The sequence below is a fragment of the Shewanella piezotolerans WP3 genome (assembly GCF_000014885.1).
Classification (GTDB): domain Bacteria; phylum Pseudomonadota; class Gammaproteobacteria; order Enterobacterales; family Shewanellaceae; genus Shewanella; species Shewanella piezotolerans.
The window spans coordinates 3,317,913-3,548,598 of sequence record NC_011566.1 but is presented as its reverse complement, the minus strand read 5'-3'; the positions used below and the strand labels follow the sequence as shown (position 1 = coordinate 3,548,598).

The 230,686-nt window shown below is 42.9% G+C and carries 187 protein-coding genes, 3 tRNA genes, 2 other RNA genes and 1 pseudogene (2 of these 193 only partly in view); 115 read left to right on the top strand and 78 right to left on the bottom strand.

Features of this window, described 5'->3' with window-relative positions; all coding sequences use genetic code 11:
* The 10 genes from SWP_RS24495 to SWP_RS15035 all read right to left on the bottom strand — a co-directional run.
* Positions 1–993, bottom strand: the 5' portion of a protein-coding gene (locus tag SWP_RS24495) for a hypothetical protein (RefSeq protein ID WP_228371069.1). 189 nt of this gene lie to the left of the window's left edge; 993 of the gene's 1,182 nt are visible here — the first part of the coding sequence; its start codon is at positions 991–993; the stop codon falls past the left edge of the window.
* Positions 950–1,657 carry a zinc-dependent metalloprotease gene (locus tag SWP_RS24490; RefSeq protein WP_020913414.1) on the bottom strand — a complete coding sequence of 236 codons (708 nt, stop codon included), beginning with the start codon at positions 1,655–1,657 and terminating at the stop codon, positions 950–952. Before SWP_RS24490 ends, SWP_RS24495 begins: the two co-directional genes overlap by 44 nt.
* An 80-nt stretch (positions 1,658–1,737) precedes the next feature.
* On the bottom strand, positions 1,738–3,381 hold the full coding sequence (locus tag SWP_RS24485) for a zinc metalloprotease (RefSeq protein ID WP_020913413.1): 1,644 nt from the start codon (positions 3,379–3,381) through the stop codon (positions 1,738–1,740).
* Between the two features lie 23 nt (positions 3,382–3,404).
* Positions 3,405–4,277: a hypothetical protein gene (locus tag SWP_RS15065; protein ID WP_020913412.1), complete on the bottom strand. Its 873-nt coding sequence runs from the start codon at positions 4,275–4,277 to the stop codon at positions 3,405–3,407.
* Positions 4,278–4,410: 133 nt separating this feature from the next.
* Positions 4,411–4,839, bottom strand: a complete 429-nt coding sequence (locus SWP_RS15060) for a hypothetical protein (protein ID WP_020913411.1) — start codon at positions 4,837–4,839, stop codon at positions 4,411–4,413.
* Between the two features lie 406 nt (positions 4,840–5,245).
* Positions 5,246–6,610 (bottom strand): leucyl aminopeptidase family protein, encoded by a 1,365-nt coding sequence (locus SWP_RS15055; RefSeq protein WP_020913410.1) that lies wholly within the window; start codon positions 6,608–6,610, stop codon positions 5,246–5,248.
* 158 nt (positions 6,611–6,768) lie between these two features.
* Positions 6,769–7,197, bottom strand: a complete 429-nt coding sequence (locus SWP_RS15050) for a hypothetical protein (RefSeq protein WP_020913409.1) — start codon at positions 7,195–7,197, stop codon at positions 6,769–6,771.
* Between the two features lie 108 nt (positions 7,198–7,305).
* Complete coding sequence (locus SWP_RS15045) at positions 7,306–8,076, bottom strand: ribonuclease H family protein (protein WP_020913408.1); 771 nt, start codon at positions 8,074–8,076, stop codon at positions 7,306–7,308.
* 40 nt (positions 8,077–8,116) lie between these two features.
* Positions 8,117–8,683 carry a DUF1415 domain-containing protein gene (locus SWP_RS15040; protein ID WP_020913407.1) on the bottom strand — a complete coding sequence of 189 codons (567 nt, stop codon included), beginning with the start codon at positions 8,681–8,683 and terminating at the stop codon, positions 8,117–8,119.
* A 19-nt stretch (positions 8,684–8,702) separates the two neighbouring features.
* Positions 8,703–9,296, bottom strand: coding sequence for a LysE family translocator (locus tag SWP_RS15035; RefSeq protein WP_020913406.1), 594 nt, complete (start codon positions 9,294–9,296; stop codon positions 8,703–8,705).
* A 473-nt stretch (positions 9,297–9,769) separates the two neighbouring features.
* On the opposite strand from SWP_RS15035, the gene SWP_RS15030 reads away from it, so the two are divergent.
* The gene (locus tag SWP_RS15030; RefSeq protein ID WP_044555971.1) at positions 9,770–12,646 is read left to right on the top strand and encodes a M9 family metallopeptidase; all 2,877 of its coding nucleotides are present in this window, start codon (positions 9,770–9,772) and stop codon (positions 12,644–12,646) included.
* Positions 12,647–12,905: 259 nt separating this feature from the next.
* Positions 12,906–13,475, top strand: a complete 570-nt coding sequence (locus SWP_RS15025; RefSeq protein ID WP_020913404.1) for a DUF4136 domain-containing protein — start codon at positions 12,906–12,908, stop codon at positions 13,473–13,475.
* Positions 13,476–13,617: 142 nt separating this feature from the next.
* Here the strand turns inward: SWP_RS15025 and SWP_RS15020 are convergent, their stop codons facing one another.
* The gene (locus SWP_RS15020) at positions 13,618–14,436 is read right to left on the bottom strand and encodes a DUF2797 domain-containing protein (protein ID WP_020913402.1); all 819 of its coding nucleotides are present in this window, start codon (positions 14,434–14,436) and stop codon (positions 13,618–13,620) included.
* Positions 14,437–14,959: 523 nt separating this feature from the next.
* Between SWP_RS15020 and SWP_RS15015 the strand changes: the two genes are divergently transcribed.
* The gene (locus SWP_RS15015) at positions 14,960–15,352 is read left to right on the top strand and encodes a DUF3568 family protein (RefSeq protein WP_020913400.1); all 393 of its coding nucleotides are present in this window, start codon (positions 14,960–14,962) and stop codon (positions 15,350–15,352) included.
* A 175-nt stretch (positions 15,353–15,527) separates the two neighbouring features.
* Here the strand turns inward: SWP_RS15015 and SWP_RS15010 are convergent, their stop codons facing one another.
* Positions 15,528–16,028: a glycine cleavage system transcriptional repressor gene (locus tag SWP_RS15010; RefSeq protein ID WP_020913399.1), complete on the bottom strand. Its 501-nt coding sequence runs from the start codon at positions 16,026–16,028 to the stop codon at positions 15,528–15,530.
* Between the two features lie 180 nt (positions 16,029–16,208).
* On the opposite strand from SWP_RS15010, the gene SWP_RS15005 reads away from it, so the two are divergent.
* From SWP_RS15005 to SWP_RS14980, 6 genes are all read left to right on the top strand, one after another.
* On the top strand, positions 16,209–18,464 hold the full coding sequence (locus SWP_RS15005; RefSeq protein WP_020913398.1) for an ABC transporter permease subunit: 2,256 nt from the start codon (positions 16,209–16,211) through the stop codon (positions 18,462–18,464).
* Positions 18,465–18,549: 85 nt separating this feature from the next.
* Entirely contained in the window at positions 18,550–20,202 is a 1,653-nt protein-coding gene (gene pstA, locus SWP_RS15000) for a phosphate ABC transporter permease PstA (protein ID WP_020913397.1), read from the top strand.
* A gap of 31 nt (positions 20,203–20,233) precedes the next feature.
* The gene (gene pstB / locus SWP_RS14995) at positions 20,234–21,052 is read left to right on the top strand and encodes a phosphate ABC transporter ATP-binding protein PstB (protein ID WP_020913396.1); all 819 of its coding nucleotides are present in this window, start codon (positions 20,234–20,236) and stop codon (positions 21,050–21,052) included.
* A gap of 24 nt (positions 21,053–21,076) precedes the next feature.
* Positions 21,077–21,787: a phosphate signaling complex protein PhoU gene (phoU, locus tag SWP_RS14990; protein ID WP_020913395.1), complete on the top strand. Its 711-nt coding sequence runs from the start codon at positions 21,077–21,079 to the stop codon at positions 21,785–21,787.
* Between the two features lie 767 nt (positions 21,788–22,554).
* Positions 22,555–24,543 (top strand): BCCT family transporter, encoded by a 1,989-nt coding sequence (locus SWP_RS14985; protein WP_020913394.1) that lies wholly within the window; start codon positions 22,555–22,557, stop codon positions 24,541–24,543.
* 626 nt (positions 24,544–25,169) lie between these two features.
* Complete coding sequence (locus SWP_RS14980) at positions 25,170–25,529, top strand: YajD family HNH nuclease (RefSeq protein WP_020913393.1); 360 nt, start codon at positions 25,170–25,172, stop codon at positions 25,527–25,529.
* A gap of 59 nt (positions 25,530–25,588) precedes the next feature.
* Here SWP_RS14980 and SWP_RS14975 read toward each other — a convergent pair whose 3' ends face one another.
* Positions 25,589–25,834 carry a DUF1289 domain-containing protein gene (locus SWP_RS14975; protein WP_020913392.1) on the bottom strand — a complete coding sequence of 82 codons (246 nt, stop codon included), beginning with the start codon at positions 25,832–25,834 and terminating at the stop codon, positions 25,589–25,591.
* A gap of 247 nt (positions 25,835–26,081) precedes the next feature.
* On the opposite strand from SWP_RS14975, the gene SWP_RS14970 reads away from it, so the two are divergent.
* The 15 genes from SWP_RS14970 to SWP_RS14900 all read left to right on the top strand — a co-directional run bounded on the left by SWP_RS14970 (position 26,082) and on the right by SWP_RS14900 (position 43,677).
* Positions 26,082–27,254, top strand: a complete 1,173-nt coding sequence (locus SWP_RS14970) for a hypothetical protein (protein WP_020913391.1) — start codon at positions 26,082–26,084, stop codon at positions 27,252–27,254.
* Positions 27,255–27,407: 153 nt separating this feature from the next.
* Entirely contained in the window at positions 27,408–28,652 is a 1,245-nt protein-coding gene (locus SWP_RS14965; protein ID WP_044555970.1) for a methyltransferase, read from the top strand.
* Between the two features lie 260 nt (positions 28,653–28,912).
* Positions 28,913–29,962, top strand: coding sequence for a 3-oxoacyl-ACP synthase III (locus tag SWP_RS14960; protein WP_020913388.1), 1,050 nt, complete (start codon positions 28,913–28,915; stop codon positions 29,960–29,962).
* Between the two features lie 75 nt (positions 29,963–30,037).
* Positions 30,038–30,943, top strand: a complete 906-nt coding sequence (locus SWP_RS14955) for an alpha/beta fold hydrolase (protein WP_020913387.1) — start codon at positions 30,038–30,040, stop codon at positions 30,941–30,943.
* A 6-nt stretch (positions 30,944–30,949) separates the two neighbouring features.
* Positions 30,950–32,659: an olefin beta-lactone synthetase gene (oleC, locus tag SWP_RS14950; protein ID WP_020913386.1), complete on the top strand. Its 1,710-nt coding sequence runs from the start codon at positions 30,950–30,952 to the stop codon at positions 32,657–32,659.
* A 6-nt stretch (positions 32,660–32,665) separates the two neighbouring features.
* Positions 32,666–33,772, top strand: coding sequence for a 2-alkyl-3-oxoalkanoate reductase (gene oleD, locus SWP_RS14945; RefSeq protein WP_020913385.1), 1,107 nt, complete (start codon positions 32,666–32,668; stop codon positions 33,770–33,772).
* Between the two features lie 35 nt (positions 33,773–33,807).
* Positions 33,808–34,212 (top strand): GFA family protein, encoded by a 405-nt coding sequence (locus SWP_RS14940; protein WP_020913384.1) that lies wholly within the window; start codon positions 33,808–33,810, stop codon positions 34,210–34,212.
* A 345-nt stretch (positions 34,213–34,557) separates the two neighbouring features.
* On the top strand, positions 34,558–35,814 hold the full coding sequence (locus SWP_RS14935) for an efflux RND transporter periplasmic adaptor subunit (RefSeq protein WP_020913383.1): 1,257 nt from the start codon (positions 34,558–34,560) through the stop codon (positions 35,812–35,814).
* A 9-nt stretch (positions 35,815–35,823) separates the two neighbouring features.
* Positions 35,824–36,540 (top strand): ABC transporter ATP-binding protein, encoded by a 717-nt coding sequence (locus SWP_RS14930; protein ID WP_020913382.1) that lies wholly within the window; start codon positions 35,824–35,826, stop codon positions 36,538–36,540.
* Between the two features lie 47 nt (positions 36,541–36,587).
* The gene (locus tag SWP_RS14925; RefSeq protein WP_020913381.1) at positions 36,588–39,077 is read left to right on the top strand and encodes an ABC transporter permease; all 2,490 of its coding nucleotides are present in this window, start codon (positions 36,588–36,590) and stop codon (positions 39,075–39,077) included.
* Between the two features lie 126 nt (positions 39,078–39,203).
* Positions 39,204–40,586 (top strand): sigma-54-dependent transcriptional regulator, encoded by a 1,383-nt coding sequence (locus SWP_RS14920; protein ID WP_020913380.1) that lies wholly within the window; start codon positions 39,204–39,206, stop codon positions 40,584–40,586.
* Between the two features lie 251 nt (positions 40,587–40,837).
* Complete coding sequence (locus tag SWP_RS14915; protein ID WP_228371068.1) at positions 40,838–41,923, top strand: sensor histidine kinase; 1,086 nt, start codon at positions 40,838–40,840, stop codon at positions 41,921–41,923.
* Positions 41,924–42,069: 146 nt separating this feature from the next.
* Positions 42,070–42,519, top strand: coding sequence for a hypothetical protein (locus tag SWP_RS14910; protein ID WP_020913378.1), 450 nt, complete (start codon positions 42,070–42,072; stop codon positions 42,517–42,519).
* Positions 42,520–42,551: 32 nt separating this feature from the next.
* Positions 42,552–42,779: an amphi-Trp domain-containing protein gene (locus tag SWP_RS14905; RefSeq protein WP_228371067.1), complete on the top strand. Its 228-nt coding sequence runs from the start codon at positions 42,552–42,554 to the stop codon at positions 42,777–42,779.
* 274 nt (positions 42,780–43,053) lie between these two features.
* Entirely contained in the window at positions 43,054–43,677 is a 624-nt protein-coding gene (locus SWP_RS14900) for an isochorismatase family protein (protein ID WP_020913376.1), read from the top strand.
* 47 nt (positions 43,678–43,724) lie between these two features.
* Here SWP_RS14900 and SWP_RS14895 read toward each other — a convergent pair whose 3' ends face one another.
* Positions 43,725–44,612, bottom strand: coding sequence for a LysR family transcriptional regulator (locus SWP_RS14895; protein ID WP_020913375.1), 888 nt, complete (start codon positions 44,610–44,612; stop codon positions 43,725–43,727).
* Positions 44,613–44,728: 116 nt separating this feature from the next.
* Between SWP_RS14895 and SWP_RS14890 the strand changes: the two genes are divergently transcribed.
* The 3 genes from SWP_RS14890 (at position 44,729) to SWP_RS14880 (ending at position 47,936) form a co-directional block, all read left to right on the top strand.
* Positions 44,729–45,403 carry a pirin family protein gene (locus SWP_RS14890; RefSeq protein ID WP_020913374.1) on the top strand — a complete coding sequence of 225 codons (675 nt, stop codon included), beginning with the start codon at positions 44,729–44,731 and terminating at the stop codon, positions 45,401–45,403.
* 191 nt (positions 45,404–45,594) lie between these two features.
* The gene (locus SWP_RS14885; protein WP_020913373.1) at positions 45,595–46,098 is read left to right on the top strand and encodes a GNAT family N-acetyltransferase; all 504 of its coding nucleotides are present in this window, start codon (positions 45,595–45,597) and stop codon (positions 46,096–46,098) included.
* A 260-nt stretch (positions 46,099–46,358) separates the two neighbouring features.
* A complete protein-coding gene (locus tag SWP_RS14880) occupies positions 46,359–47,936 on the top strand; it encodes a BCCT family transporter (RefSeq protein ID WP_020913372.1) in 1,578 nt (525 codons plus the stop codon).
* An 86-nt stretch (positions 47,937–48,022) separates the two neighbouring features.
* Here the strand turns inward: SWP_RS14880 and SWP_RS14875 are convergent, their stop codons facing one another.
* From SWP_RS14875 to SWP_RS14845, 7 genes are all read right to left on the bottom strand, one after another.
* Positions 48,023–48,739: a 3'-5' exonuclease gene (locus tag SWP_RS14875; RefSeq protein ID WP_020913371.1), complete on the bottom strand. Its 717-nt coding sequence runs from the start codon at positions 48,737–48,739 to the stop codon at positions 48,023–48,025.
* Entirely contained in the window at positions 48,739–50,625 is a 1,887-nt protein-coding gene (locus SWP_RS14870) for a DUF294 nucleotidyltransferase-like domain-containing protein (protein WP_020913370.1), read from the bottom strand. The genes SWP_RS14875 and SWP_RS14870 overlap by 1 nt, the downstream gene beginning before the upstream one ends.
* 197 nt (positions 50,626–50,822) lie before the next feature.
* Positions 50,823–51,272: an energy transducer TonB gene (locus tag SWP_RS14865; RefSeq protein ID WP_020913369.1), complete on the bottom strand. Its 450-nt coding sequence runs from the start codon at positions 51,270–51,272 to the stop codon at positions 50,823–50,825.
* A gap of 332 nt (positions 51,273–51,604) precedes the next feature.
* Positions 51,605–52,477, bottom strand: a complete 873-nt coding sequence (locus tag SWP_RS14860; protein WP_020913367.1) for a mechanosensitive ion channel family protein — start codon at positions 52,475–52,477, stop codon at positions 51,605–51,607.
* A 207-nt stretch (positions 52,478–52,684) separates the two neighbouring features.
* Positions 52,685–55,123 (bottom strand): PKD domain-containing protein, encoded by a 2,439-nt coding sequence (locus SWP_RS14855; RefSeq protein ID WP_044555969.1) that lies wholly within the window; start codon positions 55,121–55,123, stop codon positions 52,685–52,687.
* Positions 55,124–55,176: 53 nt separating this feature from the next.
* On the bottom strand, positions 55,177–56,019 hold the full coding sequence (locus SWP_RS14850; RefSeq protein ID WP_020913362.1) for a hypothetical protein: 843 nt from the start codon (positions 56,017–56,019) through the stop codon (positions 55,177–55,179).
* Positions 56,020–56,466: 447 nt separating this feature from the next.
* A complete protein-coding gene (locus SWP_RS14845; protein ID WP_020913361.1) occupies positions 56,467–58,755 on the bottom strand; it encodes a peptidase U32 family protein in 2,289 nt (762 codons plus the stop codon).
* A 112-nt stretch (positions 58,756–58,867) separates the two neighbouring features.
* Here SWP_RS14845 and SWP_RS14840 point away from each other — a divergent pair, with 112 nt between their 5' ends.
* From SWP_RS14840 to SWP_RS14820, 5 genes are all read left to right on the top strand, one after another.
* Positions 58,868–59,536: a glutathione S-transferase gene (locus tag SWP_RS14840; RefSeq protein WP_044555968.1), complete on the top strand. Its 669-nt coding sequence runs from the start codon at positions 58,868–58,870 to the stop codon at positions 59,534–59,536.
* 61 nt (positions 59,537–59,597) lie between these two features.
* Complete coding sequence (locus SWP_RS14835; RefSeq protein WP_020913359.1) at positions 59,598–60,239, top strand: Vat family streptogramin A O-acetyltransferase; 642 nt, start codon at positions 59,598–59,600, stop codon at positions 60,237–60,239.
* A gap of 35 nt (positions 60,240–60,274) precedes the next feature.
* Positions 60,275–60,682: a GFA family protein gene (locus SWP_RS14830; protein WP_020913358.1), complete on the top strand. Its 408-nt coding sequence runs from the start codon at positions 60,275–60,277 to the stop codon at positions 60,680–60,682.
* 83 nt (positions 60,683–60,765) lie between these two features.
* On the top strand, positions 60,766–61,329 hold the full coding sequence (locus SWP_RS14825) for a GNAT family N-acetyltransferase (protein ID WP_044555967.1): 564 nt from the start codon (positions 60,766–60,768) through the stop codon (positions 61,327–61,329).
* An 8-nt stretch (positions 61,330–61,337) separates the two neighbouring features.
* The gene (locus SWP_RS14820; RefSeq protein ID WP_020913356.1) at positions 61,338–62,096 is read left to right on the top strand and encodes a glucose 1-dehydrogenase; all 759 of its coding nucleotides are present in this window, start codon (positions 61,338–61,340) and stop codon (positions 62,094–62,096) included.
* 80 nt (positions 62,097–62,176) lie between these two features.
* Here the strand turns inward: SWP_RS14820 and SWP_RS14815 are convergent, their stop codons facing one another.
* Complete coding sequence (locus SWP_RS14815; protein WP_020913355.1) at positions 62,177–64,249, bottom strand: TonB-dependent siderophore receptor; 2,073 nt, start codon at positions 64,247–64,249, stop codon at positions 62,177–62,179.
* 520 nt (positions 64,250–64,769) lie between these two features.
* On the opposite strand from SWP_RS14815, the pseudogene SWP_RS14810 reads away from it, so the two are divergent.
* A pseudogene (locus tag SWP_RS14810) lies at positions 64,770–65,535 on the top strand (cytochrome b/b6 domain-containing protein).
* A gap of 85 nt (positions 65,536–65,620) precedes the next feature.
* Here SWP_RS14810 and SWP_RS14805 read toward each other — a convergent pair.
* A complete protein-coding gene (locus tag SWP_RS14805) occupies positions 65,621–66,466 on the bottom strand; it encodes a pseudouridine synthase family protein (RefSeq protein WP_020913352.1) in 846 nt (281 codons plus the stop codon).
* Between the two features lie 315 nt (positions 66,467–66,781).
* Here SWP_RS14805 and SWP_RS14800 point away from each other — a divergent pair, with 315 nt between their 5' ends.
* Positions 66,782–68,503, top strand: coding sequence for a phospho-sugar mutase (locus SWP_RS14800; protein WP_020913351.1), 1,722 nt, complete (start codon positions 66,782–66,784; stop codon positions 68,501–68,503).
* Positions 68,504–68,928: 425 nt separating this feature from the next.
* On the opposite strand, the gene ltrA is transcribed toward SWP_RS14800, so the two are convergent.
* On the bottom strand, positions 68,929–70,401 hold the full coding sequence (ltrA, locus tag SWP_RS14795) for a group II intron reverse transcriptase/maturase (protein WP_020913350.1): 1,473 nt from the start codon (positions 70,399–70,401) through the stop codon (positions 68,929–68,931).
* 691 nt (positions 70,402–71,092) lie between these two features.
* On the opposite strand from ltrA, the gene SWP_RS14790 reads away from it, so the two are divergent.
* Entirely contained in the window at positions 71,093–71,290 is a 198-nt protein-coding gene (locus SWP_RS14790; protein WP_044555966.1) for a hypothetical protein, read from the top strand.
* 121 nt (positions 71,291–71,411) lie between these two features.
* On the opposite strand, the gene SWP_RS14785 is transcribed toward SWP_RS14790, so the two are convergent.
* Positions 71,412–71,819, bottom strand: coding sequence for a hypothetical protein (locus tag SWP_RS14785; protein WP_020913349.1), 408 nt, complete (start codon positions 71,817–71,819; stop codon positions 71,412–71,414).
* A gap of 707 nt (positions 71,820–72,526) precedes the next feature.
* Between SWP_RS14785 and SWP_RS14780 the strand changes: the two genes are divergently transcribed.
* Positions 72,527–73,162: a class I SAM-dependent methyltransferase gene (locus SWP_RS14780; protein WP_020913348.1), complete on the top strand. Its 636-nt coding sequence runs from the start codon at positions 72,527–72,529 to the stop codon at positions 73,160–73,162.
* Between the two features lie 33 nt (positions 73,163–73,195).
* On the opposite strand, the gene panP is transcribed toward SWP_RS14780, so the two are convergent.
* The 5 genes from panP to SWP_RS14755 all read right to left on the bottom strand — a co-directional run bounded on the left by panP (position 73,196) and on the right by SWP_RS14755 (position 79,662).
* Positions 73,196–74,842 (bottom strand): pyridoxal-dependent aspartate 1-decarboxylase PanP, encoded by a 1,647-nt coding sequence (gene panP / locus SWP_RS14775; RefSeq protein ID WP_020913347.1) that lies wholly within the window; start codon positions 74,840–74,842, stop codon positions 73,196–73,198.
* Positions 74,843–75,034: 192 nt separating this feature from the next.
* Positions 75,035–76,192: a glycerate kinase gene (locus SWP_RS14770; protein ID WP_020913346.1), complete on the bottom strand. Its 1,158-nt coding sequence runs from the start codon at positions 76,190–76,192 to the stop codon at positions 75,035–75,037.
* Between the two features lie 128 nt (positions 76,193–76,320).
* Entirely contained in the window at positions 76,321–77,679 is a 1,359-nt protein-coding gene (locus SWP_RS14765) for a GntP family permease (protein WP_020913345.1), read from the bottom strand.
* Positions 77,680–77,900: 221 nt separating this feature from the next.
* The gene (locus SWP_RS14760) at positions 77,901–78,434 is read right to left on the bottom strand and encodes a type II secretion system protein (protein ID WP_020913344.1); all 534 of its coding nucleotides are present in this window, start codon (positions 78,432–78,434) and stop codon (positions 77,901–77,903) included.
* Positions 78,435–78,513: 79 nt separating this feature from the next.
* A complete protein-coding gene (locus SWP_RS14755) occupies positions 78,514–79,662 on the bottom strand; it encodes a sugar diacid recognition domain-containing protein (protein ID WP_020913343.1) in 1,149 nt (382 codons plus the stop codon).
* A 353-nt stretch (positions 79,663–80,015) separates the two neighbouring features.
* On the opposite strand from SWP_RS14755, the gene SWP_RS14750 reads away from it, so the two are divergent.
* The 4 genes from SWP_RS14750 to SWP_RS14735 all read left to right on the top strand — a co-directional run bounded on the left by SWP_RS14750 (position 80,016) and on the right by SWP_RS14735 (position 91,118).
* Positions 80,016–82,172: a winged helix-turn-helix domain-containing protein gene (locus SWP_RS14750; protein WP_044555965.1), complete on the top strand. Its 2,157-nt coding sequence runs from the start codon at positions 80,016–80,018 to the stop codon at positions 82,170–82,172.
* A 715-nt stretch (positions 82,173–82,887) separates the two neighbouring features.
* Positions 82,888–84,822, top strand: a complete 1,935-nt coding sequence (locus SWP_RS23080) for a GEVED domain-containing protein (protein WP_020913341.1) — start codon at positions 82,888–82,890, stop codon at positions 84,820–84,822.
* Positions 84,823–85,622: 800 nt separating this feature from the next.
* Positions 85,623–88,460, top strand: a complete 2,838-nt coding sequence (locus SWP_RS14740; RefSeq protein WP_020913340.1) for a TonB-dependent receptor plug domain-containing protein — start codon at positions 85,623–85,625, stop codon at positions 88,458–88,460.
* Positions 88,461–88,715: 255 nt separating this feature from the next.
* Entirely contained in the window at positions 88,716–91,118 is a 2,403-nt protein-coding gene (locus SWP_RS14735) for a M6 family metalloprotease domain-containing protein (protein ID WP_020913339.1), read from the top strand.
* Between the two features lie 156 nt (positions 91,119–91,274).
* On the opposite strand, the gene SWP_RS14730 is transcribed toward SWP_RS14735, so the two are convergent.
* The 12 genes from SWP_RS14730 to SWP_RS14675 form a co-directional block, all read right to left on the bottom strand.
* Positions 91,275–91,874, bottom strand: coding sequence for a uracil-DNA glycosylase family protein (locus SWP_RS14730; RefSeq protein WP_020913338.1), 600 nt, complete (start codon positions 91,872–91,874; stop codon positions 91,275–91,277).
* Positions 91,875–91,903: 29 nt separating this feature from the next.
* Positions 91,904–92,479, bottom strand: coding sequence for a hypothetical protein (locus tag SWP_RS14725; RefSeq protein ID WP_020913337.1), 576 nt, complete (start codon positions 92,477–92,479; stop codon positions 91,904–91,906).
* A 205-nt stretch (positions 92,480–92,684) separates the two neighbouring features.
* Positions 92,685–95,291 carry a TonB-dependent receptor plug domain-containing protein gene (locus tag SWP_RS14720; RefSeq protein WP_020913335.1) on the bottom strand — a complete coding sequence of 869 codons (2,607 nt, stop codon included), beginning with the start codon at positions 95,289–95,291 and terminating at the stop codon, positions 92,685–92,687.
* Positions 95,292–95,602: 311 nt separating this feature from the next.
* Positions 95,603–97,702: an MtrB/PioB family decaheme-associated outer membrane protein gene (locus SWP_RS14715; RefSeq protein ID WP_020913334.1), complete on the bottom strand. Its 2,100-nt coding sequence runs from the start codon at positions 97,700–97,702 to the stop codon at positions 95,603–95,605.
* Between the two features lie 12 nt (positions 97,703–97,714).
* Positions 97,715–98,701 carry a DmsE family decaheme c-type cytochrome gene (locus SWP_RS14710; protein WP_020913333.1) on the bottom strand — a complete coding sequence of 329 codons (987 nt, stop codon included), beginning with the start codon at positions 98,699–98,701 and terminating at the stop codon, positions 97,715–97,717.
* Between the two features lie 105 nt (positions 98,702–98,806).
* Positions 98,807–100,846: an OmcA/MtrC family decaheme c-type cytochrome gene (locus tag SWP_RS14705; protein ID WP_020913332.1), complete on the bottom strand. Its 2,040-nt coding sequence runs from the start codon at positions 100,844–100,846 to the stop codon at positions 98,807–98,809.
* Between the two features lie 359 nt (positions 100,847–101,205).
* Positions 101,206–103,416, bottom strand: a complete 2,211-nt coding sequence (locus SWP_RS14700; RefSeq protein ID WP_020913331.1) for an OmcA/MtrC family decaheme c-type cytochrome — start codon at positions 103,414–103,416, stop codon at positions 101,206–101,208.
* Between the two features lie 468 nt (positions 103,417–103,884).
* Entirely contained in the window at positions 103,885–106,170 is a 2,286-nt protein-coding gene (locus SWP_RS14695) for a multiheme c-type cytochrome (protein WP_044555964.1), read from the bottom strand.
* A 489-nt stretch (positions 106,171–106,659) separates the two neighbouring features.
* Positions 106,660–108,816 carry an OmcA/MtrC family decaheme c-type cytochrome gene (locus SWP_RS14690; protein ID WP_020913329.1) on the bottom strand — a complete coding sequence of 719 codons (2,157 nt, stop codon included), beginning with the start codon at positions 108,814–108,816 and terminating at the stop codon, positions 106,660–106,662.
* 70 nt (positions 108,817–108,886) lie between these two features.
* Positions 108,887–110,800 carry an OmcA/MtrC family decaheme c-type cytochrome gene (locus SWP_RS14685; protein WP_020913328.1) on the bottom strand — a complete coding sequence of 638 codons (1,914 nt, stop codon included), beginning with the start codon at positions 110,798–110,800 and terminating at the stop codon, positions 108,887–108,889.
* Between the two features lie 33 nt (positions 110,801–110,833).
* Positions 110,834–112,957 (bottom strand): MtrB/PioB family decaheme-associated outer membrane protein, encoded by a 2,124-nt coding sequence (locus tag SWP_RS14680; protein WP_020913327.1) that lies wholly within the window; start codon positions 112,955–112,957, stop codon positions 110,834–110,836.
* Positions 112,958–112,969: 12 nt separating this feature from the next.
* On the bottom strand, positions 112,970–113,872 hold the full coding sequence (locus SWP_RS14675) for a DmsE family decaheme c-type cytochrome (protein WP_228371160.1): 903 nt from the start codon (positions 113,870–113,872) through the stop codon (positions 112,970–112,972).
* Between the two features lie 506 nt (positions 113,873–114,378).
* On the opposite strand from SWP_RS14675, the gene SWP_RS14670 reads away from it, so the two are divergent.
* From SWP_RS14670 to glnS, 3 genes are all read left to right on the top strand, one after another.
* Positions 114,379–114,618 (top strand): FeoA family protein, encoded by a 240-nt coding sequence (locus SWP_RS14670; protein WP_020913325.1) that lies wholly within the window; start codon positions 114,379–114,381, stop codon positions 114,616–114,618.
* Positions 114,611–116,905: a Fe(2+) transporter permease subunit FeoB gene (gene feoB / locus SWP_RS14665; protein WP_020913324.1), complete on the top strand. Its 2,295-nt coding sequence runs from the start codon at positions 114,611–114,613 to the stop codon at positions 116,903–116,905. Before SWP_RS14670 ends, feoB begins: the two co-directional genes overlap by 8 nt.
* Positions 116,906–117,087: 182 nt before the next feature.
* Complete coding sequence (glnS, locus tag SWP_RS14660) at positions 117,088–118,758, top strand: glutamine--tRNA ligase (RefSeq protein ID WP_020913323.1); 1,671 nt, start codon at positions 117,088–117,090, stop codon at positions 118,756–118,758.
* Between the two features lie 84 nt (positions 118,759–118,842).
* On the opposite strand, the gene SWP_RS14655 is transcribed toward glnS, so the two are convergent.
* Positions 118,843–119,439, bottom strand: a complete 597-nt coding sequence (locus tag SWP_RS14655; RefSeq protein ID WP_020913322.1) for a Yip1 family protein — start codon at positions 119,437–119,439, stop codon at positions 118,843–118,845.
* A 205-nt stretch (positions 119,440–119,644) separates the two neighbouring features.
* Between SWP_RS14655 and miaE the strand changes: the two genes are divergently transcribed.
* Positions 119,645–120,424 (top strand): tRNA isopentenyl-2-thiomethyl-A-37 hydroxylase MiaE, encoded by a 780-nt coding sequence (miaE, locus tag SWP_RS14650; RefSeq protein WP_020913321.1) that lies wholly within the window; start codon positions 119,645–119,647, stop codon positions 120,422–120,424.
* Between the two features lie 33 nt (positions 120,425–120,457).
* Here miaE and SWP_RS14645 read toward each other — a convergent pair whose 3' ends face one another.
* On the bottom strand, positions 120,458–121,174 hold the full coding sequence (locus tag SWP_RS14645; protein ID WP_020913320.1) for a UDP-2,3-diacylglucosamine diphosphatase: 717 nt from the start codon (positions 121,172–121,174) through the stop codon (positions 120,458–120,460).
* A 10-nt stretch (positions 121,175–121,184) separates the two neighbouring features.
* Positions 121,185–121,679, bottom strand: a complete 495-nt coding sequence (locus SWP_RS14640; protein ID WP_020913319.1) for a peptidylprolyl isomerase — start codon at positions 121,677–121,679, stop codon at positions 121,185–121,187.
* A 314-nt stretch (positions 121,680–121,993) separates the two neighbouring features.
* On the opposite strand from SWP_RS14640, the gene cysS reads away from it, so the two are divergent.
* Positions 121,994–123,373, top strand: a complete 1,380-nt coding sequence (gene cysS / locus SWP_RS14635; RefSeq protein WP_020913318.1) for a cysteine--tRNA ligase — start codon at positions 121,994–121,996, stop codon at positions 123,371–123,373.
* Positions 123,374–123,505: 132 nt separating this feature from the next.
* Here the strand turns inward: cysS and folD are convergent, their stop codons facing one another.
* Positions 123,506–124,366, bottom strand: a complete 861-nt coding sequence (gene folD, locus SWP_RS14630) for a bifunctional methylenetetrahydrofolate dehydrogenase/methenyltetrahydrofolate cyclohydrolase FolD (protein WP_020913317.1) — start codon at positions 124,364–124,366, stop codon at positions 123,506–123,508.
* Positions 124,367–124,994: 628 nt separating this feature from the next.
* On the opposite strand from folD, the gene SWP_RS14625 reads away from it, so the two are divergent.
* The 9 genes from SWP_RS14625 to SWP_RS14585 all read left to right on the top strand — a co-directional run bounded on the left by SWP_RS14625 (position 124,995) and on the right by SWP_RS14585 (position 134,018).
* Positions 124,995–125,071, top strand: a tRNA-Pro gene (locus SWP_RS14625).
* A gap of 63 nt (positions 125,072–125,134) precedes the next feature.
* Positions 125,135–125,211, top strand: a tRNA-Arg gene (locus SWP_RS14620).
* Between the two features lie 8 nt (positions 125,212–125,219).
* A tRNA-His gene (locus SWP_RS14615) sits at positions 125,220–125,295 on the top strand.
* Between the two features lie 255 nt (positions 125,296–125,550).
* The gene (gene tig, locus SWP_RS14610) at positions 125,551–126,855 is read left to right on the top strand and encodes a trigger factor (RefSeq protein ID WP_044555962.1); all 1,305 of its coding nucleotides are present in this window, start codon (positions 125,551–125,553) and stop codon (positions 126,853–126,855) included.
* Between the two features lie 89 nt (positions 126,856–126,944).
* Positions 126,945–127,556 (top strand): ATP-dependent Clp endopeptidase proteolytic subunit ClpP, encoded by a 612-nt coding sequence (gene clpP, locus SWP_RS14605; RefSeq protein WP_020913315.1) that lies wholly within the window; start codon positions 126,945–126,947, stop codon positions 127,554–127,556.
* Between the two features lie 84 nt (positions 127,557–127,640).
* On the top strand, positions 127,641–128,912 hold the full coding sequence (gene clpX / locus SWP_RS14600) for an ATP-dependent protease ATP-binding subunit ClpX (protein ID WP_020913314.1): 1,272 nt from the start codon (positions 127,641–127,643) through the stop codon (positions 128,910–128,912).
* Between the two features lie 148 nt (positions 128,913–129,060).
* Entirely contained in the window at positions 129,061–131,418 is a 2,358-nt protein-coding gene (lon, locus tag SWP_RS14595; protein ID WP_044555961.1) for an endopeptidase La, read from the top strand.
* A gap of 241 nt (positions 131,419–131,659) precedes the next feature.
* On the top strand, positions 131,660–131,947 hold the full coding sequence (gene hupB, locus SWP_RS14590) for a nucleoid-associated protein HU-beta (RefSeq protein ID WP_220736800.1): 288 nt from the start codon (positions 131,660–131,662) through the stop codon (positions 131,945–131,947).
* Between the two features lie 211 nt (positions 131,948–132,158).
* Entirely contained in the window at positions 132,159–134,018 is a 1,860-nt protein-coding gene (locus SWP_RS14585) for a SurA N-terminal domain-containing protein (protein WP_020913312.1), read from the top strand.
* 715 nt (positions 134,019–134,733) lie between these two features.
* Here SWP_RS14585 and fabV read toward each other — a convergent pair.
* The 7 genes from fabV to pspF all read right to left on the bottom strand — a co-directional run bounded on the left by fabV (position 134,734) and on the right by pspF (position 142,626).
* Positions 134,734–135,936 carry an enoyl-ACP reductase FabV gene (gene fabV / locus SWP_RS14580; RefSeq protein ID WP_020913311.1) on the bottom strand — a complete coding sequence of 401 codons (1,203 nt, stop codon included), beginning with the start codon at positions 135,934–135,936 and terminating at the stop codon, positions 134,734–134,736.
* A 250-nt stretch (positions 135,937–136,186) separates the two neighbouring features.
* The gene (locus tag SWP_RS14575; protein ID WP_020913310.1) at positions 136,187–136,972 is read right to left on the bottom strand and encodes a peptide ABC transporter ATP-binding protein; all 786 of its coding nucleotides are present in this window, start codon (positions 136,970–136,972) and stop codon (positions 136,187–136,189) included.
* On the bottom strand, positions 136,953–137,960 hold the full coding sequence (locus SWP_RS14570; RefSeq protein ID WP_020913309.1) for a peptide ABC transporter ATP-binding protein: 1,008 nt from the start codon (positions 137,958–137,960) through the stop codon (positions 136,953–136,955). Before SWP_RS14570 ends, SWP_RS14575 begins: the two co-directional genes overlap by 20 nt.
* Before the next feature lie 4 nt (positions 137,961–137,964).
* On the bottom strand, positions 137,965–138,855 hold the full coding sequence (locus SWP_RS14565) for an ABC transporter permease subunit (RefSeq protein ID WP_020913308.1): 891 nt from the start codon (positions 138,853–138,855) through the stop codon (positions 137,965–137,967).
* A complete protein-coding gene (locus SWP_RS14560; RefSeq protein WP_020913307.1) occupies positions 138,842–139,873 on the bottom strand; it encodes an ABC transporter permease in 1,032 nt (343 codons plus the stop codon). Before SWP_RS14560 ends, SWP_RS14565 begins: the two co-directional genes overlap by 14 nt.
* A complete protein-coding gene (locus SWP_RS14555; RefSeq protein ID WP_020913306.1) occupies positions 139,873–141,501 on the bottom strand; it encodes an ABC transporter substrate-binding protein in 1,629 nt (542 codons plus the stop codon). Before SWP_RS14555 ends, SWP_RS14560 begins: the two co-directional genes overlap by 1 nt.
* Positions 141,502–141,567: 66 nt before the next feature.
* Positions 141,568–142,626: a phage shock protein operon transcriptional activator gene (gene pspF, locus SWP_RS14550; protein WP_020913305.1), complete on the bottom strand. Its 1,059-nt coding sequence runs from the start codon at positions 142,624–142,626 to the stop codon at positions 141,568–141,570.
* A 177-nt stretch (positions 142,627–142,803) separates the two neighbouring features.
* On the opposite strand from pspF, the gene pspA reads away from it, so the two are divergent.
* The 6 genes from pspA (at position 142,804) to SWP_RS14520 (ending at position 148,344) form a co-directional block, all read left to right on the top strand.
* Positions 142,804–143,487, top strand: coding sequence for a phage shock protein PspA (gene pspA, locus SWP_RS14545; protein WP_020913304.1), 684 nt, complete (start codon positions 142,804–142,806; stop codon positions 143,485–143,487).
* A gap of 20 nt (positions 143,488–143,507) precedes the next feature.
* Positions 143,508–143,741 (top strand): envelope stress response membrane protein PspB, encoded by a 234-nt coding sequence (gene pspB / locus SWP_RS14540; RefSeq protein WP_020913303.1) that lies wholly within the window; start codon positions 143,508–143,510, stop codon positions 143,739–143,741.
* A 66-nt stretch (positions 143,742–143,807) separates the two neighbouring features.
* Positions 143,808–144,203 (top strand): envelope stress response membrane protein PspC, encoded by a 396-nt coding sequence (pspC, locus tag SWP_RS14535; RefSeq protein WP_020913302.1) that lies wholly within the window; start codon positions 143,808–143,810, stop codon positions 144,201–144,203.
* Between the two features lie 78 nt (positions 144,204–144,281).
* Positions 144,282–145,727, top strand: coding sequence for a YcjX family GTP-binding protein (locus SWP_RS14530; protein WP_020913301.1), 1,446 nt, complete (start codon positions 144,282–144,284; stop codon positions 145,725–145,727).
* 46 nt (positions 145,728–145,773) lie between these two features.
* The gene (locus tag SWP_RS14525; protein WP_020913300.1) at positions 145,774–146,874 is read left to right on the top strand and encodes a TIGR01620 family protein; all 1,101 of its coding nucleotides are present in this window, start codon (positions 145,774–145,776) and stop codon (positions 146,872–146,874) included.
* Between the two features lie 291 nt (positions 146,875–147,165).
* Positions 147,166–148,344 carry a trans-sulfuration enzyme family protein gene (locus tag SWP_RS14520; RefSeq protein ID WP_020913299.1) on the top strand — a complete coding sequence of 393 codons (1,179 nt, stop codon included), beginning with the start codon at positions 147,166–147,168 and terminating at the stop codon, positions 148,342–148,344.
* A gap of 109 nt (positions 148,345–148,453) precedes the next feature.
* Here the strand turns inward: SWP_RS14520 and SWP_RS14515 are convergent, their stop codons facing one another.
* Positions 148,454–149,848, bottom strand: coding sequence for an SLC13 family permease (locus SWP_RS14515; protein WP_020913298.1), 1,395 nt, complete (start codon positions 149,846–149,848; stop codon positions 148,454–148,456).
* 386 nt (positions 149,849–150,234) lie between these two features.
* Here SWP_RS14515 and SWP_RS14510 point away from each other — a divergent pair, with 386 nt between their 5' ends.
* From SWP_RS14510 to SWP_RS23075, 3 genes are all read left to right on the top strand, one after another.
* Positions 150,235–150,546: a ComEA family DNA-binding protein gene (locus SWP_RS14510; RefSeq protein ID WP_020913297.1), complete on the top strand. Its 312-nt coding sequence runs from the start codon at positions 150,235–150,237 to the stop codon at positions 150,544–150,546.
* A 185-nt stretch (positions 150,547–150,731) separates the two neighbouring features.
* An RNA gene (gene ffs, locus SWP_RS23270) (signal recognition particle sRNA small type) lies at positions 150,732–150,828 on the top strand.
* A 73-nt stretch (positions 150,829–150,901) separates the two neighbouring features.
* Positions 150,902–152,152, top strand: coding sequence for a site-specific integrase (locus SWP_RS23075; RefSeq protein ID WP_048908467.1), 1,251 nt, complete (start codon positions 150,902–150,904; stop codon positions 152,150–152,152).
* A gap of 90 nt (positions 152,153–152,242) precedes the next feature.
* Here the strand turns inward: SWP_RS23075 and SWP_RS14500 are convergent, their stop codons facing one another.
* From SWP_RS14500 to SWP_RS14480, 5 genes are all read right to left on the bottom strand, one after another.
* Positions 152,243–153,934, bottom strand: a complete 1,692-nt coding sequence (locus SWP_RS14500) for a hypothetical protein (RefSeq protein ID WP_020913295.1) — start codon at positions 153,932–153,934, stop codon at positions 152,243–152,245.
* Positions 153,921–154,157: an ABC-three component system middle component 6 gene (locus tag SWP_RS14495; protein WP_044555959.1), complete on the bottom strand. Its 237-nt coding sequence runs from the start codon at positions 154,155–154,157 to the stop codon at positions 153,921–153,923. The genes SWP_RS14500 and SWP_RS14495 overlap by 14 nt, the downstream gene beginning before the upstream one ends.
* Positions 154,144–154,695 carry an ABC-three component system protein gene (locus SWP_RS14490; protein WP_020913294.1) on the bottom strand — a complete coding sequence of 184 codons (552 nt, stop codon included), beginning with the start codon at positions 154,693–154,695 and terminating at the stop codon, positions 154,144–154,146. The genes SWP_RS14495 and SWP_RS14490 overlap by 14 nt, the downstream gene beginning before the upstream one ends.
* A 17-nt stretch (positions 154,696–154,712) precedes the next feature.
* Positions 154,713–155,075: a hypothetical protein gene (locus tag SWP_RS14485; RefSeq protein WP_020913293.1), complete on the bottom strand. Its 363-nt coding sequence runs from the start codon at positions 155,073–155,075 to the stop codon at positions 154,713–154,715.
* A 105-nt stretch (positions 155,076–155,180) separates the two neighbouring features.
* Positions 155,181–156,455, bottom strand: a complete 1,275-nt coding sequence (locus tag SWP_RS14480) for a phospholipase D-like domain-containing protein (protein WP_044555958.1) — start codon at positions 156,453–156,455, stop codon at positions 155,181–155,183.
* Positions 156,456–156,635: 180 nt separating this feature from the next.
* Between SWP_RS14480 and SWP_RS24220 the strand changes: the two genes are divergently transcribed.
* From SWP_RS24220 to SWP_RS14450, 8 genes are all read left to right on the top strand, one after another.
* Positions 156,636–158,678: a hypothetical protein gene (locus SWP_RS24220; RefSeq protein ID WP_020913291.1), complete on the top strand. Its 2,043-nt coding sequence runs from the start codon at positions 156,636–156,638 to the stop codon at positions 158,676–158,678.
* Positions 158,679–158,776: 98 nt separating this feature from the next.
* Entirely contained in the window at positions 158,777–159,211 is a 435-nt protein-coding gene (locus SWP_RS14470; RefSeq protein ID WP_020913290.1) for a hypothetical protein, read from the top strand.
* A gap of 8 nt (positions 159,212–159,219) precedes the next feature.
* On the top strand, positions 159,220–159,447 hold the full coding sequence (locus tag SWP_RS14465) for a hypothetical protein (RefSeq protein WP_020913289.1): 228 nt from the start codon (positions 159,220–159,222) through the stop codon (positions 159,445–159,447).
* A 60-nt stretch (positions 159,448–159,507) separates the two neighbouring features.
* On the top strand, positions 159,508–160,317 hold the full coding sequence (locus tag SWP_RS14460; RefSeq protein WP_020913288.1) for a DNA methyltransferase family protein: 810 nt from the start codon (positions 159,508–159,510) through the stop codon (positions 160,315–160,317).
* A 227-nt stretch (positions 160,318–160,544) separates the two neighbouring features.
* Positions 160,545–160,745 (top strand): hypothetical protein, encoded by a 201-nt coding sequence (locus SWP_RS23955; protein WP_044555957.1) that lies wholly within the window; start codon positions 160,545–160,547, stop codon positions 160,743–160,745.
* A 4-nt stretch (positions 160,746–160,749) separates the two neighbouring features.
* A complete protein-coding gene (locus tag SWP_RS23550) occupies positions 160,750–160,923 on the top strand; it encodes a helix-turn-helix domain-containing protein (protein ID WP_187148504.1) in 174 nt (57 codons plus the stop codon).
* On the top strand, positions 160,913–161,080 hold the full coding sequence (locus SWP_RS24215) for a hypothetical protein (RefSeq protein ID WP_187148503.1): 168 nt from the start codon (positions 160,913–160,915) through the stop codon (positions 161,078–161,080). Before SWP_RS23550 ends, SWP_RS24215 begins: the two co-directional genes overlap by 11 nt.
* Entirely contained in the window at positions 161,055–163,550 is a 2,496-nt protein-coding gene (locus SWP_RS14450; RefSeq protein WP_020913286.1) for a toprim domain-containing protein, read from the top strand. The genes SWP_RS24215 and SWP_RS14450 overlap by 26 nt, the downstream gene beginning before the upstream one ends.
* A 192-nt stretch (positions 163,551–163,742) precedes the next feature.
* On the opposite strand, the gene SWP_RS14445 is transcribed toward SWP_RS14450, so the two are convergent.
* Positions 163,743–164,228 carry a hypothetical protein gene (locus tag SWP_RS14445; protein WP_020913285.1) on the bottom strand — a complete coding sequence of 162 codons (486 nt, stop codon included), beginning with the start codon at positions 164,226–164,228 and terminating at the stop codon, positions 163,743–163,745.
* 142 nt (positions 164,229–164,370) lie between these two features.
* On the opposite strand from SWP_RS14445, the gene SWP_RS14440 reads away from it, so the two are divergent.
* The 6 genes from SWP_RS14440 (at position 164,371) to SWP_RS14420 (ending at position 167,872) form a co-directional block, all read left to right on the top strand.
* Complete coding sequence (locus SWP_RS14440) at positions 164,371–165,159, top strand: hypothetical protein (RefSeq protein WP_044555956.1); 789 nt, start codon at positions 164,371–164,373, stop codon at positions 165,157–165,159.
* A gap of 104 nt (positions 165,160–165,263) precedes the next feature.
* Positions 165,264–165,587, top strand: coding sequence for a hypothetical protein (locus tag SWP_RS14435; protein WP_020913283.1), 324 nt, complete (start codon positions 165,264–165,266; stop codon positions 165,585–165,587).
* Positions 165,588–165,695: 108 nt separating this feature from the next.
* Positions 165,696–166,373: a recombinase family protein gene (locus SWP_RS14430; RefSeq protein WP_020913282.1), complete on the top strand. Its 678-nt coding sequence runs from the start codon at positions 165,696–165,698 to the stop codon at positions 166,371–166,373.
* A complete protein-coding gene (locus SWP_RS14425) occupies positions 166,321–166,953 on the top strand; it encodes a hypothetical protein (protein ID WP_020913281.1) in 633 nt (210 codons plus the stop codon). Before SWP_RS14430 ends, SWP_RS14425 begins: the two co-directional genes overlap by 53 nt.
* 9 nt (positions 166,954–166,962) lie before the next feature.
* Complete coding sequence (locus SWP_RS24210) at positions 166,963–167,118, top strand: hypothetical protein (protein WP_020913280.1); 156 nt, start codon at positions 166,963–166,965, stop codon at positions 167,116–167,118.
* 94 nt (positions 167,119–167,212) lie between these two features.
* Positions 167,213–167,872 carry a hypothetical protein gene (locus tag SWP_RS14420; RefSeq protein WP_020913279.1) on the top strand — a complete coding sequence of 220 codons (660 nt, stop codon included), beginning with the start codon at positions 167,213–167,215 and terminating at the stop codon, positions 167,870–167,872.
* Positions 167,873–167,881: 9 nt separating this feature from the next.
* Here SWP_RS14420 and SWP_RS14415 read toward each other — a convergent pair whose 3' ends face one another.
* Complete coding sequence (locus SWP_RS14415) at positions 167,882–168,211, bottom strand: hypothetical protein (protein ID WP_044555955.1); 330 nt, start codon at positions 168,209–168,211, stop codon at positions 167,882–167,884.
* 180 nt (positions 168,212–168,391) lie between these two features.
* On the opposite strand from SWP_RS14415, the gene SWP_RS14410 reads away from it, so the two are divergent.
* Both SWP_RS14410 and ffs (SWP_RS23265) read left to right on the top strand, forming a co-directional pair.
* Positions 168,392–170,044, top strand: coding sequence for a TIGR04141 family sporadically distributed protein (locus SWP_RS14410; RefSeq protein WP_044555954.1), 1,653 nt, complete (start codon positions 168,392–168,394; stop codon positions 170,042–170,044).
* A 218-nt stretch (positions 170,045–170,262) separates the two neighbouring features.
* Positions 170,263–170,359, top strand: an RNA gene (ffs, locus tag SWP_RS23265) — signal recognition particle sRNA small type.
* 162 nt (positions 170,360–170,521) lie between these two features.
* Here the strand turns inward: ffs (SWP_RS23265) and SWP_RS14405 are convergent.
* From SWP_RS14405 to dinG, 6 genes are read right to left on the bottom strand one after another with little or no spacing between them, the layout of a single operon-like run.
* On the bottom strand, positions 170,522–170,788 hold the full coding sequence (locus SWP_RS14405) for a late competence development ComFB family protein (protein ID WP_020913276.1): 267 nt from the start codon (positions 170,786–170,788) through the stop codon (positions 170,522–170,524).
* Positions 170,789–170,830: 42 nt separating this feature from the next.
* Positions 170,831–171,751: a histone deacetylase family protein gene (locus SWP_RS14400; protein ID WP_020913275.1), complete on the bottom strand. Its 921-nt coding sequence runs from the start codon at positions 171,749–171,751 to the stop codon at positions 170,831–170,833.
* An 11-nt stretch (positions 171,752–171,762) separates the two neighbouring features.
* On the bottom strand, positions 171,763–172,482 hold the full coding sequence (locus SWP_RS14395; RefSeq protein ID WP_020913274.1) for a DUF2057 domain-containing protein: 720 nt from the start codon (positions 172,480–172,482) through the stop codon (positions 171,763–171,765).
* Between the two features lie 10 nt (positions 172,483–172,492).
* Positions 172,493–173,155 carry a primosomal replication protein gene (locus SWP_RS14390; protein WP_020913273.1) on the bottom strand — a complete coding sequence of 221 codons (663 nt, stop codon included), beginning with the start codon at positions 173,153–173,155 and terminating at the stop codon, positions 172,493–172,495.
* Positions 173,152–173,925, bottom strand: a complete 774-nt coding sequence (locus SWP_RS14385) for a sulfite exporter TauE/SafE family protein (RefSeq protein ID WP_020913272.1) — start codon at positions 173,923–173,925, stop codon at positions 173,152–173,154. Before SWP_RS14385 ends, SWP_RS14390 begins: the two co-directional genes overlap by 4 nt.
* A gap of 8 nt (positions 173,926–173,933) precedes the next feature.
* The gene (gene dinG / locus SWP_RS14380; RefSeq protein WP_044556464.1) at positions 173,934–176,006 is read right to left on the bottom strand and encodes an ATP-dependent DNA helicase DinG; all 2,073 of its coding nucleotides are present in this window, start codon (positions 176,004–176,006) and stop codon (positions 173,934–173,936) included.
* A gap of 101 nt (positions 176,007–176,107) precedes the next feature.
* Between dinG and SWP_RS14375 the strand changes: the two genes are divergently transcribed.
* The 8 genes from SWP_RS14375 to SWP_RS14340 all read left to right on the top strand — a co-directional run bounded on the left by SWP_RS14375 (position 176,108) and on the right by SWP_RS14340 (position 186,199).
* Positions 176,108–178,492, top strand: coding sequence for a DNA polymerase II (locus SWP_RS14375; RefSeq protein ID WP_020913270.1), 2,385 nt, complete (start codon positions 176,108–176,110; stop codon positions 178,490–178,492).
* Positions 178,493–178,724: 232 nt separating this feature from the next.
* Positions 178,725–179,930 carry a porin gene (locus SWP_RS14370; protein WP_020913268.1) on the top strand — a complete coding sequence of 402 codons (1,206 nt, stop codon included), beginning with the start codon at positions 178,725–178,727 and terminating at the stop codon, positions 179,928–179,930.
* Positions 179,931–181,247: 1,317 nt separating this feature from the next.
* A complete protein-coding gene (locus SWP_RS14365) occupies positions 181,248–182,030 on the top strand; it encodes a DUF3450 domain-containing protein (RefSeq protein ID WP_044555953.1) in 783 nt (260 codons plus the stop codon).
* On the top strand, positions 182,030–183,385 hold the full coding sequence (locus tag SWP_RS14360) for a MotA/TolQ/ExbB proton channel family protein (protein ID WP_020913266.1): 1,356 nt from the start codon (positions 182,030–182,032) through the stop codon (positions 183,383–183,385). Before SWP_RS14365 ends, SWP_RS14360 begins: the two co-directional genes overlap by 1 nt.
* Positions 183,385–183,909, top strand: coding sequence for a MotA/TolQ/ExbB proton channel family protein (locus SWP_RS14355; protein WP_044555952.1), 525 nt, complete (start codon positions 183,385–183,387; stop codon positions 183,907–183,909). The genes SWP_RS14360 and SWP_RS14355 overlap by 1 nt, the downstream gene beginning before the upstream one ends.
* A 13-nt stretch (positions 183,910–183,922) precedes the next feature.
* A complete protein-coding gene (locus SWP_RS14350; RefSeq protein ID WP_020913264.1) occupies positions 183,923–184,327 on the top strand; it encodes an ExbD/TolR family protein in 405 nt (134 codons plus the stop codon).
* 1 nt (position 184,328) lies between these two features.
* Entirely contained in the window at positions 184,329–184,949 is a 621-nt protein-coding gene (locus SWP_RS14345; protein ID WP_020913263.1) for an energy transducer TonB, read from the top strand.
* Between the two features lie 2 nt (positions 184,950–184,951).
* A complete protein-coding gene (locus tag SWP_RS14340) occupies positions 184,952–186,199 on the top strand; it encodes a tetratricopeptide repeat protein (RefSeq protein ID WP_020913262.1) in 1,248 nt (415 codons plus the stop codon).
* Between the two features lie 109 nt (positions 186,200–186,308).
* Here the strand turns inward: SWP_RS14340 and SWP_RS14335 are convergent, their stop codons facing one another.
* Positions 186,309–186,815: a diguanylate cyclase domain-containing protein gene (locus SWP_RS14335; RefSeq protein WP_020913261.1), complete on the bottom strand. Its 507-nt coding sequence runs from the start codon at positions 186,813–186,815 to the stop codon at positions 186,309–186,311.
* A 75-nt stretch (positions 186,816–186,890) separates the two neighbouring features.
* Between SWP_RS14335 and SWP_RS14330 the strand changes: the two genes are divergently transcribed.
* From SWP_RS14330 to SWP_RS14305, 6 genes are all read left to right on the top strand, one after another.
* On the top strand, positions 186,891–188,714 hold the full coding sequence (locus SWP_RS14330; protein ID WP_020913260.1) for a DUF885 domain-containing protein: 1,824 nt from the start codon (positions 186,891–186,893) through the stop codon (positions 188,712–188,714).
* A 112-nt stretch (positions 188,715–188,826) separates the two neighbouring features.
* Positions 188,827–189,105 (top strand): peptidylprolyl isomerase, encoded by a 279-nt coding sequence (locus SWP_RS14325; protein WP_020913259.1) that lies wholly within the window; start codon positions 188,827–188,829, stop codon positions 189,103–189,105.
* Between the two features lie 39 nt (positions 189,106–189,144).
* Positions 189,145–189,678: a GNAT family N-acetyltransferase gene (locus SWP_RS14320; protein ID WP_020913258.1), complete on the top strand. Its 534-nt coding sequence runs from the start codon at positions 189,145–189,147 to the stop codon at positions 189,676–189,678.
* Positions 189,679–189,755: 77 nt separating this feature from the next.
* Entirely contained in the window at positions 189,756–189,989 is a 234-nt protein-coding gene (locus tag SWP_RS14315; protein ID WP_020913257.1) for an RNA-binding S4 domain-containing protein, read from the top strand.
* 18 nt (positions 189,990–190,007) lie between these two features.
* Positions 190,008–190,394 carry a ribonuclease E inhibitor RraB gene (locus SWP_RS14310; RefSeq protein ID WP_020913256.1) on the top strand — a complete coding sequence of 129 codons (387 nt, stop codon included), beginning with the start codon at positions 190,008–190,010 and terminating at the stop codon, positions 190,392–190,394.
* 121 nt (positions 190,395–190,515) lie between these two features.
* On the top strand, positions 190,516–192,486 hold the full coding sequence (locus SWP_RS14305) for an NERD domain-containing protein kinase family protein (protein WP_020913255.1): 1,971 nt from the start codon (positions 190,516–190,518) through the stop codon (positions 192,484–192,486).
* 86 nt (positions 192,487–192,572) lie between these two features.
* On the opposite strand, the gene gcvA is transcribed toward SWP_RS14305, so the two are convergent.
* Positions 192,573–193,463 (bottom strand): transcriptional regulator GcvA, encoded by an 891-nt coding sequence (gene gcvA / locus SWP_RS14300; RefSeq protein ID WP_020913254.1) that lies wholly within the window; start codon positions 193,461–193,463, stop codon positions 192,573–192,575.
* A 126-nt stretch (positions 193,464–193,589) separates the two neighbouring features.
* On the opposite strand from gcvA, the gene SWP_RS14295 reads away from it, so the two are divergent.
* From SWP_RS14295 to SWP_RS14250, 10 genes are all read left to right on the top strand, one after another.
* Complete coding sequence (locus tag SWP_RS14295; protein ID WP_020913253.1) at positions 193,590–194,363, top strand: TSUP family transporter; 774 nt, start codon at positions 193,590–193,592, stop codon at positions 194,361–194,363.
* Positions 194,364–194,497: 134 nt separating this feature from the next.
* On the top strand, positions 194,498–194,884 hold the full coding sequence (locus tag SWP_RS14290) for a BlaI/MecI/CopY family transcriptional regulator (protein ID WP_020913252.1): 387 nt from the start codon (positions 194,498–194,500) through the stop codon (positions 194,882–194,884).
* On the top strand, positions 194,884–195,846 hold the full coding sequence (locus SWP_RS14285; RefSeq protein ID WP_020913251.1) for a M56 family metallopeptidase: 963 nt from the start codon (positions 194,884–194,886) through the stop codon (positions 195,844–195,846). Before SWP_RS14290 ends, SWP_RS14285 begins: the two co-directional genes overlap by 1 nt.
* A gap of 95 nt (positions 195,847–195,941) precedes the next feature.
* Positions 195,942–197,219: a TolC family protein gene (locus tag SWP_RS14280; RefSeq protein WP_020913250.1), complete on the top strand. Its 1,278-nt coding sequence runs from the start codon at positions 195,942–195,944 to the stop codon at positions 197,217–197,219.
* A gap of 11 nt (positions 197,220–197,230) precedes the next feature.
* Positions 197,231–198,466, top strand: coding sequence for an efflux RND transporter periplasmic adaptor subunit (locus SWP_RS14275; protein ID WP_020913249.1), 1,236 nt, complete (start codon positions 197,231–197,233; stop codon positions 198,464–198,466).
* Between the two features lie 9 nt (positions 198,467–198,475).
* The gene (locus SWP_RS14270; protein ID WP_020913248.1) at positions 198,476–201,628 is read left to right on the top strand and encodes an efflux RND transporter permease subunit; all 3,153 of its coding nucleotides are present in this window, start codon (positions 198,476–198,478) and stop codon (positions 201,626–201,628) included.
* Positions 201,629–201,672: 44 nt separating this feature from the next.
* On the top strand, positions 201,673–202,320 hold the full coding sequence (locus SWP_RS14265) for a HupE/UreJ family protein (protein ID WP_420804971.1): 648 nt from the start codon (positions 201,673–201,675) through the stop codon (positions 202,318–202,320).
* Positions 202,321–202,340: 20 nt separating this feature from the next.
* Positions 202,341–202,856 (top strand): hypothetical protein, encoded by a 516-nt coding sequence (locus tag SWP_RS14260; RefSeq protein WP_020913246.1) that lies wholly within the window; start codon positions 202,341–202,343, stop codon positions 202,854–202,856.
* A gap of 39 nt (positions 202,857–202,895) precedes the next feature.
* Positions 202,896–203,255: a DUF6488 family protein gene (locus SWP_RS14255; protein ID WP_020913245.1), complete on the top strand. Its 360-nt coding sequence runs from the start codon at positions 202,896–202,898 to the stop codon at positions 203,253–203,255.
* Positions 203,256–204,122: 867 nt separating this feature from the next.
* A complete protein-coding gene (locus tag SWP_RS14250; protein WP_020913244.1) occupies positions 204,123–206,972 on the top strand; it encodes a TonB-dependent receptor in 2,850 nt (949 codons plus the stop codon).
* 168 nt (positions 206,973–207,140) lie between these two features.
* Here SWP_RS14250 and SWP_RS14245 read toward each other — a convergent pair whose 3' ends face one another.
* On the bottom strand, positions 207,141–208,391 hold the full coding sequence (locus SWP_RS14245; RefSeq protein ID WP_020913243.1) for a valine--pyruvate transaminase: 1,251 nt from the start codon (positions 208,389–208,391) through the stop codon (positions 207,141–207,143).
* 533 nt (positions 208,392–208,924) lie between these two features.
* On the opposite strand from SWP_RS14245, the gene SWP_RS14240 reads away from it, so the two are divergent.
* The gene (locus SWP_RS14240; RefSeq protein ID WP_044555951.1) at positions 208,925–209,248 is read left to right on the top strand and encodes a hypothetical protein; all 324 of its coding nucleotides are present in this window, start codon (positions 208,925–208,927) and stop codon (positions 209,246–209,248) included.
* Positions 209,249–209,592: 344 nt separating this feature from the next.
* Here the strand turns inward: SWP_RS14240 and SWP_RS14235 are convergent, their stop codons facing one another.
* The 3 genes from SWP_RS14235 to SWP_RS14225 form a co-directional block, all read right to left on the bottom strand.
* Positions 209,593–210,813 carry a HAMP domain-containing sensor histidine kinase gene (locus SWP_RS14235; RefSeq protein WP_228371066.1) on the bottom strand — a complete coding sequence of 407 codons (1,221 nt, stop codon included), beginning with the start codon at positions 210,811–210,813 and terminating at the stop codon, positions 209,593–209,595.
* Between the two features lie 103 nt (positions 210,814–210,916).
* A complete protein-coding gene (locus tag SWP_RS14230) occupies positions 210,917–211,600 on the bottom strand; it encodes a winged helix-turn-helix domain-containing protein (protein ID WP_020913240.1) in 684 nt (227 codons plus the stop codon).
* 45 nt (positions 211,601–211,645) lie between these two features.
* Positions 211,646–212,185, bottom strand: a complete 540-nt coding sequence (locus SWP_RS14225; RefSeq protein WP_020913239.1) for a PepSY domain-containing protein — start codon at positions 212,183–212,185, stop codon at positions 211,646–211,648.
* 561 nt (positions 212,186–212,746) lie between these two features.
* On the opposite strand from SWP_RS14225, the gene SWP_RS14220 reads away from it, so the two are divergent.
* The 3 genes from SWP_RS14220 (at position 212,747) to SWP_RS14210 (ending at position 218,538) form a co-directional block, all read left to right on the top strand.
* Positions 212,747–213,889: an exonuclease SbcCD subunit D gene (locus tag SWP_RS14220; RefSeq protein ID WP_020913237.1), complete on the top strand. Its 1,143-nt coding sequence runs from the start codon at positions 212,747–212,749 to the stop codon at positions 213,887–213,889.
* Entirely contained in the window at positions 213,886–216,954 is a 3,069-nt protein-coding gene (locus SWP_RS14215) for an AAA family ATPase (RefSeq protein ID WP_020913236.1), read from the top strand. Before SWP_RS14220 ends, SWP_RS14215 begins: the two co-directional genes overlap by 4 nt.
* Before the next feature lie 297 nt (positions 216,955–217,251).
* On the top strand, positions 217,252–218,538 hold the full coding sequence (locus SWP_RS14210) for a peptidoglycan DD-metalloendopeptidase family protein (protein ID WP_020913235.1): 1,287 nt from the start codon (positions 217,252–217,254) through the stop codon (positions 218,536–218,538).
* A 78-nt stretch (positions 218,539–218,616) separates the two neighbouring features.
* Here SWP_RS14210 and SWP_RS14205 read toward each other — a convergent pair whose 3' ends face one another.
* From SWP_RS14205 to SWP_RS14195, 3 genes are all read right to left on the bottom strand, one after another.
* Positions 218,617–219,039: a hypothetical protein gene (locus tag SWP_RS14205; RefSeq protein WP_020913234.1), complete on the bottom strand. Its 423-nt coding sequence runs from the start codon at positions 219,037–219,039 to the stop codon at positions 218,617–218,619.
* A gap of 68 nt (positions 219,040–219,107) precedes the next feature.
* Positions 219,108–219,614, bottom strand: coding sequence for a M48 metallopeptidase family protein (locus SWP_RS14200; RefSeq protein WP_044555950.1), 507 nt, complete (start codon positions 219,612–219,614; stop codon positions 219,108–219,110).
* 113 nt (positions 219,615–219,727) lie between these two features.
* Entirely contained in the window at positions 219,728–220,171 is a 444-nt protein-coding gene (locus tag SWP_RS14195) for a DUF3010 family protein (RefSeq protein ID WP_044555949.1), read from the bottom strand.
* 205 nt (positions 220,172–220,376) lie between these two features.
* Between SWP_RS14195 and SWP_RS14190 the strand changes: the two genes are divergently transcribed.
* A complete protein-coding gene (locus SWP_RS14190; protein WP_020913231.1) occupies positions 220,377–220,823 on the top strand; it encodes a YHS domain-containing (seleno)protein in 447 nt (148 codons plus the stop codon).
* 315 nt (positions 220,824–221,138) lie between these two features.
* On the opposite strand, the gene SWP_RS14185 is transcribed toward SWP_RS14190, so the two are convergent.
* Positions 221,139–222,482, bottom strand: a complete 1,344-nt coding sequence (locus SWP_RS14185; protein ID WP_020913230.1) for a DEAD/DEAH box helicase — start codon at positions 222,480–222,482, stop codon at positions 221,139–221,141.
* A gap of 215 nt (positions 222,483–222,697) precedes the next feature.
* On the opposite strand from SWP_RS14185, the gene rssA reads away from it, so the two are divergent.
* On the top strand, positions 222,698–223,681 hold the full coding sequence (gene rssA / locus SWP_RS14180; protein WP_020913229.1) for a patatin-like phospholipase RssA: 984 nt from the start codon (positions 222,698–222,700) through the stop codon (positions 223,679–223,681).
* 64 nt (positions 223,682–223,745) lie between these two features.
* On the opposite strand, the gene SWP_RS14175 is transcribed toward rssA, so the two are convergent.
* Positions 223,746–224,744, bottom strand: a complete 999-nt coding sequence (locus SWP_RS14175; RefSeq protein ID WP_020913228.1) for an NADP-dependent oxidoreductase — start codon at positions 224,742–224,744, stop codon at positions 223,746–223,748.
* A 174-nt stretch (positions 224,745–224,918) separates the two neighbouring features.
* On the opposite strand from SWP_RS14175, the gene SWP_RS14170 reads away from it, so the two are divergent.
* From SWP_RS14170 to ribA, 6 genes are all read left to right on the top strand, one after another.
* Positions 224,919–225,374: a MarR family winged helix-turn-helix transcriptional regulator gene (locus SWP_RS14170; RefSeq protein WP_020913227.1), complete on the top strand. Its 456-nt coding sequence runs from the start codon at positions 224,919–224,921 to the stop codon at positions 225,372–225,374.
* Between the two features lie 81 nt (positions 225,375–225,455).
* Positions 225,456–226,142, top strand: coding sequence for a hypothetical protein (locus SWP_RS14165; RefSeq protein ID WP_044555948.1), 687 nt, complete (start codon positions 225,456–225,458; stop codon positions 226,140–226,142).
* A gap of 634 nt (positions 226,143–226,776) precedes the next feature.
* The gene (nrdD, locus tag SWP_RS14160; protein ID WP_020913224.1) at positions 226,777–228,894 is read left to right on the top strand and encodes an anaerobic ribonucleoside-triphosphate reductase; all 2,118 of its coding nucleotides are present in this window, start codon (positions 226,777–226,779) and stop codon (positions 228,892–228,894) included.
* Positions 228,895–228,964: 70 nt separating this feature from the next.
* Positions 228,965–229,429, top strand: a complete 465-nt coding sequence (nrdG, locus tag SWP_RS14155) for an anaerobic ribonucleoside-triphosphate reductase-activating protein (protein ID WP_020913223.1) — start codon at positions 228,965–228,967, stop codon at positions 229,427–229,429.
* Positions 229,430–229,563: 134 nt separating this feature from the next.
* Positions 229,564–229,920, top strand: a complete 357-nt coding sequence (locus SWP_RS14150) for a YibL family ribosome-associated protein (protein WP_044555947.1) — start codon at positions 229,564–229,566, stop codon at positions 229,918–229,920.
* Positions 229,921–230,143: 223 nt separating this feature from the next.
* Positions 230,144–230,686, top strand: the 5' portion of a protein-coding gene (gene ribA / locus SWP_RS14145) for a GTP cyclohydrolase II (RefSeq protein WP_020913221.1). The gene runs 75 nt beyond the window's last position; the window shows 543 of its 618 coding nt (coding positions 1–543); it begins with the start codon at positions 230,144–230,146; the stop codon falls past the right edge of the window.

Sequence of the window (230,686 nt, the reverse complement as noted above, 5' to 3'; positions counted from 1 at the left end):
TACGTAGTTCTTGCCCTGTAGTGAGATGGCTTTCACTGAACTGACTGCGTCACTTGCCAAATGAATACCGGCAAATTCACGCCACACTCGGGCTTTCTCTTCGCCGCGGTAGTCGCTGTCATGTGAGGCCAGTACCACTTGCTTGAGCATCATCTGCAGTAAGTTACTTTTACCTTTCATCTCGCCAGTGCTTTGCGGCAAGCCAAAGTAACGACCAAGCGATGTGGCGTAACTCGGGAGGGCTTCTATCTGCTGGTCGGCATAATCCACATCGCTACTGTAGTATTGTGGGTCAACATCGGCACAGGCATTTTTAAGCGCTGGGTTAGTTAGGTAACCATTAAGATCATTGACTGTATTGCCCATGGTCATGTGGCAAAGCATACCTTGCAATTGGTCATGAACTTTTGCGGTATCGGCCAATGCATAGTAAGTACGACCCGTGGTGCTTCTAGGTGACTTTCTTGTTAGCAATTGGCGCACTGCTAACAGCTTATCAGGCCACATTCCCAGTACATCTCTTTCGTTAACATAAGGATGATTTGGGTTTGATTGTGGCGCTTTAAGCCCATTAAGTAGACGACCTTTGCTGGCGGTGACATCTGCATAAACCAGATCTTGATAGGCAGGTACTACATCTGCTTTTACCAGTAATTGCTTAAGCTTCTCTGGGTCTTGCTCAAAACTGGTGATGATTTTACCCACATCTATGCTTTCATCGAGTTGATTACCGTTGAGGCGGTAAATTCTCGCCAGTAGATCTTCCAGTGAGTGAACCTTGGTAAATGCTGCGCTGTCATCACTGTTCATTTTGTACGTGACATGCAGGTAGATATCATTCATGCCAGCTATTTTTAAAAATGTGTCAGCGGCTTTGTTGACTGCACGTTGAGAGGCGCAGAACCAATATGTTTGATGAGTTGGACAAAACTCTGCCAAATCATTCTGACTAAAGGCAAATAGCTCCTCTGGCAGTCGCTGTATCTTCAACAAACTGACGAATATCGTTAAAGCCGCTGAGGCGGTCGATAGTGTAAGGCAGTATGTTGTCTTCAAACAGTGTTTGACGATTGTGGCGTACGTTCATAGTGTCGTAACTATCGAAATATCGATCAACATAGTATTGCGCGATATCATCGTTGTTAGTCCCCGCATCAAACCGGTTACAGTTACTGTTTAACGACACGTGACCGTCAGTGCAAAAAGCAAAATACCTTAAGTCATTTTCGGCGGCAACATTATGCAGTGCACCATATTGCGTCGCACCAGTTAAGTTACCCTCGCTAAGCTCTTTACGACGAATTGCATCTTGCTCTTTCAGTGACACCATAGCGCCATCTGTGGTTTCAACGTTACGGGCATAACCAAAGCGCAGTGCGGCTAGGTCATACTTTTCGAATGTTGTGGCAAAACGGTCAGCGTTATAGTCCATTTGGCTTGAGAAATCCGCTTTTACAGTGAGGTTGGGGTAACCCGCGGCGGCAAATGCGGACTCAAATTTGCTGATCTCTTGTTCATTAAAGAAGTTAGCTTGATCGCGACTACCGGCAAAGTTATGGCGTAAACCAAACGTATGCCCAAGTTCATGGGTTAGGGTGCCGGCAAAGGCCTGCGCTGCAAGTTTGGTGACCAGATCTGATTGGAAAGCGGTCGACATTTTTTCGATGTCTTTTAATTTTCCACCGACGATACCATCGATCCAAAATTCGCTATTGGTCCAATCAATTTCATGACCTTTCAGACCTCTGGTAGTTCCCGTAGCGCTCCGCCACCTAGACCAAATGCTTCGTTAACACTCATTAGGTTGTGTTCAGCCCAGAAGTCATCGGTTTTGTTGTGTTGGTTAAGCAACTCTTCTAATGGTGCACTATCCGTTGTTTCAGTTGAAAGCGTTGGGATTTTCGCTTGCGGTAACTCAGTTTGCAGCGGCTGGCTGCTCATTGAGCTATCGCTGGTCGCTGTTTGCTGGGCAACCAACTTGTTGGCCGCCACTTCATTGGCTCGGGCTATCGCCTCTGCTGCTGGAGTGTAGTCGACACCAGTGAGTGCTTTTACTGAGCTTGGGTCAAGCATACCGCGGTTATAGTCGAGCTGAACACGACGGTAGTAACGGGTAGAACCTTGCTCTAGGTTGGCGCTATATTGATCGACCCGGCCGCTAACAATTTCGCCGGTTAATGGGTTCGCCGCTGATGGACCATATCCTGCCAAACCATTATCGAGTGGCTCGTCAAACAAGGTAATGTTGCTGTAACGCAGATCGCCGTGACGGTGGTTGCCCGCTTTTTCTAGCTTGATTGGCGGCAAGCCTGTTTCGAACATCTTATTTTGGATGTTCATCGCGGTGATGCTTTCGTTGGCAGCATCTAAGAATGGCTGGTTTTTATCTTCAAAAAAGTTATTACTGAGGTAATAAGTTATCGCCTCTTTTTTCGGATTGAAGTGGTTTAAATATTGACGTACATAGCCGTCTTTACCCGCGGCATGATTGCCGTCACGATAGTTATGTTGGGTTCTAAAAAAGCCATAGCTGCCATTTTCATCTTCACTATATGGCACCACGTCAAAGTCATCACTGGCGAGTTGGTCAACGGCAACAATAGAGATGTATTCCGTGGTCGTGAAAGAGAGGTTGTCGAAATTACCTTTAAAGAACTTACCAAAACAAGCGGGGTTAGCTTGATAGGTATGCTCTATTTCAAAGTTAATGACGCCATTGGTTAAGTCCATTTCATAGCCGTGCCAATCACCATCTTTAACTAAGTGCGCCGATTCTGTTTCGGTGGTGCACTGTTTGAAGGTGACAAGATCGGTATAGTTCTCTTCGGCAATTTGTGCCGCTTCAAAGTGAGGAATAAAGAATTTCTTTTGATCCCAAGTGACATTGCGGTCGGTGATCTCTTCCTCTTTGTTAGTACAGTCATTCCAATTGTCTTTCTGGCATTGGAAATCAACGTACTCGCCTGGAATGGTTAGCACCGGCGCTTTGTTGTATTCATTGTCATAACGAGAGCCATGACCGAGGCCGATGTTATCTCTGTCTATTTGCCGTACTTGGATGCCATTTTCAGTCATGCGTAAGGTGACGAGTTTTTCATCTCCCTGGGAGAACCCATGAATTGGTGCTGAATATCTAGGAGCGTCCCCTAAGCTACGGGTATATAGAAATAGTCGCTCAGGCTGTTTGACTGCAAGTTCAGACAGAGATGTGGCGGTAGTTTGCTGGCCATTTGTCACGCTGGTGTCAGTGGTTGCTTCTTTGAGATTTTGAACCGAGACCATTTTCTCATCTTTCTTCACTTCCTGATACGGCTCATCAGAGCCACAACCATTGAGGGCGATTGCCCCAACAATGGCGAGCGTTATCGTCGATGTTTTCATGTAAACCTCTCTTCCAATTAATGTTATAAGTATTTCGTTATCGACAAATAAAAGACTGAACTTCGTTTGTCATAGATCTCAAATCCATGAGATGAACCTCTTTCTGGGTCATAAAATCCGCCGCTATTATTGTGGCCTGCAGCGACTATCCAACTGGGTGAAAATTCCCAGCCAATCTCTTGGCTAGCAGTAAATAGATTGTCATAGCGACTACTATTGAACTTCTTGGCCATACCGTAGGAGCCGCTGACATCTAAATACCAGTTATCGGTAAACTGCCAGGTAGCATCTGCCAATATGTCGATTTGGTGTTCGACAAAATGCTCCCCCTGTCGGCCGATTTCATACTTGTAGGCGTTGTATCTAAATCTCGGTGATATATAGAAATTCCACACATTACTCGGTCGATAGAATAGGTAACCTGCGACTCGAGGTGCAGCTTGCAGTTTGTTTTCTTGACTGGTGTGGCTGGTCGGCAGAAAAACCCCCGCGCTACCGATTAAGCTCCAGTCAGGGGTAAAGGTTTTAGTCGGCGTGCGGTACTCTAGAAATGTATCGTAGTAGTAGGATTGGTCGTGATGGGTTTCGACTTCTCCTCCAACAGATAACCGAATGCTGCCCCAGTCATCTCGGTAACCTATGCGGCCATTACCACTCATTGCCTGATAAGAACTGGGCTCAGATTGCCCGTACACATTGGTTGTTGCTGTGGCACTGATATAGCCTGACCAGTTAGAAGTGGTTGAGCTGTTTGCTGCTGATACATTTTCATTATCAGCGACCGCAGATGACGAGAGTGCGCAGCTCAAGCCCATTACGGCTGTACATAGCAGTATTTTTTGATAACTGAATGGGCACCTGCTCGAAAGCAAGGCGCAGTTATTCTTAGACGGCATAATTCCACCCTATAAGAGATCAATTGTTGATTATCTGGCAGTGATTAAAAGCCAAACGGTTGAGACTTAATATTCAGATTTTGCTGTTTATCCGATTATCGGAGCAGCGTCGAGATAACTCATCGTGAGTCAGTTAGGAAGGGCAGCCTTTGATGGGCTTTATCCAGCTATGGACAATAGACACTAGGTTGATGATTTTTTTGGGGGTCTTTTGCTTAAGATTACTTAGCACCGAGTAATTGCTGAAGAGTAGCAATAGACAGAAGAATGCCGAAGTAGCGGTGAGTAGGTTTATATCTAACTCTTCGGTCTCAACTATTAGCGTGCTAGATGTAAGCTCGATAGTAGAGGTTACTTTTTGGCACAACATAGCTGCAATAACAACTTGGGATAGTGCAAACTTGTTTTTATAAAACGGCATTTCATGCAGGTGGGTTTGCAGCAATGACTGCTTATGCGGTGAGATCGTTTCAACTTCAGTTTTACCTGCAATAAATTGACCGACCAAAAAGATGGCGATCAAAATAGGCACGTAAACTAGAGTTCTACTTAATCTCTTCAAACCGGTTCCCAATGAATTAGCGTTGAAGTGTTTTTATTGCAAAAACACGTGATACAAATTGATGCGAATGTTTTTAAAGCGAAATTTCACTGTAGGAAATTGGTAAATTAATTTCAATGATTAATTGATGCACAGATGAATATTGTGATTTAAATCTCAATAATTAAACGCTTTAAGTACCAACTTACTAAATGGCTCAACCGTTTATTTACATTTGACACTGGGTTTTAACGGTTTTTAAACGGCGGAGTGGTGAAATATGTAACCTTTGAATCTCTTGAATATGAGCAAGCGTTAATAGTGTTAAGTGGGCGAAAGGAAGGGGGAACGAAATAATGCACCGCTAACTTGCAGTGCATTATTCATATAACGATTTCTATACATTAAGGGCTTGCTTAGCGTGGCCTTAGGTTTTTGTATAGCGGTTTTGCAAATAGTCGAATACTGCGCGAATACCAAATGCTTCACCACCAACTGGACGTCCGGGTAGCTTGCGATTATTCCACGCCATCACATCAAAGTGGCTCCAGCTGATCTCTTTATCGACAAAAGCTTCAAGATAAAGTGCTGCGGTGATTGCGCCACCAAATGGGGTTTTGCCACAGTTGGCAAGATCGGCGATATCGCTGCCAGTTAAGTCTAGATACGGCTTATGTAGCGGCATACGCCATACTGGATCGTCAACACTTAAGCCTGATGCAGTAATGCCAGCGGCAACTTGGTCGTCATTACTAAAAAAGCCTGGTAACTCTGTACCTAGTGCGATCCGCATAGCACCAGTTAGCGTGGCAAAGTCTATCATTAGATCAGGTTTGTCGTTGTTGGCTTCTGCAAGCGCGTCACACAGTACTAAACGGCCTTCAGCATCAGTGTTGTCAATCTCAACGGTAATGCCTTTACGTGTGGTGATCACATCACCAGGTCTGAAGGCATTGGCAGATACAGCGTTTTCAACCGCAGGTACCAACACGCGTAACCGGATTGGCAAGTTGTTGGCCATGATAAGCTGGGCTAAACCAATAACATGAGCAGCGCCGCCCATGTCTTTTTTCATTAAACGCATGCCGGCGCCAGGTTTTAAGTCGAGTCCACCTGAATCGAAACATACCCCTTTACCGACAAGTGTGACTTTAGGGGCAGATTCGTCGCCCCAAGTGAGGTCGATAAGTCTTGGTGTATTTTCACTGGCACGGCCAACCATATGAATTGTTGGATAGTTTTGCTCGAGTAGTTCATCGCCTACAATTTGGGTTAAGTTTGCGCCAAACTCATTTGCCATGTCCGTCATGGTTTCAGCCAAGTGTTGCGGCATCATATCGGCGGCAGGGGTGTTAACTAAGTCACGCACTAAAGAAACTGAGCGGATAAATTTATTGGCTTCATCAGCTTGGGCTTGCGTTGGCACAATCAGTTGCGGGTGTTGTTTGTCACTTTTCTTGTAGCGGTCAAACTTATATGCACCTAATCCCCAGCTAAAAGCGGCGGTTTTGATCTGCTTATCATCAGCATTTAACTGATATTGACCCGCAGGCAGTTGGTTAACTAAATCTCCACACAGCCAGTAGGAATCGTCGCTGTTACTGACAAAAATGACTTCGGCCAGTTCGCCTTGGGTATTTGGGATAAGGCTCAAGCCTTTGCCTGAAAACTGTGTGGTATTTAGCCAGTTAGTCACGCTGCTAGCTTGCTTATCGCGCCATTGTGCAAAAGTTTCGCTGTTTAAAATAGAAAGGGGAATGCCTGAAACACCTGAAACGATGATATTGCTCATGTAGGGACTCTTTATATTAATAACGACCAGTTAAAAAGATTGTTATAAGAGTATCAGGCTAGGGGCTATCGAGAAAGCAAAGAGATGATTTTGTGTGGTTTACGGAGTGTTAAATAATGTTGCTGTTGACTGCGGCTATTGCTGAACTTATCTAAGCACTATTGACCAGCATTACTGGCTTTTATGCGATTCTTTCTAGCACTATTTCTTGAAAGCTGGCGTGCATTCGCTTTACGTTCAGACATGTTATTAAAAGAGCTTGGTAACACATCAACCCCAACCATTTTTCCAAGCTTCAACACCAATGGAATCGTCAGTGGTGCAAATGGTAAAACGGCAAAGACGCCAAGACCTAAGCCCTTTAGTAGGTCTGCAAATTGTTTGTTAGCATCGGCTAATTCATCTTTACTTGCTTGTTTGCGGGTATAGCGTTTGTAGGTGACCAACATCTCTTTGGTTTCTTGCTTCTCTTGAGATAAGGCTTCTTTCACAACCAACATATCCAGTTTTAAACGCAGCCAAAAACGACGTCTTCCAATACGGAGAACGCGGATAGGGGCTTTGTGTATAAGCAGGTATATGTTCATGGGCGCGATTGTCGCATAGCCTTACTCCTAAGCCTATTAAATAAAGGTAAAATTATGAGATATATGGTCAGTTTAGTTGGTTTTTAAACTGACCGCAGGTTTTGGCGGTTAACCAGCGCGCAGACTAAGGATGGTGGAGAGCTCAATGGGGTCTGGATAGCGGCAAAACTGGCTGTCCTTTTTATCGATAGCGTAGATAGACATTCGGTCGGCAAGTTCATTGCCTTCGATACCCACGTGCGCCGGCACATGTTTGATTGATAGCTTATCTTTAATGCTGTCATACAGCTCATGAGATTGCTGAATGATATCGAGGTTTTTAATATCACCCGGCTTTTGTCGCTTCCAGCCTTTGGCTTTCCAACCATAAGCCCAATTGGTAATACAGTTAATTGAGTATTGCGAGTCACTTAAAATTTGTACCGTTTGCCCCAATTTAATGCCTTTATCGGCTAATAATATCGCCTGGTGTAGTGCATTTAATTCTGCTGAGTTATTGGTGCCGTTAGCGTTATACAAGCCATACCAAAGCTCACTAAGTTTGCCGCTGCGATAAACGGCAACGCCGGAACCTGCTTTTCCTGGATTAGGCTCACAGCCACCATCGGTAAAGATTGATAGTTCAAACTGGCTTAAATCCATTGTTTTACTGGCTTTTTCAATCTTAGTCGCTGGGCTTTTGGCGGTCGTCGATGATTTTCTTTGCGCCGCGCCGCCGTAGCTTGGTACGCGTTTAAAAGCAGACTCTGCTTCGGCCTTGGTCTTGAACGACTTATATTTCGCCTGTGGGAATTTATCGACTTGTTTTTTGGTGTAGTCCCAGCTGGTAAAAATGCCTGTTTCGCGTCCAGCCCACACTACATAATACTTAGTTGCCATCTGTTGTTATTCCTCTGTTCTAGTGCGCTAAAGGCATTTGTTATTGTGGTTTCTTACATTGGGCCAAAAGCTCAACAAAAAAGTCACTACCTTTACGCTCAGCAAAGGCAATATTACGCTCTGGGATTGTTTCTGGGTCGTCGTAATTGGCTAAGGCGAGCTCCATACTGGCTTCTCGGATAATATGCAAAGTCGGCAAAGGCGAACGATTAGTATAGTTTGCTGCACTGTCTTGTGGTTCTCCATCAAAGCAGTAGTCAGGATGAAAGCTGGCTAGTTGATATTGACCTTCGTACCCCTGCTCAAATAACAGATCATTAGCGATATCAACTAGATCTAAATAGGGATAGAAGCCCTCAAAGCCTCTGGGCAATATAAACAGGGTGGTTTCTACCTCTGGATGTTCGTCCAGATAAATACACTCCTGAATTAATGCCTCTAATACTAACTGTAACTTAGCCTCATCAATGACCGCGTAGCGAATGCTAGCGCGCTCGACTTCACGGCGAGCAAAGGGGCAAATGTTGTATTTCATAATCACTTGCTTAACCCAGTTTTCAGTTTGGGTTGCATGTTCTTGCAGCTCTAGATCGATATTATTGGTCATTGCATACAGCCTGTATTAGTTATGGCGCGATCATAGGGATGATTGATAATACAAGCAAGAGCGCCATGGTGACGTTAAATATTTTCTGCTGTTTTTGATTCTTTAATAGTCGTTTTAAAGCTACACCAAAGCCAAGCCAGATAAAGGCACTTGGCAGTGCGACACAGAAAAACACACTCGCAATAGTGACTACCTGCGGGGTTAATGTCTGTTGCATAGTCGTAAAGGTGGCAATTGCACCAATAGCCATAACCCAAGCCTTGGGATTGACCCATTGAAAAGCAGCAGCTTGCATAAAGGTCAGTGGTTCTGGGGTGCTCTTACCTTTTAGCTTATTGCTGCTGTTAGCAATCAACCAAGCTAGGTAGAGCAGGTAAGCGATTCCGACATATTTAATGATGGTGTGCAGAACAGGGTACAGTTGGAATACTGTGCTGAGGCCTAAACCTATTGCCAATACCATTCCAGGAAAACCAAAGCAGATCCCAAGAAGGTGCGGCAAGCTACGCTTGATGCCAAAATTTACCCCCGATGACATTAACATAATGTTATTTGGACCAGGTGTGATCCCTGATGAAAACGCGAATAGCGCGATAGTAAAAATGAGTTCCATAATCCAATAGTCAGCAATATGCAGGATGCATATTTTAACTCTTTTAGTGGGGGCTGGTACAAACTTTTACTCTGAGTTTTACCGAAAAGATAGAAAGTGCTAAATAAGAACTTTTTATTATAAACACATTGAACACTTCTAATTTCTGCATAGTTAGTCATGGAAAAATGACGCTTTTGACTCCATTTGAAACGCAGCCCCTTGATTTCTGGTAAGCATAACTAGTCATTAAATTGACATTTGAATGCCCATTCAAATGTTGTTTTCTATTTCTTTCGCAAAACTTGATTAGCTTAATTTTTATACTTGATTGTGGATATTGCATAAATTATAAATTACCAGCCGCTTAACTTGCGGTTAACGGGGATTTTACAAATAAATAACAAGGCGCGGCAGCATATCTATATGTAACCCTTAGAGCATCACGCTGAAATTGGTGCTTTAAGTGGGGATCGCGAACAATTGGAGTCAATATGTCAACATTATCTGCTGGATTCACCCCTAAGCGAATATTATTAAACAACAAATTTAAGGTTCATGTTTTAGCACTTGCTTGTTCTTCTGTTCTTTATTCAGGCGCTGTACAGGCTGAAAAAGAGGTCACTCCTACAGCAAAAGAGGCCGCTAAGCCTGAGAAAGGGCAGACGTCAAAGAATCGATTCGAAAAAGGGGCAAATATGCCTGGGCAGCAGATAAAGGCTGCTCAAAAACGACAGGGTCACCTGTCTAACGAGAAAATGACTAAAAAAGCAGATGGACCAATGGGGAGTGTAGGGCTTGCTGCAGAGGTTGAAGCAGATCCCTGTAACGGTTACAGTCAATTTGAAAATTTAACCGGTCAAGACTTGTATGACTTTGTGAGACAAGCTGAATTTGCTTGTATTTCTGAATTGTACTCGAAAAATGATGCCATATCGGTAGCGGCCTATCAGAGTGATAACGTAGTTTATGTCGCCAACCAAGCCAAGACGATGGCTGCGACTTACGATAGTCGTAATGGTGATGAAATGCTCAATATCATCTATTTTTTACGCGGCGCATTTTATATCGAATACTATAATGATGACCTAACTTACGCGAATAAAAATGCAGCCAATGCACTTCGAGATCTTCTTGTTGAGTATTCAAAGAATCCACTCATTAGTGATACCAGCGATATGCAAGGCGATACGCTTGCTGAATTTTTCATCGCTTGGGACAGTGCTAGCGCTTATTTAGAAAGTGTTCCTGTAATAACCAACTATTTAAACACTTTTAGCCCAGAACATTTAGCGAACAGTAAGCATCGTTATGCACTGACTAAAGCGCTCACAACACTCTACTACGGTAGCTGGGATGCAGAATATACTAAAGCGAGTATGGGTCATGGCGCCTTAATAGAAGCGCTTCTTAAAGTTGCAACATCTGAGTATATCTACAACTCAGCTTATGCATTTGAGTCAACAGATTCATTCCATGAGTTTGCACGTTTCTATGAGTACCAAGAGTACTGGAATCTACCAGCGAGTCTTAAAACAACACTTAACGCGGGAACAGTTCAGTATATGAATAGCTTCGAGCGAATGTCTGCACAATGGGCTGATGCTGCTGGATACTTGGACTACTATAATCCCGGTGAGTGTGAGCAATTTGGGATCTGTGGCTGGGAAGCAGAACTTGAAGCAAAGATATTGTCGATTAACTATAACTGTAGCGACACGATAAATATTCGTGCTCAACAGCTGTCGAGCGATGAATTACAGGCTTCTTGTGATTTGATGGGCGAGGAGGAGATCCTATTCCATGAAATTTTAAATACTGGTAGCCAGCCTGTTGCTGATGATCTTAACACTAATTTAGAAGTTAACATCTTCGACAGTTACGATGATTATGATCAGTATGCTGGTATTATTTTTGGGATTAACACTGATAATGGTGGAATGTACTTGGAAGGAACACCTTCTCAAGAGGGAAATCAGGCAAGATTTATCGCCCATGAAGCAACCTGGACTGAAGATATCCTGGTTTGGAACCTACGTCATGAGTATGTGCACTACTTAGACGGTCGTTTCAATCAATATGGCGCCTTTAACTACTTTGATATCGATACCGGTAAATCGGTGTGGTGGTCAGAAGGTTTAGCTGAGTATATCTCTCACCAGAATCGCTATGATGAGGCGGTTGAATTTGCACGTACACAAGCTTTCAGCTTGAGTGATATTTTGTCTAACACGTATGATAGTGGCTCAGATCGCGTTTATAAATGGGGTTATTTAGCGGTACGTTTCCTTTTTGAAAATCATAGAAGTGATGTGGACGCGCTACTTGTTCTAGCCCGAGGAGGCGATGCGAGTGGCTGGTTAGCTTATATCGACGATACTATCGGTCAAAACTATAATAGTGAATGGAACTCCTGGTTAGCCTCAGTTACCAGTAACGATGAACCATTGAGTAATATAACCCCGCCACCTGTTGATACAGACGGTGATGGCGTGATTGATAGTGAAGATGATTTCCCTAACGATCCAAATGAGACTACAGATACCGATGGTGATGGCGTAGGTGATAACAGTGATGTCTTCCCCACCGATCCTACCGAGTGGGCAGATTCTGATGGTGATGGGATTGGGGATAATGCAGATACTGGTACAACTCCACCCGTTGAAGATTGCGGCGCAGCCACGATTACAAGTGGTAACCTTATTGCTGACCGTGTTGAATGTGTTTCAGGTACCGCACGTAACTCTTATTACACCTATGTCGATGCGGATAATACGCCACTATATATCTCGACCTCTGGCGGGAGCGGTGACGTAAACCTGTACTTTAACCAAAATACTTGGGCTGACGCATCGAATTATACTGCTAAGTCAGATAACGAGGGCAACGAAGAACTTATCAGCGTTATAGCAAACAGAGGTTGGGTATATATCAGCTTAGTCACAGTTTCTGAGTATCAAGGTGTGAGTATTAGTGTTAGTGAGACTCAACCGACAAATGGTGGGGGAGACCCTGTCACACCGGATCCTGTTATTGAAGATGCTTGCGCAACAGAAGATCCATACAGTTACGGCGGATTAAATGCAGATGATGCTATCTGTATTGCTGACGGCAACTCAAGTTACTATTTCTATATACCTAATGATGCTACAGAAGTGACGGTAAAGAGTGGCAATGGTACTGGCGACGTCAACTTATATGGGGATGGTCGTACATGGGCAAGTGCTTCATCTTACCAAGTGAAATCTGAAAATAATGGGAATAGTGAAACATTAACGATTAGCAACCCAAGTTCAGGTTGGTACTATATTAGTGCTGAAGGTGCACCATCTAGCACTGGTGCCAGCTTGGTTGTCAGTGTAAAGAACTAAGTATTAACTAGTACATGTTCAGTATAACAGCCGGCTCTAGTGAGTCGGCTTTTTATTCTCTGATTTCTCCCGCCCTGAGATAAGTAGAGGCTTTGGAGACTTATCTATCTGTGCCGTTATGATAACTTATATATCATTTCTAACTCTGCTAGCAGCTGGCTCTAACAAAGATAATGGGTGCAATTGTTATTGGGTCAGGTTAGGTTAATGTTTCAGATGTTAACCTGTGACGCACATGAAGAGATGGAATTTAAACATAATGATTAAACACTATATCGTTGTATTTTTGTTCGGGTTGTTAGCACTCACGGCCTGTAGCTCTCAACCTACAGAAGAGTTGCAGGTTATTCGAACTACAATGGTTACCTCTGGCGATCTGTCTGTTATTAATCGTTCCACTAAAGTGTTCGATTGGCATCCAACAATGTTTGCTGTTCATGCAAGTGATGAAGTGAATAAGCAAGTGGTGGTTGCACATATGAAAAGTGCCATTTCAAAAGCTATGCTAGCCAAAGGCTACCGACAGGCAACTGCACATGAAACACCTACTATTCTGGTTGGGTTTGGCTTAGCGTTGGAGTCGGAGATGAGTGATAAAGAGATATTAAAGCGCGCGGGTTTAGTGGCGGGTTTATCGACTCAAGGTGTGGATGATAAATACGAAAAAGGCTCGGTACTGGTTGCATTGTTCTCTCCTCATAATCCACAACCGATTTGGCGCGTATTAGCACAAGGCTTTACCGAGTTGGATAAAAAACCTGTAGACCGAGAACAGCGATTTGAGCAATTACTATCGACTATGCTAAAACCTATCCCTAGTGTTATATAAGCAAACGCGCTGTAATACCAATCAGTATAAGAAGTTGATCTACTCAGAGCGTTTTTGGCACGCTAAACTCTCACTGAGCGATCAAGTCTTTATACTGATTGGTATAACATCAGGGCGTTTTCATATGTGAAACATTTTATATTTAGTAAGCGACACTGACTTCGTATGAGCCAAACTTACGGATATTAATGACGCCAGTATCAAAGATTAAGTATTGGCCTTTAATCCCTTTTAGTATTCCCGATACTTCTGGGTTTTTATCGAAATTATGGGAAGCTATTTTGGTTGGAAATTCACTGACTGGAAAGTGGATTTGCTGGATTGGTTCATCTAGTTTAGTAACCGCAAACTCGCCATGTTCGGCGGTAATTTCTGCTAAACGAGTCGTTATTTGTGGGATCAGAGTTTGTGCTTGCTGCTTGAGATCTAAATCCTCCGCATTGCCTTTTAACATCGTTCGCCAATTGGTTTTATCGGCAATCATTTCCGCTAACGCGGTTTCGACTAAGCCTGAAATAAAACGAGTCTCAACTTTAAAGATCGGTAGACCTTGAGTAGCGCCTTGATCTATCCACCTTGTTGGTAGTTGGGTGTGGCGAGTAATACCTACTTTAACTCCAGAGGTATTAGAGAGGTAAACGTAATGCGGCACAAAGCAGTTGGCTTCACCCCAAGATGGTTCACGGCATGTTCCCGCTGCATAGTGGCAAGTTTCGGGTTTCATTATGCACATGTCGCAACTCGCTAGCTTTTGCATGCACACGTAACAATGGCCTTGCGAGTAGCTCTTCTTGGTCTTTTTACCGCAGTTACAACAGAGTATTTTACCTGTATGGGTTAAAGTAAGTTCTGAGCCAATAAGCGGGTTTAAGTCGAGTAGCTCATCGCCGACGGGTAACTGATATTGCACCTGTTGATTTTCATCGAGGTGACTGCGCATTTTTCTGAGTGTTCCAAGCATGACAATTTTTTCTTATTAGGTTTTCGAACAGTCTAACAGATTGTCCACTGCCATTTGGAATGGTTTTATCGATTGCTAAAGGCTTTTATGCAAAGTAAAACGATGAAACCTTCTGGTTTAAGCACGACACTCGCTAGCTTTAGCATTGAAAAGATCGGTAATTAGGCACTCCATCTTTACTAAGAAAAAGTGAAGATGTTGCTGTTAACATCGATGCTAAAAACGTATGCATCAACTATTTCAACGCTGAGTTGAATTAGCTTCTTGCCTCAAATTTTTCGATGAGAATGAGCATAGCCTATTGGCTAGCGTAGCTAAATAACAATTAGTAATCAGTGGTTGCTGCAAGCTAGTCAGCGCAAAGATATTTTAGATCTAAACATGCAGCGGTTTTCTCCTGTACGCACCTTATATGCCTAACAGCCGATGCTGAAATTGTAAAAGCGAAATAATAAGTCAGTATTTTAGGTGTTTATGTCATATGCTTTAATAAATTTACATGTCATACCGAGAGGGAAGGTACATGAAAAAATTGATAATGATCCTGTTAGTGGCATATTTGGTTTCTGGATGCGTCGCTGTCGCTACCGTTGGTAGCGTTATGTACTATAAAAGTCAAAGTCATGAAGTGGCGACAGTTGATATAAAGGCGCCATCAAAGAATGTCTATGCTGCGGTGCTTAAAGCAGTAGAAAATAATCCCAGTATCGTGCTTATCAGTAAAGATGAAGATCTAATGCTAGTGGACCTGCGTCAAAATGAAAACGAAGGCAGTATCAAAGTGACCGAAATAAACTCTGAACTTTCTCAACTGGTCGTTACTTCTGGAATCACCTCTGATAATGAAGTGACTCCATTAAAGGCTGTGCTGAAGGTCTGTAAAGACTTAGTTGTAGAGTGCGCGCAAAGTCAATAACAAAAAATATTTGGCCTTTATGTCATAAACCCATTGTTACCAGTTATTTTACTCTAAGTTGCAGGCTTTACTGGCGCAACCGGTTTTGCATCCATTTGCCGGTTTTGTCTTTCAAAAATGCCTACGTTTTAGTAGGCATTTGTCTGTCAGACTTTTAATGTGCTCAAGAGCTCAGTTATACGGTAAGGTTATCTAATACCACATCATCACCAATAGCATGCAAGGCTTCGGTTAACTTATCTTCATGGCTTGCATCTTTAAGACCGACATTAAATTCTGCTCTAAACAGCGCAATACCCGTGTGACTGGCGCTCTCGTAGCGGGTACTCATGTGCTCGATATTAATGCCAAGCGCACTGATTTTATTTGAGATCTCATGCACAAGGCCTGGTCTGTCGTAAGCGACTAAAGAGTAACTTAGGTGGGTAACTTTATCGGCCACTTTTTTTGTTTTTGCAAAGGTTAACGCCACACCTTCCAAACTTTCCAAGGTTTCAATGAGCTCATCCCAATGAGCAGAAGGTACCTCAAGTAATAAGATGGCAGCAAAAATACCATCGATATGACGTAGCTCAGAATCTAACCAATTACCGCCATGATGGCTAACGGCATGGGCTATTTGTTCTACTAAGCCCTCTCTATCTGTTGCTTGTAGCGTAACTAGATACCTTAACATACTGATATAGCTCCATTAATTAATAAGTTAACCGCTGTAACACTAGTGTCATTTTTGCGTCATATAATGCACCACATTAGAATACGTCACTGTAGTGCTTATTTGGTAACACTACAGTTAGCATAGTCGTTGATACAAGCCCAGTTTATTTTGCTGGCTTTTTAATAATCGAGGTTCTTAATGGAAACTCAGGTATCTCAGCCTGGATCTGCTGCAAAAAACCTATTGATAAACAATGGTACTTCGCGCAGAGCAATCATGGACAAAGCAGCCCAAGTTGGTGTCACCGTAGGTGGTACTATGGTATTTGTGGCCTTGCTACTGATCTTCTTTTACCTACTTTATGTGGTTAAGCCGATATTCGATAGCGCTGAAGTGGCCCCTGTTGCTAGCGCTGACTATCACGATAGCAAACCAGCATTAATGGTTGGCAGCGATGAACAAAATGAGATCATGTACCGTGTATCACAACTGGGTAAAGTGGATTTTTTTGATACACAAACATCGCAGCTAGTTAGAACGGAACAGATAAATACGCCTGCAGGCTCTCATGTGGTAAGTAGTTCTGCGGCAATGCCGAGTGAGCAGCGTTTTGCACTTGGCTTAAGTAATGGGCAAGTGATTATTGCAGGGGTTGAATTTGGGGTCACATACCCAGATAACAAACGCCTTATTACCCCTAAGCTTCGTTTTTATAATGGTAGCGCGCCATTGACGGTTGATGCAGATGGGCATGCATTGAACCATTTAGCATTTGATTACAGCAGCGATAAAATGAGCTTTGTTTATCAAGATGATGACCGAGTGTGGCGCATCTCTCGCCAAGAGGGTGAAGAGAACATGATGACCGAAGAGGTCGAGTGGGTTTCATATTCAGGTACCATCCCGGATGCTCCAGTGAATGTGCAACAACAATTAATGACGCCAGATCAACGTCAGTTAATATTGAGCTCAGGTGACAAGCTGTTTGTTTATGATATTCGTGATGCAGAAGCTGTCAGTCTTAGACAAGTACTAGAACTGGGGCGTGCTAAAGCCAAAGTCACTAACGTGAGTTTATTGGCGGGAGCAAGCTCATTGTTGGTCAGTTACGATAGCGGCCTAGTGCAGCAATATTTCCAAGTAAATGGTGATCAGGGACGTCAATATCAAGAGATCCGTGATTTCGATAATCATGCAGGCATAAAGAGTGTTGCCTCAGAGTTTTATCGTAAAAGCTTTGTCACTATCACCGATGACGGCAACCTAAGCCTGCTTTACACCACCAGTCAGCGTGAACTGTTCTCTGAAAAGTTTGACCTTAAAAACCCTGGCACAGTCGGCTTTAGCCCACGCTCGAATGCACTGGTTGTCGAAGCCGATGGCAAGCTAAACTTGTTTAGTGTATCCAACACACATCCTGAAGTGTCGTGGAGTGCGATGTGGAGCAAGGTGTGGTACGAAGGTTACCCTGAGCCTAAATATGTGTGGCAGTCGACATCGGGTTCGGATGACTTTGAGGCTAAATTAAGCTTGATGCCATTAGCATTTGGTACCATGAAAGCGGCGTTATACGCCATGTTATTTGCTACGCCGCTAGCGATTGCTGGGGCCGTTTACAGCGCATATTTCATGTCGCCTAAAGTGCGCGCCATTGTCAAACCGACCATTGAAATTATGGAAGCACTGCCAACCGTAATTCTTGGCTTCTTAGCGGGTCTTTGGCTAGCGCCGCTGATTGAAGATAACTTACCTGGAATATTGACCCTGCTGGTGTTGCTGCCTGCTTCAGTATTGTCCAGTGCATATGCTTGGCATAAATTACCTGCAAAGTGGAAGCAGCGTCTGCCTGATACTTATCAAGAGATCATGCTTATTCCAGTGATCCTGTTTATCGGTTGGTTCTCGTTCGCAATCAGCCCAAGTCTGGAATCGGCATTCTTTGGTGGCGATACCCGTATGTTCATTACTAATGAGCTCGGTATCACCTTTGACCAACGTAACGCTCTAGTTGTGGGCATTGCGATGGGCTTTGCGGTGATTCCGACTATTTTCTCAATCGCAGAAGATGCGGTGTTCTCTGTACCTCGTCATCTATCAAACGGTAGCTTGGCATTGGGGGCAACGACATGGCAAACACTCACAAGAGTCGTTTTACTTACCGCAAGCCCAGGTATTTTCTCGGCAGTCATGATGGGGCTCGGCCGTGCGGTTGGCGAGACCATGATTGTGCTGATGGCCACAGGTAACACTGCGATTATGGAGTGGAGTGTTTTCGAAGGGATGAGAACGCTAGCTGCTAACATCGCAGTTGAAATGCCTGAGTCTGCAATAGGTAGCTCCCATTACCGAGTACTGTTCCTTGCAGCATTTGTACTGTTTATCTTTACCTTCTTCTTCAACACGATTGCTGAAGTGGTGAGACAACGTCTACGTGAACGCTATAGCTCACTGTAACCGCTTATTTATATGGATGTTGAGATGATACTGAATATGTTTTTAATCAATAAGAAGTCGCTTGTCGCCGTAAGAGGTTTAGCAAATGGGTAAGTGGTTTAAGTCTGGCTCTCCGTGGATTTGGATGACCAGTGGCGCTGTCAGCGTGTGTTTAATCGCAGTACTTGGGTTGTTGTTGCTTATTGCATGGCGTGGTTTAAGTTATTTCTGGCCTGCTGATATTTATCAGTGGGAGATAGAAGATCAAAATAATGTGCGCTCTACCATTATCGGTGAAATTTACGATAGAGAAGAGGTACCGGTGGAGCGCTTGCTTTCAGCCGGCCATACCTTTGATGCTGATGTGGGTGATACTGTTACACGTTATTTGATTAAAACGGGTAACCGTGAGTTTGTGAGTTTAGATTTTCGCTGGGTAATGGAGACCGATATTATTTCGCGCTCTAAGCCTAATGATATCGCGGTGATTGAGCGTAGTAAAAATGGCGACTTTTATGGTTACCCAGTTGGGATCATCGAGGATGGCAAACGCTTAACACCTGAGAATATTGAAACGGCTTTTGCCGAACATATTGAGCGCGCTGTGGCGTTAAATGATCGAGCGCTAGCAATTCAAAAAGGCGATATTGGCACCATAAACTATGAACTTGAAAACCTGCGGCTAAAGTCACGTAAATATGAGCTAAATAACGCGCTGACTGAGAGCCGTAAAGCTGACATTGAAACCCAAAGGGCAAAGCTTAACGCGCAGTATCAGATTGTTGAAAAGGAGTTCTTTGCTCTTAAAACCGAAGCAGGTCGTGACTCGGTTATTATTCGAGACATGCGCGGTGAAGAGGTTGTGCTTAAGCTCGATACGATTTTAGATGTCACCTACGCAAACCGCCTCGGCATTTTGGGTAAAGTCGGCCACTGGTTCATCGGTATTGGCAAGTTTGTCAGCGATGATCCACGTGAAGCCAATACTGAAGGTGGGGTGTTCCCCGCTATTTTTGGCACCGTATTTATGGTGATGTTGATGGCGGTAATCGTGACGCCATTTGGCGTTATCGCTGCAATTTATCTGCATGAATATGCTAAGAAGGGGCCTGTCACTAAGATGATCCGTATCGCGGTGATTAACTTAGCGGGTGTACCTTCTATCGTTTACGGTGTATTTGGTTTAGGTTTCTTTGTTTATATGTTTGGTGGCTCGATTGACCAACTGTTTTACCCTGAAGCACTACCTGCGCCAACCTTTGGCTCGCCAGGTGTTATCTGGTCGGCGTTAACACTGGCAATTTTGACCTTGCCAGTGGTGATAGTATCGACTGAAGAGGGCTTGAGCCGTATTCCTAGTTCGGTACGTCAAGGTAGTTTGGCACTGGGGGCGACGAAAGCTGAAACCCTATGGCGAATTATTATTCCAATGGCAAGCCCTGCCATTATGACTGGGTTAATTTTAGCGGTAGCGCGAGCGGCGGGTGAGGTGGCTCCTTTGATGCTGGTTGGCGTGGTAAAGCTGGCGCCAACCCTGCCTATAGATATGAATTTCCCATTTGTGCATTTAGAGCGAAAGTTCATGCACTTAGGTTTCCACATCTATGATGTTGGTTTCCAAAGCCCTAACGTAGAAGCTGCGCGTCCTTTGGTATACGCTACTTCCTTCCTTTTGGTCTCGGTGATCGTGGCGTTAAATTTAACCGCCATTGGTGTACGAAACCACTTACGCGAAAAATATCGTTCGCTTGAGCATTAATTGACGATTATCCTTAGTGATAGGAAACAACATGATTTCAATAGATCAATCGGTAATGAAGACTGACATGCTAGACCTAGAAAACTTAAGCAAAGAAGATACGGCATTAGAGATCCGTGACTTAAACCTTAAATATGGTGATAAACAGGCGCTGTTTGATGTGTCTATGCATATTCCTAAGAAAAAGGTCACCGCCTTTATTGGCCCAAGTGGTTGTGGTAAATCAACGCTACTGCGCTGTATTAACCGCATGAATGACTTAGTTGATAACTGTCATACCAGTGGTGAAATTTTGCTGCATGGTCAGAATATCTACGACAAAAAAGTTGATGTGGCGGCATTGCGTCGTAACGTAGGTATGGTATTCCAGCGCCCAAACCCATTTCCTAAATCGATTTATGAGAATGTGGTTTACGGACTTCGCCTACAAGGGGTTAATAATCGTCGTGATTTAGATGATGCTGCTGAGCGTTCACTGCGTGGCGCAGCCATTTGGGATGAAGTGAAAGACCGACTACATGACAATGCATTTGGTTTATCTGGTGGTCAGCAGCAGCGTTTGGTTATCGCGCGAGCGATTGCGATTGAACCTGAAGTGTTACTGCTCGATGAACCGACATCTGCACTTGATCCTATCTCTACATTAACCATTGAAGAGTTGATCACTGAACTTAAATCTAAGTACACCGTGGTTATCGTGACCCATAACATGCAGCAGGCTGCACGTGTATCGGATCAAACCGCCTTTATGTACATGGGCGAGTTGGTTGAATATGCCGACACCAACACTATTTTTACTACGCCGCGTAAGAAAAAGACCGAAGATTACATCACGGGTCGTTACGGATAAATTGAACTGATAGGGTTTATTGCAATGGAAAACATGAATTTAAATAAACATATCTCTGGTCAGTTTAATGCTGAATTAGATGATATACGCAATCGGGTATTAACCATGGGCGGCTTGGTTGAGCGTCAACTTGAGCAGTCCCTTGATGCGTTAGCGGCACTGGATTCTGAATTGGCGCAAAAAGTGATTGAGGGTGACCACAAAGTTAATGGTATGGAAGTGGCCATTGATGAAGAGTGCACCCGCATTATTGCTAAGCGTCAACCCGCAGCCAGTGATTTGCGTTTGGTGCTGGCTATCTCTAAAACCATTACCGACTTAGAGCGTATTGGCGATGCCTGTGTGAAGATAGCCAAAGCGGCAATGGATAAGCGCTCTAAGAATCAACAACCACTGTTGGTGAGTATTGAGAACATGGGGCGTCATGCGACTCGGACACTGCACTCAACACTTGATGCACTTGCCCGCATGGACGCAGATGTCGCGCTTGAACTGCATAAAGAGGACATTAAGCTTGATCAAGAGTATGAAGGTATTATTCGTCAATTGATGACTTATATGATGGCCGATCCGCGCTCTATCCCTGAAGTGCTAGACGTACTTTGGGCTGCCCGCGCTGTTGAGCGTGTCGGCGATCGTTGTCAGAACATTTGCGAATACATCATCTATTACGTTAAAGGTAAAGATGTACGCCATATCTCTTATGAAGAGATGGAAAAAGACCTCAATTTTTAACCTTGGCGTTTTGCAGACTAGATAGCATCTGACACGAATGACTAAAATATGAGACCGGCGCCACAGATTGATTGTTGCTGCTGGTTTTTTATTCGGAAAAACAGCATTTTGCTGTTTTTTTTGTATTTGAGATCTGGACGAAAACTTCAACTCAGGAAATAATATATTATCGTTGATGAATTTTGTGACCGTTAGTCATCAAAGACAAATTCTATTAAATAGCTGGATCAGGCCGCCTTGGCAGGTCGGGGGTTGAGCTATTCAATGCAATTTGGAATATGTAATACCAATTGTATAAAAGTTTGACCATTCAGCGGGAATTCAAAATGCTGTAGGCAAGTAGTGGGATTTGAGCTAATAGTTTTCCTATATCCAAATCCCATAGCGAAGTCTAAAGCGTATTGCCAATTTGTTTAACCTCAGCCGCACTACGTGAGGCCCACAGGCTTACCACTTCTGCTTTGCATTGGTTTAAAAGGGAATCACCATTTCTTTACCAATGCGTTTTGAATTTAAAAGTCAGAGGGGCTCTGAACTGGTCAAATACTTAATACAATTGGTATAAGTTACCCAATACCTAAACTCACACAGTTTCAGGCAATTGGTTTCATAAGCATTACTTTGGTGAGTACAACTCACGGGCTTAACCACAAAATGATAATCCCGCCAGTGTATTCTTATATTAATCTATAAGCTTCTTACCTCTGGCAGGCCACGTATGCGCCGAGCTAGATAGAGGCGTGTACTTCATTAACTGCGGTAACTGTATGTTGATTAAATCGAGTATTAATCCACCTGTTTTTTTCTCTTCTGTTTTTCTTATTACTGTTATGGTGCTGTTTGGTGCAATTTGGCCAACACAAGCCCAAGAAGTGTTCTCTATTACTAAATCCTGGTTTGAGTTGAAAGCTGGCTGGCTTTACATCTTAGGCGTAGCGATTTTTCTGCTGTTTGTTATTTTCGTTATGGTGTCGCGTTTTGGTGACATTAAACTCGGTCCAGACCATTCTGAACCCGATTACAGCTATAAAAGCTGGATTGCGATGCTGTTTTCTGCGGGAATGGGTATTGGCTTGATGTTCTTTGGTGTTGCTGAACCTGTGATGCATTACCTTGCGCCCCCTGATGCGACACCTGAGACCATTCAAGCGGCTAAAGATGCGATGAAGATTACTTTCTTCCATTGGGGCATACACGCTTGGGCTATTTACGCGGTCGTTGCATTAAGCTTGGCGTATTTTTCTTATCGTCACAAGTTGCCACTGCTACCACGCAGTGCGCTTTATCCATTAATTGGTGAGCGTATTTATGGCCCAATTGGTCATGCTGTCGACACCTTTGCGGTATTAGGCACCATGTTCGGTGTTGCGACTTCTCTTGGCTTTGGTGTTTTGCAGGTTAACTCTGGCCTTAACTATTTGTTAGGTGTGCCGGTCAATGCATACGTGCAAGTTGGCTTGATTGTGGGGATCTCGATTATCGCGACCTTGTCGGTATTTTCTGGACTAGACAAAGGGGTTAAACGCTTAAGTGAGCTTAACTTAGGCCTGGCGGTGCTGCTGTTAATTGTTATCATGCTATTAGGCCCAACAGTTGAACTGCTGCAGTCGTTTGTGCAGAACACTGGTGGTTACCTAAGCGATATTGTTGGTAAGACATTCAATCTTTACGCCTACGAGCAGAAGAACGATTGGATCGGTGGCTGGACTTTGCTTTATTGGGGCTGGTGGATCTCATGGTCACCATTTGTTGGTACTTTTATCGCCAGAGTTTCACGTGGCCGTACAATCCGTGAATTCTTAATCGGTGTGTTATTTGTGCCTTCGGCATTTACTTTCTTGTGGATGACGGTGTTCGGGAATACGGCAATCGACGCCATTATGAATCAGGGGGCGACTTATCTTGCCGATGCGGTGTCATCTGATGTATCGGTGGCGTTGTTTGTGTTCTTTGAACATATGCCGTTCTCAACGCTTTTATCGACCATAGCGTTATGCCTAGTAGTGACCTTTTTTGTAACTTCATCAGATTCTGGCTCATTGGTTATTGATAACTTAACCTCCGGTGGTGATCATAATGCGCCTGTTTGGCAACGTATTTTTTGGGCGTTGCTTCAAGGTGTCGTCGCATCAGTGCTGTTACTTGCTGGTGGCTTACAAGCGTTGCAAACAGCTGCTGTGGCTAGTGCCTTACCGTTCTTGATTGTCATGTTACTAATGTGCTTTGGACTTTTTAAGGCACTGCAAGATGATTGGCTGAAAATCAGCAGTGTACAGTCACATAACACCAGTGTGCAGTTCACTAAAACCAATGTCAGTTGGGAAGATCATATTGACGTTCTTGTGTCGCACCCGAGTGAAGATGAAGCGCTCGGCTTTTTAGATAACGTCGCTAAACCTGCGCTGAATAAAGCCTGTGAAGCCTTTAATAGCAAAGGCGTCTCGGCGGAGTTATTGAATTTTGAAAACAGAATTCGATTCATCATTGCTAATGAAGAACACAACGATTTTGTTTATGGCCTGCGGATCCGTGCATTTAGTATTACCAACCCGATTGAAAGTGAGGTTGCTGAAGTTGCTGAGGGTGGATCGGAGTATTACCGTGTCGAAGTGTTCTTAGAACACGGTGGGCAACACTACGATGTAATGGGCTTTACTCAGGAACAGGTGTTAGCAGACGTTGTGACTCAATACGAAAAGTACCTACACTATCTGCATCTTTCTAGCTCTGAATATTTGGGCGAAGAGATAAAGTAAGGTTGCTTTTATTCATATCATTCCTCGATACAACTGTGTCGAGGAATGTTTGTACCATGAAAGATAAGCAGTAGATTTGAAGCATCTACTATTTATACCAATTATATTAAAAGTTTGACCATTCAGCGGGAATTCAAAACGCTGTAGGCAAGTAGCGGGATTTGAGCTAATAGTTATTCTCGGCTCTGGCATCCTGCTTCGCTCTCGATAATTGCTCCTGCATTATTCTACCTTCGACCATCCTTGGTCTCGTACCTCCTAAATCTGACCGCCAAGGAGGGTCGGAATGTCTTATTTTGTATGGAACAAAATAGACCATTTAGTCGTATATCCAAATCCCATAGCGAAGCATACAGCGTTTGCCAATTTGTTTAACCTCAGCCGCACTACGTGAGCCCCTCAGTCTTTCCACTTTTGCTTTGCATTGGCTTAAAAGGGAATAACCATTTCTTTACCGATGCGCTTTGAATTGAAAAGACTGAGGGGTTCCGAACTGGCCAAATACTTAATGCAATTGGTATTACAGCGATGTCAGCTGACAAGCGCATTTGCAGAAGCTTGGGTATAGATGACTTTCAGTGTTAGAATTCAGCCCATAAGTGTTAATTCAAGATGAGATAAAGTGAATGCCTGCACCAGGACAAAGTAAGTTAGATAAAGTACTGGCCGAAGCTCGAGAGTATAAGGCTAAACGTGAAACGGGTTACCGAGAGCAAGCGCTTAAGCTTTATCCTTGGGTTTGTGGTCGCTGTACTCGCGAGTTTAATAATGCGAACTTGCGAGAATTGACAGTGCATCATCGTGATCATAACCATGATAACAACCCATCGGACGGCTCGAACTGGGAATTGTTATGTTTGTACTGCCATGACAACGAACATTCAAAGTTTGAAGAGTTGATTCAGTATGGTGCAACGACAGAAGCCAAGGTGGATGCGGCAACCTATAATCCATTCGCTGATTTGAAAAGTATGCTTAAGAAATAATCGACTTTATTGAAGAGTCATACATTATAGAAAAAGCCGCATACTGCGGCTTTTTTGTTTTATGTGGAGCTGTTGTCAGCGTCGGCTATTCTAGCTTCTGCTTCTAACCACTTTGCTCTACTTAAAATGGCGCTATTTTCACCATCGATCATGTCAGCTTTGCGCTGCTCGAGCTTAGTCCAAATTTGAGCTTTTTGGTCCTCACTGGCGCTCCCCCAACCGACTATTTCGTCAATGTGGCGGTAGCAGCCCATACAGTAATCATCTTCATTTAGCCCACAACGAGCTACGCAGGGTGATTGCATTTTATTGTGCACCTGTTCGAATTTGCGTCGAAGTGTAAGTTAGCTAGAATTGAGTTACAAGCAATGTGCTTGTATCTATGCTTTAAAAGGGAATGGTTACCCAGGCTCTAATTAGCCGTAGCGTGCTTACGCAAAATGTATGGACGCTTAACTTTACAACTAGTGCTTAATCTTAACCAGTGCTAGAATCCGCGGAAATTAAACTTTAGATATAAGATTCAGTATGTTGCAGTGTTTTGGAGGCTTTATGAGAGCGATGTATCGCTTTTGCTTTGTCAGTGTTGTTGGCGTGTTAGTGGCTGGCTGTTCGTTGTTAGAGATAAAGCTTGAGAGCGGTATTGAGCCATTGCCAAAAGATCAGCTAAACATGCGCGTGTTTAGCCGGGATTTTAGTACGGTGTTTTACAGCCAAGTGGAAAGTGCGGCTGACATGATAGAGCGAAATAGCGATAGTATCCCAATCAAATCTAACACTTTAATGTGGAAAATTAATGCTGAGCAAAACTTGCAACATACCATCTTTCAAGCATCACCGACCGCTGCGATGGTTGATACATGGGTATTCACCGAACAGATGGCGCAGTTCTTTGAAGCGGGGGCAGGCAAAAATGTATTTGGTGAGCAGCAACAAGCTGCGATTGATGTCAGTAATAGTTTGAGAGATCAGTTTGAACGAACAATTAAAAACTTTGGTGCCAGCAATTTTAAAAAGAATCAAGCATTCGTAAAGCAGTATGTGGCCAAGTATCCGATTAAAGATATGTCGTTTACTCGTCAATCGGCCTTCACCGACTGGCTTGAATATAATGAGATCAATGAGTTTGATGCGGTAACCACGTTTGGCACTGTGCCTGAGGTGATGAGTGATATCTCTGACAGAATGGCAATGATCGCCGAGCAGATGCCAAAAATACTTGGTTGGAAAGCGGAGTTGTATGCCCTGCACTCCAATATCAACGCAGAAGAGGTACAAGCAACCTTGATGAGTATCAGTAATACTTCGGCTAAGTTTCAGCAGTTGATGGCTCAAAGCCCTGAAATGATGCAAGCGCTGGCAGTCGATCTACGCCGAGAGCTTGCACCATTGCTTGAGCAGCTAAGTGAGACCACTGACGATAAACTCAGCCAACTCTCTGTTGAGCGACAAGCATTAGAATTGATGGTTAGAAATGAGCGTGTTGCTTTAGAAGCCATGGTTGCCAGAGAAAGGGCTGCGGCGGCTGTTGATTTAGAAGCAATCTCGGAGCAAACCGTTAAAGTGGTATTTGAAGAGCTCACCAAAACGTTAAAAAGCTTAATCCTCTATTTTGTCCTGTTCTTGCTGGTGGTATTTTTTGCACCACTAGGACTCGGAGTGTGGTTGGGTAAGCGCATGCAAATTAGAAGCAGTGAGAAGCAGGCTATAAAATCTAACACCTAGCTGTGATAAACTAGCGGCAATAATCGTAAGGAGACACTGACAGTGTCTCCTTTTATCCTCTTTGCTACTTCTATTTGCCAGCAAGTATTGAAGTGGTGAATATTGAAGTTGTCTGTATTACACTTTTCAGCGTTGAATTAACCGTTATTGAATATGCCGCAAAAAAATAGCCATACATCCACCTTTGTCGCTCAATTGAAGCAACTTGATCGCTTACTCTGTGCCAGTCGCCCACTGTGGCAGAATCGCAGTTTTGAGTGTAAACAGTTACCTTGGGCGGAGACATTTCCCGCTCTTGCTGAAACGGTGTGGCAGTTAGCTGACATTGAACTCGATGAAATTGATGCTTGTCAGTCACGTCTTAGTGAGTTGCTGTTGCCATCATTACGTAAGGATTTATTGGCGAAAGGTAACGATTGGGACTTAAATTTACTGTTGCCGAGCTCGCTTACAACAGCTACCGCCATAGAACCCTTGCTTGATTTTGATGATATGGCTCATTTCAGTGCACATATTAAAGGCCGAAAATGGCAGCAGATAGCCGCATTTTCGGCGAAGATACCCGAAAGTAATCTACCTGTGCTTGAATGGTGCGCAGGTAAAGGTCATCTAGGTCGCTTGATTGCTAAGTTAAATCAGCGCAGTGTGACCAGTTTAGAATGGCAGCAGAATTTATGTGATGCCGGCCAGCAGTTCGCCGATAAATGGCAGCTGCCACAGCACTTTATTTGCGCTGATGCGTTTGATGCGCAACAACAGCAGCTTAAAAAAGAACAACTTGCAGTGGCGTTACATGCGTGTGGCGACCTGCATGTCACTTTGCTTAAACATGCTAAACAAGCTGGGACTAAGCAGTTGGTGATATCACCATGTTGCTACCATCTTATTAAGGCTAAGTCTTATCAGCCACTGTCTAACGCCGCTAAAGAAAGTGAGCTTTTATTGAGCCGTGCCGATCTGCAGCTGCCACTGCAGCAAAGCACGATAGCGAGCGAGAAACACAAGCAATACCGCTTACAAGAAATTGCGTGGCGATTAGCTTTTGATTCATTACAGCGAGAAATGCGCCACGTTGATGAATACCTGCCTGTCCCAGCGATAAAGCTGAGTCAGCTGAACGGCTCTTTTGAGGCTTTTTGTCGATGGGCAGCAACGAGCAAGCAAGTGGTGTTAAATGAGCCGATAGATTGGGCACATTACCAAGCGTTGGGATATGAGCGACAGCGACTAACTCGGCGAATAGATATAGTGGCACACCTGTTCAGAGCGGTACTCGAAAAGTGGTTGTTACTTGACCGCGTTTGCTATCTTGAAGAGAGTGGCTACCGAGTTGAGTTGAGTGAATTTTGTGCAAACAGTGTTAGCCCACGAAATGCGCTAATTAGTGCATTTAAATAGAAAAACGGTAGATTTGTAATTTAATAAGTGCGTAACAATTTGTTTATTAAGTTGTAATTAAGTCTGCTGTGATTGAATTAGGTGTGAAAGTAGTGCCATTTTTATAGAAAAGCCGATGATATAGCGTATTAAAAGGTCTCTGATATGAGGTTTTTTATTGAATCATCGGCTTTTTCTTGCTCAAATGGCTGGTTAATAATAAATAATTATCTATGTTGGTTGATATTTAGCCAATGCAGTGAGCGATTAAATTAAGTTTCATGAAATATTCCCGCGTTTTTATCAATAGCATGGCCTACGAATTAGCGCCTGAAGTGGTTTCGACTTCAGAGCTTGAATCTCGTTTAGCGCCGTTATACAAAAAGTTTCGTATTCCGATGGGGCAACTTGCTACATTGACAGGGATCCATGAAAGACGCTGGTGGCCAAAAGGGCATCGACTGTCTGATGGAGCTTTGGCGGCAGCGCATAAGGCAATTAATGAAACTGATGTTCAGATCAGCGATTTAGGTGCTGTGGTGTACACCGGCGTTTGTCGTGATCAACATGAACCCGCAACCGCATGTCGTATAGCCGCTGAACTGGGCGTTTCCAAAGACACAGCCATTTACGATATCAGTAATGCTTGTCTAGGTGTGCTGTCGGGTATTCTTGACATTGCTAACCGTATCGAGCTGGGGCAGATCAAAGCGGGGCTCGTGGTCTCATGTGAATCTGCGCGTCATATTGTTGATATCACTATCGACAAAATGTTGGCTGAGCCAACCATGCAGAATTTTGCTCAGTCGCTGGCCACACTAACTGGTGGTTCAGGCGCTGTCGCCGTTTTACTGACCGATGGTAGCTTGGGTTTAAAAGGCGCTCGTCAACATCAGTTGTTAGGTGCAAGTCATTTGTCTGCACCGCAGCATTACGATTTATGTCAGTGGGGTCTTGAAGAAGCTGGACCACAACTATACCGCGAATTTATGCGTACCAATGGCGTAGCACTGCTTAAAGAAGGTGTCGAACTTGCACGTCATACCTGGACGCACTTCTTAGATCAGCGCGACTGGTTGGTAGAGCAAGTCGATAAGGTGATTTGTCATCAAGTGGGCTCATCGAATCGTCGCAATGTACTTGAAGCGCTCAATATTCCAGAAGAGAAAGAGTTTCCTACCTATAAACTACTGGGCAATATGGGCACGGTCTCTTTACCTGTTACCGCTGCGATGGCACACGATCAAGGCTTCTTGAAAAGTGGCGACCAAGTGAGTTTCTTAGGTATAGGCAGTGGCTTAAATTGCATGATGTTAGGGCTAAAGTGGTAAATAAACACACTAGCAGTTAAACACTGCTAGCAAGCCCTACATAGAAAAGCTCAGTAAAGAATTATAGGAAGCGTCATGTTAGACACTCTGCACCCATTTAAACGTAATTATTTAGATAGAAACGGCAATAAACTTCAATATGTGAATGAAGGCTCTGGTGATCCAGTCGTCATGGTTCACGGTAACCCAAGTTGGTCGTTCTACTACCGAAACCTCATTAGCGCGTTGAGCGATAAGCATCAATGTATCGTCCCTGACCACATTGGTTGTGGATTATCTGATAAGCCAGATGATAGTGGCTATGATTATACTCTTAAGAGTCGTATTGACGATCTTGAAGCGCTGCTTGAGCATCTTGAGGTTAAAAACAATATCACGCTAGTAGTTCACGACTGGGGTGGCATGATTGGTATGGGCTATGCAGCTCGTTATCCTGAACGCATCAAGCGTTTAGTGATTTTAAACACTGGCGCGTTCCACCTGCCAGAATCTAAGCCTTTTCCATGGGCGCTATCAATTTGCCGTAATACTTTACTCGGAACTTGCTTAGTGCGTGGTTTTAACGCTTTCTCATCAGCTGCATCCTATGTCGGCGTTAAGCGTAAGCCTATGCATAAAGATATTCGCGAGGCCTATGTTGCGCCTTTCAATTCGTGGGCGAATCGTATTTCAACTTTACGCTTCGTGCAGGACATCCCCTTAAAGCCGGGCGATCGTAACTACGAGATGGTGTCCGATATTGCTGCAAGTTTAGATAAGTTTGCCAAGGTGCCAACCGTTATCTGTTGGGGTCTACAAGACTTTGTATTTGATAAGCATTTTCTCGATGAGTGGAAACAGAGGATGCCTCATGCAAAGGTGCATGAATTTGCAGACTGTGGTCATTACATTTTAGAAGATGCATCTGATGAAGTGATTGCGCATGTCAAAACCTTTATTGATGAAAATAGCATTGAAGCTGTCCAAGACTCGGTGGCTTAAAAATCGATGAACAAATCGCTTGAGAGCCATCAGGTAGGGGCTAACCTTTGTCGTCACCTGGTTAATGCTGCTAACAATATTCCCGACTTTCTTGCGGTTGCCGTGCAGCACTCAAATGGCCAGTCAGTTACGGATTTAAGCTATGAAGAGATGGACTTTCAAACGCTTAATACCCAAAGTGACCGTATAGCGGCAGCGCTTATTCAGTTTGGGCTAAAGCCCGATATGAAAGCGGTGTTGATGGTTACACCGAGTGTCGACTTTTTCTGTTTAACTTTTGCGTTATTTAAAGCGGGTATCATCCCGATCTTGGTTGATCCTGGCATGGGGGTAAAAAACCTCAAACAGTGTTTTATTGAAGCAAAACCAGATGTTTTTATTGGTATCCCTAAAGCCCATGTTGCTAGGCGTTTATTTGGCTGGGCAAAAGGTAGCGTTAAACACTTAATCACTGTTGGTGGTGGTGGTGCGCTTGCTAGCGCACTAACCGGCGCAGTTCGACTTGAGCATATTGTCAGCCAAGTTGCTGAAGATAAACCGTTTGAAATGCAATGGCTCGCAGAAGATGCAATGGCCGCAATATTGTTTACCAGTGGCAGCACTGGTACCCCTAAAGGGGTTGTCTACTCTCATAAAATGTTTGAGGCGCAAATTAGCGCACTTAAACATGATTACACCATTAAACCGGGTGAGCGTGATTTAGCTACCTTTCCACTGTTTTCTCTATTTGGCCCAGCCCTTGGTATGGCCTCTATCGTCCCTGATATGGATGCCAGTAAGCCGATAACAGCCAATCCCAATTTTATCTTTGCTGCAATTGATAAGTATCAATGCAGTAACATGTTTGTCAATCCTGCATTGATAGAGCGCTTAGGGCAAGCAGGCTGCGAAACTCAACACAAATTGAGCAGTATTAAACGGGTAATCTCTGCGGGGGCGCCAGCAACTATTTCATCAATTAAACGCTTTAGTCAGATGCTCAATAGCGACGTTGAAGTGCTTAACTCTTATGGCGCGACCGAATCGCTACCGTTAAGTAAAATCGGCAGCAAGGCGCTATTTAAGACTACGGATGTTACTGACAATGGTGGTGGGATCTGTGTCGGCAATGCCATTAATGGGGTCGATATTTCGATTATAGATATCGATGAAAACCCGATTGACGATTGGCAAGAGGGGCTTAAACTTGCGGCTAATCAAATTGGTGAAATAGTCGTAAAGGGCCCAATGGTGAGCCGTGCATATTATCAACGAGACAGTGCCACTCAGGCCGCCAAAATCATCGATGGCGATGATGTTCGTCACCGTATGGGCGATCTAGGCTATCTAGACGACAATGGATTGTTATGGATGTGTGGCCGTAAGGCACACCGAGTTGATGCAACAACCGCTGGTGACAACAGACTGCGTTACTACTCTATCCCAACTGAGCGTATTTTTAATACACACCCTGATATTAAACGCAGTGCGCTAGTGGGGGTTACTGTTGCTGGTAAAGTCACACCGTTAGTTTGTATTGAACTCAATCAGTCTTTGGCATGTGCAAACTCAGCGGTACTTTATGCTGAGCTTAGACAACTGGCTGAGCAACATAGCTACACTCAAGGGATAGAACGTTTCCTTATCCATGCTGAATTTCCAGTTGATATTCGCCATAACGCCAAAATATTCAGAGAGAAACTGGCCGTTTGGGCCCAGAAACAGATCAAGGAATAGTTGATTGTGTCTGACTATAACGCAAATACTCCCGTGCTAGGTGATTTTGCTCAAGCCGAGCAAGTAGCACTCACAAATTTAAAACAGTACGCATCCCATGCATTTGTGACTGGCGCGGGTGGCTTTTTAGGTAAAGCCATTTGTGAGCGTTTGTTGGCTGTCGGCATTAAAGTGACAGGCTTTGCCCGTGGTGATTATCCGCAGCTCTCTGCGATGGGAGTGACGATGGTCAAGGGCGACCTAGCTGATGAGTCGGCTGCAATGGCTGCGATGCATAGTTGTGACATTGTATTTCATGTTGCCTCTAAAGCCGGAGTTTGGGGCAGTAAACAAAGCTATTACTCACCCAATGTTGATGGGGCCCAGTACATCATTAACGCTTGTAAAAAATCGAATATCAGTAAGCTTATCTATACTAGTACCCCAAGTGTGACCTTTGCAGGCATTGATGAAAATGGCTGTGATGAGTCTGCCCCCTATGCTGATAAGTACCTCAATTTTTACGGTGAATCTAAAGCCGTTGCCGAAAAGATGATGATAAATGCCAACGGCGATGTCACGATAGCTGGTGATAAATTGCAGACGGTTTCATTAAGGCCGCACCTTATTTGGGGGCCAGGTGATCCGCATCTAGTACCTCGAGTACTTGAACGTGCCAAAGCGGGGCGCTTAAAGCTTGTGGGCAAGCAAGATAAACTCGTCGATACCATCTATGTCGGCAATGCTGCCTTTGCGCATGTTTTAGCGGCGGAGCGCTTGTGTCAGGCTAGTTTTGTGGGCGTACAAGCTCAGTGTGCGGGTAAAGCCTATTACTTGAGTAATGATGAACCCATTACTATGGCAGCCATGTTAAATAAAATACTCGATTGCAAAGACCTACCAGCAGTGAGTAAGCGAGTACCAACTTCGGTTGCTTATGGGGTGGGCGTACTGCTTGAATCTATATATCGCTTATTGGGGAAGACAGAAGAGCCTATAATGACCCGCTTTGTCGCAAGACAACTTTCAACCAGTCATTATTTTGATATCGGTGCTGCTAAGGCTGATTTAGGCTACAGCGCGATTGTTAGTATTGATGAGGGTATGCAGCGACTTAAAAAGTCGTTAGCTTAGAGTCTCATTCAAGTCGCAACTCAAGGAGAAGAGTTATGCAAACTGCCAGCTGTAATTGTGGCCAATTATCCCTATCTGTCAGCGGTGAACCCATTCGAGTTTCCGTGTGTCACTGTAATGCCTGCCAAAAACGTACTGGCAGTGCTTTTGGTGTGCAAGCCCGTTACCCATTAAAACAAGTCACTTTTACTGGTGTCAGCCATCACTATCAACGTGTGGGTGATGATGGCGCGACGATCACTTTTAAGTTTTGCCCGCATTGTGGCGGGAACCTGTGGTTTACGATGGATGTTATGCCAGACGTGGTTGCTATTCCCTTAGGCAATTTTGCCGATGATGCTGTGCATAAATCTCAGCTTGCAGCGCCTAGTGTGGTGGTTTATCAAGACCGGTGCCATGATTGGGTAAAGCTTGAAGGAATTGATGAAGTTTATGATTAAGCTGAACTCACATGGGTAACAAAACCTGCAACTTTAGTTGTTAATATCACCTCGCCTGCGCCAAACGTGTGTGGGCATTTACTTCTGCATGACTACACCATCAACAGTTTAGCCTCCTTATTGTAACCCGTTAATTTGACCTCGTTAAGTTCTTTGCGTAGCACAGATTCAGTGATGGCTAATGTCTCGAATTCGGGATTTTGCTCGCTAGAGTGTGTATCGATATCGAAATAGTGTCGACCTATTCAGTAATTAGTCTAATGTAAGTTACTGATAAATAGCTGATAAAAATATTGGCCTAAAAAATGCTATGACTGATAGAAACATGAGTTATATAGGCATGATATGGATATTGTAAGAACAAAAAAACAGCAGTTATTTAAAAGTCGCTCAAACTGGTTAATTTTAGTTGCAACCTGCTTATCGCTTGTCATCGGTTTAATCGTAAATCGCAGTGATGCGTCTTTTAGGGTTAACGAGGGCAGTATTCTTGCAGATCGGGTTCAACGTGGTGACATGGAAATTAATATTCGGGGTAGTGGAGTGCTAGTACCTGAAGACATCCGTTGGATTGCCACTGATACGGCCGGCAGAGTAGAGCGTATTTATGCGAAAGCTGGAGCTGTGGTGCAACAAGGAGATCTATTACTAGAACTTAGTAATCCGTTACTTGTTCAGCAATTAGAAGAGGATAAGTCGGAACTTGAAGCACTTACAGCTCAAACTAAGGCTGAAATCGTCGCTATGGAATCCGCTTTATTGGATTTAGAAGCAGCTGTGGTTAATGAAAAACTCAATTTGGAAAGAGCTATGTTAACACTAAAGGCACATAACAAACTCTTAGAGCAGGGAGTTAATATTGTTTCTAAAATCGCCCTCGCAGAAATCAAAATTGATGTAGAGCAGTCGAAAAAGCGTTGGCAGTTGGAGCAGAGAAGGTTAGCTAAACGACAACAAAACTTAGAGGCGCAAAAAGTGGCTTTACAAGCACGATTAAAGAGAATGCATCGGGTAGTTCAAAGATCACAAGTACAAGTGGACAATCTTAATGTGAGGGCGACCATGGATAGTGTTGTGCAGGAGATGTCGATTCAAATGGGTCAACAAGTAAACGTAGGTGCAACCTTAGCCAAGTTGGCGAGAAATGATCGTTATATTGCGGAGTTACAGATCCCTGAAAAGCAGATCAAGGATGTTGTCCTAGGGCAGAAAGTGACTATAGATACGCGCAGTAACCAAATCACTGGAATTGTGAATCGTATCGATCTTGCGGTAATAAACAGCAGTGTAAAAGTAGATGTCACTCTGACTGGAAAGCTTCCAGCGGAAGCAAGGCCTGATCTAACCGTTGATGGTGTGATAGAGGTTGCTCATATTGCAGATGCTCTATACGTTAAACGACCCATTTTCGTGAAGAGTCATGCGCAGCAAGACATTTATCTTGTGGATGAAACTGGGAATTTCGCATTGAAGAAAAAGGTCAAGTTTGGCCTTGTATCCGCCCGCTACGCCCAGATAGAAGCTGGTCTCAAGCAGGGCGAAACCATCATAGTTTCAGACGCTTCGTCTTGGAAAGAACATAGCAAAGTTTTAATTAATTAGGTGATGAAAATGGATAAGAAACATATGGTAAAACTAGAAGGGATCTGTAAATCGTTTTTAACTGATGAGGTCGAAACACTTGCCTTAAGCCATATTGACTTGACGATAAAGAAGGGCGAGTTCCTTGCTATCACAGGCCCTTCTGGCTGCGGTAAATCAACGTTATTATCACTTATCGGCCTGCTAGATACTTCATCAAAAGGTCGTTATCAGCTCGCTGGACATGATGTTTCTGACTTAACTCGAGATCAGCGAGCGCTGATTAGGAATAAGGAAATCGGATTTGTTTTTCAATCATTTAATTTGATAAGTGATCTGACAGTCGCTGAAAATGTACAGTTGCCTTTAAGTTATCGAGGCGATCTAAATCAGCTTCAGATAGATGCTAAGGTCAGAGAAGCTTTAGAAAAGGTGGATATGCTTCATCGGGCTAAACATTTTCCTTCGCAACTCTCTGGTGGGCAGCAGCAACGTGTGGCTGTTGCTCGTGCAATAGCGGGAGAACCAGCGGTTATTCTGGCCGATGAACCGACCGGGAATCTAGATTCCAAGAATGCGAAAGCAGTTATGGCTATATTGGATCAATTACATGATGAAGGAGCGACAATCTGTATGGTGACTCATGACCCACGTTCCGCCGAAAGAGCTCAGCGCATTATTGAAGTTTACGATGGCAAAATTGTCTCAGATCAGCAGACTATGCCGCTTTCTGCAATCGCTATATAAATGGCGATTTAACAGCTAGATAGAAATCGAAACGTTAAGGAAGCGCTATGTCATTTAGACTCGATTTTAAATATGCCGTCAGGCTACTGCTAAAGAAACCGATATTTACAATAACCTCTGTATTAATTGTGGCAATAGGATTAGCCCTGACTTTATACACCTACACACTGTTAGAAAACCTAGTGTTTAAACCGCTACGTCTTAATGGTGAGCAGCCAATTATCTCAATTGAAGCACGGTTTGATGAATCTCATTCGTATCGTCGTGGTGTCGATCCTTTAGACTTTCAGTTACTCAGGGAATCAACTAAGTCATTGGAAGCATTTGGTATTTACCAGCAAGGGACTACGTTGATTGGGGGGATGGACCTGAGTACTAATACTCAAAAATATAATGCTGCATTGACCGAATGGAATATATTTGAGTTCGCAGGTGTACAGCCGATTATTGGGCGTGGATTTGCACCGGACGATCATTTTGAAGGGGCGGAAGCCGTTACTGTTATAAGTGAAAAGGTGTGGCGGGAGTACTTTAATAGAGATCAAAACATTGTAGGTAGTATCATCCGAGTTGATGCATTGCCTACTCGTGTTATAGGAGTTATGCCAATAGGCTTTTCATTTCCAAGCAACGCACAGGTATGGTTGCCACAGCCTCATATTAATGTGGCGCCAACACAGCGTTCAAGAACGAGTCTTTATGCATATGCGCGTGTGAAACAAGGTATTGATCTAAGCGAATTTAACCAAGAACTATCAGCCTTGGATCAGCATATCATCGACGGCTTGCCTGATGATATGTCGTGGCGACTGGGAAGTGATGGTGGTTATCTACGGGCATTACCATTTAAACAAGCTAATACGGATATTACTCAATATTACAATGTATTCATATCAATGTTAGTGGTGGTTTTTCTTATTCTACTGTTAGCCTGTATCAATATAGGGAATCTACTTCTTGGTCGAGTCAATGAACGATTCAAAGAGATTGCTATTAGAGTGGCTCTAGGTGTACCAAGACTACGCCTGTTATTACAGATGCTCATGGAAAGCGTGATCATTTGTATTTTGGGCGCGGTATTAGCAGTCGGGATCGTGCAGGGCGCTATGTTATTAACTAATGATTTCTTGCTCAATATGTACGCGATTAATGGGGAGAAACCGTTCTGGTGGAACCTGTCGTTGTCCAATGAAGGTTTAATACTATTGGTTTTGTCGACACTGGTCGTTATTGGAATAACTGGGGCAATTCCAGCATGGCGTGCGCTATCTTGTGATTTTAATTCAGTGCTGAGAGACGGCACTCGCGGTGCGTTGGGTCGATTTGCGGGTAAAATGACTCAAATGTTAGTCATCACTGAAATATTGCTTTCCTGTGTGGTACTTGTGATAGCGACTATCTTGCTATCAAGTAGTTATTCGGCTAGTAGCGCTGACTATGGTGTAGAGACACAAAAACGTTTGACTGCTCATCTTGAATTGCCGCTTGAAAGTTACCCAGAAAGACAAGGCTTTGAAAGTGAAGACCGGCAAAAACGCACCGCCTTTTATTACAATTTGAAAGCACGCTTAGAGCAATTACCTAACGTAGAAGCGATCTCTTTTATGAGTCAGCTTCCTGGCACTGGTGCTGGAACTAGCTTCTATGAAATCCAAGGTAAAGAAGCACTAATTTATAATGAGAATCCTAGGGCTAACACCGAAAGTGTATCTCGTGATGCATGGCGCGCGGTGGGCATGAAACTTATAGAAGGCCGTGATTTTGACCAACGTGATCTTGAAACTGCGATGGGCAATGTGATCGTAAATGAATCCATCGCAGCAGATTTTTTCCCTGATGGAAATGCCGTAGGTAGCCGGATCCGCAGAGTATGGTCATCGGGACATCGTGACTGGCAGACGATTGTAGGGGTGGTCTCTGACAGCTACCACGGTTCTACAATGGATACTGCGAGTGCACGATATACTCTTTACCGTCCAATCGATAGTGATGGTCGAACTCAAATGGCGTTAGCCATGCATTACTCTGGAAGTGAGTCACTTGCGATAAAGTCGTTGCTAGATGTAGCACGTCAAATTGACGCCAATGTCGGTGTTTATCACATACAAAGCTATAAACGTCTGATAAACCAGCCTATGTTATTAGTCTCTGCAGTGAGTCAAATTTTTCTATTCTGTGGGCTAGTGGCGGTATTTTTGGCTGCTAGCGGGATATATGCAGTCGCTGCAAATAGTGTTATCCAGAAAACTCAGGAAATTGGCGTGCGTAAGGCATTAGGTGCAACAGATCGTAAGGTGTTAAAGCTATTTATGGATAAAGCGATAATGCAGTTGGTAGTTGGATTGGCGATAGGGGCTAGTGTTGCATTATGGATCACTCACTTGATGGAAGACGCGATGCTATTAGACACTCAGAGTTACTTATTTGGGTTTGTTGGGGTGCCATTACTTATTGCTATTATCGTTATACTCGCGACGTTCTTCCCCACCAGAAAAGCGGTGCTAATGGAAGCTAGTGAAGCGCTCTATCATAATTAACTTTAATCAGTTCAATAAAGTAGATAACATTGGTTTGTTATTGGGTTAGGTTTATCTCTAGTAAGGAGGAGCCTAACTTAATACGATAAAGTGGTATTTATATAAGATGGAGCTAACTTAAGTGCAATGAAGCATTCTATTGTTATTGCCGATGATGACACACATGTTATTGCGGCTTTAAAATTATTGTTACGGTCTGAAGGTTATGATATTCAAGCTGTCACTTCACCCCAAGGTTTACTCGATGCCATAAAGCAGAGAGAATTTTCACTTGCTTTAATTGACATGAATTATCAACAAGATACCACTTCAGGTTTTGAAGGTTTGGCGCTGATTAAAGCTGTAAAAGCAGTTGATAACTCGTTGCCGGTTGTTGTCATGACTGGTTATGCTGGTGTTGATATTGCCGTGCAAGCAATGTTGCAAGGTGCCGATGATTTTGTGCAGAAGCCTTGGGACAACGATCGTTTACTAAGAGTACTGTTGACGCAGATCCGTCTGGCTGAAAGTGAAAAGAAAGGCGGTCAATTAATTGAGCAAAACAACTTATTAATGCAAGAGGTATCCTCTGCTAATTCGGCCATTATTGCGGAGTCTGCAGAGATGAGCCTGGTTATGTCTCAATTAGAAAAGCTCGCTGCCAGTGACATGAATATTTTGCTTACCGGCGATAATGGCACTGGAAAAAGTATGCTTGCAGAGCATGTACATGCTTATTCATCGAGAAACCAATGCGCCTTTATTGCGGTTAACATGGGGGCGATTAGTGAAAGTTTGTTTGAAACTGAGATGTTTGGTCATGTTAAAGGCGCATTTACCGACGCAAAAAGTACTCGGATTGGGCGTTTTGAGCTTGCTCAATCTGGTACGCTTTTTCTTGATGAAATTGGCAATATTCCATTGTCGCAGCAAGGAAAGCTACTGCGGGTACTAGAATCACATTCATTCGAAAAAGTCGGCAGCTCCAAAACACAGCAAGCCAATGTACGCATCATTTCAGCCACCAATGCCCCACTGGATGAATTGATAACAGAAGGTCGTTTTCGGCAAGATTTACTGTACCGCTTAAACACGGTTGAAATACGTGTACCAGCATTAAAAGAAAGAGTAGCGGATATTATGCCATTGGCTCATTACTTCTTGATAAAGTTCGGTAAAAAATATCATTTAGAATCTTTAGGTTTTGATGAGAAAGCGACGGCAGCATTGATGAGTTATCATTGGCCGGGCAATATCCGGGAGCTGAGCCATATGGTTGAACGTGCGATATTTTTGCGCCAAGCAGAACTCATAAGCATTGAAGATCTGGGGTTAGCAGATCATGTATCGTCAAATACCGCTTGTCAGTTTGATTTTGAAAGTGCGACTTTAGATGAAATAGAGAAACATATAATTAGTCAACGGCTTCACAAGCATGATCATAAGCCCCAAGAAACATCAACCTCTTTAGGTCTAAGCCGTAGTTCATATTACCGACGCCTCGAAAAGTATCACTTTAAAGTAGTATGACTTACCAAATACGACGTACCTCATTAGAAAGTAAGGTTTTTATTTTAACATTAACAGCTGGGCTTGTGCCTAGTTGCTGGTTAACACTTATTTTATATCGTAGCGAACACGCTAATATATTCGATTTATTATTACTGCTTTTTGTGGTGGTTATCGTGTTCGTCCTTGCTTTATATTTACGCCGTCGTTTGGTGTATCAACTTGCTACTTCAACGAACATTTTGGAAGCCCTTACGAGTGGGGACTACTCGATGCGGGTACGAGAGTTGACTCATAGTGGTGTATTTAGTGAGTTTAATCGTGTACTTAACCTGCTCGCTGAGATGATGGCACAGCAAAACATTGTCAGTCGAGAGAAACATATTTTACTGCACAAGGTCATCTCTCAAATAGACGTAGCCATAATTGCTGCAGATGAGCATCATAATATAACTTTAGTAAACCCTGCAGCACAGAGGCTATTTGGTTATCCATGTTTTGATATGGAGGGCTGGCCTCTGAAAAAGCTCGGTATTATTCCATCTACCTTGCCCAGCAGCGGTAAGGTGTTGGAATTTGAGCTCAAGCCTTTTGAAAAAAAACAATCAAAAAAGCGAGTGTTGCTGCATAAAGATGAATATTTTGAAAATGGACTCAAGCAGCAACTTATTTTCATCACGGATATACAAAACTTATTGAGAGAAGAGGAACGCTTAGCGTGGCAAAAATTACTTAGAGTATTAAGCCATGAAATCAACAACTCTTTAGCACCTATAACATCGATTAGCGATACTTTGCTCCGTCAAATGAGTCGTGACACTGACTGCAAACATGACGGCGACTTGAAAGACGGCTTAGGGGTTATTAAAGAGAGGGCGGATTCACTCAATGTGTTTATTAACAGTTATCAACAGCTATCAAGGATCCCGGCAGCGGAAAAGCAACAGATTGATCTGGCTATTTTAGTTCCCTCGATCGCAAGTTTATTTAAGGATGTCAAAATTCAGCTGATTAGCGAATTATTAGTGGTTTATGCTGACCAAATTCAATTAGAACAAGTATTGGTTAATTTGATTAAAAATGCCCAAGAATCTATGTGTAACAAAGAGCAAGGGATAATTAGCATTAGCTGGCGTCGAGTAGATGATAAGGCGATTATTGAAATTTCAGATCAAGGATGTGGTATTAGTAATATGGACAACCTGTTTGTGCCATTCTACACAACTAAAGCGAAGGGCAGTGGTATCGGTTTGGTCTTATGTCGGCAATTACTGATGAATAATGGTGGTGATTTGAACATAAGAAACAACTCAAACGGTACGGGGGCTCTGGTGAGTGTTTTACTGCCAGTTGTTTAGTTATCAGTTTGATGTAAGAGCAAAAAATATCTTAGGAGTTAACCGGTTGATTGGCTTTTAGCTGAGTACTAGCTTTGCTAAGATATTAAATTAATTTGATATCTCTATACATTGTCACTATTGAGCAGAGCTAGAAAGGAGAAGTGATGCGGATAAAAATATTAAGCACTCTAGTTACTGCTATTACGGTAACAACTCTGTCTTTTTGCGTACCTCTAGTGGCAGCAGAAAATCCCTTTGTTGGCAGCTGGCAACTTGTGTCTGGCAAGTACCTTGATGGAAAAGGAAAGTGGGTGCATTACGGCGAGCTAAAATTAACTGCCATTAAAGTTATCTCTACCAACCATTTCAGCTTCACCACCATGAAGAATATCGGCACTATTGATAAACCCAATCAGGAGTTTTGGGCTGCAGGAACCGGCAGTTATACTTTCACTGAAATCGATTATATTGAATACCCCCAGCTAAATTCCTTTGGTGTTGCACCAGATAAGCCTTTTGCTTTCACTTATGAGATAAAAGGGGATAAGTGGCAAACTCAGCGGATTGAAAATGGTGAATTAAAAGAGCAAGAATTATGGAAGAAACTGGATTGAAGATTGAATTAGCCAACAAAGATAAGGGATAAATGATGACTGTTAAACCTAAAAGAGATATTGAAAAAGGCTACACAAACGCAGAATTTGCAGCCAAATTAAGACGTCTAGCCGACTCATTAGAGACCGGTGATAAATTTGAAATACAAATTGCTGGTGAGCGAGTTTATGTGCCTGTTCGCGCCGAGTACACAGTTGAACATGAACGCAGTGATGATGAGGAAGAGATTGAGTTCCAGATCAAGTGGTCGCCAAAATAGCCGTCACAGATAAAATGCCAAAGGCACAATATAGCGAGCAAAGCGAGATATAGTGCCTTTCGTTTCATCCCTCTTATTGTAAAACAGCTCCTCTCACGGGCATCCCGGACCTAAGCACCATTCCGACAGAGTTCTCACCAGCTTTTTATGTTCATTTTATTGTTACCACTAATAGAATAATCAGTTGCTTTTTTGCATATATATCTAGTTTTGCCTGTGTCTTATTCTTATCACCAGCAAAGACACTTACATAAAAACTTGAAGGATATGAGCTATGAATAATCATAAATTTACTGAAACACTGACCGCGGATAATGCTGTTCTGGCAATGATTGACCATCAAACAGGTTTAATGGTGGGATTAGGTGATGAACATCCAACAGTGATAAAGAACAATATCTTGGCACTGAGTAATACCGCCAAAGCGGCGGGCATTCCGTCAGTGATAACCGCCAGCATGCCTGATGGTCCAAATGGACCTGTGATGCCTGAAATACAGCAAATTTTGGGGGGCGAGATTATCAATCGGGCGGATGAGATTAACGCTTGGAAGAGTCCTGAATTCCGTAATGCCGTAAAAGCGACAGGGCGTAAAAAAATTATCATGGCGGGAATAGTGACCGACGTTTGTTTGCTATTTCCTGCGCTTTCCGCTGTAGCGGAAGGTTACGATGTTTACGCGGTGATTGATGCATCAGGTACTTGGAATAAAACGGTTCAAGAAGTCACCATTCAGCGCTTAGTACAGGCGGGCGTGAAAGTGACAACCTGGGCATCGGTTCTTGCTGAAATCATGGATGATTGGCGTGGTGAAAATGCTGAATCACTCGGCAATGTGCTCGCTGGCCATACGACAAAATATGGTTATGTGATGACCAGCTACTTTGCTAATAAATAATACTGTATAGGGGCAGGCTGCTTTTTGCGAGTCTGCTTTTCTTGCGCTTATAAAGTTATTTGATGTTTTAAATAGTCTAGGAATACTCGTAGCTTTGGGGTGGCGCCTTTATGACTTGGATAAAGGGCATAGATGTCAACGGATTCGCTTATCCATTGGTCAAGTACTCTGACTAATTTCCCATCTTTTACTGCTTTCTCACATATATAACTGGGTAGCTTAGTTATACCTGCACCGTCAATGGCTAACTGTCGTAGCACTGTAAAATCATCGCAGCGTATCGTTGGTGCAATTATAATGGTTTGACTCTCTTTACCTGATTTTAAGTGCCATTGGGGCTTAGGGTTTGTTGCTGACATAAACAAGCAGTCATGCTGCTTGAGATCGCTTGGCTCTGCCAAGGGAATATTGCTAGTTGCGAGATAGTCTGGACTCGCAAATAAGAACAACTCACGTTTGCATAAACGTTTGGCAATCAATGATGAGTCTTCAAGTGTTCCGACCCTAATTGCAGCATCAAAGCCCTCCTCGATGAGATCGACACGTCGATTAGTTAAGTGGATATCTAGATGAACCTCAGGGTAAGCCTTTTTAAATGGTGCAAGGTGGGGACTAAGCAAACATTGCCCCACCGTAATAGAAGCGCAGATCTTCAATGTACCTCTTGGCGCCGACATTAAGCCCTCCACTGATTCTTCAGCACCTTGGATCTCATCCATGATGCGTTGGCAGTACTCGAAGTATACTTGACCGATTTCAGTCAGGTGCTGGCTGCGAGTTGAGCGTTCAAGCAGCTTTATACCTAATTTATCCTCAAGCCGAGTCACCTTACGGCTGATGTTTGATTTAGGTAGGCCAAACTCTTCAGCGGCTGCAGTGAAGCTGCCGGAGTTGACGACCGTGGCAAACACCATCATATCGTTAAGATCTGTCACATTGTTACCTTAAATAGAACATACAAGTACTTTTTAGCTTATATATCTCAAATAGGCAATCAATTATTGTCATTGACATCGAGTCATGACAATACAAACAACCATGAGAGAACATAATGAAAATATTGAATTTTAGTGATATGCCTAAAGGTGGATTTGCTGGACTGCGAGAGCGTCAACTGGTGATAGATCCTAAAATTAATTACGGTCGAGAACACAGCACTGCCACTAAGGGTATTGGAAATTTTGTTTATATGGCTGATGCTAACTTTCTTCCTAAGGGAGAAACTGGGATGCATCCACACCATGAGGTGGATGTTATCTCTGTAATGATTGATGGACGCATAAATCATGCGGGCTCGTTAAAGCACGGCCAACAATTGAATGTGGGCTTAGTTCAAGTTCAACGTGCAGGTGCTGAGGGTTTTAGTCATAACGAAATAAACCCAGACGATAAAGAAAACAATATGATCCAGCTATGGGTGTTGCCTGAAACTCCTGGGGAAAGAGCAGACTATAAAGTCTATCAGCCAAAAGATGGCGAACGTTTGAGGGTATATGGCGGAGACCGTAAACAGAACGAAACTTTTTCGAGTGATACTCAAATCGACATTGCCCGACCATTTGCAGGTGAAACTCTAATCCACAAAGGCAAAGTAATGGCATATTTAGTTAAAGGTCGCGCAGTGATAAATGGAAAAGCTGTCCAGAGTCGCACACTCATTGAAGATGACGGGTTAGTAATCCAAACGGAAACGGACTGCAAAATTATCTTTATTTATACCGTTTAGAACGTTATTCGAATGGAACCATGGGTTGGCATTATTTTGTGCTTTTGTTTATCTTTTAGTAAATTGCTGATCATCTATTAAGTCGCTTACTGTTGTGAAGGTGCCCTGCTTGGATATTTGGGGTTGTGTAGGGGGGATTCTAGTCGTCATCAAAAGCGGGTTGTATAGTTTGTCATATTGAGGAGGTTTAAGTGAAGCTTGTTAGCCCAACCGCTGCGTATGAGCGGAGTTATAGGCAATACATTGTTGAGTTAGCTGACGAGGAACGTTACCCGTTCCCGCTTGACTTTGAGCATGCAGATTTTGACAAGTTGCTGGTTCGGCTCAATGATTTTGCTCAAGGAAAAAACTTACCTGATGGCTATGTGCAAAGCTCAACGCTTTGGCTGGTGGATAACTCAGAGATCATTGGAGTTACAAATATTAGGCACAGGCTCAATGATGCGATTAAACATTGTGGTGGTCATATCGGCTTAGGTATAAGGCCATCACAACGAGGCAAGGGCATTGGTCGTCAGCTGATGCTAAGATCGATTGAGTACCTTAGGCAATTAAAGGTGGAATCAATTCACATTCACTGTCATGCAGATAATCTCGCGTCAGCAAATATGATAAAGGCGTGTGGGGGGATGCTTGATTCTGAAATCAACTATGCTGGTCTTGTTGTTCAAAGGTTTTTGGTTGGCTCTAATTAAATCTTTATTGATGCTCCAATACTATAACTCAATCAATATTAAGTTAGTTTTCGCTAAGAAATTTAACATGCCTCAAATTGGAGAAATATTGAGAATTTCGAATAGAATCAAACTAAAATTTTTTGTGGGCAATTTCTAAGCTATAGTCTGTAAAGTGTCGCGTGACGAGTATGTTATAAAGCAATATGCTGCAAGTTACAGTCAAATAAAGTAAAATAACCCTACATTTTTCGAATGAAACTCGTTCTAAATGAGGACTAATGAATATCAAAAAAGATAAATATAGTATTGATAATACCGATTACACAGTCGGACAAGATAACATTCAAAAGTGGGGTTTCGACGTTCACAACCCAGTTTTCGGGATCAGCGCTTCCTTAATTGGACTCTTCTTAATTGCGATATTGCTCGTCGACCCTGAAACCTCTAAAGCTGCATTAGATGGCATAAAATGGAAAATCATTGGTGCATTTGATGGTTTGTTTATGTGGTCCGCCAATATTTTTGTGGTGTTCTGCTTGGCCATGATTATCTCTCCATTTGGCAAAATTCGCCTAGGTGGCGATGAAGCTAAAACCGATTACTCCATGATGTCATGGGTAGCAATGCTATTTGCTGCAGGTATGGGGATTGGTCTAATGTTTTGGGGCGTGGCGGAGCCAGCTGCCTACTTTACCGGTTGGTATGAAACTCCTCTCAATGTTACCCCTAATACGCCAGAAGCAGCTAAACTGGCGCTCGGTGCCACCATGTATCACTGGGGGCTGCATCCATGGGCCATTTACGGTGTGGTGTCTTTGTCGTTAGCATTTTTTGCGTACAACAAAGGTTTACCCTTGTCTATGCGCTCAGTATTTTACCCTATCTTAGGTGATCGTACTTGGGGTTGGCCTGGACATGTTGTCGACATTCTTGCTGTACTTGCGACTTTATTTGGTCTGGCGACATCTTTAGGGCTTGGCGCGCAGCAAGCGGCAAGCGGTTTCCATCATGTGTTTGGCATGGATAATGGCTTAATGTTGCAAATAGCGATTATCTTTATTGTCACCTTGCTGGCGGTTGTATCGGTTATTCGTGGTATTGATGGTGGCGTGAAAATCATTAGTAATGTCAATATGCTATTGGCTGCAGCTCTAGTACTTTTTGTCGCCTTAGTGACATTTGCTGTATCTATGGGCACTATTCCGACTACAGTCATGGGCTACATTGAAAATATTATTCCATTGAGTAACCCAAGTGGCCGAGAAGATGAAGCTTGGATGCATGGCTGGACTGTATTCTACTGGGCTTGGTGGATCTCATGGTCTCCTTTTGTTGGCATGTTTATCGCGCGTATTTCACGTGGACGCACAATTCGTGAGTTTATGACGGCAGTACTGATTGTTCCTACCGTAGTTACCACGCTGTGGATGTCTGTGTTTGGTGGTGTTGCGATCGACCAGATCACTAATAAAATAGGTACCTTAGGCGAGAAAGGCTTAACAGAAGTACCATTAGCAATGTTCCAAATGTTTGATGCTTTGCCTATGGGCAATATCTTATCTTTGCTTGCTGTTATATTGGTATTGGTCTTTTTTGTGACTTCATCGGACTCCGGCTCATTAGTGATTGATAGTATTACATCGGGTGGTAAAGTCGATGCGCCAGTGCCTCAGCGCGTATTTTGGGCCTTTATTGAAGGCGCTATTGCAGCAGGTCTTGTATGGGTCGGGGGCACTGAAGCAATTGAAGCATTGCAAGCCGGCGCCATTTCAACCGCCTTACCATTCACTATTATTTTGTTGGTAATGTGTGTGAGTTTGATCTTGGGATTACGTACAGAGAAACGCTTTCGTTAATCTGAACGAAGATTAATGAAAAAGGCCGTGTGAAGAATCACACGGCCTTTTTATTTTTTACAGCCCATCATTGCTCGAGTAATAATTTATAGCCAAAGCTTTTTAATCGGAGTCTCAGGACTGAAATGATGATAGATCTGCGCCTGCAATAACTCAGCGGTAGCAATAGCATCGGTGAGTGCATCGTGTGGCGGGTAGGTCGGCAGGTTATAGCGTGTACGACTATTAGCCAGGCGAATTGATTCGGGGCGGCTTTTTTTAAACCAATCTAAAAAGCGCTTTGGTTTGGCCTGTTGAATATCAGCTTCAATTTGCATGGTATCAACAACAGGGAAAACAATGCCTTCATTGATTAGACTTCGCAGTGCTGCATCAAAAAAGTCTCGCTCAATTCTGCGGTAATGCACCACCACGATTTTACCCGCTAGCTCGTCTAAGAGTTGCTCCAGTATACGCAACAAATCTGGCGCGCCTTTCAGATCGGAATGGGTGATCCCGTGGATGATGATAGAGTCTTCCTTGAGCTTATCTTCCGGAGTAATAAACCAGTGTTTAGCTTGGCGACAGGCAATACGGCGTAAAGTAAAGGGCACTAAACCAATACTGATGATGCTGTTCTCATTGGCATCAAGACCCGTCGTTTCAAAGTCTAAGGCGACAAACTCAATATCTTTCAGCGCTGTTTCACCATGATAGGTGCTGACATTGTAAAAATGGGTCAGGCGACTATCTTTACTTTCTTGCGCTTTAATTTGCAGAAATGCTTTCCAGTTCAACACCTCTTGGTTGGTGAAATTTTGCATCATTTCCCCTGCATGCTGTTGGCACTGTAGCGGAATTTTAAAAAGTTTTGCGCGCTGCTTAGTACCAAAAAGGCATCCTTTAGGTTTCGCCTTTCAAAGTCGGACATGTTTTCAGGTTCAATATTATTATCAGGTTCCTGCTCTGACTCAATATCGAGTGCCTGATGGCGGATACGCACTAAGGAGATGAACTCCATAGCATGTTGCAGGTCTTTGCCCTTTAATGGTGGCAAAATGCCAGCCTCAATAATGTCTTCCAACCGATCAAAAGAGTTTTGTGACTGAGAACCAATAGCAAGCGCATGCACACGAATCAGATCCGCCAATGGTGCAGTGCCGCGTCTTTTTAGGTTAATTGAGTTATTGTGTCTGCCATCTTTTTCCATCACAAAATCTTTGAAAAAACCCAGTGGTGGGGTGCGGTTAATAGCATTTCTAGCAAGGCAAGCTAAAAAGCGGTTGTTCTTTTTCGCTTTTCTTAAAATAAAGGCGTTTAACTGTTCCGCCCATTTAGGTCTGCCATAGACGCCATAAAGATCGAAAAAGATTGAGCTATTTAGCAAAGCTTGTGGATTTGGGTTTTCAATCCAATCGGCGAAACACTCCTCCCATTGTGATTGTGTTTTTCGATATTCTGGGTTAGTTGCCATGATATCGCCAGTGCAATAGGTATAGCCGCAGGCGGCTAATCCATCACACACAAAGGTGGCGAGTTCTCTAAAGTATTCACCATGAAGCGATTCTGAGTAGTCGTTATCGAGAATAATTGCATTATCTTGATCGGTTACAATCAGCTGTTCATCCCGCGCCATTGAGCCCAAAGCTAAGAAGCAGTATGGGACTGGAGCAGGGCCCAGCTTTTCCTCTGCCAGCTCTAGCAAGCGTTGCTTAAAGCTTCTGCCGATCTCTGACATAGCGCGTCCAACCATGTGTGAATTGGCATCTTCGTTTACCATACGTACAAAGCAATCTTTGAGCTGACTGGATAGTACAATTAGGTCATCAATACTGTTTTGCTGAAATATACTACTGACAATCAACAAACTGTTTTGAGATTCATAACGAATAATATCGGTGACTTCTATCAAGCCGATGGGTTGTTTGTTTTTTAAAATTGGCAAGTGATGAACGTTGTATCTAAGCATTAACAGCATTGCTTCGAAAATATAGGCGTTGTGATCTAAAGAGATAAGTTCTGTAGACATCACTTCAACAACTGGGGTATTAACGTCTAAGCCTTCTGCTATGACTTTAGCGCAAAGATCTCGAACCGTGATGATACCGACAAAGCTGTTCCCCCCCTCATCAGCAAGGTTAGGATCATGAATAATAGCAGCCGATACATTCTCTTCAGACATAATGCTGGCCACACCTTGAACAGTGGTATTGATCGGCAGCATGACTGGTGCGCCACTGAGTAAGGTTTTTACTTTAGAAGTGGTTAGTGAATTAGCATCGTCACTATTATCTTCAACAGCTTGCTGTAGTCGAATACTGCCTTCAACTTCCACAAAGTCTGCAAAGGCATCGTACTGCTCACAAAGGTCGCCAAAGACACTTTCAGGTATGCAGTACAACAAAGTGTCTTTTACAGACTTTGCAGGAAAGCGAACTTTGTTGCGTGTTAGAAGCCCCATTTGCCCAAATAAGCCACCTTGGTCAAGACGGTTATAGAGCTCGCCAGTACGGCGATATATTTCGACAACACCACTGCGGATCATAAACAAGTCATGGATCTGATCACCAAACTCGATGATCATGTTATCTGCTCGGTAATAGGAGATCTCAACACTTTTCGATACTTCGATTAATGCCTCTTCTGGCAACTGATCGAACGGTGGGTATTGGCGAATGAAATTTCGAATTTCAAGTAGCTCAGCTTCCATTAGGTACTCGATGTTGATGAAAAATAGAATATATAAACAGTAGTATACCCGTTCTACATGAAGATGCTGGGTTCAGTGGGAGTTTAATGGACTTTAATCAAGGCATGCGCAGGTGACATTAGCTTTGCTCCCTTTTAGATGTGTAGCTTTAAAGGGAGCGGTACGAGACTTCGTGTGCTTATGTCGATTGAATATCTTTAATTGCTGTTACAGGCAAGTTGAGTTTGCTGTTGGCACAATTGTAGTGTTTGTTCGGATGATTGATCATCTATACAGAAGTCGAGTCGTAATGTTCTTTTTTCTGTCTTAGCTTCGCCCGCTGTTACAGCTGGTATCCATTTCCACTTCTTTAGCATTTTTCTAGAGTATTTCCCAAGGCTTCTGTGCGGTACAGATTGAATCGCCTTGATATTCTTAGCTTTGCCAGATTCTGAAATATCAAAAGATAACACAGCGCAGCCTTGAAGTCCTTCACGTGCCAGCTCCATCGGATAATGAGGGGGGGCTGTATTTTCGCGCTTCCAAAGAGCATTATCGGTTGGGCTGATGTCTGTTACTAGCACCTCCCCGTACACATTCTTACCCCAAGCGAAACTCGTTGTTGATATCGTCATCATCGCTAACGCGACAAGCAGTATATATCTCATATCCATTCCTTTGTTTTATCTTTTAAGTATTTGATCAGTGGGAATTGAATCCCTTGCTATCCTTAGGTACTGCTGCGCGAACTAGGTTAATCATGCGATTTTAAAGCTCTTTTGTAACTATAATATCAATCAGTATAAGAAGTTGAGCTACTCAGAGTTTTAATGGCTCTGATGCAGCGTTAATGAACTTGAACCTAGTTTAACTATGCTCTTCATTCATTGCCTTACCTCAAAGCCGTTAAACTCTCGCTGAGCGATCAAATCTTTATACTGATAGGTATAAAGACTGATCACTATACCTTTGTTGTATAGGGTAACAATAGTCATAAAGTCTATTCAGTAATCGCTGATTGTTCAGTATGTGGTTCCTTTGGGCTAAAAGCTTGATGGTAGGCAATCATGAAGTCTTCTCTTATCTGTTGCTCAAGGTGTACGGCTCGCTCTGTCGGGCAGAAAATCATGATATGCACTAGTTGCTCGCCTGCGGGACCGCTGTTGACGTGGATATGCGGCTCACTACCGGGTAGATCTACACCAGCATGTTTTTCAATGATATTGTTGTACCGCTTTGCAACTTCATTAAAGTCTTCGCAATGCTGCTCTATTTGACTGGTAAGTGCTGGGAATAGCGGGTAAAGATTAACAAATTCCACCACTGTGATATTAAAGCTATGGTAAACATAGCGTTTCATAAAGTTTAGATTTTTTACGGCATAGGTGAAAAACATGCTGTTAGGCAAAGTCGCCGTCTTTCCGGTGAAATGGTACTGGCCGTGGTGCAAATCGATCTCTTGAATCACCGTGGCCATTAGGTTGTGTTCTATCACTTCACCGCAAATCTTGCCAACTTCAATCCAATCGCCGATCACAAATGAGCGAGAACTTGCGCGCTGAATTGAACCAGTAAAACAAAGAATGATCTCTTTAGAGGCGACCACGAATGCGATAGCAATCGCGGTAACTGACAGGGCAAACTTGCTTATTTCGGTTTGCCATAGCATGAATAAAAGCATGACGATGATAAAAAAGGTGCTGTTTTTGGTGCGTGACATCCATTTACGTTGTACATCAGATAGAAAAGCGACGTCGCCTCTAATCCGTGAAATGATAAAACGCTTCACCAGCGAGATAAGTACGATGATTAACACCGTTAATAGGAGTTTATGCTCTAGAAAAAAGTCGATGACTAACGTTATCTTGTCCACAAAAATGGCTACCTTTACTGTGTGTCAGAACGAGATGTAACTCTCTGATTACTCTATGAGGAATGTGAGGATAAAACAAGGTGTATAACTTAAACAGAAAGGATGAGCCTAGTTAGGAAGTGATTGTGAGGATTTAAAAAAGCCAGAGTAGGGTGGGCTACTCTGGCTTAGGCGTTACTTTTCATTAAAAACCATAATTCCCGAGTATTACTTAAGTGTAACTTTTAGCGTCATCCCCGTTCTAGCACCTATAACAGTAATGTATTGCCAGCCAGTAGTTGGATTACTTACGGTTATTGATTCGGTATTCCCTGAGTTGCTTGAACGCTGATCATAACTTGATGCTGTCGCCCAATTACCAGCTTTGTAATAGATATCAGCATTACCAGTGCCATGATCACTTTCTATCTCAATGCTATTGGTTCCTGCATCGACATAGATATAGTAATACTGGATGTTTGTGCTAGCCGAAGCATTAGGTACACAAATGGCGTCGCCACTGGCTAAACTTTGCGCTGATGTTGCTCCTTCTGTCGTACAAGCATTTTCAAGGGAACCACCCGTACTACTTGAGATCGTAACCGTCGCTGAATCAGTTGAACTCGCTCCTTGGTTGTCGGTAACGGTTAGCACAGCCGTGTATGATCCCGCTGTTGAATAGCTATGGCTTGGGTTTGCGGTGGTACTGCTATTGCCGTCGCCAAAGTTCCAGCTATATGCGGCAATGCTACCATCTGTATCAGCAGAACCATTGCTGTTGAAGTTTATGTTGGTATTAACATTACCAGCATAAGGGCCATTTGCATTGGAAATCGGGCTTTGATTTCCACCGCCACTGCCAACTATGTTTACGCTGTAGTCTTCAACTTCTCCGGAGGCAAAATTTTCACAAGCAGAACTCGCTGCAGAGCCATATTTCATTGCAATTCGCATGCGAGCACCATTAACTCCTGCAGCAGATGTTGGAATATTGAGATTGGCGCTGATAGCCGCTTTACTGCTTTGACCATTTATCAGCTGCTCGCCAGAATCAGTAAAGTCTCCATCTTTATTGAAATCTATCCAGACAGACCAATACTCGGTGTAAGCGCCACTGGTAAAGCCCGGAGTGAGCGTCGCGCTGTTGCTACCGCTATTCAAATTGGCGACCTGAGCTGTGTAATCGTTGTAACCTCCTTTTGCAGAACTATTGTTAACGCCGCCTACAGCTACCCCTGCTATCCACTCATAGTTGCCGCCTCCGGAAGAAGTACAATAAGCAGTGCCAGGGTTGGTTGTAATCGTTGTTGTCGCTGTATCCGTTGCTGTTAGGCCGTCATTATCGGTAACGGTTAAATTAACCGTATATGAGCCCGCAGCGCTGTAGTTATGATTAGGGTTGGCTGAAGTACTGCTATTGCCATCGCCAAAGTTCCAATTGTATGACGCTATGCTGCCATCTGAGTCGTTAGATCCGGAACTCGAAAATGCAATGGCACTGTTGACTGAGCCATTATAGGGGCCATTTGCTTCAGCTGTTGGCGCTTGGCTTTGCGTCGCCGAGCCGGTACGGATATGCATATAGCTGGTGTTGTTTTTTTCGGTCCACTCCGATACGGAGTCACTATTATCAATGATGACACCAAGGTAATAGTCGGTATTAGGGGTGAGATTATTCGGAATCGTGATGGTTTTTCTTACGGTGTCTGGGGTGTTGCGAGTCACTGTGACGTTGTCAGTGCTGATCAACGTATCAGTCGTGGTGATCGCTGCGTTGGTAGATATGTAGTACCCCAAGGCAACAGATTGGCTATTACGACCATTGTTTTCTAGCGTCATTTCGTATTGAATTGTCTCACCAAGTTCAACGTTATAACGTAATTCACAGTGAGAGCGGGTACAGCTTGAGGAGACTTTACTTGAATTTAGCACTGTACCGTTGCCATTGAATAGTCGTGTTCGACCGTGGGTGCTGTATGCCCCTGATGAGCCTACATGACGCCATGCTGCCACCGACAGATCTTCTCTATTACTGCCACCATAAAGTGCAATCAAGCCATTGACGGCATCTTCACCTAAGTAGGATCTTAACGCATTTTCGCCAGTGGTATGTAAATGCGTATAGTCGGTCCCCATAATGTTGTAATAGCGGTTTTCATGGGCTAATCCAACAGTGTGGCCGACTTCATGTAACGCCGTTGACTCAAAGGTACGGCTGTTGCCGCCATAGTTCCAAAAATTGGCTTTTTTGTCCATGCTGTCATCATAGGAGACGGTATTATGGAAAACGATATCGCCTTCAATCGTAGTGCCACATGGGCTGGTGATATTGTAGCCTGTGGCTGAGTTTCCTGCATCGTTCCACCAGATCTCACTTTCGCCGTTGCCTACGCCAACACTGGTGTCATTATCTAAACGGACATTCACGGTAAGATTGACTGGTGTGTCGTTAAAGCGAGTCAATGCGGTGGCAAAAGAGGTGCGCCAAAATGCATATTGGCCATCAAAGCCTGCTGGATTTGCGTTAAATGTAAAGCCACTTCCCGGCCATTTTCTTGGCGTATTGTTGTTGCAATCTGTCCAATATTTACTAGCCATGGCTTGGCTACTGGATAGGGTTAAAATGGTTGCTACGGCCAGTTTTACTGCTAATTTATTAATTCTCATTATTCGTCCTCAAATAGAATTTAAGCAAAGTATTGTTGTCAGTGAGATCGGTTTTACTTAAAGGGACTGCTGGAATTTAATACCGGGTTGCCATTGTTCTGTTCCAGTTGTTCCATTTCCCATTGATCGTGTGCACTTGCCGTTTGAGACGTAGCGGTAAAACCATTTTGTTGCTTTGTTGCTGATTGCGGCACATTAGGAGCTGCGGAGGCGCGAGTTAATGCAGGGTAGGCATTAAAGGATGCTTTTCTATCTGTATCGGTAACGCTTAATTGTACGCTGTTCACAGTAAATGCTTTCGTGCCAACGAGGCTTTTAAGGTGGTTGGTAAATTTAGTCACGTTTGATTTGGCCAAGCTAGACTTATGCTCGCCACTTAACTGTGCTGCAGCAGAGATATAATCGACACCGCCGTTATCATCGATGATGATTGCAGATTCGTTTGCCGCAATCACTTTTCCTTGTTGTATAACAAAGCGCCCATGTTCACATTCAACAAAGTCACAGCCGGTGTTTTGGCTCTGCTGCACCATAAGTATGGCCTCTTCACCAAGTGTGACCTCTGGAGTGTTGGTGGCGGTGAGTATGTTGCCATTAGGAAACTCTCCGCCGACAAACTTAAGCGTTATGCTATTGCCAGCATAATTGCCGCTTATCACCTCGCTAATGTTGTAGGTCACAAAGGTATAGGGGATCTCTTCAATAGACAGCCCCTCACTGATGTCGACGAGTGAGCCTTTGAAGATAAAGTCAGCGCGCGCAACCATATTTTTTAGAAATGAGCTTTGAATTTCAATATTGGCTGTATCGGCGGGGGTTGCGTAAACACTGCTTCCGGCAAGAAGTGTCATTAAAACCAATGCTCTATAGCGCGTAACAGGGTGTTTCTTTTTCATGTTATTCCTTCCCAATTAGATCTTGAAACAATTGACATCGTTGTCATTGACAATGCCTCGTCTCCTTAAAATCCAACCACGAAGAGAAAGGCGATTAGCTTTTAACCTTTCTGGTTAAAAACCAATCAAATATTACATATTTTATTCAATATGCTAGCTTTCTGGTTACAACTTTTGGTTATTTTATAGGTCAATATCTCTTTTTTTATGTGTTTTTAAATGCTTATCGCTGATTATTGGCTGATTGTTAGCAGAAAATAACCACGATGATATGGAACATTATTGTGAAAGGAGGTTTTGATTAGATTAGAGAGTTTAAGTTATTGCTATTCCTGTGGGAGGCTGAGAGTTTACGAATTGGTAGCGTAAATCTGGCGCTTAAACCTGCACGCTCAGCGGTTACAGAATGAGCGCCCGACAGTTAGCCAGACGCTATTTAGAATTAATTTATAATCCGTTGTGGTACTGCTGTACTGTTGATTGCGCCACCATGCTATCAAGTGTCGCTACCGCAGTGTTATCGCCCGAAAGTAGTTGTTCAAACTGGCTAATTAACAGCGCTTTATCAGGAGATGGTTTGTCACCAGCACCTATGTTGGTGAGATCAACCATAAAGCCGTCAAACAGGTGGGCTAAATCGTCAATAATCTCAGTATTTAAAAACTGATCTTGATTATAGATACTCGGATAACCCGCCTTTTGCTTATCAATGGCAAATTCATCACCCTTAAGGTTAGTAATGCTGGTGGACTTATCACAAGAGAGCATACAACCATTGTCGATGCGGGGTTTCTCACAGCCAACACTTTGTTGGAAAAAGCACTGTCTGCTGGCCATCAGTAAGATCGGGTGGTAGATACTATACATCATTTTGAAATTGGCTGGCCGCGCAATATGCTTGATTTGCTGCTGATTGATCTCATTAGAGATAAATGCGCCGTGGCAATCAAACTGCTCCTGCATCGCTAGCAACGCATAGGAGTTGGTAGTATTTAAAAATGGGCCAGCAATCCATTTTACGCCTAACTCGTAGGCGCGATGAGCAATACCAGTATTATTAGTCACGATCAACGGCGGTCGTACCTGCTCCAAAATGTTCAATGCAACGTCGTAGTCTTTACCAATTAATACCGATGGAAACCAAGGGATGAGTCTTGGGTTTTGCTTGAAGAAATCAACATACTTAGTACAACCGCGCTTATAGGCATCAGGCAGCTTAAAGTAAATGTCGGCATGAGTCAGTTCGGCAAGGGCAATATCAGCTTCATCACAGATAAGTAACGATAACTTAGGGGCTTCACCCACAGGCTTTGGATGTTTCTCTAATTTTGGTAGCTCTACGGCAGGTAATACTGCTTTGCCGTGATTAAGGGTTAACAACAGCTGTTTTTTCAAGGTGGTTAACTCTTTGAATGGAACACTCAAGCCTGCTGCTAACGCTTCAGTTTGCAGTGTAAGCTCAAACTCTGCATTGTTTAAGCTCTTAAAACGCTTTTCTATCGCACTAATATCGATGCTGGCATCATCACTGCTGCTGAGTAAGCTACGAGTTTGAACGATAAAGGTTTTGTCGACTAACTGAGTTTGCCCGACAACAAAATCTTGAGTGCTAACCGTGATTGATAACGGCTCGCCTATTTGACCAGAGAAAGCTAAAGTTAGTGGCAATTTAGCGATACTCAAGTGTTTGATCTTATCATCGACGCTTGCTTGAATTTGGCTTTTTTCCTGTTGCAGTGTTTGCTCTGCATCATGGATCTGCACCACCGAAATCGACTGGGTGCCGTTTTGTGTCAGCTTGTCTTTAAGGTGATTCTTTGAATTATCGCGCGGGTTATCGATAAACATCGATTGATTTAGGTCCCCCTTTAGAAAAGAGTTAGTTAAATCACGGTTGAACACTTTATAGAGGCGCTCGCCATCTTCAAGTAGCTCACCGGTTTTCAGGTAACCATCTATCTGTCTTCGGAAACTATCAATCACAGTGTGAACGTAACTAGCCCCTTTGATGCGACCTTCCACTTTAAAGGAGTGAACGCCAGCTTCTATTAATGCGGGTAGATCAAAAAAGGCCGAGTTATCTTTAATATTTAGCGGGAAGTTATGTCCTGACTCTGTGGTTTCGTACTCTTCTCGACACGCTTGACTGCATCGGCCTCGGTTGCCTGAATTACCGACACTGGCCGAAGTTGAATAGCATAACCCCGAGAAAGCGATACAAAGTGAACCATGAACAAACACCTCGGTGGTAATGTCATGCTCACGACCCGTTGCAGTTAACGCCGTAATTTCACGTAAGTTGAGTTCTCTCGACAAGTTAACTCGCGAAGCGCCAAGCTTTTTAAGAAACGGGATCTGCCCAGCGTTATGGGTGGTTAACTGAGTCGATGCGTGCACATCTAATGTTGGAAAGTGCTTTTTAATCAGCTGGAACATGCCGATATCTTGCACTATCACGCCATCTAAGGTGGTGTTAACCAGTTTGCTCAGTAGCTTTGCAAGGGTTTTAAACTCGTTTTCTAAAATCACAATGTTCAGCGTGAGGAATATTTCGCACTGATATTGGTGGGCGAGCCGAATGATGCCAACCAGTTCATCAAAGGAAATATTAGCTGCACGGTTGCGCGCATTAAAGGTGTCTAAGCCGCAATAAACCGCGTCGGCTCCAGCAATAATAGCTGCTTTAATCGCATCAATATCTCCGCCTGGTGCTAATAATTCTATCTTTGGATCCATGGTTACCACTTGTTGTTAGCAATTTTATGGGGGGATGTTACCCGTATATTTTGCTAATGAATATCGTTAAAGTAAATTATTCACATTCTCTAATGGAGCTAGTTGAGCAACAATGAGTGAAATCATGGCATTACCTGTATTGTATTCCTTAAGAAACTGCCCCTACGCAATGCGGGCTAGAATGGCTATTTACGCCTCTGGTCAGCAAGTACACCTGCGAGACATAGTGCTTAGTGATAAGCCCGCTGAAATGCTACAGGCTTCACCTAAGGGGACGGTGCCAGTGCTTGTCACCGCTGACAACCAGGTTATTGATGAGAGCTTAGCGGTCATGTTGTGGGCATTTACCCAGTCCGATCCTCAAAATTATCTCGGGGCTGACCGACCAAATGCACTCGCTGATATGCTGCTATTGATAAGCCTATTTGATAATGAGTTTAAAGGGCATCTAGAGAAATACCGCTGCTCAAAACGCTATCATGAACCATCGCTCATGGATGATAGAATGCAATGTGAGCGCTATCTTGTAGATTTAGAATCACGACTTTGCCGCCATCAATACTTGATGTCAGATAAACCTAGTTTGGTCGATTTAGCGTTAGTGCCGTTTATTCGCCAGTTTGGTCGAGTAGAACGGCAATGGTATCTGCAAGCACCATATCCCAAGCTAAGGCAGTGGTTAAATAGCTATTTGCAGAGCCGAATGTTTAGTAAGGTGATGACGCAATATCCAATGTGGTTAGATGCGAAGCAAGACATTGTTTTTAGTTGCAGAGCTTAGTGCTATGCCCCACTAATGAGTGCAATCGATAACGGTTAAAAAATAGAAAGCAGGAGTCTTTATGTTTGGGCCAAATCCCGATGATAAATCGCCGATGAAAGGCTTCCCGCAAGTGGGATATTTAAAAAACTATATTAAGGGCGACAACATCATAGTAGGAGATTATACCTATTATGACGATCCCGATGGCCCTGAGAATTTTGAGAATAACGTGCTTTATCATTTCCCATTTATTGGTGACAAACTGATTATTGGCAAATTTTGCGCTATTGCTAAAGACGTCAAGTTCATTATGAATGGCGCCAACCATAAAGTGTCTGGTTTTTCGACCTATCCGTTTCAGATCTTCTCTAATGGCTGGGAAAAGGTGATGCCTAAAGAGGGGGATTTACCTTTTAAAGGTGATACACAAATTGGCCATGATGTGTGGATTGGTTATGACGCGACGATTATGCCTGGGGTCACGGTTGGCCATGGTGCTATTATCGCCAGTAAATCGGTGGTAACTAAAGATGTACCTGCGTATGGCGTTGTCGGCGGTAACCCCGCTGAACTTATTAAACTCAGGTTTGAGCAACATATTGTTGAGCAACTTGTCGATATTGCTTGGTGGGATTGGACTGCTGAGAAAATTACCATCAACTTAGAGGCCATAGTTGACGCTGATATTACTGCGTTACAACAAGCAAAAATAACCAACTGATTTTTAAACTCGTTTATTAAGGATAAGAAAAGAGTATGTACTCAGGACAATGTGTATGCGGTGAAGTTAACGTGGCCATTAGTGGTGAAATAAGTGAAATTATTCACTGCCACTGTTCACTTTGTCGTAAAAATAGCGGCACGGCCTATGCGACCAATGGATTTGTTGCCGCGACTGACTTTGCCATAACTAAAGGGGCTAGTTCATTAACCAGCTTCTCATTTAAACCAGGCCGTCAGCGTCATTTTTGTCAGTATTGTGGCTCGCCGGTTTATAGCTCGAACGCTGAAGATCCTGGCCGAGTTAGGGTGCGATTAGGGATTATAGAGTCAGATATTACTGAGCGGCCTATCTCGCACAACTTTGTGACATCTAAAGCCAATTGGGATGAGTTGGATGCACAACTACCTCATTATGACGGTTTTGAGCCTAGTCGCAGTTAACTAACGGATGGATTCAATTAATAAACAATAATATACAACCGAATACAAAGATGAAATGGAAAGTGTATATAGGGAGTAACACCTTGCAAATAAGATTAGCTGAACAAAAGGACATGCATGCATTTTTTAGCTACCTCTCTCGTCAACTAGCGGAAAATGGTGTCGACGGTGCAGCCGTATTTCAGCCTATGTCTCGTACAGAGTCTTACTTGAGTGACGCGATGAAATCTCGTTTCACACACGGGATAGCAACTGAAATGGGTGAGCAAGGTTGGCGTAAACTGTTATTAGCATTTATTGACGGTAATATCGTTGGTCATATTGATATACGCGCTCATGCTGAAGAACATACCGCTCACCGAGCTTTATTAGGTATGGGGGTTGATGCCGCTGCTCGTGGTAAAGGACTCGGGAATGCACTTATAGAGTCAATTTTTAACTGGACGGCAGCCCATACCGATATTGAATATATCGACTTGTGGGTATTATCCAATAATCAAGTGGCCTGCAGACTCTATGAGCGCAGCGGTTTTACCAAGTGTGGTGAAATAGCAGATATGTTCCGTATCGATGGCAACCCTCAAGCTTACAGCATGATGTCAAAAGCGGTAATGCCAGTAAAAGCGCTTGCTTCAGCTAATACCTAGGAGTGTTGATGACTCATACCAATAACAATAAAAATCAGTATAAAGTGGCAATAGTGACGGGAGCTAGCAGGGGGATTGGTGCTGCAACCGCTAAGCTATTGGGCGCGCAAGGGTATAGGGTGTGCGTCAATTACCATAAGCAATTGGAAGCTGCAAAGCAGGTTGTCACCGATATTGAGTCCGCGGGTGGACAAGCTATTGCCATTCAAGCTGACGTATCAAAAGAGGCCGATGTTGTTAGGCTCTTTGCTGAAACTAAGCTGAAGCTGGGCGCGGTGTCGCACTTAGTCAATAACGTTGGTATCCTTTTCACCCAATCAAGGTTAGTGGATCTGAGTTTAGCGCGTTTTAATACTGTGATGAATACCAATGTCAGTAGCTGTTTTTTGTGTTGTCGAGAAGCCGTTAAAACAATGCAAGCTGGCAGTGCCATTGTTAATGTTTCCTCTGGTGCCTCAAAAAGTGGTGCACCCAATGAATACGTGGATTATGCCGCATCAAAAGGTGCGATGGATTCATTGACCAAAGGTTTATCTCTGGAGTTGGCTGCTGACGGAATACGCGTTAATGCAGTGCGGCCAGGCTTTATTCATACTCAGATGCATGCCGATGGCGGCGAGCCCAATAGAGTCGAAAGGTTAGCGTCGCAAATTCCACTGCAGCGTGGTGGTGCCCCTGAAGAAGTGGCCGAAGCAATTGCTTGGTTGCTGTCAGATGCTGCTTCCTATGTGACAGGGTCATTTATTGATTTAGCTGGTGGAAGGTAACAGAATACCCGTTACCGTTGTAACCAAAAAGCCCAGACTTGAGCCTGGGCTTTAAAATATCTAATTGGGAAACTTAAAATTTAGAAAGTATAACTTACGCCAAACTTAACCGTTCTTGGTTTACCCACATTCACCTCACCATTTTCACCGCCACCTAGGTAGTCCGTGTCAAATAGGTTTTCGACGTTAACTCTTAGCTGTAGATCTTGGCCTGCCACTGGAATGGCGTAACTAATTCCGGTATCAACACGAGTATATGCATCTTTTTCAAAAGTATTCGCGGCATCACCAAAACGTTCACCTTCGTAAAATGCGCCTAAGTTTACGGCTAGTCTGTCAGTGACTGAATATTTAGCCCAGATTGAAGCCGTCCATTCAGGTACATCTTCAGGGCGGTTACCCTCAAATTCATCGTGTGAGCTATATTCCGCATCGAGATACATTAACGAGGTAATTAAAGAGAGGTCATCGTTTATTTGCCCCATGCCACCAAACTCGAATCCACGATGGCGCTGTACGCCGCCTTGAGTGGTAATCGGGTTATCAGAGGTTCCTGCATTCGTTAGAATATTCTCTCGTTCGATATCAAACACTGCAGCGTTTAAGCGGATTCTTCCCGATAGCAGTTCCCATTTAGTGCCCAATTCAACCATTTTGCCTTTAATTGGGTCGAGCTCTAAACCATAGCTGCCATCTTCATCGTCAAGTATGCTGCCTTGTGGCTCAAAACTCTCACTGTAGTTTGCATAAATAGAAGCATTGTCGACCGGGTGATAGATAACACCGAATTTGGGTAAGACTGAATTGCTGTCGGCATCGGTTTTGTCTTGCTGATCGTAGCGCACGCCCAGTAATACTTGCCATTCATCGGTGAGTGAAATCAGATCTTGAGCAAATACACCATAGTATTGGTAGTCTTCGCTAGAGGCTTTAGCATCGGCATAATCTAAGTCTGGCTGAGGCACAATAACACCGGTGTTGATATTACCGTTGTCCATTTTCCCTTTCACTTTGAGTGAGCTGTATTGATGGTCAACATAGTTACCGCCAAATAGCAGGTCATGTTGCATGCCAGCGAGTTCAATAGAGCCAACAAAGTCGAAGTAAAATGCCTGCTGCTGCCAATCTTCAAGCTTGTTGTAAGGCTTATTTTTATAGCTGCCAGTGTCTGGATCGTAACTGCTAGTCTGTGGCTTGCTTTCCCAACGTTCACGTTCATTGTGCTGCTTGTTGTAACCTACTGCAAACTCCCAATCATCAGACAGTTGGTAGCGTAGGTCGGCGCCATAGTTTTCACTTTGGGCATCAATTTTAGTCCAAGGCATGTCCCAAATCATTTCGTCGCCACCAACTACATCGCCGTTCTCGTCGACTAACGCACCGCTGTCTTGGCCTGCTAATTCATCTGATTTGTCGTAGTGTAGCGATAGCGTGAGATCATCGCTAAGATCGAAATCAGTCATTAAACTACCAACGAGGAAGTCACTTTCCTGTGCGCTGCCATCTTGGTACTCACGCCAGTTCTTGTTCTGCTCCTTTTCAAGAACCGCACGATAACGAATAGTTTGTTCCTCGTTTAAGCTGCCACCGGCATCGAGTGAACCTCGAATCGAGCCGTTTTCATCACCCTTAATGCCTAAGGTTAAAAACGAATCGTAAGTTGGTTTTTTTGTCACTAAATTAACGAGACCACCAGGTGTTGACTGGCCGTATAGCAAGCTTGATGGCCCTTTTAATACTTCAACATTTTCAACCAATGCCATCGGCAAGCGGTACTTAGCAAAATGCTGATGGCCGTCTTTGAGCAGGTTAGTACTTTCATCCAAACTAAAGCCACGCAAACTAAAGCGTTCTCTGTCGGTGGTCACTCGACCAATTGAAATGCTGGCATCATTCTTAAGCGCATCACCGAGTGTGCGTACTAGCTGATCGTCCATGATTTCTTTAGGAATGACGACTACAGATTGGGGAGTATCTAGCAAAGATACGTCTGATCGCATCGCGCCATGGGCTTGATCGGTTTTGTAATGCTGCTGGTGCCCAGTCACTGTGATGACTTCGATATTGGTATCATCAACAGTGGTTGCGAGTGCTGAACCTGAGTATAAAATGCCTGTTACTAGCGCGGAAATTAGCTTTACTTGAGTATTCATGTGGTCATGCCTTTATAGCTCTTTGCGACGACAGCTCTTACGTAAGCTAATTTCGATGTTCCGTATCAAATGTTAAGCGCAGGCTAAAGTTAATTGAATTATGTTGTAGAGGTTTGCTTTCTGGGTGCGAATGCTAATGAGAATTGCTATCAATAGCAATTTTAATCGGTTGTTATCTGAGCACTTGATTCTGCTGTTGATAATTTATGTGAGCATTGTCACTTGTGGATATTATTGATTTTTATAATTCAATAACCCTTAACCCCCCTATGCGTAAGGCTTGTGGGTGTATTGATTCTATTTTACTTAGCGGGGGAATGTGCGGGGTAATTAATGAATATTAACTGAAACTTAAATTTTCAGGTTTATAATGACTTTTTTGTTACCTTTAATTTGGTAGCAACTTGGTATCAATTAGTTAGCAATAAAGTCACTGAAATAGTGGTTTTACAACATGAGTAAATTCGCGGTTGATTTACCTTTATTACCATTTTAAAAGGCTAGGGGATCTAGAAGTTATATGAACGACAATTTGAGTCATAAAACTAATAATAACAAAGCGGAAATTGGAGTCGTAGAGTATCGAGTTTGGGATAAACCAGTTAGGATTTTCCATTGGATTAATGTCATCCTTATTACAGCACTCATGTTTATTGGATTAATTATGCTGTTTAAGTCTGAACTTGGGATCAGCGGCCTACCTGCAAAGATCAAACTGAAAGAGTTACACACTATCATTGGCTATTTGTTTGCCATTAACCTTCTCGTTAGGTTGGTGTGGGGGTTTGCGGGGACCCATTTTGCTAAGTTTGCCAGTATGCGTCCAAAAATCAGCGAGGTTACCGCTTATAAGCAACGCTTAAAAATCGGTGAAAACCCTCAGTATCTTGGGCATAATCCTATCGGCAAGTTTGCCGTGGTTACGATAATGGCTTTGTTGGTTGTAATCATGGTAACTGGGTTAATGCGCGCTGGTACTGATATCTATTACCCGCCATTTGGTGGTGCTGTTACTCGTTATATCGCTGCGGATACTGTTGACCCGACAACCATAAAAGCATACGACGATACTGGGGTGAATTTAGATAAAAAGGCCAACATCAAGCCTTATAAAAGTCTTGCTGGCGATATTCACCTGTACAGTGTTTATCTGTTAATGCTGCTGATACTCATGCATGTCATCGGTGTGATTTTTGCTGAGTTGCTTCATCAACCCAGGGATTATTTCAGCGATGTTTTCAGGCAAGAAACGTATAGCAGGCAAGTGTGAAGACGGTAATGAATAATGGCTAACTGATGTCCATCAATGATACTTGATTAAGTTTTTATAATAGAAAAGGCCACTGCTTAATAGCCGTGGCCTTAGTTTTATCAACTTGTTTGAAAGTGAGGTCGATAAGCTTGAGGTAGCTCAAACACCTTATCTTGATGGGTGATTGGGCAGATAAAGTTTAAGTAACATGAGGTGAGCTGTAAATTGGGCGTCGATTCATTGCCATTACCGTGCAGTCTGTCACCAATAACAGGATGACCAACGCTTGCCATATGCAGCCGTATTTGATGTTTACGACCTGACTCAATTTTTACCTGTACTTTGGATTGGTTTAACTCGGCGTTGTACTCTAATAGATGCGCGTGGGATAATGCTGATTTACCGTCGACGTCGGTATCAATCGTCACTTTTGAGTCTGGAAATTCACCCTCGACAATGACTTGATAATATTTATCTAAAGCGCGAGTCTCAAACAATTTAGCAATGGCAGCGGTGGTTTTTTTGCTATGGCCTAGCACAATCAGTCCGGTTGCAGCGAGATCAAGCCTATGGATAATATAAGCGCTACGAGCTGGCTCAAGGTGAGTCTCTGCAAAGCGGTTTATCGTGGTGTGATCGCTCCATTTTGAGCCTTGGCAGCGCATACCAAACGGTTTATACCAGACACTGTATTGCCCTTCATCAAATAGTAATTCAGCATTAGGTACGCTTTCATCGAGTACAGTTTGATTGTAATAAAGGTGCAGTTCATCGCCTTGACTAAGCACTTTTTTTACTCGCCTTAATCGGTTGGTTTGTTTACCGTGAGTGAGCCAAACCGCGCCTTTTTGCATCGCCTGCTTGACTAGCTGTTTGCTTAGACCTGTTTGCTTGGCTAACAGGCTGACCGCGTCAATTTGCGGATCGACGACTTTGATGTGGCATTCAGTTTTTTGCAGGCTCATGGCTTGATTACATTAGTCTTTAAAGATTGGCTAGCCATTTTACACTAACTAATGCAAGCGCTGCGACCTCTATATATCCTATCTATCAATGTGCCTAATACGAGAGTATTGTCGCAAGAGTTTTGTAAAGAACATTGGCAGCTGAGCATACAGTATTACGCCATTTGGCTAGATGTAAAAATTTTAATGCAAATTATCTTGTTCTCGCTATGAGCTAGGCTTAATGTGGATCTTAATCGTTTTCAATTGCAGTAACCGACATTGATATGATGTTAATCAGTGCGGCTATTTAGCGGGTAAAAACTGGAGTGAATCATGGATACGCAGTTAAAGTTTAGAGTGCAAAACTGGCTCAACAATGATCCCGACCCATTAATGCGTGCAGAGCTACAGGCTTTGGTTGACGCCAATGACAATGAAGCTATAGCCGCGCGCTTTGTCGGGCGTTTGGCATTTGGTACCGCAGGCCTTAGAGGCGTAGTTGGCGCGGGGCCGACTCGGATGAATCGTTTAGTGGTGCAGCAAACATCTGCAGGCTTGGGAGCCTATTTGAAGACGCAGGTGAGTGATATTGCTACTCGCGGCGTAGTCATTGGCTATGATGGTCGCCACGATTCACAACAGTTTGCTGAAGATGCTGCCAGTGTATTGTGTGGACTGGGTATTAAAGTGTATCTGACCAAACAGATAGCAGCCACGCCACTGGTGGCATTTGGTGTGCTGCACCTTGGTGCGGGAGCGGGCATTGTGGTGACCGCGAGCCATAATCCACCGCAATATAACGGCTATAAAGTTTATTGGGGTAATGGCGCGCAAATTATTCCACCCCATGATAGCGGGATTGCCGCATGTATTGAAAAGTCGGCCACAGAGCAAATAAAGCTGCCCACGTTAGATGAGGCTTTAATGGGTGGGGGGTTACAGATCTTAGGCGATGAATTCTATCAGGCTTATCGTGATGGGGTGCATCAGTCCCCCGTGCTACAGATTAACACCGAACCTGCACAAGTCAGCCTCGCATACACTGCAATGCATGGTGTGGGTAATGAGATGGCGTTAAATGTGCTGCAAGATGCTGGCTTTAACAATGTCTATTCGGTTGCAGCGCAGGCGCAGCCTGATGGAGATTTTCCCACGGTGAACTTTCCTAACCCTGAAGAGAAAGGGGCGATGGATTTAGTCATCGCAGAGGCGAAAAAGCATAACGCGATGCTTGCCTGTGCTAACGATCCAGATGCAGACCGATTTGCGGTTGCCGTGCGCAACACTGATGACAACTATCAAATGCTCACAGGCGATCAAGTCGGTGTCTTGTTTGGCCATTATTTGTTATCACATGCTCGCGATAATCAGCGGCTAACCTGCACAACGATTGTGTCATCAAGCCTATTATCAAAAGTTGCAGACAGCATGGATGCAACTTGCAGAACCACACTCACTGGCTTTAAATGGTTAACCAATGTGGGTATGAGCGAGCAAACAGATGATAATCAGTTCCTGTTTGCCTATGAAGAAGCACTCGGGTACACCCTCGGCACTATGGTGTGGGATAAAGATGGTTTATCGGCGTTGGTTGGATTCGCCCAGCTCACCGCAGAACTTGCTAGCAAAGGACAAACTATCTGGGACAGGTTGGAGTCAATCTATCGGCAGCATGGTTTCCATCTTAATAGCCAAGTGAGTATCGCGTTAAAACCGACCACACCTAATATTGGTGCCTATCTGCGTGATAACCCGCCACAAGCAATCGCGGGGCATAAAGTGGTATCAACCGATGATATCAGTATTGGCAAACGCCTTTTTGCCGATGGCAGCGAAGAAGCCATTAATTTGCCCGCCAGTGATGTGCTTATCTACCGCCTCGATAATGATGGTAGAGTGATTGTGAGGCCATCAGGTACAGAACCAAAGATTAAGTGTTACTACGAAGTGGTTGAAACTATGAATGCAGATGACACGCTAGCCTGTGCACAACAAAGGGCACAGGCCAATATGGATACATTTATTAATGCCCATCAAGCAGACTTACCAAAATAGTCTATTCGCCGCTTGAGAATAAAAAAGCCATCGCGAGGTGGCTTTTTTATTAAATTTAGGAGGTATTAATTGCTTCAATAGTAGCGTTTAACCTAAATGATAAACCATTTTTGCACAGGTATGAGGTAGCCTGGGGAGTCTAAAGAACAGTATCGAGGTTAAGCAGCCAAGCATCATTCAGCTGGATTAAGCTTTTGCAAGTCGCCGTGAATATATCCCTATAGGCTCTGCTAAATCATCCATGATTTAGAAGCTTGCACAGCCCAAATCAGATGAATAACGAGTAAGTCTACTTTAGTCGCTAACTCGTTTTTGTCGGATAGGCGGCACTTGTTACCAAGTGCCACCCTCCTAAGAACCGTACGTGCAACTTTCACTGCATACGGCTCAAGCCTCCACAAAGGCGTATTCTGTTACCCAGCACCCTACATAGCAGCCAAAACAGGATCAAACCAAGAGTTTCTGCCTTCCTTTGCCCGTTTCCGCTTACTTAAGTAAGCTTCGTATTCGGGGTCGTAAGGTATAGCTGCGCTCCTGATTTTCACATGTCTTTTTATCGGCGTTTGAGCTATCTGAACCAGATTAAAATGGCAGTCCATGTTGGCAATCTTCTGCCAGCCATGGAATTGCCACCCACCTATGCGATTCATGTAATATTTACGCCTCACCCAGTCCTTACTTTTCGTTGGATGACGCCTTACCGCCCATCGCCATAACAGCCAGAAAAGTTGATGGCCTACATAACCGAAAACTTGCTTTGCAACACTGTGGCGATAATAGTTCGCCCATCCTCTCAGTTTCGGATTCAATATTTTGATTAAATCGTTAACGGGGATTGTTGGATGTTTTCTGATGAATTCACGTAGATTACTCAAAAATGATAGAACGTTACTCTTGCTCGGTTTAATGAGCAGTTTGCCTTTGTACTTCCTAAGATTGAATCCCAGAAAGTCAAAACCATCATCGATATGAGTTATGTGCGTTTTCTCATCAGAGAGTGTTAAGCCTCTTTCCTGTAGAAAGCCAATGAGTTGCGGTTTGATTTCATTGACGAGCACTTCCTTCGAAGAACCTGTGATAACAAAATCATCTGCGTACCCGATAAAGTTGACTCTATTCCCTGTTTTACAAGCAATAGACTTAACCAACTGTTCTAACCCAGCCAGCGTCAGTAACATCAGCGTTGGGGAGATTATCCCGCCTTGCGGTGTTCCTTCTGCTGTTTTGTAGAACAATCCTTTATCAACATAACCACATCCAAGCCATTGTTTCAGCATTCGCTTATCTAATTGAATGTTATCGATGAGCCATTGATGACCAATCTTATCGAAACAGGCTTTGATATCTCCCTCAAGAACCCACTGACTAGAGCGCTTCATACACAAACATTTGAAGCACTGTGCAATTGCATCTGCTGCGCTTCGGTTAGGTCGAAAGCCATAGCTATTGAGGTCGGCTGCCGTTTCTGAAATAGGCTCCAAGGCGAGAAGATGAAGCGCTTGTTGCGCTCTGTCTATCATGCAGGGAATGCCTAAAGGTCTGAGTTTGCCGTTTTTCTTGGGGATGTAGATCCGCCTGAGCGGTTTGGCATGATAGCCTTTTCTGCTCAGTTGATTGACCGCCGCCATACACCGGACATCGGTGTTCCAGATGATGCCGTCGATTCCAGGTGTTTTGCTGCCTTTGTTTTGAGAAACTCTTTTAACTGCAAGCAATTTTGCTGATTTAGAGTGAGTTAATATCCACTGCAACGCTTTCGCCTTACCGTGTTTACCTTCTCGGGTTGCTTTTGCAATGCGCATTTGAAGCTTTAATACATGTTGCTTAACCGCTTTCCAGTTAATGGATTGCCATTGAGCGCTGTTAGGAGATGCACTAACTTCGATTGAAGCCATCATTTGCGTTTCTCCTTGAATAAAGTTCTTCAAATCATCTTGCAACGGGAGACCAGCTAGAAGTCAGCTCGCTTTCGCGCCAGATAACAACCTGTATCCGCATCATTACAACACGGCTTTCGCTTTTTCCAGCCTCCTTTACCTACATCACTATCAGTAGCCTTCGCAGGCCACTTTCCCCAAAGGGAGCAATACAGGCTTACCCTGTTCCGTATGTCGCGCAACGTCAGGTTAGATGCCCACTATAGTGCGGAGAGTTATTTGATCACGAAAGAGCACTGTCCAATCTCTTTCCAACTCTCGTGCCTTTTGGCCACAGCGTATTAACCACTTCCGCTGTTTCTCATATAACGCACCTTACATGGATTCACATACGTTCATCATACTGACACCCTAGCACTTACCCGATTGTGGTTATCAGGAAGAACGTCCTCTCACGATTCAGTTCCCATTTGACATAAGCCAAATATCGTTACATTGTCAGACTCGCTACTTTATTCAGAGTCTTAGGGTCATCTGGTGATACAGATGGTTCACTCTTACCGTGGTGAACAACGCTTCATACGACTTCAGGTCGCACGGACAAAAGTGAGTTATCTTCTGACAAAGGTGGTTCCAATGACCTGCGGTCGGTGTATGTGAAGATACTGCTGAGGCTCGCCGTGAACACATCTGACCTACAAGGATGGAGGAAATGCCAAATTCTGTATGGAACAGAATTGGTCTTGTGGGCTCAACGAAAACAACAACATCCTTGTTAAAAGGCCAGCTCGTTTCCATACCTCTTGTTCCAGAGTTTGATAACTTCGTTATCTTTCACCCTGTTTTCGAAGGCCTCAGCCGCGTCTACACTGGGTTAGAAAAGCACAACTATTTAGTATTTGAGCTTTAAGCTGAATCCAATTCAATTTCGCTATATTGAACTCTTTCAAGTCGTCACTAGCGCATTATTGGGCAGAAATGACTTCGTCATCGAATCCACGAAATGGTTGATTTTGATCCTATGAACACTGTTAAGCTGCTCTGACACTATGCCTTTGATTCAGTACATAAAGTAAACATGCAAATAAAGCGATGTCTCTAGGGATAACGATTGCTAAGAAAGTCACATCGGTAGGTAAAGGAAAAGGGTGGGATACAATGAAATACGGGATTAATAATGCCCAATAAAAATAACTGCAATTATTTAAAGTGAAAGACGATACTATGCGGGTAAATAGCCAAAAAATAATAATGAAAGGTAAAGTCAAAACAGCATGCTCGACAATGACATTTTTAAAAGTTAGATACTCACCTGCCATTGGTAAGAGGTTCATAATATTAAATATAACCCCTGCACCAATCCCAGTAAAATATACAACTAAGTATAGGTATAATATGCTTAGAAAAATGACTAAGCTCCAATCTTTCACTCTATCCATAAGTAATACTCCATTGACACGTTAAGAGCTTATAATCCGGTGTTTCGGACAAATTCTTGCCTATTATTTACGCTCAACATATCAATGTAACCGATAGGTGTAAACCATTGATGTAGGGTGTTGCTGTAAGTTGGTGATATCAAGGGGAATATTGCGCTACCTGTAATGTTTGTTACGTTGAAAATAAAGGTCAACTCATAATGCATTAGTATCATTGTACAACTATAAGGCAGGTCTAGATTTCGAGATGAAAATTCTTAAACTGAATTAACTGGAATCACTATTAAATCAGTAATGCCAGCGAGATTTAGTTGTGGGTAAAGTAAGTTGGTACCTGCCATAAACTATTCTAATGACCTGTAATTAATACATCTGTAGTTACTCTGTATTTGAGCTTTAAACACTACTTTTCTATGAGAAGCTATTAGTAGATGTTTAAACTTAGAAATTCAATGAACTAATAGAAGCAAGGCTACCCCGCAAGTATTTTGTTAAATTTGTCCGGTGCACTCCTATGCAATCAAGAGCGGGGCAAGCTTTGGGTCCGACGACTTTTACTTATAAGATAAACTACGAAGCTCGGTCAACCAAGCTAAGTAAAATTAGCTATTGTAGAACAGCTAATTGAACGCTAGTGTAGATGATTAAATAATCAACGACATCTAAATTGGAATTCATACAAAGCACCAAGTGCTAGGGAATAGGCAATGGATAATAATCAAATATCGGTAAATACTTTTGATAAGTTAGCGCAAAGGTATGAAGACAAATACATGGATCTTACGATGTATGCTGATACTTTTGATTCTTTTATAAACCACCTGCCAACCGACGATGCCCGCGTGTTAGAGCTGGCTTGTGGGCCAGGAAATATCACTAAAATGCTGTTATCTGCAAAGCCAAATTTGTCGATACTGGCGACGGATCTTGCGCCCAATATGTTGTTACTTGCTAAGAAGAACAACCCTAAAATTGAAGTATTGCAGTTAGACAGTCGCCACCTAAGCAAGGTTACAGAAAGGTTCGACGCGATAATGTGCGGTTTTTGTTTGCCATACCTTGATAGAGATGAGGCGATTGCTCTCATCGATGCGGCGGCTGAAAGACTGAATCCTCAGGGAGTTTTGTATTTAAGTACAATGGAAGGGGAGTGTCCAAAGGTACGCGAGGATACCTCAAGTGATGGTGATAAAGTGTATACCTATTTCCACCATGCAGAGCAGTTAGTACCAGCGTTGAGCCGACGCGGTTTTAAGCTATTGGCACTAAAGCGTAAACAGCAGTTAAGTCCGATAGGTGAGGTGACGGACTTGTTTATTACCGCTAGGCTAGACGCTAACTAAAATGTGCGTGAAGTATGTTATTGAGTTTAAGCGCTATCGCTCTGCGAGCGCTAAAAGGTTGGGTAAAAAACGCTGCTCTTGAGAAGCGATAACCTTTTGCTCTGCAAGCACTTGTTGCAAGATCTCTGGCGTCGTTAACGGATTGGCTAATACAACTCTAAATACCACCGCTTTGATGTCCATCAAATGCGCTTTTTCTGGATTAATCCTAGTGCGAGAAACAAAAGAAGTGCCTTGTTCTCGCTGACGTTTTTGCACAAACTTAGTTAATCCATCCAGTAGTGAATTAAATTCTGATAGCTTATCTACGTCATTATTTGCTCGTGCATTGGCCATCGCTATTTGCACTTTTTGCGGCACATAACGGTAGGTTAACAGGCAAAGCTCTGGTTTTGACACGAGTTCAAAATCTTGATGTTGGTTGATCAAATCAGCAAAATAACGCGCTTTTTCCAAACTGTTATTGATCAGTATTTCATAGCCATCACGACCGATAACCTTTAAGCATGCATGGACTAGCATTGCCATACCAGGGCGCGAGCCCTCTAAAGTTTGGCTGCCTAAATCTTTCGAGCCTTTTCTGAGAATATACTCGGCGTGGTGCTTAATCGCATTAGCGAAAGTAGGATCTTTAAAGATCACCATGCCCGCGCCCATCGGGACATACATCTGTTTGTGAGCATCAATGGTAACAGAGTCTGCGCGCTCTATGCCTGCAAGCAGGTGACGATACTTTTCAGATAACAGACTGGCGCCGCCCCATGCTGCATCAACATGAAAATGGCAATTAAGCTCGCTGGCCAAATCAGCAAGCTCATTGAGAGGGTCAATATTGCCTGTTTCAGTGGTCCCCGCAACGCCCACAATCGCCATCACTTTAATCTTGTCTGCGGCCAGTTGATTGGCAAGTTTACGCATTTTTGATACGTCGACTTTGTTGTCTTCTGCAGTGGGTACTTGGATGATATTTTCGCGGCCAATGCCGAGTAGATCGGCTGTTTTGCCTAAAGAGTAGTGGCCACGCTCAGACACTAAAATGGCCAAGTCGTCATAACCATAATGACGTAGGCCCTTCATTACCCCTTGCGCTGCGACGCCGCGGTAATTGCCATCAGCTTTTAGCAGTTGGTTACGGGCAGTCCAAAGGGCAGTAATGTTGGCGACAGTACCACCAGAGCAAAATGCGCCTAAAGAGACGTTAGCGCTGTGCATCCAGTTTTGATAGAAGTCATCATTTTCAGCATAAATGAGGTGATGCATCATGCCTAACACTTGGCGCTCTAATGGCGTAAAGGCTTTAGACGTTTCTATTTTAACCAGATTTTGGTTTAAACCTACCATCATTTTTGATAACGGCAGTACAAAGTAGGGCAGCGCTGATGTCATGTGGCCTATAAAGCTTGGCGCAGAGGTATGCACTGAGTGCGCGACAAGCGTTTGCATCATGTCGTCGGCGTAATCAGAGACAAATTGCGGCGCGGCTGGAATTTGGTGTTGCTGGAAGTCTAGTTCAATCTCGGTGAGAGGTTTCTCAACCGCGACTACACTTTCTTGCAAAAAGCCCATTAAGTTCTGTGAGATATTTTGCTCAATAACACTAAGGGTTGAATCTGGGGCTTCTGGAACGGTAAAAATTCTCAGTAGTGCCTCTTCAGAAGCGGTGGCTCGTCTTGGTGTCATTGGCTAACTATCTCTACTTATCACACTATTTTTGTGCGTTGGATCAGTCTTTAAGTTGGTGGCTCACTTTACTGTAAGCTTTATAACGCATCAAGTAGAAAAGTGCTTTGGGGTTGAGGTTAGCTGTTTAAATGACGTTGCAATAAACAAAAAGACGCCTAAGCGCCTTTGGTTTTACAACTGATTTATTAGCTACTTGCTACTTGCCGAAAGGGCGTACAGCGCGGCCACATTTTTGCTGCAGGCATATAAGTTACTTTTAGCATTCGCGAGCACTTCGGCTAATGCTAATGCGCGAGGTGTGATAGAAAACAGTGCGCTAAAACCATGTGCTAGCAGTATATTAGCGTCGTCACTGACGCAACCGGCTATCGCTATCACTGGCACGTTGAGGCTATTGGCTACACTCGCAACTCCCATCGGTGTTTTACCATGTAGAGTTTGGCTGTCGAGTCGACCTTCCCCCGTGATGACTAGGTTCGCTCCTTGGATATGGCTGGTAAGATCAACAGTGTGCATCACGATGTCTATTCCTGGTTTTAGTTCAGCACCAAGAAATGCCATCGCACCTAAGCCCATGCCGCCAGCAGCGCCGACACCGCTTAAGTTACGATTATCTTTGATCCCCGCTTTTGCAATGACGTCAGCATAGTGATTTAGCGCAGTATCTAGCTGTTTAACCATCTCGCTTGTTGCCCCTTTTTGCGGGCCAAAGATTGCCGATGCGCCATAGTCGCCACAAAGTGGGTTGTTGACGTCGCAAGCGACTTCAAAGCGGCATTGTGCAAGTAAAGGGGGCAGATCTGTTAAGTCAATCTGTTGCAAAGTTGCCAGCGCTGCGCCGCCGGGAGCTAATGGCTTTTTATTGATATCTAAAAGGTGAGCCCCTAGCGCCTGTGCCATACCTGCGCCGCCGTCATTGGTTGCACTGCCGCCCAGTCCAATGATGATATGTTTAATACCACGATTTAGTGCATCAACGATCAACTCGCCTGTGCCGTAGCTTGTGGTAAACAGAGGATTGCGTTGCTCACCAGTGACTAGATGCAAGCCAGAAGCGGCCGCCATCTCAATGACTGCAGTTTTCTCACAGCCGTGGTAACTGTCGCCTAAAATGCCATAGAAGGCATTGACTTTGTCGCCAGCAGGTCCAGTCACAGTCGTCCAAATAAGGCTGCCGTTTGTGGCATCAACCATTGACTGTACAGTGCCTTCACCGCCATCTGCTACAGGCATTTTTACATATTCAGCATTAGGTAATACCGTGCGAAATCCTCGCTCAATTTCGTTAGCCACTTCCATTGCAGTTAGGCTCTCTTTAAATGAATCGGGGGCTATCACAATTTTCATGCAGTGTTCCTATTGTTAACTCATCGCTGAAACTGGTGAGATAAAGCTTAGCGTTGTGAAAGGTAATCTTAATGAGTCGTCATGTGCAGGATAAAGGCGAGCGGGAATGCTCGCCGTTAGCAATTCGCTTATAGCAAGACTAAGCTTAGTATGTACACCACGGTCATGGCGGTAAGACCTTGAACCAGTGTTGCCATTGTTTGTGCTTTATAGGCTTGTTTAACGCTCATGCGGCTAAACTGAGTCACTACCCAGAAGAAGCTGTCGTTAGCGTGTGAGACTGTCATTGCACCGGCACCAATTGCCATAACCGTCAGCACTCGGCCCATGTCGCTTGCAAGACCAATATCGCCTAGCATTGGCGCAACAAGTGCCGAAGTCGCCACTAGTGCAACAGTCGACGAACCTTGCGCAGATTTGAGCGCAGCGGCAACGATGAATGGCATAAAGATGCCAATTCCGAGCGCTGACAGTGATGTACCTAAGAATGCACCAATTTCTGTCGCCTTAAGGACTGCGCCAAATGCACCACCTGCACCGGTAATGAGTAGAATAGGAGCTGCAACCACTAGCCCTTGGCTAATGCGCTCGCTAAATTCTTTAACTTTATCGCTGCTTTTAAGTAGAGACAAGGATAGGAAAAGACCAATCATCAGTGCATTGACCGGCTGACCAAGAAATGCCAGTACATCAAATAGAACGCCATTACCTAACGGCGCTGATGGAAAGTTAGCAATTGAGCCAAAACAGATAAGTAAAATTGGCACAAAGATAGGTGCAAACGCGCGAGTTGGGCTAGGCAGTTTTCCGTAGGTTTGCTTAAGTTTTTCATAATCTTCAGTTTGATTTAGCAGCTCTTCTGCGCCTTCGCCATCAGGTTGAACGTTAGCAAAGCGGTTAGCCCAAAGCGTACCTGCTAGCGCAGCAATAGCGGCGACAAATACACCGACAAAAATCACTAAACCTAGGTTAGATTCAAGACCTAAGTTACCCGCAGCCGCAATTGGCCCAGGCGTTGGTGGTACAAAGGTGTGAGTGGCATAAAGGCCAGTTGCTAACGCGACACTCATCGACACACTTGAAACTTTCATGCGATTTGCCATCGATTGCTTCAGTGAGTTTAAGATCACAAAGCCCGAATCACAAAATACTGGAATAGAAACGATATAGCCGATAATTGACATGGTCAGTGTTGGAAAACGCTTACCCAATACTTTAATCACCACGTCGGCCATAGTAATTGCCGCGCCGCTTTTTTCAAGAATAGTGCCTATGATAGTACCAAGTACTATCACCAGACCGATGTAACCTAATATGCCACCAAAACCTGAGGTTATGGTTTTAGCAATATCGGCACTCGGTAGGCCGTAAGCAAATGCCGCCATAAAGGAGGCGAGGATTAGCGTTAAGAACGGGTGGAGCTTGAATTTTGAGGTAGCAATTACAATAAATGCAATCACTGCCAGTAAGATCAGTACGAGGCTCATAGCGTTTCCCTGTAGGGGTATTTTTTAGTTAGGTGTAGGGTTTTAAGCCAAATATATCAATCGCTCTGCTTAGGCTGAGGTCATAGAATTTCAGGCTAGATTATTATGGAGGCGCAAGTGAGAGAATTCTTTGGCGTAAAGCACTAGATTTAATCTCTATACAGAATTATATTTGTGCGCGTGCACAGTTTGTGTTTTTAAGGGGGCAAGCTCGCGTTTGCTTAACAGTCATCTGTTCTCAGGAATACTTCATACTGGCTATTGCTCTCTTTGTTTTGATAGAGGATATGACAGTAAAAGTTGACACTCTTATCGGCTAAATCTTCTGAAAAAAAGATATAGATTTGGTTATTAGCCGATGATTTATCGATAAAAAGCGGCGCTGCATTATTGTCTTGTTTGATTGCTGTTAATGAAACAGAGTCAATGTCTAGCCAAGCTTGCACTTGCTCATTAAGTTCATCGAAACTATCGCCACCATCCACGGCGGGATAACCATTATAGAGCGGTATATCAATACCTGCGTGGGTGATGGTACCTGCTTCGACGTTTTCTCCTTCAATAGCCGCTTTACTGTAAACGAGCGCGAGCGCACTTTTCATTGCTCCTTCAATAGCTTGCAGATCAGCTATTTTGGCATCTGTTCGCAAGTTTAAAAACTTAGGCGCCGCGATAACTGCGAGAATGCCGAGCACGATAATCACAACAACTAATTCAATCAGTGTGAAACCTTTTCTTAGTCGAGAATTAGTCATATATTACTTCCGTATATTGTTAAGCCCTTCATCACATGGGGTAATCAAGGCTGAATTTAGGGGACAACTTACTTGTTCATTACTGCGTTAACAATACCTGGCCTAAGTATAGTTGCAGTAACCCATCCAGTTGTTGAGTGCTGATTCCAGTAATAGTCTCTATTTTTTCAAGACGGTAGCGCAGGGTATTGCGATGGATGAATAATGTGTTGGCACATTGTTGTTGATCACCAAAATTCTGCAAATAACAGCTTAAGGTTTTGCTGAGTTGACCATTTTTATCTGCATTAATTAAAGATTGGTAGGGGCTGATTAACTCTTTTCCACGCCAGTTTCCTTTAAGGGAAGACAAAAGTACTAATAGCGAAAAATCTTCATAAAGGTATTTACTCAACTCTGGCTGCATATGGCTACCTATAGATAGAGTCTCTAACGCAGTTTGATAAGAACGATTTATCTCTTGTGGTTTAGGGAAAAAATGCCCAAGAGATACTTTAAGCCTGCTTCTTAACTCGATGGGTAACCGTGTTATCAGTTGATCTATACGTTGACTTTCAAGTTCAGCATCCCACGCCTTACCGTCAAGAAACGCTGGCTTTAAGATCACCAGTTCGGTCATTGATGTCATAGCGACTAAGTTGCCGCGGGATGGGTTTTCTAGCAAGTGAAGAACTTGCTTTAACATCGAGTTCGCAGAGGTTTCTTCTTCATCGGCTCGTACTTGAATAATCGCCGCTACACGGGGGGTATCGAGATTAATGTTTAATTGAGATGCCCAGTTAAGCTGGTGAGCACTAAACGGACCGTCTGATTTGATGAGATCAATAATCAGCTCCTCTTTTTGACGATACTGCCACTGTGCTTGCTCAATGGAGTTTGCTTGCTCAACAATAATTTCGGCGGTCATTTTTAGCAACTCGCCATAATGACCCAGTTCGGTTGGGTCACCGGTGATACCAATAACACCGATGATGTCACCTTTATAGTGCAGTGGCAGGTTTATCCCAGCTTTGACACCTTGTAAGGTGTCCTCACTCGCACGGCTTATCTCTACCGTTCTTTGCTGGCTTATTGCGAGTAATGCACCCTCATGTATTTCACCAATTCGATGCGACTCTCCGGAGCCAAGGATCACCCCATGATTATTCATCACATTAATATTATGACCAATAATTTTCATGGTGCGATTGACTATCTGTTTGGCAAGTGCAGCGTCTAAAAAGTACATGTTGAGTGCTCTATCGTGTTTGGTTTAGCTTAAGGTGTTTTGCTTTGGCGAACTATGAAGCATGGCCAGCTTTTTGTTTGTAAATATGAAACAGTGATGTGAGTCAATTTCGTGTGCCTATAAATTACCAAACTAAAAGCATTTTTAGTATCGAGATTTTAATCTGAAGAGCGATATCTAAAAGGTAATCACTCATTTTAATGAGAAATCATCGGTGATACTTTAATTTACTAGCCAAATTGTTCTTAGTTATGCTTTCGCTGTAGTCCCTTTTTAATGTGGCTAACTTGTATTTAATACTATTGTCATATAGCGTATTGTTTCGCATGGAGAATAATAAAAATGACATTCTAATGGCTAAATTTAATGCTGTATTTAGGCTTGGCAATATTGATGTTGATCCGAAAACAGATCAATTAAAATGTGCTGATAAACAGATTGAAATTCAATCGATGGCGATGAAAGTGCTCTGTTACTTTTGCGAGCACTCAGATAGGTTAATTACTCGAGATAATCTGCGTGATGATGTCTGGAAAAATACTGCCACCTCCAATCATACTATCAACAATCATATTTATAGTTTGCGGCGAAATCTTGGCAAGCTGGATCCCGATGTAAAATATATTCATACAGTAACCGGCGGTGGCACTAGTGGTTATCGGTTATCAGAAACTTTAGTTCATTATGACGATACCCAACTCCCTAATGATGAATCTGCCGAACTTGTAACGGTTACAACACCTACGGTGGCTAATGATAAAAAGATAAGTAAAAAAACGCAGCGCTTTGGTAGACTGATGTTCGCTGCTATTGTGGCTGTCGTTTGTTTTACTGTTCTCGGTTATTCCCAGTTTATTCAAACGACTGATTATAAAGATGTTCAGCAGCTAACAGACCTACCAGGTCGGGAGCAGTCTGCCAGTGTTGCTGCAGATGGTAACTTTTTTGTTTATGCTAACAAAAAGACCAAGCAACAAGCTTGGGAACTGTTTGCTTCGAGTATGGATAATCCTTCAAAAAGCGTAAAAGTGTTTAATAGCGAAGGTAATAGGGATAACTTTCCGAGCATCGCCCCTAGTGGTCAAAAAATAGCGTTTCACCGTTTGAAAGACGGGGAAGAGGGGATCTATGTTGCTACTTTTGATCGTTCAACCTTAAAGGCGTCTCAAGAACGTAGGGTTATTGCTTTAGAACCGAATAACCTTTCAACATCGATAAGTTGGTTAGATGAAACCCATTTTTATTACAGTATTCATGAGGTTTCCTGGGCGCCCAAAAAGATCTACCTATTTGATATCTCAAGCGGCTTAAGTGAGCAGGTCAGTTCTCCGGCACTGAACTCCCATGGTGATTTTGCAAATACGGTTTCACCAGATAAGCAATGGATGGCTATTTTACGCGCGGATAGCTATTGGGATATTGAACTTATCTTGTATGACATCACGATAAATAGGTTTATAGAGACTGGTGTAAAGTTAAGCCATTTGAGACTTAATGTTAGCTTTAGCGATGATAGTAAATCGGTTTATTTTATTGATAGTAATGGCTATTTATCAAGATTTGATCTAGCTAGCAGCGTTACTACTCGCATTTCTCAGCAACAGTATGTCGGTTATTGGCCACTTAAAATACCAGGGCGAAACCAGTTTTTGTTGCAGCAAGATTGGGGTTTATCTTCGCTTACAACCGAAATCGTTAGCGTTAAGAATCCTGTCGTCGGCGGAGATGGAACTCGGCAAGTTGTGGTGAACAACGGCTTAGCCATTCGAGCGATTGAAGGGGTCAATGATGGTGGGTTTATATTTGCCTCTGTTAAACCTAATCGACAACTCGAACTTTGGCGCTATAAAGAGGGGAAAGCCTACAAACTCGACGAGTTTATTGAAAAAGCAGATTACCGTTACCCGCTTAGTTTGCATTGGCAACAAGGCAGTGAACAAGCTTTATTAACGGTGGATGGAAGTTGTCGCAGTATTAATATAAATACAGGCAAAGACAGCCCTCTGTGCCCTAAAGGGGAGAGGTTATACGCTGGAACTTACTCTGCAGATCTGCAGTCAATCTACTTCGCTACATTTGATAATAATCAGTCAAAAGCCGTTAAAATGGCTCACACAGGTTACCCTATTGAACCGCTACCTTTACTGAAAAATGCCAATATGGTTCGTGATGGTGGCAAGGGAATACTCTATTATCGAATAGAACCTGGTAATGATATATATCAATTTGATTTAACAACACAAAAGTCAAAAAAGTTGATTGGTAGAAGCTATATTGCTAACGGGTATACCACCAATGATTTTGTCGTTGTTAATGATGGGATCTATTTTATGGATAAACCTTTAGAACAGAGTAATGCTATTTATTACTATGATTTTTCAAGCAATAAAATTCGTTACCTATTTGATACTCCAAATTTATATCCTAATATCGTATTAAGCGATGAGCAGCAACTCATTTATCTGCTCCAATCGGCCCACAATGATACCCACTTACTTTTATTACAGTGACAAACGTTGTATTTAGAACATGGGTTAGCGTATTTATAGCTGAACGCTAACCACACAATCTAGCTGGAGTTGTGATATTCCCAACTCACAGTGGTTTTGATTGTTATGGCTACTCGTTAGCGCTGAATGCTTATCTTCTACAATTAATCCGTGCTGACTCACTTGGTGAACGCTTGCAGAGTACTCATATCATTTGTAATGATTGGAATTATAGAGATGCAAAATAGGCTTGAATTTTATTATTTACGCTTCGAGTGCTGAGCGACTAGGCACCTGCTTTACCAACTTTGGCTGTTTTTGGCTTTTGTAACACGTAGTGTAGGATCATAATTTATCATCTATATCACGATTTATAATTTCTCATTAATCGTCACAATATTGAAATAAATCAATTAAGCATTTGTTTATGTTGGTTTTAACTGCTATCTATTTTTTCTACATATCCTTTTTTGAGCCAATTGCCTCTGTTGTTGCTTGTATTGAAGCGTGCATAGAATTGGCTTGCTTATCTTTCGAGCAATCATGGGTTTACCACATGTGCAGTGCTTCCGGTGAGTGAGTTTTTATCATTCTCGTCAATAACTATTTTGTTATGCGGCGCAGTTATTGGCAACTTTGTCTTTCAACATGGAAAGCGACTATGCAATTAAATAATAAGAAAAACCTAAAATTGGAAACATCCAAAAGACCGTCCTTAGTGAGGAGGTTTATTGGCATGATGACATTGATGTCATGCCTGACAAGTCCACAGCTACTGGCTGCGTGCGCAGTTTCACCTGATAGCCGTTATGAATTTATCGACACTATCACTGTGAATGGGGCGCCACTTGTAGCTGGAACGGATATAACTGCGGGTGATGTTATTCGTTTATCTGCAGGTTTTGCCAGTTATCGTTATCAGGAATATTGGAGCGTATGGATTGACTTAAATGGCGACGGAGATTTTGGTGACGCCAATGAACGCATACTGCAAACAAGTAATCCGACAGATGATGAAGTAGAGGCAACGCTTATCGTTGCTGATGATATATCGATAGAAAATACGCAACTTAGGGTGCTGCTCCATGCTAATGCTGTGAGTGGTGATTCATGCGGCTATGATAGTTACGGCGATGTGAGAGATTTTAGTGTCAGCATTAATGCCCACATTGATAACGGTAATGGCAATGATGATTATGCGTTAACGACTCAACCTAGAGGGGGCGCAAATGAACATATTGCTTATGTCGAGATGGCGGGAGATAGTTTCACATCGGGTGATGATAGAGGCTATAAAGATAATTCCGACATTAAGAGTTTTGAGGTTACAGATGGAGCTCTCTTACAGTTAACAGCGATTAGCGATTGGAGTACTGATTGGGGGATCTGGATCGATAGTGACAACAATGGAAAATTTGATAGTCATGAGCAGGTTTTTTCAGCTGCAGCTCAACGAGATTCTGTCGTATACGGCACTTTAGATTTGAGTAACATCGTTGCAGGAAGTCACCGAATGCGAATAGCAATGAGTGGCGACAGTGCTGCCATAGCAACTGGATTTAGGTATGGTGAGATAGAAGACTATAGTGTCAATGTCAATTTAGATGGCAATGACAACGAAGCAAAGAATTACGGTTCCCATGTACAGTGGGAACATGATTCAGTGACCGTGAAAATTTTTAGATTTGAGTTTGAGGATGTTGAGCTTACTTGGTCAGTCGGTCGCATTGAATCTGAAATGGCGGAGATTGTCGATTACTTTGATAAATCGTCTTATGGCCGGTTTGCAGTGAACTATGAGATCTATAGTGATGTAATCCAAGTTGGCGAGAAGGTTACGGTATGGGACAGTAAGGAAGCAAATGATTGGAAAGAGTATTACGCTGATAAGCTTGTCGCATTGGGCGAAACTGAGTTCTGGGATATTGATGATAATACTATCTACTTAATATTGGCACCTCAAATCTCAGACTGGGGGATTAAAGCAGGTGTAAACCCTGGTGCAATGCGCGTATATGATACTGGAGACGAACGCTCACAAGCTGGTGGTATCGCACATGAAATGGGTCATGCCATGGGGCTGCATCATGCTCAAGGGCTTGATGGACAAGATACCGTTTTTGGAGCCGGCGATTATGACAGTGAAATGATTGGTTATGGAAATGCCTTCAGTATGATGGGCAATAACGCTTGGGATTTCGGCAGCTTTAACCTGTACTACAAAAACTTCTTTAAGAGTTGGGGAATAGAAGCTGAAGTACCGCTAATTGACCAATCAGGAACCTATAGAATCTACACTTTCGATCAAGGTTCGGTAAAAGGAGACTTAGGGTTACGATTGAAAGCTGGAAATGGTGAAGTAACCTATTGGGTTGAGTACCGAACCGGAGATGGCGCTGATACTCAAGGGGTGCTAATTAACACTGAAGGTTACTTTCCTGATGAAGATGCAAGATCGTACTACTATGGCACGTCATTTTTACTGGATATGACGCCTAATACCCACCCCGATGATCTCACCAATGATTTCGATGATTTTGAAGACGGTTCACTGGTTATTGGAAAGAGCTATACTGATAAGTGGGGGGCCTTTACTATCACGCCAAAAGCAACAGGAGGCAATTTAGGGACTGCAGGAGCCTGGATTGAAGTCGAAGTGCAACTGCACTAATTTGTAATTTCAATGCATATGTCTCGCACTTTTCTGTGCGAGACATTTTATATCGGTGAGAACTTTCTAATTTGCTTGGTTATTCTTGATGACAGTCCGCGCAACAATAGTGATGTAGTAAGTTAATAATGCGTCATCTACTTTCTTTCATTTCGGCCACCATTCTGGCTAAACCTAAACCTCCTAATTTCAAAACATTCAGCGCTTCAATTGCAGTTACCACCTGTCTGTGTTGTTTTTAAGAGTCAGCGAATAGATACCAATAAAGCACTTAGTGGCTCAAGGGATATGCTCTCCTCACTATTATCCACTCTTATTTCTTTAAACACGAGCTTGATGACTCGTGTTGGTTTGAGGTGCCAATCAATTTTTTGCTAAGAATATGACAGTTTTATCTCTTATAGAGATGCAAAGCAGAGTGGCATTTTGCTCTTTAGAGCAAGGCATTTTGAAGGTATAGCTTATATAGCGATAATCTTTAATCATCATTTATCATTTTGCTGCAACATCCAGCTCATCTATTATCATCTTTCATTTATAATTAGATAGCTTGCCACTTTAAGTTGTTGATTTTGCGGTTGTATTTTTTGCTTTGGTTTCTTGGGTCTTCATTTCAAACAAATCTCTCACAATTTGAAAACCACTTTTTATACTGTATAAAATCATCTGGCAAATGAGGTTATTGCTATTTATTTGGAGCGATATAGCACTGATGAATGGCATCTTACTGTAACTGATATTTGCACAAAGTTAGTTTTTAACAATAAGAAAAATGATTTTATTTTTTTAAAGGAAGGGTTATGAAAGCATTGAAGTTAAAGCCAATATTTGTGGCGGTCATGTCGAGTTTAATCGCGCAAAGTGCGGTTGCTGAGGCGGCTCTTGTCGACGATGGCGCTAATGAAGAAGGCTACGAAAGAATCGTTGTTACTGGTTCTCGTTTGGCAAGAGCCGGTGCTGATACCACTGCGCCAGTGACAGTGGTTACCGCTGAAGAGCTTGCGATTACTGGTAGTATGAACCTTAATGAAATGTTGGCAACGTTGCCACAGTTTCAAGGGATAGAAGCATCTGCTAACTCCTATAATCCAGAGAACGCAGGCTTAAGTACAACCGAGTTAAGAGACCTGGGTACAATTCGTACTTTGGTATTGGTTGATGGTCACCGCCCAACGCAAACACTGAACTCTAGTGATTTATTGGTTACCGATCTGAATAATATTCCGGCAACTCTTGTTGATCGAGTTGAGGTGCTAACAGGCGGTGCATCAGCGGTCTATGGCTCTGATGCCGTTGCAGGTGTTGTAAACATCATCCTTAAAAAAGATTATGAAGGTCTTGAGTTAAACGCTTATGGTTCAACCACCGAAATGGGTGATGGTGAGCAAACAGGTGTCACCTTGACGACCGGTCAGTCTTTTGATGACAGTAAAGGCAACTTCGTTGTCAGTTTAGATTATTCAAAACAAAATGAATTGCGTTATGCAGATCGTGCTGGCTCTCGTGCAGAGACAAGTTATGTACGTAATAAACTTGATCCATACGGTGAAAAGGAGGGGATCCCCGATCTAATCACTTTGCGTAACGTTGGTTGGGTCGATTACAACATTCCGGTAGATAGACCGACTATTTACTTACCTGATGCTGATTATAGCTATTACCAGTTTGGTCGAGACGATGATGGTAGTTTAACGCCAGGCTACTTGTCTGCAACGGATGAAGAGCTATACAGCTATTACAAGCAGTCTAGAGTCGATAACCCTTATATGTATTCGAGTAACGGGCCTGTACAATTTCAGATCCCTGATGAAAAATACAGTGCTTATGTCAGTGCTAGTTATGACTTTGATAACAGCATACGCTTATCTGGTAACGTGCAATACAGCAAGGTGACGGCGAAACAACGCATCGACCCTGAGTTTATGTACTCTACATGGCTAGATACGGCTAATGCTGATTTCAAAGTACCTCAAGAAGTTCTCGATGTAGTTGCTGAACATAATGATGGCAGTAGCTGGATTAAGGTGCCGTACACATTTCAACAGATTGGTGATCGAATCACTGAGAATGAACGCGAGTACCTATCAGCGTCAGTAAGCCTTGAGGGTGATATCTCAGATGATTGGTATTGGGACACTTACCTCTCTAGTGGCAAAACAGATAAAGATCGCACTTACTCAAATTACGTAGATACCACACGTTTTTACCGATTTGAGACCGTCGGTGTGTGCGAACAGACCAATAGCTGTCCAGAGTTTAATCCGTTTATGCCGTTATCAGATGAGACACAAGATTACTTACGCTTAGATCCATTTACTGATACCACTAGTAGCTTCCAGCATACTGTTTCCGCCAATGTTAATGGCACGGCATTTGAATTACCTGCAGGTCCACTGCAGGTTGGTTTCGGCGCTGAGTTCAGGCAAGAGGGTTTTAAAGTTGAACCTTCTGATGTGATGCTGTTGGGGTTAAATAGAGGTAACACTGTTGCTCCGCAAGATGTCGACCGTAACATTACCGAAGGTTATGTTGAGGTTAATATCCCGGTGATTGCCGACGTTGCCTATGCTGAGTCGGTAGATGTAGAAGCCGCACTACGTGTTGCCCATTACTCGACCTCAGGGACTAACGATAGCTGGAAGTTTGGTGTTAACTGGGCGATCAATGATGAAGTCCGCGTACGCAGCGTATATGCCAAAGCCGTTAGAGCACCACAATTGACTGAATTATTTGCTCCCGAGTCTACAGGTGCTTTTAAAATAACTGACCCTTGTGACATGGACAATCTGCACCTTGGGGACAACCCAGACGTTCGAGCAGCAAACTGCCAAGCGTTAGGTGTACCTGCTGATTTTGTATCGGATCTGCGTATCGAAACTCAAGTTGATGGTGCCACCAAGGGTAATGAAGACTTGAACCCTGAGCTCGCTTATACTTTAACGGCAGGTTTAGTCTATACCTCGTCAATGCTAGATAACTTTATTGTGTCGCTCGATTACTACGATATTGAAATTGAGGATGTGATTACTAGAGTTGGTGCGGGTACAATTGTTGACCGCTGCGTAGATTCAACAACGATTAATAATCCATTTTGTAGCCAAGTGACACGTAAAGCTGACGGCAATATCAGTTTCGTTAATGACACCTACGTCAATAACGCCAAAATGAAGCGCAAAGGTATCGACTTTCAAGCCAATTACGATTGGGATCTTAATAGCGGCGCTAATATCGATCTGACGTTATACGGTACTTACGCTATCCATAGCAGTTTCAAAGATGCAAACGATTCAGAGGTTCATAATTACGTTGGTGTAAGAGGGACTCCTGAGTGGAAATCATCTTTCATTACTAGTTATGCAGATGCAGGCTTTAAGGCGACTTGGCAGATCAACTATGTTTCAAGCACTAAATATAGCCGTACAGCGACTGAGGAGACCCATGATACCCCAATTATGCCATCTTCAATCTTGCACAATACCCGCTTAAGCTACGACTTTACCGACTCTGTTCGCGCTTATGTGGGAGTGACTAACGTGTTTGACCAAGATTGGTTGGGAACTGCGGGGGCAAGTACCGGTAGTACAACGTACCCAATTCGTGGTCGTGGTTATAACGCAGGTTTCAATATTCAGTTTTAACTCGTTATAAAGCATAGAGTGGCATGTTGATGTCGCTCTATTTTCTTCCATTTAATACAGACCGATTTTTAATAAAAGACATAATTTAAAACGTTCTACTCTTATTGAGCTTTTAACAAGTCAGTTTGATGATTTGTATTATTAATTGCTCATTATTTACTGGCTGTCTTAGCCTTCATATTTATATCTATAACCAAGATGACTTAGTTTTTAATTAAGCCGTTGTATCTTGCCGATTAACCTTAAGGAAATATAATGAATAAAAAACTTAAGTTGGCATTATTATCTAGCGCTATATTCGCGCCCTTATTTGCAAATCACGCTCCGCTGCATGCAGAACCAGCTTCTAAGAAGTTGATTGAATTTAAACAAAGTGATGGTAACAGTATCTGGCTTCGAAAATGGGGTGATGAGTTTGCCCATGGTTGGGAAACCAAAAAGGGGGTAGCTGTACAGCAAGATGAGGAGAGTGGAGACTGGTATACCACTAAGCTTGATAGCAAAGGTTATCAAGTTAAGTCTACCGTTAAAGCGACTCAAGCGATGAATCTCAAAGAAAAGGGCAGTAATCCCCGTATCCAAGGAGAAGCTCAAAAGCGTGCTAAATTACGCCGAACTCAAGCTCATCAAAATAACCTGTTTGCACGGTCAATGGTCAATGGCAGTAGTTTAAATAGTAGTGGTGTTAGCCAAACAGCGATACAACATGTTGCCGGTACGGTAAATGTACCCGTTATAATGGTTAACTTCTCAGATACGAGTGCCACTGTCGAACGTAATGAGTTTGACCGTTTTCTATTCCAGGATGCCAAAGGATTAACAGCTTACTATCGAGAAGTATCCTATGGCGAACTTACCTTACAAGGCGGAGATGCAGGCGTTATTGATTGGGTGACGTTACCAGGCAGCCATGATTTTTATGGGCGCAACAATAGTGCGGGTTACGACAGTAACATCGGGGTAATGATTGAAAGTGCTCTGGATTTAATTGACGCTAGTGTCGACTTTTCTTTGTTCGCAGATATCAACCAAGACTGTCAGGTTGATTTAGTCTCATTTATCTATCAAGGCAACGGTGAACACCAAGCTGTTGGCGTAAACAATGACATATGGGCGCACAAGTACAGCATGTACTGGCTTGAAACTGAGGGCGATGGTTATGGGGTATATCAGACGAATGATCAATGCCTATCAGATCCGACAAAGACAGTTACAGTGAACGATTACTTTGTTGCACCAGAGCTGAGTAATGCGGGTACGCGAGCAAATGTTGGCACCTTTGCCCATGAGTTTGGTCACGTGTTTGGTTTGCCTGACTTGTATGATACCGGGGGCAGCAACTCGGGACAAACTGCAGGCGCAGGGGACTGGAGCCTAATGGCATCGGGGAGTAAAACGGGCCCTAATCGAGATGGTGAGTCTCCAGCGCATTTATCTGCTTGGGGAAAATATATTTTAGGCTGGATAGCACCGACCAAAATCAATGGTATTAACGATACTGAGTTTGAGATTGCAGAGTCAGTTAATAATGCAACCGCTTACCTATATGAAAACCCTGATAACCCACAAGAATACTTTCTTATTGAGAATCGCGACCAGCAGGGGTTTGATGCCTATGCGCCAGGGAAAGGGCTTGCAATTTGGCATATTGATGACGCGATATCGGCGCCTCAATCAGATGGTAGCGCCCAAAGCGATGTGAATGCTTTCCCATGTGATCTTGGCTTCCAAGACTGCTCGACGTTGCACAACGGTGTACAACTGGTCAGTGCTGATCATTATTTTGATTTAGAGCACGACTTTAATGACGGCGATATTCATGACTTATTTGGTGAAGATGGTGACGGAGGTAGTGATGAGTACAGCACCGAGCAAGACTGGGATACAGAGTTTTCTAGTCAAAGTCAACCAAGCAGTCAGTGGTGGGACGGCAGTGAAAGCGGCTTAGCGATGACCAACATCTCCGCCAAAGGGGCGGTAATGACCTTTGATTTAGGCAACGGCGCGGCAACGCAGGAGATTGTATTACAAAATGGTGTGCCAGTGTCTTTGGCTGCAAACCAAGGCGAGGCTATAACGGGTTATATCGACGTGCCGGTAGGGGCAAGCAAGCTTCAGTTGTCGCTTAGCCATAATAGTGGTGGAGATGCAGATCTATATGTTAACTACGGCGTAGTTAATGACAGTAGCAGCGCCGACTGCTTCTTAAACAGTTCAAGTGTCGTAGAGTTGTGTACAGAGTCTGAGCTGGGAGAAACCCTTGAGGGGCGCTATTTCTTTGTGGTTAAAGGTTACAACGGACAATCTTTTGCTGATGTCTCTTTGGTGGCCGAATATGAATCAGACAGTGAATCACCAGGAGAAAATGGCTCTGTAACCAGCTATAAGATTGATGTGGCGAGCGGCAGTTATCAGCACTTCATGGTAGCTGTGCCTGCAGGGAGTACTGTGATTGAGGCGAGTCTGGATGAAAATGGTGGCTCAGCGATGTTGATGCTAAATGAAGGCGAGGAAGCGAGTGCTCGCAGTTATAGTGCGAAAGATAGCGGCGGTGAGTTTGTGGCCGTTGATGCTCCTGCTGCAGGTGAATGGTTTGTCGCCGTTAGAGGAACAAAACAGGGAGTTGCAAGCGGAGTACTGACTATAACAGTTAAATAACGGTAGTTTTGTTGATGGAGTGACTGGTTTATTTTCCCTTACCATTCTTTTCCTTACACCCTCAAACCTGATACTCGGTTTGAGGTTTTTTTATACACGTATGTTTTAGATTTAATAGGCCCCACAAGGCTAATCGCTGGAGATCGGCATTGCCGCTTATTCGATGAGTATGGCAATCTGCTGCTGCAATTTTGGAATGATTTGTTGCTCAAACTCTGGATGTCGCTTTAGCCAGATATTGTTTCTCGGGCTAGGGTGGGGCATAACCAACACTTGTGGCCATAACTCTTGCCACTGTTCAACAGCTTTAGTGACAGCTAGCTTTCGTTTTAAATGCCATTCAATGGCATATTGACCAACCAGTAACGTGAGCTCAATGTGCTTAAGTTCATTGAGAATTGGCTGGCGCCATGTGGCCGCGCATTCAGGCCGTGGCGGCTTATCACCACTTTTTTTATCTGCTGAGGAGTAACTGCCTGGAAAGCAAAACCCCATAGGTAGAAAGGCAAATAGTTCGGGGTCATAGAACTGCTCGCGAGTGACACCTAACCAGCTCCTAAGCCGCTCTCCACTGGCATCGTCAAAAGGGTGTCCTTTGTGATGTGTTTTTTGCCCAGGTGCTTGTCCTGCGATCAATATTTTTGCATTGCTAGCAAGTTGCACAATGGGCTTTGCGGCAAACGGCAAGTGTTCACTGCAAAGCTGACATTGTTGTACTTGCTTAAGTAAATTATCGAGTAGCGCTTCTTTTGGCATGATTAGCTACGAGCTTAGTTTGCCTGCGTTTAACTATGCAGTGCAATTTGATAAGCCCAATATCCTAAATAACTGTAACCTGCAATGAGTGTAGCGTAGCTAAGTAGTTTGCTGATAATACTGCCACGACTGAAGGCTGCGACATGGGCAATAGCAATAGCAAATAGTGTCAGCGGCGCAGCGTAATAAGCGCTAAGCATCATCAACAGGGCTACAATCGCTAAAATCAATGCTGTGTTTTCGGTTGGGGCTTTTGCATGATGGCTCAGCTGTATCGGCAGTAAGCTCAACGCAACACTGACGATGATAACACCTATATTAAGTGAGATAGCACCGGCACCCTTGATATAAACCATCGCGACAACAAAGGTTATGACTGCCGGGATAAGTGAGATAAGTGTGTGCAATTTAGCAAAACGGCTACTTTGGTATTTGCCAGTAAAGTAAAACAAGCCCGTTAGTAATAAATTAAAAAAGCAAAAGCCACCTAACGTAATCGCCAACATTAAAATATTGGTGGTATCCGATTGAAAGGCCAATGCAGGCATAGGGGCGAACAGGGAAATACTGAGCAAAGATTTTACAAAAGCAGGAGTGCGTTTCATCGGATGTCACAATTAGTAAGAGATGACTTACCTTGGCTTAAAGTGCGATTAACTGCAAGATGAATGCAGAGTATTTTGCAAAGTTTTCTATGAGTGAAAAAAGGCATACCAGTAGAGAACCTGATATGCCTTTTGTTGGTATTGTTTGTTAAATAATTCCGCTAATTGTAACAGAACTACTTGTTTTCAAACACTAGTACTAAGATTAGAATGTAATACTATATTTCATCTGTACTGTACGCCCTGTAATGCTATGGAAGCCAGGTAAGTAACCGTTCCAAAGGTCGTCATTTACTTCTGGAAGATTATCGAACGCATTGATTAAGATTAAACTTAGATCACCGTAGTCTGCAAACTGGTATTGAACGCCAAAGTCATAAGTGATCATTGAACCTACGTCATTGAAGTCTTCACCATTTGCTTCTTCAACTGGGCTTTCGCCTAAGAAACCATCAACATACCTTACATTCATATAAGCTTGTAGGTCTTCTAAACGGTAATGAGCGTTGAAGGTTGCACGGTACTCAGGGTTTTCCCAATATCCAACATAATCGTAAACAGGCTCTTCACGAGTTTTTTGGAATTCATTGGTTAAGTTTAAACTTGCATCTAGCCTGAATGTCAATTCACCAGCTGCATCCATATCAAATTTGCTATTGAAAGAAAGATCAACACCAGACTTATCACTACCTAGGTAATTAGTAACAGTTGAACCTATTTCAGTGATTTCCCTAGTCGCATCAGGGTCTAAGTCTCTATTTACATATAAGCCACTATAGTTGCCTAGGTTTCCTAAGTACTCCTCATCTAGAATTGTACGTGCGCCTATACTTGTGATTTCATTCTCAATTTCTATTGTCCAGTAATCTACTGTTAGATCTATATTTTCAATAATGTCCCATGCGAACCCAGCTGAAATCTGCGCGGAAGTTTCAGGTTCAACCTCAGGGTTTGCAAAATAGCGAACACGTATATTCTCTGTGTCACACAGGTCTGACTCTGCACGCTCTTCCTTTGGAACAGGGTTACAATATTTAGGATCAACAAGGTCAAAATAACCAACTGACTCAGCTCCCGTAACCTCTTCAACAGATGCAACACGGAAGCCTTCTGAGTATGAAGTTCTTAAAACTAAGTTTTCAAATGGTTGGAAGCGGATACCTGCACTGCTAGATAATTGTCCCTGATCTGGCAGGCTGTAATCATCGTAACGGGTTGCAGCGGTGAGTGTCACAGTTTCATGTAATGGTACTTCAACTTCTAGGAATGCGGCGCGGTATTGACGTCCACCAACTACATCACCGCCATAAGCCCCTACTACGTTACCTGAGTTCGATAGGCTATCCTGCTCATCTCGTTGCTTGATATCACGATACTCAACACCGACTGAGTAACCGACTTCCCCTGCAGGTAGCTCAAATGGCAGTGCTGCAGCCCAATCTATAACAACGCCCTGAGAAATATTCTCACCATTACGACTTTGAGTGTGGCGGAAGCTATCTAATACGTCTTTAGTCGCGTTCGGGCCGCCTGCGTATTCAAATGGATTATAGTCACCATTATCCACTGCTGCTTTAAACTTATCCGCGATCAAATAATATTCAGATTTCTGGTTAAAAGAATCTTGACTATATGCCAAATTCATTGACAAAGTGCCTGCATCAACTGTGTATATTAAACCTGTATTAATATCAAAAAGGTGGCTGTCAAAAGTAAACTCTCTAGGAACTGAATCTTGTAGATAAGAGTAATACTCAACCCAGCTTTCATCTGCAGTGCCATAAGTCGGGTTATTTGGATTGTCCGGAGCCATATCTCCCCATGCCCACATTGGTGATGCTGAGGTAAAGCTCTTATCGTACGTATAGAGTACAGTAGTATAAAACTCTAAATCATCAGTAAGCTGATAGCTAAAGTTTGAAAACATAGATGTTTTTTGTCTTTCTGGTAAGTAAGTCTTACCATCCATTACATCGTAACCACAAGTCTTTTGACCACTGTCACGAGTGTAGATATTTTCTTCTGGGCAGTTTGGACCAGGGAAGTAGCTTTCTTTATTGTAGTCCCAGTAGCTACCCCATGGCGAGTAACGAGAACTGTATCGTCTTGTGGCATATTCAGAATCCAAATGATCGCGTTCGCCACCTTTAAGGCTGCGCTGCTGCTGGTGCTCAATGATGAACATTAGCGAGCTTTTATCAGTTGAAGAGCCAAATGTCATCGAACCACCGAAGTCTTCTGCACCACCTCTAGTTGGAATAGCTACGTTTGCACTGATATTTAGACCTTCAAAGTCAGATTTTGTGATGATGTTGATTACACCACCCATTGCATCGGAGCCATATATAGATGACGCTCCGTCACGTAAAATTTCAATACGTTCAACGGCTTCTAATGGGATCATATTTAAGTTTGTACTAGAACCGCTGAGGCTGGCAGCACCAGCAACTCGTCTACCATTCACTAGAGTAAGGGTTCGATTAGAACCTAAACCACGTAAATTTGAAGATGAGAAGTTACCAGCTGAATTGTTACTTGCACCTACATTGGAACCACTTGAATTAAAGTTACTTTGTGCAAGTACTGCGGCAATATCATTTAAACCTGTAGCTGCAATATCTTCAGCTGAAATAATAGAGACTGGCTTAACGGTTTCTAGATCGGTTCGTTGGATTCGTGAACCCGTGACTTGAATATATTCAATTTTATCTTCTTCTACTTTTTCTTCTTCTACTTCAGCAGCGAAAACAGTACTAGGCAGTGTGGTAGCCAAGACGGCTCCGACTATCATTGCTAATTTACAACGTTTCATTTTCTTCCCTTAACTTTTTCTGTTCGTATCTACGAACATATTTTTAGTATTTTTGTAAAACACATACTCGAATATTGTATGCAATATAAAAAATACATTAGCCAAAGTGAACTTGCAACGGTTCTGTGGTTGTTTTGTTAAAATTGTGTGTTTTTTGTGTGTTTTAGGGAGTTTTAACTGTTGTTTGAGGTTGTTACTTCAGAAAATAGATCGATATGGCAATAGAGGAGTGGGAGATAACGACATTGATAGTGTGAAGTTAAAGGTATAAAAAAACCCGCACTAGGCGGGTTTTTTAGAAAAACTAACAATTATAAACGGTAGCTCATGCTTAGCATGATTAGGTGCGCGTTGTAGTCGTGGCTGTTGCTGCCAAAACTTAACACGTTCCAGATCCCGTCTGGCGCAATATCGTTGCCAGCGTCGTTATCTTTGTACTTTTCCATCTTGTAGTCTAAGCGTACGTCCATCTTGTCTGTTGCGCGGTAAAGTGCGTAAACATTCACGTTATGAACTTTGGCGTAGTAGTCGCCGTAGTCACCAGTGATCCCCTGGGTAACTTGGGTATTACTATTAGAATCTGAGTAAGTGTAATCAACACCTAAACGCAGTTTCTTTTCCATCAGGTTGCTGTAGCTATACCCAGCACCTATGACGTCAACTTGATCTTCCACTACACCAAACCAGTTTGGCGTAGAAAGGTTGCTGCTGCCAGCTTGCTCTGAATCGATGTTTTGGCGGTTGTAGAACGCTGTCAAAGTCATATCTTCAGTGAGTAGGTAGCTAACACTCGCATCGTAGCTGATATCTTTCGATTCAGTTAAGCCGATCTCTGTTTCGCTGTAGTCATCAAGTGCGTAGCGCGCACCAAAGTCGATGGTCAACGTTTCAATTGGGCTGTGAGTCACACGAGCTTCAATTTGAGTACGCTTTCGATCGGCTAGGTTGTACTTGCGTAGTAAGTCATTTGACTCACCAGACGTCCACTCTGATGCTTGGTACTCAGAACCGTCACGCTCGCCGTAGCTACCTTTGACCCACATGTCCCACTTATCGAATGCGCTGATACGGTATTTTGCCCATACAGTGCTTTCTTCAGTGGTTTCACGGTCTTGATAGCTACGTTCATCTTTACGGTAGTCAAAACCACCTTCAAGTCTGTGGCCACGTGCAAGGCGATAATCTGCACCTAGCTTAGCTTTGTTGGTTGTAATGTCATAAGGCGTGTTGTAAGCCGCTTGACCAGTTGTTGAGTCAATGCTGATCTGCGTCCACTCTTCAACGTTGGTTTGGTTATCACGGTCGTTGTAATCGTAGCTAGCGTTTAGACGTAGCTGACGATTGATCCGTGAAACAACTTTAAAGGTTGCACCCGTGGTTTCAACTTTACCGTCAAGCGATTCAGCTGGCATTTGATAACCGTAACCAGAAGTATTGAAGTCTTGGTCTTGGGTCATTTGACCATAATGAACTCGACCGTTCATGATGGTTTTGCCCGCAACATATTGGCCCATTAACGATACTGTGTGTGCTTCGTTGTCAGGATCAAGCGACATGTAACCTGTGGTTTGTGCACCAAAGGTTGGGCTAAACGCATTGTCGTAAGACAATTCGCTGTACTCATTCTTAAAAATTGAACCATTGTAATTTAGTGCGGTAAACCAGTTATCACCACCAAGGCGAACGCCAGCATCTAAAGTATCAGTTGTGTAGTCAACAGGTTCTGCAATCATCATCGACTGATTGTAGAAGCTACCAGAAGCTTGCTTAAGGCCTGTTTTATCTTCACGCATGTAGTTGATGTGCGTGCTCCAAAGAGACTCACCTTGATACTCAATACCTAAACCCGCTCTTTTACGCTTAAGCGATAGCTCAAGTGGATTAAGGCTGGCGTTTAAGTTGGTCATATCCTGCGTGCTACCACCATGAACCCAGTCACCAGGAAGGGTAAGGTCATCACTCCCAACCCCTTGGTATGGACTCATAGCGCTATCTGTTTTGTAGGTAGCAATTTGGCGGTAGTTAAGGTTTAGATTGTATTGGCCTGCTTTACCGACATTGATGTCAGCGCTGCCATTTTCCATCCCTAAATTATCAGCCTCAATAGAAGCTTGGTAGCCGCTTTTACCTGAGTATTTTAGGTCAGCATCAACTTTACCAGCGAATTCGTCTTCTGCAGCAAACGCGTTCGCTGAGTGAATGTCGTCACTGTCGTTGTAACCAACGCCGACACCGATAGAGCCGCTGTAACCTGTTTCAACAGTACAACGCTTACAATCCCATTTTTCGAACTTCACTTTGTCAGTATTCGCATTTTGAATACCGTAGCCGTCTGCCATTGCTATGCTAGGTGCAACTGCACCAGCACTTGCAAGTAGGGCGAGCGTGACCAAATTTAGTTTGAATTTCATCTTCTCACTCCTTTAGCGCTGGAACAGCTTGCCAGATGGATGGTTTGAACCATGGATCTGGTTATGGCAATTTAGACAGCTACGACCACCGGTAAAGGCGTTACCGCCGACAGTCGATCCTTGTTCTGTATTACCAAACTGAGGTTGACCACTATGAGGCGAGGCATGACACTGCTGACACAATTGCGGAGCACGAGTTTTTAGCATGCCTTCATTTACGCTGCCATGAGGGTTGTGACAAGTGACACAGTTTTCAGTGACGGGTGCATGCTCCCACAATTTTGGGCCACGTTTCTCTGCGTGACATGAGTAACAGGTATCGTTAACGCTAGGCTTAACAAGATCTGAGTCGCTCATTGTTCCATGTGGGTTATGACAATCGCTACATACCATTTGTGCCCATTTCATTGGGTGGCTAGAGCGCTTGTTCATGTCAGCTTTTTGCTTAGTATGACAGCTAGTACAGACTTCCATCTCAGTGTTTTTAGATAATACTGGATCTTTGGCTGTGTGAACTGAGTGGCAAGAAGCACAAGCGATATCTGCATTGTCATGGTGTCCACCATTCCAATCCATACGCTTGTCATCTTTGTGACAGCTCATACATACACTGTTTTGCTTTTCAGCAACCAGTGTTGAGTCTGGGCCAAAGGCGATCATTGGCTCATTGCCGCCGCGGTTATGTTTACCCATTGGGCCATGACATGCTTCACATTGAAGGCCTGCCATTGGGCTCTTGCTTGAGTCTACAGAACCGTGAACACCATTAAAGATGTCCATGACTTTTTCTGATTTACGGTGACACATCAGGCAAGAATCTGCGCCTTTTGGCGAGTATTTACCCTCGGCAAATTTCTTATCTAGTGTCGCTTCTACTTCGTCAGGGCTCATCTTGGCATCCCACTTTGACGCCATTGCAGTGTTAGCAAAGCCCAGTGAAAGTACTGCCGAGGCGACTAGCGCTGGAAGTAAGGTTTTTAGTTTCTTTGTGATCTTCATAATCGATTTCCTAAATTTGCACAATTTTTTGTGAAAGCGGGGGAGAGGACTCCCCCTATTTTCAACACTCTTAATGACTTAAGTCATTGAGAAGAGCAGCACAAATTACATTTTAACCGCAGTGTGATCCGCTGGAGTTGGCGCATGACAGTAGAAACATGTTTCTAGTTGAGCCGCATCATTTGCTGCTTCTTTAGATACATTAACCAATGCGCCTTGACCTTCAACGTGTGACTTGAACTTGTCCATGTTGTAGCTATGGCAAGATGCACAAGTTGCCGCGATAGGAGTGGTATACAGGCTCTTTTGAGTTGGCGTATAAGGGTCTTGAACATCAGTTGCTAATGCACCTTTCTTCTTAAAGGCATCGCGGTTGAAGTCGCTATGGCACTGGTCACAGTTCATACCAGGAATCACTGCGTAGTCGCCTTGGCTATGTGTCTTATGCAGCTTCATTTCAAGAGCGCCCATGTTTGAGCCGCCAGCATAAGTCCCATCTGGAGTGTGACAAGCAACACAAGCATCAACGCCTATGATTGGCATGCCATCAGCGTCATTGGTATGAGCAAGTTGATCTGACATTACAAAACCTGCGTGATGACTGCCTTTATGCACTTGGAATTCATCTGAGTGACAGTTTGCACATGAGCTGAAGTTAACAGAGTCCACGTGACGCATACTTGCTGCTTCACCTGATAGCGTTGCAAAAGCAAGATCAGCTTTCATACCTGTGTATTTGCTTGTATCTACACCATCAAAGTCAGGGTCATCACACTTAACAAATTCACCGTTTGCAGAGCACATTGCCCAACCTGCAAAGGTAAACGCAGTTTCATCGTCAGCGCCTACTTCGGTGTTCAGGTTGAGTGGTTTGGTGGTTGTGTAAACTAGCTTACCATCTTCAATCGCTGCTTTTGCATCAACAACGCCGTTCTTAATAGCATTGATAGAGTCTTTACCACCGTAACCTAAGGTGACGTTGTTTGGACCGACGTTAGTAACAACTTCGAAACGCTGTACCATTGGAAGAATAGTATTGATATCAACTTCTGCACCCGCCGAATCAACAACTTGAATGCTAATTGTGGCAGCTGTAGTTGTGCTATCAATAGTAGAAGTGACATTGATACCGTAGGTGTCAATCAATGCTTTAGTTGAGCCGAAGTTGCTAGTGTGCAGCTCTTCAGTCCAGCTAGCATTATGACAAGCGACACAGTTCGAGTTGTCCGCTTGCTGAGAGTGACCTTTACCGGCTTCAAAATCGATACCAGTGTGACAGCTAGTACAGGTTTCCATTGTAGGAATGCGTGACCAGTTGCCCCATTCTGTTAATTCTCCACTGTCCGCTTCTGGCTCAACGTGACAAGATTTACAGTTGTTCTGGATCAGCGCTTCTGCCGCTTCACCGGTATATTCTTTACCGTATTTGTCTTCAAAGGTTTTAGCTGTGTTGTGAATATTGTGGATAAGGTGGTTCCACTGAGACTCACCATACTTAGATGTGTGACAAGTCGCACAAGTCTCTTGGGTATAATAGCTGCTATGACGGGTGGTTAGTGGCTCACCTTCGGCGTGACAGTTAGTACATGTTTCATGAGACACGATGTTTTTAGTGTACTTAGCTTCATAGCCTTGGCCATCGAAGTCAGCAACCATTTCACGGCGTGGAACTGAAGTCACACCATCAGCAAGTGTCGAACCTTCGCCGCCAGCGTATACGTTAAAACGCTGTGTCATATCCTCGTTGTATTCATCGAGTTCAAAAGTAAATGTGTATGAACCATCTTTGTTATCGGTAAAGCTATCTGTGCCTGATACACGCGCTGTACGTGTCCACTGAGCACTGTTACCTGCGCCAGTTGCACCTTGAGGTGTTAACTGTGCGGCGGTAATACCGAGATCTTGTAGACCAATAACAGGTAGGTCTTCTTCATTGGTCGCGAATACGTTAACGGTAGGCTGGCCATCCGTGTAAGTCACGTCGGTCACTTTAAGGTTCAGCGTATTGATGTAATCAGCTGCTGGGCCACCAGGGTTACCTGGATTACCGTCAGTACCATCATCGCCACCACAGCCGGTTAAGGCCATTGATACAGCGCCTGCTGCTAGCAGCAGTGCAATTTTAGATTTTTTTACGTTCATCATTTTTTCCCTGCATAGGTTTGGCACTGCCCTAAACGTGTGGCCTGGATCAATAGACCGACTGTAATTTTTTAATTGCCGTTTAAGCCAATGCTGGAAATAAGATTCCCCAATGAAAGGCTAACGTAATGCAGGGTTAAAATCAGCATAGGAGGTGCTAATGTGTGACACGGATCTGTCTATTTATAAAGAGGTATTAAAGGGGGAGGTAAAAGGCATTTGTCGACGTCTAAAACGGGGGCTAAATGTACAAAAAATGTAAGAAAACTTGTAATGGCTAGTTGCGAATAACTCTCAATAAAAAAGGGAGGCCAAGCCTCCCCTTTTTAGTAGTAGTCAAACTGCGAAGTGACTAACTCAAATTAGTAGCTGCTGCCCCAGTTTGAGTGAGCTTCAAGAATCGCATCATCTTTGTGACAAGTAGAACAAGTCTCTTGTACATTTAGCAATTCATAGTCAGAAGCTGGTACACCTAGAGTCGTTAACTCTGCACCTTCCTGCACTAAGATACCGCCCATACCTTGGATATGAGAAGCTGTAGCATCATTAAGGCCGTATGGCGCTTGGTGACAACTAACACATGCTGCTGTTTGTGGAGATACAACAAGTTGCTCACCCCAAATATCTTTGCCATCAGCATCTTTGCCTAGGTTTTCCTTACCGAATGCAACAGGTGCAGCATCACCAGCTATTTTACTCAGAGAATAACCATCTTCTCCGTGACAAGCTTGACACTCTGTCTTCTTGAAGAAGAGATCGCCAGAGCTGTCAGATAGGTAATGCTTGCTATGCACGATATAAGCTAGGTTAGATGAACCAGTACCTTTCTTATCGCGAGTACCATTGTGGCACGATGCACAACCATCCATGTCATTGCTGAAGCGATGCTTGATATCGGTAGTATGACACTGTTGACAAGCAACCATTTCTGCATGTTGTACACGTGGGCTTTCTGTAACAACGGTACCATCTACATTGAAGTATGCGGTATCAGAAACTGCGTATGGACCTGAGTTAGATACAGTACCATCTTCCTCTACCTTACAATCTTCGACAACGCCTTTGCTGCTGAAACAAACATGTAGTTGACTGCTAAACGCGGCTTTAACACCTTCAGTTCCCATTACTTCGGCAACTTTAAACTCTGCATCGGTAAAGGTAACATCGATTGAGCCGTTAGCACCTTTAGCAAACTTGTCAAAACCTACTTTTTGGTAGTTAACAACGAAGTCATCATCGACTACGCCGTTAAATACGATGGCACTTGTATATCCACCCCACACATATGGACTAGGATCAATTTGCGCTAGAGTGATAGTGTCATCACCGTGAGTCACAGTCATGTTAGCAACAATTGTTTCTGTTGCGGCACTGTATGTCATGCTGTTGAACGTTACTTTTGTTTCAGCAGCTTGAGCGTTAGTGTTTTCAGTGTAGTGTGCACGTTCTGCGCCGCGAGCGTAACCGTCAGCTGAGTGGCAGTTAGAACAAACTTGATGAGCTTCATCATAGTCTCCGCCTTCTTCACCGTGCCAGCCTGGTGCCGTGGTATGACAGCTAGTACAAGTTGCAGCGTCTTGGTCGGCTTTCCAAGCATCAGTTAGATTCAGGGAATCGTCTGGAGCATGACAAGTTTGGCAGTTAGATGCTAACTGAGGGTAAATCCCCGCAGCTTGAATGACGTTGCCGTCTTCATCTTTTTCTTCATCTTGGAAGGCTGAAGTGTTATGGATGTTATGAGCCATGGCCTTGATTGAACCATCGTACTCATATGCGTTACCGTCAGCGTCTTCTTTCATGTATGAGTTGTAGTCAGTATGACAGAAAGAACATGCTTCTTCTGTTTGATGCTTACTACCGTGCATTGCTAATGCGCCATCTTGACCTGGACGGTGACACGTTTGGCAGTTTTCATTGGCTAAGATCTGAAGTGGCTTGTCTGCAGCGATATCGGCTGCTGGTTGCCAGTAGTAAAACGCATTATCGACCATAGTGGTTTCTGCGTTGTTTTTAGCTTTGACTGCCATGTAGATACCACTTGTGGCATCAGCTTTGTAGTCGTATTTGCCTAATGTATCAATGGCTTTATCGATAGTGATTGAGTAGCTACCGTCTTCGTTATCGGTGAAACAATCAGTACACTCACTGCTTGCACCATTGAAGTAGCTAGAGCCAGTGAAATGGCCATCGCCTTTATCTTTGTTGAAGTAGCTCAACCAGATCTGGCGAGTAGAAGGCTCTTCGCCTTCAGCTGGAGGTGTTATTTCAGTTGCTGCGCCGACACGGCCAAAAGATAGTGCGCCTATATCGGTTTGTTGCATACCGAATACTGCAGCACCATTTGCGTCGCTTAGATTAAAGTTAACCGTTAGGAAACCGTCTTCGCTAACACTTGCTGAAGTAATGTCAGCTATTACGTTGGATACTTCGCCAATTGGGGTGCCAACTGGACCTGGCTTACCATCTTCGCCGTTTGTGCCATCATCGCCACTACAGCCAGAAACTGCTAACGAAAGCACCCCTGCCGTAAGTAGCGCTTTTGAAGTCGCGCTTAAGTTGAAAAATTTCATCATTTTTGTCCCTGCAATAGTTTTTTAATCATCACTAAAAAGGGAATTAGTTTGAGAACAAATCTCATTTACCCTTATTTAGTGTGTGGAATTTTATTTCCACCTCTAAGGCTAACTAACAGCGTAATTTTTAGCAGGTGTTTTAGATGCTTTATGTGATTAAGGTCAGACTATTTCTTTAGGGGTAGAGAGAAAAGTGTGTTTTTAGGACTATTTTAATTTCAGTTTAATATCTCCGCTCTGCTGAAGGGGTAATTGTTGGTGAAATGTTGGTGCAGTGTGATGTTGCTGTTCTCCAATAAGTGCTTGTGGTTTATTAAATAATTATGGTTAATAGCCAGTAACTTTTGTTGCTGTGTAAAATAATATTATTAAGCCAATAAAAAAGGGTGAGAATTGAATATTCTCACCCTTTTTCTTAGTTGTATCTACCTATTTAAGCTAGGTTATTTAGTTTTTTATAGTCGCTAATCAGTTTAAATCGTGGTTCTCAGCTACTTTTTCTGCACTGTGGCAGGTTAAGCAAGTCTCGTTGGCCATTTGAGCATTTTCAAATGTATCTGCCACGACCCCCCCCATATTCTCTATGTGGGATTTCGCAGAATCTGCTTGTGTGCTGTCTTGATAGCTTTCTGAAACATGGCAAGACGCACAAACACCAGCTTGTGGGCTAGAGAACGTTTCGTCTTTACGGTTCCAACGCATTGGCGTTGAACGTGCGTTTTCTAAGCTATAGTTGCTGTCATCATGACAGGCAGTACAGGTTTTAGTATCGACTAGAGATTGCACATCTTCACGGCCATGGGCTTTTCCAAATGTACCGTGAACACGCACGATCATGCTGTTGTAATCACCCGCTTCATGGCACTGGGCACAGGTATGAAGGTCGGCATTACGATAGTGCGGAGCACCTCTTCGAACAACCATGTCGTTGTTATGACAGCTGGTACAATTTTCATAATTTGCGGCACTGGCACGTTCTGCACCGTCTGAGCCATCTAACTTTAAGAACTCAGTTTTCGCAGCATTGGCACTTAAAACCCCTGAACATTCACCTTCAAAATCTAGCTCAGCGAGAGTCGATGTCTTATTGGTGAAACAAGCGCTAAAACTTGCCGATAACGCTAGATCTGCACCGTTATCAAGTGCTTCAGCTAATGCAGGTAGCGTGTAGCTAGATGCTGTTGCATCAACGATTACCTCAAAGCTTCCATCAGCATTAGGTGTTACCTTAATACTTGGGCGAGAAGCTAGGTATGCATCTGGAGCTATCGCATCTACAGCGTTAGCATATACCGAGACTCCAGGGACATGGGCACTGGTTACTGCTTGTTCACCTAGCATTAAATTAACGGTAAAGCTGAGTTCACTAACATCGGAATTCCATACGATATTGCTGTACTGGGTTTCGATTAGCTTGCCGGCTTCAATGGCGGATTCTCGGCTGTCTTTGTCATGGCCTGCAAAGTGTCGGAATGCACCACCACGAGTGTTGCCATCATTTGATGTATGGCAGGCAACACAGCCTACATAAGCAATGCCCGTGTCATCGGTTGTTGTACGGCCGCCGTAGTGGTAATCGCCATGGCAAGATTGGCAGCTATCTGCGTCCATATCTTTAAACCAGTCAAGCGCATGAACAGTTACGTCTTCTGGTAAGGTCTCTTCCGTTTCGCTGTACTGTACGTGACAACTTTCACAGCTAGCAGTTACAGCCGGGTAGTTAAGCGGTTTTAACGGGTTACCTTCTTCATCGATTTGCGCTGCACGGTCATATTTATAACCAAATACTGGGTTCTTTGACGGATCGGCAATAACGGTTGCAAACTTTGCCACATCGCGGCGGTCAGCTTCAGTGGCACCAGTATGAATGGCGTGAGCTAGCCCTTTGATTGAGCCATCAATAGTGAAGTTGATCTCGTTATCTTGATCGTCAGTACCAGTACCTGCGTACTGTGTGTAATCGGTATGACAGAAAAGACAACCATCGGCAGTGTTGCCATAGTTTCCATGACGAATATGCTCTTCGCCGACGTGACAACTGGTACATGTCTGGCTTTCTAATACTGATTTAGGTGAGCTGACAGGGCGATCAGTCGCGGGTTCCCAGTAGTAAGCTTCTACGTTTTTAACTTTGTTGGCACCAGCACCATAAGTCATCAAGTAAATGCCTTGGACTTGTGAGGCATCGTAATCGTAATCTAAACTTTGTGTGTTGATCACTTCTGGAGCGGTAATTCGATACTTACCAGCGCCTAGGTATTCTAAACACTGCTCACCATCCGGACAGTTACGATTTGGGCGCCAGTTGTCGGTACCAGTGACTAGATCATCTTTTGATTTGTTACGGTATGACAACCAAATTTCACGCTCGCCATCGCCCCGAGAATCTACAGTGACGCTATTACCGTCGGAATCGATAATATCGTAGGGAAGAAATGCTTCTGCACGTGTTCCCATTCGGCCGAAACTAAGGCGCAAGGGATCTGTTAACTCTTCCAAGCCCGTCACGGACACGCCATTAAGGTTAGTTAAGTTGAATTCTACCGTAAGCGTGCCGCTTGCATCATCATAGCTTGCTAAGTCAACTTCAGTTTTGACTGCTGTAACACTGTCAATGTGCACGGCGATCTCACCGTTGTTACCATCTTCGCCATCTTTACCGTCACTGCCACAACCAGCTAGCGCGAAAGAAAGTGCGCCTATACCAATTGCTGACTTTACAGCTGTTGCGAGTTTATATCGATTTATCATCATTTTATTCCCTGCATAGGTTTTATCTGCCGTGAGGTTTTTACCTCTTTGGCGTGAGGAACTTCCTCACCACGATCTTACCCAAAAGAGGTAGTTCTAAAAAAAATGACAAAGATATATGTGATACCAGTCAACTTGAGAATATCAAGAATTAAAGTTTTTGTTTGTTGTTGTTAAACAATGGCTTACTGAATGCTGAAGTGCTCTATTAAGCTTGGGTTAATATAACGAAGACTTATCTTAAATGAGGCTGAAATTGATTCGAAATTTAGAGATTAAAATTGATTTAGATCATTAATTATTCAGGGTATTCAAAGGTGTTGATAAGCGTTCTTGTGTTTGCAATGTTGTAGGTGTTTCTTGTTGAGGGGTGTTTTGTTGTGCGAATGTTGCTTGTTGGTGTCGGCTGTGTTGCTTTCATGCTGGTTTCTGTAGCCAAATAAAAAGCGGCGTGTCTACGCCGCTTTTTATTTTAGAAAAATGGCTCAACAACTACCATTCAACAGGGTGAACTGAATCTACACCGTTGGTTTTACCTTCAGCATGACAGGTTGCACAAGATTCACTTCCTGGAACATAAGTGCCGCGAGTATCATTTGCTGCACCGCCATTACTGCGGATATGTGAGATTAATGAGTCTGTTGCACCATGGCAGCTAACACATGTTGATGCGATAGGAGAGAACTCAACCATACCTAATACTGCATCTGTAGACGGAGTTGCCACCATCGCACCAAGTCCATCCATTTTTAGCTGGCCTTTATCGTGACAGACTGCGCAATTACCATAGTTTTCTGGGAAGGTGATTGGATCTTGCGTCGAGCGTTTATTGGCATGATGCGCATGGATGCGCACTTTAAAGTCAATATGGTCTTGAATCGACTTAGAGTCAGCCCCTGAACGAGTCGGGTTATGACACATCTGACACTCGCCTTCAAAGTTACTGTAACTGCCTCCATGTTTGAAATCTATGCCAAATTTGCCGATGAACTTTTCGTCGTGACAATTTGCACAAGTATTGTTACTCACCACGACTCGTCTTGCCATCACACTGTCATCGCCACTGAGGTTGAATGCTACCAGATCACCGGAGATAACCGCTGGATTATTCGATTCGTCAGTACCTGTACCACATGCCACTCCCATTAGCGTATCTCTATCAACACACATTTTGGTTGAAACAACAGCAGTAGCTGCTTGGCTGGTATCGGCTATAATTGACGTCGATGTTGTGTATCGATAAATACCATCACTCACTGCTGTTGGTGCTAAAGCAATGAGATCCACTTTTTGTGTGCCTGAACCAAAGTCAATGTCATTACCAAAACCGAAATAGATTGCGCTTAATGTAATGCGCTTATCTGTGTCAGGACTCATTACTGGCGTTGTTAATGAAGAGTCTGCAAATTGCACATCAAAGGTTATCATACCGCCGGTAATTGACACTGATGCAGGTACTAAACTCGCTGAGTAGCTGTTTTTAGCATTATCTTTTGCAACGGCATCGGTAAAGTGGTGCGCAGCGCCTGGTTCGCCTTTTTCAGCATGGCAGGTACTACAATCAGTTGTTTCGATATATCTATCGTGCATATCGGTTTTAATCTGTTCAGGATCGGTAGAGTCTGAATGACATGAACCACATGCTAATGCGCGATGGTGTTTAAAGTTAAATGCGTCAACAGGGCTGGTGTCGCCTTCTTGGTGACATGCTCGGCAATCATACATATCAGCAGGGAAGGTCACTTCAGAGTAATCGTGGATACTGCCGCCATATCCCACCATCAAGTAATCACTTTTATGAATTTTGTGTACCATATAGCCCATGTCAATTGGGGCGCCTGTTTCAGGATCGCCTGCATAACTGGTGTGACACATTTGGCAGTTAGCGATATCGAAACGTCTGCCACCGTGGAATAACAGTTTTGGTGCCCAAGCATGGTCATAATCGTCGCTATGACAACGTAAACATGATTGCTCTAGAAACTCTACTGTGCGCGTCGCGTCAGCAGCAACCATTTCACCCGATGAGGGTAAAAAGTCGTAATGTGCGTTGATGAGTTTATTGGCCGTACCGTCAGCTCTTAGCTCCATAGTAATGCGGTGAGTTAGGCTGTCATCAAAGGTTAAATCGAGTCCTTCGAGTTCAGGAACTTCATTTAAGTTAAGTTGGAAAGTATAGCGGTACATGCCACTGCTTAGGTTTTCAATACACTCCTGAGCACAGCTAGATTCAAGCCCTGGTTGGAATTGTGTACTTGCTTTGTCTTCGTACCCAGGAGGGACGTCAGTAGCTACAGGCTCAACAGCACTATTGATGTAGTTCACCCATTGTGGTGTTTTATAACCTTTGCCTTCAGTGGGGAGCAATTTCGCGACCCCCATACCAATCCAGTCGACAGCTTGGTAGGTGTCAAGATCGGTTATTGCGACGCCGTTGGCATTTTCGAGCGAGAACTCTACTGCAACCACACCTTCTGTTACTGAGGCTGATGAGATGGACGCTTTTAGCTCGTTGGCTTGAGCTATTGAAAAACCAACTTCACCGTCTTTACCATCTTCACCATCATTGCCGTCGCTACAACCAAACAACAAGGCGGCACTCGCGAGAGCAATCAAACTGAGTTTTGAGCTTCTAGTTTTGATTTCCATAATTTTGCGTTCCATTTCTCATCACTAAACATTGAAAGCCCAATAACCGAGATTATTGGGCTAATGATTATTATTTTATAGGGTGAACAGCTAACACATCGACCGAAGCGCCTTGGCCATGGCAAGTCGCACAGCTTTCAGTGCCAGATGTCGCATCGGCTTCTGTGCCGTTAAACACACCACCTTGCTGGGTCATATGACTCTTAGAGGTGTCGCTGGTATGACAGGCGCTGCAGATAGCCGACGCAGGGCTGGTAAAACTGCCGTCGTCAAAGGCTAATGGTTGCACTGCACTATTAAGTGGTAAAGCTGCAGTAAGCACGCCTGAAGCATCTTCTGTGTGGCATTGGGCGCAGTTCCCTATGTTGGCAGGGTAGTTAATATCTGGGTAGTTTTCACGTGACCCTGCGTGCAGAGTATGAGCTAAGTGCTTGTAGTCGGCCGTTGATGCTGCTGCGTTAGCAGCACCCGCTTCAGCTTGCATATTGCGGTTATGACAAACTTGGCATTGGCCTTCAAGATCATTACGGGAACCATGATAGTTGAGCTCTTGGTCTCCATGACAACTACCACATGTTTCGTTAGTCACAACAACTCGGCGACCCACATCTGAGATTGCAGAAGCACTGAAGAATTGATGGCTAGATTTCAGGTTGGTGGTGTTGTCTATATCTGCGCAATTTGCCAACATATCTTCGTCACTACATAATTTACCTTGGATAGCTAAGGTACCCGTGTCATCTACAAGTTCCGCAGGGACAGTTAAGCCAGCAATTTGGTAATTAAAGACGCCATCATTTCCAGATATAGGCGTGATTTCTTGGAGTTTGATTGATTTAGCACTGCGAGTTGTATAATCGACACTTACCCCCCAGTTAGCGTAAATGCGAAGGTCATTGACAAAATCAAGCTTGTCGGCACTGTCGGTATAGATCTCGTTAGTGGCAGGATTCGATAGTCTTACTGCTAAATCAACCGTGGTTCCAGTAAGAGATGCACTGACAATTTCAACATTAAATTGACCAAGAACCGCATTGGTATCTGCTTGGCTATGGGCACTCATGGTCCAGTCTGAGTTATGGCATGCGACACAATTGCTGTTGTCTTGCTGAGTCGGATGTCCCTGTCCGGCGGGGAAATCAATATTCGTGTGGCAACTACCACATGCTGCCATTGTAGGCACTCGTGCCCAGTTCATATTTTCGGTTAATGTTTCATCGGGAGCATGGCATGTTTGACAATCTGCTAGTGAGCCTGGGAATCCAGTTAAATGCTTGCCGTGAACCATTGGGGCAAAAACATTCTCAGGGTTACTGACCTTATCGGTATTATGGCAAGTTACACAGGTTTCGACCTCGTTGTATTTACTACCATGGAAAGCGAGATCACTGTGACAGCTATTACAGGTCTCCATCTCAATGAGATTACGGGTATAGGCAGGGGTGTCGCCTTTATCTTGCCAATCATAATGTTGGTTGGTTATTGGCAGTGCTGTACCGTCAGGCAGAGAGTCACCGCCAATTTTGATGACCACACGTTGGGTGCCGCCAGACATAAAGCTTATGTCATTCATTCCGTTAAATGCACCACTAAAGGTGTAACTATATTGGCCATTTTTGTGGTCGACAAATTCGCCGTCACAGACGTCTGCACAAGATTCTGAGGTAAAGTATTGCCATTGACTGGCATTACCGGCATTGGTGTAGCCCATAGGTAGCAGCTGCGCAGCAAGGTAAGTTGCAGAAGAGATGCCTACTACTGGCTCATCTTCCTCATTTGTGACGCGGTAATTAACCGTGGCAATACCAGTATCGAAAGCTACGTCTTTGATAGTGATATTAAGCTCATTAATCACTGACGCTGGCGGGCCTCCTGGTTCACCAGGATTGCCAGGTGAACCGTCGTCACCGCCACAAGCCGCCAGCATGGCAATTAGACCTAGAGGAATACTTTTATGAAGTCGTGATTGGGTGATCAGTTTCATTTTTATTTCCTTGAATTCCTTTTATTGACAGATCTACATTTGGTAGCTAAATGTCAGGCCAAAATAATGAGCGTTATAGTCGTGGCTTAAATCGCCAAAAGTCAGCACGTTGGGTATAGAATCGACTGATAAACCTTGGTTCAACCAATCGGCGTCCTCATAGTTCTCGAAAATCCAATCGAAACGTAATGCCATTTTTTCTGCGAGTTGATACTTTGCGAAAGCATTAATATTGTGTTTTTCGGAGAAGTAATCACCATAAGGAGAAGTGATTCCTTGAATAACGTTGGTATCGCTTTGCCCGTCGGCATATGAATAATCTAGGCCGAGATTGAGTTTGCTATCTAATAAGTTTTGGTAATTTAAACCTGCACCGACTAGAGTCGACTGCTCATCAGTATTGGCAAACCAGTTAGCTAAGCCAAAATTTGAGCTGCCTGCTTGATCACTATCTCGCCAATCTTGGTTGAGGTAGGCATTAAGATTGAAATTCTCACTAATTATGTAATTGGCTGATATGTCGTACCCTTGGGTATCAACCCGAGTTAAGCCAATTTCTGTATCCTTATAGTCGTCAAAGCTTGCGCGTAAGTTGGCACTGGCAGAGAATGCAGTTGATCCACTGTAGGCGACGTTAAGTTTGTATTGTTGACGCTGCCGATCTGCAAGGTATGACTTTCTTAAATAAGGATTACTTGGGCTTGATGTTGTTGTGACGGCTTTATAGGTACTGCCTGTTCTATCACTCGCTTCGGCCTTTAGCCATGCAGACCAAGCGGGAGAAATTCGGTAGTTTAGCTTTGCGTATAGGCTATTTTGCTGCAAAGAGTCTCGGTCTAAATCGCTATAATCGTTGTGGTCATAACGATAGCCACCATCAATATAAACACTGCGATTAAATCGATATTTAGCGCCGACATCAACGAACTGCTTGGTGCGATCATATTCTGGGTTAATAGCTGAACCAGCGAAATAACTGTCGGTTATTACCTGCGGGTAGGTATGTAACGTAGTTTTATTGTCTCTATCTGAATAATCATATCGTGCGCTAACACTAAAGCCTCGTGCTGGTCGCCCAGTATATTTAAGCTTCATATCGGTGGTATCAACCTGACCGTCAAGGCTACTGATTGGCAGGGCTGGGGAGGGACCATTTATCGTTGCAGGCAGGAAAGCTTGATCCTGCGTAAAGCTGGCAACACTTAAGTTCATCAACACTTGATGACCGTTGCCATTGAGTTGTGCATTAGCGCCAACTCGATAGGCCTTATTATCTGGTGCTGCTGCACTTTGACCTTCATAGGCTGCGCCAAATGTTGGGGTAAAGGCTGATTCCCAATTTACGGCTTGATGATCATTCTTGTACTGACTAAAAGAAGAGTCTATTCCGACTAACCAACCTTTACCGTTAAAGTAGATCTTTGCACCAAACTCATCGGTTGTATCATCAATAGGCTGCGCTAACATTGCACTGTTGGTAAGAATATTTCCGGAAAAGGTGCGTTTACCTTCACGCTTTTCATGTTGATAACTAATATCAGCTTTATAGAAGCTACCTTTATAGTCAGCTTCTAATAAAAACCTGTCACGTTGCGTTTTTAACGCTGTATCGGAAATGTCATCATTTAAGGTCGACATTTGCCCTGTGGTTGCACCTGTTTGCCAATTATCGGGCAGAAAAAGCTGATCTCCACTATTCATATAGGGAGTTAGCGCTGCATTGGTGTCGTAGCTCGCCAGTCCTCGATAACCTAAAGCGATAGTGTATTGGCCTTTCCTGCCAGTTTCTATTGCTGCGCTGCCAGTGTCATACCCCAGTTTATCTGCTGTTAAATTCGTTTGGTAACCATCTTCTGATTGATAATTAAGATCAGCTTCTATATGCCCGACTGCGCCGTCAGTATCTGTACCAGTCGTATTACCAACATGAATATCGCTGCCATCATTATAGGCGGCGCCTATGCCCACTGTGCCGTTAAAACCTGCGGATGATACGCAACGTTTGCACTCCCACTTTTCGATTTTTGCATTGTCACGGTTGGCATTTTGGACACCGTAACCTGTTGCATGCACTGATGTTATAGATGCGCTGACTGCCATCGCGATTAAAGAAAGCTGCAACGGCTTATTAATATGGAACTGTATACTTTTCATCATTGCCACTCCTTGTTAGCGCTGTAACAGCTTGCCAGATGGATGGTTAGAGCCATGTACTTGTGAATGGCAGTTCATACAGCTTTGACCCGCATTAAATGCATTGGGGTTTCCGCCGAATACGGCATTTGAGGTGTGTCCTACAGAAGCGTGACATTGTTGACATAACATAGGTGGTTTACTGATCAGCATTGCCTCGTTCACGCTGCCATGTGGATTATGACAAGCTGCACAGTCTTCGGTAACGGGCGCATGCTCCCACAATTTAGGTCCACGTTTTTCAGCATGGCATGAGTAACAATTTTCATTGACGCTCATCTGCTTTAAGCTGGCATCAGCAAGCGTGCCATGTGGGTTGTGGCAGTCACTACATACCATCTGTTGCCATTTTAAGGGGTGAGAAGAACGTTTATTCATGTCTGCTTTTTGCTGAGTGTGGCAATTAGTGCAAACAGCAACTTCAGTTGCTCTATCTGCGATGGGGTCGTGTCCTGTATGGACTTGATGACAGTTGGCACAGCTGACATCTGCATTATCGTGATGATTGCCGCTCCAAGCCATGCGTTCATCATCGTTGTGGCAACTCATACAAACGCTGTTTTGTTTTTCTGCGGGAACGGGTGAGTTTGAACCAAAGGTAATCATTGGTTCTTTACCACCACGATTATGTGACCCTAGTGGACCGTGGCATGCTTCGCATTGAAGATCTGCCATTGGCGAGCCTTTTACATCGGCATTGCCGTGAACACCGTCAAATAGCTCCATCACTTTAGGACTTTTTCTGTGACACATTAAGCAGGTGTCAGCACCTTTCGATGAATATTTTCCTTCTGCAAACTTTTTATCTAGTAGCGCTTCAACCTCTTTAGGTGGTTGATCGTCCCATGGGGCTGACATGACATTAAAGCAAAATGCCATAGTCGTAAGCACTAGCAAGTTCACGAGCTTTGTAGAGAACCATCCTGTGGTCTTGTTCATCATGTCATTCCCATTCCATTCGCTTTTAAAGCGTTCTTTTTTTAATTGCTATATTAGTAGTTTTGTAAATTACTAATATAGAAGAGTAGAACAAAAGCGTGACAAGTTCATAACAAGCGGGAGATCTTCTTTAGTTTTATCGCTGATCTTTAAAGGATAATTATCAAAGCGTGATCTACGTCACACTGCCTTTGGTTGAGCTATTTATTTGAATTAAGTGTAAATAATAACCATTACTATTTAAGGGGGATAAGCCATTTCTAATTTATCTGGGGTGAGGTCATTTATTAGTTGAGAGATTTGTCACATAATAGAGAACACAATTGAAAATTATTATCGTTTACAGCCTGAAATGTTGATCTAGATAAAGTTATTCGGATTAACAGTCCTTTAGAATCAGTATCAATTCAAAGAAAGTTGAGGCCTGTAATTAGGTGGGATGCACAATGAAGTTAAGTGAACTAAATCCGGGCGATTTCGCCAGAATTTCTCAAGTAGGGCAAATTGACCTACCAGCAGTTGTTAAACGCAAACTCCTATCGATGGGGATCACTCCCAATACTCGATTTTCTTTGATCCGCAGAGCGCCAATGGGCTCGGGCGTAGAATTAGATATCCGAGGCAGTAAACTATGCATGCGTCGCGATTTAGCAGATATTATTGAGGTTGAAAAAGCGAATGGATAAGCAATTTAATTGCGTCACCGTCGGTAACCCTAACGCGGGTAAGTCGACACTTTTTAATGCTCTTACTGGGTCGAATCAACAAGTTGGTAACTGGTCTGGAGTTACTGTTGAAAAGAAAACTGGACAATTCGCACTGCAAAGTACCGATGTTTTTCTTACTGACCTTCCCGGTATCTATGACTTATTACCAGCAGGTAACAGCTGTGACTGCTCTTTAGATGAACAGATTGCGCAGCAGTACCTTGCAGACCAGCAAATCGACGGCATAATAAACCTTGTTGATGCGACCAATATTGAACGTCACTTGTACCTAACCGTACAGCTGCGTGAGCTTGGTATTCCATTAGTTGTAGTGTTGAACAAAATAGATGCTGCGATTAGCCGTGGTATTCATATCGATGTCGCACAGATGAGCAAAGAGTTAGGTTGTCCTGTTGTGGCCGTTTGTTCTCGCGATGAACAAGACATTGAGAAGGTGAAGCAGCAATTTGTTGCTTTGCTAGACGGCAAAGTTTCTGAAGCGCCTTTAGTACTTAATTACGATACTGAAATTGAGTCTAGTGTTAGTAACCTGCTTGCCGCTGATGACAAATTAAGTCGGGGTCGTGCACTTGCGATGCTTGCTAATGGCTTAGGTTGTGGTAAGTGTAAAAATAGCCAAATGGTCAGTGAAGTAGAGCAATACTCTCAAGCACTGTCTGCTCAAGGTAAAGACATTGAAATTATGGTGGCCACCACACGCTTCAACTTCGTTGAGCAGGTGTTTACTGGTTCAGTTAAAAGTGACAATGCCGAAACATTAACCGATAAACTAGACAAAGTCGTGCTACACCCAGTTGCAGGGATCCCAGTGTTCCTGTTTGTGATGTACTTAATGTTTATGTTTAGTATCAACGTTGGTAGCTCTTTTATCGACTTCTTTGATATTACCGCTGGCGCTATTTTTGTTGACCATTTCGGTGCACTAATGTCGAGCATAGGTTCGCCTGAATGGTTAGTGACTATTGTCGCTGGTGGTGTGGGTCAAGGTATACAAACTGTCGCAACTTTCATTCCGGTTATCGCCGCGCTGTTCCTTGCTTTATCCGTACTGGAAGGCTCTGGTTACATGGCGCGTGCAGCATTTGTTGTTGACGGCTTGATGCGCAGAATAGGCCTACCAGGCCGAGCATTTGTCCCTATGATTGTTGGCTTTGGTTGTTCTGTACCAGCGATCATGGCCACTCGTACACTAGGCAGTGAGCGTGAGCGTATTGTCACCGGAATGATGGCGCCGTTTATGTCTTGTGGTGCTCGACTTCCTGTATATGCCTTATTTGCAGCGGCTTTCTTTCCTGAATCAGGGCAGAACTTAGTCTTCCTGCTATACATGATTGGTATATTTGCAGCTATTGGTACGGGTCTTTTGCTACGCTCAACATTGCTACCAGGTTCGAGCAGCGCGGTCGTGATGGAACTGCCAAGCTACGAGAAGCCAAAGTTTAAAACTGTAATGGCGCGCACTGGTAAGCGGACTAAGAGCTTTATTATGGGCGCGGGTAAGACGATTGTTATCGTTGTAACCTTACTTAACTTCGTCAATGCCATCGGTACTGATGGAACATTTGGCCACGAAGACAGCTCTGAATCCGTATTGAGTGTTGCAAGTCAAAAAGTGACTCCACTTTTCGCACCTATGGGCGTAGAGCAGGATAACTGGCCCGCAACGGTTGGTATTATTACCGGTATTTTTGCTAAAGAAGCAGTCGTTGGCACCTTGAATAGCCTTTATTCTGATGGCAGTGCTGGCGATGAAGAGTTAGCACCACTGTCTGAAACCGTTAGTGAAGCGTTAGCTACTATCCCAGAAAACCTATTTGGTATTGCACCTGAAGATCCACTGTCTATTTCAGTTGGCGATGTATCCTCTGTAGAGTCTGCATCAGAAGAGCTAGAGGTTGATACCTCAACCTTTAGTGCTCTGCAGGCTGGTTTCTCCGGTGTGACGGCGGCATTTGCCTACCTATTGTTTGTATTGCTATACACTCCGTGTGTTGCTGCAATGGGTGCACTTGTAAACGAGTTTGGTGGGCGTTGGGCTGCATTCGCAGGTCTATGGACCTTTGGGTTAGCATATGGCACTGCGACGGTATTCTACCAAGGCGCTACGTTTGCTCAGCACCCTCTGCAATCAAGTTTATGGATTGGCTTCTTTACTATCGCGTTAGTTGTATTTTATGTATGGCTAAAGAGGAAAGGGCGAAAAACGCAGACGATTATTCCCGGTATTAAAGTGATTACGGAGTAGCAGTATTAGCGTATAATCTGAGTGTATAGATAAAAGCAGCGATGATTCGCTGCTTTTTTGCCTTTAAATGGCTATGCTGTAACCATTAACCTGTGTTTTTAAGCGTGAACCGTTGACCCTACTAGGGATCTGTAGGATTATGCTTTTTTCGCCATTAACCATCGTTCGCAAAGAGGAATTCCATGAGTCATGTGGACACTGAAGTACGTCCTAGTAACTTCATACGTAGTATCATAGATGAAGATCTTGCCAGCGGTAAGCACAGTGCTGTGCATACCCGTTTTCCGCCGGAGCCAAACGGTTTTCTTCATATCGGCCACGCTAAGTCTATTTGCCTAAACTTTGGCATCGCACAAGACTACCAAGGTCAATGTAACTTACGTTTTGACGATACCAATCCTGAAAAAGAGGACATTGATTATGTCCACTCTATTCAGAATGATGTGCAGTGGCTTGGTTTCCAGTGGAGTGGCGATATTCGTTACTCTTCAAATTACTTTGATCAACTGCATCAGTACGCCGTTGAATTAATCACCAAGGGCTTAGCTTACGTTTGTTTTTTAAATGCAGAGCAAACTCGTGAGTACCGAGGCACGTTAAAAGAGCCAGGTAAAAACAGCCCATACCGTGATACAACACCTGAAGAGAACTTAGCGCTATTTGAAAAAATGCGTAATGGTGAGTTCAAAGAGGGCGAATGTGCGCTAAGAGCAAAGATTGATATGGCATCGCCATTTATGTGTATGCGCGATCCGATTATTTATCGTGTTCGCTTTGCACATCATCATCAAACAGGTGATAAGTGGTGCATATACCCTATGTACGACTTTACTCATTGTATCTCTGATGCGATTGAGAACATCAGCCACTCGCTTTGTACTTTAGAGTTCCAAGACAACCGCAGATTGTATGATTGGGTGTTGGATCATTTAGATGATTTCCAGTCTCCAAGTCGCACACGTCAGTATGAGTTCTCAAGATTAAACCTTGAGTACACGCTAATGTCCAAGCGTAAACTGAACGACCTTGTGGCACATAACATTGTCTCTGGTTGGGATGATGCGCGTATGCCAACGATTGCTGGCTTTAGGCGTAGAGGTTATACCGCTGCTTCAATTCGTGAGTTTTGTAAGCGTATCGGGGTGACCAAGCAAGAGAACATGATTGAAGTTGCCATGTTAGATGCTTGTATCCGTGAAGAGCTAAATGAGCATGCTCCGCGGGCAATGGCTGTTATTAACCCAGTTAAGGTAGTGATTGAAAACTATCCTGAAAACCAGGTTGAAACAGTACAGGCACCTATACATCCAAGTAATGAAGATATGGGTAAACGTCCATTGTCATTCGGCCGTGAACTATACATCGACGCGGATGATTTCCGAGAAGAAGCGAATAAGAAGTTCAAACGCTTAGTACAGGGCAAAGAAGTTCGTTTGCGTAATGCTTATGTCATCAAGGCCGAACGTTGTGATAAAGACGCTGATGGCAACGTGACCACCATTTACTGTACCTATGATGATGAAACATTGGGCAAAAACCCAAGTGACGGTCGTAAGGTTAAAGGCGTGATACATTGGGTTGAAGCAACGACAGCTAAACCAGCTGAATTCCGTTTGTATGAGCGTTTATTTAATGATGCTAATCCTGCTGCTGCGGAATCTGTTGACGAAGTGCTTAACCCGCAGTCGTTAACGGTTAAGCATGGATTTGTTGAAGCTGGACTTGTTAATGCTGAAGTGGAAAAAGCTTACCAGTTTGAGCGAGAAGGATACTTCTGTGCAGACAATAAAGACTCAACTAAAGATCATCTAGTCTTTAACCTAACAGTACCACTGCGTGATACTTTCGCATAAAGTAATACCAATTTGAGTTAATAGATCCAAGGATCTAAAAAGCCGACAAAATGTCGGCTTTTTTGTGAGCGAAAAATATCGAATTTATTGGTACATAGGACCAAATCCCACGCTCCACAAAATCACACTCGATGCCATCAGCCCGACAAGTAACACTAAACCAGCTGTCACAACTGAACTTGCATAAATAAAGCCTTTTTCTTCCGGAATATTCATAATGATGGGAACCCCGGTATAAAGCAGATAAACCGAATAAGCCAAACCTGCTAATCCCACTACCATGATGAACCACAATGTTGGATAAAGTGTCGCTAAGCCCACCATAAATAATGGGGTGGCAGTGTATGCTGCTAACTCTAATGCTTGAGTATAACTCGGTGTTGCATCGAAAGTTTTAGCCATCCAAAAGGCAAGATAGGCCAGTGCGAATACACCTACGATAAGGCCGAAATACATGCCTGTAGACATAATTAGTGCACTGTCAGCAGTTAAGAATTGACGTTCTCCAACGCCGAGATCCCAACCAATTTGTGAAGTTGCAAAAAAAGTGCAGATAGCAGGGATGAGCGCAACGATTAAGATATGGCTCAGGCTACTTCTAAGCGCTTCGTGGTTTTTTTCAATTGTGTGCCACTCTTCTTTTGGATGAGTGTATAACCCCATTAAGTGATTCAATATCATTATAGTTATCCTTGTTTAGCATTTAACTTTTAGATTAAATTGGCTCGCCAAACTGCAGACGAACTTTTTACAGCTCTAAGGCTATTTATTGAACAAAACTAACCAAGAGTCAAGCCAATCATTTTAAGCATAGATGTTAAGCTAGGATTGTGCTGAAAATAACTGATAAAATAGTGAGTCTAACATCAGCCTAAAGAGCCTTTGCATGCAGCAGTTACTTGCCCCTATTTACTCATTTTTGAAATGTGAAACCCCAGATAGTTGGATCGAAGAAGCAAAAAAGCCGGAACAGCTAAAAGGTTTGCTGATTGATCACTGTAACTGTGAGTTAAAAGCGGCGCAAACTGCGATGTTTTTGGTGCGTAAATACGCCATTGATAAACCAAGTGGGCAGATTTTATTGGCTTGGGCAAAACCTTATGAGGATTTTGTCTACATTAAAGATCGGGATGTGACAGCTTTTTTATCGAAAGACAGTAAGAAGAATGAGTTAGCCGGCGAGCTTGTTGCCTGTAAGGACTTTGCTCATAGTGATGATCTTATTCTGAAGATGGTGCGCTTGATCAAAGAGGAGTTCCACCATTTTGAGCAAGTGTTAGAGATTATGCATAGTCGTGGTATTGAATACAGAAATGCCCGAGCTGGCCGTTATGCAAAGGGGATGATGAAACAGGTGAGAACCCATGAACCAGCCACGCTAATTGATAAGCTCATTGTTGGTGCATTTATTGAAGCTCGCTCCTGTGAACGTTTCGCTAAACTTGCCCCTCACTTAGATGAAGAGTTGAAGAAGTTTTATATCTCTCTATTACGCTCTGAAGCTCGTCATTATCAAGATTATTTAAAGCTCGCACAGGCTATTTCAACCACGGATATAGCTGACAGAGTTAGCCATTTCGCCGCAGTAGAAGCTGAATTAATTTTGTCATCAGATGAAGATTTTAAGTTTCATAGTGGTGCGCCATTGATCGTTGAAGCAATCTAAAAGCGGCGAAAAGGATGAGAGGCAAGTAGCTGCTTACTTGCCAAAAGGCAGTTCTATTAGCTCAACATTGTCTTGGCTGATACATAGCATGCTGCCTTGCTCATACCAATCACCGACAACGATACGACGTTTTCCATTTGAAAGCTGATGGATAGCCGGGCGGTGCGTATGACCGTGGATCATCTGCTGCGCATTAGTGTTATCAAGTAGTTCAAGTACAGCGGAGGGTTCAACATCCATTATGCTATAACTTTTATGCTGATTACTGCTTTGGCTTTTACTGCGTAATTTTGCCGCGATATTTAATCGTTTCGATTTAGGTAAATGGTTGTAAATCCATTTTGCCCAAGACAGATTACGAAACTTCCTAAATCGTTGATAAGGTTTATCTAAGGTGCATAAACTGTCACCGTGTAAAAGTACAGTTGTAGTGCCGTATAGATCCAATTTGTAAACTTCTGGCAGCAGAGTCATTCCTGAACGTTGAGCAAAACGCTCACCAATTAAGAAATCGCGATTACCGTGGATAAAATAGATAGGCAGTTTTTTTGAGGCTAATTTAATGGCGTCTGCTAACTGATTCGCAAATGGTTCTGCAATATCATCCCCGACCCAAACTTCAAACAGATCGCCTAGGATATAGAGTGCTGAGGTATCGGTAAGCTGAGTTTCTAAGAAAGTAAGAAAAGCTTGGGTAATATCGGGGCGATCAGCACTTAAGTGCAGATCGCCCACAAAAAGTGTGCGCATCGAGTCAGTCTTACTCTTCGATAGTCACTTTTTCGATGATCACAGCATCAAGAGGGACATCTTGATGCATGCCACGATTGCCCGTGCTTACCGCTTTAATTTTATTTACAACGTCCATGCCTTCAGTTACTTCACCAAATACACAGTAACCCCAACCTTGTGCTGACTCAGACTTGAAGTCTAAGAAAGTATTATCGTTGATGTTGATAAAAAACTGAGCCGTTGCTGAATGCGGATCTGAAGTACGTGCCATAGCAATGGTACCTACTTTATTCGAAAGACCATTGTTTGCTTCGTTTTCAATGGTTTCATTACAGCTTTTCTGTTGCATATCTTCAGTAAAACCACCACCTTGAACCATAAAACCGTCAATTACACGGTGAAAAACAGTTCCATCGTAAAAACCTTCTTTGACATATTTCTCAAAGTTAGCTGCAGTTTTTGGTGCTTTTTCAGCGTCAAGAGAAAGCTTGATTTCGCCGTGGTTGGTATGAAGTGTGATCATAATTTTTACTCTCGCAATTTAACACATGGTAAATAATGGCTGGATTCTAACGTAATTGCGCTGCTGCATAAAGTGTTGCGTGATTTGTCACTCTAAATAATGCACTCAATCGGCAGCTAATAGGCAACCAATAAAAGTACGAGTTGGTAGAGATTAATGTAATCAAGTTGGGTGAGAGAGCGCTTTCTAGACAATATTAATCAGTTCTGCATGGTTTTGCGCACTTGGTACGGGAAAACTGCTTGGAACCGTTAGTTTTGCAGTGGTAGACTGAACGACCTATTTCTGAATATAGCCGTTGAAGAGAATAATCAATGTTGAAGCTTTACAATACGCTTACCCGCCAAAAAGAACAGTTTGTACCAATACAGCCCGGAAAAATAGGCATGTATGTGTGTGGGGTGACCATTTATGATTTATGTCATATCGGTCATGGACGTACTTTTGTTTCATTTGACATGATTGTAAGGTACTTGAGGTATAGCGGTTATGAGGTTAATTTTCAGCGCAATATCACCGATGTAGATGACAAAATTATCAAACGCGCTAATGAGAACAATGAAAGTTGTGACTCACTAACAGAGCGTCTAATTGGTGAGATGCACAGAGATTTTGATTCTCTTAATATGGCACGCCCTGATTTTGAACCGCGCGCAACGCTGCATATGCCAGAAATCATCGAAATGGTTGAAAAGCTTATTGCTCGTGAACATGCTTATGTAGCCGCCAACGGTGATGTTTTGTTCAGCGTATCATCTTTCCCTGAATATGGTCGCTTATCTGGGCAAAACCTCGAACAATTGCAGGCTGGCGCTCGGGTCGAAGTTGAAGATGCTAAGCGCGATCCGATGGACTTTGTTCTATGGAAAATGTCTAAACCTGGTGAACCTACTTGGGATTCTCCTTGGGGGCCTGGTCGTCCAGGTTGGCACATTGAATGTTCAGCAATGAACAGTAAGCATTTGGGTAACCATTTTGATATCCATGGTGGCGGCAGCGATCTTCAGTTCCCTCACCATGAGAATGAGATTGCACAATCTTGCTGTGCCCATGATACCAAATATGTAAATTATTGGATGCATACCGGCATGGTGATGGTTGATAAAGAAAAGATGTCAAAATCTTTGAATAACTTCTTTACCATCCGAGACGTGTTAAACCACTATGATGCTGCAACAGTACGTTACTTCTTATTGTCAGGTCATTACCGTAGCCAGCTTAATTACTCAGAAGAGAACCTTAAGCAGGCTAAATCTGGGTTAGAGCGTATTTACACAGCGCTTAAAGATTTGGATCTTACGGTAGATGCTGCACCTGCTGAAGCGTTTATCGCCCAATTTAAGCGTGCAATGGATGATGACTTCAATACACCTGAAGCCTACTCAGTGCTGTTTGAAATGGTACGTGAAATCAATCGTCTTAAATTAACTGACATGCAGCAAGCATCAGCCCTAGGTGTTGCGTTAAAGCAGCTTGCTGATGTGTTAGGGATCCTAGGTCAAGATGTTGATACTTTCTTCAAGGGAGAGGGGAGTGATGATGAAGTGGCTGAGATTGAAGCATTGATTGTTGAACGCAACCGAGCACGTACAGAGAAAGATTGGCCTGCAGCTGATGTGGCGCGAGACGGATTGAATGCCTTAGGCGTAATTCTTGAAGATGGGCCAGAAGGTACAACTTGGCGTAAAAAGTAATCCTAAATTAGCAATACAAAAAAGCCTGCAGTTAGCAGGCTTTTTTTATGTCTGGAACATTTATGTCAAGCCCCATGGATGGGATAGCTTGGTATTTATGTCTGGAACATTCTTGCTTTAAGTAGAGCAATATCAGTCGTGATCGTGGTACTGCTCGCAAGCATAAAGCGTATTTTCTAGCAAGCTAGCAATCGTCATTGGCCCAACACCGCCAGGTACTGGCGTGATGAAACTAGCATTCTCTGCAGCTTTCTCAAATTGCACATCACCAACCAATTGACCGCTTTCAAGACGGTTAATCCCCACATCAATAACAATCGCGCCAGGTTTAATCCACTCACCAGGAATAAACCCAGGCTTTCCAACAGCGACAACCACTAAATCTGCTTGTCTAACTTTCTGCTCAAGGTTACGAGTGAAGCGGTGACAAGTGGTTGTAGTACAACCAGCAAGAAGCAGCTCTAAAGACATAGGACGGCCGACGATATTAGACGCGCCAACCACTACGGCATCTAAACCATAGGTATCAACCCCCGTCGACTGAATAAGAGTCATAATGCCCATCGGTGTGCATGAACGCAGCACTGGAATACGTTGAGCTAGTCGACCTACGTTATATGGGTGGAAACCGTCGACATCTTTATCTGGGCGGATGCGCTCGATAACCTTTGATTCTTCGATATGTTCAGGTAGTGGGAGTTGAACCAAAATACCATCAATACTCTGATCTTCATTGCATTCATCGATAAGAGACAGCAGGGCGTCTTCAGAGGTGGAACTGTCTAAGTCGTAAGAGCGGGAAATAAAGCCTAATTCTTCACAGGCTCTGCGTTTGCTGCCTACGTACACTTGTGAAGCAGGATCCGCTCCTACGAGAATTACAGCTAAACCTGGTACTCTTTGACCAGCCTCTTTACGGGCGGTTACTTTGTCTTTGAGCTTGGTTCGAATGGCTTGAGCGATAGCTTTACCATCGATGTTTTGAGCGGTCATGGGGCAAGGTGTCCTTTATACGGCACGATAATGGAAAACGGCGACATTTTAACAGGACATGTCCGAGGTGTCATTGATTTAGGTTGCTAACAATCAGTTCTCAAATACGGATAATGACTTAGCTCTGAGGTGTAGAAAGTATGCATTTCTGGCAGGGGTTTTAATTGGACAGCTGATTAAAGTCGGCTTCTTGTTATCGTTGGTGACACTTATGGTTTCTATCTCTATTTAATTGATTATTTGAGACTAGAGGGCGCTGATATCTAGCCGCCCCCGCTTATTTAGATGAAAACCAATAAATCGGTATCATTTAGTAGAAAGACTATGGTTTATCGTTATGCAATAAAATAAAGCCGTTATTGAATGAGGTATAAAGTGGCTCCTGCTTGATAAACCGCTATATTAAAATATCAGCCGAGATTGTTGTTATGTTGAACGCATTGTTTAGGAAGGCATCAATGAGTAGCGCTATAGCGTGTTAAATAAGCAGGCGAATGATTTTTTTAAAAAAGTCGTTGACGACTTTTAGGCTAGGGGCTACTATGCGCTCCGTTCTCAACGAGACAGCTCGTTGAAAACAGAAACCGAAAATATTTCCCAAATATGTATTTTCACTAGGTTTCAATTTCGGTGATTAGCGCAGCCCGGTAGCGCATCTGGTTTGGGACCAGAGGGTCAGAGGTTCGAATCCTCTATCACCGACCACATTTTAAGCTAACGTGGAACGTTAGTTGCCCAGTTCAGGAAATGAATTTATTTCATTGCCGAGCGCCCGTAGCTCAGTTGGATAGAGCACCCGCCTTCTAAGCGGGTGGCCGCAGGTTCGAATCCTGCCGGGCGTACCATTTTTGTGGTGATTGTAGCTCAGTTGGTAGAGCCCCGGATTGTGATTCCGGTTGTCGTGGGTTCGAGCCCCATCAGTCACCCCACTCATTCTGTAAAGAAGTTCAAAAAGCGACCCTAGGTCGCTTTTTTTACGTCTGTAAATCATGCTTTGAGGCTCGACTCCAGCGCATTCGATAGCTATAATGTCGCGTCTTGATCATTATCAACTAAGAGTGACCAGTGCCGAACGTCAGCGTTTATGGGCATTTTGGTTAAATTTACGAGTCAAGAAACGAATACCTTAATAGTTGAAATTTCGACTATTACAAAGGACGATAGACATATTTCGAGGTAAAAAAATGCAAGTTTCTGTAGAAACCACACAAGGCCTAGAGCGTCGCCTAACTATTTCGGTACCTGCTGAGCAGATCGAAAATACTGTTAAAGAAGCATTAAAAAGTGAAGCTAAGCGTGCTCGTATCCCAGGTTTCCGTCCAGGAAAAGTACCTGTAAGCGTAATTAATAAGCGTTACGGTAAAGCTATTCGTCAAGACATCACTGGTGAAGTGATGCAGCGCAACTTTGTTGAAGCTATCATTGCTGAAAAGTTGAACCCAGCGGGTGCACCAACTTTTGTTCCTGGAACGACTGAAGGCGAAAGCTTCGAGTTTGTTGCTACTTTTGAAATCTACCCAGAAGTAGAACTTAAAGGTCTAGAGTCAATTGCTGTTGAGCAACCTAAAGCTGAAGTAACTGAAGCTGATGTTGATGCAATGATTGAAACGCTACGTAACCAACACGCTTCTTTTGAAGTTGTTGAGCGTGCAGCTGCTGAAGGCGATAAAGCTAAAATCAACTTCGTTGGTTCAGTTGACGGTGAAGAGTTTGAAGGCGGAAAAGCTGATGACTTCGAACTACAACTAGGCAGTGGCCGTATGATCCCTGGTTTCGAGTCTGGTGTTGAAGGTCATAAAGCGGGTGAAGAGTTCGAAATCGAAGTCACTTTCCCTGAAGATTACCATGCAGAGAACTTGAAAGGTAAAGCAGCTAAGTTTGTTATTACTTTGACTGAAGTTCAAGGCGCTGACCTTCCTGAAGTTAATGACGAGTTCGCAACATTGTTTGGTGTTAACGAAGGCGGAATCGACGCGTTACGTGCTGAAATCAGCAAGAACATGGGTCGTGAACTTGAGCAAGCGCTTAAAGCGAATGTTAAAGAGCAAGTACTTAATGGTCTAGTTGAGCAAAATGCTTTGGAACTACCAAAAGCATTGATCGAAGGCGAAGTAGAAGTATTGCGTAAGCAAGCTATGCAGCGTTTTGGTGATCAAGCTGCAAGCATGCCAGAACTACCAGCAGACTTGTTCACTGAACAAGCTGAACGTCGTGTTAAAGTTGGTTTGCTACTTGGTGAAGTTATCAAGACTAGCGAACTTAAAGCTGAAGACGAACGTGTTCAAGGTTTAATCGCTTCAATGGCGTCGGCATACGAAGATCCAAGTGAAGTTGTAGCTTACTACAATGGTAACGAAGAGCTTATGCAAAACATGCGTAACGTTGCACTTGAAGAGCAAGCAGTAGAAGAGTTACTTAAAACTGCAACTTTGACTGAAAAAGAAGTCAATTTTGAAGAATTTATGAACAAGGCTACCGGTCGCGCATAACGATCGCTTGACTTAAATGGCTATTAGCCATTTATAATGGCTCGTATGAGGTTCCTCATGCGAGCCATTTTTATTTAGGGAAGTTAATCATGCACAAAGCACCAGAATCAGTACTTAATGCACTTGTGCCTATGGTTGTTGAACAAACAGCTAAAGGTGAACGCTCATACGATATCTATTCTCGTCTTTTAAAAGAACGAGTGATCTTTTTAGTCGGTCAAGTTGAAGAGCATATGGCGAACCTTATTGTGGCTCAGTTACTGTTTTTGGAGTCTGAAAGCCCAGATAAGGATATCTACCTATATATCAACTCGCCAGGTGGTTCTGTCACTGCGGGTATGGCTATTTATGACACGATGCAGTTTATCAAGCCAAATGTAAGTACAGTCTGTATCGGCCAAGCGGCTAGTATGGGCGCATTCTTACTAGCAGGTGGAGCAGAAGGAAAACGTCATTGTTTGCCTAATTCACGTGTTATGATCCATCAACCATTAGGTGGGTTCCAAGGCCAAGCATCAGATATTGCTATTCATGCGCAAGAGATTTTAGGCATAAAGAACAAGTTAAACACTATGTTGGCAGAACATACTGGTCAGCCAATTGAAGTTATTGAGCGTGATACTGACCGTGATAACTTTATGAGTGCTGACGAAGCAGCTGAATACGGTCTAGTTGATTCAGTTTTAGCAAAACGAGGCTGATTTTTACTTTCTGCTGAGCTATGCTGAGTAAAGAAGTGAAATAAAGAATTCTGCAGCCGATAGGCTGCAAACAGAGGTAAGGTAATGAGCGAGAACAAAGGTGACGGCGGCAAGCTGCTGTACTGCTCTTTTTGTGGGAAGAGCCAGCATGAAGTAAGAAAACTTATTGCTGGACCTTCTGTATATGTTTGCGATGAATGTGTAGAACTCTGTAACGACATTATTAGAGAAGAGATCAAAGAGATCTCGCCTAAGCAAGATCAAGACAAGTTGCCAACACCGCATGAATTACGAGCGCACTTGGATGATTATGTTATTGGCCAAGACAAAGCTAAAAAGGTGTTATCTGTAGCGGTATATAATCATTACAAACGCCTTAAAAATGCCAGCCCTAAAGATGGGGTTGAGCTGGGTAAGAGTAATATCTTGCTTATTGGTCCAACGGGTAGTGGTAAAACATTACTTGCAGAGACGCTTGCTCGTTTCTTGAATGTACCGTTTACTATGGCCGATGCAACTACGCTAACTGAAGCGGGTTATGTGGGTGAAGATGTCGAAAACATCATTCAGAAATTACTGCAGAAATGCGACTACGATGTCGAAAAAGCCCAGCGCGGAATCGTTTATATCGATGAAATTGATAAAATCAGTCGTAAGTCTGACAATCCATCAATTACTCGAGATGTTTCTGGTGAAGGTGTTCAACAAGCTTTACTTAAACTTATCGAAGGCACTGTTGCTGCGGTTCCACCTCAAGGTGGTCGTAAGCATCCACAGCAGGAGTTTTTACAGGTTGATACCTCTAAAATCCTATTCGTCTGTGGCGGGGCATTTGCAGGCCTAGAGAAAGTGATTGAACAGCGTTCTCATGTTGGTACTGGTATTGGGTTCGGCGCTGAAGTTAAAGGCGAAGCTGACAAAGCGACAATCTCAGATACGTTATTGCAAGTAGAGCCTGAAGATTTAGTGAAGTTTGGTCTTATTCCTGAATTTATTGGTCGTCTTCCTGTTCTCGCTACGTTAGCTGAACTTGACGATGCTGCACTTATTCAAATTCTTTCAGAGCCTAAAAATGCAATCACTAAGCAGTTTGCTGCTTTGTTTGAAATGGAAGACGTTGAGCTAGAGTTCAGAGAAGATGCTCTTAAAGCGATTGCTCTTAAAGCACAGACCCGTAAAACCGGTGCTCGTGGTTTACGCTCTATCGTTGAAGGTATTTTGCTCGATATTATGTATGACTTACCATCAACAGATGATGTGGTTAAAGTGGTTGTCGATGAGTCGGTAGTGAAAGGTGAATCAACACCTATACTTATCTACGCAACAAATGAAGCTCAAACGGCAACGGCTGAGTAAGTCATTGCCGCAGTAGCATCACAGTATCGAAAAGGAGCCTTTATGGCTCCTTTTTTGTGCAGTTTATTATTTAATTGTTATTCGCCATTGAAACCTATCGAATCATCCCAATATACTCTTAAGTATTCATATAAAACGGAATCGAGCTATGACTCAAGAGCGTGATACGCGAATCGAACTACCCGTACTGCCACTGAGAGATGTGGTGGTTTATCCTCATATGGTAATTCCGTTATTCGTAGGACGAGAAAAGTCCATTCGTTGCTTAGAAAAAGCAATGGATCAAGGCAAGCAAATTATTTTGGTCGCTCAGCGTGATGCTGAACTCGATGACCCAAGCAGCGACGATATTTTCGACGTTGGTACAGTCGCTTCAATTCTGCAACTTCTTAAATTACCTGATGGCACTGTTAAAGTGTTGGTTGAAGGTGGGCAGCGAGCACGTATCGATAACTATTCTGAACAGGATGATATCTTTCAAGCCACGGCTCATTATTTAGAGTCAGAGCCTCTTACAGAAAAAGAGGAAGAGGTTCTTGTTCGCTCAGCAGTGGGTCAGTTTGAAGGCTATATCAAGTTAAACAAGAAGATCCCACCTGAAGTACTTACATCTTTGTCTGGCATCGATGAGGCTGCACGCCTTGCTGATACGATGGCTGCTCATATGCCACTCAAGCTAGAAGATAAACAATCTGTGCTTGAGATGGTTGATGTGGGTGAGCGCATTGAGTATTTGATGGCGATGATGGAATCTGAAATCGACTTATTACAAGTCGAGAAACGCATTCGTGGTCGCGTTAAAAAGCAGATGGAAAAAAGTCAACGCGAGTACTATTTGAATGAGCAAATGAAGGCTATTCAAAAAGAACTGGGTGATATTGACGAGTCTCATGATGAGTTTGAAAGCTTGGCGAAAAAGATAGAAGAAGCCAAGATGCCTGAAGAAGCTCAGGAAAAAGCGAAAGCTGAACTCAACAAGTTAAAGATGATGTCACCAATGTCAGCTGAAGCGACTGTGGTGAGAAGCTATGTCGAGTGGATGGTGTCTGTTCCATGGCATAAGCGATCTAAGATCAAACGTGATTTAGCCAAGGCGCAAGATGTACTTGATACAGACCATTTTGGTTTAGAGAAAGTCAAAGAGCGTATTCTAGAATACTTAGCAGTTCAAAGCCGAGTTAAGCAGCTCAAAGGACCAATCCTTTGTTTAGTTGGCCCCCCAGGTGTTGGTAAGACATCTTTAGGGCAATCTATCGCAAAAGCAACTGGACGTAAGTATGTGCGAGTTGCGCTTGGCGGTGTTAGAGATGAAGCTGAAATTCGTGGTCATCGTCGTACCTATATCGGTTCAATGCCAGGTAAAGTGATTCAGAAAATGTCAAAAGTGGGTGTAAAGAATCCACTGTTCTTACTTGATGAAATCGACAAAATGAGTAGCGACATGCGTGGCGATCCAGCATCGGCATTACTTGAAGTGCTTGATCCAGAACAAAATGCGACATTTAGTGACCATTACATGGAGGTCGATTATGACCTGTCTGATGTAATGTTTGTTGCTACATCGAACTCAATGAATATACCTGGACCTCTTTTAGACCGTATGGAAGTAATTCGTTTGTCGGGTTATACCGAAGATGAAAAACTTAATATTGCTAAGCAGCACCTGTTGCCAAAACAGATTGAACGTAATGGGTTAAAGGCCAAAGAGGTCACCGTTGATGATAGTGCCATCATTGGCATTATTCGCTACTACACACGTGAAGCGGGTGTACGTGCGCTTGAACGTGAACTTTCAAAAATCTGCCGTAAAGTGGTTAAACAGATCTTGCTTGATAAGAGTATTAAGCATGTAGAAGTGAACCAAGACAACCTTAAGTCGTTCTTGGGGGTGCAGCGTTGCGACTATGGTAAAGCAGAATCTAACAACCAGATTGGCCAAGTAACAGGTCTGGCATGGACTGAGGTCGGTGGCGATTTACTAACGATTGAAGCAACGTCTGTCCCGGGTAAAGGTAAACTGTCTTATACCGGTTCTTTAGGCGATGTGATGCAAGAGTCGATTCAAGCGGCTATGACCGTTGTTCGTGCTCGTGCTGAGCAAATGGGTATTAACCCTGACTTTTATGAAAAGCGTGATATTCATGTGCATGTTCCTGAAGGAGCAACGCCAAAAGATGGGCCGTCAGCCGGTGCTGCAATGTGTACGGCGCTAGTATCCAGTTTGACGGGTAACCCAGTTAGAGCTGATGTCGCTATGACTGGCGAAATCACACTTCGTGGTGAAGTATTACCTATCGGTGGTTTAAAGGAAAAACTATTGGCTGCGCACCGTGGTGGAACCAAAGTCGTTCTAATTCCAAAGGAAAATGAACGAGATTTGGAAGAAATTCCAGCAAATGTGATCGCTGACTTGAAAATTTATCCAGTGAAATGGGTTGAAGAAGTCCTGAAGCACGCGTTAGAACGCCCGGTTGAAGGCTTCGAAGTAGTGGAAAACGTGGGTTAACGCAATAAATTGCAGTATTGCACAAAAAAAGTGTAAAAAGGGGCTTACCAAAGGCCTTACCTGTGGTAGCCTAAGTCTGTGGAGAGTCAGTCGCTCCAGCCCTTGGAGTGACTGGTTTTGAGCAGTATCCTAAAATATTTATTTGGTTTTCCTATAAGGCTTGAACTTTGGTTCCAAGCTTGTTATAAAAAGCCTCCGCAGACCGCTCTAGACAGGGATTTGGGTGCGGTACAAAAATTACATTCAAGGGGATGACATGAACAAATCTGAACTAATCGAGAAAATCGCTTCTGGTGCTGACATTTCTAAAGCCGCTGCTGGCCGTGCATTAGATTCTTTCATCGGCGCTGTTACTGACGGCCTAAAAGAAGGCGATAAGATTGCTCTTGTTGGTTTCGGTACTTTCGAAGTGCGTCAACGTGCAGAGCGCACTGGTCGTAACCCTCAAACGGGTAAAGAGATCAAGATCGCTGCAGCAAACATTCCAGCATTCAAAGCTGGTAAAGCGCTTAAAGACGCTGTTAACTAAGAAATTCGTTAACTGCAGCTTTTGTAAGGTTATTGTATAAAGCACTATTTAATAGTGCTTTTACGAATAAAAGGGCAATGGCTAAGTATTTACTTAGTGATAGTCAAAACAGTAAAGATACGTAGTTCTCTTTACTATTAAATTACAAAAAGGCGCATCCAACGAGTGATGCGCCTTTTTATTTTATTAATCGCAACCAGCGAGAAGTCTGATGTTAGAAAAGATTCGTGAAGGGTCGCAAGGCGTAATTGCAAAGAGCATTTTAGTCTTAGTGATACTTTCATTTGCATTTACGGGCGTGAGTAGTTATTTAGGTTCTTCAACTGAGGTTGCAGCTGCTACCGTAAATGGTGAAGAGATCAGCAACTCAGCGTTAGAACAAGCATATGAGAATGAACGTGGTCGTCTAGAGCAACAGCTCGGTGACATGTTCTCGACTTTATCTGCCGATGACAACTATATGCAAAGCGTTAAGCAAAGTGTATTGGAGCGTCTTGTGGCTGAAAAGTTGCTAGATCAAAATGCTGCTGAGCTTGGACTTCGTGTATCTGATGAACAGATCCGCACTGCGATTATGCAGGAACCTGCATTCCAAACTGACGGTAGATTTGATAATGATCGTTATCAAGCTATTTTGCGTCAATTGGGCTATCAAGCCAATTCATTCAGAGACATGATGCGTGTTGATATGACACGTCGTCAGTTAGTCGCAACGCTAGTCGGTTCAGAATTTGTGTTACCAGGTGAAGCTGAATATTTGGCTAATATCCAAGGTCAAACTCGCGACATTAATTATCTGGTTATCGACTCTACTCCGTTTCTTGCTGCGGCGAGCGTGACTGATGAGCAGATCCAGACTTATTACAACTCTAATCTAGGTCAATTTGTAAGACCTGAGATAGTAAGCCTTAACTATATTGAACTTGATGCTAAGCAGTTAGCCGCTGATGTGACAGTGACTGAAGCTGATGCTAAAACGTACTATGATGAAAACAAAGTTCAATATTTACAGCCTGAAAAGCGTTTAGCTGCCCATATCCTTATCGGTCTAGACGAAGATAATGCTGAAGAGAAAGCTGAAGCCATTTACCAAAAGCTGCAAAATGGTGAAGATTTCGCAGCGCTTGCTAAAGCTGAGTCTCAAGATACATTTAGCGGCGAGCAGGGCGGACAACTTGATTGGTTTGAAGCCGGCGTTATGGAGCCAGAGTTTGATGCAGCACTTTTTGCCTTAGATAAAGGTAGCTACTCAAACGTGGTTAAAACCAACTTTGGTTACCACATTATTAAAGCGCTAGATATTCAAGCCGGTGCAGAAGCGCCTTTTGCTGACGTGAAAGAAAAAATCATTGCGCAATTGCAAGAGCAACAAGCAGTCGATAAGTTCTACGAGCTACAGCAAGTGCTTGCGGATACAAGCTATGAAGTACCAGACACCTTGTCTGAAGCGGCAAGAGAGCTTGGTGTCGAAGTTAAAACAACGCCAGAGTTTACTCGAAATAGTGCACCAGCTCTGTTTTCAAAGCCAGCTATTCTAAAAGAAGCGTTCTCATCAAATGTGTTGCTTGATGGCATGAACAGTGATGTGCTCGAAGTTGAAGCAAACCACGTTGTTGTTATCCGTGTTAATTCGCATAAAGCGGCAGGCACAATGGAACTTGCTGAAGTCAGAGACGGTATCGCTGGGCGTTTGAAGCAAGAGCAAGCAAATGAAAACGCACGCCAACAAGCTCAAGATGCAATGACAGCATTTAAAGCTGATGGCTCTACAGCAGGCTACTTGGTTAAAGACAAGTTAGCACGTTTTGAACAAGACATTGATGGCGCTGTTGTTAGCAAAGCATTTGCAATGGCTCAACCTACAGATACTGCTACCGTCGATACCGTAGCGCTTGCTACTGGTTACGCCGTTGTTGTACTTAACAAAGTCAACGCAGCTGAAGGTGTCGATGAAAACCTTATTGATGCATTAAAACAGCGTTTGAACTCGCAATACACAGAAAACGACTACCGTGCCGTGATCGCAGGCTTAAAAGCTAAGGGCGAAGTACTTTACCCTGTTGTTGAATAAGCGATAAGTCATTTCAGTCATAATTAAAGCCGGCAATAGCCGGCTTTTTTGTGTCTGAATTTTGACCCGTTTAGCGCTTTTATTGGTTTAACGACAGTTAGCAAGGAGGCGTGCTTCTGTGGTGTTAATCTGTATTAATTCTTAGCGCTAGGAGAGCGTATATAGGGGCTGTAGAGCAACTTATAATGGAAAGAATACACTCGGGTTGCTTTTCGGCAGAGTAATCAATGATGGCTTATTACTGTGCTTTATACCAATCAGCATAAAGATTTGATCGCTTTGCGAGATTATTGCGCATTTGGGGTAGGGTCATTAAATTATCCTCGGTAACTGCTCCTGCGTTACGCTACCTCCTATATCCATATAGTCGCGCATTAATAACATTCGCCACCGCTGACCTCCAAGGGTAGAGGGAATGCCTTGAGCATGTGCGGAACATGCTTGGCCATGTGGTTAACAATGAATGAAGAGCATAGTTAAAGTTCATTAATGCAGCATCAGGTCAGCTAAAACTCGCTGAGTAGCTCAACTTCTTATACTGATTGCTATTATAGGTAGTTGTTAGCTTTGTTGTATGAGCAATGCTGCAAATGTTCTCCCAAAGTTTACTCAGATCTGATAAAAGTTTGTTGGGCAAGGGAACATTGTCTATTTGAAGCAAAAAAAAACGCCGCATTTAGCGACGTTTAGACAGTGTTATATGACGAATCTAGCTTTAGATAGAAACCACATCAAATTCAACATTAGGGTTTACATCTTGCTCGTAGTCGATGCCTTCAATACCGAAGCCGAACAGTTTCAAGAACTCTTCTTTATATTCACGGTAATCTGTTAGTTCAGCAAGATTTTCAGAAGTCACTTGCGGCCACATATCACGGCAATGCTGCTGGATCTCTTCACGAAGCTCCCAATCATCTAAACGTAGGCGATTGCTCTCATCTACTTCTGCAGCACTACCATCGGCTTTATAGAGGCGTTCACTGAACATACGGTTAATCTGTTCAATACAACCTTCGTGAAGGCCTTCTGCACGCATCTTCTTAAACACCATCGCAATATAAAGTGGCATTACTGGAATTGCTGAACTTGCTTGGGTAACAACACTTTTCAGTACTGCTACATTTGCACTGCCGCCAGTTGCTGATAGTTTATCATCCAAAGCATGTGCTGCACGGTCTAGATCCATTTTTGCTTTACCTAGTGCGCCGTGCCAGTAGATTGGCCATGTAAGTTCGGTACCAATATAGCTATACGCAACGGTCTTGCAACCATCAGCCAATACGCCCGCTTCTGCGAGTGCTTGCATCCATAGTTCCCAATCTTCACCGCCCATGACTGTAACGGTATCATTAATCTCTTGTTCTGTAGCAGGCTCTACGCTTGCTTCAATAATGATATCTTTGTTGGTATCTACCGCCGTTGCTTTATAAGGCTCACCAATAGGCTTTAATGATGAGCGGATAAGTTCGCCGCTATCAGGAAGTTTTCGTACAGGAGATGCTAGCGAGTAAACAACCATATCGACTTGGCCTAAGTCTTCTTTAATCAGTTCAATGGCTTTTTGTTTAGCTTCATGGCTAAAGGCATCACAGTTAATACTCTTTGAGTATAGGCCCTCAGCTTTAGCAAACTTGTCGAATGCTGCAGAGTTATACCAACCAGCGGTTCCTGGTTTTGTCTCTGAGCTTGGTTTTTCAAAAAATACACCTAAGGTGGCTGCGTCACTACCGAATGCTGCAGTGATCCGCGAAGAAAGACCGTAACCACTTGAAGAACCGACTACTAATACCTTTTTTGGGCCATTAGCAATTTTGCCTTTAGCTTTGGTAATGTTGATCTGTTCAAGTACGTTGGCTTCACAACCAACAGGGTGAGTTGTTGTACAAATAAAGCCACGGATTCTAGGTTTGATAATCATATTTTCTATTTCTCTGAAAAAATTGTATCTAGGATAAATAAACCCACACCAAATGACACTTAATTTTCGTTAATTTGTGTGATTTTATCAGTGGTTGGAGCAGTTATACGCATCGCATCAAATAGGTGAATGCACCGCGGGTGCTAAGCTCTGAAAGCATCTGTGGATATCAGCTAAGTGTATGAAGTCGTATTTGACGTGTCATCACGTACTGTATGGACGCTATCTGCAGCGCTTTAATCTGCCGGTATTACTTCTTACGGGTAAATAGGCTTTGCTCCTGAATTAACCGCTGAGTGTATTCGTGTTGCGGTGCATTAAATAGCTGCTCAGTGGTAGCTTTCTCAATGAGTTCGCCTTTTTTTAATACCATAATTTTGTCACTGACATGGCGAATAATGTTCATATTGTGGGAGACAAAAATATAGGAAAGTCCCATCTCTTTCTGAAGTTCTAGTAGCAGATTCAATATCTGTGCACGGACTGACAGATCTAGTGCTGTGAGTGCTTCATCAGCAATAATGATTTTTGGATCGAGCATTAAAGCGCGTGCGACCGCAACCCGTTGCTTTTGGCCCTCGGAAATCATATGCGGATAGAAATCGACATGCTCTGAGAGTAAGCCTACCTTTCGAAGTTTATCGACCACTATGGCACGTCGTTCGTTCTCGGGAAGGTCAGTATTAAATTTTAATGGCTCATCAAGCAAATCACCAATTGTTAACCTTGGATTTAAAGAGGTATTTGGATCTTGGAAAATCATCCTAATCATGCGACAGCGTTGCTTTAAATTATGCTTATCTAGCGACTCGCCTTCAAAGTATATTTCACCGCTACTTCTAACTTCGGCACCAACTAGGATCCGTGCAATGGTGCTTTTCCCTGAGCCTGCTTCTCCCACAATGGCGAGTGTTTCACCAGTGTTAAGTTCAAACGATACCGGAGATAGCGCCTGGTTATATTGACGCTTGAAACGCTTATAACCGGCATAATAACTTTTGCTCAGGTTAGTGACTTTAAGAAGAGGTGTCGTCATTACAAGACTCATTATGGTATGGGAAATGGCAGGCGAAATAGCGATCTTTTTTATGACATAGGCTAGGTTGGCCAACACACTTTTTCTGCGCTTGAGGGCAGCGAGGACCTAAACGGCAACCAATCGGTAAGTGCTGCAAAGCGGGTGCAGAGCCTGGCAATGTTTGCATCATAGATTTATGGGGTAACTCTCCAGAATAATCCGGTGCATTCTCCACAAGCGCTTTAGTGTAAGGATGAAATGGCTGTGCAATTAATTCAGATGTTGGACCCGATTCCATCACTTGACCACAATACAGTACCGTTAATTGATCGCACCAGCCTGATAAGGTTTCTAACTCATGGCTTATCAATAAAATGGATACATTTTGCAGCTGGTTGAGCTTGCTCAATAACCGAAAAATTTGCGCCTGGGTACTGAGCTCCATTGAGTCGGTTGGTTCATCAGCTATCAGTAATCGTGGCTGGTTAGCAACAGCCATTGCGATCATTACTTTTTGGCACTCTCCTTCTGAGAGTTCCCAAGCATAACTTTCCATGACTTTATCAGTGTTTTTAATCCCTACCTTATGGAGCCACTTTTCAGCATTTTTTTTACGAACCTTGCCGCGTTTCCAAAATGGTAAACTTTTATCGATGGGCATAGCTTCAATAATTTGGCTGCCTACAGAAATGGCGGGGTCTAAACTACTGGTTGGGTCCTGAAAGATCATTGCAATCTCACTGCCCATAAGGTTGCGTCGTTGCTTGGTGGACATCTCCATTAAGTTCTGTCCATCCCACATCATACGATCAGCGGTAATGGTCCAATTATGACCCGGTACGCCTAATATCGCTCTAGCCAATAAGCTCCGTCCAGAGCCAGACTCTCCAACCAAACCATGTAGCTCACCAGGGTTAATGGTTAAAGACACTCGTTCTAAAGCCTTGACGCGCCCATGGGGAGTATCTAGTTCAATGGTGAGGTTTCTAATGTCGAGAAGAGGCATATTATTAATTTCTTATCGGCGATAATGCCGATCTTAATCCATCACCTACTAGGTTAATGGCCAGTACGCTACATAAGATAGCAACGCCTGGAATTGTCACTGTCCATGGCGCTGTCAGCAGATTATCGAGCCCCTGGGACACCATAGCGCCCCATTCTGGGCTCGGCGCCTGGGCGCCTAGATTGAGAAACCCGAGCGCTGCAATATCCAAAATAGCGGCAGAAATAGCTAAAGTAGTTTGAATAATAAGAGTTTCCCAAACATTTGGCATAATTACATACCAAAATATTTGTATGGAGTTTGCACCATCAAGTTTAGCAGCGGTAACATAGTCTTTTTGCAGCTCTTCATGCACAGCCTGGTGAATTGCCCGAACAAATTGTGGCGTTAATGCTATCCCAACAGCCCAAAAGACGTTACTTAGGCCTGGCCCCATAACGGCGACCACTAAAATAGCCATTAACAGCGACGGGATTGATAATAAAGCATCTAGCAGGTGGCTTAATATTGATGACTTAAGCCCCTTCATCATGCCTGATATCGAGCCAATCACGAATCCTACTGCGAGAGAAGCCATAACGATTGCTAGCGCCATCCCAAATGTTAAGTGTGCGCCATGAAGTAGTCGGCTAAAAATATCTCGACCCAGATCATCCGTTCCGAGAAAATGCTCAACGGTTCCACTTGCATCCCATGATGGTGGCAGCAGCAGAGCTAATGGATCTTGTTGTTCAGGTGAAAATGGTGCTATCCAAGGGCCGAATATTGCTAAAAACAATAAACAAGTCACAGCCCATAAGCCCATAAGTGCAAATGGGTTATCAGCAAAGGCTTGCCAGAGCTTACGCATAGGAGATGGGATATCATCTTCCTGGTATATGCTAATTCGCGGCATAAATTTCTTTCCTGCTGATAGGGTTAATGGCGTTATGGAGTACCTCTATTAGGATACTGAAAAAGATAATAATCAATGCCACACCCAAAACACCGCCTTGGATCACCGTATAATCCCGTTGGTAAATCCCTGATACCAGCCAACTACCAACTCCAGGCCATGAAAAAATAACCTCTACAATCATTGCGTAACTGGCAAAGGTGCCGAGCATAAGCCCCATATTTTTAAGAACAGGGATTAATGCGTTTGGAAGTGCATGACGAAATACTATGGTTCCAGTATGTAGGCCACGAGCTTCAGCTGCTCGTATATAGGGCTCATTCATAATATGGAGCATTGCTGCACGAGTGATTCTAACAACTACAGTAAAGGGTAATACTGCAAGTGTGATTGCTGGCAGTACAATATGTAGCAGCGCATCTATGAACGCAGACATGCGATAAATAGAATTCGATAACAGTGTATCTATTAACATAAAACCAGTTATGGGCTCTATCTCATATAATAAATTTATACGTCCAGAGATCGGCAACCAGCCGAGTTCTACACCAAACCAAAGGGACAAGGTAAGCCCTAACCAAAACACTGGGATAGAATAACCTGTTAGGGTTATTGCCATAATACTGTGTTGAGTAATTTTATTTTTACTTAGTGATGCTAAGACCCCAAGTGGCACACCGAGAAGTACCGCTAATAATCCAGCAACAATAGCGAGCTCAAAGGATGCGGGTAACACTTGAGCTAATTCGTCAATAACGGGTTTATGTGAGGTAACGGATAGGCCAAGATTACCGCTCAGTCGCTGCTCGGTATAGGCCAGGAACTGATTGAAGCCATTACTGTCGAGTTTAAATTCATCGCGGCTTAATGCTTGCTGCTGCAAGGTTGGTGATTCTATCCCTGTTAGCGCGTACAGCTTATCTACTGGAAAATAACTAGTCGTGATAAACAACACGGCAATTAATACCAAAGATGTAGCGAGAAATAAGTTAAGCCTTCTTAGTAGATAACGGCCCATTAGTGTTTATCCTTTGGGACTATTTTCATGGTGTTCTCAAATGAAATCCCACCAAATGGCGTGAGTTGGGTTTGTTTGATGTTTCTCTGTTTAATTGTTAATTGAGTCGCATGAGCAAAAGGTAGCATAGGTAACTGCTCACGAAAGAGCTTTTCAGCTTGTTGATAAAGTGCCTTTCGTTCAGATGTTACGGTAGTAGCCTTGGCCTTAGCTAAAATATCATCCATCTTCGCGTTACACCATTGGGCTCTGTTGCTGGAAGAACGCTGTGCATCGCAACTTAACATCGGAGAGAAAAAATTATCTGGATCGCTATTATCAGCATTCCAGCCTATGAGCACTGAATCATAGTCTCTACGGCTGAGTTTTTGGTTAAAAACACTCCAGTCATAAGTCACAATGTTGACTGTAACTCCAATGTTTGCCAAGTCGGCCTGAATCAATTCAGCTGTTTTTAATGCATTTGGGTTGTAGATCCTGGCAACCGGCATCGCCCAAACATCAATACTTAACTTATCTATACCTGCTTGCTTGAGCAGAGCTTTAGCTTTTTGTGGGTTATAATCATAGCGACTTTTATTGTAGCTGTATGCCCATGACTGCGGGGGCAGCATACCCGTTGCTTCAATCGCTGTCTCTTGATATACGGCCCTTAAAATATTCTGTGTATCTACTGCATATGCGAGCGCTTGCCTGACCCTAACATCATTAAATGGTTCTTTTTGGGTGTTGAAAGCCCAAAATGCAACGTTATATCCGAGCTTGGTATCTAGCTCTAAATGCGGGTGTTGTTTAATTACTGGCAGTTCACCCGCTTTAGGCAGCGCTGACACATTACAATCACCGGTGATGAGTTTGGTGAGTCGAGCCGTGCTTCTCGGTGTGATATCAAAAACTAAGTGTTCAAATTGAGGGAGTTTTCTCCAAAACTGCTCATTTCGATGATAGCGAATATATTCGTTTTTGACGTATTTGGTTAGCTTAAAAGGCCCTGTGCCTATTGGGTGCCTATCGAGATCTTCAGCTTTGTCATCAGCGAGTAAATTATCAGCATACTCTTTTGATAAAATAATCGAAAAGCCAGTCGCAAGGTTTGATAGAAAAGAAGCATCACTGTGGCGTAAATGAAATATGACTTCATTATCGGCGACCTTCTCTATGTAACTGATTGTTTGGCTAAGCCCGATGCTTTGGAAAAACGGGTAACCATTAGCGGCAACCTCGTGATAGGGGTTTTCACTATCAATAATGCGATTAAATGAGAATAACACATCATCGGCATTGAAATGACGGGTTGGTGTAAAGTAATCAGTTTGGTGAAATTGAACGCCGTTTCGCAGTTTAAAACGATAACTCAGGCCATCATCACTGCTATACCAAGAGGTGGCAAGAGCAGGAATAATTGAGCTAGTCGCCGGGTCGTAATCAACGAGTGTGTCATATAACTGTTGCGAGGTGGCATCGATAGTCGTTCCCGATGTCACGGTTTGTGGGTTAAAGCTTTCTGGATTGCCTTCGGAGCAGTAGACAAGGCCTGTGGGGATCTTTTGCGGACCACAGGCAACAAGTAGCATGTTTATCGCAGATAGACAGGTTACTAGACCTATACGCTTGAGCTGCTGTTTCATTAAGCAATCATTATTTTTAACTGAACGTTAATAGCCATTTTAACAGTGCGAATAGCGTAACAGCAATTATTTATCCAGTAAGTTGTATTTCTTTAAGATCCCACGAAGTTGGTGGTAGCTCAAGCCCAGTAGTTCTGCGGTTTTTTTCTGATTAAATTGACCCGCTTCCAATGCCTGCTTGAGTAAATTCACTTCCTGCTCTTCACAATGAGTTTTAAAGTCGATAGGGAAGCTCATCGGCTCACAGATATTGGTACTTTTGCTGGATTCGGGCGCTACGCTAGCAACAGGAGTATCGGCTATTTGCTGTCTTTCTTTGGTTTTTACCCTTGTCGTCGGTCGATAAGGGGAAGCAAATGGATCTAAAATGATGTCATCAATTGCTTTGCCTGTCTCAGCATTGCGGTAAACACTGCGCTCTGCAACGTTTTTCAATTCTCGAATATTACCTGGCCAACGGTACTCCATTAACTGTTGCACTGCACGTGGGCTAAAACCTTCAAATAGCTCCAATTTTAGTTGTCTCGCCATGCCAACGGCAAAGTATTCAGCGAGAGGCATAATATCTTCAGTTCGGTGACGTAGTGGTGGTAGGGTGATGACGTCAAAGGCGAGCCTATCTAACAGATCGGCCCTAAACTCACCGGCTTCTGCTAAAGAGGGCAGATCTTCATTTGCGGCACAAATAAGCCTAACATCGGTTTTAACGGTTTTATTACCACCAACTCGTTCAAATTCACCATATTCAATAACTCTCAATAGCTTTTCTTGAATAAGGCCAGAGGTATTTGCCAGCTCATCTAAGAATAGGGTTCCACCATTTGCACGCTCAAATCTACCTTCATGCTTTTTATTTGCGCCCGTAAATGCTCCAGCATCATGGCCAAATAGTTCGCTTTCGAGCAGATTCTCACTCAACGAAGAGCAGTTAAGCTTGATAAAACTTTGGTCCCAACGCTTTGAAAGATAATGCAAACGTTCGGCTATTAGCTCTTTACCCGTGCCTCGCTCACCAATGATTAGCACTGGCTTAGACAAAGGAGCCACTTGAGAAATATGTTCAAGGACCTCTAACAAAGCATTAGATTGGCCAATAAGATTATCTTGCTGAAATTGATTAGTCACAGTAAGTTTTAGTCTTTCACGCTAATAATTGGTGAAAATAATAATATGATGCCCAGTTTATAAATGAAAGGAAAAGTTAATGTTTTGGTTAAGGTGCTGTATAGTAACGATAAAGTAAAGTTGGCACGAATGCTGAATAGTAATTATCGAAACCAACGTTAATTTGAGGAAAATATTATGGGAATTTTTTCACGCTTTGCAGACATCATAAATTCAAACATCAGCGCATTACTAGATAAAGCTGAAGATCCTGAAAAAATGGTTCGTCTGATTATCCAAGAGATGGAAGATACTTTAGTTGAAGTACGTTCAACATCGGCCAAAGTTCTTGCTGAAAAGAAAGAGATTATTCGTCGAATTGCTAAAGTGCAGCAACAAGTACAAGACTGGGAAAGTAAAGCTGAACTGGCATTGTCGAAAGATCGTGAAGACCTTGCTAAAGCGGCACTAATAGAAAAGCAAAAAGCCAATGAGCTTGCTGAGACTTTAGCTGCTGAGCTGGTTGTCGTCGAAGAACATATTCTTCGTTTAAAAGACGAAGTTGGCCTATTACAGGAAAAACTTGTAGATGCCAAAGCGCGTCAAAAGACGATAATCATGCGTAAACAAACTGCATCTTCACGTCTTGAGGTTAAAAAGCAGTTAGATTCAAGTAAGATTGATAACGCGATGAGTAAGTTTGAACAGTACGAACGTCGTGTGGAAGGGTTAGAGTCACAAGTTGATGCTTATGACCTTGGCAACAAGAAAACACTTAACGATGAGTTCGCCGCATTGGAAGCAGAAGATTCTGTAAACGATGAACTTGAGGCCATGAAAGCTAAAATGAAGGCTAGCAAGAGCAAAACAAAAGCTAAATAACAACGGAGCAGAGGTGAGTTATGGACATGGATATTTTGATTGCCCCAATTATTATTTTTATGATTGTGGTGGCTCCGATTTGGTTAATACTGCATTACCGTAGTAAACGACAAGTGAGTCAGGGGCTTACCGATGAAGAATTTGGCCAGTTAAACGAACTTATTGCTAAAGCTGACAAGATGTCACAACGAATTGAAACCCTTGAGGCAATCTTGGACAGTGAGGCACCACAGTGGAGGGGGCGTGATGAATAGATCACAAGTTTTTTCCACTGAGGTAAATGATTTCAATTTGGGCATTAAATAAAGGAGGAGTTAGACATGAGTGAAGGCACAAGCAGAACTTTATATCGAATTCCTCAATCAGGTAAAATAGCGGGAGTATGCGCAGGGATTGCTGATTACTTCAATTTTGAAACATGGTTAGTCAGAGTACTTGCAGCTTCTATTTTTTTACTGGGTGGCTCCGGAATTGTATTGATAATCTATGTGTTGCTTTGGATGATTTTAGATATCAAACCAGGCACAGATAAGAACAAGTCGAGCCATAAAGAGATAGAAGTAAAAAAGAAAGTTTGGCAATCAGGTGAACCCGCTAAGATGGCGTTAAGGGATGTGAATAGCCAGTTTAGAGCACTGGAGCTTAGATTACAGAGTCTAGAGCGACATGTAACATCTGATAACTATGATCTTAAAAACGAAATCAACAACCTATAGTTCGAAGCTGGGCAGCATATACAAGTATTTACCCGTATACTGCCCTAGAACTCCCTCCAACAGGTTCGAATTCTGCCTATGGCAAGTATCAAGCGTTCTCTTAAAAAGCTAGGTAAAAATACTCAAGCGGTGGCCCTGCGAACTACCGATAAACATTTACGATTAGCGGTAACGGGCCTTGCTGGCGCAGGTAAGACGGCTTTTATTACAGGGTTAGTCAATCAGTTACTGCACAGTGGCGTTGCAGAGGGCAATACACAGTTACCACTTTGGCGAGTGGCTAGAGACAGTCGTCTATATGGTGTTAAGCGTGATCTACAGCCCGATCTAACCATTCCAAGTTTTAACTATGAAGCAGCGGTTCACGCTATAACCAATGAACCGTCATCATGGCCGCAATCAACCCGTAATATCAGCGAACTTAGGTTAGCGATTCGGTACCGTCCAGCTAAAGGACTTCTGTCAAAACTGACCGAAAGTGCGACGCTTTACCTTGATATTGTTGACTATCCCGGTGAGTGGTTACTTGACTTGCCGATGTTGAAACAAAGCTTTCAGCAGTGGTCAGAGTCGCAGCTTGAACGGATATCAATATTTAAGCGCTCAAGCTACTTTTCTGACTTTATAGACGAACTTAACAGTATTGAATTAACGGCAGTTGCTAATGAAGCAAAGTTGCAAAAAATAACTGATAGTTATCAGAGGCTTCTGCTTGATTGTGTTGAGGAACATGGATTTTACTATGCCCAGCCAGGGCGACTGTTACTACCGGGAGAGCTTGATGGCACTCCCGTACTGGCGCTTTTCCCGTTGATAAATGTTAGCGCGGAGCAGTTCTCGATACTTGAAAAAACCGAGTCAACTAGCTTTTATCACACTCTAAAACGTCGATATGGTGAGTATGTATCCCGAGTGGTGAAGCCCTTTTACCATGATTATTTTGCAAAATTCGATCGACAGTTAGTACTTGTTGATTGCTTCACGCCATTAAATCGAGGTAAGGAGCAATTTGATGATATGAAATCTGCGCTGCAGGCGGTAATGGAAAGTTTTCAATTTGGCCAATCGAGTCTATTAAAGCGTCTGTTCTCTCCAAAAATAGACAAATTATTGTTTGCCGCTAGCAAAATAGACCATGTTACCCGTGATCAGCAAGGCAATGTTTTATCGCTATTGAGTCAGCTGGTACAGCAAAGTCAGCAGCATGCAAAATTTGAAGGCTGTGAGGTCGAGACTATGGCTATCAGTGCCATTAAATCGACCACTCACGGTATGGTTAAGCAAAATGGCCGTGACGTAGAGGTTGTAAAAGGCATCGACCTTGATAATCGCGAAGTCGTTACCCTGTTCCCAGGCGAAGTGCCAAAATCGCTGCCTGTTGCAGACTTCTGGCAACAACAAGGTTTTGATTTTGTCAGCTTTGCGCCGAGAAATCTAACCGAAAAACAGGGGAATAAGGCAGACTTTGAACATATAAGACTTGATCATGTATTACAGTATTTAGTGGGTGACAAATTAAAGTGATTCTAATAGTGATGCAAAGTAACTCATTAATGCAATTGGTGTTTTTATGAATAAAGATAATGGTTCAATTAAAAGGCAGCAGCGATTTGAAACCGTTGATGAAGATGAAACGTTGAAAATTACACCTGCTGCTAGCTTTTCAGCCAATGAGGATTTTGTTGAAATCGAAACATTGTCTGAGCGAGAACTGGAAACTAAGTTAGAACAACACTTAGGCAGTGCAGATCAGCTTAATGAAGATCTTTCTTCAAATCAAAATACAAAGCGTAGTTGGTTAGGTAAAGCCTGCTTACTTGGTGTAGTGGCTATAGCAGCTGTTGAGACCGTTTTGGGTCTATATGAAGCATTTATGCAAAGTTCATGGTTATTTGCTTTGTATGGCGTTGTGGTAATGCTAGTCATATCCTGGACAGTTAAAGTTAGCTTTACTGAGTGGCGTAAGCTAAAAAGGCTAAAAAAGGTTGAGGAAACTCAGGCAACAGGCATGCGATTACTCAACAGCATGCAGATGGGAGAAGCCGATCTCTTTATTGATAATCTATTAGTGCAGTTACCTAATAGCTCACACATTGAGCGCTATTTGCAACAAGTTAGCGTCGAGCATAACGACGCTGAGAAACTGGTACTATTTGAAGCTTGCGTATTGATAGACAGAGATCAGCAGGCTAAAAAAATTGTGAGACGTTTTGCGCAAGAGTCTGCGTTGTTGTTGGCCGCAAGTCCTTTAGCAGTACTTGATATGGCTATTATCCTTTGGCGAAACCAAAGTATGATTAATCAGCTAGCTAAATGTTACGGCATTGAACTCGGCTATTGGAGTCGTATTAAGTTAATTCGCGGAATTATCGGCAATATTATTTACGCGGGTACCAGTGAAATCGTCACCGATTTAGGTACTCAACTATTGTCAGTTGAGATGTCAGGTAAGCTTTCTGCGCGCTTAGGTCAGGGACTTGGAGGAGGACTTTTGACCGCACGTTTAGGCTATCAAGCCATGGCGCTTTGTCGGCCACTTGAATTTAATGAACAGACAAAGCCTAAGTTAAAAGGGATCCATAAAGAGTTGTTGTTGGATTTAAAAGAGTTGACCTCAGTGGTACTAAGTAAAACAGCAAAGAAAGAAAAGCAAGAAATTGTAGATAGATAGCGAGCTTTAACAGGCTGCAGCGCATTATAAATAAACACCTGACATCCGCACGTAACATATATTTTACAAGCCATAAGATATTAATCTTCACTCAATAGTTTTTAATTACCTTGGACTAGTCCAAGGTAATTTAAGCTCTATATGATCAGCTATTAATGACCTGATGAAATGAGTTACTTCGTAGCCAGCTATGCCGTTCTTTTTTACTTATTGATTTGGTTGGCTCCAGGCAGATGCAAACAACAACTATTAGATCGCATCTGCTCAACAAGCATTGAGTGGGAGGTTGAAATGCAAGAGAAATGGCAGCAAGCAACACAGGTTATTCATGCCGGACATATACCTAATGAACACGGTGCGCTGGTAACACCTTTATGCCAAAGCGCAACGTTTGTATTTGATAATGCAGAGCAAGGCGGTGCTAGATTTGCTGGAGAGGAACCTGGCTTTATTTATACTCGCTTAGGTAATCCGACGACTGCTGAGCTTGAACGCAAAATCGCAGCGCTTGAGGGGAGTGATTGTGCGGCGGCTACCGCATCCGGGATGGCTGCAGTGTCGGCTGCATTACTCGCAAATTTACAAAATGGCGATCACCTGATTGCATCAAATGCAGTCTATGGTTGTACATTTGCGTTGATGAACTCTCAACTTGCCAAGTTTGGCATCGAGGTGAGTTTGGTTGATTTTAGTCGTCTCGATGAGATAGAAGCGGCGATTAAACCCAATACTAAAGTTCTTTTCTGTGAAACTCCGGTTAACCCCCACCTTAAAGTATTCGATCTTGATGCCATTGCCCGTATTGCAAAAGCATATAAGTTGGTTAGCGTGGTTGACAACACTTTTATGACTCCGTTACTGCAACAACCGATAAAACACGGTATTGATATTGTGATTCATAGTGCAACTAAGTACCTCAACGGGCATGGCGATGTGATTGCGGGAGTGGTGTGTTCAAGCCGAGAACAGATGGACGTGATTAAGTATGAGGTGCTAAAAGATATTGGCGGGGTAATCTCTCCCCATGATGCTTGGCTTATCCTGCGTGGCCTTAAAACCCTCGATGTAAGGCTACAACGTCATTGTGATAGTGCTGAGCGTGTTGCTGAATTCTTGGAGGGGCATAGTAAAGTTTCTAAGGTTTACTACCCTGGGCTAAAAACTCACTGTGGGAACGGGCTCGTTGGCCATCAAATGAAGCGAGCTGGAGGCGTAATTGCCTTTGAATTGGAAGCGGATCTGCAAGCTTCTATTAAGTTTATAAACCAGTTAGAGCTGTTTTCCATTGCCGTGAGCCTAGGAGATGCTGAGTCATTGATCCAGCATCCTGCGTCGATGACGCACTCACCTTATAGCCCAGAAGAGCGAGAAAAAGCTGGAATAACGGACAATCTGTTACGGATTTCAATCGGATTGGAAGCCGTCGAAGATATTATTTTCGCGCTCGATAAAGGATTAGCTGCATTATAAATTGCTGTCATTCAAACAATCACGCCGCTGTAAGTGTTCACTTACAGCGGCGTGATTGACTCAATTAAATGGCTCTATTAGTCAAATACTAGAGTTGACCTCAGTATCACTAAATATTCCAGAAGGTATGCGCAATAACGTAAAGCGCAAACATACTGATGAAGTTAATAATAACGCCTGCTCGCATCATCTCGGACTGCTTAATGTAGCCTGAGCCATAAACGATGGCGTTGGGTGGTGTAGCAACGGGCAACATAAATGCACAAGAAGCAGCTATACCGATGAGCACTGACAGCATCACAGGTGATAGCCCCAGCGCTTCTGCAATAGCGGCAAACACGGGGACTAAAAGTGCTGCACTGGCGGTATTACTAGCAAATTCGGTCAGCATGACAACAAATGCGATTACCGCAAAAATAAATAATGCCATGTGGGCATTGCCAAATATATCGGTAACCCAATGGGCTAAAAATACACTGGTACCAGTTGCTTTAAGTACAGCGCTTAACGTGAGGCCGCCGCCAAATAGAATTAACACGCCCCAATCGGTCGTTGACTCGATTTTTTTCCATTGCACTAATCCAAGTCCTGCTAGGGTCACAACAGCGCTAAGCGCCACAACCGTATCAAACTTAGATATGCCGCCTAATGCCTGTGAGAGCGGCTTACTAAATATCCAACAGCAGACTGTTGTGATAAAAATCAGAAGTGTTAATTTCCCTTGGAAAGTCAGTGATTGCTTTTCAGCTTTTACTTCGCAGATCATCGACAGGTCAGGTTTTAAATATAAGTAAAGACCCACTAACATCAACGGCAGCATGATAGCGACAGTGATTAAACCGAACTCTAGCCAATCGGCAAAAGATAAACCAACTTGAGCTGCAGCAATGGCATTAGGTGGGCTACCCACTAAAGTGCCAATACCACCAATATTTGCAGAATAAGCAATACCAAGGAGTAAGAACAGATAGGTACTCTTGTGTTTAGTTATATCGATCTGATGCAAAATTCCAAGTGCAAGGGGCAGCATCATAGCGGTGGTAGCAGTGTTGCTTATCCACATAGACAGTAGTGCTGTGATCCCAAATAGCATAATACAGGCTACCGATAACCGGCCTTTAGATGCAGATAGGACTTTTTGCGCAATCAGACGGTCTATTCCTTGATGATTCAGTGCTGCTGCCAATACGAAGCCACCAAAGAAAAGGTAGATGATTGGATTGGCAAAGTGACTCATGGCGGCTTGTGTTTCAAACACGCCAAAGAGCACCGCGAGTATCGGGATCATAATTGCAGTAATACTGATGTGTATTGCTTCAGTGAGCCACAATATGGCGGCAAAAGTCAGCAAAGCTAGTCCAGTATTAACTCCCTGTTCAAAAGGGAGAAAATTGTACATCAAGAAAAGCAATACGATATCTGCGGCAAGTATTATTAGCTTTTTTTGTTGAGCAGTAATGCGACTACCGATCTGATTAGGTACTTCTGTAGAGTCTAATGACATTTTTCAGTCCATTATTATTGTCGATTGCAACACTCTAGTGCAGTCGTGATTAACTTCAAAATGAGTTGAGTTGTCATTATCTAACAAAACTGAAGCTCCACTAGGGTGATGAAGGGCGCATAAATTAAGTAAGTTTGAGGTGTGCCTGCAAAGTGTGTTTGCGACTTACAACTTAATCCGTCAAACGGAATCGATTTGAATACTTAGCCAAAATAATTGAAAGTTTATCGGTTAGGTAGTTTTGTGATCCCGATCGCTGCGTAAAACTTTAGCGTGAGATGTTGGTCGGTTTATGGCGCATTTCGTGGGGGTGATCTACATTTTGCTGCGTAACCAAGGAGACGGATTGAGGTTACTAACTAATGGATCATACAAGGATATAGCGAATGAATAAAAAATTAATGCCTGCTTTATTACTTACCAGCCTAATGTCATTTTCATCAGTACAAGCTGCAGTTGACAAGTCTACCGTAGAAACGAGTAAAACATCCTCTCATAAAAGCACTCAAGTCATTAGCATCAACTCTGCCAATGTTGCTCAATTATCGACGTTAAAAGGTGTCGGTGATTCAAAAGCGAAAGCAATAGTGGACTACCGAGCAACGCATGGTAAGTTTAGCTCGATAAGTGAACTATCAAATGTAAAAGGTATTGGCGATAAGCTGATAGAGCAAAATAAGGCGGTGTTGAGTCTGTAGTGATACCGTATTATGCAGACCGTTAAGGATAAATAAGCCTTCTATTGAAGGCTTTTGTCTATAGAATCAGCGATTGAACCAAAAGTAGCTGCTGAAACTCGATAATGACTTGCTTGGATTCGATTCATGGTAGATAATGCTGCCGTTCTTGAGGGCAACTGCTCTCAACGAAATCAGTGGTGACCCTAGGGTCCCCCCGCAATGATAACTTGTGAACTCGGCCAGGCCTGGAAGGGAGCAACCGCAGCAAGTGACTCATGTGCCGGGGTGTGGCTCTAGGGAAACCTCCAAACTAAAGTCTAATCAAAGGCTTATCTCAGAAAGACCTCAGGTGATACACTTGGTGGTACACTCGATGAGAAATAGTTTAGCTAAAACTCCCCCATATTTATTTCAATCCCGTCATGGCATTTGGTATGCGCGAATAGTCGTACCTGAAGCTCAACAAAGCTCCCTTGGTAAACGTGAAATCAGAAAGTCGTTAGCGACTAGAGACCGTCTTGAAGCCGTTCGTAAGTCTTGGCAGGTGTTGAGTCAGTTACGCAGTGTTGCTGAAGGTGACACTCAAGACAGCAGTGAGACGGTTCATACTCAAGCCTGTACGCAAGAGGCCTTAAGACCTTCTAAGGTTTCTGATGCCACTATTACTACCCAAAGCAATAGCAGTCATCCTAAGCTCCCAAGACTCAGCCAAGTAGCTGAAGAGTTTTGCCAAGAGAAACGTAAGCAAGGCGCATGGTCACCACACAGTGAACAGGTTAACCGTCAGACCTATAAAGATATGATTGGTCTTCTAGGTGATATACGTCTTGAACAGTTCACACTGGCTAAGGCATTAGAGTACAAGCGACACTTCTCATCTAAAGCAGACCTTGCAGTCTCTACAGTTAATAAGCGACTGACTCGAGTTTCTGCACTATTACAGTGGGCAGCTCTACATTACGGCATCAGTAACCCGATGACAGGGCTTAGTATTAAGGTGTCGGCAAAGGTTAAAGCCTCTAAGGCACGAGATGCCTTGAGCGAGACCAAAATCAGACAGCTATTTAGGGAAATCCCATCAACTACTGAGCATAAGATGCCTTATCGTGCATGGTTGCCAAGGCTTGCTGCTTATACTGGCGCGAGGCTAGGGGAGTTAGCTCAACTATATATAGATGACTTTACCGTTATTGACGGTTATCCCTGCATCCACATTAGAGCGACACATCCAGATCAGTCCATTAAGACCGCGACCAGTGAACGTGTCATCCCTATTCACCCTAAGCTAATCGCTATGGGCTTCCTTCAGTTTGTAGATAAGCAACAGGCTAGCGGCCACGAGCGACTATTCCCTGAACTTAGGAAGATATCGACTCGTGGTTATTCACATCAGGTCTCCAAATGGTTCTACACCTTTAAGCCTAAGTTAGGCTGGGGTGAGCGAGACACCTTACATGGCATTCGTCATGCAGTGGCTACTCAGCTCAAACATAAAGAGTACAGCTCAGATATGGTCGCAGGTTTGCTTGGTCATTCTCATGGCTCGATAACCTTTGACCGCTATGGCAAAGAGTACAAGATAGAGAACATGTTGAAGTTGGTTAAGGCGTTGGATTGGAAGTAGGTATTTAAATATTCTATTCAGCTTAGAACAAATTAATGCTTATAAGGCTATTTGGCTACCAATTACTAACTGATTTGGTAGCCTGTTAGATCATAGATTGAAGAACTTATTGTCTTGTGAGAGTTCCAAAATGATGTAGCGTTTATACTTTTGATAATCTTCTTGAGTTAGCTTATCGGACAGCATGGAGACAATCTGTTGTCCTGAAAGCTTAATTGATTCGTCAAACATTTTACGAATGTGCTGAATGTCGATTTCATCAATAGAATCGTGTAAGACAAAGTTAGGTCTCATCGCTTGCAAATCACAAACTGTCTTGATGTATGCCAGATCAAAAGTGACAACTTCAAGTCGCTTTAATCCACCTTCGTTGTTTGATTCTACATCGTCCACATGTGGTGCACATTCACCTTTTTCTTGATTTAGATGGAGGCTAAAGTTGTACTCAACACCATAAAAATCACTAGTGTAGTTTTTGAAGTTGTGGATATACTTTTTTTCAAAAGAGGTTACGTTACCAAGTTCAGTTTCTAATTCACTTGATAGCTCTGTTAAGCTTTGTTTTTCAAGTATCAGATTTGAATCGATGTCTTCTTTTTTATCAATAATGGCCGTTAGCTTGGCCAACTCTTTGTCCAAGTGGCCGATTTCTTTCATTGTTTCAGAAATCTCTTCTATTTTCTTTTTCGACTTCAATTCGTCGAAGAGACTCAGTTTCTGGTGCTTTAGCTGACCAAACTTGATTGTTGCCTTTTCATGTTTCTCTTGCAGTTTATCTAGACCATGTGAAACAAATTCACGCTTGGTACTTAGTAGATGGTCATGGAACGCAAGTGCTTGTTGATAATCCTCTAGAGTAGACTCTATCTTAACTGATGCGTATTCATAGACTGCTCGTAATTCATCTAGCAAATGATGTTGTTCGCTATTCTGTAGTATTTCATTGGTTTTGAAGATGTTTTTTATCTTTAAATCTAACGATAGAATTTCATCAGACAATAAGTTTTGTTCGTCATCAACAGCGTTGATTCTAGACACGAACTCTAGCTTATCAATACCTTTTTCAGACGATAGTAGAGACTTTTCTAACTTAGCTATTTCTCGTTTTATTTTGGATATAGAGCTAACAATCTTGTCTTTAGTTATCACACTATTGAATGCTTTTAGGTTTCTTTCATAACCTTTGATAGTGGTCTTTAACTTATGGACTTTGCTGAGTATTTCAGTGTCATCAAAGTTGAACAGATACAGAAAAACAGTATTGACATCGGATTTAGAAATGCTCCTCCCGTTATCAAAGTTAACAGTTTTTGTCATGCGGTGCTGTGTTGTTCTAAAGAATTTTGGAGCAAGTTTTCGAATAGTTGGCTTAGTAGAGTAAACGTTGAAAACACTGCCCATGATATGGGCTGTGTACTTTTTACTTGTCACTTCCTGCCCATTCAAAATGTAGCTTTGTAAGTCTGTATCAGTCGAAAGCCTGCGTTTGATAACACTGTATTGATTGTCTAAGCCAAGATATTCAAGCGACACATATACTTCACTGCTAGTGAAAAGTTGCTCAATCTCTTGCTTTGGTGTTTGAAATTCATCATCAATGTAAATTGGGTTGATTGAGCCGTCGAACAAGTAGTCTAGGATTCTTCCTAAAGTTGACTTACCAACGCTGTTACCTAGTGCATCAGATCTTTTCTTACTTGTAATGATGTTTAAGTTGTCGAAAAACGGTATCTCTCGTGTTTCTTCACCGTCGATCTCTAAGAGAAATCTAAGTAGCTTCATTGATAAAAACCTCTTTACTATCGTAGCCAATAGCAGAAATGATATACAGCCAATCCAGCGCTAAAATTATGTGGTCTACGGAAACAGAAAGCTCTTTAGTTCCAACTTTCATTAGTTGAGTGGTAGTCATACGCTTTCTTTTGCGCTCATGAAGCATTTTCAAAATAAAGCCACCAATGTAGAGCACGTTCATCTCTGGGTGAGAGCCATTAGTTGGTAGCATTGTTAGGATTCTCCAAAACACAGCATTCTACGAAGCCATGTGCAACAACAACGTTTAGACCAATTTCCACTTGTTCTTTGTATTGAGTTACATTGGCTGAGCTATAAACGAACTTCCTTAGCTGCTTGATTATATCGCTTATGATGTCGTCAGCGTGTTGTCGTACTTGCGCTATGTCTGGTTCAAAAGAATCGATGTCATACTTTTCTAACGAATTGCAGTACATTTCATTCAGCAACTCCATTGCTGTCTGTTTCCCATTGATAATGTTCTGTTCAGCAAGGGTGTAGGCACTCTCGATATGAGAAGAGTATGATTTGTATTGCAAGACTATACGACGCTTAGTTTTAAGCATATTATGGTCGATCTTTGTAGCAACATTCGCTGGAAAAGACCGATCACTGCGGTCAATTTTCACGTTAGCTGATGCAATATCACCAATGATAACGTTGATAATTGAGTCAACATTGTTTTCTGGACCTTCTATGTTGTAGAAGTCGCCTTCGATATTTTGAATGTCAAATCTTGTTTCACACATAGACAAGCCTAGGACTCTTATTTGTTGTAAATAAAGTCGCCTTTAATTACACCTTGGTTAAAGTTGTTTTGGCCGTTTTGATGCACTTCTTGATAGTTATCGTGAATATCGTTCTTTTCGATTTCTACGATTTGCTGTTCTAGAGAGGTGTTTTGAACTTGCAGCGTACTGTATGAAACTTCCAGCGATTCGAATTTTTGTTGAAGAGTGTTGTTTTGAACCTTTAGGTCGTTATGCGTGATGTTTAGATTATTGAATTTCTGTGTAACCTTGGTCACATTGCTTTTTTGGACAAAGGCATAGATGCAGCTGGCGACTGTACAGACCCAAGCGATAGCTACAAAAGGTGGGGTGGCAAAGATTTTCAAAAATTCATCCATTTTATATCCCAACATTTAGACATATGAACCGAGCATTGTACAGTTCATATACATAGTGTTCCAGTAAAAGTTATATAACTATCTAATAAATATAAAATAGTTCATCTAGCCACCAAGCTGCTTCACTTCAAATCCAAAGTATCTAAGCACTTTAGTGGTTCGTCCATTAATTACTGGGAGGTTCTCTTTGTTTATCCATCCAACCAGCTCCTGAACATTTGCAGGACCAAATTCGTTTAGCTCGTACTCGGAGTCGTGAATACAATTAGACATGCGCTTGACTATATCGTCTTTCCCGTACAGTAAATAACAAAGAGTTTTTTTAACTTTCTGCTCGTTGTTGGTATCAATGAAAGTTGTCTTTAGTGTCTCTAGACCGCCTTTGTAGAATCTGAATCTGTCGTGGAAAGAGTGGAGTACACATAACGCTTCTACTATGTCATGCATTGGCGCAGATTTGATTGATTGCACTGAGCCAAAGACTTGAGTAATGAGCGGATAATTGATGGGTACAATTGTGTCTTCAAAGTGTTTCCAGTGAATAGTCAGCCACTCGTCAATAAGGACTTTAAGGTTTGCTTTTTGACTGTTGGTCCAACCGACTGCCTGTCTTTTCCAAATATCTGTTGAAGCATGCCTATCTCGAACAAAGCTAAAGAATGAATCGATTTCAAGCCTTAATGGTATGCTGTTTTCACTAATCTTTCGTTCAAACGTGATGTAGGTTTCCTCGATGCAACGGAAAGCATAAACGGACTCTTGATAAGACTTATAGTAAGTGTCTTGGAAGATTGATTCTCGATTAACTTTTTTCTTCCCACGACTGATATTTGAAAAGTTCTTATCACCCAATTTATCGATAACACTATCGTCTAGTTGTTTGATCAATGAATCTAGTTTCCCGAACTTGTTATAAATGCTGCGGTAGTTATTGATAGCTTCTTTGGTTAGTACGGATGCTTCTTCCCAGTAGTCAGCAAAAAGTGATTTCAGTTCATCAAATCTAGAGTCGCTTGAATTGAGGCTAACCATAACTTCTTGATTGGATAGAAGAGCTGAACAGGTAAGGTTTGCAGAGCCAATTAAGACTTTTTTGTCTCCGAAAATATAAAATTTTGGATGAAACGAGTTGCTAGTGAAGTATCTCGCTTCAACTTTGTTGTGTTTAAGTAATTTTTCAAGAGCTGCAGGTAACGTGGGGAATCCAAGGCGGATAACAATCCTTATGTGACAACCTTTCTGTACCAGCTCATCAATGACACTAGACTCAGTGAAAAACGCAGAGGCTATAAAAACGTCCATACCATCTTCTATGCTAGTTATGATGCCATGTCTGATGAAATCTTGCTTCGAATTGCTGTTTGTATATAAGCCCGTCATAGCCCCCCCATAAATGATCGATAAACCTTACCATCAAATGAGTTTAATTCTCTGGCTTATATCAATAAAAGGCCAAAAATGTATATATCATGTCTCAGCAAGTATTTTCGTAACCATCTGATTTAAATAGTGCTAGCGTGCTGATAATATATGTCTCATAAATACTAAGGAGTTGATCCAATGAGTGATGAAGTTGAAAATGTTTTTGTTGAAAAAATAATCAAGAACAAGATTAAACCACCAACACGATTTGACTTCAAATTAGACAGTTGGATTGAGGAATGGGAAAAAGTTAAAGGTACAGCTTCGAAGCGTGATGGTAAAATTTTTGCCTCTGGGTGCGTTATCGATAGTTTGCTTTCAGAAATTCGAACATTGTTGGATGATGCTTATTTAAGAGCTCCCAAGACTACTAATGAAAAGTTGATATTAGCTTATGTGGCAATGTCAAATAGAGAGCTCGCAGTCGCTATGAAAAATGCTTTAGCAGAAACTAGAGCTAGTGCTTTTGGGATTAAGATAAATGCCAACTACATAGGGAACTCATTAACACTTCAAGAAATCTCCCATGGGTGTGTTGATGGGCTACAGCCTGCAATTCGTATGTGTCAGAAGCGAATAGATGATAATCAACCTATTAAAAAGTCGGCGGCTCCAGATGATTTAATGAGCTTTATCCGTTATGAAATCGATTTATCTCAGTTATACGTCTTATATTCACATGTGTGGCAGTGCTTGTTTTGGTCTGACTACGACCTTATTCAAGTCGATAAAGAGCAAAAAGTTTATTGTGTTAAGCAGCCTGCGTCTGAGTTTGAATTCTCATTCGAAAATAGCGCAATTCGTCGAGAAAGGCTTAGTGCTCAAAAAGGGCATATTGCAACAGACCCTACAATTCAAGCGATTTTTTCAGGCGATAAATATGTTGTTATCAGAAAACAAGGAAAAAGAAAGCTTGCTGAAGTTGCTCATGTAAAAGGTGCTGACGAGGTGACTTTATCACGTAATGCTCACTGGCAGATCACAACTACAGATATGCTCAAATATTACCCAGAAGAGTGGTTAATCAAAGAACATGGAAAGGGTTTTGCAATTAGAGATGCCTTGTCAGTAATGAGATGCCTAATGTTAATGTCAGGTGACCTTATGGAGAGGTTTCCTGAGGATGACAGTGTATGGAGCCTCAATAAGCTTTTACAGTTTTGTCCGACAGTACAAGCATTATCATTAAAATTTGCACTGATGAAAGCTACAGGTCTCGCTGCTGAAAAAGTCTCAAATATTCTGGAGTTTATGACGTTCAAAGCAGATAAGACGTCTGATTTGTGGTGTCAGCCATTAATCAAAAAATCTAATAGCCATTATGCGATATCGGTTAGTGCTTTAGCTTCACCTGTAATGACAAGGCTGATTGAAAAGTGGTGTGTAGAGCTAGGAATTGATTTGACTCAAAAGGGATATAAATACGAGCAGACAGTTGTTGATCTGCTAAATGAACAATTAGTTCAGAACGAGTTTATAGATGATTATGATCAGGCTGTCGGTAAGCGCATCAAATTGCAGGCGGGTGAGGAAGAGTTTGACCTATTGGCTCGAGTTGATGATTTAATAATCGTAGGAGAGTTTAAAGCTACACTCACAGTAGATTCGGAAGTTATGAAGCAGCGTACCGCAGATACTCTTCAGTATGCAGGTATTCAAGTAAATAGAAAAACGAAGTTCTTACAAGCCAACATCGAGTCGGTGTTTAAGCGATTAGGGTGGAAATATGATTCAACAAAGCAATACAATTTTGCCCAGTGCATTGTAAATAGCGCTCGCATATTCATTGGTTATAAGTTTGATGGGGTTCCTGTTGTTGATGAAAAAATATTGAACTCTTATTTTGAGTCAAAGACAATGAGTTTGCTCGCAGTACCTTGTGAACAGGGTGATATGCGAGATATTGCATGGTATGAGTTGTATTCTGATCTAAAAGAGCTTAAAGATAATCTTCAACCTTACTTATTAAGACCTCCTCAGCTGAGTGAGATTGAAGACTCCTTTGAATACAGTAATGTACAGCTTCCAGCGATTAGTCAAGATTCATTCAAGATTTTGCAACGCAGATTTGTGTTGAAAGATGTAAGCCCTACTTATCGAATGGAACAAGAACATGACTTTAGGGTTTTTAAATCAGCAGACTATGAGGAACAAATTGCTAAAGTGGATATGATCATGTAAATCATTAGTCCGTTAACCTGTATTATGGCAAAATTCAATTGTTCACTTCTGAATTGTTATAAGAAACATAGAGTAAACCTCATCGCAAAGGAAAATCTATGTTTCGAAATCTATTCAGAAAATTGTGGTCATGGCTGAGGGAGATATGGAGTCTCTTCAAAACCATTGACGGTGCAGTATCTAAAGAATCTCAAAGTAAAATCATCACCCCAACCAATACGCGGTCTAACGCGCTAACACCTACATCAAGCTTAAGTTATCAATCACCTGCTATCCGGCACCGATATGTTGAGCTCGAAGGCTATGCCGAGAACCTGCGTATAGATAGCAAGGGACGTTATGACTTGCGGCAATTAGCAAGGTTTGCCGAGAACTTCGTGTGGATAAGCCCTGACTCAATCGATGAGTTCATCACTGGTGGCATGGATTACGACACTGATTATATCGACGGCCAGCGTGTGCTCTGGCTTGATAAGACAGAGTGTATCGAGTGGTCATATCTGCAGTATTCCCCCTTGTCAGACTTACTTTAGGAAGTGACATGAAAATCATGATTCAAACCAACCCTGCCGATGCTGAAAGACGTATTAGTCGCGCCGCAATCGGTAACCCTGATGTGAGCTTAATCGGTACTCAAGTTCACTATAAAGGGAAGCGGGTTGCTAACTATCAAGTTGTACCTGAAGGCATTGAGGTCAATGTGACTGATAAGCCCTGGTACATCACCGAAGCATTAATTGAATCACGCCTGCGGGCACTGTTTAGCTAAACCAACATTCACACCATTAAGGCTCCTTCGGGAGCCTTTTTGCTATCTGGAGTTAATGAAATGTCACATTTACAGCAAGCAGTTAAGTTAGTACAAGAAGGCGACCGTTATAGCGGTCACGGTCGGTTCTTTTCAGAGTTCATTGATGACTGGGCGTACCGTCAAACAGGGCTATACGATCCCTCAAAGCCTCTATCTGAGGCGCAAAGCAAGATTGCCCATCAGTTGTCACATGTTATTCGAAGTGCCTGGGAAACGTGTCCTGGAGAGGATTTCATTGGGCATTTAATAGAGGAGTGCGGTGGTTCTGGCCACTTGTCGTTCTTCAGAACTCCACCAGCACTTAGTACGCTAATGGCAAATATGATGGGCGGGAGCTCTGGTCTAGAGGACTTTGCCGATATCTGCTGTGGCAGCGGGTCGTTGACCTTAGCGCATATCAACCAGACCTTTCTTGATGGTGGTGCAAAGGCGGTTGCTCGCCTAAACATCATGTGTGAGGACCTATCGGGCAATAAGATTAAGGTCGCCATGCTTCAAATCGTTAATCTGCTTGATATTCTAAGTGACGGTAAGCCGCTATATGTTCACAGTTTACAACTAAGTGAGGTCAATAGCTTATCTCGGGAATTTGGATCTGTTCAATATGACTTTACCGGTGCTAATAACCCAAGAAGCCGACTAAGTGAAGAGCAGAAGGTGTTGGTTCATCAAGCGTTGTTAGCAGACATTGATATCGGCGTCATTAGCGAACGGCTGCGGGTGCCGGTTAACTTGGTTAGACGTGAGTGTCAGGTCAAAAATGGTAACGTTTATACTAAGAGTGGTCCGAAAAATAAACGTTACCTTTTGGGCAATGTTCAAGTTTAGGTCGATAAGAAGTAATAGATACGTTTATATAGTTTATTGTAGTTAGGTTTCAATCGAAGTTATTAAGAAACCTAGCTGTCTTCATAGATGAAATAGTTGGTTACTTGCTGGCTCAGCTCACTCCTATATACCTAAATTAGTTGATTTTTGGTCAAACAATACCAAATCTCCCTTCGCTACCTTCCCATCAGCTTAAACTATAAGTATCAACACTACATGGAGTACTAATGATGCATGAAGCAGCCCTGCTTAACGCACGTAATATCGAATTGGAAACCTCACTGTCAGACATGAATGAACTTGTTTATGACTTAATCTTTCTCATTGATGAATATTCACCTTACTTGGGTTCTATGGTGAGTAAGAATCAACGTGATAAGGCAAATGTCATTAATGTTAAGCGTCAGAGGATCTATACCTGGAGGTAAAGTTATGCTGGAGAAAGCACGTCAAGTCATCTCTGATGAAGTCAAAGCAGAAGTTGTTCGGCTTACTCATGAGGGATATAGCAAAGCGAGTATTGCTCGTCACTTTAATATCCATGTCAATTCGGTTTACCGTTTTGTACATGCGAGTAATTTAGTTGAGGTGGGGCATGTTGAATAATGGAAAAGAGATCGCATTAAGCTTGTCTAGCAAGCAGTTTCGTGAACTCACTGAAATCGCGGAAGCTCAAGGAGTGAGTCTTCCTAAAGCAATACGTAACTTAGTTACTGCATATCATAAGGAAATGATAAATGAACCTAGAAGAGATACTCGATAACGACAAGTTTGTCACCGATTTGGACAACGCATTTTGCGACCTTTCACTTGAAGCCGTAGAGCCAGAAGATCTTGATGACGGCTTAAAGCTGACTAGCGATAAAGGTGAGTTTAATCGAGGAGTCATTAAACTTGATGAACACCGCGTAACCATTATTAAGTCAGGTGCAGAAAGCCGAATGCTTTACTTCGATGAATATCACCCAAGTTACTCTTCAGTTGAAGAGTTGGATATTCGAAGGGTGGAGATCGCTCAACGTCGAGCAGGGGCAGTTGAACGTAGGGAAGTCGATGCGCTGAAAAAGGTTGAGCTGTTCGAGAGTGTGCAGACTGCTTATGAGTCTGGCAGTAAAATAGAACACCGATATCTAGCCCGTAAGGGGATCTGTCCCGCTGATGTACGTATTGATTACCGTGTAGCAACATTTAAGTTGTACGGACTTACGACTGAGTGGTTACTTTATCGTATCAATGATAATGCCTATCAAGCAATCATGCCCTTTAAGCCAGTGAATGGGAGTGATAAACGTTATGTTACTCGGCATGCTGATGCGTTGGAGGAGGCGTATGCCGTAATAGGTGAAGGTGAGCCTAAGTTTATCGTGGAAGGTTTTGCTGACGCTATTTCTGCGAATATGGCGACTGGCTCAGCGGTTGCTATTGCTTCAAGTTCAGGGAATGTAGTTAAGTTTGCTAAGGACCATCCAAGCTTAATTTTACTTGCAGATAATGATGATGCGGGTCGAAAGAGTGCCAAAGAGAGCGGGCTTAGGGCTATTTACTGTAAACCTCATAAGGATGTTGATGACTACCGTCGACATGAAGGATTAGACGCGCTAGCAGTTCATATTGAGCAAGAACTCTCACCCATAATTTGCGACTCTCAAGTGCATATCACTGTCGTTTCAGGTAATCCAGGCTCCGGTAAGTCGTATCAAGAATGCGAAAGTGTGTTGCTTGATAATGGGCTGACAGTATACGCGGTGCATAACATAGCAGCCATGAGTCAGCAGGAAGGTAGTCGGGTTAAAGAGTTGGAAGCTATTGCTGAAGATAAAGGCTTGGATATGCCCGATGTTAGACGTGTATATTCAGATAACGAAGGTACAGTCCGAAACCAGTTTAATGAAATCATGAAGGAGTATGATGGTGGTCATTGTGTGATATTTATTACGCACAAAGCACTTGAGATGATTGATTTTACCGATGCTAAAGGTAGGCTGATTATTGATGAAGCCCCTATTCCATATGAGGCATCAACTGTTTCGATGACTGGGGCTGATATCAGTAATGTTCGACGATATCTAAACTATGTTGAGTCGGTTAGTCATGGACGTTCAATTATTAAAATCGAAGGTCTTAATCAAACAGGTCAAAACTTTGTCGCTGAAAGGGGGAATAGAACTAGTTATGCCACAAAAGCACTATGGACAGATCTTAATGTCATCGATAAGTCAGGTTCTACGGTATGTTTCTGGTTGTTGCCTGATGATAATAGCTTTAGTGATTTAGCGCTGTGCGTGGAGTACAAGGTGACTAAATGTCGCGTACTTGATGCCAATGTCTTTAGGCCATTCGAAGAGGTCAGACTGCTTAGTGATGACGCCGAAAACAGCTTGTTCGTTAAAGTATTAGCTAATACTCAGGGTGTAACTTATGACCTAGAGCAGTTGTCAACTCGATATGATGTCGTGGGTAAAGTGAAGAAAATCATTGGTATTACTCGCGGCAAGCTATCTAAGTATAAGCTAGATATTAGGCCGAACTTGAGTAACTTGATTGCAAGAGAACTTGCCAACGAAGTCAATATGGATAATGCGCTGTGGTTACTTAATAATGCTAATCGTGAAGCAGGTGACGCAGTTGCATACCTCGAAGAGAAGGGTTATGAGGTTGCTCATTATAACCCTATGACTCACGGTCGTAATGATTTAACAGAGTTTGAAACTGTCATTATGTGTTATAGCTTAAAACCTGGCCCTGAAGAACTGGCTATCTTGACAGCGCTGGGACTGGGTATGGCAGATATTACAAGATGGCGTGAACATAACGTGCATATGCAAAATATGTTTAGGTGCTCACTACGAGTGGGCCGAGAGGCAACTTGGGTTCTGCCTGACAGTGATTCTGTTGATTACGCTCTCGAGCGCATGAAAGATTTAACAGGTGAAGATCTTAGTGAAAAAGTCGTTTACTTAGATAACCCTGAGCTGATAATTGAGTTAGCTAGTAAGCCTGCTGGAAGGGAAAAACTTGATGGTGAATCACTTTCAGGTGCAGAGAGAACGAAAGCAAGTAAATGGCGTGAAACAATGCCATATCTTAATGAAGTGGCAAAAGATATTGGTGGCATCAAACCGTTACTCGAAGTTGGCCGAAAACAGGCTCAGTCATTTTATGATGTTTATACCTATTCACCTGAGTTTAAATCGGAGGAGTATTTGAATATTCAGCCGTTTAGTGCAGTTTAGTTTGTTCTACAAAAGGTAACATTTATACCAAGAATGGTTCAAGAGTACACGTTACTCTTTTACGGCCTGGAAAAGAAATGATGCTGGTTAAGTAGTCAGTAACTTGATTATTTGTCTTCCATGAAGGCGGTCAATTGACCGCCTTTGTTGTTGAGTGAGGTAGTATTATTGATGCCAGTAAATGTGGGGGGGTTAAGCCGCGTGGGTTAGCTTCAGTTGCTCAGCTTCACGGATAAAAGCTTCGTCTGCCCACCAAGAGAGAAGTGAGCAGGCGTTTCTTCTCTGCTCTTGATATGGGTCTTTACTCCAATCCATGATGTTATACAGCTCAGAGCGAAGGTCAGAGAAACAACTGCGAGGGCAATGGATTCCGAAATCGTCCACAGTCCAGAACTCTGTTGGGTACTCAAGCTTGATGCTGCCAGAGTTATCGATGCTAATAGCCATCATTGCCGTGCATGACTGGAAAATTGCGAGGTATTCCTCATTAACTAGAGCTTCCCATATCATTCTACCTTTCGTGATGGTACTGATATTGGCGTTAGGGTATATCTGGTTGAGGTATAGTTCAGCATGATCCTTATTGAGAAGAACATCAGCAGAGTTCTTGTCGGATAACATCGAAAGATGTTGGCTGCTTTCTGCAGAGCAGGTGGTTGAGTTGAGAGTAGTATCCATTGTTATTTCCCTTTAGTGTTACCGCATGGCCTTATTGCTATACGGTATGCCGCTATTAGAAAATATTTCACTGAGGCAAAAAAGAACGACTCATGTCATGTGGTCGTCCTAGTATTTCTACTTGATATAAAAGAGGTCAGAGTTGAATCAGGAAAAGCAAGATGAAATGTGGATGGACGAAACACTTGGTATGCTTAATAAGTATTTGAGTGATAAAGATAAAAGTGAAAGTAAGGATGAGAGAGTTTTAAGGGAGATTAGGACGAGAGAAGCTACAAGAGCTCTATTAAACTTTGGTGTTAGCTATGTTGAAAACGGGCAAAAAATACCTGAAAAACTTTCTGAATTCCTTGTTCTCTGCATTTCTAACAGTAAGAATAATGAGCATCTTTATGCTCCACTTTTGTCAATCATGACTTCTAATCCAAATCCGCATGATAACTTCTTTAAAGAAGAGTTTGAGCTCAGAATGATCATGCTAGAGATGGTGTGCGGTTATAATCATACGAAAGTATATAGAGCCAGATATGGGAATGTTGTATCCCTTAATATTGATAAGTTTGGACCAGTATTGGCGAAGGGGACTCATCGTAGAACTCACGAGATAAATACCTGTGATCAAATTCTTGAAATAAAAAAAGGTTTTGGAGCAAAAAATAACCTAACAATTACTGAGGTTATGTATGCGGCCTATTCTGAAGGCGCTAATATAGCTTGGGAAAATAAGAAGATGACTTATGAAAGCATTCGGGCTCTTTTTAATACTATTAGGGGCTCAGGGCTAAATACAGACAAGGAAAAGCGCATGGGGTTGAGGGCGCAGTTTAAGGAAATTGAAGGCTTGGCTCTAGATGCAGAAGGAAAGTTTATTGTGGACAAGGAAGGTAAGCTAGTGTCAAAAGTTAATGAACCGAAATCCAACAATCATTAATTCAACACCTTAAGCATCCCTTGTTATAAGTATTGTGGGAGTGCACGCCCAAAAATAAGCTCGCATCTGCGGGCTTTTTCTTTGTCTGAAATTCAGGAGGTCACGTGATTGAGCTAGTTGTACGGCTCTACAAAATAGTAAAACGAGTGTTGAAAGTGGTGTTCAAGGTGATGCCTGATATCTCGCCAGCCAATATTGAACAAGCTAAGCTGGTGGTTGAGTCCATCGCTGCTGAAAGTCGTTGCAGTGAGTACCAGAGGATCTACAGTGATAGGAGCATTCAGGGGAGTAAGCGCGCTTATCTTCTGATGTTAATTGAGCAGCAGGGCATACCGTTCCACTTAAAACTCAAGCGTTTCATCATCGACATAGCAAGAGCCATCAAGCCGCAGCATGGTCTTGCCATAGTCAAACCACTAGTCCATTAAGGCTATACCACAACTGTACCTCGCAAAGCGGTACAGTATAGACCCGCCAGTAACCCCAAACCTTACCAGTACAGAAACACCACCCTAAGTTTACCGATGGAGGCCCATATGGGATTTATCCGAGCATACCTGCGCGTCAGTACTGTTGGCCAAGACGTCATGCGTGCCAAAGAGGAAATTGCAGAGTTTGCTAAAAGTTATCACCAACAAGTCGCATCTTTCTACTTTGAGAAGTTCACAGGTACTTCACTTAATCGACCTGAGTTATCACGCTTGCTAGCTGAGGCCTCAGCAGGTGACATCATCTTAATTGAGTCTGTTGACCGTATTAGTCGCCTCAAGAACGATGACTGGATAGCGCTCAAGAATACGATTGAATCTAAGGGGATTTCAATTGTGGCTCTTGATTTACCAACAAGTCATATCGCTCTTAAGCAAGTGGATACAGGCGATGAGTTTGTTAAGTCAGTTCTTCGGGCTGTGAATGGCATGCTGATCGATATCTTAGCTGCTACAGCCAGGAAGGATTATGACCTCAGGCGTAAGCGTACCCTTGAGGGTATCGCTAAAGCACAAGCTGAAAGACCTGATGCTTATCAAGGACGAAAACGAAACCAAGTACTTTGGGATTCAATTGGCAAGCTACTTAGAACTTCACACACCTATACCGCCATACAGCAAATTACCGGTGCCAGCCGGATGACCATCGCTGCAGTGGCTAAAGAGTTAAAGCATGAAACCAACACACTTAAAGAAAACCATCGACTTTGTGCAGCAGCACAGTAAGCAATCAGCAAAACAGCTTAGGCATTTACTGAAGACTAACCCACAAGCATTTATCGAATTGCTTCATCAGACTTGCGCCTCAGTCAAATCAATCCCTACAAGCGTTAACTTATTTATTAATCATTTTGAGCAGGAACCAACTATGAAAAATCAAGAATCAGTGTCATTCGGTATGAAAATCGTCCTCACCTTTAAGAAGGTAGTTAGCAGTGTTACTCAGTTTTTCTCGACGAAAAAACAACAGGTGAAAGTAATTGTTGCAGCAGCTGCAGTTGCAGGCACGGCATATGTCGCTACAGGCGGTTCGATAGTCGTAGCTTCAGTGGCAGCGATAAAAGGACAAGGCGTAATTGGCGCAGTCATCCAAGGTGCAAAGAAAGTGAAGGAAGTACTCATGATGGCGAGAGAGGTCGTCATTGAAAAGACTAGCCTGTTGCTGGTGGCTTTGAACAGCTTTGGTTGTATCGCAATGGCGAAGTTGATAGAGGCAAAAAATTACGTAGTTAAGAAAGCAAAGCAGCTTCTCGCTTGGGGCAAGGGGTTGTTTGTCTTTGAACCTCAGGTCGATTTTGCAGCTTAAGGGGGAGTGATGTCACTACTGGAGTGGATTGAGCAAATCTTAGCGGTTGTTTCACCATCGATTAGTCATGCAGCTGGAGTAGCAGCAAGTGTTGCTAGCGTATTTGCAAGTATTGCGTGGCTAGTTTCTCAGGCTCTGACCTTTTTGCAGAACTCAGAGATTTAATCATACAGATTAGTTCAGACAATAAATCATGCCTTTCTGCAGAGGGGCATGATGTTTAGGCCTTAACGAGTTGGCCAGTTTTAAAGGAAGCACAATGAAAAAATTATTAATAGCAATGGTCATTACTTCAACGATGCCAGCGTGCAGCGATAACAATCAAACTCCGGCACAAACTTCAGGTATCTCTGGCGTCGTGTCGGAAATTAAAGATGAGAATAAGGCTGAAGAGGTGACAATTGTAGCTGAGGCTTTAAGAGAAAATATCATCGTGCAACATTTGATGCCGATGGCTCAAAATGAGCGCAGAGTTGCAAAGAGAATGGTTCTTCGCCTAGCAAGTAATGGCTGGGTTAACTTGGTTGTTTCTGATTATACGGAGGAGGACAGGGAGGCTAGTGATAAAGATGCACCGCTAGGGACTGCTTATGGCTTGCAGGTACGGAATTTAAACGATGTGAAAAACTTGGCCAGAACAATCAGGGGGATGAATAAGAATGGCAGGGATGGCGAGATTGTTGTTATACCAAGAGACAGTGTTGGCGCATATGTCTTTAATGAATATTCAAATCAATCTATTGAGGCAAACTGTTCAGCAGATTTGAAGGTTATTCGTGTGGCTGCTCAGGGGTATATGATGGTAACGACATCCTGTCATGACTTAAGTGCGATAGATGACGGTATCATTTTCCCGTCAAAACATGCGAGTGTAATTGCTACGCTGCTTGAGAGTATGGCCGCTGAAGTATCTAGTTAATGGCTCTTTTTACCAGAGAGTTTCATTAGGTAGTTCTCCAAAGTATGGATTTAGGTCTGCTGGGATGGTGACCCATTTATTTGGGTTACCTCTCATTAGCTCGATGGCTTTAATTACTGCTGAGCTTACCCCTTCAGCTTCCCAAGCATCAAAACTAATATATAGCAGGTATGCCTTATCTTCTGACTTGATTATGTGTTTAGCACCAAAAATTACTGGATCACCATTCAGTTGTTGTCCAACGCTGGATTTTACATCCGCAGGACGGCTTGCTGTTCCTAATTGCAAGGATAGTCGCTCTTGCAATCTAATGTCTCTTGGGTTACTGGTTTTATTCATAAACACCTCTGATTCTGACAAGATCTCCAAGTGTAGTAAATGTTTAGGAGAGTACTTTCAATATCTCTAATTTGACTGGTCTTTTCTTATACAAGTACTATGTGATATGTGAGTAAATAATATCTATTGTACGAAAAACAAATGCTCACTAAATAACTTCATTTGAATTGGATTGTAAAAATGAAAAGGAATATCGTTGCGTTTCTAGGGAAAGAAAATTTAACCATTTCAGAGTTACAAAATGAGGAAAAGAGATTTACAACTCACCTGTTTGGTGATGTGGACGATAATTTAGTTCTTTGTCTGGCAAGCAGTACTGCACAAGCTGAATGGGCTACTTTGTTTTCCGAGTATGAGGTTGAGCCAGAGAAGTTTAGGCAAAAGTCGGTTAAAGGTGTGCTTTTTGTAAAAGTTGATAATCGTTATGTGATGTTCACCTTTGGTTATGGTCGAAGCTTGATAAACAAGCATTCGATTGAGCGAGGGTTCGGTTTACGGGTCTCAATGAATCTGGGTGACCCTGAACAACTGAAATCAATTGACAAATCTACGTTGGAACGCGTTACTCGAAATACTCGATCTCAGGTTGCCTTAAATTCAGGAATTCAAGATTTTGATTTTGAATTTGATCATGAGATTCTCAAGTCAATTACAGCAATAATAAACCGTCCAGATGATGAACTTGAAATGGTATCAGGTAATGATTCTGTTTCTATTTATACAGAGATTGAGTTTGACAAATTCCCTGAAGTTGCAGAACGACTCGTGACTGCGTACTTTAGTGAAGATTATAAAGAACAATACCCTTGGGCAGAGTTTATAGGCCTAGAATCTGACCCTCTAATTATTAAAGAGTTAGAGTTGAAACTGGCAAAATGTTTTAATGAACGTAATACGTTGGAGTTCTGGCTAGCACCTCCTAGAATTATTGATTATGAAGATTTTTCAGGTTTTGTATATTCAACAAAAACCATCCGAAATGGTTCCCCTTGTAAACACCCACAGTTAAGCTTAGAGGCATTTCTATCAGAAGCTCCATTCAAAAATAATACAGCCATTACTATAGGAGCAATGAAAACTAAAAATATTTACTTGTTAAATGGTAATGACCAACAAATTGATGTCATAGGTTTCTTCGAGGCGTTGAATGGGGAAGTAGAATATAACGGGCAAAATTATATTTTGAATGATGGGCATTGGTATAGCATAAAGAGTTCATTTGCTAGCGAAGTTGAGTCATATTTTCAAAGACTACCAAGGTGGGATGGTTTTGAGGATAAACCTTATCATGATAGAAGAGAATGTTGTTATCTGCGTCGTATAGCTGATAACGAAGAAATAGCAATTCTGGATCAGCATTGGGTGAGACAGAAAGACATCAAGCAAAACTATGAGTTTTGTGACCTGATAACACAGTGTGATCGGATCATTCATGTGAAACATTACGGTGGTAGCAGTGTACTGAGCCATTTGTTCGCGCAAGCTACAACAGGGTTAGATATGTTACTAAACTGTCCTGAAGTTATTCCGCAGATTCGAGAGCACTTAGAGGATACTTACCTAAGCTTTTATTTTGAACCATCAAGCCCTAGGAAACACCGTATTGTTTTAGCTGTTATTCAATCAAGGGAAGGGGAGTTGCACCTACCTTTCTTTTCTAAAGTAAATTTGCGCCATCATGCACGTGACATGGAAAACAAAGGCTTTAAAGTTGAGCTTGCAAAAATAGCAGTAGACCATTCAAAAGTCCCTGATGCTTTAAATAAGTCTGGAAAATGTTCATGTCAATCTAAGACTGCTAAGTGCACTGTTGAACTGACAAAGTCTACATGAAAACTCTATTTTATATCGTTGCCCTCATATCAATTTGCCGTCATTTACAATGCAGTGACTTTTGATACTTAAACATTGTGAGTTAATTCGAGGGCGGCGGCCATAGCCAAGCCAGTTAAAGAGGCTGTGTGATTGTTTTAAATAAGTGGTACACTCAGTGCGACATTAACGATTTAACCCAACTTGGGTCATTTCTGAACTAGTTAATGGGTGCTTACCTCGCGTCCCCCCGCAATGATAACTTGTGAACTCGGCCAGGCCTGGAAGGGAGCAACCGCAGCAAGTGACTCATGTGCCGGGGTGTGGCTCTAGGGAAACCTCCAAACTCTTCTAGTTTCTTGTTAAAAACTCTTAGTTTATTCTCAAATATTACATTGTTCGCGTTTAATCCCGCTAATATCAGTGCCTCATGTTACTTTGATATCCGTTGTCTGGCGCAAGAGAAACCTCTCTACTACTGAAGCTTCCCTTTGTTGTTTAGCCCTCTTTTTTCTGATTTGTCTTTAAAAATGCTCTAGATTCTTCTAACGCTTTATGAATTTCCAACTTCATCTTGGTTAATTCGGCATAATCTTCAAAAAAGTAGGTATCAACCAAGTGTCGAATATATCGAGTCGGTAATTTATTCAATGTAATGCAGCTTAGATCGGCAAGATAGTCAGCAGGTAGTTCATCTAACAAGCCTTCGTCTGAAAGCATCTCAAGTAAAAGAACTTCATAGTAATTTCTAATGTCCAATTGCATATATCTCTCCCTGAGTCATTTTTAATGATCAAATCTATGAATCTATTTATTAAGGTCATTGCCAAAAACGGTATTAGCAGCTAAAAACAGCTGGCTATGTCGAATGTTGAGTTGGTGTTGTTCATTACTGTATCCCCCTCCAATCACACAAGCAATGGGTATTTTGGCTGAATATGCTTGCTGTATTACCACCTTGTCGCGGGCAAAAATACCTTCAGTGCTGATATTAAAGTAGCCGAGGTTGTCATCGGTATGAATATCGACACCGGCATCGTAAATAATGAGGTCAGGTTGATGTAGGCGAATAAGGTAGCTAAGAGTCTGGCTTACGGTTTCTAAGTAGTATTTATCAGTAGTACCGCGAGGAAGCTCTATATCGTAATTCGATTGCTGCTTACGTGCGGGGAAATTATGTTGGCAATGAATAGAACAGGTAATGATTTTATCAAAAGCTGATGCGGTCGTTGCGGTCCCGTCCCCTTGATGCACATCACAATCAAAAATAAGGACGTTATCAATACCTGGTTGTTTTAAAGCTTGTTGAGCGGCATAGGTTAAGTCATTGAAAATACAAAAGCCGCTGCCAAACCGATGGTGAGCGTGATGATAACCTCCACTCAAATGGATGGCACAACCGTATTCTAACGCTTTTAAACAGGCTAATTGTGTACCAGCGACAGAGTGTAAGGTTCTTGCAACCAGTGATTCACTCCAAGGAAATCCAATGCGCCGTATTGACTTGGTATCAAGTGTCCCATTGATAAATCTGCTGACATAGTCTGCACAGTGGGTCTCGGCTAACGCTTTTGGTGTGACCTGTTCAGCAGCGAAAAATTGCGATTGCTTTGCAATGCCTTGCTGTAATAGATATTGGTATAGATAAAGATATTTAGTTGCAGGGAAACGGTGTTTCGAAGGTAACGCCAGCTTGGAATAGCTGGCGTGATAGATGAGCGGTAGCATGCTTTAAAAACTTAAAGCTGTTTGATAGCCCAACTCATAAACTCTTTACGTGTTTTCTCATCTGCGTGTAACCACCAGTACTGTAGCATCTGTTCAGCTTTTGCTGCGTCATCTGCTGTAGTGACCGGTCTATTTGCTGCAGCAGCTGTCGCTGTGACTGCGGTTGCTGCAACAGCTGGTGAAGCTTTACTTACTGGTGCAACTGGCGTTGAAGATGCCGTCGCAGCACTTGCTCCAGTACCTGTTGCAACTGCCGCTTCGACATCAATGTCGGTCGCGGTATTGCCGCTAAACAGGCGAGATACAAAAGATTCTTCTGTAATATTCGTCTGCTTTACTTGGTAGTTTACGTTGCCATTATCGTTACGAGTGATAACCACTTGAGGCGATTTAGCAAACTTTTTGGGGTGCTTAACAAAATCTCCATCTGCAGGCTTCATATGGTACTCATAATCACCATCAACCTTTAAAGTAATAACAAAAGGTGAAGATTTATAGTTGGTTTCACTGTCACTAAAATCATCTTCCACTAGGTCATTGTAGCGAATGGCAATTTTGTGAGTGCCGTTATCCAGTTCAAGCTCAGACTTGTGGTTAAACAGACTGGTTTCAATCTCTTTGCCGTCAAGCGCAATATATTCAAATGACATAGGAATATTTAAATTGGCAGCAAATGCCGCAGATGAACCACATAAAGCGAGTATGGCGGTAAGAGGTAATAGCGGTTTCATTGTAGCTCCTTTAACGATTTTGGCTCTTGAAAGGTCGCTCAAACAATTGGATGCGATCTTCAATGTAGCTAGTAGCTTGTCGGCACTTGCCAAGGCGAGAGTGCTGAGCAAGGATCTCATTCTGTAGCTTGATTTTGTCAGCACTATGACAGTTTTCAAGCGAAGATTGCAAATTTTCAATTTTTTGTTCAATAATTTTAGCCCAGTTCAAATGTTTGTTAAGTTCTTCATACAGTTGATGGCTATTTTGCATAACATTTGAAGCTATCCAGCTAAAACCACTTTGCTGGTGTGCTTTGGCACCTCGTTTTATAGCATGAGCACGACGGGTGCGCTTTTGTTGCTCTAGTGATTTTATGTTGATATTGGTGGTTGCCAACGCGCGGCGTACTGCGCTAAATCTATCTTGGATTTTTTCGCAGCTCGTTATAATAGTATGGAATGAACGCTTGCCATTGATAAGCTGTTGTAGCTGAGCAATGCTTCTTGCGAGCTGTTCGATACAAGGTTTGAGCTGAGCACCTTCTTGTATAAAGAGCTCATTGTTAAAGCGTTCAACATCTTGCATCATTTTACGCTGACCAGCAGGTAACTGAACATCGTGCTGCAATACATCTTGTTCTAACTGTTTTAGCTGTTGCTTGAGTTTATTGATAAGTTCATTGGTATTCATACCCAGGCACTCCAAGCTAACTGGGCTGCAATAAGTAAAATCATGGTGACGAAAATAGGCCTAATAAAGGGGAGGCCAAATTTAATGGCAGAATGCGCGCCAATATAAGCGCCGATCATCATGCATACTCCCATTGCTAGGCCAATACTTATATTGACTTGTCCCATCACAAAAAAGATGATGAGTGACGTTAAGTTACTGGTAAAGGTCATCGCTCGAGCCAGCCCTAAGCTATAAAGCAAAGGCAGTTTGTGCATCCCGGTACTCGTTACTGTCCAAAACGCACCAATCCCCGGCCCGGCAAACCCGTCGTAGAAACCAAGTGGCAGACCTTGTAGCCACTGCTTAAACCTACTTTTGGGTTTCACTGGAATGTCACAGTTTTTGCAACCCATGGCATTTGGCTGAAAAAGAGTATAGATAGCAATAGCAATAATTATTAGCGGTAACCACTTTTCTAGCCATCGGTTATCGATTATCGAAACAATAAATGTACCGATAACTGCGCCGATAAAAGTGGCTATAAATGTGTGATACCACAAGCTAGGAGAGAATAGCCTTTGCTTATAATAAGTGTATGCAGCCATTGATGAGCCAAAGCACGCTGCCAGCTTATTGGTAGCCAGCGCCATGTGAGGAGGTACGCCCATGGTAAGCAAAGCCGGTATTGATAGCAGTCCTCCGCCGCCAGCAACCGCGTCGATAAATCCTGCAATTAACCCTATCAATGCCAGTAAAGCCCAGCTACTCGGGTCTAGTATTAAGTCCAATCGTTGTCCTATTCAATAACACGTCGAAAAGGTGGTAAGGCATCTAATAGAGATTTTCCATAACGCTTGGTCACTAAGCGTCTATCTAAAATAGAAATTCGGCCATAATCCTGTTCTTTTCGGAGTAATCTACCACAACTTTGTACCAGTTTGCGCGAAGCATCTGGGATTGTGAGTTGCAAAAAGGGGTTTCCACCTTTTATTTTAATATATTCTGAGTGAGCTTGCTCTACAGGGGAGGTCGGCACAGCAAAGGGCAGTTTAGTGATGATGAGGTTTGTTAAGTAATCCCCGGGTAGATCGAGTCCCTCTGAGAAGCTGCCAGTACCAAAGATAATACTTGGTTTCGTATCATCACAAAGGGCTTTGTGCCGCTTTAAGATCTCTTGTCGTGGCAAGGTACCTTGAATGAGTAAGTTCGTTTTAATTTTATTTTCGACTAGATCTGCCACTTTTTCCATCTGCCAGTAAGATGCAAACAGCACTAAGCTTGCCATCTCATCTTCAACAAGTGCAATAATCTGTTTTGCCAGCTCATCGGTATAGTTGTCATGAGTTGGCTCAGTGTCCATTTGTGGTAGAAACAGCGTGGCATTTTGTTCAAAGTCAAACGGTGAGTCGAGCGCAAGGTAACGGCTACCATCATTAATAGACAGACCGACTTGATGAGTGAAATGATTAAAATTGTTCAGTGCTCTGAGTGTTGCGCTACAAAGTACAACCCCTGCAGCTTTATCCCAGAGTAAGTTCTCAAGCATAAAACCGACTTCAATTGGTGAAGCACTGAATAAATAATCTGATTGCTTCCCTGTCAGCTGCTCTATCCAGCGAGCCATTGGTGCGCCTTTAGGGTTATCTTGTTTGGCCATCATCCTCCACAGCTTTTGTAAATTTTCGATCCGCTGCAGCATAAAACCTGTTTCTGACAGTAATGCCTCTGATAGGTGTTTAGGGATATCACCATCTTTTATCGCTTCATTGAGCAAGGCGAGCATTTTATTAAACTGTTTTAGTGCAACGTTAGATGCTGTGGCTAAGTTTTCTGCGAGAATAAGCAAGGCTGGGGGCAACTTACCATGTTCGAATCGAAAGCGATTTTCAGGGTTATCGAACTGTTTGGCCTGAGCATCACAAAAATGGGCGACCTGATTTAGTAAACCACTGATATCACCAATATGGTCCAGCATTGCTTGCGCTGGGGCAATAATATAATTGCTTTTAATCTGGTTTTGCAGCTTCGATGTCGTTTTAGTTAGCTTTTCCAGCCAATCGCTGGCGCCTCGAATTGTGGCTTGTGCACTACTAAAATCACGAGCGACGATAGGCAGGTGATGTGCTTCATCAATGACATAGTAAAGATCTTCAGGGTCGGGTAAAATAACACCTCCTCCGAGTTCTAAATCTGCAAACAATAAGCTGTGGTTAGCAATCAGAACATCCCAAGTGTCGATATCTTCTCGGGCTTTATGAAACGGGCAGTTTCTATGGCTGGCAAGTTGTTTGTGACAGCTGTGTTTATCACAAGCTATTTGCTGCCATAGATGATCAGGAAGTGGTTTCGTGAGTGTATCGCGTTCTCCATTCCATCGGGACTCTTTAAAATCTTTAAGTAGACCTTCGAGCATATCGACTTGGCTTTGATCGGGCTTGGATTGCCACATTGCCATTTGGGAGCTGTTGTCTGGACCAACAAGCATCTCTAGCTTTGATAAACACACATATCGCTGACGCCCTTTGACTAAACCAAAGGTAAAATCTAACCCTGAGTGCTGCAGGAAAAAGGGCAAGTCTTTGTGTAGCAACTGCTCTTGCAGTGCCACAGTAGCAGTTGCGATACAGACCTTTTTTTTACTGGCTAATGCCAATGGGATTGTTCCTAGAATATAAGCCAGTGACTTACCAATACCCGTGCCAGCTTCTACCACTATTATTCGGCGCTGCTTATCGTATTCCCCCGCAAGTGTTTTTGAGATCTCAGCGACGATATAGTTCTGTTCTCGCCGAGAACGAAAGTTGGGCAGAGACGAGGCGATGCCTTTATATATAGTACGGATCTGGGTTTTAACGTCTGCGGATAACATGAATGCACTGGTCCAGTAAATAATGCTGTACATAATAACAGTGATTACATAGCCTAAGAAGAGATAAGTGATTATTCGTGAATTTAATTGAGTCTTTAGCCATGAATCCTACTGTTAGTGCGTCACAGATATTGAAAGGTCGTGTGCTAACTCGTCACGTCACCCAGCAAAAAACGGGATTAAGTTTAGAATATGTGCTCGCCACCGCATCTGGCCCCGTCATAGTTGAAATTCCGGAGCAAGAGCACGTTTGCTTTATTCGAACAACTGATGAAGGGCTGCTCAGCGAGCACCGAGAGCTTAGCAATATCCGCTGCAAGCGTTTGCCGCTAAGAAACTTCCAACGCGAAAACGTTAGCGCACTTTACTGCAGTGATATAAGGCAACAACGAAATTTGATTCGAGTTGCTAAAGACCAAGCCATAGAACTGTATGAAAGTGACATTAAGGCAGAACATCGATTCCTCATCGAGCGTTTTATCGCTTTAGATACTGAATTTATTGGTCATTATGTGGATGCTAAACAAGGTATAGAGCCAAGGTTTATCGCTAAAAAAGCTCGACCAGCAGAGCTGGTACAGCCTCTTAAAGCCATCTCGCTTGATTTTGAATGTAGTTTTTCTGGTGAACTCTATTCTGTTGGCTTATATGGCCAAACGGAAAATGGTGCCGTATTTGAAAAAGTGATAATGGTAGGGCAGCCTCAAGAGGTTGAGGTTAATTATATTCAGTGGGTTAACAATGAAGTGGCATTGATCCATGAGCTTGTCGCTTGGTTTAAAGAATACGATCCAGATATCATTATAGGCTGGTCTGTAGTGACATTTGACTTAGCATTGCTATATCGCCGCGCTAAACATCATGGCATAGCACTGGCCATTGGACGCAATAACCAAAATCTATCTTGGAAAGTCGAAGATAAATATCGACCAGAGACGCTCTCACTTTATGGCCGAGTTGTGCTTGATGGCATTGATTGGTTAAAAGCTGCTTTTTACCAATTTGATCGCTATTCACTGGAATTTGTTTCGCGAACATTGCTAGATGAAGGGAAAGCTATCGACAATGTTGGCAATAGAATGGATGAGATTAATGACCTGTTTGCCAATGATAAGCCTGCCTTAGCTCATTACAACCTAACTGAGAGCCGATTGGTATGGGATATATTTAAGAAAACGCAGTTGTTTGATTTTGCTATCGAGAGAGCCAAGTTGACAGGCTTGGAACTTGGGAGAGTTGGAGCTTCTGTGGCTGCATTCATGAACCTCTACTTACCGCATTTACATCGAAGTGGTTATGTTGCGCCGAGTACTCCTGCCAGTGATGGTATTGAAAGCCCTGGCGGTTATGTAATGGATTCAGTTCCAGGCTTATATAAGCACATCTTGGTGTTAGACTTTAAGAGTCTTTATCCATCGATAATACGCACATTCCTCATCGACCCTAAAGGCCTAGTAGAGTCGGTGCAGGAAGATGACTCTGAAACAGTAGCAGGTTATTTAGGTGCAAGTTTTAGTCGTAAAACCCCCATATTACCGCAGTTGATTAAGCACCTTTCAGAGCAAAGAGAGCAGGCCAAAGCCAACCAGGATGCTCCATTATCTCAAGCAATTAAAATTATCATGAATTCGTTATACGGGGTGCTTGGCTCTCGTGGCTGTGTATTTCATGATGCCAAGCTTGCAAGTTCCATCACAATGCGTGGCCATGAAATAATGAAACAGACACGGAGCTGGATAGAGGAGGAGGGCTTTGAAGTTATTTATGGTGACACTGACTCGACCTTTGTGTGGTTGGGTAATGATTATGACGAACAACAGGTGCAAGCGACGGGTAAACGCTTAGCATCAAAAGTTAATCAGCAATGGCGACAAAAGTTAACCGACGACTTTAAACTAGAGAGTTTTCTTGAGTTGGAGTTTGAAACCCATTTTGAACAGTTTTTTATGCCAACGCTCCGAGGCTCAGCCGAAGGTTCTAAAAAACGTTACGTCGGTACAAAGCTAACCGTTAAAGGTGAGAAGGAGTTGATTTTTAAAGGAATGGAGCAAGTGAGAAGTGACTGGTCTCCCTTAGCTAGACGTGTGCAATATGAGCTGTATGAGCGACTGTTCAATCATCAAGATGTAGAGGGCTACATTAAATCCACGATTGAAAAACTAAATCGAGGAGCCTATAGCGAGGAGCTGATCTTCGTAAAGAATTTAAGGCGTAACCTTGAAGACTACACCGCAAAGTCTTCTCCACACTTAAAGGCAGCTAGATTACTGTTTGACGCTACCAATGATGAGAGCGTGACCAAAAGAGGAGCAAGAATAGAGTACGTGATGACAATATCAGGCGCAGAACCTGTTTCCCACCAAACATCTCCCATTGATTTTGATTACTACATTAATCGCCAGTTAGGACCTATTGCCGAACCAATACTTTCAATAATGAATAAAAGTTTCAGCCAAGTAACATCAAATCAGATGACGTTAATTTAAGTTCTGAGCTATTAACGAGCTGCTGATTAAATGTTAACAAATGGTTTAATCCTTTGTTGGTTGTGGTTTCTCTAGTTAATTTAGTGCAAAACATGGCTAGTTTTGTGATGTTCGTCTTTGAGTGATTGCTAATCTTTTGCTAACCTCGTTCGCAATTAGGACAGAAAGAAAACAACGGAATGGAATAAATATTGATGAAGCAGACTGAACATAATTAAAGGTTAGGCATTACATGAAAAAGACTTTAGTAGCATCGGCTTTGGCCGCAGTGATTTTTGTACCAACAGCATCAGCAATCGAAGTATACAAAGATGATAAAAACGCAGTAGAAATCGGTGGCTGGATTGATGCACGAGTGATCAATACTCAAGGTGCTACAGAAGTTGAAAATGGATCTTCACGTATTAATTTTGGTTTCACCCGTGATATGGGTGAAGGCTGGAAGACATTTGCTAAAATTGAGTGGGGCGTTAACCTAGTAGGTAATAGCTCTATCACTAACTCTAGTAATAATGGTGGTAATGAATTTACCTCAGAGAGCAATGATTTCCTAAGCACTCGTTTAGGTTATGTCGGTTTAGCGCATGATACCTACGGTTCATTAACCTTCGGTAAGCAGTGGGGCGCATGGTATGACGTGGTTTACAATACTAACCTTGTGAATACTTGGGATGGTAATACGTCTGGTACTTATACGCTAAATAAAGCAGATGGCGCAATAAACGGTACAGGACGTGGTGATAAAACAGTTCAGTATCGTAATGCATTCGGTGATTTTAGCTTTGCTGTACAAGCACAGCTAAAGCAAGACAGCTTTGATCTATTTGAAGGCGATAATTTCCCAGGTTTTAGTGACGGCACAGCTGTTCCTACTCAAAACAAGATCGCAACAGTAGAATACAATAACACTTATGGTGCATCTGCTACTTACAACGTAACAGAAGACCTTATCCTTACTGCGGGTGCTAACGTTGGTGAGTTTGAAGCAACATACCTAACAGGCAACACTGTGAGTGAAACCGACCTTATTTTTGGTGCTGGTGCGACTTGGGGTGAGTTCAACGGCAAAGGGTTCTACGGTGCAGTCAACGTGAACAAACAAGAGTACCATGACACCGATAACTTGAACCGTTATATCCCTGAAGCATGGGGTATGGAATCTCTATTCTCTTATAAGTTTGATAACGGTCTACGTCCACTGGTTGGTTACAACATTTTGGAAGCTGGCGATGAGTATGGTAATGCATACAACGGTGATGTATTTAAACGCCAATTCTTACTTGTTGGTTTACATTATGTATGGGATGACAACACAATGTTGTACCTAGAAGGCCGTAAGGACTTCAGTGATTTCACTAGCTCAGATAAAGCACAACAAGCAGCAATGGAATTCTCTGAAGATGACGGCATCTCAATCGGTATTAGATACTACATGTAATCATAGACGTAATTACTCTCGTTGAGTTCTGACTAGAGTGATAACGTTTTAAAAGCCAGTAGCTTTATGTTACTGGCTTTTTTTTGCTTGTATTTGACATGAAGGTACCTCACGTCCGGCGGAGGCGATGTACCTTCCAAGCGTTACATAATTTTTCAAATCAATTTAATTTGTTTAACACCGCTATAGATGAGTATTTACCAAAGCTAGTACTCAAATAATTCCTACTAAAGCTAGTCAAGAAGGACGGATGTAGTCCAAGTAAAAAATAGTAAGCTTATTAGCTTATAAAACTCCAAGAAATTATCTTTTTGAATACCTGCCTATTAGCAATATCTAGTGTTTGAACGTTATCAATTCCGGGTTAGCTAGATGAGCTTTAAAGCTGCTAAAAGCCAAAGTGAGGCCGATAGGTATAAAATTAACTACGTGACGTGTTAAAGCCTAGCAAGGAGCAAAAATTAATGTTTAGTGCTAATTATATGTAATGAAATCATTCGGCTGAAAATGATGAGGTAAGCACTGAGTGATGTGCTGATACTAAGGGATATAATTAATGGACTCTAAATGGAGGCTTAAGAACCGTAAGTCAGTTAGATATCTCACATTAAATTGAGGAAGACGATATTGCTTAGCGGCAGACTAAGCTGCATTTGTACAAAGTGATATTTGGCGATTATCCAATCCTAATCTAGAAAAGTTAGAACGCCTGTTGAAGAGTCTTTTTAGGGCTTAAGTGGTAAGACCACGTCGTAGCACGAAAACAAATTTTAATCCAACTCGTTCAGAGACCTCCAAGCCTCTATTAAACACCTTTAACTCCTAGTCATACGAGACATTCAATTACCCAAATCAGCCTAAATGTTACTTTTTAGGCTGATTTGGGACAGGTTCACGTTTTATCTATGGCTCTCTGTGTAAAATATTGTTGCAAGTTTGTTAATTTAGTGGGTTTTCGTCCTCAAATCTATTTCTTTATATAACAACCCATTATGAAGCCATTTCTTTATTTTGTTACCGTAAAATTAGAATGTCGATTACATAAGATTTCAAAAAAAGTCCCTTTTGACTATTTTACATCCTTTAAGGTTCTTTTTAGACAGTTTTAGCCAGTTCCAAATGTTGACACAGGTCAACATTTTGTGAAATGATGCCAGCGGGTCTACACCCTCGAAGGTGTAGAAAAGGGAAGATAATAATTAACAATCACAATAGAAAGACGAGCTTAGGCACTGGGAACTAAAGCTAAAATAAGCGTACGCACCCTGTTGTCGATAAGTTAAAGCTTTTTTAATCACTTCAAATTGGTTGGGAACTATGTCCAAGGTAAGCAATAAAACAAAAATCGCTACAGCGCTAATAGGCGCACTAGCCCTAGCAGGCAGTAACTTAGTGATTGCCGATCCTCTTTCTGATGTTCAGAAAGCAGACAGTAAAATTCACGCTGAAGCGGCAACGTCTCAGAAGAAAGTTGATAAGTATTTTGACCAAGCTCAGGACATGTTGTTCGAGTACGGTTCAGTTGCTGACGAGCGTGAGTCACTAAAATCTTATAACGATTATGTAGCAGGCTTGGTTGCAGACCAAGAAGCTACCATGAAATCTATTCAAGATGACATCAACGGTGTTGATGCATTACGTCAAGGCGTTGTGCCATTGATGTTTAAGATGGTTGATGCATTAGAGCAGTTTGTCGCTCTTGATCTGCCATTTAACACTGAAACACGTGTAGAGCGTGTTCAAAATCTTAAGAACCTTCTTAATAGCGCTGAAGTAACACTTGCTGAAAAGTATCGTCTAATTCTAGATGCATACTCCATTGAGCGTGAGTACGGCAGTTTCGTAGCAGTTAAAACTGGTCAGTTAGAGCTTGACGGTAAAGAAGTGCTTGTTGACTTCTTCAACCTAGGTCGTGTTGCTCTATATGCACAAAGCTTAGACGGAAAGGCTGCTTGGATGTATAACGATGAAACAAAAGGTTGGGACGCATTAGATGATAGCTATCTACGTGAACTAACTAAAGGTATCCGTATTGCACGTAAACAGGGTGCTCCGGATCTATTCTCGTTACCAATTCCTGCTGCGGAGGCTGCACAATAATGAAGAAGTTAATTACTACAGCAATCGTTGCTGCGAGCCTGACGTTAACTGCAGGTTTTGCTAGCGCTGCTGATGCACCAAAAACAATCGATCAACTACTTAATCAAGTTAAAGTTGACCGTGCGAATGCATCTAAGACTAACGCAAAGCGTGAACAAGAGTTCAAAAACGAGCGTGGCGATAAAGCTGCACTGTTAAAGCGTGAGAAAAATGCTTTAGCTGCAGAGCGTCAACGCGGTAAAGACTTAAATCAAGCTTTCTTGGACAATGAGCGTAAAATTGGCCAGTTAGAAGAAGACTTGAAAACTGCTCAAGGTGACTTGGGTGAGATGTTTGGTGTTGTTAAAGGTGATGCTGGTGATTTCGCTGGTAAGCTAGGCGGCTCAAACATCTCTGCACAGTATCCTGGTCGTGACGTATTTATTGCTGACCTTGGTGCTCGTAAGCAACTACCTAAAATTGACGAACTAGAGCGTTTCTGGGAAGAGCAGCTGTTTGAAATGGCTGAGTCTGGAAAAGTTGTAAAGTTTGACGGTTCAGTTACAGGCATCGACGGTAGCGTGACTAATACTACGATTACTCGTGTTGGTCCTTTCAACCTACTAGCTGATGGTAAGTACGTTGTTTATAACGCTGATCTAGGCCTAGTTCAGGAGCTATCACAGCAGCCTGACGGTTACCAAGTAAGCCCAGTAGCTAAGTTCGAAGGAACTACTTCAGGCACTGCTAAGCTATATATTGACCCTGTTAAAGGTGTTCTACTAAATATCTTTACGCAGAAAGCTACAATTGAAGAGCGTATCGAAGCGGGTGGAACAATCGGTTACATCATTATCGGTCTACTTATCCTTGGTGCTCTAATCTCTATCGAGCGTTTAATTACTCTTGGTGTTGTTGGTGCTAAAGTGAATGCACAACGTAAAAATGTTGACAACCCAGGTAACAATGCATTAGGTCGTGTACTTAAAGCTTACCAAGACAACAAAGATGTTGATGTTGAAACGCTAGAGCTGAAACTTGATGAAGCAATTCTAAAAGAAACGCCAGCGCTTGAAACTCGTATCTCTATTATTAAGGTCCTAGCGGCTATCGCTCCTATGATGGGTCTACTTGGTACCGTAACAGGTATGATTGCAACCTTCCAAAGCATTCAGTTGTTCGGTACGGGCGATCCTAAGCTAATGGCTGGTGGTATCTCTATGGCGCTTATGACTACTGTACAGGGTCTAGTTGCTGCACTGCCGCTAATGCTTATGCACGCAGTTGTAATTGCACGTAGCAAGTCAATCGTACAAGTTCTAGAAGAGCAAAGTGCGGGTATTGTTGCTTCACACGCTGAGAAGAGGAAAGCCTAATGTTATTCCTGATGGATATCTGGGATTCCGTCAGGGGCTTCATGGCCTCCGGGGGCGACGTCCTCTGGCTGGTTGCGGCTGTATTGTTTGTCATGTGGGTATTGATGCTTGAACGCTACTGGTATCTAAATTGGATATCACCAAAAGAGCACAAAGCAATCATTAGCGCATGGGAAGCACGAGAGGATTCAACCTCTTGGTATGCTCACCGCATCCGTGAAGCTTGGGTATCCCAAGCGAAGCAAGATTTAACCGCACGTATGCTGTTAATCAAAACGCTAGTAGCGATCTGTCCTATGATAGGTCTACTAGGTACCGTAACCGGTATGATTTCAGTATTCGATGTGATGGCAGTTCATGGGACGAGTAATGCTCGTATGATGGCAGCTGGTATTTCAATGGCAACCATGCCGACAATGGCGGGAATGGTTGCAGCATTATCGGGAGTATTCTTTAGTACTCGCCTTGATGCAAAAATGAAAATCAGTTTAGCAAAGCTAAAAGACAGCATGCCTCACCACTAGAGAGAGATTGAACATGGCACGTAGAAAGCATTCAAGCGTAGACGAAGAAGCTGAGATTGATATGACACCGATGCTCGACATCGTGTTTATCATGCTGATCTTCTTTATTGTAACAACCTCGTTTGTAAAGCCATCAGGCCTTGACTATAACAAGCCTGAAGCGTCACAAGCGACTAAGAAGCCTTCTGCTAACATCTTTATTGGTGTGAGCAAGACAGGTGTCATCATGATGGAAAACCGTCAAGTTGATATCGAGCGTGTAACTGCAAACGTAGAACGTATGCTTGCAGAAGCACCTGAGGCTGCAGTATTAATTCAAGCAGACCAAGAAGCTAAACATGGTTTAGTGGTTAAGGTTCTGGATAACGTTAAAGCTGCGGGTATCGATAAGATATCTGTATCGGCGGGGAACGAATAATATGCTGAGAGGAATAGTATCATTCATTATTGGTGGTGCTGTGACTTTTGCTTTGTTTGTCTTCATGGCATTTTTGGTAGGTGGCGGTCCAACCCGCCACGATTCCTCGACAGAAACACCTGTCATTGAAATCACCATGAACAAAGATGATGCATCAGCGCAGAAAAAGCCAAGGGTTAAGCCTAAACCGCCTACGCCCCCAGAGCAGCCGCCAAAGCCGGATACTACGCCACCAGATAGTTCATCTGACATAGATACAAATATGTCATTTAACATGGGTGGAGTAGATGCTGGTGGTGCTAATACTGGATTTAAACTGGGTAACATGATGACACGTGATGGCGATGCTACGCCTATCGTACGAATCGAACCTCAGTATCCAATTGCAGCAGCCCGTGATGGTAAAGAAGGCTGGGTACAGCTAAGCTTTACTATTAACGAACTTGGTGGTGTTGAAGACGTAAAAGTCATTAAAGCTCAACCTAAGCGTATCTTTGATAAAGAAGCTCGTAGAGCACTTAAAAAGTGGAAATACAAGCCTAGAATTATTGATGGTAAAGCGCAAAGGGTACCAGGTCAGACTGTTCAACTCGATTTCACTTTAGATAAAGGAGGAAGATAGTTATGCGTAAAGTTACTACTATCGCAGCCGCCTTATTGCTTACTCTAGGCGGAAGCCTTGCTGTCGTGCCTGCTGTATCAGCAGCAGAGAAATGCCCGATAGATAAGCGTAAATCTAAAGCTGTAGGTCAAAGTGTTGCTAAAAAAGTTCAGAAATCTTTTGATGCCTATACCGAAGGCAATCTTGACGAAGCACTTGCTATATTACTGGAAGCAAACGCTAAAAGTGATTTTGATAAAGCATATGTCGCGAGAATGTTAGGTAATTTTTACGCTGAAAAAGGTCAGATGAAAACCGCTGTTAAGTATCTAAAAACAGCTGTTGATGCCAATATTTTAGGCGGTGTTGACCATGCAGGAACTCAAAGGCTTTATGCTGATCTCTTGATTCAAGAGAAGAAGTTTAAGGAATCAATTCCAGCTTATTACAACTGGATGGAGTTTACTTGTAAGGAAGACGCACAAGTCTATCGTCGTATCGGTATTGCTCATTCTGAACAAAAGCAGTGGGATGAAGTACTTAAAGTTGCAGATAAAGGTCTAGCTATTACTGAAAAACCTGATAAAGGTTTATATCAGATGAAGCTGACTGCTTATTTCAACAAGAAGAACTATAAGCAAGCTGTTAAAGTTCTAGAGACCATGGTGCCGTTGTTTCAAGACGATAAGCGCCTATGGGTTCAGCTCGCTCAGTTCTATCTTATGACTGAAGACTTCACTAAGTCGTTAGCGACTTATGACTTAGCTTACAAGAATGGGTTTTTGGAAACTGCGGGGAACATTCAACGTTTAACCCAGTTGTTAGCACAGAATGGTTCGCCATACCGTGCTGCTCAAATCTACGCTAAGCATATGAAGTCAGGTTTAGTTAAAGAAGATGAGAAAACGCTGACTATCTTGGCTGGTTTTTACCATAACGCGAAGGAGCTGAAAGAGGCTGCTGCGACTTACGGTAAAGCTGCTGCTATAGATAATGATGGTAAGCTTTACCTTCGCCAAGGACGTATTTTGTCTTTGGATGGAAAAAGCAAACCTGCAATTACAGCACTTAAGAAAGCACTTGATGCTGGCGTTAAGAGCCCAGGTGAAGTTCAGTTTGAACTTGCACTCGCTTACCTTAACTTAAAGCAGTATAAGAGCGCATACAAGTATGCCAAGCTTGCGGCAAACGACAAGAAAACAGGTCGTGCAGCTAAAAGCTATATCTCTTACATTAAAGAAAAAGCACGTGTTCATAACGTAACGCTTTAGCTTTAACGAGTGAAAAAAAGCCTCTTTATAGAGGCTTTTTTTATTTCTGCAATAAATGAACCAGAAGAAAATACAGCTTATATGCACATGTCGAAGCGCAGCGCAGGACTCAAAGTTTAATGAGTTGACCTGCTCTAGAGTGATTATCACGCATGCTGAGGCTTTGCTGTTCGACTGTTTCAAAGAGTGTTTCTGGGTATTTATTGGCTGAAGGCAGACAGATACAACCATTTAGCTCATAGGATATTTCCGTATGCGCTTGGCTTTGATAGGTTTTATTGAAGTCGGCTATGTTATGTTCTACACGCTCAATAACTACCTTGGCACCATTAATATCTGTTTCGAAAATAGCTAGCGCAAATGATTGATTATTTATCCTAGCGAGCAGATCTGTGGTGCGCATTAACGCCTGTTGAACTTGCTTCATGAATAATTCTAACAATTGAGGTTGGGAAATAGTTTCATGAATGTGCGGGCATAGATACAATAAGGCCAGACTTTGGTGGTCGCGTATATGGCGATGCCATTCACGATTAAATACTTCCATGAAATAGGTTTGGTTATATACGCCAGTTTCAGGATCTCTAAAACCAGAATTACTAAAAGAGTAAATCATGAGTCACTCCTATACGACTTATGGTTAAGTATAGAAAAGATCGCTCACTTACATTGAATAAAAGGAAGATTTGGAATGAAAAAGGCGATAGTCGCATTGTCCATCAGCATGGCACTTGCTATGACAGGTTGTGGTGATAAATCAAACAGTCAATTAAATGAAGTAGATACAGTAAAAACTCCTGCTGCCAGCCAAGAGCAGACCGTGGAGCAAGAGTATCTATTATTAGTCGATAAATTTTTCAAAGACCAACTAGAACTTGAGCCAATCTATGCAACTTTTGTTGGCGTTAATGATTTCAATGACCAATTCGGTGATGGCTTGTCAGACGAGTACCTTACTAAGCGTCACAATTTAAATAAGCGCTACTTGGCTGAAGTTAAAAAGTTAGATCGCAGTCAGTTACCTGCAGATCTTAGATTAAGTTATGACATGTTTACTTATGATCGTAATGTCGCCCTAGCTGATGAAACTTTTCCGAACCACTTTATGCCGATGAACCAGTTTTATAGCACTGTGATTAGTATGGTTCAGTTGGGGAGCGGTGAAAGCGCACAACCATTTAAAACGGTAGAAGACTATCGTAACTGGGAGAAACGTCTCTTGGGCTTTATTGAGTGGATGAAGCAAGCACAAGTGCGTATGAATGAAGGCATTGAGAGCAAAGTTGTGTTGCCTAGAGTCCTCGTTGATAGGATTATTCCGCAGTTATCTGCACAGCTAGTGACTAACCCTGAGAAAAGCCTGTTTTACACGCCAATTACGTTAATGCCCGCGTCCTTTTCTGCCGAAGAAAAAGCGACGTTAACGGAAGAGTACACAAAGCTAATCGCTGATAAATTGCTACCTGGATTGACTGAACTTAGAGACTACTTTCAAAACACATATCTTAAATCAGCCCGAGCGAGTGATGGTTGGTGGGGGCTACCTAATGGTAAAGTTTGGTATCAACATTTAGCAAATACTCACACAACGACCACTATGCCTGTCGATGAGATCCATAAAATCGGACTGGATGAGGTCGCCCGAATACTGTCTGAAATGGACAAGGTTCGTCAGCAGGTTGGCTTTAAAGGTGATTTGACCGATTTCTTTGCATCGCTTTCTTCTGAGCCTCAATATTTCTTTGACGATCGCCAAGGCCTTGTAGATGGTTATATGGTGTTAAAAGATAAAATAAATGCTGAGTTACCTAAATACTTTAATGTTATGCCTAAAGCTGATTATGTTGTAAAGCCTGTAGAGAGTTTCAGAGAACAATCAGCAGCTGGTGCATCATATGAGTCACCTGCTGTTGATGGTTCACGTCCTGGCGTCTTCTATATCAATACCTATAATCTAAAAGCGCAGCCAAAGTGGGGGATGACGACTTTGTCATTGCACGAAGCTGCTCCCGGGCATCATTTCCAAATTGCGATTAAGCAAGAGCTAACCGGTGTTCCTGAATTTCAACGTTTTGGTAACTACACCGCCTTTGAAGAGGGGTGGGCTTTGTATGCTGAATACTTAGGTATTGAAATGGGACTTTTTGAAGATCCATATCAGTACTTTGGGAAGTTATCGGATGAGATGCTACGTGCAATGCGTCTGGTTGTAGACACAGGGTTACACGCAAAGGGCTGGACTCGTGAACAAGCGATTCAGTACATGATGGATAACTCTCCTATGGCTGAGTCGGACATCATTGCTGAAGTAGAACGTTACATGGCTATTCCTGGTCAAGCTTTATCCTATAAGGTTGGTCAGTTAAAGATCCTTTCTCTTCGAGCGCAAGCGGAACAAGCCTTAGGTGATAAATTTGATCTGAAGGCATTTCATGATCAAATACTCACTTCTGGTTCACTGCCAATGGAAGTGATGGAACTAAAAGTGAACGAATGGATTGCTAGTCAAAAGTAGCCGTCGATTGTTTGACAGCCCGGCTGGGCTATACCGTTAATATATGGTATATACTGGCTGGGTTTTATTTTGTCTAATTGGCAATAAATTTTTATTTTAGAGGAGTTATTTCATGGTACAAGCAACTGCAAGACACTTACTCGTAGAAACAGAAGAAAAATGTGAAGAGCTAAAACAACAGATCATAGCTGGTGCTGATTTTGCTGATGTAGCAAAAGCTAATTCTTCTTGCCCATCTTCAGCTCAAGGCGGCGATCTAGGTTCATTTGGCCCAGGTATGATGGTAAAAGAATTCGACGAAGTTGTGTTTAGCGCGCCTTTAAATGAAGTTCAAGGTCCTGTTAAGACTCAGTTTGGATATCACTTATTAGAAGTAACAAGCAGAGGCTAATTAGCCGTTTGTTTGTTTTTGATTTAAGTAGGACGAATTATGCTCGAACTGTATACCGATAGACTTAGGTTAAGGACTGTTGTTGCCAGCGACTGGGACAATTTTCTCTATACGCACTCAAGCGAAGAGTTGAATAAGTATGTGCGTAAACCTCAACCTGAATCGGAAATACGACAAAAGTTCGAGCGTATTATCAAACCGAATCAATTAGCTGAAGACGATACATTATTGCTGCTGATAGAAGACGTTCATCAACACTTATTTGTAGGCTTTATTAGTCTACATAATATCAGTGAAGCATTGGGCCAATTAGAGGTTGGTTATATGTTGCATACCAGAGCTCATGGTCAAGGTTATGCTAGTGAAGCACTTAACGCCTTAGTTGATTGGGTGTGTCTAGCGCACAAGCCACATAAACTGATTGCTCATTGTGCTTATGATAATGTGGCCTCGACTAAGGTGCTTGATAAGTGTGGCTTCATCCAAGAAGGTCTCTTGAGAGAGAACTGGAAAGTTGGTGATACCTGGTTGGACGAGCGGTTGTACGGCTTGCTGGTCTCAGAAAGAGTGTGATCTAACAAAAAGCGTTCAGGTCGTTTCTCAATAGAGTGTTATAATGCGGTCAGTTTAGCATTTAAAGGCGAATTACTGTGAGTTCAGATACTCCAACGCTGGCATTGAAGTCAGGCGAAGAATACATAGAGTTATACAAGGTACTTAAAGTACAAGGGATGATAGGTGGTGGCGGAGAAGCCAAGCACGTTATCTCTGAAGGAATGGTTACGGTAAACGGTGAAGTTGAAACCCGTAAACGTAAAAAAGTGATTGCTGGTGAAGTGATAAGCTTTAACGGTGAATCTGTGCAGATTATTGCAGCGTCTTAATAGCGAATAGAGGGTAATATGCAATTTCCAGATGATGATAACGGCAAAATGCTTGAAGCGATGGCCAATGCAGGTATCGATCTATCCGTTGCACTTGATGTTGATTTTTTCTTGGTATTTGAAGATCAACGCGATGCCGAGTCTGCGATTGAAGAGTTAGGTAAATCAGACTTAGAAGGCGAGATCGAACTTCTATTGAATGATGACTCTGGTAAGTGGGAATTGATCGTATGTCTGAATATGATCCCTGCCTACGATACGATTGTAGAGCAAGAGCTTAGCCTACATGAGTTTGCACAAGAGTTTGGTGGTGTGACTGATGGCTGGGGTGTGATGCAGCATCAAGAGGGCGACGATGAGTTCGCCGAAGATGACCATGAATGCAGCGATGACTGTAAACATTAAATTGCGTATAAATTAAGCGCAAGATATTAGTTTTAAAAAGGGCCACTTAAATAAGTGGCTTTTTTGTGTCCAGACGTTGAGAATGTTGAAGATAATATAATTGCCACTGAAGGAGATAAGAATGGCAAGAATGATTAGCTTTGGAACACCGGTAAATGATGCCGAACGTTGGGCATTCTCCCTGTTGGCCGATGAACTTCCAGAAGACTATATTTTATTGACCAATGTTGAGATCCCGACTAAATCGGGCCAAGCAATGGAAGTTGATGCACTCGTAATTGGTGAGTGGGGCGTTTATGTGGTCGATGTTAAAGGTTATATAGGCCGATTAGATGCAGGGTTGCATGCATGGTCCCTTGATGGACGAGAGGTTGATAACAGTTTAGCTAAAGCTAACTATGTTGCGCGTGTGTTGGCAGGTAACGTCAAACATAAGATCCCTGTCGGCGTTTATGCGCCTTGGTGTCAAGGTATGGTGTTTATTACGGGTCGCAAGGGTGAAGAGATTGAGCTTGAAAAACACCAAGGTTCATTAAGTATCTACACGCCTAAGCAGATAGTTGCCGCGCTTACCAAAGAGTGGGGGCTGACCGCACCAAGAAAGCACCAAGTTACTGATACCCAAAAGGAACTGGTACTGGAAACTATCGGGCAAGTGGCGATAGTTGAGCAACGAAATAATAAAATTCAAGATTTTACCAAACTAAAATGCCTGTTTATTCAAAGTGGGTTAGAAGTTTGGCAAGCAGAGTATAATCCAGGAGAGTGGACGGCTCCTTGGCTGTTAAAAGTGCTGATCCCAACTCAATTTGAAGACAGTGACGAGTCACAAAAACACGAAGCGCAATTAAGAACTGAGTTTCAACGTTTACAGTCATTGTCTGGTTGTAGTGGTGTGCCATACTGTGCGCCTTTGATCCAAGATGGTGAGCAGTTAGTACTTCCTATCCGTATGCCACGTGGTGTACCGCTTAATGTGCTCGAGTCAGCACAAATGACCACTTATCAATTACTCGAAATACTGCGTCGAAGCGTATCTGGCTTGCAGCAAATCCATCGTAGAGGTTATACGGTTGGGGGCTGGACGAGCAATTGTGTCTTTGTCTCTGATATGGGAGATGTTGAATTTATCGATATCAAAGATACATTAAGCGTTAGTCATGATATTAAAGCCTATGCGCAAGGATTTTTAGCCATTGCAGAACAAACTAAGCAACCTCGAGTGTATCAATGGTATCGGGCAGCCATCGCAGGCGAAACCACAGATTTAGACGCACTTAGGTGCGATCTTTCTGCGTTGATTGATCTGGGGGTTTGCGACACAGTACCTGAAAAAATAGCAGTGACAAAAGGTGCGGTTATTGATCATCACTTTGTGTTAGAACAATTTATTGCAGCCACCCAAACTAGCCAGTTTTGGCGTGCAAAGCATCTGCAAGGTCAGTATCAGTGCGGCGTATCAATATACAGTAGTGTTGAAGCAACCTGGCCGATGTTAAGTAATATCTATCGAAGCCTAGCTAAGGTATATCATCCTCATATTGAAAGAGTACTCGGTTTCGGCCAATTGCCACAAAGTGAAGAGTTATTTATTGCTAGAGCTTGGGAATATGGGGTGTCTATTGATGAGCTCAACGATATAAAGCTAGGTCAGCCAATAAGGTGGTTTACGCAGCTAATCACAGGTTTGCAGTATATGCATCAAATGGACATCTATCATGGTGCAATTTGTCCTAAGAACATCATCTGTAACCCCAATAAAGCCATTTTGGTTAACTTTGGTATTGGTCTTGATATCGCTGCGAGCCATTATGCGAGTCAGTATGCAGACCCAACGCTGTGGGAGGTTGAAGGGCAAGCAGAGAAGGATCTTTATGGCCTAGTTGCAAGCTTTATCGATGCATTGACTCCAGGTAGTTTAAAAGGCGATCTTGGTCAGACGGGAATTATTCAAGCACTTGATGCATTTGATAGAGAATGGTTCGGTGAAGCGCTCTATGATGTGTGCCAAAAAGTGGTACGTTTTGAGATCAGTATTCAACCTGGTATGAGCTATCTAGAGCTGTTTGATCTTCTAGAAGAGGATCTCTAGCCTCTACCCGTCTAGTATGTTTACTAAATCCAAATATCGTGGTTTATCAATTATCAAATTGTAGGTCTTTTACTGGTTATAAAGGCCTACTTTTTCCGATAGGGGCTAAATAACTCTAATAACCAATCTATAAAAGATTGCACTTTTAACGAACGATTTCTCGAATTTGGCGTTAAAAGGTAATAGCTGTAAGGGCTGGTATATTTTGCTTCAAAGGGAATAACCAGCTTGCCGCTTTTTAGTTCATTTTCAATAAAAAATCGTGGAATAAGAGCGACTCCCATCCCACTCGCAGCGGCTTGGCTCAACATATAGAAGTGCTCTACACCAAACTTATTTTCGGTCGTCAATTTTATGCCCACATCATCAGCCCAGACTTGCCAAAGGTCTGGGCGAGTCGTATGTTTCAGTAGCGTCATTTGGTTGATTGACTCTAGAGAGGTAAGCCTTGTGCTTATTTCTGGTGAGCATACGAGGCATAGATCCTCATCCATTAGTTTCATCACATTTGCGCCTTTAGGCGTAGATGTCGCACTTCGAATAGCGATATCGTATTTGGCATTGGTGAAGTCAACCTCGAAGTCACCAATTGAGAGATCAACATATAGGTGTGGAAAGCGTGACTTAAATTCCTCCATTCTGGGAATAAGCCAGCTAATCGTTAAGCTAGGCAATACGTTAATTGCCAATGATTGAGTCTGTAACGGCTTAACGATTAAATCAGCGGTCGCACTGTTTATCGTTTGCAATGCAGATTGAACACTGGCGAAATACAGCTCTCCCTCACCAGTGAGTTTTAGGCTACGATGTTGGCGAATAAATAGTGGTGTGCCGACATACTCCTCCAATATTTTTACTTGCTTACTAACAGCACCATGGGTGACAAATAATTCCTTACTCGCAAGAGTAAAGCTCATAAGTCTGGCTGCAGATTCGAATGCACGCAGCGAATTAAGTGGTGGAAGATGGGAGTACATTTATTAAGGCCTTAAAAACTAGTGTGAGTTTATCTCACATTAATAGTACGATAACTCCTTTGTGCAAGTTGTGCAAATAGCGTTTAATACCCTCACTTTAAGCACTCATCAATTTGAGAAACATCTATGGCATTTGAAATCACCTATGAACTTATCGCACTTCTGTTTGCAGTCGCTGTATTAGCTGGCTTTATCGACGCGATCGCAGGTGGTGGTGGATTGCTCACGATACCTGCTTTGATGTGGGCTGGTTTACCGCCTACGGCAGCGCTTGCCACGAATAAGTTACAGGCCTGTGGGGGAAGTTTTTTTGCCAGTCTTTATTTCATTCGTAAGGGGATGGTGAAACTTGGTGAAATGAAACTCGCCATTGGCTGTGCGTTTCTCGGTTCAGCACTGGGTACCATAGCTGTGCAGATGGTAGATACCGCCTTCTTAGAAACCCTTTTGCCATTTTTGATCTTAGCGATCGGCGGGTACTTTCTTTTCTCGAAAAAGATAAGTGAAGAGGATAGACATAGGGTGATGACACCGACTCTCTTTGGTTTTACCGCCGCATTCGGTGTGGGCTTGTATGATGGCTTTTTTGGGCCAGGAACAGGCAGTTTCTTTGCCTTAGCCTTTGTATCTCTAGCTGGCTTTGGCCTAGCAAAAGCCACTGCCCATGCCAAGGTTTTAAATTTCTCGACCAATATCGCATCGCTGATCTTCTTTGCTATCGGCGGAAAGGTTTTTTGGTTATTAGGCGCTATCATGCTTATTGGTCAAGCCATTGGCGCGACGCTAGGCTCTAAGATGGTGGTGACTAAAGGGACGAAAATCATCAAGCCACTGGTCGTGACTATGTCAGTGGCCATGAGTCTTAAACTGCTTTCACAACAATACGGCTGGTTTGGTTAATCATAGCGACTCCATTAAGGAGCGAGATGGATAAAACCGATTGACAATGGGTTTTACTTTTCTATATATTAAACCTATCGTCGATAGGTTTTTAGCTAAAATGTTATGTCGGATAGAATTTAGGGGATGAAAATATGCAGTTAGGGGAGTTAGAAAAGCTTGTTTTACACTATTTGTGGGAAAATAAGTCAGCTGACGCAAAACAGGTGCACGCCTATTTTGAGAAGCAGCGAGGCGGTTCCTACAATACCATTCAAAGTACCTTAGACCGACTTTATAAAAAGGGTTTGCTGTCCCGATATAAAGAAGGGCATGCCTTTCAGTATCAAGCGAAAATCGAGCGACATGAGTTGATAGGGCAATTGATAAATTCAGTGGCCAGTGATTTCGTCGCAGAAGGCGAAACCAGTCTCGTCGCTGCTTTTTCTTCAATATCTAACGATCTCAATGTCAGCCAGCTCGATGCCTTAGAGCTGATGATAGAAAAGCAAAGACTTAAGCTTGAACAGGAAAGTAAATAATGATTGAAGGCACTTTAGCCTTGTGGCTAAACATTAGCGCGATTGCGGTTATTAGCTTTGTTGCTGCAAATATTATCGTGTCGATATTAGTCGCTATTTTTGATGCTAAAGTGGCCCGTTTTGAATTGAAATCTCGAAAGGTTGCCTTGTGGTTGGTGGTCTCTTTGCCTTGGGTCGCCGCGTTTGTTGTCGCTTTGTACTTTTCTCTGTCTGATCTGAGCTCTCCCTTTGTTCAACAAACGGGTGCCTATGCGCACTGGCATCATATGACTACATTTGAGCTGGCAAGTTGGCACGCTGTGACCTTGATCCTCGCTCTACTAGGGTTGAGTTTTACTGTACTGAAAAAGCTACGAGCTTTGCGTCAACATCAGCAATCAATGCAATCTTTACATGGGTTATCAACGCCGCTCAGTGATGGCGTTTATCAGCTTAAAACTCCTGAATTAAGTGCTTTTGCAAGCGGCTTTATCAAACAGCGTTGTTATATCACCTCGGGCTTGCTTGCAAATAGTAGCGAAGATGAACAGCAAGTGATCTTAATGCATGAGCGAGCGCATATGGCTAGCAGAGATCCACTCAAAAAGTGGCTGTTTAATTTATTAGCAAGTTTTTTTGTCATCCCGATAGCGCAGCGATTGAAGCTACAAATGGTGCTAGCCATGGAGCAAGCTGCAGACAATGCAGTGATAGGCAGCAAATACTCTTCAACATTTATCGCCTCAACATTGGTCAAAGTTGCCCGCTTGAATGCCGGTAGTCATAACCTGGTTGATAACGAAATGGTAAGTAGCTTTGGTGCTGAAATTCTAGAGCAGCGGGTATATTCACTGCTCGGTGAGTTAACGCTTAAACCGATAAGTAGCCCGTTAACTATCACACTAATGATTATAGTGACTGCGGTATCGGCTTATTCAATTGATGGAATTCATCATTTAATCGAGACTCTTTTTACCCACTAAATTTGGCAAAGCTTCAGGCTTTTGTTTACCCATAAAACCGATAGCCTCTCGGTTTAATACATAAATTCTCGTCTTAGGGCGTAAGGATAAGGTTAATGCATCGCTGTAAAAACATAAACTTAAAACCGATCGTCAATCGGTTTAATATTGGGATCACACTAAGCTTGCTAAGTATTAGTGCTATTTCACCTATCGCCCAGGCGCAACAGCTGGTCACGTTGAAGGATGCCATTGGGTTAACGTTTGCGCAAAATCCACAGCTTAAAACTTATATTTATCAGGCAAAAGCGGCTGAAGGTAGGATAGAGCAAGCGGGCGTATCTAGCCCTATGACTATGGGGGTTGGTATCGAGGATGCCTTTGGTGGCAGTAATCGTTCAGGGGTTTCTGCAATGCAAACCACCTTGAGTCTATCTTGGCTACTCGATGGCGATATCGTCGATGCTCGACAGAAGGTCGCTAGCGCTCAATCGACTCTAAGTACGTTTAATCGAGACCTGCAGGCCATCGAGCTTGCAGCCAATACCGCGACAATATTTGTTCGGCTCTTGTCTCAACAGGAAAAATTAAAGCTCGCCAAAATGGCCCAAGTTGAGGCTGCTGCTGCGGTTAGAAGTATCGGCGAACGGGTAAAAGCTGGCAAATCCAATGCCATCGATAAGCTACGTGCCGAAGCAGACCTATCTAAGAAGTTGCTAGTGACTGAAGATCTTACCCATGAGATCGCTGCTAGCAAGCTGGCATTAGCCGCACAGTGGAACGGTAGCTCCGATTTTATCGTCGATGGCAACCTGCTTAACATCCCCAATTCGCAAACTTTGTCTGCTGAGCGTATTGAAAATTTGCGCAGTAACCCGAAGTTGCAGCTGTTTATTGAGCAACAAAAGATAAAGCAGTCTGAAATAGCTCTCGCCCGTCAAACCCAAAATCCTGCGTGGCAGGTAACAGCTGGCATGAAGCGTGATGAACAAGTTGATGATTTCTCTTTTATCGCGGGCGTTTCAATTCCACTCGGCGGTAACGATCGTAACAAGGGGCAGATTATCGCGCTTAACGCCCAGAAAAATCAGCAACAGGCAGAGTCAGATGCATGGGTCAAAGGGGTAAGTACTAACTTGCAGCTGCTTAACAGCAAGTTAAGTCACAGCCGTCATGTCATCGAAAGTCTCAATCGTCGCACCGTGCCGCTGTTAGAAAGTGCAGCTGTAAAAGCCGAACGTGCTTATTTGCTGGGTGGATACAACTTTACCGATTGGTACGGCGTCAAGCAGGAACTGATCAGTGCCCAGTATGAGCTGATTGAAGCCTATACCGATGTCCATATCAATAACATTGAATTTGAACGCTTAACCGGTGTTTCTCTTAATAATTGAACGAGAAGATTATGAAATTAAAACCAATAGTTAAGGCCATTTTGTTGGCGCATTTAGCGGCAGGCAGTTTTGCAACACATACCGCGATAGCTCAGAGTGCAGAGCAGGTGAGTCCCCAAGTTGAAGAGAAAGGTCCCAATAACGGCCGCTTACTAAAAGAGCAAGATTTAACCGTTGAACTGGCTATTTTTGAAGATGGTATGCCACCTGAGTTCCGCGTTTTTGCAACAACCAATGGCTTGCCAATAGCGCCTGAAGATATTGATATCAACGTCAAACTCACTCGTCTGGGAGATGGTATTGATGATATTAATTTCTATGCCGAAAATGACTACCTTCGTGGTGACATGGAGATCTACGAGCCGCACTCTTTCGCTGTCACGGTAACGGCTAAATATAACGGAAAAACCTATCAGTGGGACTACGACAATTTTGAAGGACGTACTCTGATTAACTCCTTGATAGCCGACAAAATGCAGATCATCACCGAAAATGTTGAGCCTCAGCAGTTCAATGAAACGCTAGCTGTTTTTGGGACGATGACGCTAGCGCCTAACGCGGTGACCCATGTCAGCGCTCGCTTTGCCGGAGAGGTGAAGGAGCTTCATGTGAAGCTTGGACAAAAGGTCAAAAAAGGGCAGCTTTTGATGACCATAGAGAGCAATGAAAGCCTGCAGCCTTATACCCTTTACGCGCCAATAGATGGCCAAGTGACCAAGCAAAATGTCACTTTGGGCCAACAAGCGAATGCGCAAACCCTACTTACCATCAGCGATACCAGCAAGTTAGTCGCAGAGCTGAGTGTCTTTCCGCTTGATGTACAAAAAGTGCAAGTCGGCGCCAAAGTATTGCTCAATATTACTGGGCTAGACGCGCCGATAGTGACTTATATCACTGACTCACTGTTTGAATTGAATAGCGACCAAGCCAAAGTGTTTCGCGCCGAAGTCGACAACCGCCAAGGGCGGCTAAATGCTGGACAATTTTTCAAAGCAGAAATAGAGCTCGACAGTTACCAAGTGCCGATGGCGGTTAAAGCTGATGGCCTGCAGAGCTTTCGAGACTTTACCGTGGTGTACGCCAAGATTGGTGAGCAGTACGAAGTGCGGATGCTGGAGCTTGGGCGCAAAGCGGGGCCTTGGGTAGAAGTGTTAAGCGGGATCCCTTTAGGGACAGAATATGTCGCGCTTAATAGTTACCTCATTAAAGCCGATATCGAAAAATCGGGTGCGTCACACGATCACTAGGGGTCCAATATGTTGGAATCGATCTTAAAATTTTCTATAGAGCGCAGCAAACTCATCATGGTTATGGTGTTAGCCGTCGCTGCATTAGGCATTTGGAATTTCACTAAATTGCCTATTGATGCGGTGCCAGACATCACTAACGTACAAGTGGTGATTAACACTGATGCACCAGGATATACGCCACTTGAAATTGAGCAACGGGTGACCTTTCCATTGGAAACCGCCTTAGCGGGTGTGCCCAATTTGGTGAATACCCGCTCAGTTTCTCGTTATGGCCTATCGCAAGTGGTTGCCATATTCAGTGATGATACCGATGTGTATTTCGCCCGTCAGCTTATTAGTGAGCGTGTTGGCGCTGCTAAAGCAGATCTGCCATTAGGGTTAGAGCCGCAGCTGGGGCCTATCTCAAGTGGTCTTGGTGAAATTTTCATGTTTACCGTCGATGTTGAAGAGGGGGGCAGAGATGAGAACGGCAAAACGATTACCCCAACCGATCTTCGCACCGTACATGACTGGATTATTCGACCGCAATTGATGCAAGTTGAGGGGGTGGTTGAGGTTAACCCTATTGGCGGCTTCAAGCGTGAAATCTTGGTCGCTATTGAACCTGAAAAGCTACTGGCTCATGGGATCACCCAGCAAGATGTGCTCACCGCGATCGGTGAGCACAACCAAAATAAAGGTGCTGGCTTTATTGAGAAGAATGGCGCTCAGTGGCTAGTGCGTATTCCTGGGCAAGTGGCAGATCTGACAAAATTTGCCAGTATTCCACTCGAAACGGGCACTGATCAAGTGTTGACCGTGGGCGACGTGGCAACCATCCAAGAAGGTAAGGAGCTTCGCAGCGGCGCAGCCACTCAAAATGGCCGCGAAGTGGTCATGAGTACGGTGTTCATGCTAATTGGCGAAAACAGTCAGAAAGTGGCGCGCGATGTTGGTAAAAAGTTAGCTGAGATCAATAGTACTTTGCCGCAAGGGATCGTCGCCACCGCTGTATACGACCGTACTAAGCTGGTGGACAAAACCCTCAACACGGTAAAAATGAACTTGGTTGAAGGTGCCGTTCTCGTCACGGTTATTTTGTTCTTAATGTTAGGCAACATGCGCGCGGCACTGTTAACCGCAGCCGTGATCCCGTTTGCGATGTTAATGACTGTGACAGGCATGGTGCAAACCCGTGTAAGTGCAAACTTAATGAGCTTAGGTGCGCTGGATTTTGGTCTGCTCGTCGATGGCGCGATCATTATTGTCGAAAACTGTATGCGCCGTTTAAGTCACGCAGCAAAGGATAGAACGCTGCCGTTAACTGAACGGCTTAATTTGGTATTTGAAGCCACCCGCGAGGTGATTCGTCCAGCGATGTTTGGCGTATTCATCATTACCGCGGTTTATCTGCCCATCTTTGCGCTCGAAGGCGTTGAAGGCAAGATGTTCCACCCAATGGCAATTACCGTTGTTATCGCACTTCTAAGCGCAATGCTGTTGTCGGTAACATTTGTGCCTGCGGCGATTGCATTGCTATTTAAAGGTCCTGTCGTCGAGCGTGAAAACATCTTTATTAACACCAGTTTGTCGCTGTATCGCCCTGCACTGATATTTGCGCTTAAGGCGCGTTGGCTGGTGGTGATTACCGCAACCATGTTAATGGCATCGGCTGGTTTTATGGCCTCCAAAATGGGCAGTGAATTTGTGCCTAACTTGGATGAAGGCGATATTGCCATGCATGCACTACGCATACCAGGCACCTCGCTTAGTCAATCAATTGCGATGCAAAAAGCGCTTGAGGAGCGGATCCAAACCTTGCCTGAAGTCGAGCGTATTTTCGCCAAAGTGGGCACCGCTGACGTTGCCACAGATGCGGTGCCGCCAAGCGTTGCAGACAACTTTATTATCATTAAACCACGCGATGAATGGCCAAACTCGAGTAAAACCAAGATAGAACTGGTGGCTGAAATCGAAGCGTTAGTTACGCCTGTTCCGGGTAACCGCTATGAATTTTTACAGCCTATTCAAATGCGCTTTAACGAACTCTTGGCCGGCGTGCGCTCAGAGCTGGCAATTAAAGTGTTTGGTGATGATTTTGAAACCTTAGCCAGTCTAGGTGCTGAAATTGAAGCCGCCATTAGCGATGTTGACGGCGTGGCAGATATTCAAGTTGAGCAAATAAAAGGTTTACCGATTTTAACCATACAGCCAAAAGACGACAGACTGGCGGCATATTCAATAACTAAAGCAGAGCTACAGCGCCAGGTTGGCGTAGCAATAGGAGGTGAAACAGCAGGAAAATTCTATGAAGGTGATAGACGATTCGACATCGTGGTGCGCTTGCCCGAAAGTCAGCGTAGTGATGTGGACAATCTGCATCAACTGCCGATCCAAACCGCGAATAATGGCTTTGTGCCCTTGCAGGAGCTGGCAGAGATAGAACTCGTTGCTGGCGCTAACCAAGTCAATCGAGAGAACGGTAAACGCAGAGTGGTGGTGAGTGCTAACGTTCGTGGTCGCGATTTAGGTAGCTTTGTTGCAGACATCCAGTCCTCTATCGAGGCGCGGGTTGAACTGCCTGCTGGTTACTGGTTGGAGTATGGCGGGACTTACCAAAAGCTTCAATCTGCAACCGAGAGGCTCAGTATTGTCGTGCCAGTAACTCTAGTGCTGATCATTGGCCTACTACTGTTAGCGTTAGGCTCGTTGAGAGACTCAATGATTATCTTCTCCTGTGTACCTTTGGCATTAACAGGTGGGGTGTTTGCGTTAATGCTACGGGGCATACCGTTCTCAATATCGGCGGCGGTGGGCTTTATCGCACTGTCGGGGATCGCAATCCTTAATGGCTTAGTCATGGTGTCGTTCATTCGTGATCTGCGTAAAGACAATAAGTTCAGCCTTGATGGTGCCATTATTGCCGGTGCACTTACGCGTCTGCGCGCAATTATTACCACGGCATTGGTGGCTTCATTAGGTTTTGTGCCGATGGCACTAAATACCGGGATAGGTGCAGAAGTACAACGGCCACTGGCCACGGTGGTCATTGGCGGAATAATTTCGTCAACGCTGCTGACGCTATTTGTTCTCCCTGCTTTATATCGCATATTCCACGCTAAGGCGGCGAATAAAGCGGGTCCAACTCAACAATTAATAGAAGAGAAATCGAAATGCTAGGTAGATTTAAGCTCACGCATTTGCTGTATCCATTATTGATGTTAATGGCATTGGTTTCCATAGAAGCCTTTGCCCATGGCGTTGATGATAGTACGCGCAATTTTTTACAAAGTAACACCGGGGTGCAGATCCTGCCATTTATGTATATCGGCGCTAAGCACATGGTTACCGGATACGACCACTTACTGTTTTTAGTCGGGGTCTTATTCTTCCTACGTCGCAGTAAGGACGTGTTGCTGTACGTCAGCATGTTCACTGTTGGCCACAGCTTAACGCTGATGTCGGGTGTACTGGGTGGCATACAGGTTAATGCTTATCTTATCGATGCAATCATTGGTTTGTCGGTGGTCTATAAGGGCTTTGATAACTTAGGCGGCTTTAAAAAGGTGTTCGGGGTACAACCTAACCCTAAGGCCGCAGTATTGATTTTTGGCCTGTTTCACGGTTTTGGTTTAGCCACCAAAATTCAGGAGTTTCACCTGCCGTCTGATGGACTCGTCGCTAACTTAATCGCCTTTAATGTTGGCGTTGAACTCGGTCAATTTATGGCGCTGATGTTCATATTACTGGGGATTAATTACTGGCGTAGACACAGCAGCTTTAACAAGTTTGCTCGCGTCACCAACATTGCACTTATGAGTGCTGGATTTATGCTAGTTGGCATGCAGCTGACTGGATACTTTATTAACTAATGAAAAAGAGAAATATTTTTATGAGCTCAACAGAAAATAACGGTTCGCTGACTAAAGCGACTTTAGGTTCGTCAATTGTTGCCGGCATCGTATTAGTGCTGTTTATCTTGCCAGCTGAGTACAACATCGATCCAACGGGTGTGGGGAAGGCGTTAGGGCTGACCGTGTTTAACGAGCAAGGTGAGGTGACTCAAGGGGCTCAGCAAAGCGGCGATAGTGCCAATCAATCTGTGGTACTCACCGTGCCAGCGGGTAAGGGCATTGAATACAAGCTGTCGATGAACAAATTTGAAAAAGTCACTTATGAATGGCAAACAGATGGCGGCGATCTTTATGTTGACTTGCACGGTGAGCCGGCGGGCGATACCACGGGCTATTTTGAGAGTTACACCATCGGCACATTGCCTGAGATGAAGGGCAGTTTTACCGTCCCGTTCGACGGCTCACACGGTTGGTACTGGAAGAACAAAACGGACAAAAGTATCAACATTCAGCTCAGCTTTAGCGGTGAATATATCGTTGAAGGTTTGAAGTAATCTTTATTAGCTCAATACAAACTCGATTTAGGAGAGAAAATGAATAAGTTATCAGTATTAATCTGTGCCGGACTCATGGCGCTATCAACGCAAGCATTTGCCCATGGTGATAGTCATAGCACCATCAATGCCGACATGGCTATCAAGCAAGCGCAAACATCGGCAAAAATGCTCGCAGTTAAAGATCACGGAATGTCTGTAGGCAAGCTCGATGATAGCTGGTCGCTTGTTGCCACGTCAGAATTTGTTATGGCTGAAGAGGTTGGCGATGGATATGTTATTAAAGGCTATAACGCCAAAATTGAACAGACGCTATATTTTTCCGTTGATAAAAGTGGCAAAGTCACAGCCGTTGAGCGCAGAGACAACTTTAAAACAAGCCATGGGCATGCGCATTAAGCTATAGCTTCTTATGCTTTAAGTATGCGTAAGTTACAGGGATTGAACTTACGCACTCCTTTCGATTAACCCAAGATATAATCTGCAATCTTTGCATAAAGCGCTCAATTTATCTCGCTGGCAGTGCGGTCAAGCGCCGCTTGTATGAATGCTTTTAACTAGATATTTGGCTTATTGTGGAGTGGATTACCCAATGTAGTCACTTCAAATGTAATACAGCAAAATAGTAGTAAGCAATAAGTATGAAATTAGCTGATTTTGCTATAGCTGATTAGTGTGGAAGAAAAAGTGGCGTTACAGGTTGCTGTTATGTCTTTTACTATAACAATTACAAACATTTAAAACATATTCCATTCCATTTCTAGTATTAATTATGATTAAAGGCCACTCAGGCTTATGCACTCTTCAATAAGATTGCAATGCTTAAAAATCAGCAAAATGAACGCCTATAGGTTTAACTCTTCACCATTAAGTAAATGAAAAGTTTTGTTAGCGTCGAATTATTGATGACGGTAAAGGAATATCTTGTAATGTCTCTATTTACCTTATGTTATTCAATGTGTTAATTAGTCAGTACGACTAATAATTCATGCACATATTTTCATATCAAGTGCACTCAGGTTGCACTGTTTTCGATTAAAATTTCAACTTAATTGGAATAAGGAAAGCATAAAATCTCGTTTATTTGTTATTACAATTAAACTTAATTCTAGGTTTCTAGTAGCTAAATTTTTGGTCGTTGTAAGTCAACTTTACCTGTGTATATTGTATCCCGGATGTTGCAAGGATGTAAACGCGCTAGTTTGGCGTCTTTGTAATTAATCAGCCTACTTAGGTAGATAAAAACAGTATATAGGGAGATTTACATTGTATAAGAATAACTTACTCACCAACTCTGTACGCTTAGCACTCGTCAGTGGCGCTATGACTGCCGCATTCGCAGCTCCTGCTGTATTCGCAGACGAAGAGGATAGTGTTGAGCGCATTGAAGTCACAGGTTCAAGAATTAAAAGAACTGATATGGAGACTTCCTCTCCCATTCACGTGATGGATGCGGAGCAGATAAAAATGAGCGGGTTTACTAATGTCGAAGACATTCTTAATCAGCTGCCACAACTTGAAGCCGGAGAAAATTCATTTCTTTCAAATGGAGCAACTGGTACCTCGTCTCTAGATTTACGTGGTCTAGGCAGTAACCGCACGTTAGTACTAATCAATGGTCGTAGAATGCAAGCCGGCAGTATTACATCTCAAGATGCGGATATTAACCAGATCCCAGCGGCTTTAATTAAGCGAGTTGAAGTGATGACTGGCGGAGCAGCGGCTGTTTATGGCGCGGATGCAGTTGCAGGCGTCGTTAACTTTATAATGGATAAGAGCTTTGATGGTATCTCAATCAATGTTGGCGCTTCAGGTTACCAACATGATAATGATAACGGTTACATTCAAGGGTTAATGGATGAGAAAGGTTATGACTACCCATCTGGCAATACGGATATTGATGGTAAAACCTATAATATCGACCTCACGATTGGCAGTGAGTTTAGTGATGGAAAAGGTCACGCTGTAGCCTATGCAGTTTGGCGTCGAAATGATGAGTTACTGCAAGGCTCACGTGACTATGCTTCTTGTGTATTGAATGCAAAACAATCGGAATGTGCTGGCTCTTCGACAACGCCTTTAGCACACTTTGATATTTATCCTGTAGTCAACGGCAATGTTGATTATGATCAAAATTATTGGGGCTATACCGATCCCAATGGCAATGGGTTTAAGCCTGATGATGGTTATCGATATAACTATGCACCAATAAATCATTTCATGCGTCCCAATGAACGAATCTCTTTTGGTTCATTTATAAATTATGAAATAAACGATCATGCTCGTCCGTATGTGGAACTTTCGTTTATGCAAAACCGGACTGCTGGTCAAATTGCTGAGTCTGGGACATTCTACGATGAAGAGATTTTGATGGATTACAATAATCCATTAATGACAGACTTACAGAAGCAGCAATTGCAGGCTGAGTTTAATCAAACTGATGCAGATCAGTTCGTTGCCTATATCGGTAAGCGTAATGTCGAAGGCGGTGCTCGTGCTAATAATCTTGAGCATAATTCATATCGTATTTTGACGGGAATTGAAGGCGATATAAATGATAACTGGACTTATGATGTGAGTTTTAATTACTCCGCAACTTCATCATCATCTGTTTACATAAATGATTTGCTGTCACCGAAGATAGCGCCAAGAGTTGGTGCTGTTGATACTGAATGCGTTGAAGAAGACGGTTGCCTGTATTACAACGTATTTGAGCCTGATGGAGTCACTGCTGAGCAAGCAGAACAACTGGCTGGTGTAGGAACGCAAACGGGATTGGTAACCCAAACGATTTATAATGGTTATGTTACTGGCGATATCGGGGTTACAGTTCCTTCTGCTTCCGATGCTATCGCGATGGTATTTGGTTTCGAGCGTCGTGAACAAAACTATGAACGAATTTCGGATACTATATATTCAGAAGGTCAACTATTGGGGCAAGGTGGCCCTAACCCAAGCCTATTCGGTGAAATAGATGTGAATGAAGTTTTCACGGAAGTTCAAATTCCTGTTCTAGATAATTTAGCATTTGATTTGGGCGCTCGTTATTCAGACTATTCAACTACAGGTGGAGACTGGACTTATAAAGTCGGTGCCGATTATACATTAGCTGATAATTATATGTTCCGTGCAAGTTTTAACCGAGCTGTTAGAGCACCAAATGTAAATGAATTATTTGGTAGTCCAGTGATTCAACTTTGGGATGGCTCTGATGGTTGTACTACCGATGATAAAGGCAATACTAAGTACACCGCAGCACAATGTGCTAACACCGGGGTGACGGCTTCTCAATATGGTAACTTAAACCCTAATGATGCAGGACAATACAACGAGTTCTCAGGTGGCTCACCAGATCTTGAACCAGAAGAAGCTGAGACATTAACGCTAGGGCTGGTTGCTAACCCAATAGATAACCTAAGTTTTTCTATTGATTACTTTAATATTGAAATGGAAAATGTGATTGACTATATAGGCGCTGAAAGAATTCTAGATATTTGTGCCGTTAGTGGTGAATCTGATTTCTGTAGCAATGTGAACCGTAGCCCGTCAGGAAGCTTGTGGTTAGGAAAAAGTGGTTATGTTACAAATATTATAGGAAATGTAAGCAGTCGAACATGGGAAGGAGTAGATGCTTCTGCCAGTTATCTATTTGAATTGGCAAGTGGTGATCTTTCTTTTGATCTGATTGGCTCATATGCAATGAAAAAGGAGATAAGGCCAGTCGTTGGTAAAGATGAATTCAACTATGACTGTGCAGGAACTGTTAACTCTGACTGTTTTGCATCTCCTAAATGGAGACATACATTGACAGCTAAGTACAGTGCAGATGATTGGGTATTAGCTGCAAAATGGCGTTACTATGGTGAAATTGATTATGATGGTACTGCGGATGAGCGCCTCGTAGAACAAGGTGGTATTGATGCGTATAACTACTTTGACTTGAATGGCAGCTATATTTTTACTGACTATATGTCAGTAACAGCAGGTGTTAATAACATTTTCGATAAAGAGCCTCCAATGGTAGGTAATACTATTGCGTCGAATGCAAATACTGTTGCAGGTTTTTACGACACGCTTGGTCGCTTTATGCATGTGAGTTTAAACTTTAAGTTCTAGTTAACCTCCATATGGTTACGGGCTTTAGTCGTCACGAAAGCATTCAAAATAGTTTGGTTTAGAATGCGTTAATGAAATCCAGTACAGACTATTTGTACTGGATTTTTATGGATTGAGCTTAGTTGTTTACTATGCGGAGATGATATTTATCTTAATTTTCTGAGCTCATTAAATTTGTTCATATGCCTTATTCACCTCTTCAGCAATGATTGCAATTCCTGCACGCATTTGTTTTTCGTCTTGCACGTAGTTCATCCGTAGACACTGGTGTGCGTGAGCCCAGTCCTCTTTTTGACCAAAAAAGAAGTATTCACCTGGCACAATTAATACACCGCGCTCTTTTAGACGGCGATAAAGTTCCTTGGTTGTAATCGGCAGCTCATCAAACCACAGCCAGAGAAACATAGCGCCTTCAGGTTTATGGATCTTGAATCGTTTATCTGTGATGGACTGTTGTAGCAGTGAAAGAGCAAACTCAGATTTTTGCTGATAAAAAGGCTTAATAACCGATTCACTTAAGCGTAATAGGTCACCGGAGTCAATCATGTGCTTTGCTAGCGCAGGCCCAAAGCCTCCTGGTGCTAGGCTGATGATGCCATTAAGGTTGGTTAACGCTTGTGTGATCTCTTCATTAGCTATCACTATGCCGCAGCGAACGCCTGGCAAACCTAATTTTGATAAGCTCATACACAATATGGTGTTGCTGTTCCAAAAAGGAGTAACCTCCTCGAATATGATATTGGGAAACGGCGTACCGTAGGCATTGTCGATGATGAGTGGTATGTCATTATCGCGAGCTAACTCGTCGAGTTTAGCTATTTCAGTATCAGTGAGTACATTTCCGGTTGGGTTTGTCGGTCTGGAAACACATATTGCGGCAACGGAGTCATCAACTTCTAATTGCTCAAAGTCAACATGGTACTTAAATAGGCGGTTATCGAGTTGCTCTATTTCAGGACGATAGGAGATAAAAATATCATCATCGAGACCCGCATCGTTATAACCAATATATTCAGGTGCGAGAGGCAAAAGGATCTTTTTGTGGCTGCCATCGACTTGCTTGCCTGCAAGCAAGTTAAATAGATTAAAAAAGGCACTTTGGCTACCGTTACTTAGGCTGATATTTCTCTCACTGATCTCCCAGCCGTAAGATTCTTTAAGTAAGTTTGCTAACGCCTTTAGAAATGTATTTTTCCCTTGAGGGCCATCATAATTACCTAAAGCTGCTACAAGTTCGCCATTTGCTAACATCTTTGCTGATGCTTGATGAAAGTAATCCTGCATCGCTGGAATGGTGGCTGGGTTGCCGCCTCCCAGCATAATCGCACCTGGTGTGCGCAGTCCGTCATTAAGATCTTGCATTAACTGATTAATGCCGGAGTTACGATTAAATTTCTCACCAAACTTTGAATACTGCATGAAAACGATACCTGAAAATGACGAAAGAGTTTACCTGAGCCTGTAGTAACAATATTCACCGACAAACGCACTGATTTTTTTATTTAATAGTGACTAATTTGCAATGGGTCATGTTTTGTTAAATAAATCGTAAATTATTTGTCCACATTACAGCATTAGCGATTAAAGCGATAAGTGTTAACAACTAAGCTTGAGTGCCTTAACTGTGCTGACTTTGTTAACGAAATTAATTGATAAATTCTAATTCTGGAGTGCACTGCGAAAGTGCTTACTGTGCTCCAGAGTGCGCTTATCATTGCACGTTTATCTGTGGTCATCATTTCCATTTTTGAGGGGATTGTTCTTTGTTGCTAACTCTAAAGGCGCATGTTTTTACTATTTTAGGGACAACCCGTCACTATAGCGCTCGATTCTCCATTGGTGGACGGTTGGAGATTAATGCCAAAGCACAATAAAAGTGCTGTATATACCCATCCCACTTGAAAATGCTTGTTTCAGAGCTGTTGTGCTAATTCAATGCTAGGCGCGTTAACGTGGAAATGGTTATTCCCTTTAAAGTTGGCGCAACCACGAAGTGGGCTTGCACAACCCCTTCTTCGATGGGCTTTTCTTATATAAAAAGCATGGGCTTTACTCTGTGTTATACCAATCAGTATAAAGATTTGATCGCTCAGCGAGAGTTTAGCGACTTTGAGGTAAGGTCATTAAATGCTCCTGCATTAATGACATTCACCACATCCATGTGGTTAGCAATGAATGAAGAGCATAGTTATTCTACGTTCAAATTCATTAACGCAGCATCAAAGCCGCTAAAACTCGCCTTTAGGAGTGTTTTTGGCTTGCTACTTCTGCGTTGAATAAACTCATAAGGGAATAACCATTATGTCATTACTCACTTTGAATTAGCCGGCCTTGAATTAGCGTGCCAAAAACGCTCTGAGTAGATCAACTTCTTATACTGGTTGGTATTATTGATTTTACCAAGGGATCGACCATTAGCTGCAATCAATGCCTCACCTACATGGCCTAGTATGTTCCTAACATGCTAAAGGCATTCCCTCCATCCCTGGAGGTCAGATGTAGGTGTTTAGGCTCAGCATGGAGCAATGAACCTGTGACTAAAGCCCATTAAACTCCCGCTGAATCCTGCATTTTTATGTCGGATGGGTATAAGCGGCAGCTAGAAAATTCTATGTACCGCTTAGTTTGCGAATGTAATTTGAACAGTGAGTCCAGGGTTATTATCCAACAATTCAATGGTACCATTATGCAGTTGTATTATGGCTTTCACTAAGGTTAAACCTAGGCCAAAACCTGCGACTCCACGGCTTTTTTCAATGCGATATAAACGTTGAAAGACTTTCTCTTTTTCGCTGTCGCAGATCCCAGGGCCGTTATCTTTAATGGTAAATCCGTTAGGCGTCAACCTCACTTCAATTTGTGCATTATCACCGGCATATTTACTGGCATTTTCTAATAAATTGTATACGGCGCGAAACAGTAAAGTGGCATCACCTTGGATAAATAAAGGCGATGGTAGCTGCAGAGCAATAAATTGGTGCTTATTCTCAGTAATTGGCTCGATTAAGTCCACTGCGTCGATGATGACTTGCTGTAAATTAACGTTAGTGAAATTTTGGCTATTGTCCTCGCGTTGCTGCTGCAAACGGGTAAGCTCAAGCATTGAGCTAAAAGTGAATAGTATTTCATCAAGTTTCTGCAGCATCGATTCCAATTGTTCAGTTGGCAGGTTTTCAAGCTGCTTATCTAATATTTCAGATTCAATTTGCTGTCTTAAATGGCTAAGTGGGGTTCGTAAATCATGGGCTATCGCATCAGTTATTCCTGCTATAGTTTCAAAAGAATGTTGCAATTGACTAAGCATAGTATTGATATGTGAGGCCATGTGGTCGTATTCATCATTTTGCTCTGATATAGCAACCCGCGCGCTAAGATGACCTGCTTCAACCTGCAACGCCACTTGGTTAAAACCATTGATGCGTTTTAACACTCGTACGGAGAAAATTAAGCCTGTTATTAGGCCTAACAAGATGGCCAAACACAAAGCTATCGCAGATGCGCTTATGAATTGTGCTTTAAGCTCATATAATGATTCATCATCAACGGCGACGATGAGTGTTCCCGAGCCTAAAGGCTGTGCACAACCAGAAACCAGTCTAATTTCATCGTATTGATCTAACCAAATTGGGAAGCGACTTAGGCTTGGGCATTGAGGTAATGTTGGGGCTTCACTCAATCTACCAATAGATTGTTGTTCAGTTTGATAGCTTAAGATGTATTGTCTTGAGCTGTGAGCTTGTAGTTCAAATTGTTCAACAAATTGCGTAGTCGTCAATTGCTCAGCAAGTAATGTTTGTTGAGCAATAATATTCGCCATTTGTAATTGTTGTTGCCGGTTCATTTGACCAATGCTTAATTGGTACAACACAACAAGCAAAATGGCGACTACTGATAGTAATAAGCCTGTATATAAGCGGGTTAAACGCCAAACTGAGTGAGCAGATTTAACCCTGTTCCACCATGCGGTAACCAACGCCACGTACTGTTTCAAGAAGGGAGGGAAGACCATCAAATTCTACCTTTTTTCGTAATCTTGCCATATGCACATCAATCACATTAGTTTGTGGATCAAATTGATAATCCCAAACGGCTTCAAACAGTAATGAGCGAGACACGACTTGCCCGCTATGCTCCATTAAATAACGTAGTAGCTTAAACTCTTTGGGTTGAAGAATAACTTCATTTTTCCCTCTAAATACTTTTCGAGACAGTAATTCCATCTTTAGATCTGCGACCTGCAAGACGTTGGTTTGTTTGTCACTATTCGAACCTTTACGCTGAATCAATATCTCAATACGTACCAGCAGTTCAGAAAGAGCAAAAGGTTTGATCAGATAATCATCACTGCCCTCACGCAGCCCTTTTACTCGTTCTGAAACGCTGTCTAAAGCACTTAGAATTAAGACGGGTGTTTGTTTTCCCGCATTTCTTAACGTAGTTAATACCGTTAAACCATCTAGTTTAGGTAGCATCCGATCGAGTAAAATTAATTGGTAGTCGCCTTCAAGGGCTAAAAATAAACCATCTTGGCCATTTTCAGCCAAATCAATCTCATAACCCTGTTCTTTAAGGGCTTTTTGTAAGTATTGACGAGTTGTTAGGTTATCTTCAATAACAAGAATTCGCAAAAATACTCCTAAGGGGAGTGCCTCTCCCCCATAAAATAGACTGAATTAGCGCTTCATGACAGGTATAACTTTACCTGTTGTGACATCTACAATGACACGAGTTAGGCCTTGTTCACCCATTAATTTAAACTTGTAGAACGTAATACCTTTTTTATTCTCTAATTCAAATTCGATGACATCGGCAGCATATTTTTGCTTCAACTGGGCAATGGTTGTGCTTAAGTTAAAGCTCGAGGCTTGTAACTCTTGTAAAGCTAAAAGATCCTCATCGTCTAAACGGCTTAAGCTATTTTTAGTTTTGTGTTTTAGTACGGCACCATCAGTAAGGCTTAATTCAATCTTATGTTTCTCTTCCGCTTTAAGGTTAACCGCTTCAATTTCGTAGGTTGCTTGATTATTATGATCATCAATTTCAAACTCGACGATATGCTTGGCGTAATCGGTAGTAACCTTATCGACTGCCTGCTCTAAGCTAAAATTCGCCCGTTGCAGTGCTAATGTTGCTAGAGCATCATCTTCTTTGTCGGCAAAGGCTGCTAGTGGTGTGAAAGCCAGTGCAATACAGATTAATTTAGTACATTTCATTTTGTTATCCTAATGAGTTGTTTGCTGAGAACTGAATTGTACGTTGCGCTCCTTGCACCAACGTGGATGATTCATTACAAAAAGTTAATGCGGGTAATAGCCCAAATAACCAAATTCTCCCCCTTAATCGTTAATTGGCTTTCTCAAATGCGAAAGTAAGATCTAATAGAAACCTATTGCTCTAAACCGGTTTCACACTATAAGCGTACTAGGGGATGTTGATTTTTCACGGTTGTTTTTGCCGCAGTTTATTGACTATTTTAACAAGGTGGAGACTATGCCGTTTAGTTATTCTCCACAAATAGCCTGCAGCGCAGTAAAAACAGCCAAGAAGCGTTGCCCTTCGGGTTCGTTTCAATGCTTTTTATTGCTGCGTGATGAGCTTTTCACTTAGCTCGCTAAGCACCATCGCTTAAGTCTTGGCTTAAATGCATTGAATTCAAACAAAAATTAAGCTTGAAAGACCAATAGCCCCTAGACGGGCAATCACACTTGTATAGCAAGGAGGCTTTTCTTACTATAGAAGACTCTCTCATCTCCTTCATTTTTAAACGAGAATGCATGAAATTTATCCACACTTCTGACTGGCATATTGGCAGACAACTGCATAATCAGTCGCTACTAGACGATCAGCGCTATGTCTTGCAGCAAATTATCGAAATAGCAAAAGAGCAAGATGTTGATGCACTGATTATTGCAGGTGATATTTATGATCGCTCAGTGCCGCCAGCAAGTGCAGTAGCATTACTCGATGAAGTGTTAAATACCTTAGTTAACGAGCTTAAAATATCAGTAATTATGATTGCCGGTAATCATGATGGCCATGAGCGATTAGGCTTTGCTTCAAGACAGATGCAGGACAGTGGACTGCACATTATTGGGCCTTTAAGCGCTTCGCTAAATCCCATTGAGCTGAAAGGAAAGCAAGGAAACGCTATGTTTTACCCGCTTCCTTATGCTGATCCAGCCACGGTGCGCCACGTGTTTGAATGTGAAGTCAGTACTCATGAAGAGGCGATGATAAAGCTGCTTGAACAAGTGACTGAACATGATGCTAAAGAGCTACCTAAAGTGGTGATCAGCCACTGTTTTTTAGATGGTGGCAGTGAATCCGATTCAGAAAGGCCAATAAGCATCGGCGGCGCCGATAAAATATCACCAAGTTTATTTTCAGACTATCAATATACGGCTTTAGGGCATTTGCACGGACCTCAATATAAAGGCAGTGAACAGATCCGATATTCAGGCTCGCCGTTGAAATATTCCTTTAGTGAGCAAAATCAGAAAAAGTCAGTCACTTTGGTTGAGTTTGACTCGACTGGCAAAGCAGATATTAGTTTGTTACCCCTATATGGCAAGCGAGATGTTCGCATCGTTGAAGGACTGTTATCGGATATCTTAGTTGCGGGACAAACTGATCCTAACCGAGATGATTACTTAATGGTTCGCCTTCTTGATAAAAGTGCCATTCTCGACGCGATGGGGAAATTACGCGCGGTGTACCCCAATGTATTACACCTTGAGCGAACTGGCCTAATGGCTCAAAATCAACAACTTGATATTGGTAAAGAGCATATCAAAAAAGGTGAACTGGATATGTTCAGCGACTTCTTCTCTCAAGTGTATGGCGAGTCTTTAACTGAAAAGCAGCACAGTGCGATAGTCGATACCATAGATTCCCTGCATAAGGGAGAGCAAGCATGAGGCCGATTAAGTTAACCATGTCTGCATTTGGGCCCTTTGGTGGCCAACAAGTAACAGACTTTGAAGCGCTTGGCGTTCATCCACTGTTTTTGATTAATGGCCCAACAGGTGCGGGTAAAACAACTTTGCTCGATGCTATCTGTTTTGCACTTTATGGAAAAACCACCGGTGATGAGCGTGAAGGCAGCCAGATGCGCTGCGATATAGCCAATGATGATGTGTTAACAGAGGTCACTTTTACGTTTGCATTGGCTGACAATCAATATCGTATTCGCCGAGTGCCTGAGCAGCCGCGAGCGAAGAAGAGTGGCGATGGTTATACAGTACAAAAACCTGAAGCGCAGCTTTATAAGCTGGATGCCGATGGCACAGAACATATACTTGTACCGAGTAAAGTGTCTGAAGCTACAACAGAAATTGAGTTACTCACCGGACTCGATGCCGATCAATTTCGGCAAGTGATGGTATTGCCTCAAGGTAAATTTAGAGAGTTGCTAATGGCAGACTCTAAAGATCGTGAGAAGATATTTAGCCAGTTATTCCAGACGCAAATTTATCGAAAAATAGAAGATAAACTTAAGTTTAAGGCTGCGGCAATAAAAGGCGCTGTGCGGGATCACCGCAATAAACGTGACGGTATGCTGCACAATATCGCAGTAGAGTCTGATGAAGCGCTGTCAAATGAGCTTAATAACCTGGCACCAAAACTTGCTGTAGCAGCCGAAAAAAAAGAAACCGCAAAGCTGGCTCTTATTGAGGTCAATAAGCAGTTTGAAATGGCTAAATTACTGCTAAACGATTTTGAAAACTTAGATAAACTTAAGCGAACCGCAACTGAATTAGCCACGCGAAAAGAGACTGTTGATCTACAGCAATCAAGTTTAGACGCTGGTCAAAAGGCATTACAGCTTAAACCTGTGCTTGAGATGTCTTTAGCACGCGATACCGAAGCATCGCAAGCTCAACATATGGTGTCGCAGGCACGATTTGCCAAGCAGCAAACTGAAAATGCCTTGGCGCTTAGCCTAACTCAATATAGCAGCTTGGCAGAATTAGAACTAAAGCTACAACAAACTCAAAGTGAGCAACAACAATTAGTTCAACTTGTCCCTCAACTTCAAGGGCTAGATAGTGCGCAAAACGCCTTGGCATTAGCAAGCAGCCAACGCGAACAAGCGCAAGAAAAAGGTGTGGCAGCAAAAGCAGCGCTTGATGGGCTATTAGCTGAAAGAACAACGGCGGAGCAGCAAGTGCCGCAGTTGGAATGTGCTGCAGCCGAGTTGGTGAATGCTCAACAAGCGCTTAGTGGGCACAGTGAATTAATTGAACGTTTTACTCATTGGCAAAAAGCCAAATCTGAAGTTGAAACCACAGAGACTGCTTTGCGAGCTGCAAAAGCCCAAGGTCAGCAGCTTCGGCAGGTATTTACCCAAGCACAGGCTCAGCATCAAACACTAAAGTTAGTTTGGCACCGTGGGCAGGCAGCGATGTTGGCCCAACAGTTGACCGTGGGCCAGCCATGCCCAGTTTGCGGCAGTGCTGAGCATCCTAACCTTGCTCAAAGTGAGCAACAATTGCCGACTGAAGAGCAATTGCAACAAGCCCAACTAGCTGAGGACCAGGCCGCAGAGGCGCTTACTCAAGCTAGAGCAAAATACTCTGGACTCACGACTAAACTGCAAGAGCAAATAAAAGTTGCTGATGAATTAAAGCAAAAAATAGAGCAGACAGCAGCCGATAGTGCTGCGTTATCAGTTGAGCAGCTTCGCGAGCAACAACAGGCGTTGAAAAAGCTGGTTGAAACCGCGAGCCATGCAACACAACAATTAGCGAGATTAAGAGAGCAGCTACAAACCTGGCAAGTTAAAGAGCAGACGCTGCGAACAGCACTAGATACAGAGCGTGAGCGATACCAAGGCGTACAGACACAAGTTGCCACATTGCAAGGACAGTTAGAGCAGCTTTTAGTTGCTATTCCAGAGCAATACCGCACTGTTGATTCGCTTAATAGCGCAATCACTCAATCTGAACAACTGTTTGCCAAGCAACAACAATCGATAAATGTTATTCGTCAATCTCACACTAATGCGCTAGAGCAAGATGCATCAGCCAAAGCGGCGTTGGTGAGTGCTGAGGCTAATCTGTCACAAACGACAGAACTTGCAGATAACGCAAAAATATCACTTAGCGAACAGTTAGCATCATCAGGCTTTAGTGAGCAACAGGCATTAATTCAAGCCATGTTGCCGGAAGCGCAGCTACAGCAACTTGCTGCCGAGATAAATCAATATCAACAGGATTGTGTAGCAAACCAAGCTAATTTGGCTCAGTTACATGAAAAACTGCAGCAGCAATCGAAACCTGAATTGGAAGACATTGCAGCTCAATTGAACCTATTACAAACAGAGCAACAACAAGCTGAGCAGGAGTGGCAAGCGTTGCAAGGGCGGGTTACGCAGTTAACTAATACTCAAAAGCAGCTTAACGATGCCGATTCTCAAGCTAAACAATTAGAAGATGAGTACGCAATCGTTGGTACGTTAGCAGATGTTGCCAATGGTCAAACGGGTAACAAGGTGAGTTTACAGCGCTTTGTATTGAGCGTATTACTCGATGATGTATTACTCGAGGCGAGTGAACGCCTGCAGCTGATGAGTAAGGGACGTTATCGCTTAATCCGCAAAGAGGAACGTGCCAAAGGCAATAAAGCATCAGGGCTAGAGCTTGAAGTGGAAGATGCTTACACCTCAAAAGTAAGGCCGGTGGCGACACTTAGTGGTGGAGAAAGCTTTATGGCTGCTCTGTCTATGGCATTGGGATTATCGAATGTGGTTCAGGCTTATGCTGGTGGTATTAAACTGGACACTCTATTTATCGATGAAGGATTTGGTAGCTTAGATCAAGACTCGCTTGACTTGGCGGTTCGTACTTTGATGGACTTGCAATCGGCAGGGCGAATGATTGGGGTAATTTCCCACGTTTCTGAAATGAAAGAGCAGATTGGCACCCGCATCGATATCAACAAGAGTGCTGTTGGTAGTGAAATTTTTATTGTGCTGCCTTGAGGTAATAGTCCTTGTAGTTAGCAACCTGCTTTAAGACTTTAACAAGGCCTAAATATTCGATTTAGGCCTTTTTTGTACCGATTAATAATTTGTTCGGACGTTACATTTCAAGTGAATTCACCTAGTTGCAGGATTATGACTGACTAATTTCAGGTTAAACATGCGATAAAATTGCTGTTTTGTGCGCTGAAATAGTTTTTTACAGGCAGATTATTTGGTATAAATTGACGCTAGCCTTCAATAATAGGGGGCGTTTGGCGTGAATGAAACAAATAATAATTCAAGGTTGGACTTAGGTTGCAGTCAGGTAAAATTTCTTTTTTTAAAATGTCGCTTTTTCGTTTTGCAGCTTTGCCTTCTCTGCATCGGAAAATCCTAATTGGTTCGGTTTTACTGTTTGGCGCAGCATTTATGTTGCCACAGAATCAACAGTTACTATCACAAAGGATCCCGGTTGAGCTCGATATTGATGCTTTGATCTCTCAGTCAACCCCGACTCCTGTAATCAATACACTGTTAGATAAACCTAGATTTGAAAAAGTGATTGTTAAAGGGGACACGTTAAGTGGCCTATTTGAACAAGGTGGCGTCGATCAGCAAACCATGTATCGCGTGTTAGAAGCAGATCTAAACGTACTTGCACTAGATACACTTCAACCTGGTAATGAGATCCAGTTTTGGCTTGACGAAGCTGATAAACTTGAGAAGTTAACACTCTACTTTAGCGCAGCTAGACAGGTCACTTATAGTCGTTTTGATGATGGTTCTTTTAATGTAAATGAAGTCAACATTGAAGGTATTTGGCGTAATCGCAGTGTTGCGGGTGAGATAAATGGTTCTTTTTATCTCTCAGCGCAGAAAATGGGGCTAAATGCCGCCCAGATCCAACGGGTTGAGTCATTATTGAAAGAGAAACTCAATTTTGCTCGTGACTTACGTGCAGGCGATAAGTTCTCTGTATTGATCAATGATCAATACATTGACGGCGTAGCTACGGGGTCGAGTGATATCTTGGGGGTCACCATCGACCGTGGCCGCAGCAGTATTAATGCTTATCAATTCACCGATGGTAATTTCTACGATGAGCAGGGCAGAAGCTTAGCGCGCGCCTTTCAGCGAATCCCACTGCAGCGAAATTATCGTATAAGCTCTCGATTTAACCCACATCGTCATCACCCAGTAACAGGCCGTACAAGCCCACATAATGGTACTGATTTTGCCACGCCTATAGGCACCAAAGTTATTGCGCCAGGTGATGGTATTGTCTCATTGGTTACCGATCATCGATTTGCAGGTAAGTATGTGGTGATAGAGCATGGTAATAAGTACCGTACTCGCTATTTACATCTGTCGAAATCTTTGGTGCATAAAGGTCAGCGAGTATCTCGTGGCCAAGTCATTGCGCTATCGGGCAATACAGGCAGGATCACTGGGCCGCACTTACACTATGAATTCCATATTAATGGCCGAGCGGTTGATCCAATGAAAGCCAAGATCCCAATGGCAAATCAATTATCTAAAAAGCAGATGGGTGCCTTTGAGCAATTAGTTCGGGTGAGAAAGATGATGATGGGACAAGTTTAAATTTGGTAATTCAAAGTCGAATATAGCCAATCTTCGTTAAAATAAAGGTCATCAACTGATGGCCTTTATTTTGCCTGTTTACAAGCTAACCTTTAAAGCTTGCAGGCGTTGTTGCTGTTTTAACGCACATAGGCAGGCTTTGCCTCTAAGTGCTGGGCAACTTTTACAGGGAGTAGCCTTGTAGGGACGATGGATGCTTGCACTGTTGAGGCTTAATTTGTTGATGAGTCTCAGTGATGTAAAAGCACCGTTGTCGTTAGCACTGTGAAGCCTTTTATAAGCAATAGGATGTGAGGTTACGTTATTGTGGCTTGCAAGCTTAGCTTGATATTTAAGAATTTTAAGCTGATATTTCTCTATTTTTTGTTGGCGCTTATTCAGAGAAAAAGCACGTTCGATGCAGTTTGTTGCTGTCAAAGAGGAGTAAAACCTAAGTTTACGCTGTGATTTAGCTAACTTGCTTTGATATTTTTGTTGATGACTTTGCTGCTTTAGCTTCATTACAACTCACAGTTTGACCTTACTACGTATATTGTAAATGAAAATCGTTATCAATTAAAGTGGCAAACTTAGCAATAGGGATTTTGATCGGCATCGATTAGGGTTAACAATAGCCTTAATTCAAACTCAAGTTGATGATAATCTCCATCCATATGACAACATAGCTGATAGAAAGCTTTGTTGTGCTCTTTCTCTTTTAGGTGTGCAAGCTCATGCACGACCACCATTCTTAGCAGTCCTTCTGGCACTCTCTTTAGTCGTGAAGATATACGAATTTCATTCTTCGCTTTTATCTTTGAGCCTTGTTTACGTGCAACATAGGAGTGTAAACCCAGCGCTTGATGCTTAAGGGATATCTTGTCATCAAAGATAACTTTAGACAGTGGCTGAGATTTACGTAGATATTGATTCTTTATCGCGATGGTGTAGTCGTAGAGTGCTTTGTCTGTGCGTACCGAATGGATTTCTGGATGTCTTTTAATTAGAAAATCGGCTAATTTACCTTGCGATAATAAGGTTTGAACTTGCTGTTGAATTTCACTCTGGTAGCCGTTTAGATAAGGAAGAGATTGCATAATGAGGTTAGTCAATTAGGGAGATATTATAAAAGGGACGGTAGCATTTAGTTGCAACCTTTTAGCATTAATTTTGCATCAAGGTTCACGTCCCTAGCTGTATTTCTCTTTAACTACTCTTCTTCTACCTTGAAGATGGTTAAGTTATGAGAAGCATAAGCCGCTTCGAAAGCATTCTTTTGGAAACGCTTAAGCCCAAGACCTTCAAAGTCAACTTGCGGCGGATTACGCTTAAGCTGTGCTTTAACGATAACAGGGGAGATGAGGGTTACAGGTAGTGATAATACTTGAATAGCAGCCTCAAGTTTAAAACTGGTTATGCTGCCTGCACCTTTACCTTTTTGTTCGCGTTCAATGATGACAACTTCATCAACACGATAATCTTCTAGTAGTTTACCAAAGGCAAAGTGAAACTCCCGAATCGTTTCGGTTTGCGCTGAGTTTGAAATAGCGAATGATTTCTGACGGCAATCAGGCACATTATAGGTTTCGCCTTCATAACTTAATAAACTGATGATGGCTTCGCCACCTTTTAACTCTACGCCACAAACTCTCATGATAAACCTTAACAATAACAATATTGCGCATATTGTAGCGTTATTTTGCTCAGTGGTCAGCGTTTAGCATTGGCATATTGCAAATATATTTTGGTTTGTTGTATGACATTTCAGCTAACTTCATTTAAATGAGTAGTAATGAAATACGTTATGCCGTCGCTCGGTCTAGTTGGTTATGTAATGTGTAATGGGAGAGAGGGAAATTATGAAACGGATCTACAATCTAACGGCTATTTTGTTGAGTTTGGTTTTAGTTGGCTGTACTAGCTTAGGCGGTGAACCTACGTTTCAAAATGAAGGCATCGCAGTTAATGGCTACGACGTGGTTGCTTATTTTACTGAGCAGGAACCAGTTAAGGGTAACCTTGAATTTAGCAGCCATTATAAAGATACCCAATGGCTTTTTAGCAGTGAAGAACATAAATTGTTGTTTGAACAAAACCAACAACAATACCTACCACAATACGGTGGTTACTGTGCCTATGGCATGTCGAAAGGTTTTGTGGTGGATACTGATCCAAATGCCTTTACCATATTAAACAACAAGCTTTACTTAAATTATAGCCTTGGCGTGCGGGAGACATGGTTACAAGATACCGCTTTGTATATAAAACGTGCAGACAAAAACTGGTTAGAAAAGATTGCTAAATAAATCTTCTACTTTGACAAGGCGGACGCGACGTCGTTTAGTTATTGTCCGCAATTAACCTACAACACAGTCAAAATAGCCAAGAAGCGCGGCCTTTCGGGGGCGTTTCAATGCTTTTATTCTTTTATGACTAGCATGTGTTACGAGCTTTCGCTTTGCCAGTTAAGTAGCACCGCTCAAGGCTTGTATTAAAATAAATTATTCCTGACGGTAAATAATTGAACAAAAACTATGCTCGAAAGGTCAACAGCCCCTAATAAAAAGCCGCTGTGATAGTATTTTATCACAGCGGCTATAAAGCGTTATATAAGCAGCTTATTAATCTTCAGGTGTATCCTGCAGCTTAGCTTTTTGCTTTCTAAGCATAGGTGCATCACCGACGTCGACGCCTGTTGCAAAGCGTCTATCGCGATTAGCTGTAGCTTTAGCCGAAGATTTTTTCTTGGCGGTTGCTGCTTTTTTCTTTGCTGCGGCAGGTTTTGCTTTCTTGTTGTTCTTTGCTTTTGGTTTCAAGCCGGTAAATTTACCTTTCAACCCTTCAAGTTCACTAAAAGCAAACTGTTTATTAAGGAAGGTTTGTACTTGGGTAAAGTTAACCCAATCTTTAGGGCCGACTAATGAAACCGCGTCGCCTTTAGCGCCAGCTCGTCCAGTACGTCCAATACGGTGGACATACTCTTCGGCAAATTTTGGCATATCAAAGTTGATCACTAAAGATACGTTAAGTAAATCTAGACCACGAGATGCGACATCAGTAGTCACCAATATCTGTTGTAAACCTCGGCTAAACTCATCCATGATTTGGTTACGGGCACTTTGCTTTAGCTCGCCACTGAGTGAGGCCGTTTTAAAGCCATCATCAGCAAGTTTCTTCGCTAGGCGGTCGGTATCTTGTCGAGTCGCGGTAAAGATGATGATCTGCTTTTGCTGTTCGTCTTTTAAAATGCGCGATAATAACGCTTCTTTATGATCAAGGTGATCACAAAGGAATATACGCTGAGTAATATCTTTGTGCTCTAAGTTACCAGCGCCAATAGCAACATGTTCTGGGGTTTTAAGCAGCTCAGCGGCGATTTCATCGACATCACCGTGATCAAGTGTTGCCGAAAACATCAGTGTTTGGCGACGTTTATGATCGGCCGCATTGTTAATTTGTTTAAGCTGTTCTGCAAAACCTAAGTCCAACATACGGTCGGCTTCATCGAAGATAAGTAGCTCAAGACCATTGAGGTGCAAGTGATGTTGTTTCAGGTGATCGGCTAAGCGACCCGGTGTGGCCACAACAAAATGTGGGTCACGAGCCAGTGCTTTTGCTTGGTCGTTGAAATTTTCACCGCCAAGAATTTTAGTGGCTTTAAACTGAGTATTAGCAACTAATAAACGCAGTTGACTATAAACTTGGGTTGCCAGCTCACGAGTGGGTAGCAAAATAACCGCGCGAGGGTCGCGCTTACTCAATGCTTTACACGAAATCATCCTTTGCATTGCAGGTAGCAAAAATGCCAAGGTCTTGCCTGAACCTGTTTTAGATGATGCCATTAGATCTTTGCCTGCAAGGGCAATAGGTATGGCTTGTTCCTGGATCTCGGTTGGGGTGTCTATTCCCATGTGCTTTAATGTTTGTAACAGACGTTGATCCAGTGAAAAATCGGTGAATTGCAAAGGTGAACTCCTTAAATAATCTGACCGCGTATTATAGCCTAGATAGATAGAGCAGGGCTATGACTAGCGATTAAGTTTATTTTAAAGAAGTTGAATTAAACGCTTAGGATAGGCTGAGTGTAGCTGAAGAGCACATTAGAGTGGTAAAATCGGCGTCGATCAAAACACTAGCATTGTTAGGTTGAGCTTAATATTGGCTGTAGGAGTCAAAAATCGTGTCAGAAAAAAATCATTCGGTTCGAATAGGGCTAGCCCTTGGAAGTGGTGCAGCAAAGGGCTGGGCGCATATTGGTGTGTTGAATGGGCTGGCTAAGTTGGGTGTTTACCCTGATAAAATTGCTGGTTGCTCTATTGGTGCTGTGGTAGGCGCCGCATATGCTAATGATAATTTGGCTGAGCTAGAAGGCTGGGTGCGTAGCTTTAGTAGCTGGGATGTATTGGGACTCATGGATTTGAGTTGGCGTAAAGGCGGCTTAATCGGTGGTGAAAAAGTGTTTGATGTACTGCAAAAACGCATGGGCGATATACAGATTGAGCAGCTTAAAAAACCATTTGCAGCAGTCGCTACCGATCTTTATTCAGGACAAGAGATTTGGTTTACAGAGGGAGATTTACGCCATGCGGTGAGAGCATCATGCTCTATGCCCGGTATTTTACCGCCCGTCAAAGTCGGCGAACGTTGGCTGGTGGACGGCGCTGTAGTGAACCCTGTTCCTGTGTCAGTTAGTCGTGCAATGGGGGTCGATATTGTGATTGCGGTTGATCTTCATGGTTTGCGCCGTGGCCGATTGCAAGTATTACCCGTTAATATGAAGAGTAACAAGCCTACTACAGAGGAGGAAGCGGAAGCTGAAAAGCATCAAGAGAAAGGTTTTACTGATCTGTTAGCTCGGGGAAGAGACTATATTAGCGGCCTGACTGATAAGCTTTCATTGAGTCAAAAGCTCGAAAATAGCCAAAGCCCAAACCCTGGAATGTTAGCGGTAATGTCGCAGTCTATGGATATATTGGAGCAACGGCATAAAAGAGCTCGATTAATGGGTGATCCGCCTGATATTTGTATTGTGCCGGATCTAGGTGATATTGGTACTATGGAGTTTCATCGCGCGGAAGAAGCTATTGCGGCAGGAGAGGCGGCTGTAGAGCAAGTTGCGCATCTTATTGAAGCTGCTTTAGCGCCACATCGAATAACCGAATAAACCTTAAAAATGGGGCAATAAAAAGGGCTTAAAGCCCTTTTTTATTGCCGTTATCAAGTATTAATTAAGTCAACTTCACAATCATTTTGCCGCGGTTTTTACCTTCGAACAATCCGATAAAGGCTTCTGGTGCATTTGACAGCCCCTCATAAACCGTTTGTTCAGCGGTGACTTTGCCCTCCGCTAACCATTGGCCCATTTGCTTGGCAAACTCTGGGTAATGTGCCCAATGTTCAAACACAATAAAGCCTTCAATTTTCAGCTTTTTCATAATGATTTGTGCTAAGTTTGCCGGTCCTGGGGTCGGCACCGTATCATTATATTGTGCAATCATGCCGCAAACTGCAATACGACCATGGTCTTTCATATTGTTAAGTGCAGCAGTTAGGTGTTCGCCACCGACGTTCTCGAAATAGACATCAATCCCTTCTGGCGCGGCTTGGGCAAGTGCTGCCGTAAGATCGCCACAGGTTTTGTAGTTGATAACAGCGTCTACACCGAGTGATTTTATGTGCTCAGCCTTCTCATCAGAGCCAACCGATGCAATCACTCGGGCGCCCATTAGTTTGCCTATTTGTACCGCAACGCTACCAACGGCCCCGGATGCTGCAGAGACAAATAAGGTTTCCCCCGATTTTAGCTCCGCGATACGGTTAAGGCCTGTCCAAGCGGTCATACCTGGCATGCCAAGCACACCTAAAAAATGTGACTCGCTGATCGGTGTTTGTGGTAGGCGAGTGATCTCTGTACCGTCAGTAACATAATGGCTGCGCCAGCCGTGCATGCTGTTAACTTTGCTGCCAACTGGGAACTCGCTATTGTTCGATTCGATTACTTCGCCAATTGCGCCACCTTCAAGTACAGCGCCTATTTCAAAAGGTGCAATGTAACTTTTTCTATCAATCATGCGACCACGCATGTATGGGTCGACGGACATCCATAGATTCTTAACTAAAAACTCACCGTCTTTAATCGCAGCTAATGCCACTTCAGCTTCAGCGAAATTGTTGGCGTTAGGCAGGCCTTCAGGGCGAGATTTCAGTTGAATTTGCTTAGCGTTCATAGTGATCCTTTATTTTTGTTTGCGCACAAAGTAATTGCTCGCATCATAACTAAAGATTAAGAGCGATGTAAATAGTTTGCGCGCAAATTATTTTTGCGCAAGTAAAGTGCGGATTGGCTAGTGTTGTTAATGCTAGTCAGGTAAAATTGCCACACTTAATCGAGGGAGAAACTAGTGGCGGATAACAAAGTGTCAAATAATGATAGCCCAGCATGTTTATCAGATAACGTATGTTTTGCGCTGTATACCGCTGGCAATGCACTTATGCGTGCATACCGCCCCCTGTTGGACCAGTATGAATTGACCTATCCACAATATTTGGTTATGCAAGCGCTATGGCTAAAAGATCGAGCGAGCATGACGCAATTATCTCAAGCTACACGTTTGGATATGGGAACGTTGTCACCAATCGTAAAGCGATTAGAGATAAAATTGTTTCTGCAGCGACTACCTGATGAAACCGATGAACGTAAAAAAGTGATCGCATTAACGACCACCGGCTTGTCGCTGCAAGCCGATGCATTGTCACAAAAGCAAACACTATTAGAGAAGGTGAGTATGACCGAGCAGGAGATTGAGTCTCTGCGCGTGTTATGCTTAAACTTGACCACGCAATTGAACCAAAAGTAACCAGTCAATTTGATCGTTTAAAAAGCGGCACAGTTCCTGCTTTAATCGCTGCATGATTAAGCTAACGCCGAATTTTTGACGATGAACCCATTAAGTAGTATCAATAACCCTGTTAATAGCGGTGCAGTTCTCGCCGATGCCTACGGCGCTTCTGGCAGCCAATCAAGTGTTAATAGTGCTAATGGCATTCAAGGCGTTAATGCGAGTGCTAAAACATCAGCTTCAAATGCTCCGAGTAAAGACGATAACGGTCTTGTGTTATCGGGCCGTGCAGAGCGGGCGCAAAAAATCGAAGCGATAGCGAAAGATTTCTTCCAAGATGGTAGCTTTAGCACTGAAAAGCTCCCCAACCTTATTCAACGCTTATATCAAGATGGCATTCTGTCTGATGGACAATTGAATCGCTTGACCAATAGTGGCTTTGATATTCCGCCGACTGAAGAGCAATCTTTAGCTGATTTTATTGATGAGCAGCGTGCGACACTCACCAACAGTAGTGAAGATCGTGAATTGGCCGGTACTTTAGATGAAGCAAAGTGGGTTATGCGTACTATGGATGCGATTCAATCGCCAGTGGTAGCCCAAAAAGCTAATCGAGTGGCAAGTGACATTACAGCACTGCTGGAGTCAGATAGAACACTTACCGATCAACAGAAAAACCAATATCAAGGCATTAAGTCATTAATGCAGCTAGCCTCAATGACGGGTGAGCATCAACAGGCAACTGGTCAGCTAAACAGTTATCTGGCACTGGCAAAACGGCATTAATACCATTTGCATTAAGTATTTGACCCGTTCAGAGCCCCTCAGTCTTTTCAATTCAAAGCGCTTTGGTAAAGAGATGGTTATTCCCTTTTAAGCCAACGCAAAGCAGAAGTGGAAAGACTGAGGTGCTCACTTAGTGCGGCTGAGGTAAAAAATTGGCAAAACGTTGTATGATTCGTTATAGGGTTTGGATATACGATTAAATGGTTTATTTTGTTCCATACAAAATAAGGCATTCCCTGTTAAAAAGACGAAATAGTATTTAACACTAATCAGGCTATTATTGTGTCGACTTTACGGCGTGATAATAGCGTTTTGTAGCGGCTTAAACTCATTTCCTGCCGCCATGGCAAAGAGTTAAACTAAGGCGTTAATGTCATCTTGGTTTTTATCCACAATTTATCCCAATTTTATCCTGCTACTAGCGGTCTTAATTGCCATCGTCAAGGGCATAATTTTAGATAAGCGGGATCGTCCCCAGTTATTTTTTCTTATTATCTTCGTTGTGTAAAATAATGATCTGGATCAAAGTACTCGTTGTCTTTTTATAGCTTAATGCGCCACATATTGTGATTTTGATTTAAAGTAATACTATATGTAGTGTTGCTTGTGGATGATGCTAAATAGGAGCTTTACAATGCCAGTGGTTATTAAACGGGATGGTTACCGCACGCCTTTTGACGAAACAAGGATTAAAGATGCAGTGATAGCAGCTGCTAACTCGGCAGGTATTGATGATAGCGCCTATGCAGAAAAAGTAGCAAAAAATGCTGCCGACTCTGTCGCTATGCTAGATGAAATAAACATCCACGATCTGCAAGATGCCGTCGAAAACTTATTGATGGAAGGCCCTTATAAATCATTGGCTCGGGTATACATTGAATACCGCCACGATCGAGATATAAAGCGCGAAGTCAGCAGTCGACTCAATAAAGAGATCCGTGGTCTTGTTGAGCAGAGTAATGCTGCGCTTTTGAATGAAAATGCCAATAAAGATTCAAAAGTAATCCCAACTCAGCGCGATCTATTAGCTGGCATTGTGGCTAAACACTACGCCAAATGTCATATATTGCCAAAAGATGTTGTAGCAGCGCATGAGTCAGGCGAGATTCACTATCATGACTTAGATTACGCGCCATTTTTCCCGATGTTCAACTGTATGTTGATTGATCTCAGTGGCATGTTGACCAAAGGTTTTAAGATGGGCAACGCTGAAATTGAAACACCTAAATCAATTTCTACGGCGACAGCTGTTACCGCGCAGATTATTGCTCAGGTTGCTAGCCATATATATGGCGGCACTACGATTAACCGTATTGATGAAGTGTTAGCGCCTTTCGTTGCCAAAAGTTACGACAAGCATTATCAAGTTGCGCTAACTTGGGGTATTACAGACGCCAAAGCATTTGCGACTTCATTGACCGAAAAAGAGTGTCATGATGCATTTCAGTCACTTGAGTATGAAGTAAACACATTGCATACCGCCAATGGTCAAACGCCATTTGTTACCTTTGGTTTTGGACTGGGAACGTCTTGGGAGTCTCGACTTATTCAACAGTCGATGATGAAAGTGCGTATTGCAGGCTTAGGTAAGAATCGTAAAACTGCGGTATTTCCTAAACTAGTTTTTGCCATTCGTGATGGTATTAACCACAAAAATGGCGATTGTAACTACGACATCAAGCAACTTGCATTGAAGTGTGCCACAACGCGTATGTACCCAGATATCCTCAACTACGAACAAGTTGAGAAGGTAACGGGGTCATTTAAGACTCCAATGGGTTGTCGTAGCTTCCTTGGTACGTTTGAAGAAGAGGGTGAGCTAGTACATGAAGGGCGTAATAACCTTGGCGTGGTAAGCTTAAATTTACCGCGAGTAGCACTTGAGGCCAAAGGCGATGAAGCTGAATTTTATCGCATCTTAGATCAGCGCTTAGCAATTGCTCGCAAGGCACTAGATACTCGTATAGAGCGTTTAGATGGCGTAAAAGCACGAGTCGCTCCGATTCTTTATATGGAAGGAGCTTGTGGTGTTCGTTTGCGCGCTGATGATGATATCTCTGAGATATTTAAAAATGGCCGCGCTTCAATTTCGCTCGGTTACATTGGCTTGCATGAAACCATTAATGCACTTTATGGCACCGAAACGCATCTATACGACAACGGGCAGTTGCGTGCTAAAGCAATTGAAGTGATTCAATACTTGAAAGCGGCAACCGATAAATGGAAAGCGGAATCTGGTTACGCTTTCAGCCTTTATAGCACCCCTAGTGAAAACTTGTGTAGCCGTTTCTGTAATCTTGATGCCAAAGTATTCGGTGTTGTAGAGGGAGTAACTGCTAAAGGTTATTACACTAACAGTTTCCATTTAGATGTTGAAAAGCAAGTCAACCCGTACGATAAGATTGACTTTGAACAACCTTACCCTGAAATCGCAAACGGCGGATTTATCTGTTACGGCGAGTTCCCCAATATGCAGAACAATGTTGAAGCATTGGAAAATGTTTGGGACTACAGCTATTCAAGAGTGCCTTATTACGGCACGAATACACCGATTGATGAGTGTTATGACTGTGGATTTACCGGTGAATTTAGCTGTACCAGCAAAGGTTTTACCTGTCCTAAATGTGGCAACCATGAACCTAGCAGAGTATCGGTAACACGCCGAGTCTGCGGCTATTTAGGTAGCCCTGATGCAAGACCATTTAATTATGGTAAGCAAGAAGAGGTTAAGCGCCGTATTAAGCACCTTTAATATAGCGTGTGCGGCAAATCCAATAAGGTGCTCTCATAGGCACCTTTTTGTTATCTAGAAAGAGATTTTTATGCATTATCATCAATACTATCAAACTGATGTGATTAATGGTCCAGGTACTAGAGCGACGCTATTTGTTTCTGGTTGCGAGCATCAATGCCGTGGTTGCTATAATCAGTCAACTTGGAATCCGTGCTCTGGTCACTTGTTTGATGAGCAGATGATGCAAACCATTATTGACGATCTCAATGATAGTCGCATTAAAAGACGTGGTCTTTCTTTGTCAGGCGGTGATCCACTATTTCCTGGTAACCTCAGCGCCATACTTGCGCTTGTCACGCGAGTTAAAGAACAATGTCCAGGTAAAGATATTTGGTTGTGGACAGGCTATCTGCTTGATGAGTTAACCGCCGAGCAGCAAGCCATTGTTGAATTGGTTAATGTGGTAGTTGATGGCAAATTTGAGCAATCTCTTGCCGATCCTAGCTTAGTTTTTAAAGGTAGTAGTAACCAAGTGATCCATTATCTAAGATAAGCTAAGCATAAACACTAGGTAATATTGGCCTATATGCTGTTATAATAAGGCAATAATGATAAACAGCGTCAAAATATTTTGAGGCTGTTTTTGTTTCTAGATAAGTTATTTAGATTTGAATTTAAGGTTTGTAAATGAATTTAAAGCAGGAGCTGCAAACGCTCAACGATAAGCTCGACAAATTTCGTCGTAAGTTGGCAGCAGCTGAAAAGCGTGATGATCCTGGGGTCATAATCCAATTTAAACGTGAAATTGCTACGTTAACTAAGCGCATAGCTAATGTTAAAAATCAGCAGAGTCGTGAGTTAGGTAAAGAAGGTGCGTCGGTTAAAGACCTCAAATTTAGCCGTGTATTGACCAAAGCCGAGCAAGCTGACATGGGCAAGTTGAAGAAGTCTGTTCGTGGTTTAGTGGTTGTGCATCCAATGACCGCACTTGGTCGAGAAATGGGCATCAAGCAAGTAACAGGCTTTGCACCGAAAGAATTTTAGGCTAAATGCCTATTAAGTTATTCATTTAGTGAGCCGCTTCAAGGTTATGTATAGACGCGCAGCTTATGCTGCGCTGAAATGCTTTGTAATTTGTCTAACGTATTCCTGTTCATTGTAATGTCTAACATTAGATTTAATTCTTCAGCAAGTTTGGTTTGAAAATAATATCGTTACTAGGATTTCAGCAGTCTCAGGGAATGAGAGTAGTCGTTAAGGTTTTATCATGTCGATTAAATATATCGCGTCGTCTAAATTGCCAACACCTTGGGGTGTTTTTGAAATGCATGGCTTTGAAGATAGCGAGACAGGTAAAGAGCATGTTGCGCTGACATTAGGCGTATTTGATGCCGAAAGCCCTATTTTAGGCCGTATTCACTCTGAGTGCTTAACGGGTGATGCGCTTTTCAGTTTGCGTTGTGATTGTGGTTTCCAATTACAAACAGCAATGCAGAATATCGCTGAAGCAGGACAGGGGTTTATCCTATATCTACGCCAAGAAGGGCGGGGTATTGGATTACTCAATAAAATCCGTGCTTACGAGCTACAAGATGGTGGCGCAAATACCGTAGAGGCCAATGAGCGCCTTGGTTTTGCTGCAGATATGCGTAAATATGACATGATCATCCCGATGATGGAGCAGATCGGTATCAGTAAAGTCAGACTGATGACCAATAACCCTAGAAAAGTAAAAGCGATGCAAAGCTTTGGACTAGAGGTCGTTGAGCGTGTTCCACTGCAGGTCGGTAAAAATCGTTATAACGAAGGT

Coding starts and splice junctions, on each gene's coding strand:
- SWP_RS14585 (WP_020913312.1), top strand. CDS start 132,159: ATGTTAGAAAAGATTCGTGAAGGGTCGCAAGGCGTAATTGCAAAGAGC.
- phoU (WP_020913395.1), top strand. CDS start 21,077: ATGGAAAACATGAATTTAAATAAACATATCTCTGGTCAGTTTAATGCT.
- SWP_RS24210 (WP_020913280.1), top strand. CDS start 166,963: ATGTCACTACTGGAGTGGATTGAGCAAATCTTAGCGGTTGTTTCACCA.
- SWP_RS15040 (WP_020913407.1), bottom strand. CDS start 8,683: ATGACCAATAATATCGATCTAGAGCTGCAAGAACATGCAACCCAAACT.
- SWP_RS14845 (WP_020913361.1), bottom strand. CDS start 58,755: ATGGATCCAAAGATAGAATTATTAGCACCAGGCGGAGATATTGATGCG.
- SWP_RS14520 (WP_020913299.1), top strand. CDS start 147,166: ATGCAAGAGAAATGGCAGCAAGCAACACAGGTTATTCATGCCGGACAT.
- SWP_RS14875 (WP_020913371.1), bottom strand. CDS start 48,739: ATGCAAAATTTCACCAACCAAGAGGTGTTGAACTGGAAAGCATTTCTG.
- SWP_RS15030 (WP_044555971.1), top strand. CDS start 9,770: ATGTCAACATTATCTGCTGGATTCACCCCTAAGCGAATATTATTAAAC.
- SWP_RS14175 (WP_020913228.1), bottom strand. CDS start 224,744: ATGAACGCTAAGCAAATTCAACTGAAATCTCGCCCTGAAGGCCTGCCT.
- SWP_RS14880 (WP_020913372.1), top strand. CDS start 46,359: ATGAATATCAAAAAAGATAAATATAGTATTGATAATACCGATTACACA.
- SWP_RS14570 (WP_020913309.1), bottom strand. CDS start 137,960: ATGCCTCTTCTCGACATTAGAAACCTCACCATTGAACTAGATACTCCC.
- SWP_RS14975 (WP_020913392.1), bottom strand. CDS start 25,834: ATGCAATCACCCTGCGTAGCTCGTTGTGGGCTAAATGAAGATGATTAC.
- SWP_RS14815 (WP_020913355.1), bottom strand. CDS start 64,249: ATGAATACTCAAGTAAAGCTAATTTCCGCGCTAGTAACAGGCATTTTA.
- pspB (WP_020913303.1), top strand. CDS start 143,508: ATGGACATGGATATTTTGATTGCCCCAATTATTATTTTTATGATTGTG.
- SWP_RS14920 (WP_020913380.1), top strand. CDS start 39,204: ATGAAGCATTCTATTGTTATTGCCGATGATGACACACATGTTATTGCG.
- SWP_RS14340 (WP_020913262.1), top strand. CDS start 184,952: ATGCGTAAAGTTACTACTATCGCAGCCGCCTTATTGCTTACTCTAGGC.
- SWP_RS14785 (WP_020913349.1), bottom strand. CDS start 71,819: ATGGATAGAGTGAAAGATTGGAGCTTAGTCATTTTTCTAAGCATATTA.
- SWP_RS14395 (WP_020913274.1), bottom strand. CDS start 172,482: ATGAAACCGCTATTACCTCTTACCGCCATACTCGCTTTATGTGGTTCA.
- SWP_RS14680 (WP_020913327.1), bottom strand. CDS start 112,957: ATGATGAAAAGTATACAGTTCCATATTAATAAGCCGTTGCAGCTTTCT.
- lon (WP_044555961.1), top strand. CDS start 129,061: ATGACTCAAGAGCGTGATACGCGAATCGAACTACCCGTACTGCCACTG.
- oleC (WP_020913386.1), top strand. CDS start 30,950: ATGAACAAATCGCTTGAGAGCCATCAGGTAGGGGCTAACCTTTGTCGT.
- SWP_RS14835 (WP_020913359.1), top strand. CDS start 59,598: ATGTTTGGGCCAAATCCCGATGATAAATCGCCGATGAAAGGCTTCCCG.
- nrdG (WP_020913223.1), top strand. CDS start 228,965: ATGCATTATCATCAATACTATCAAACTGATGTGATTAATGGTCCAGGT.
- SWP_RS14295 (WP_020913253.1), top strand. CDS start 193,590: ATGGCATTTGAAATCACCTATGAACTTATCGCACTTCTGTTTGCAGTC.
- SWP_RS14360 (WP_020913266.1), top strand. CDS start 182,030: ATGAAGAAGTTAATTACTACAGCAATCGTTGCTGCGAGCCTGACGTTA.
- SWP_RS14235 (WP_228371066.1), bottom strand. CDS start 210,813: ATGAACCGGCAACAACAATTACAAATGGCGAATATTATTGCTCAACAA.
- SWP_RS14740 (WP_020913340.1), top strand. CDS start 85,623: ATGAAAGCATTGAAGTTAAAGCCAATATTTGTGGCGGTCATGTCGAGT.
- SWP_RS14575 (WP_020913310.1), bottom strand. CDS start 136,972: ATGACGACACCTCTTCTTAAAGTCACTAACCTGAGCAAAAGTTATTAT.
- SWP_RS15025 (WP_020913404.1), top strand. CDS start 12,906: ATGATTAAACACTATATCGTTGTATTTTTGTTCGGGTTGTTAGCACTC.
- SWP_RS14690 (WP_020913329.1), bottom strand. CDS start 108,816: ATGGAAATCAAAACTAGAAGCTCAAAACTCAGTTTGATTGCTCTCGCG.
- ltrA (WP_020913350.1), bottom strand. CDS start 70,401: ATGATGGCTTCAATCGAAGTTAGTGCATCTCCTAACAGCGCTCAATGG.
- SWP_RS14405 (WP_020913276.1), bottom strand. CDS start 170,788: ATGCAATTGGACATTAGAAATTACTATGAAGTTCTTTTACTTGAGATG.
- SWP_RS14470 (WP_020913290.1), top strand. CDS start 158,777: ATGTTTCGAAATCTATTCAGAAAATTGTGGTCATGGCTGAGGGAGATA.
- SWP_RS14755 (WP_020913343.1), bottom strand. CDS start 79,662: ATGTACTTTTTAGACGCTGCACTTGCCAAACAGATAGTCAATCGCACC.
- SWP_RS14255 (WP_020913245.1), top strand. CDS start 202,896: ATGAATAAGTTATCAGTATTAATCTGTGCCGGACTCATGGCGCTATCA.
- pspA (WP_020913304.1), top strand. CDS start 142,804: ATGGGAATTTTTTCACGCTTTGCAGACATCATAAATTCAAACATCAGC.
- SWP_RS14765 (WP_020913345.1), bottom strand. CDS start 77,679: ATGAGCCTCGTACTGATCTTACTGGCAGTGATTGCATTTATTGTAATT.
- SWP_RS14955 (WP_020913387.1), top strand. CDS start 30,038: ATGTTAGACACTCTGCACCCATTTAAACGTAATTATTTAGATAGAAAC.
- SWP_RS14350 (WP_020913264.1), top strand. CDS start 183,923: ATGGCACGTAGAAAGCATTCAAGCGTAGACGAAGAAGCTGAGATTGAT.
- SWP_RS14305 (WP_020913255.1), top strand. CDS start 190,516: ATGGCAAGAATGATTAGCTTTGGAACACCGGTAAATGATGCCGAACGT.
- SWP_RS14935 (WP_020913383.1), top strand. CDS start 34,558: ATGGATATTGTAAGAACAAAAAAACAGCAGTTATTTAAAAGTCGCTCA.
- SWP_RS14245 (WP_020913243.1), bottom strand. CDS start 208,391: ATGCAGTATTCAAAGTTTGGTGAGAAATTTAATCGTAACTCCGGCATT.
- SWP_RS23955 (WP_044555957.1), top strand. CDS start 160,545: ATGATGCATGAAGCAGCCCTGCTTAACGCACGTAATATCGAATTGGAA.
- SWP_RS14670 (WP_020913325.1), top strand. CDS start 114,379: ATGAAGTTAAGTGAACTAAATCCGGGCGATTTCGCCAGAATTTCTCAA.
- SWP_RS14750 (WP_044555965.1), top strand. CDS start 80,016: ATGGCTAAATTTAATGCTGTATTTAGGCTTGGCAATATTGATGTTGAT.
- SWP_RS14370 (WP_020913268.1), top strand. CDS start 178,725: ATGAAAAAGACTTTAGTAGCATCGGCTTTGGCCGCAGTGATTTTTGTA.
- SWP_RS14165 (WP_044555948.1), top strand. CDS start 225,456: ATGAACCCATTAAGTAGTATCAATAACCCTGTTAATAGCGGTGCAGTT.
- SWP_RS14425 (WP_020913281.1), top strand. CDS start 166,321: ATGAAACCAACACACTTAAAGAAAACCATCGACTTTGTGCAGCAGCAC.
- SWP_RS14800 (WP_020913351.1), top strand. CDS start 66,782: ATGGATACGCAGTTAAAGTTTAGAGTGCAAAACTGGCTCAACAATGAT.
- SWP_RS14450 (WP_020913286.1), top strand. CDS start 161,055: ATGAACCTAGAAGAGATACTCGATAACGACAAGTTTGTCACCGATTTG.
- SWP_RS14735 (WP_020913339.1), top strand. CDS start 88,716: ATGAATAAAAAACTTAAGTTGGCATTATTATCTAGCGCTATATTCGCG.
- SWP_RS14890 (WP_020913374.1), top strand. CDS start 44,729: ATGAAAATATTGAATTTTAGTGATATGCCTAAAGGTGGATTTGCTGGA.
- SWP_RS15010 (WP_020913399.1), bottom strand. CDS start 16,028: ATGTTAAGGTATCTAGTTACGCTACAAGCAACAGATAGAGAGGGCTTA.
- SWP_RS14695 (WP_044555964.1), bottom strand. CDS start 106,170: ATGATGATAAATCGATATAAACTCGCAACAGCTGTAAAGTCAGCAATT.
- pstB (WP_020913396.1), top strand. CDS start 20,234: ATGATTTCAATAGATCAATCGGTAATGAAGACTGACATGCTAGACCTA.
- SWP_RS14730 (WP_020913338.1), bottom strand. CDS start 91,874: ATGCCAAAAGAAGCGCTACTCGATAATTTACTTAAGCAAGTACAACAA.
- SWP_RS14465 (WP_020913289.1), top strand. CDS start 159,220: ATGAAAATCATGATTCAAACCAACCCTGCCGATGCTGAAAGACGTATT.
- SWP_RS14820 (WP_020913356.1), top strand. CDS start 61,338: ATGACTCATACCAATAACAATAAAAATCAGTATAAAGTGGCAATAGTG.
- SWP_RS24220 (WP_020913291.1), top strand. CDS start 156,636: ATGAGTGATGAAGTTGAAAATGTTTTTGTTGAAAAAATAATCAAGAAC.
- SWP_RS14840 (WP_044555968.1), top strand. CDS start 58,868: ATGAGTGAAATCATGGCATTACCTGTATTGTATTCCTTAAGAAACTGC.
- SWP_RS14675 (WP_228371160.1), bottom strand. CDS start 113,872: ATGGCATTTTGCTTTAATGTCATGTCAGCCCCATGGGACGATCAACCA.
- SWP_RS14445 (WP_020913285.1), bottom strand. CDS start 164,228: ATGGATACTACTCTCAACTCAACCACCTGCTCTGCAGAAAGCAGCCAA.
- SWP_RS14965 (WP_044555970.1), top strand. CDS start 27,408: ATGCCGCAAAAAAATAGCCATACATCCACCTTTGTCGCTCAATTGAAG.
- SWP_RS14335 (WP_020913261.1), bottom strand. CDS start 186,815: ATGATTTACTCTTTTAGTAATTCTGGTTTTAGAGATCCTGAAACTGGC.
- nrdD (WP_020913224.1), top strand. CDS start 226,777: ATGCCAGTGGTTATTAAACGGGATGGTTACCGCACGCCTTTTGACGAA.
- SWP_RS14400 (WP_020913275.1), bottom strand. CDS start 171,751: ATGCTACCGCTCATCTATCACGCCAGCTATTCCAAGCTGGCGTTACCT.
- SWP_RS14760 (WP_020913344.1), bottom strand. CDS start 78,434: ATGACTAATTCTCGACTAAGAAAAGGTTTCACACTGATTGAATTAGTT.
- SWP_RS14555 (WP_020913306.1), bottom strand. CDS start 141,501: ATGAAACAGCAGCTCAAGCGTATAGGTCTAGTAACCTGTCTATCTGCG.
- pspC (WP_020913302.1), top strand. CDS start 143,808: ATGAGTGAAGGCACAAGCAGAACTTTATATCGAATTCCTCAATCAGGT.
- SWP_RS14310 (WP_020913256.1), top strand. CDS start 190,008: ATGCAATTTCCAGATGATGATAACGGCAAAATGCTTGAAGCGATGGCC.
- SWP_RS15065 (WP_020913412.1), bottom strand. CDS start 4,277: ATGCCGTCTAAGAATAACTGCGCCTTGCTTTCGAGCAGGTGCCCATTC.
- SWP_RS24490 (WP_020913414.1), bottom strand. CDS start 1,657: ATGTCGACCGCTTTCCAATCAGATCTGGTCACCAAACTTGCAGCGCAG.
- SWP_RS14780 (WP_020913348.1), top strand. CDS start 72,527: ATGGATAATAATCAAATATCGGTAAATACTTTTGATAAGTTAGCGCAA.
- SWP_RS14410 (WP_044555954.1), top strand. CDS start 168,392: ATGAAAAGGAATATCGTTGCGTTTCTAGGGAAAGAAAATTTAACCATT.
- SWP_RS14910 (WP_020913378.1), top strand. CDS start 42,070: ATGCGGATAAAAATATTAAGCACTCTAGTTACTGCTATTACGGTAACA.
- SWP_RS14275 (WP_020913249.1), top strand. CDS start 197,231: ATGAAATTAAAACCAATAGTTAAGGCCATTTTGTTGGCGCATTTAGCG.
- pstA (WP_020913397.1), top strand. CDS start 18,550: ATGGGTAAGTGGTTTAAGTCTGGCTCTCCGTGGATTTGGATGACCAGT.
- SWP_RS23550 (WP_187148504.1), top strand. CDS start 160,750: ATGCTGGAGAAAGCACGTCAAGTCATCTCTGATGAAGTCAAAGCAGAA.
- SWP_RS14430 (WP_020913282.1), top strand. CDS start 165,696: ATGGGATTTATCCGAGCATACCTGCGCGTCAGTACTGTTGGCCAAGAC.
- SWP_RS14365 (WP_044555953.1), top strand. CDS start 181,248: ATGTCCAAGGTAAGCAATAAAACAAAAATCGCTACAGCGCTAATAGGC.
- SWP_RS14865 (WP_020913369.1), bottom strand. CDS start 51,272: ATGAGATATATACTGCTTGTCGCGTTAGCGATGATGACGATATCAACA.
- SWP_RS14915 (WP_228371068.1), top strand. CDS start 40,838: ATGCGGGTACGAGAGTTGACTCATAGTGGTGTATTTAGTGAGTTTAAT.
- SWP_RS14510 (WP_020913297.1), top strand. CDS start 150,235: ATGAATAAAAAATTAATGCCTGCTTTATTACTTACCAGCCTAATGTCA.
- SWP_RS14710 (WP_020913333.1), bottom strand. CDS start 98,701: ATGAAGATCACAAAGAAACTAAAAACCTTACTTCCAGCGCTAGTCGCC.
- SWP_RS24215 (WP_187148503.1), top strand. CDS start 160,913: ATGTTGAATAATGGAAAAGAGATCGCATTAAGCTTGTCTAGCAAGCAG.
- folD (WP_020913317.1), bottom strand. CDS start 124,366: ATGACCGCTCAAAACATCGATGGTAAAGCTATCGCTCAAGCCATTCGA.
- tig (WP_044555962.1), top strand. CDS start 125,551: ATGCAAGTTTCTGTAGAAACCACACAAGGCCTAGAGCGTCGCCTAACT.
- fabV (WP_020913311.1), bottom strand. CDS start 135,936: ATGATTATCAAACCTAGAATCCGTGGCTTTATTTGTACAACAACTCAC.
- SWP_RS14530 (WP_020913301.1), top strand. CDS start 144,282: ATGGCAAGTATCAAGCGTTCTCTTAAAAAGCTAGGTAAAAATACTCAA.
- dinG (WP_044556464.1), bottom strand. CDS start 176,006: ATGTTATCCGCAGACGTTAAAACCCAGATCCGTACTATATATAAAGGC.
- SWP_RS14205 (WP_020913234.1), bottom strand. CDS start 219,039: ATGAAGCTAAAGCAGCAAAGTCATCAACAAAAATATCAAAGCAAGTTA.
- SWP_RS24485 (WP_020913413.1), bottom strand. CDS start 3,381: ATGAAAACATCGACGATAACGCTCGCCATTGTTGGGGCAATCGCCCTC.
- SWP_RS14645 (WP_020913320.1), bottom strand. CDS start 121,174: ATGCGCACACTTTTTGTGGGCGATCTGCACTTAAGTGCTGATCGCCCC.
- SWP_RS14225 (WP_020913239.1), bottom strand. CDS start 212,185: ATGAAATGTACTAAATTAATCTGTATTGCACTGGCTTTCACACCACTA.
- SWP_RS14940 (WP_020913384.1), top strand. CDS start 33,808: ATGCAAACTGCCAGCTGTAATTGTGGCCAATTATCCCTATCTGTCAGC.
- SWP_RS14325 (WP_020913259.1), top strand. CDS start 188,827: ATGGTACAAGCAACTGCAAGACACTTACTCGTAGAAACAGAAGAAAAA.
- SWP_RS14900 (WP_020913376.1), top strand. CDS start 43,054: ATGAATAATCATAAATTTACTGAAACACTGACCGCGGATAATGCTGTT.
- SWP_RS14790 (WP_044555966.1), top strand. CDS start 71,093: ATGCCAAATTCTGTATGGAACAGAATTGGTCTTGTGGGCTCAACGAAA.
- SWP_RS15015 (WP_020913400.1), top strand. CDS start 14,960: ATGAAAAAATTGATAATGATCCTGTTAGTGGCATATTTGGTTTCTGGA.
- SWP_RS14500 (WP_020913295.1), bottom strand. CDS start 153,934: ATGAAGCTACTTAGATTTCTCTTAGAGATCGACGGTGAAGAAACACGA.
- SWP_RS14495 (WP_044555959.1), bottom strand. CDS start 154,157: ATGCTACCAACTAATGGCTCTCACCCAGAGATGAACGTGCTCTACATT.
- SWP_RS14805 (WP_020913352.1), bottom strand. CDS start 66,466: ATGAGCCTGCAAAAAACTGAATGCCACATCAAAGTCGTCGATCCGCAA.
- SWP_RS14460 (WP_020913288.1), top strand. CDS start 159,508: ATGTCACATTTACAGCAAGCAGTTAAGTTAGTACAAGAAGGCGACCGT.
- SWP_RS14280 (WP_020913250.1), top strand. CDS start 195,942: ATGCATCGCTGTAAAAACATAAACTTAAAACCGATCGTCAATCGGTTT.
- glnS (WP_020913323.1), top strand. CDS start 117,088: ATGAGTCATGTGGACACTGAAGTACGTCCTAGTAACTTCATACGTAGT.
- SWP_RS14150 (WP_044555947.1), top strand. CDS start 229,564: ATGAATTTAAAGCAGGAGCTGCAAACGCTCAACGATAAGCTCGACAAA.
- SWP_RS14330 (WP_020913260.1), top strand. CDS start 186,891: ATGAAAAAGGCGATAGTCGCATTGTCCATCAGCATGGCACTTGCTATG.
- SWP_RS14855 (WP_044555969.1), bottom strand. CDS start 55,123: ATGAGAATTAATAAATTAGCAGTAAAACTGGCCGTAGCAACCATTTTA.
- SWP_RS14850 (WP_020913362.1), bottom strand. CDS start 56,019: ATGAAAAAGAAACACCCTGTTACGCGCTATAGAGCATTGGTTTTAATG.
- SWP_RS14770 (WP_020913346.1), bottom strand. CDS start 76,192: ATGAAAATTGTGATAGCCCCCGATTCATTTAAAGAGAGCCTAACTGCA.
- SWP_RS14220 (WP_020913237.1), top strand. CDS start 212,747: ATGAAATTTATCCACACTTCTGACTGGCATATTGGCAGACAACTGCAT.
- SWP_RS14515 (WP_020913298.1), bottom strand. CDS start 149,848: ATGTCATTAGACTCTACAGAAGTACCTAATCAGATCGGTAGTCGCATT.
- SWP_RS14390 (WP_020913273.1), bottom strand. CDS start 173,155: ATGAATACCAATGAACTTATCAATAAACTCAAGCAACAGCTAAAACAG.
- SWP_RS14345 (WP_020913263.1), top strand. CDS start 184,329: ATGCTGAGAGGAATAGTATCATTCATTATTGGTGGTGCTGTGACTTTT.
- gcvA (WP_020913254.1), bottom strand. CDS start 193,463: ATGTACTCCCATCTTCCACCACTTAATTCGCTGCGTGCATTCGAATCT.
- SWP_RS14560 (WP_020913307.1), bottom strand. CDS start 139,873: ATGGGCCGTTATCTACTAAGAAGGCTTAACTTATTTCTCGCTACATCT.
- SWP_RS14970 (WP_020913391.1), top strand. CDS start 26,082: ATGAGAGCGATGTATCGCTTTTGCTTTGTCAGTGTTGTTGGCGTGTTA.
- SWP_RS14870 (WP_020913370.1), bottom strand. CDS start 50,625: ATGGAAGCTGAGCTACTTGAAATTCGAAATTTCATTCGCCAATACCCA.
- SWP_RS14270 (WP_020913248.1), top strand. CDS start 198,476: ATGTTGGAATCGATCTTAAAATTTTCTATAGAGCGCAGCAAACTCATC.
- SWP_RS14480 (WP_044555958.1), bottom strand. CDS start 156,455: ATGACGGGCTTATATACAAACAGCAATTCGAAGCAAGATTTCATCAGA.
- SWP_RS15035 (WP_020913406.1), bottom strand. CDS start 9,296: ATGGAACTCATTTTTACTATCGCGCTATTCGCGTTTTCATCAGGGATC.
- cysS (WP_020913318.1), top strand. CDS start 121,994: ATGTTGAAGCTTTACAATACGCTTACCCGCCAAAAAGAACAGTTTGTA.
- SWP_RS14420 (WP_020913279.1), top strand. CDS start 167,213: ATGAAAAAATTATTAATAGCAATGGTCATTACTTCAACGATGCCAGCG.
- SWP_RS15045 (WP_020913408.1), bottom strand. CDS start 8,076: ATGGCAACTAAGTATTATGTAGTGTGGGCTGGACGCGAAACAGGCATT.
- SWP_RS14290 (WP_020913252.1), top strand. CDS start 194,498: ATGCAGTTAGGGGAGTTAGAAAAGCTTGTTTTACACTATTTGTGGGAA.
- SWP_RS14375 (WP_020913270.1), top strand. CDS start 176,108: ATGAATCCTACTGTTAGTGCGTCACAGATATTGAAAGGTCGTGTGCTA.
- SWP_RS14355 (WP_044555952.1), top strand. CDS start 183,385: ATGTTATTCCTGATGGATATCTGGGATTCCGTCAGGGGCTTCATGGCC.
- SWP_RS14195 (WP_044555949.1), bottom strand. CDS start 220,171: ATGAGAGTTTGTGGCGTAGAGTTAAAAGGTGGCGAAGCCATCATCAGT.
- SWP_RS14260 (WP_020913246.1), top strand. CDS start 202,341: ATGAGCTCAACAGAAAATAACGGTTCGCTGACTAAAGCGACTTTAGGT.
- SWP_RS14705 (WP_020913332.1), bottom strand. CDS start 100,846: ATGATGAACGTAAAAAAATCTAAAATTGCACTGCTGCTAGCAGCAGGC.
- SWP_RS14190 (WP_020913231.1), top strand. CDS start 220,377: ATGAAACGGATCTACAATCTAACGGCTATTTTGTTGAGTTTGGTTTTA.
- miaE (WP_020913321.1), top strand. CDS start 119,645: ATGCAGCAGTTACTTGCCCCTATTTACTCATTTTTGAAATGTGAAACC.
- clpP (WP_020913315.1), top strand. CDS start 126,945: ATGCACAAAGCACCAGAATCAGTACTTAATGCACTTGTGCCTATGGTT.
- SWP_RS14930 (WP_020913382.1), top strand. CDS start 35,824: ATGGATAAGAAACATATGGTAAAACTAGAAGGGATCTGTAAATCGTTT.
- SWP_RS15050 (WP_020913409.1), bottom strand. CDS start 7,197: ATGAACATATACCTGCTTATACACAAAGCCCCTATCCGCGTTCTCCGT.
- SWP_RS14925 (WP_020913381.1), top strand. CDS start 36,588: ATGTCATTTAGACTCGATTTTAAATATGCCGTCAGGCTACTGCTAAAG.
- SWP_RS23075 (WP_048908467.1), top strand. CDS start 150,902: ATGAGAAATAGTTTAGCTAAAACTCCCCCATATTTATTTCAATCCCGT.
- SWP_RS14715 (WP_020913334.1), bottom strand. CDS start 97,702: ATGAAATTCAAACTAAATTTGGTCACGCTCGCCCTACTTGCAAGTGCT.
- SWP_RS14525 (WP_020913300.1), top strand. CDS start 145,774: ATGAATAAAGATAATGGTTCAATTAAAAGGCAGCAGCGATTTGAAACC.
- SWP_RS15020 (WP_020913402.1), bottom strand. CDS start 14,436: ATGCTTGGAACACTCAGAAAAATGCGCAGTCACCTCGATGAAAATCAA.
- SWP_RS14905 (WP_228371067.1), top strand. CDS start 42,552: ATGATGACTGTTAAACCTAAAAGAGATATTGAAAAAGGCTACACAAAC.
- SWP_RS14960 (WP_020913388.1), top strand. CDS start 28,913: ATGAAATATTCCCGCGTTTTTATCAATAGCATGGCCTACGAATTAGCG.
- SWP_RS14985 (WP_020913394.1), top strand. CDS start 22,555: ATGTTGATTAAATCGAGTATTAATCCACCTGTTTTTTTCTCTTCTGTT.
- SWP_RS14830 (WP_020913358.1), top strand. CDS start 60,275: ATGTACTCAGGACAATGTGTATGCGGTGAAGTTAACGTGGCCATTAGT.
- panP (WP_020913347.1), bottom strand. CDS start 74,842: ATGACACCAAGACGAGCCACCGCTTCTGAAGAGGCACTACTGAGAATT.
- SWP_RS14200 (WP_044555950.1), bottom strand. CDS start 219,614: ATGCAATCTCTTCCTTATCTAAACGGCTACCAGAGTGAAATTCAACAG.
- SWP_RS14285 (WP_020913251.1), top strand. CDS start 194,884: ATGATTGAAGGCACTTTAGCCTTGTGGCTAAACATTAGCGCGATTGCG.
- SWP_RS14685 (WP_020913328.1), bottom strand. CDS start 110,800: ATGAAACTGATCACCCAATCACGACTTCATAAAAGTATTCCTCTAGGT.
- SWP_RS14415 (WP_044555955.1), bottom strand. CDS start 168,211: ATGAATAAAACCAGTAACCCAAGAGACATTAGATTGCAAGAGCGACTA.
- clpX (WP_020913314.1), top strand. CDS start 127,641: ATGAGCGAGAACAAAGGTGACGGCGGCAAGCTGCTGTACTGCTCTTTT.
- SWP_RS14725 (WP_020913337.1), bottom strand. CDS start 92,479: ATGAAACGCACTCCTGCTTTTGTAAAATCTTTGCTCAGTATTTCCCTG.
- SWP_RS14215 (WP_020913236.1), top strand. CDS start 213,886: ATGAGGCCGATTAAGTTAACCATGTCTGCATTTGGGCCCTTTGGTGGC.
- SWP_RS14640 (WP_020913319.1), bottom strand. CDS start 121,679: ATGATCACACTTCATACCAACCACGGCGAAATCAAGCTTTCTCTTGAC.
- SWP_RS14700 (WP_020913331.1), bottom strand. CDS start 103,416: ATGATGAAATTTTTCAACTTAAGCGCGACTTCAAAAGCGCTACTTACG.
- SWP_RS15055 (WP_020913410.1), bottom strand. CDS start 6,610: ATGAGCAATATCATCGTTTCAGGTGTTTCAGGCATTCCCCTTTCTATT.
- SWP_RS14980 (WP_020913393.1), top strand. CDS start 25,170: ATGCCTGCACCAGGACAAAGTAAGTTAGATAAAGTACTGGCCGAAGCT.
- SWP_RS14720 (WP_020913335.1), bottom strand. CDS start 95,291: ATGAAACGTTGTAAATTAGCAATGATAGTCGGAGCCGTCTTGGCTACC.
- SWP_RS14485 (WP_020913293.1), bottom strand. CDS start 155,075: ATGGATGAATTTTTGAAAATCTTTGCCACCCCACCTTTTGTAGCTATC.
- feoB (WP_020913324.1), top strand. CDS start 114,611: ATGGATAAGCAATTTAATTGCGTCACCGTCGGTAACCCTAACGCGGGT.
- SWP_RS14320 (WP_020913258.1), top strand. CDS start 189,145: ATGCTCGAACTGTATACCGATAGACTTAGGTTAAGGACTGTTGTTGCC.
- SWP_RS14265 (WP_420804971.1), top strand. CDS start 201,673: ATGGCATTGGTTTCCATAGAAGCCTTTGCCCATGGCGTTGATGATAGT.
- SWP_RS14565 (WP_020913308.1), bottom strand. CDS start 138,855: ATGCCGCGAATTAGCATATACCAGGAAGATGATATCCCATCTCCTATG.
- SWP_RS14490 (WP_020913294.1), bottom strand. CDS start 154,695: ATGTGTGAAACAAGATTTGACATTCAAAATATCGAAGGCGACTTCTAC.
- SWP_RS23080 (WP_020913341.1), top strand. CDS start 82,888: ATGATGACATTGATGTCATGCCTGACAAGTCCACAGCTACTGGCTGCG.
- SWP_RS15005 (WP_020913398.1), top strand. CDS start 16,209: ATGGAAACTCAGGTATCTCAGCCTGGATCTGCTGCAAAAAACCTATTG.
- SWP_RS14655 (WP_020913322.1), bottom strand. CDS start 119,439: ATGATATTGAATCACTTAATGGGGTTATACACTCATCCAAAAGAAGAG.